General features: G+C 73.0%; 204 protein-coding genes, 4 tRNA genes, 7 pseudogenes and 2 riboswitches (2 of these 217 running past the window's edge). Of the genes and pseudogenes, 82 read left to right on the top strand and 133 right to left on the bottom strand.

Annotated features, from left to right (window positions below):
- Nucleotides 1-1035: the 3' portion of a M14 family metallopeptidase gene (locus RM590_RS00260; protein ID WP_311702197.1), read on the top strand. Its footprint begins 279 nt before the window's first position; only the last 1035 of its 1314 coding nucleotides appear in the window; the start codon falls outside the window, past its left edge; the stop codon is at nt 1033-1035.
- A 266-nt stretch (nt 1036-1301) separates the two neighbouring features.
- Here RM590_RS00260 and RM590_RS00265 read toward each other — a convergent pair whose 3' ends face one another.
- Together RM590_RS00265 and RM590_RS00270 are read right to left on the bottom strand one after the other, a co-directional pair.
- Entirely contained in the window at nt 1302-2855 is a 1554-nt protein-coding gene (locus RM590_RS00265) for a PucR family transcriptional regulator (protein WP_311702198.1), read from the bottom strand.
- A gap of 134 nt (nt 2856-2989) precedes the next feature.
- Nucleotides 2990-5383 carry a type IV secretory system conjugative DNA transfer family protein gene (locus RM590_RS00270; RefSeq protein WP_311702199.1) on the bottom strand — a complete coding sequence of 798 codons (2394 nt, stop codon included), beginning with the start codon at nt 5381-5383 and terminating at the stop codon, nt 2990-2992.
- A gap of 180 nt (nt 5384-5563) precedes the next feature.
- On the opposite strand from RM590_RS00270, the gene RM590_RS00275 reads away from it, so the two are divergent.
- A complete protein-coding gene (locus RM590_RS00275; protein ID WP_311702200.1) occupies nt 5564-6904 on the top strand; it encodes an ABC transporter ATP-binding protein in 1341 nt (446 codons plus the stop codon).
- Nucleotides 6905-6928: 24 nt separating this feature from the next.
- Here RM590_RS00275 and RM590_RS00280 read toward each other — a convergent pair whose 3' ends face one another.
- Nucleotides 6929-7642, bottom strand: a complete 714-nt coding sequence (locus tag RM590_RS00280; protein ID WP_311702201.1) for a maleylpyruvate isomerase family mycothiol-dependent enzyme — start codon at nt 7640-7642, stop codon at nt 6929-6931.
- Nucleotides 7633-8295, bottom strand: a complete 663-nt coding sequence (locus RM590_RS00285) for a pyridoxine/pyridoxamine 5'-phosphate oxidase (RefSeq protein WP_311702202.1) — start codon at nt 8293-8295, stop codon at nt 7633-7635. Before RM590_RS00285 ends, RM590_RS00280 begins: the two co-directional genes overlap by 10 nt.
- A gap of 74 nt (nt 8296-8369) precedes the next feature.
- On the opposite strand from RM590_RS00285, the gene RM590_RS00290 reads away from it, so the two are divergent.
- From RM590_RS00290 to metE, 3 genes are all read left to right on the top strand, one after another.
- The gene (locus RM590_RS00290; RefSeq protein WP_311702203.1) at nt 8370-9008 is read left to right on the top strand and encodes an ABATE domain-containing protein; all 639 of its coding nucleotides are present in this window, start codon (nt 8370-8372) and stop codon (nt 9006-9008) included.
- A gap of 140 nt (nt 9009-9148) precedes the next feature.
- Nucleotides 9149-10507 (top strand): 4-aminobutyrate--2-oxoglutarate transaminase, encoded by a 1359-nt coding sequence (gene gabT / locus RM590_RS00295; RefSeq protein ID WP_311702205.1) that lies wholly within the window; start codon nt 9149-9151, stop codon nt 10505-10507.
- Between the two features lie 440 nt (nt 10508-10947).
- Nucleotides 10948-11165, top strand: a riboswitch (cobalamin riboswitch).
- 152 nt (nt 11166-11317) lie between these two features.
- Entirely contained in the window at nt 11318-13633 is a 2316-nt protein-coding gene (gene metE, locus RM590_RS00300; RefSeq protein WP_311702206.1) for a 5-methyltetrahydropteroyltriglutamate--homocysteine S-methyltransferase, read from the top strand.
- Between the two features lie 112 nt (nt 13634-13745).
- On the opposite strand, the gene RM590_RS00305 is transcribed toward metE, so the two are convergent.
- The 4 genes from RM590_RS00305 to RM590_RS00320 all read right to left on the bottom strand — a co-directional run bounded on the left by RM590_RS00305 (nt 13746) and on the right by RM590_RS00320 (nt 18325).
- Nucleotides 13746-14231: a DUF4430 domain-containing protein gene (locus RM590_RS00305; protein ID WP_311702207.1), complete on the bottom strand. Its 486-nt coding sequence runs from the start codon at nt 14229-14231 to the stop codon at nt 13746-13748.
- 79 nt (nt 14232-14310) lie between these two features.
- Nucleotides 14311-15807 carry a prenyltransferase/squalene oxidase repeat-containing protein gene (locus tag RM590_RS00310; protein WP_311702209.1) on the bottom strand — a complete coding sequence of 499 codons (1497 nt, stop codon included), beginning with the start codon at nt 15805-15807 and terminating at the stop codon, nt 14311-14313.
- Complete coding sequence (locus tag RM590_RS00315) at nt 15804-16697, bottom strand: ECF transporter S component (RefSeq protein WP_311702211.1); 894 nt, start codon at nt 16695-16697, stop codon at nt 15804-15806. Before RM590_RS00315 ends, RM590_RS00310 begins: the two co-directional genes overlap by 4 nt.
- Nucleotides 16694-18325 (bottom strand): ABC transporter ATP-binding protein, encoded by a 1632-nt coding sequence (locus tag RM590_RS00320; RefSeq protein WP_311702212.1) that lies wholly within the window; start codon nt 18323-18325, stop codon nt 16694-16696. The genes RM590_RS00315 and RM590_RS00320 overlap by 4 nt, the downstream gene beginning before the upstream one ends.
- Nucleotides 18326-18507: 182 nt before the next feature.
- On the opposite strand from RM590_RS00320, the pseudogene RM590_RS00325 reads away from it, so the two are divergent.
- Nucleotides 18508-18843, top strand: a pseudogene (locus RM590_RS00325) (transposase); the annotation flags it as partial.
- Between the two features lie 5 nt (nt 18844-18848).
- On the opposite strand, the gene RM590_RS00330 reads toward RM590_RS00325, so the two are convergent.
- From RM590_RS00330 to RM590_RS00345, 4 genes are all read right to left on the bottom strand, one after another.
- On the bottom strand, nt 18849-19985 hold the full coding sequence (locus tag RM590_RS00330) for a CbiQ family ECF transporter T component (RefSeq protein WP_311702215.1): 1137 nt from the start codon (nt 19983-19985) through the stop codon (nt 18849-18851).
- Complete coding sequence (locus tag RM590_RS00335) at nt 19982-21052, bottom strand: hypothetical protein (protein WP_311702216.1); 1071 nt, start codon at nt 21050-21052, stop codon at nt 19982-19984. The genes RM590_RS00330 and RM590_RS00335 overlap by 4 nt, the downstream gene beginning before the upstream one ends.
- A 762-nt stretch (nt 21053-21814) precedes the next feature.
- Nucleotides 21815-22294, bottom strand: a complete 480-nt coding sequence (locus tag RM590_RS00340; RefSeq protein WP_311702217.1) for a hypothetical protein — start codon at nt 22292-22294, stop codon at nt 21815-21817.
- A gap of 155 nt (nt 22295-22449) precedes the next feature.
- Entirely contained in the window at nt 22450-23418 is a 969-nt protein-coding gene (locus tag RM590_RS00345; RefSeq protein WP_311702218.1) for a hypothetical protein, read from the bottom strand.
- A gap of 100 nt (nt 23419-23518) precedes the next feature.
- Between RM590_RS00345 and RM590_RS00350 the strand changes: the two genes are divergently transcribed.
- Nucleotides 23519-24541: an adenosine deaminase gene (locus tag RM590_RS00350; protein ID WP_311702219.1), complete on the top strand. Its 1023-nt coding sequence runs from the start codon at nt 23519-23521 to the stop codon at nt 24539-24541.
- The gene (locus RM590_RS00355; protein ID WP_311702220.1) at nt 24529-25221 is read left to right on the top strand and encodes a glycerophosphodiester phosphodiesterase; all 693 of its coding nucleotides are present in this window, start codon (nt 24529-24531) and stop codon (nt 25219-25221) included. The genes RM590_RS00350 and RM590_RS00355 overlap by 13 nt, the downstream gene beginning before the upstream one ends.
- A gap of 27 nt (nt 25222-25248) precedes the next feature.
- On the opposite strand, the gene RM590_RS00360 is transcribed toward RM590_RS00355, so the two are convergent.
- On the bottom strand, nt 25249-26682 hold the full coding sequence (locus RM590_RS00360) for a gamma-aminobutyraldehyde dehydrogenase (RefSeq protein ID WP_311702221.1): 1434 nt from the start codon (nt 26680-26682) through the stop codon (nt 25249-25251).
- Nucleotides 26683-27025: 343 nt separating this feature from the next.
- On the opposite strand from RM590_RS00360, the gene RM590_RS00365 reads away from it, so the two are divergent.
- Together RM590_RS00365 and RM590_RS00370 are read left to right on the top strand one after the other, a co-directional pair.
- Nucleotides 27026-27733: an ABC transporter ATP-binding protein gene (locus tag RM590_RS00365; RefSeq protein ID WP_311702222.1), complete on the top strand. Its 708-nt coding sequence runs from the start codon at nt 27026-27028 to the stop codon at nt 27731-27733.
- Entirely contained in the window at nt 27715-28911 is a 1197-nt protein-coding gene (locus RM590_RS00370; protein WP_311702223.1) for a hypothetical protein, read from the top strand. Before RM590_RS00365 ends, RM590_RS00370 begins: the two co-directional genes overlap by 19 nt.
- A 37-nt stretch (nt 28912-28948) precedes the next feature.
- On the opposite strand, the gene RM590_RS00375 is transcribed toward RM590_RS00370, so the two are convergent.
- The 10 genes from RM590_RS00375 to rpsB form a co-directional block, all read right to left on the bottom strand.
- Complete coding sequence (locus RM590_RS00375; RefSeq protein ID WP_311702224.1) at nt 28949-30508, bottom strand: family 10 glycosylhydrolase; 1560 nt, start codon at nt 30506-30508, stop codon at nt 28949-28951.
- A gap of 105 nt (nt 30509-30613) precedes the next feature.
- Nucleotides 30614-31648 carry an ABC transporter ATP-binding protein gene (locus RM590_RS00380; RefSeq protein WP_311702225.1) on the bottom strand — a complete coding sequence of 345 codons (1035 nt, stop codon included), beginning with the start codon at nt 31646-31648 and terminating at the stop codon, nt 30614-30616.
- The gene (locus RM590_RS00385) at nt 31648-33294 is read right to left on the bottom strand and encodes an ABC transporter permease (RefSeq protein WP_311702226.1); all 1647 of its coding nucleotides are present in this window, start codon (nt 33292-33294) and stop codon (nt 31648-31650) included. Before RM590_RS00385 ends, RM590_RS00380 begins: the two co-directional genes overlap by 1 nt.
- A complete protein-coding gene (locus RM590_RS00390; protein ID WP_311702228.1) occupies nt 33291-34331 on the bottom strand; it encodes a thiamine ABC transporter substrate-binding protein in 1041 nt (346 codons plus the stop codon). Before RM590_RS00390 ends, RM590_RS00385 begins: the two co-directional genes overlap by 4 nt.
- Nucleotides 34332-34536: 205 nt before the next feature.
- Nucleotides 34537-35643, bottom strand: a complete 1107-nt coding sequence (rlmN, locus tag RM590_RS00395) for a 23S rRNA (adenine(2503)-C(2))-methyltransferase RlmN (RefSeq protein WP_311702230.1) — start codon at nt 35641-35643, stop codon at nt 34537-34539.
- A 28-nt stretch (nt 35644-35671) separates the two neighbouring features.
- A complete protein-coding gene (locus RM590_RS00400) occupies nt 35672-36679 on the bottom strand; it encodes a phosphatidate cytidylyltransferase (RefSeq protein WP_311702231.1) in 1008 nt (335 codons plus the stop codon).
- 53 nt (nt 36680-36732) lie between these two features.
- Nucleotides 36733-37290: a ribosome recycling factor gene (gene frr, locus RM590_RS00405; protein ID WP_311702232.1), complete on the bottom strand. Its 558-nt coding sequence runs from the start codon at nt 37288-37290 to the stop codon at nt 36733-36735.
- A gap of 48 nt (nt 37291-37338) precedes the next feature.
- On the bottom strand, nt 37339-38076 hold the full coding sequence (pyrH, locus tag RM590_RS00410) for a UMP kinase (RefSeq protein ID WP_311702233.1): 738 nt from the start codon (nt 38074-38076) through the stop codon (nt 37339-37341).
- A gap of 198 nt (nt 38077-38274) precedes the next feature.
- Nucleotides 38275-39111, bottom strand: a complete 837-nt coding sequence (gene tsf / locus RM590_RS00415; protein ID WP_311702234.1) for a translation elongation factor Ts — start codon at nt 39109-39111, stop codon at nt 38275-38277.
- A gap of 44 nt (nt 39112-39155) precedes the next feature.
- Nucleotides 39156-40016, bottom strand: coding sequence for a 30S ribosomal protein S2 (gene rpsB, locus RM590_RS00420; RefSeq protein WP_311702235.1), 861 nt, complete (start codon nt 40014-40016; stop codon nt 39156-39158).
- A gap of 361 nt (nt 40017-40377) precedes the next feature.
- Here rpsB and RM590_RS00425 point away from each other — a divergent pair, with 361 nt between their 5' ends.
- The 5 genes from RM590_RS00425 to RM590_RS00445 all read left to right on the top strand — a co-directional run bounded on the left by RM590_RS00425 (nt 40378) and on the right by RM590_RS00445 (nt 45248).
- Nucleotides 40378-40764, top strand: a complete 387-nt coding sequence (locus RM590_RS00425; RefSeq protein WP_311702236.1) for a YraN family protein — start codon at nt 40378-40380, stop codon at nt 40762-40764.
- On the top strand, nt 40764-42374 hold the full coding sequence (locus RM590_RS00430) for a YifB family Mg chelatase-like AAA ATPase (RefSeq protein WP_311702237.1): 1611 nt from the start codon (nt 40764-40766) through the stop codon (nt 42372-42374). The genes RM590_RS00425 and RM590_RS00430 overlap by 1 nt, the downstream gene beginning before the upstream one ends.
- Complete coding sequence (gene dprA, locus RM590_RS00435; RefSeq protein ID WP_311702239.1) at nt 42371-43537, top strand: DNA-processing protein DprA; 1167 nt, start codon at nt 42371-42373, stop codon at nt 43535-43537. Before RM590_RS00430 ends, dprA begins: the two co-directional genes overlap by 4 nt.
- 153 nt (nt 43538-43690) lie before the next feature.
- Nucleotides 43691-44533, top strand: coding sequence for an RNA polymerase sigma factor WhiG (whiG, locus tag RM590_RS00440; RefSeq protein WP_311702241.1), 843 nt, complete (start codon nt 43691-43693; stop codon nt 44531-44533).
- A gap of 70 nt (nt 44534-44603) precedes the next feature.
- Nucleotides 44604-45248 (top strand): TetR/AcrR family transcriptional regulator, encoded by a 645-nt coding sequence (locus tag RM590_RS00445; protein ID WP_311702813.1) that lies wholly within the window; start codon nt 44604-44606, stop codon nt 45246-45248.
- 84 nt (nt 45249-45332) lie between these two features.
- On the opposite strand, the pseudogene RM590_RS00450 reads toward RM590_RS00445, so the two are convergent.
- From RM590_RS00450 to nsdA, 18 genes and pseudogenes are all read right to left on the bottom strand, one after another.
- Nucleotides 45333-45737: pseudogene (locus tag RM590_RS00450) on the bottom strand (peptidoglycan DD-metalloendopeptidase family protein); the annotation flags it as partial.
- A gap of 109 nt (nt 45738-45846) precedes the next feature.
- A complete protein-coding gene (locus RM590_RS00455) occupies nt 45847-46182 on the bottom strand; it encodes a DUF2469 domain-containing protein (RefSeq protein WP_311702242.1) in 336 nt (111 codons plus the stop codon).
- Nucleotides 46183-46211: 29 nt separating this feature from the next.
- A complete protein-coding gene (lepB, locus tag RM590_RS00460) occupies nt 46212-46958 on the bottom strand; it encodes a signal peptidase I (RefSeq protein ID WP_311702243.1) in 747 nt (248 codons plus the stop codon).
- A gap of 57 nt (nt 46959-47015) precedes the next feature.
- Nucleotides 47016-47945, bottom strand: coding sequence for a signal peptidase I (gene lepB, locus RM590_RS00465; RefSeq protein ID WP_311702244.1), 930 nt, complete (start codon nt 47943-47945; stop codon nt 47016-47018).
- Nucleotides 47914-49137 (bottom strand): signal peptidase I, encoded by a 1224-nt coding sequence (gene lepB, locus RM590_RS00470; RefSeq protein WP_311702245.1) that lies wholly within the window; start codon nt 49135-49137, stop codon nt 47914-47916. The genes lepB (RM590_RS00465) and lepB (RM590_RS00470) overlap by 32 nt, the downstream gene beginning before the upstream one ends.
- Nucleotides 49130-49831 (bottom strand): signal peptidase I, encoded by a 702-nt coding sequence (lepB, locus tag RM590_RS00475; RefSeq protein WP_311702246.1) that lies wholly within the window; start codon nt 49829-49831, stop codon nt 49130-49132. Before lepB (RM590_RS00475) ends, lepB (RM590_RS00470) begins: the two co-directional genes overlap by 8 nt.
- 30 nt (nt 49832-49861) lie before the next feature.
- A complete protein-coding gene (gene rplS / locus RM590_RS00480) occupies nt 49862-50209 on the bottom strand; it encodes a 50S ribosomal protein L19 (protein WP_311702247.1) in 348 nt (115 codons plus the stop codon).
- Between the two features lie 138 nt (nt 50210-50347).
- On the bottom strand, nt 50348-51157 hold the full coding sequence (gene trmD, locus RM590_RS00485; protein WP_311702248.1) for a tRNA (guanosine(37)-N1)-methyltransferase TrmD: 810 nt from the start codon (nt 51155-51157) through the stop codon (nt 50348-50350).
- Nucleotides 51154-51678 carry a ribosome maturation factor RimM gene (gene rimM / locus RM590_RS00490; RefSeq protein ID WP_311702249.1) on the bottom strand — a complete coding sequence of 175 codons (525 nt, stop codon included), beginning with the start codon at nt 51676-51678 and terminating at the stop codon, nt 51154-51156. Before rimM ends, trmD begins: the two co-directional genes overlap by 4 nt.
- A gap of 95 nt (nt 51679-51773) precedes the next feature.
- Nucleotides 51774-52013 carry an RNA-binding protein gene (locus RM590_RS00495; RefSeq protein WP_122184000.1) on the bottom strand — a complete coding sequence of 80 codons (240 nt, stop codon included), beginning with the start codon at nt 52011-52013 and terminating at the stop codon, nt 51774-51776.
- A 2-nt stretch (nt 52014-52015) separates the two neighbouring features.
- Complete coding sequence (gene rpsP, locus RM590_RS00500; protein ID WP_311702250.1) at nt 52016-52453, bottom strand: 30S ribosomal protein S16; 438 nt, start codon at nt 52451-52453, stop codon at nt 52016-52018.
- A 150-nt stretch (nt 52454-52603) separates the two neighbouring features.
- A complete protein-coding gene (locus RM590_RS00505; protein ID WP_311702251.1) occupies nt 52604-53209 on the bottom strand; it encodes a hypothetical protein in 606 nt (201 codons plus the stop codon).
- Nucleotides 53210-53335: 126 nt separating this feature from the next.
- A complete protein-coding gene (gene proS, locus RM590_RS00510; RefSeq protein ID WP_311702252.1) occupies nt 53336-54751 on the bottom strand; it encodes a proline--tRNA ligase in 1416 nt (471 codons plus the stop codon).
- A 43-nt stretch (nt 54752-54794) separates the two neighbouring features.
- A complete protein-coding gene (gene ffh / locus RM590_RS00515) occupies nt 54795-56318 on the bottom strand; it encodes a signal recognition particle protein (RefSeq protein WP_311702254.1) in 1524 nt (507 codons plus the stop codon).
- 75 nt (nt 56319-56393) lie between these two features.
- On the bottom strand, nt 56394-58901 hold the full coding sequence (locus RM590_RS00520; RefSeq protein WP_311702256.1) for a [protein-PII] uridylyltransferase: 2508 nt from the start codon (nt 58899-58901) through the stop codon (nt 56394-56396).
- Nucleotides 58902-58926: 25 nt separating this feature from the next.
- Nucleotides 58927-59265, bottom strand: coding sequence for a P-II family nitrogen regulator (locus RM590_RS00525; protein WP_311702257.1), 339 nt, complete (start codon nt 59263-59265; stop codon nt 58927-58929).
- Nucleotides 59262-60515 (bottom strand): ammonium transporter, encoded by a 1254-nt coding sequence (locus RM590_RS00530; protein WP_394813749.1) that lies wholly within the window; start codon nt 60513-60515, stop codon nt 59262-59264. Before RM590_RS00530 ends, RM590_RS00525 begins: the two co-directional genes overlap by 4 nt.
- Before the next feature lie 381 nt (nt 60516-60896).
- A complete protein-coding gene (gene nsdA / locus RM590_RS00535) occupies nt 60897-62429 on the bottom strand; it encodes a transcriptional repressor NsdA (protein WP_311702259.1) in 1533 nt (510 codons plus the stop codon).
- Between the two features lie 292 nt (nt 62430-62721).
- Between nsdA and RM590_RS00540 the strand changes: the two genes are divergently transcribed.
- Nucleotides 62722-63408, top strand: coding sequence for a bifunctional DNA primase/polymerase (locus RM590_RS00540; RefSeq protein WP_311702260.1), 687 nt, complete (start codon nt 62722-62724; stop codon nt 63406-63408).
- A gap of 6 nt (nt 63409-63414) precedes the next feature.
- Here the strand turns inward: RM590_RS00540 and ftsY are convergent, their stop codons facing one another.
- The 5 genes from ftsY to RM590_RS00565 all read right to left on the bottom strand — a co-directional run bounded on the left by ftsY (nt 63415) and on the right by RM590_RS00565 (nt 70904).
- Nucleotides 63415-64605, bottom strand: a complete 1191-nt coding sequence (ftsY, locus tag RM590_RS00545) for a signal recognition particle-docking protein FtsY (RefSeq protein WP_311702261.1) — start codon at nt 64603-64605, stop codon at nt 63415-63417.
- Between the two features lie 70 nt (nt 64606-64675).
- Entirely contained in the window at nt 64676-66100 is a 1425-nt protein-coding gene (locus RM590_RS00550; RefSeq protein ID WP_311702262.1) for a sugar porter family MFS transporter, read from the bottom strand.
- Nucleotides 66101-66299: 199 nt separating this feature from the next.
- On the bottom strand, nt 66300-69869 hold the full coding sequence (gene smc / locus RM590_RS00555; protein WP_311702263.1) for a chromosome segregation protein SMC: 3570 nt from the start codon (nt 69867-69869) through the stop codon (nt 66300-66302).
- Between the two features lie 182 nt (nt 69870-70051).
- Nucleotides 70052-70258, bottom strand: a complete 207-nt coding sequence (locus tag RM590_RS00560) for a hypothetical protein (protein ID WP_311702264.1) — start codon at nt 70256-70258, stop codon at nt 70052-70054.
- Nucleotides 70259-70592: 334 nt separating this feature from the next.
- On the bottom strand, nt 70593-70904 hold the full coding sequence (locus RM590_RS00565) for an acylphosphatase (protein WP_311702265.1): 312 nt from the start codon (nt 70902-70904) through the stop codon (nt 70593-70595).
- A 131-nt stretch (nt 70905-71035) separates the two neighbouring features.
- On the opposite strand from RM590_RS00565, the gene RM590_RS00570 reads away from it, so the two are divergent.
- Nucleotides 71036-71839, top strand: coding sequence for a CAP domain-containing protein (locus tag RM590_RS00570; RefSeq protein WP_311702267.1), 804 nt, complete (start codon nt 71036-71038; stop codon nt 71837-71839).
- Here RM590_RS00570 and mutM read toward each other — a convergent pair.
- From mutM to RM590_RS00615, 9 genes are all read right to left on the bottom strand, one after another.
- Entirely contained in the window at nt 71836-72705 is an 870-nt protein-coding gene (gene mutM, locus RM590_RS00575) for a bifunctional DNA-formamidopyrimidine glycosylase/DNA-(apurinic or apyrimidinic site) lyase (protein WP_311702268.1), read from the bottom strand. The two genes, RM590_RS00570 and mutM, sit on opposite strands and share 4 nt — an antisense overlap.
- Entirely contained in the window at nt 72698-73471 is a 774-nt protein-coding gene (gene rnc / locus RM590_RS00580; RefSeq protein WP_311702269.1) for a ribonuclease III, read from the bottom strand. Before rnc ends, mutM begins: the two co-directional genes overlap by 8 nt.
- Before the next feature lie 19 nt (nt 73472-73490).
- Nucleotides 73491-73664 (bottom strand): 50S ribosomal protein L32, encoded by a 174-nt coding sequence (gene rpmF, locus RM590_RS00585; protein ID WP_049568059.1) that lies wholly within the window; start codon nt 73662-73664, stop codon nt 73491-73493.
- A 2-nt stretch (nt 73665-73666) separates the two neighbouring features.
- Nucleotides 73667-74335, bottom strand: coding sequence for a YceD family protein (locus RM590_RS00590; protein ID WP_311702270.1), 669 nt, complete (start codon nt 74333-74335; stop codon nt 73667-73669).
- Nucleotides 74336-74478: 143 nt separating this feature from the next.
- The gene (locus tag RM590_RS00595; protein WP_311702271.1) at nt 74479-75534 is read right to left on the bottom strand and encodes an ATP synthase F0 subunit B; all 1056 of its coding nucleotides are present in this window, start codon (nt 75532-75534) and stop codon (nt 74479-74481) included.
- 63 nt (nt 75535-75597) lie between these two features.
- On the bottom strand, nt 75598-76071 hold the full coding sequence (coaD, locus tag RM590_RS00600) for a pantetheine-phosphate adenylyltransferase (protein WP_311702272.1): 474 nt from the start codon (nt 76069-76071) through the stop codon (nt 75598-75600).
- A gap of 26 nt (nt 76072-76097) precedes the next feature.
- Nucleotides 76098-76688: a 16S rRNA (guanine(966)-N(2))-methyltransferase RsmD gene (gene rsmD / locus RM590_RS00605; RefSeq protein WP_311702273.1), complete on the bottom strand. Its 591-nt coding sequence runs from the start codon at nt 76686-76688 to the stop codon at nt 76098-76100.
- 90 nt (nt 76689-76778) lie between these two features.
- Nucleotides 76779-79004 (bottom strand): ATP-dependent DNA helicase RecG, encoded by a 2226-nt coding sequence (gene recG / locus RM590_RS00610; protein ID WP_311702275.1) that lies wholly within the window; start codon nt 79002-79004, stop codon nt 76779-76781.
- Between the two features lie 17 nt (nt 79005-79021).
- A complete protein-coding gene (locus RM590_RS00615) occupies nt 79022-80644 on the bottom strand; it encodes a DAK2 domain-containing protein (protein WP_311702276.1) in 1623 nt (540 codons plus the stop codon).
- A gap of 227 nt (nt 80645-80871) precedes the next feature.
- On the opposite strand from RM590_RS00615, the gene rpmB reads away from it, so the two are divergent.
- Nucleotides 80872-81057, top strand: a complete 186-nt coding sequence (gene rpmB / locus RM590_RS00620) for a 50S ribosomal protein L28 (protein ID WP_311702278.1) — start codon at nt 80872-80874, stop codon at nt 81055-81057.
- 88 nt (nt 81058-81145) lie between these two features.
- On the opposite strand, the gene thiD is transcribed toward rpmB, so the two are convergent.
- Both thiD and RM590_RS00630 read right to left on the bottom strand, forming a co-directional pair.
- Nucleotides 81146-81931, bottom strand: a complete 786-nt coding sequence (gene thiD, locus RM590_RS00625; RefSeq protein WP_311702279.1) for a bifunctional hydroxymethylpyrimidine kinase/phosphomethylpyrimidine kinase — start codon at nt 81929-81931, stop codon at nt 81146-81148.
- A gap of 26 nt (nt 81932-81957) precedes the next feature.
- Entirely contained in the window at nt 81958-82920 is a 963-nt protein-coding gene (locus RM590_RS00630; RefSeq protein WP_311702280.1) for a thiamine-phosphate kinase, read from the bottom strand.
- Nucleotides 82921-83054: 134 nt separating this feature from the next.
- Here RM590_RS00630 and RM590_RS00635 point away from each other — a divergent pair, with 134 nt between their 5' ends.
- Both RM590_RS00635 and RM590_RS00640 read left to right on the top strand, forming a co-directional pair.
- Complete coding sequence (locus RM590_RS00635; RefSeq protein ID WP_311702281.1) at nt 83055-83288, top strand: Lrp/AsnC family transcriptional regulator; 234 nt, start codon at nt 83055-83057, stop codon at nt 83286-83288.
- A 19-nt stretch (nt 83289-83307) separates the two neighbouring features.
- Nucleotides 83308-83817, top strand: a complete 510-nt coding sequence (locus RM590_RS00640) for a DUF3515 domain-containing protein (RefSeq protein WP_311702282.1) — start codon at nt 83308-83310, stop codon at nt 83815-83817.
- A gap of 21 nt (nt 83818-83838) precedes the next feature.
- Here the strand turns inward: RM590_RS00640 and RM590_RS00645 are convergent, their stop codons facing one another.
- From RM590_RS00645 to RM590_RS00655, 3 genes are read right to left on the bottom strand one after another with little or no spacing between them, the layout of a single operon-like run.
- Nucleotides 83839-84981, bottom strand: a complete 1143-nt coding sequence (locus tag RM590_RS00645) for a D-alanine--D-alanine ligase family protein (protein WP_311702283.1) — start codon at nt 84979-84981, stop codon at nt 83839-83841.
- A 35-nt stretch (nt 84982-85016) separates the two neighbouring features.
- Nucleotides 85017-86018, bottom strand: coding sequence for an NAD(P)H-dependent glycerol-3-phosphate dehydrogenase (locus tag RM590_RS00650; RefSeq protein ID WP_311702285.1), 1002 nt, complete (start codon nt 86016-86018; stop codon nt 85017-85019).
- Nucleotides 86015-86776: a lysophospholipid acyltransferase family protein gene (locus tag RM590_RS00655; RefSeq protein ID WP_311702286.1), complete on the bottom strand. Its 762-nt coding sequence runs from the start codon at nt 86774-86776 to the stop codon at nt 86015-86017. The genes RM590_RS00650 and RM590_RS00655 overlap by 4 nt, the downstream gene beginning before the upstream one ends.
- Nucleotides 86777-86990: 214 nt before the next feature.
- Between RM590_RS00655 and cofC the strand changes: the two genes are divergently transcribed.
- Nucleotides 86991-87647, top strand: a complete 657-nt coding sequence (gene cofC / locus RM590_RS00660) for a 2-phospho-L-lactate guanylyltransferase (protein ID WP_311702287.1) — start codon at nt 86991-86993, stop codon at nt 87645-87647.
- Here cofC and RM590_RS00665 read toward each other — a convergent pair.
- The 5 genes from RM590_RS00665 to leuC form a co-directional block, all read right to left on the bottom strand.
- Nucleotides 87619-87822, bottom strand: coding sequence for a hypothetical protein (locus RM590_RS00665; RefSeq protein ID WP_311702288.1), 204 nt, complete (start codon nt 87820-87822; stop codon nt 87619-87621). The genes cofC and RM590_RS00665 overlap by 29 nt on opposite strands.
- A gap of 86 nt (nt 87823-87908) precedes the next feature.
- The gene (locus RM590_RS00670) at nt 87909-88490 is read right to left on the bottom strand and encodes an HU family DNA-binding protein (RefSeq protein WP_311702289.1); all 582 of its coding nucleotides are present in this window, start codon (nt 88488-88490) and stop codon (nt 87909-87911) included.
- A gap of 125 nt (nt 88491-88615) precedes the next feature.
- Nucleotides 88616-88870: an SCO5555 family protein gene (locus RM590_RS00675; RefSeq protein WP_311702290.1), complete on the bottom strand. Its 255-nt coding sequence runs from the start codon at nt 88868-88870 to the stop codon at nt 88616-88618.
- A gap of 124 nt (nt 88871-88994) precedes the next feature.
- A complete protein-coding gene (gene leuD, locus RM590_RS00680) occupies nt 88995-89591 on the bottom strand; it encodes a 3-isopropylmalate dehydratase small subunit (protein ID WP_311702291.1) in 597 nt (198 codons plus the stop codon).
- A 3-nt stretch (nt 89592-89594) separates the two neighbouring features.
- A complete protein-coding gene (gene leuC / locus RM590_RS00685; RefSeq protein WP_311702292.1) occupies nt 89595-91019 on the bottom strand; it encodes a 3-isopropylmalate dehydratase large subunit in 1425 nt (474 codons plus the stop codon).
- A 166-nt stretch (nt 91020-91185) separates the two neighbouring features.
- Here leuC and RM590_RS00690 point away from each other — a divergent pair, with 166 nt between their 5' ends.
- Nucleotides 91186-91914, top strand: a complete 729-nt coding sequence (locus RM590_RS00690; RefSeq protein WP_311702294.1) for an IclR family transcriptional regulator — start codon at nt 91186-91188, stop codon at nt 91912-91914.
- A 31-nt stretch (nt 91915-91945) separates the two neighbouring features.
- Here RM590_RS00690 and RM590_RS00695 read toward each other — a convergent pair whose 3' ends face one another.
- Nucleotides 91946-92428, bottom strand: a complete 483-nt coding sequence (locus tag RM590_RS00695; protein WP_311702295.1) for a DUF4188 domain-containing protein — start codon at nt 92426-92428, stop codon at nt 91946-91948.
- A gap of 118 nt (nt 92429-92546) precedes the next feature.
- On the opposite strand from RM590_RS00695, the gene RM590_RS00700 reads away from it, so the two are divergent.
- Nucleotides 92547-93224, top strand: coding sequence for a MerR family transcriptional regulator (locus tag RM590_RS00700; RefSeq protein ID WP_311702296.1), 678 nt, complete (start codon nt 92547-92549; stop codon nt 93222-93224).
- A gap of 52 nt (nt 93225-93276) precedes the next feature.
- Here RM590_RS00700 and RM590_RS00705 read toward each other — a convergent pair.
- The 13 genes from RM590_RS00705 to RM590_RS00765 all read right to left on the bottom strand — a co-directional run bounded on the left by RM590_RS00705 (nt 93277) and on the right by RM590_RS00765 (nt 105778).
- Nucleotides 93277-93349, bottom strand: a tRNA-Glu gene (locus RM590_RS00705).
- A 29-nt stretch (nt 93350-93378) separates the two neighbouring features.
- Nucleotides 93379-93451: transfer RNA gene (locus RM590_RS00710), tRNA-Glu, on the bottom strand.
- 22 nt (nt 93452-93473) lie between these two features.
- A tRNA-Gln gene (locus RM590_RS00715) sits at nt 93474-93545 on the bottom strand.
- 143 nt (nt 93546-93688) lie between these two features.
- Nucleotides 93689-95173 (bottom strand): glutamate--tRNA ligase, encoded by a 1485-nt coding sequence (gltX, locus tag RM590_RS00720; protein WP_311702297.1) that lies wholly within the window; start codon nt 95171-95173, stop codon nt 93689-93691.
- Nucleotides 95157-95939, bottom strand: a complete 783-nt coding sequence (locus tag RM590_RS00725; protein ID WP_311702298.1) for a fumarylacetoacetate hydrolase family protein — start codon at nt 95937-95939, stop codon at nt 95157-95159. The genes gltX and RM590_RS00725 overlap by 17 nt, the downstream gene beginning before the upstream one ends.
- Nucleotides 95940-96002: 63 nt before the next feature.
- Nucleotides 96003-96596 carry a GTP-binding protein gene (locus RM590_RS00730; protein WP_311702299.1) on the bottom strand — a complete coding sequence of 198 codons (594 nt, stop codon included), beginning with the start codon at nt 96594-96596 and terminating at the stop codon, nt 96003-96005.
- Nucleotides 96577-97239 (bottom strand): DUF742 domain-containing protein, encoded by a 663-nt coding sequence (locus RM590_RS00735; RefSeq protein WP_311702300.1) that lies wholly within the window; start codon nt 97237-97239, stop codon nt 96577-96579. The genes RM590_RS00730 and RM590_RS00735 overlap by 20 nt, the downstream gene beginning before the upstream one ends.
- Before the next feature lie 102 nt (nt 97240-97341).
- Nucleotides 97342-97755, bottom strand: coding sequence for a roadblock/LC7 domain-containing protein (locus RM590_RS00740; RefSeq protein WP_062206445.1), 414 nt, complete (start codon nt 97753-97755; stop codon nt 97342-97344).
- Between the two features lie 10 nt (nt 97756-97765).
- On the bottom strand, nt 97766-100612 hold the full coding sequence (locus tag RM590_RS00745; RefSeq protein WP_394813750.1) for a sensor histidine kinase: 2847 nt from the start codon (nt 100610-100612) through the stop codon (nt 97766-97768).
- A 279-nt stretch (nt 100613-100891) separates the two neighbouring features.
- Nucleotides 100892-101485 (bottom strand): GTP-binding protein, encoded by a 594-nt coding sequence (locus RM590_RS00750; protein ID WP_311702302.1) that lies wholly within the window; start codon nt 101483-101485, stop codon nt 100892-100894.
- Nucleotides 101466-101876, bottom strand: a complete 411-nt coding sequence (locus RM590_RS00755; protein WP_394813769.1) for a DUF742 domain-containing protein — start codon at nt 101874-101876, stop codon at nt 101466-101468. Before RM590_RS00755 ends, RM590_RS00750 begins: the two co-directional genes overlap by 20 nt.
- A gap of 70 nt (nt 101877-101946) precedes the next feature.
- On the bottom strand, nt 101947-102360 hold the full coding sequence (locus tag RM590_RS00760; RefSeq protein ID WP_062206445.1) for a roadblock/LC7 domain-containing protein: 414 nt from the start codon (nt 102358-102360) through the stop codon (nt 101947-101949).
- A gap of 19 nt (nt 102361-102379) precedes the next feature.
- Nucleotides 102380-105778, bottom strand: a complete 3399-nt coding sequence (locus tag RM590_RS00765; protein WP_311702305.1) for a sensor histidine kinase — start codon at nt 105776-105778, stop codon at nt 102380-102382.
- A gap of 540 nt (nt 105779-106318) precedes the next feature.
- On the opposite strand from RM590_RS00765, the gene RM590_RS00770 reads away from it, so the two are divergent.
- Nucleotides 106319-106498, top strand: coding sequence for a hypothetical protein (locus RM590_RS00770; RefSeq protein WP_311702306.1), 180 nt, complete (start codon nt 106319-106321; stop codon nt 106496-106498).
- An 87-nt stretch (nt 106499-106585) separates the two neighbouring features.
- On the opposite strand, the gene RM590_RS00775 is transcribed toward RM590_RS00770, so the two are convergent.
- The 8 genes from RM590_RS00775 to RM590_RS00810 all read right to left on the bottom strand — a co-directional run bounded on the left by RM590_RS00775 (nt 106586) and on the right by RM590_RS00810 (nt 115836).
- Entirely contained in the window at nt 106586-106795 is a 210-nt protein-coding gene (locus RM590_RS00775) for an acyl-CoA carboxylase subunit epsilon (protein ID WP_311702307.1), read from the bottom strand.
- 30 nt (nt 106796-106825) lie between these two features.
- Entirely contained in the window at nt 106826-108427 is a 1602-nt protein-coding gene (locus RM590_RS00780; RefSeq protein ID WP_311702308.1) for an acyl-CoA carboxylase subunit beta, read from the bottom strand.
- A gap of 183 nt (nt 108428-108610) precedes the next feature.
- Nucleotides 108611-110224 (bottom strand): citramalate synthase, encoded by a 1614-nt coding sequence (gene cimA, locus RM590_RS00785; RefSeq protein WP_311702309.1) that lies wholly within the window; start codon nt 110222-110224, stop codon nt 108611-108613.
- A 198-nt stretch (nt 110225-110422) separates the two neighbouring features.
- A complete protein-coding gene (locus RM590_RS00790; RefSeq protein WP_311702310.1) occupies nt 110423-111529 on the bottom strand; it encodes a branched-chain amino acid aminotransferase in 1107 nt (368 codons plus the stop codon).
- A gap of 232 nt (nt 111530-111761) precedes the next feature.
- Nucleotides 111762-112805, bottom strand: a complete 1044-nt coding sequence (locus RM590_RS00795; RefSeq protein WP_311702311.1) for a 3-isopropylmalate dehydrogenase — start codon at nt 112803-112805, stop codon at nt 111762-111764.
- A gap of 59 nt (nt 112806-112864) precedes the next feature.
- Nucleotides 112865-113032, bottom strand: a complete 168-nt coding sequence (locus RM590_RS00800; protein ID WP_311702312.1) for a hypothetical protein — start codon at nt 113030-113032, stop codon at nt 112865-112867.
- A gap of 206 nt (nt 113033-113238) precedes the next feature.
- A complete protein-coding gene (gene pruA, locus RM590_RS00805) occupies nt 113239-114870 on the bottom strand; it encodes an L-glutamate gamma-semialdehyde dehydrogenase (RefSeq protein ID WP_311702313.1) in 1632 nt (543 codons plus the stop codon).
- 39 nt (nt 114871-114909) lie between these two features.
- Entirely contained in the window at nt 114910-115836 is a 927-nt protein-coding gene (locus tag RM590_RS00810; protein WP_311702314.1) for a proline dehydrogenase family protein, read from the bottom strand.
- A gap of 139 nt (nt 115837-115975) precedes the next feature.
- Between RM590_RS00810 and RM590_RS00815 the strand changes: the two genes are divergently transcribed.
- Nucleotides 115976-117067 carry a PucR family transcriptional regulator gene (locus RM590_RS00815; RefSeq protein ID WP_311702316.1) on the top strand — a complete coding sequence of 364 codons (1092 nt, stop codon included), beginning with the start codon at nt 115976-115978 and terminating at the stop codon, nt 117065-117067.
- Nucleotides 117068-117070: 3 nt separating this feature from the next.
- Here the strand turns inward: RM590_RS00815 and RM590_RS00820 are convergent, their stop codons facing one another.
- Complete coding sequence (locus RM590_RS00820) at nt 117071-118000, bottom strand: aminoglycoside phosphotransferase family protein (protein WP_311702317.1); 930 nt, start codon at nt 117998-118000, stop codon at nt 117071-117073.
- A gap of 55 nt (nt 118001-118055) precedes the next feature.
- Nucleotides 118056-118796, bottom strand: coding sequence for a class I SAM-dependent methyltransferase (locus tag RM590_RS00825; RefSeq protein ID WP_311702318.1), 741 nt, complete (start codon nt 118794-118796; stop codon nt 118056-118058).
- A gap of 122 nt (nt 118797-118918) precedes the next feature.
- Here RM590_RS00825 and RM590_RS00830 point away from each other — a divergent pair, with 122 nt between their 5' ends.
- Together RM590_RS00830 and RM590_RS00835 are read left to right on the top strand one after the other, a co-directional pair.
- The gene (locus RM590_RS00830; protein WP_311702319.1) at nt 118919-119479 is read left to right on the top strand and encodes an HAD domain-containing protein; all 561 of its coding nucleotides are present in this window, start codon (nt 118919-118921) and stop codon (nt 119477-119479) included.
- Nucleotides 119480-119568: 89 nt separating this feature from the next.
- Entirely contained in the window at nt 119569-120459 is an 891-nt protein-coding gene (locus RM590_RS00835; protein WP_311702320.1) for a LysR family transcriptional regulator, read from the top strand.
- Nucleotides 120460-120529: 70 nt separating this feature from the next.
- Here RM590_RS00835 and RM590_RS00840 read toward each other — a convergent pair.
- The 4 genes from RM590_RS00840 to RM590_RS00855 all read right to left on the bottom strand — a co-directional run bounded on the left by RM590_RS00840 (nt 120530) and on the right by RM590_RS00855 (nt 123113).
- A tRNA-Met gene (locus tag RM590_RS00840) sits at nt 120530-120603 on the bottom strand.
- A gap of 153 nt (nt 120604-120756) precedes the next feature.
- On the bottom strand, nt 120757-121287 hold the full coding sequence (locus RM590_RS00845; protein ID WP_311702321.1) for a lytic polysaccharide monooxygenase auxiliary activity family 9 protein: 531 nt from the start codon (nt 121285-121287) through the stop codon (nt 120757-120759).
- An 81-nt stretch (nt 121288-121368) separates the two neighbouring features.
- The gene (locus tag RM590_RS00850) at nt 121369-122280 is read right to left on the bottom strand and encodes an aminoglycoside phosphotransferase family protein (protein WP_311702322.1); all 912 of its coding nucleotides are present in this window, start codon (nt 122278-122280) and stop codon (nt 121369-121371) included.
- 53 nt (nt 122281-122333) lie between these two features.
- Nucleotides 122334-123113: a hypothetical protein gene (locus RM590_RS00855; RefSeq protein ID WP_311702323.1), complete on the bottom strand. Its 780-nt coding sequence runs from the start codon at nt 123111-123113 to the stop codon at nt 122334-122336.
- Nucleotides 123114-123358: 245 nt separating this feature from the next.
- On the opposite strand from RM590_RS00855, the gene RM590_RS00860 reads away from it, so the two are divergent.
- From RM590_RS00860 to RM590_RS00875, 4 genes are all read left to right on the top strand, one after another.
- Nucleotides 123359-124363, top strand: coding sequence for a glycoside hydrolase family 6 protein (locus RM590_RS00860; protein ID WP_311702325.1), 1005 nt, complete (start codon nt 123359-123361; stop codon nt 124361-124363).
- 157 nt (nt 124364-124520) lie between these two features.
- Complete coding sequence (locus tag RM590_RS00865) at nt 124521-125201, top strand: TetR/AcrR family transcriptional regulator (protein ID WP_311702326.1); 681 nt, start codon at nt 124521-124523, stop codon at nt 125199-125201.
- A complete protein-coding gene (locus tag RM590_RS00870) occupies nt 125198-125965 on the top strand; it encodes an SDR family NAD(P)-dependent oxidoreductase (RefSeq protein WP_311702327.1) in 768 nt (255 codons plus the stop codon). Before RM590_RS00865 ends, RM590_RS00870 begins: the two co-directional genes overlap by 4 nt.
- Nucleotides 125966-125980: 15 nt before the next feature.
- Entirely contained in the window at nt 125981-127021 is a 1041-nt protein-coding gene (locus tag RM590_RS00875) for an NAD(P)-dependent alcohol dehydrogenase (protein WP_311702328.1), read from the top strand.
- 60 nt (nt 127022-127081) lie between these two features.
- Here the strand turns inward: RM590_RS00875 and serA are convergent, their stop codons facing one another.
- The 6 genes from serA to RM590_RS00905 all read right to left on the bottom strand — a co-directional run bounded on the left by serA (nt 127082) and on the right by RM590_RS00905 (nt 136932).
- Nucleotides 127082-128671, bottom strand: a complete 1590-nt coding sequence (gene serA / locus RM590_RS00880; protein ID WP_311702329.1) for a phosphoglycerate dehydrogenase — start codon at nt 128669-128671, stop codon at nt 127082-127084.
- Between the two features lie 459 nt (nt 128672-129130).
- On the bottom strand, nt 129131-130129 hold the full coding sequence (ilvC, locus tag RM590_RS00885) for a ketol-acid reductoisomerase (protein ID WP_311702331.1): 999 nt from the start codon (nt 130127-130129) through the stop codon (nt 129131-129133).
- Nucleotides 130130-130224: 95 nt separating this feature from the next.
- The gene (gene ilvN, locus RM590_RS00890) at nt 130225-130749 is read right to left on the bottom strand and encodes an acetolactate synthase small subunit (RefSeq protein ID WP_311702332.1); all 525 of its coding nucleotides are present in this window, start codon (nt 130747-130749) and stop codon (nt 130225-130227) included.
- A 28-nt stretch (nt 130750-130777) separates the two neighbouring features.
- Entirely contained in the window at nt 130778-132676 is a 1899-nt protein-coding gene (locus tag RM590_RS00895; protein ID WP_311702333.1) for an acetolactate synthase large subunit, read from the bottom strand.
- 310 nt (nt 132677-132986) lie between these two features.
- A complete protein-coding gene (locus RM590_RS00900) occupies nt 132987-135860 on the bottom strand; it encodes a putative bifunctional diguanylate cyclase/phosphodiesterase (protein WP_311702334.1) in 2874 nt (957 codons plus the stop codon).
- A gap of 118 nt (nt 135861-135978) precedes the next feature.
- A complete protein-coding gene (locus RM590_RS00905) occupies nt 135979-136932 on the bottom strand; it encodes a 2-hydroxyacid dehydrogenase (RefSeq protein WP_311702335.1) in 954 nt (317 codons plus the stop codon).
- Between the two features lie 101 nt (nt 136933-137033).
- Here RM590_RS00905 and RM590_RS00910 point away from each other — a divergent pair, with 101 nt between their 5' ends.
- Both RM590_RS00910 and RM590_RS00915 read left to right on the top strand, forming a co-directional pair.
- On the top strand, nt 137034-138032 hold the full coding sequence (locus RM590_RS00910) for an aldo/keto reductase (RefSeq protein ID WP_311702336.1): 999 nt from the start codon (nt 137034-137036) through the stop codon (nt 138030-138032).
- An 81-nt stretch (nt 138033-138113) separates the two neighbouring features.
- Entirely contained in the window at nt 138114-139292 is a 1179-nt protein-coding gene (locus RM590_RS00915) for a PQQ-dependent sugar dehydrogenase (RefSeq protein WP_311702337.1), read from the top strand.
- A gap of 36 nt (nt 139293-139328) precedes the next feature.
- Here the strand turns inward: RM590_RS00915 and RM590_RS00920 are convergent, their stop codons facing one another.
- From RM590_RS00920 to RM590_RS00980, 13 genes are all read right to left on the bottom strand, one after another.
- Nucleotides 139329-142337 carry a helix-turn-helix transcriptional regulator gene (locus RM590_RS00920; protein WP_311702338.1) on the bottom strand — a complete coding sequence of 1003 codons (3009 nt, stop codon included), beginning with the start codon at nt 142335-142337 and terminating at the stop codon, nt 139329-139331.
- Between the two features lie 47 nt (nt 142338-142384).
- Nucleotides 142385-142600 (bottom strand): hypothetical protein, encoded by a 216-nt coding sequence (locus RM590_RS00925; RefSeq protein WP_311702340.1) that lies wholly within the window; start codon nt 142598-142600, stop codon nt 142385-142387.
- Between the two features lie 399 nt (nt 142601-142999).
- On the bottom strand, nt 143000-145999 hold the full coding sequence (locus RM590_RS00930) for a helix-turn-helix transcriptional regulator (protein ID WP_394813770.1): 3000 nt from the start codon (nt 145997-145999) through the stop codon (nt 143000-143002).
- 68 nt (nt 146000-146067) lie between these two features.
- Complete coding sequence (locus tag RM590_RS00935) at nt 146068-146196, bottom strand: hypothetical protein (protein ID WP_311702343.1); 129 nt, start codon at nt 146194-146196, stop codon at nt 146068-146070.
- A gap of 186 nt (nt 146197-146382) precedes the next feature.
- Nucleotides 146383-148395 carry a TetM/TetW/TetO/TetS family tetracycline resistance ribosomal protection protein gene (locus RM590_RS00940; protein WP_311702344.1) on the bottom strand — a complete coding sequence of 671 codons (2013 nt, stop codon included), beginning with the start codon at nt 148393-148395 and terminating at the stop codon, nt 146383-146385.
- A 176-nt stretch (nt 148396-148571) separates the two neighbouring features.
- Entirely contained in the window at nt 148572-150080 is a 1509-nt protein-coding gene (gene gatB, locus RM590_RS00945) for an Asp-tRNA(Asn)/Glu-tRNA(Gln) amidotransferase subunit GatB (RefSeq protein ID WP_311702346.1), read from the bottom strand.
- Nucleotides 150081-150113: 33 nt separating this feature from the next.
- On the bottom strand, nt 150114-150341 hold the full coding sequence (locus RM590_RS00950) for a hypothetical protein (protein ID WP_311702347.1): 228 nt from the start codon (nt 150339-150341) through the stop codon (nt 150114-150116).
- Nucleotides 150338-151831: an Asp-tRNA(Asn)/Glu-tRNA(Gln) amidotransferase subunit GatA gene (gene gatA / locus RM590_RS00955; RefSeq protein WP_311702348.1), complete on the bottom strand. Its 1494-nt coding sequence runs from the start codon at nt 151829-151831 to the stop codon at nt 150338-150340. Before gatA ends, RM590_RS00950 begins: the two co-directional genes overlap by 4 nt.
- Before the next feature lie 5 nt (nt 151832-151836).
- The gene (gene gatC / locus RM590_RS00960) at nt 151837-152133 is read right to left on the bottom strand and encodes an Asp-tRNA(Asn)/Glu-tRNA(Gln) amidotransferase subunit GatC (protein WP_311702349.1); all 297 of its coding nucleotides are present in this window, start codon (nt 152131-152133) and stop codon (nt 151837-151839) included.
- 91 nt (nt 152134-152224) lie between these two features.
- The gene (locus RM590_RS00965) at nt 152225-154336 is read right to left on the bottom strand and encodes a putative bifunctional diguanylate cyclase/phosphodiesterase (RefSeq protein WP_311702350.1); all 2112 of its coding nucleotides are present in this window, start codon (nt 154334-154336) and stop codon (nt 152225-152227) included.
- Nucleotides 154337-154510: 174 nt separating this feature from the next.
- Nucleotides 154511-156730 (bottom strand): NAD-dependent DNA ligase LigA, encoded by a 2220-nt coding sequence (gene ligA, locus RM590_RS00970; protein ID WP_394813751.1) that lies wholly within the window; start codon nt 156728-156730, stop codon nt 154511-154513.
- Entirely contained in the window at nt 156727-157692 is a 966-nt protein-coding gene (locus RM590_RS00975) for a methionine synthase (protein WP_394813771.1), read from the bottom strand. Before RM590_RS00975 ends, ligA begins: the two co-directional genes overlap by 4 nt.
- 71 nt (nt 157693-157763) lie before the next feature.
- A complete protein-coding gene (locus RM590_RS00980; RefSeq protein ID WP_311702352.1) occupies nt 157764-158453 on the bottom strand; it encodes an SDR family oxidoreductase in 690 nt (229 codons plus the stop codon).
- Between the two features lie 49 nt (nt 158454-158502).
- Here RM590_RS00980 and RM590_RS00985 point away from each other — a divergent pair, with 49 nt between their 5' ends.
- Nucleotides 158503-159303 carry a carbon-nitrogen hydrolase family protein gene (locus tag RM590_RS00985; protein WP_311702353.1) on the top strand — a complete coding sequence of 267 codons (801 nt, stop codon included), beginning with the start codon at nt 158503-158505 and terminating at the stop codon, nt 159301-159303.
- 21 nt (nt 159304-159324) lie between these two features.
- On the opposite strand, the gene mnmA is transcribed toward RM590_RS00985, so the two are convergent.
- Complete coding sequence (mnmA, locus tag RM590_RS00990; RefSeq protein ID WP_311702354.1) at nt 159325-160482, bottom strand: tRNA 2-thiouridine(34) synthase MnmA; 1158 nt, start codon at nt 160480-160482, stop codon at nt 159325-159327.
- Nucleotides 160483-160504: 22 nt separating this feature from the next.
- Nucleotides 160505-161674 (bottom strand): cysteine desulfurase family protein, encoded by a 1170-nt coding sequence (locus tag RM590_RS00995; protein ID WP_311702355.1) that lies wholly within the window; start codon nt 161672-161674, stop codon nt 160505-160507.
- Between the two features lie 76 nt (nt 161675-161750).
- On the opposite strand from RM590_RS00995, the gene RM590_RS01000 reads away from it, so the two are divergent.
- Nucleotides 161751-162410 (top strand): N-acetylmuramoyl-L-alanine amidase, encoded by a 660-nt coding sequence (locus tag RM590_RS01000; RefSeq protein WP_311702356.1) that lies wholly within the window; start codon nt 161751-161753, stop codon nt 162408-162410.
- 25 nt (nt 162411-162435) lie between these two features.
- Here RM590_RS01000 and RM590_RS01005 read toward each other — a convergent pair whose 3' ends face one another.
- Both RM590_RS01005 and RM590_RS01010 read right to left on the bottom strand, forming a co-directional pair.
- The gene (locus RM590_RS01005; protein WP_311702357.1) at nt 162436-162867 is read right to left on the bottom strand and encodes a sigma factor-like helix-turn-helix DNA-binding protein; all 432 of its coding nucleotides are present in this window, start codon (nt 162865-162867) and stop codon (nt 162436-162438) included.
- Between the two features lie 84 nt (nt 162868-162951).
- Nucleotides 162952-163578: pseudogene (locus RM590_RS01010) on the bottom strand (peptidoglycan recognition protein family protein); the annotation flags it as partial.
- 231 nt (nt 163579-163809) lie between these two features.
- Here RM590_RS01010 and RM590_RS01015 point away from each other — a divergent pair.
- The 5 genes from RM590_RS01015 (at nt 163810) to RM590_RS01035 (ending at nt 168887) form a co-directional block, all read left to right on the top strand.
- Entirely contained in the window at nt 163810-164100 is a 291-nt protein-coding gene (locus RM590_RS01015; RefSeq protein ID WP_311702358.1) for a small secreted hydrophilic protein, read from the top strand.
- Nucleotides 164009-165547, top strand: a complete 1539-nt coding sequence (locus RM590_RS01020; protein ID WP_311702359.1) for an ATP-binding protein — start codon at nt 164009-164011, stop codon at nt 165545-165547. Before RM590_RS01015 ends, RM590_RS01020 begins: the two co-directional genes overlap by 92 nt.
- Complete coding sequence (locus RM590_RS01025; protein WP_311702360.1) at nt 165544-166206, top strand: response regulator transcription factor; 663 nt, start codon at nt 165544-165546, stop codon at nt 166204-166206. Before RM590_RS01020 ends, RM590_RS01025 begins: the two co-directional genes overlap by 4 nt.
- An 83-nt stretch (nt 166207-166289) precedes the next feature.
- Entirely contained in the window at nt 166290-167705 is a 1416-nt protein-coding gene (locus tag RM590_RS01030) for an SLC13 family permease (protein ID WP_311702361.1), read from the top strand.
- A gap of 12 nt (nt 167706-167717) precedes the next feature.
- Nucleotides 167718-168887 (top strand): glycerate kinase family protein, encoded by a 1170-nt coding sequence (locus tag RM590_RS01035; protein ID WP_311702815.1) that lies wholly within the window; start codon nt 167718-167720, stop codon nt 168885-168887.
- A gap of 12 nt (nt 168888-168899) precedes the next feature.
- Here RM590_RS01035 and RM590_RS01040 read toward each other — a convergent pair whose 3' ends face one another.
- Both RM590_RS01040 and RM590_RS01045 read right to left on the bottom strand, forming a co-directional pair.
- A complete protein-coding gene (locus RM590_RS01040; RefSeq protein WP_311702362.1) occupies nt 168900-169106 on the bottom strand; it encodes a hypothetical protein in 207 nt (68 codons plus the stop codon).
- A 66-nt stretch (nt 169107-169172) separates the two neighbouring features.
- Nucleotides 169173-169646 carry a Dps family protein gene (locus tag RM590_RS01045; RefSeq protein WP_311702363.1) on the bottom strand — a complete coding sequence of 158 codons (474 nt, stop codon included), beginning with the start codon at nt 169644-169646 and terminating at the stop codon, nt 169173-169175.
- Nucleotides 169647-169743: 97 nt separating this feature from the next.
- On the opposite strand from RM590_RS01045, the gene RM590_RS01050 reads away from it, so the two are divergent.
- The gene (locus RM590_RS01050) at nt 169744-170307 is read left to right on the top strand and encodes a GNAT family N-acetyltransferase (RefSeq protein WP_311702364.1); all 564 of its coding nucleotides are present in this window, start codon (nt 169744-169746) and stop codon (nt 170305-170307) included.
- 14 nt (nt 170308-170321) lie between these two features.
- On the opposite strand, the gene RM590_RS01055 is transcribed toward RM590_RS01050, so the two are convergent.
- Nucleotides 170322-171098: an enhanced serine sensitivity protein SseB C-terminal domain-containing protein gene (locus RM590_RS01055; RefSeq protein WP_311702365.1), complete on the bottom strand. Its 777-nt coding sequence runs from the start codon at nt 171096-171098 to the stop codon at nt 170322-170324.
- Nucleotides 171099-171176: 78 nt separating this feature from the next.
- Complete coding sequence (locus RM590_RS01060; RefSeq protein ID WP_311702366.1) at nt 171177-171944, bottom strand: enhanced serine sensitivity protein SseB; 768 nt, start codon at nt 171942-171944, stop codon at nt 171177-171179.
- Nucleotides 171945-172090: 146 nt separating this feature from the next.
- Nucleotides 172091-172183: riboswitch (glycine riboswitch) on the top strand.
- Between the two features lie 154 nt (nt 172184-172337).
- On the opposite strand from RM590_RS01060, the gene gcvT reads away from it, so the two are divergent.
- Genes gcvT through RM590_RS01075 form a run of 3 tightly spaced genes read left to right on the top strand, consistent with a single transcriptional unit; the run spans nt 172338 to nt 175282 of the window.
- Nucleotides 172338-173459 carry a glycine cleavage system aminomethyltransferase GcvT gene (gene gcvT / locus RM590_RS01065; protein WP_311702367.1) on the top strand — a complete coding sequence of 374 codons (1122 nt, stop codon included), beginning with the start codon at nt 172338-172340 and terminating at the stop codon, nt 173457-173459.
- A gap of 43 nt (nt 173460-173502) precedes the next feature.
- On the top strand, nt 173503-173889 hold the full coding sequence (gene gcvH, locus RM590_RS01070) for a glycine cleavage system protein GcvH (RefSeq protein WP_311702368.1): 387 nt from the start codon (nt 173503-173505) through the stop codon (nt 173887-173889).
- Between the two features lie 10 nt (nt 173890-173899).
- Entirely contained in the window at nt 173900-175282 is a 1383-nt protein-coding gene (locus RM590_RS01075; RefSeq protein ID WP_311702370.1) for an L-serine ammonia-lyase, read from the top strand.
- A 326-nt stretch (nt 175283-175608) separates the two neighbouring features.
- On the opposite strand, the pseudogene RM590_RS01080 reads toward RM590_RS01075, so the two are convergent.
- Nucleotides 175609-176015: pseudogene (locus RM590_RS01080) on the bottom strand (IS701 family transposase); the annotation flags it as partial.
- Nucleotides 176016-177143: 1128 nt separating this feature from the next.
- Here RM590_RS01080 and RM590_RS01085 point away from each other — a divergent pair.
- Nucleotides 177144-177532: pseudogene (locus RM590_RS01085) on the top strand (fibronectin type III domain-containing protein); the annotation flags it as partial.
- A 331-nt stretch (nt 177533-177863) separates the two neighbouring features.
- Here the strand turns inward: RM590_RS01085 and RM590_RS01090 are convergent.
- Nucleotides 177864-178499 carry a hypothetical protein gene (locus RM590_RS01090; protein WP_311702372.1) on the bottom strand — a complete coding sequence of 212 codons (636 nt, stop codon included), beginning with the start codon at nt 178497-178499 and terminating at the stop codon, nt 177864-177866.
- A gap of 1406 nt (nt 178500-179905) precedes the next feature.
- On the bottom strand, nt 179906-180958 hold the full coding sequence (locus RM590_RS01095; RefSeq protein ID WP_311702373.1) for a cellulose binding domain-containing protein: 1053 nt from the start codon (nt 180956-180958) through the stop codon (nt 179906-179908).
- Nucleotides 180959-181594: 636 nt separating this feature from the next.
- On the opposite strand from RM590_RS01095, the gene RM590_RS01100 reads away from it, so the two are divergent.
- Entirely contained in the window at nt 181595-183064 is a 1470-nt protein-coding gene (locus RM590_RS01100; protein ID WP_311702374.1) for an MFS transporter, read from the top strand.
- 18 nt (nt 183065-183082) lie between these two features.
- Here RM590_RS01100 and RM590_RS01105 read toward each other — a convergent pair whose 3' ends face one another.
- Entirely contained in the window at nt 183083-184774 is a 1692-nt protein-coding gene (locus RM590_RS01105) for an IclR family transcriptional regulator domain-containing protein (RefSeq protein ID WP_311702375.1), read from the bottom strand.
- A 225-nt stretch (nt 184775-184999) separates the two neighbouring features.
- Between RM590_RS01105 and RM590_RS01110 the strand changes: the two genes are divergently transcribed.
- The 12 genes and pseudogenes from RM590_RS01110 (at nt 185000) to RM590_RS01165 (ending at nt 195545) form a co-directional block, all read left to right on the top strand.
- Complete coding sequence (locus tag RM590_RS01110; RefSeq protein ID WP_311702376.1) at nt 185000-186199, top strand: 4-hydroxybenzoate 3-monooxygenase; 1200 nt, start codon at nt 185000-185002, stop codon at nt 186197-186199.
- Nucleotides 186200-186207: 8 nt separating this feature from the next.
- The gene (locus RM590_RS01115) at nt 186208-186990 is read left to right on the top strand and encodes a CoA transferase subunit A (protein WP_311702816.1); all 783 of its coding nucleotides are present in this window, start codon (nt 186208-186210) and stop codon (nt 186988-186990) included.
- Nucleotides 186990-187637, top strand: coding sequence for a 3-oxoacid CoA-transferase subunit B (locus RM590_RS01120; protein WP_311702377.1), 648 nt, complete (start codon nt 186990-186992; stop codon nt 187635-187637). Before RM590_RS01115 ends, RM590_RS01120 begins: the two co-directional genes overlap by 1 nt.
- On the top strand, nt 187634-188851 hold the full coding sequence (locus RM590_RS01125; RefSeq protein WP_311702378.1) for a thiolase family protein: 1218 nt from the start codon (nt 187634-187636) through the stop codon (nt 188849-188851). Before RM590_RS01120 ends, RM590_RS01125 begins: the two co-directional genes overlap by 4 nt.
- A 30-nt stretch (nt 188852-188881) precedes the next feature.
- Nucleotides 188882-189661 (top strand): protocatechuate 3,4-dioxygenase subunit beta, encoded by a 780-nt coding sequence (pcaH, locus tag RM590_RS01130; protein WP_311702379.1) that lies wholly within the window; start codon nt 188882-188884, stop codon nt 189659-189661.
- Nucleotides 189658-190251, top strand: coding sequence for a protocatechuate 3,4-dioxygenase subunit alpha (pcaG, locus tag RM590_RS01135; protein WP_311702380.1), 594 nt, complete (start codon nt 189658-189660; stop codon nt 190249-190251). The genes pcaH and pcaG overlap by 4 nt, the downstream gene beginning before the upstream one ends.
- Complete coding sequence (pcaB, locus tag RM590_RS01140) at nt 190248-191606, top strand: 3-carboxy-cis,cis-muconate cycloisomerase (protein ID WP_311702382.1); 1359 nt, start codon at nt 190248-190250, stop codon at nt 191604-191606. The genes pcaG and pcaB overlap by 4 nt, the downstream gene beginning before the upstream one ends.
- 21 nt (nt 191607-191627) lie before the next feature.
- Entirely contained in the window at nt 191628-192743 is a 1116-nt protein-coding gene (gene pcaDC / locus RM590_RS01145) for a bifunctional 3-oxoadipate enol-lactonase/4-carboxymuconolactone decarboxylase PcaDC (protein ID WP_311702383.1), read from the top strand.
- Nucleotides 192744-193286: 543 nt separating this feature from the next.
- Nucleotides 193287-194312, top strand: a complete 1026-nt coding sequence (locus RM590_RS01150; protein WP_311702384.1) for a tyrosine-type recombinase/integrase — start codon at nt 193287-193289, stop codon at nt 194310-194312.
- A 214-nt stretch (nt 194313-194526) separates the two neighbouring features.
- A pseudogene (locus RM590_RS01155) lies at nt 194527-194817 on the top strand (ArsR/SmtB family transcription factor); the annotation flags it as partial.
- Nucleotides 194784-195203, top strand: a complete 420-nt coding sequence (locus RM590_RS01160) for a VOC family protein (protein WP_311702385.1) — start codon at nt 194784-194786, stop codon at nt 195201-195203. The pseudogene RM590_RS01155 and the gene RM590_RS01160, both read left to right, overlap by 34 nt.
- A 33-nt stretch (nt 195204-195236) precedes the next feature.
- Nucleotides 195237-195545, top strand: coding sequence for a hypothetical protein (locus RM590_RS01165; protein ID WP_311702386.1), 309 nt, complete (start codon nt 195237-195239; stop codon nt 195543-195545).
- A 34-nt stretch (nt 195546-195579) separates the two neighbouring features.
- Here the strand turns inward: RM590_RS01165 and RM590_RS01170 are convergent, their stop codons facing one another.
- On the bottom strand, nt 195580-195975 hold the full coding sequence (locus RM590_RS01170; protein WP_311702387.1) for a cupin domain-containing protein: 396 nt from the start codon (nt 195973-195975) through the stop codon (nt 195580-195582).
- 51 nt (nt 195976-196026) lie between these two features.
- Here RM590_RS01170 and RM590_RS01175 point away from each other — a divergent pair, with 51 nt between their 5' ends.
- Nucleotides 196027-197019, top strand: coding sequence for a GlxA family transcriptional regulator (locus RM590_RS01175; protein ID WP_311702388.1), 993 nt, complete (start codon nt 196027-196029; stop codon nt 197017-197019).
- A 14-nt stretch (nt 197020-197033) separates the two neighbouring features.
- Here the strand turns inward: RM590_RS01175 and RM590_RS01180 are convergent, their stop codons facing one another.
- Nucleotides 197034-197750, bottom strand: coding sequence for a TioE family transcriptional regulator (locus RM590_RS01180; RefSeq protein WP_311702389.1), 717 nt, complete (start codon nt 197748-197750; stop codon nt 197034-197036).
- A 59-nt stretch (nt 197751-197809) separates the two neighbouring features.
- Here RM590_RS01180 and RM590_RS01185 point away from each other — a divergent pair, with 59 nt between their 5' ends.
- Nucleotides 197810-199030, top strand: coding sequence for an erythromycin esterase family protein (locus RM590_RS01185; protein ID WP_311702817.1), 1221 nt, complete (start codon nt 197810-197812; stop codon nt 199028-199030).
- 19 nt (nt 199031-199049) lie between these two features.
- On the opposite strand, the pseudogene RM590_RS01190 reads toward RM590_RS01185, so the two are convergent.
- Nucleotides 199050-199220, bottom strand: a pseudogene (locus tag RM590_RS01190) (glycosyl transferase); the annotation flags it as partial.
- An 88-nt stretch (nt 199221-199308) separates the two neighbouring features.
- On the opposite strand from RM590_RS01190, the gene RM590_RS01195 reads away from it, so the two are divergent.
- The 4 genes from RM590_RS01195 (at nt 199309) to RM590_RS01210 (ending at nt 201597) form a co-directional block, all read left to right on the top strand.
- Nucleotides 199309-199677, top strand: a complete 369-nt coding sequence (locus RM590_RS01195; RefSeq protein ID WP_311702818.1) for a TetR-like C-terminal domain-containing protein — start codon at nt 199309-199311, stop codon at nt 199675-199677.
- A 150-nt stretch (nt 199678-199827) separates the two neighbouring features.
- Nucleotides 199828-200298: a hemerythrin domain-containing protein gene (locus RM590_RS01200; protein ID WP_311702390.1), complete on the top strand. Its 471-nt coding sequence runs from the start codon at nt 199828-199830 to the stop codon at nt 200296-200298.
- 113 nt (nt 200299-200411) lie between these two features.
- Nucleotides 200412-201020, top strand: coding sequence for a superoxide dismutase (locus RM590_RS01205; RefSeq protein WP_311702392.1), 609 nt, complete (start codon nt 200412-200414; stop codon nt 201018-201020).
- The gene (locus tag RM590_RS01210) at nt 201013-201597 is read left to right on the top strand and encodes a GNAT family N-acetyltransferase (RefSeq protein ID WP_394813752.1); all 585 of its coding nucleotides are present in this window, start codon (nt 201013-201015) and stop codon (nt 201595-201597) included. Before RM590_RS01205 ends, RM590_RS01210 begins: the two co-directional genes overlap by 8 nt.
- Here RM590_RS01210 and RM590_RS01215 read toward each other — a convergent pair.
- Nucleotides 201498-202484 (bottom strand): site-specific recombinase, encoded by a 987-nt coding sequence (locus RM590_RS01215; protein WP_311702394.1) that lies wholly within the window; start codon nt 202482-202484, stop codon nt 201498-201500. The two genes, RM590_RS01210 and RM590_RS01215, sit on opposite strands and share 100 nt — an antisense overlap.
- A gap of 321 nt (nt 202485-202805) precedes the next feature.
- Between RM590_RS01215 and RM590_RS01220 the strand changes: the two genes are divergently transcribed.
- From RM590_RS01220 to RM590_RS01280, 13 genes are all read left to right on the top strand, one after another.
- Entirely contained in the window at nt 202806-203147 is a 342-nt protein-coding gene (locus RM590_RS01220) for a hypothetical protein (RefSeq protein WP_311702395.1), read from the top strand.
- A gap of 24 nt (nt 203148-203171) precedes the next feature.
- The gene (locus RM590_RS01225; protein WP_311702396.1) at nt 203172-203486 is read left to right on the top strand and encodes a hypothetical protein; all 315 of its coding nucleotides are present in this window, start codon (nt 203172-203174) and stop codon (nt 203484-203486) included.
- 75 nt (nt 203487-203561) lie between these two features.
- Nucleotides 203562-203936, top strand: coding sequence for a hypothetical protein (locus tag RM590_RS01230; RefSeq protein WP_311702397.1), 375 nt, complete (start codon nt 203562-203564; stop codon nt 203934-203936).
- Nucleotides 203933-205201, top strand: coding sequence for a hypothetical protein (locus tag RM590_RS01235; protein WP_311702398.1), 1269 nt, complete (start codon nt 203933-203935; stop codon nt 205199-205201). The genes RM590_RS01230 and RM590_RS01235 overlap by 4 nt, the downstream gene beginning before the upstream one ends.
- Before the next feature lie 26 nt (nt 205202-205227).
- Complete coding sequence (locus tag RM590_RS01240; RefSeq protein WP_311702399.1) at nt 205228-205575, top strand: hypothetical protein; 348 nt, start codon at nt 205228-205230, stop codon at nt 205573-205575.
- 14 nt (nt 205576-205589) lie between these two features.
- Nucleotides 205590-208037 (top strand): hypothetical protein, encoded by a 2448-nt coding sequence (locus tag RM590_RS01245; protein WP_311702400.1) that lies wholly within the window; start codon nt 205590-205592, stop codon nt 208035-208037.
- Nucleotides 208034-212032 carry a type VII secretion protein EccCa gene (gene eccCa, locus RM590_RS01250; protein WP_394813753.1) on the top strand — a complete coding sequence of 1333 codons (3999 nt, stop codon included), beginning with the start codon at nt 208034-208036 and terminating at the stop codon, nt 212030-212032. Before RM590_RS01245 ends, eccCa begins: the two co-directional genes overlap by 4 nt.
- 30 nt (nt 212033-212062) lie before the next feature.
- The gene (eccD, locus tag RM590_RS01255; RefSeq protein WP_311702403.1) at nt 212063-213532 is read left to right on the top strand and encodes a type VII secretion integral membrane protein EccD; all 1470 of its coding nucleotides are present in this window, start codon (nt 212063-212065) and stop codon (nt 213530-213532) included.
- Nucleotides 213533-213537: 5 nt separating this feature from the next.
- A complete protein-coding gene (gene mycP, locus RM590_RS01260; protein ID WP_311702404.1) occupies nt 213538-214896 on the top strand; it encodes a type VII secretion-associated serine protease mycosin in 1359 nt (452 codons plus the stop codon).
- A 2-nt stretch (nt 214897-214898) separates the two neighbouring features.
- Nucleotides 214899-216296: a type VII secretion protein EccB gene (eccB, locus tag RM590_RS01265; protein WP_311702405.1), complete on the top strand. Its 1398-nt coding sequence runs from the start codon at nt 214899-214901 to the stop codon at nt 216294-216296.
- A 17-nt stretch (nt 216297-216313) separates the two neighbouring features.
- On the top strand, nt 216314-217561 hold the full coding sequence (locus tag RM590_RS01270; RefSeq protein WP_311702406.1) for a type VII secretion protein EccE: 1248 nt from the start codon (nt 216314-216316) through the stop codon (nt 217559-217561).
- A gap of 5 nt (nt 217562-217566) precedes the next feature.
- A complete protein-coding gene (locus RM590_RS01275) occupies nt 217567-218397 on the top strand; it encodes a hypothetical protein (protein ID WP_311702407.1) in 831 nt (276 codons plus the stop codon).
- Nucleotides 218398-218536: 139 nt separating this feature from the next.
- Entirely contained in the window at nt 218537-220738 is a 2202-nt protein-coding gene (locus RM590_RS01280; RefSeq protein ID WP_311702408.1) for a serine/threonine-protein kinase, read from the top strand.
- A 39-nt stretch (nt 220739-220777) separates the two neighbouring features.
- Here RM590_RS01280 and RM590_RS01285 read toward each other — a convergent pair whose 3' ends face one another.
- Complete coding sequence (locus RM590_RS01285) at nt 220778-221572, bottom strand: FHA domain-containing protein (protein ID WP_311702410.1); 795 nt, start codon at nt 221570-221572, stop codon at nt 220778-220780.
- 172 nt (nt 221573-221744) lie between these two features.
- Here RM590_RS01285 and RM590_RS01290 point away from each other — a divergent pair, with 172 nt between their 5' ends.
- From RM590_RS01290 to RM590_RS01300, 3 genes are all read left to right on the top strand, one after another.
- Nucleotides 221745-222329, top strand: coding sequence for an NADAR family protein (locus RM590_RS01290; protein WP_311702411.1), 585 nt, complete (start codon nt 221745-221747; stop codon nt 222327-222329).
- A 135-nt stretch (nt 222330-222464) separates the two neighbouring features.
- Nucleotides 222465-223115, top strand: coding sequence for a GNAT family N-acetyltransferase (locus RM590_RS01295; protein WP_311702412.1), 651 nt, complete (start codon nt 222465-222467; stop codon nt 223113-223115).
- Nucleotides 223116-223265: 150 nt separating this feature from the next.
- Nucleotides 223266-224153 carry an arginase family protein gene (locus RM590_RS01300; RefSeq protein WP_311702413.1) on the top strand — a complete coding sequence of 296 codons (888 nt, stop codon included), beginning with the start codon at nt 223266-223268 and terminating at the stop codon, nt 224151-224153.
- 69 nt (nt 224154-224222) lie between these two features.
- Here the strand turns inward: RM590_RS01300 and RM590_RS01305 are convergent, their stop codons facing one another.
- The gene (locus tag RM590_RS01305) at nt 224223-224795 is read right to left on the bottom strand and encodes a TetR/AcrR family transcriptional regulator (protein WP_311702414.1); all 573 of its coding nucleotides are present in this window, start codon (nt 224793-224795) and stop codon (nt 224223-224225) included.
- Between the two features lie 107 nt (nt 224796-224902).
- On the opposite strand from RM590_RS01305, the gene RM590_RS01310 reads away from it, so the two are divergent.
- The gene (locus RM590_RS01310; protein WP_311702415.1) at nt 224903-225778 is read left to right on the top strand and encodes an NAD(P)-dependent oxidoreductase; all 876 of its coding nucleotides are present in this window, start codon (nt 224903-224905) and stop codon (nt 225776-225778) included.
- A 22-nt stretch (nt 225779-225800) separates the two neighbouring features.
- On the opposite strand, the gene RM590_RS01315 is transcribed toward RM590_RS01310, so the two are convergent.
- From RM590_RS01315 to RM590_RS01325, 3 genes are read right to left on the bottom strand one after another with little or no spacing between them, the layout of a single operon-like run.
- Nucleotides 225801-226394, bottom strand: a complete 594-nt coding sequence (locus RM590_RS01315) for a hypothetical protein (protein WP_311702416.1) — start codon at nt 226392-226394, stop codon at nt 225801-225803.
- Nucleotides 226391-226639 (bottom strand): helix-turn-helix transcriptional regulator, encoded by a 249-nt coding sequence (locus tag RM590_RS01320; protein WP_311702417.1) that lies wholly within the window; start codon nt 226637-226639, stop codon nt 226391-226393. The genes RM590_RS01315 and RM590_RS01320 overlap by 4 nt, the downstream gene beginning before the upstream one ends.
- A 12-nt stretch (nt 226640-226651) precedes the next feature.
- Complete coding sequence (locus RM590_RS01325) at nt 226652-227095, bottom strand: VOC family protein (protein ID WP_311702418.1); 444 nt, start codon at nt 227093-227095, stop codon at nt 226652-226654.
- Nucleotides 227096-227304: 209 nt separating this feature from the next.
- Between RM590_RS01325 and hppD the strand changes: the two genes are divergently transcribed.
- Nucleotides 227305-228393 carry the 5' portion of a 4-hydroxyphenylpyruvate dioxygenase gene (gene hppD, locus RM590_RS01330; RefSeq protein ID WP_311702419.1) on the top strand. It continues 27 nt past the right edge of the window, so only the first 1089 of its 1116 coding nucleotides appear in the window; the start codon lies at nt 227305-227307; the stop codon falls past the right edge of the window.

Consider the following 228393-nt stretch of genomic DNA (forward strand, 5'->3'; position numbering starts at 1 on the left):
TACGAACTCACCGCGCTGACCGCCCCGGTTGAACGCCAGGCACTCCCCCGCGCCGCCGCCCCCGGCGACTACCACACGTACGGCGAGACGCTGGCCGCCGTCGCCGACGCCGAGGCCCGCTACCCGGACCTGGTCAGCAGCCAGGTCATCGGCCGCTCCCACCAGGGCCGCGACATCGTCGCCGTGAAGATCAGCGCCAATGTGGCCGTCGACGAGGACGAGCCCGAGGTGCTCTTCACGCACAACCAGCACGCCCGCGAGCACCTGACGGTCGAGATGGCGCTCTACACGCTGGCCGAACTCACCGCGCAGTACGGCACGGACGCCGAGATCACCGAGCTGCTGGACTCCCGCGAGGTGTGGCTGATCCCCTCGGTCAACCCGGACGGCAAGGTGTACGACCAGGAGTCCGGCTCGTTCCGGAGCTGGCGCAAGAACCGCCAGCCCAACTCGGGCTCCTCCGCCATCGGCACCGACCTCAACCGCAACTGGGCCCACCAGTGGGGCTGCTGCGGCGGCTCCTCCGGCTCGCCGAGCAGCGACACGTACCGGGGAACGGCCGCCGAGTCCGCCCCCGAGACGGGCGTGGTCGCCGACTTCGTGCGCGGCCGGGTGATCGGCGGCGAGCAGCAGATCACCGCGCACATCGACTTCCACACCTATGGCGAACTGGTGCTGTGGCCCTACGGCTACACGTACGCCGACACCGCGCCGGGCCTCACCCAGGACGACGCCGACGCGTTCGAGGCGCTGGGCACCGCGCTGGCGGACACCAACGGATACACCCCGCAGCAGGCCAGCGACCTGTACATCACCGACGGTTCGGTGGACGACTGGATGTGGGCCGACCAGGGCATCTTCTCGTTCACCTTCGAGATGTACCCGACCTCCTCGCTGGGCGGCGGGTTCTATCCGCCGGGCAGCGTGATCGACCGGGAGACCAGCCGCAACCGGGAAGCCGTGCTGACGCTCCTGGACTACGCGGACTGCGCCTACCGGATCATCGGCAAGGAAGCTCAGTACTGCGCGGCCTGAGCCCCTCTCCCGCCTAGAAGGCCCTGTCCGGCCGATCTTGCCGGGCCCACGACGCCATACACGGCACCTCGCTGCTCCCCCAGACTTCGTCCGGGAGGTGCCCCCAGTCGCATCGCGCGAGTACGGCCAAGTACGAGCTGCGATACTCCGCCTTGCGATGCACCGCGTCGTGGGGGTACCTCCCAGGCCCCCGAGGGCCTGGGGGAGCCAAGGGCTGATCCGACAAGACCGACCGGACAGGACCTAACCGCCCCGGGCCGGGGCGGTCAGGTCGCGGCGGGTGGCCGGTTCGTCGCCTTCAGCGCGAGCCACAGCTCCATCCGGACGTCCGGGTCGTCCAGGGACCGGTCCAGGATCTCCTCCACCCGCCGCATGCGATAGCGCAACGTGTGCCGGTGCACGCCCAGATCGGCCGCCGCGGCGTCCCACTGGCCGTGCCGGGCGAGCCACGCGCGCAGCGACGCGACGAGGTCCCCGCGCCCGCGCTCGTCGTGGTCGCGCAGCGCGCGCAGCATGCCGTCGGCGAACGCGCGCACCGCCTCGTCCGCCAGCAGCGGCAGCACCGAACCGGTCGCCATCTCGTCGTGCTCCACCAGCGCGCGCCCGCGCCGGCGCGCCACCAGCAGCGCGTCCCTGGCCTGTTGATAGGCGCTGTCGGCCGAGGCGGTCCCGGTCGGCGCGGACATCCCCAGCACCAGCCCGCCGCGCGGCTCCTGGCGCCCCGCGTGCTCCACACAGGCCGCCAGGGCGGCGCCGCCGTCGGCGGCCAGCAGCACCAGCCCGTCGCCGTCGGCCGACGACAGCACCGACTCCCCGGCGCGCGCGGCGGCGGTCTCCACCGCGGTCACCAGCTCCCCCAGGGCCTTCGGCCCGTCACCGGCCGACGCGACCAGCACCCGCAGCGGGGCGTCCAGCAGCGCGCCGTAGAGCTGCCCGGCGACGGCCCGCGCGTGGTCCGGCTCACCGCTCAGCAGCATGCGCAGCACCGCGCTGCCCAGCCGAGCCTCGGCGTCGCGGAACGCCCGCGACCGCTCGGTCAGCAGCGTCAGCACGGCCACCGCGGACTGCGCTGCGAAGCGCTCGCCGGTGCCCAGCGGCGCGGCGGTGCCGATGGCGAGCACGGCGTGCGGCGGCGGGCCGGTGCCCAGCGACTGGAGCTCGACCCGGTCGTCGTCCGCGGCGGTCTCGCACACGGCGCTGGCCGGCGCCGGGCGGGCGCCCAGGCGGCGCACCTCGGCGGCGGCCTTGGCGGCTCGCCGCGCGGCCCAGTCCGGGGCGACGGCGGTGACGGCGCCGGACAGGTCGTACAGCGCGGCCCAGCCGCCGACCTGACCGGCCAGCTTCGCCAGCAGCGCCCCCGGCCCGCCGTCGGAGAGCGCGGCCCGGGTCAGCTCGCGCTGGGCGGCGAACCCGGCCGTGACCGAGCGGTACTGCTCGGCCGCGATGGCCGCCGAGACCACCTTGCTGATGGCGATGAACGGGGTGGGGCGCGGCACTTCGAGCAGCGGCAGCCCCGCCTCGGTGACCGCGGCGAGCAGCGCGGGCGGCACCTCGGGATGGTTCACGCCGACGCCGAAGCCGAGTCCGACCACGCCGGCCGCGGCGAGCCGGGCGACGTACTCGCGCATCGACTCGGCGTCGGCCACGGGCAGGTTCAGCCCGGTGGTGAGCAGCAGTTCGCCGCCGTCCAGCCAGGGCGTGGGGTCGGTCAGCTCACTGGCGTGCGCCCAGCGGACCTCGGTGTCCAGCCGGTCCGCCCCCGCGAGCACGCCGAGCCGGAGGGCGCTGTGCTGGACCAGGGAGGCGAGCGTCGGATGCATGGATCACCTTGTCGGAGGCATGGATCACCGTGGCGGGCCGGGACAACACGTGCTCACGGTACAGGGGGCGGCAAGGGCGCTCGGACGGCGCCCGCGGCATATGCGGCGCGGGCCGGCCGCGCCGCGCGCCGACGTCAGCCGAGCTGCACCAGCACCGGCGGCCCGGGCTCCCCGGAGACGCTCGTCATGGAGAGCACCGCGTGCCGCGGCGGCACCCGGTGGGCCAGCTCGGAGGCGGACCAGCGTTCCCGTTCGACCCGGCGCACGGTGACGGACTCGGTGGTGGTCTCGCGCCCCGTGAAAAGCTTGCGCACCCCGCGCGCGGCCCGCCGGAACGTGCCCCCGCTGCGGTCGGGGGTGCGGGTGATGTCCTGGTCCTCGGTCCACTCCTTGCCCCAGGCCCGCGCGAAGTGCTCGGCGTCCCAGGTGGTGATCCCGGAGAACGCCATCCGGCAGCCCACCGCGCCCAGCAGCCCGGTCCGCAGCTCGGCGGGCACGTCGTCCAGGGTGCGCAGCGCGAGCACGGCCCCCGCGTTGGCCGGCCGCAGATGGGTCAGCCCGCGCACGGTGCCGGCCGTGATGGCCGCGGTGGCGTCGTCGAGCACCAGGCAGGCGAAGAGGGAACGGTCCGGGCGGGTGGTGACCGCCGCGGTGAACTGGGCCAGCAGCAGCCGGGTGATGATGCGTCCGGCCTCGGCGTGCCCGGTGGCCGGCAGGTCCACGCGCACGCGCAGCGGGTGCACCAGGGAGCCCAGCGAGAACGGCCGGGTGCGGCGGGCCCCGTCGCCCTGCGAGAACCCGGCCCGGTCCAGCAGGGCCAGGCGGTCGGCGAGATGCGGGCCGAGGTCGTCGGGGCGCTGCGCCTGCCGGGCGCGGGCGTCGAGTTCGCGCTGCTGGTCCCAGGCGCCGGCCAGATTGAGGTCGTCGCGCAGGGTGGCCAGCAGGGCGGGCGCGCCGTCGAGCATGGCGCGCAGCTCGGGCACCCCGGGCAGTTGTCCGTAGGCGGCCTGGTAGGGGCCGATGAGCTGGACGAGAACGGCCGCGGCCTCCCGGGGCTCGACGCGGGAGCCGCCCACCAGCGCCTCGGCCAGCAGCGCGGCGGCCTCGTCGGTGTCCGAGGCGCCGCCGTAGAGGTCGAGTTGGTGGGTGCTGGCCGGGTCGCCGACGCGGACGATGATGTCGAAGGCGGCGTCGGGCCCGAGGCCCGCGCTGGCGGTGCCCACGGCGACGACGGCGGACTGGCCGGTGAGCGCGTGCAGGCACAGCGCCTCGGTGACCGGCCGTATGACACGGCCGGTCTTGCCGGAGCCGGGCGGGCCGACGGCGAGCAGCGAGGTGCCCAGCACGGCCGGGTCCAGCGCGACGTCCTCGCCGCGGTACTCGTACGGGTTGCGCTCCTCGTCGGGCGCGGTGCCGATGCGGACCTGGCGGGTGAGCAGGTCGTGCCGGGCCGCGCGCACGGGCAGGTCGCGGTCGCCGGAGGGATGGACGAACGCGGCGGCGCCCTGGGCGCGGGCCGCGTCGCCGAACGCGGGCAGTTCGGTGGGCCGGGCGCGCACGGCGCCCCAGGCGTGCGCGATGCGGGCGTAGTCCACGTCGCCCATGGCGCCGTTGCGCACCTCGTCGGCGAGCCGGTCGGCGGCGGCCCCGGCGCCGGCGGCGCGCAGCTCGGTGAAGTCGGTGAGCCGCGCGAGCTCGGCGCGTTCGTCCGCGGTCGCGGCGCCCCGGGAGCGGCGCAGCGGATCCAGCGGGAAGTGCCGCAGGACGCCGCGCCAGTCGCCGAGCGGGGCGAAGACGGCCACGATCAGGGCGGTGTAGAGGGCATACCAGAGGTTGGCGAGGGCGTACGCGGTGGTCTCGCGGTCCTGCCACCAGTTGTTGGACGCCTCGTCGGGCACCATGGCGAACAGCGGGTCGAGCCAAAACCCCCAGAAGCCGTCGGCGTTGAAGCTGAGCCGCCACACGACGTAGGCGCCCAGCAGCCCGGCCGCCGCGCGGAGCGTGCGGCGGCGGGACAGCGGCTCGATGTCCCGCCTGCCGCACAGCAGCCGCAGCGCCTGGGGCCGCCAACGGCGCCACAGCATGGGCCCGTTGCCCACCCGGCCGAAGGCGTAGAAGAGCAGGCAGGCGAACAGGACGTCGTACACGTACGACACGCTCCGGCCGACCGTGGTGGTGCCCCTCCACCGGGCGTCCAGGCCGATCCAGTCCAGCGGCCAGGTCACCGCGCCGAGGTAGCCGTTGATGTAAAGCGACCAGACCAGCCAGCCGGCGAGCAGCGCCAGCAGCGCGGTGCCGTGCAGCTCCCGGTCGCCGAGCCGGTCCGGGTCCTCCGGCGGCTTGGGCACGTGACCGGCGCGCCAGACGCCCGGCTTCGCCGCCGGGCGCGGGGTGTGCAGCCAGCGGACCAGCGGGGGCCCCTCGGTCTCCGGCGGCTGCCGGGGGGCCGGGGGCACGCCGGTGGCGAGCGGGACGGCCTGCGCGCCCACGCCTGGGTCCCGCGCGTCCCGCGGGCGGTTGGTGCTCATTCCGTGCCAAGCCCCCTGATCAGGCCATCGGCTGACTGTGCGTCGTCGTTCAAATCTAGTGCAGACCGGCCGGTCGAATATGCGCCGGGCCAACCTGTGCATACCCGTTCCCCTGGGATATCCGGTGCGCTACGTTCCTGCTTCACCGCTGGCTCAAAGACGACCCCGGGCGGAAACGTCATGACGCGCGCCATTTCATTGCGAGAAGTCACCAAGATCTATCCACGCAACGTCGTTGCCGTGGACCGGCTTTCGCTGGACATCGAACCGGGTCAGTTCGTCGTGCTGCTCGGCCCCTCGGGCTGCGGCAAGTCAACGGTGCTGCGGATGATCGCCGGCCTGGAGGAGATCTCCTCGGGCGAACTGCTGCTGGACGGCGAATACGCGAACGACCTGCAACCGGGCCAGCGGCAGCTCGCCATGGTCTTCCAGCACTACGCCCTCTACCCGAACATGACGAGCCGTCAGAACATCGGCTTTCCGCTGCGCATCGAGGCCCCCCACGAGGACGGCGGCCCGCGCATCGCCGAGGCCGCGCGGCTGCTGGGCATCGAGGACCTGCTCGACCGCTACCCGGGACAGCTCTCCGGCGGCGAGCGGCAGCGGGTGGCGATGGGGCGGGCGATCGTGCGCCGCCCGACGGCGTTCCTGCTGGACGAGCCGCTGTCCAACCTGGACGCCAAGCTCCGCAACCGGCTCCGGGCCGAAATAGCCACTCTCACCCGGCACTTGGGCGTGACCACGGTCTATGTCACGCACGACCAGGCGGAGGCGATGTCGCTGGGCGACCGGGTCGCCGTGATGCGCGACGGGGTGCTCCAGCAGCTCGGCACCGCCCGGGAGGTCTACCGGCTGCCCGAGAACGTCTTCGTGGCGGCATTCGTCGGCACCCCGCGCATCAACCTGCTGCGCGCCACCGTGCACGCGCCGCTCGACAGCCGGATGAGCATCGACTTCGGCACCCAGCGGATGATGCTGCCGCAGCCGCTGAGCCCCGACCACCAGATGCTGCGCATCCAGATGGGCCGGGAGATCACGGTGGGCGTGCGGTCGGAGGCCGTGCGGATCGCCTCGCCCGAGGAGATGCGCCCCACCGAGGCGCTGCTCAACGGGGTGGTGCAGCACGTCGAGTACCAGGGCCACGAGTCGCTGGTGCACGTGAGCACCGGGGCGCGGCCCGCCGACGTGGACGGCCTGGAGGCGCCCCGCCCCCGCCCACCCGTCCGGTCGCGCGGGCGGCGGCCGGGGCAGGGCAAGCTGGGGCGGCTGCGGAGCTGGGCCGGCCAGGTCTCCGGCGGCGGCGCGCCGGTGACCACGCTCGAACGCCCACCGGCGTCCCCCTCCCCGACGCCCGCCGGAAGGATCAGCGACGGGCTGGTGGTGCGGGCGAGCACCGATGTGCAGCCGCGCATCGGGGAGCGGGTGCCGCTGCTGCTGGACCTGGACCAGCTCTACGTCTTCGACGGCGACGGCCGCCGCATCTGCCCGGCCCCGACGGGCCAGCCGCGCCTGGACCGTTAGGCCCTGTCCGGCCGGTCTGGCCGGTCAGGGCCAGGGGCCGAGCTCCGGCAGCGGCGCCGGGTCGGCGTCCAGCGGGCCGGGGGCCGTCCGGCCCGCCAGCCAGGCCGTCAGGTCGGTCAGCCGGCCGCGCACGGTCACCGGCTCGCCCGTCCCGAACGCGCGCCGTTCGGGACCGTCCGTGGCGACGAGGACCAGGCGCGCACCCTCCGGCGCGCGGGGCGCCAGGAAGTCCAGGGCGTGGTCACAGAACGCGCGCGACCAGTCGTCCGGGCCCGGGCCGAGCAGCGCGTCGGCGCCGTGGATCTCCGCCTCCCGCCACCAGGCGCGCAGGGCGGCCCGCAGCTCGCCGTCGCGGTAACGCACCGGCCGGGCCCAGTCGTCGGGGCCGACCGAGCGCCAGACCGCGCCGGCCGCAGCGAGCGCCCCGGCCACCGCCTCGCGCAGCTCGTCGGCCCCACGCGCGGCCCCCGCCTCGATGGCGGCGTCCCGCGTCGGCCGGCCGCCGTCGTACACCTCGACCAGCTCGCCGCGCAGGGCGTACTCGGCCTGCCGCGCCAGCGCCCGGCAGACACCCTCGATGTGTGAGAACAGGTGCGCCCGGCTCCAGCCCGGCAGCGCGCTGGGCGCGCGCACCGCCTCTTCGGTCAGGCCGGCCGCCAGGGCGCCCAGCCGCTCGTGCGCGGCCAGGACGGCGTCCACCACCCGGGCGTCGTCGGCCACGGTCTCGGTCAGGGCCACAGCAGCTCCTTCGTCCAGCCGGTCCCGGTGCGGCGGTACGCCAGCCGGGTGTGGTCACGGTCGCGGTCGCCCTGCCAGAACTCGACCGACTCGGCGCGCACCGTGTAGAGCGTCCACTCCGGCGGCACCAGCGCGGGCTCGCGCTCGATACGGGCGCGCGCTCCGGCGAGCGCCGCGCGGCGGGCGGCCGGGTCGGTCAGCGGGCTGCTCTGCCGGCCGAGCAGCGCCTCGGCGCGGGCCCCGGCCCCGCGCGCCAGGAAGTCGGCGGCGCCGCGCTCCGCGCTCTCGGCCACCACGGGCCCGCGCACCCGGACCTGGCGGGCCAGCGGCCCCCAGTAGAACGTCAGCGCGGCGTACGGGCGGTCGGCGAGATGGCGCCCCTTGACGCTGTCGCGGTGGGCGGCGAACTGCCAGCCGCCGTCCGGGCCCGGCTCGACGTTCTTCAGGATCAGCACGCGCGCGGCGGGGGTGCCCGTGGCGTCGGCCGTGGCCAGGGTCATCGCGTGCGGCTCGCGCACGCCGGCGGCTATCGCGCCGAGCAGCCAGTCGGTGAACAGCTCGACGGGGTCGTCGGGGGTCGGATCAGGGTCGAAGGTCGGCAGGTCTCCGGCGAAGACATCAAGCTCGCGCAGCAGTTGGCGCAGTTCCGGCATCCCCGCCCTCCTCTCGGTCACGCTGTCGCCGGGAAAGGGCGACTAATGGTTGAGCAGGATGCTACCATTAGCCCATGTCTCCCTCGCCACCTCCGACCGATCCCGAAGAGCCCGGCTCCCGCCTGGCCCTGGCGCTCGCCGTCACCATCCGGCACGACGGACACGGCGGCGTGGCCGACGATCTGCGCACCCCCGACGGGCTCACCGCCTGGGTCACCGAGCACGCCGGCGCGCTGCGACACGCCCTGGACGCCCGGGAGTTCATCGCGGACGGGGCCGCCCTTTCGGCCGTGCGCGCGCTGCGGGAGGCGGTGCGCGCCCTGTTCGCCCGCGCGGTGCGGCCGGGGCCGCCGAGCCGGGCGGACGCCCACCGGCTGCTGCCGGAGCCGGAGGCCGTGGCCCGGCTCAACGCGGCCGCCGCCCTCGTTCCCGCCGCGCCGGCCCTGCACTGGCCGCCCGGTGCCGCGGCCCCCACGGCCGGTGCCGCCTGGCCGCCCGGCCCTCCGGCGGCCGACCGGCTCACCGCCGCGCTGGCCCACGACGCGATCGCGTTCCTGGCCGGACCCGACCGCGCGCGGCTGCGCGCCTGCCAGGGCCCGCGCTGCGTGCGGTACTTCATGAAGGACCACCCGCGCCAGGAGTGGTGCAAGCCCTCCTGCGGCAACCGCGCCCGGGTCGCCCGCCACCACCGCCGCCACCGCGCGGAGTCCTGACCGCCCAGCCCGGACACGCTCCAGGACGGACAACGGCGGTCGGCGACCACTCCGTCGCGGCGCATGCCGGGAGGCCCCGCGCACGCCTAGCCTGGCCAGGAGTGAGCGGAAGCAGCCCCTTCGCGACGAGGAGTGCACGCATGAGCGCCATGACCGAACAGTCCGGCGGCCCCACCCTCCCCCAGCGCCGCCGGCTCGTCACCGATATCCCGGGCCCGCGCTCGCGGGAGCTGATGGCCCGCAAGCGGGCCGCCGTCGCCGACGGGGTCGGCACCGTGATGCCCGTCTTCGCGGCGCGGGCCGGCGGCGGGGTCGTCGAGGACGTGGACGGCAACAGCCTGATCGACTTCGGGTCCGGCATCGCCGTCACCGGCGTGGGCAACAGCGCGGAGGCGGTGGTGCGCCGGGCGTCCGCGCAACTGGCGCGGTTCACCCACACCTGCGCGATGGTCACGCCGTACGAGAGCTATGTGGCCGTCTGCGAGGAGCTGGCGCGGCTGACCCCCGGCGACCACGCCAAGAAGTCGATCCTGCTCAACTCCGGCGCCGAGGCGGTGGAGAACGCCGTCAAGATCGCCCGCTACCACACCGGCCGCCAGGCGATCGTCGTCTTCGACCACGGCTACCACGGCCGCACCAACCTCACGATGGCGCTGACCTCCAAGAGCATGCCGTACAAGCACGGCTTCGGACCGTTCGCACCCGAGATCTACCGGATGCCGATGGCCTACCCCTACCGCTGGCCCACCGGCCCGGAGAACTGCGCCGAGGAGGCCGCGGCACAGGTCATCGACCAGATCGGCAAGCAGGTCGGCGCGGCCAACACGGCCGCCATCGTGATCGAACCGGTCCTCGGCGAGGGCGGGTTCATCGTGCCCGCGCGCGGCTTCCTGCCCACGCTGGCCGCGTTCGCAAAGGAGAACGGCATCGTGCTGGTCGCCGACGAGATCCAGTCCGGGTTCTGCCGCACCGGCCAGTGGTTCGCCTGCGAGGACGAGGGCATCGTGCCCGACCTGATCACCACCGCCAAGGGCATCGCGGGCGGCCTCCCGCTGGCCGCCGTCACCGGGCGCACCGAGATCATGGACGCCGCGCACGTGGGCGGGCTCGGCGGTACCTACGGCGGCAACCCCGTGGCGTGCGAGGCTGCGCTCGGCGCGATCGAGACCATGCGCGAGCTCGATCTGCCGGCGAAGGCCCGCCGCATCGAGGAGATCATCAAGCCCCGGCTGCTGACCATGGCCGAGAAGCACCCGGTGATCGGCGACGTGCGCGGGCGCGGCGCGATGCTCGCGCTGGAGCTGGTCAAGCCGGGCACCAAGGATCCCGATCCGGCCGCGACGGCCACCCTGGCCGGGGCCTGCCACCGCGCGGGCCTGATCGTTCTCACCACCGGCACCTATGGCAACGTGCTGCGGTTCCTGCCCCCGCTGGTGATCGGCGAGGACCTCCTGAACGAGGGGCTGGACATCCTTCAGGACGCGCTGTCGCGGCTGTGAGCGACGTGTGGGGCAGCACCGGAGATCGCGGTGGTGCCCCATGGGTGCGCGGTACCGGCCGGCTGTGAGTTCGGCTGGCCGCAGCGGCGAGCCGGGCGCCCAGGAAGATCGCCGTTCGGTGCCGTCGTGGCCGTGGGGAGGCCGGGCGGGGGCACCCGGCCTCCGGGAGGCGGATCCCGTCCCCGGCACGGCGTTGTCCGCCGCCCCGGCCGGAGCCGGCGGCCGCGGATGTGCCGGGCCTGAAGGACGCGTTGCGCCGGTGACCGGCCGGTCTTCCGCCCGATCCGGACGCGGGGCGCGTGCCACCGGGCCATGCGACCTGTCACGGTGATGGCCTGACCTCGGCCCTGGGCAGCCGTGCGTGCCAACGGCGATCCGGAAGGGGGGGTTCCGTCGCCGTCCGGCAGGTGAACGCCCTGCCGCGCCGGGCCGGAAAGCCCTAGGATCGTGAGCGCAGCCGGTTCGCCCTGCCCGCCAGGCAGGCGCGTCGTAAGAGGGAACCCGGTGAGAATCCGGGACTGCCCCGCAGCGGTGAACGGGAACGACCGCCGTCATCACGCACTGGGCCCGCAGGGGCCCGGGAAGCGACGGCCAGTAGGTGTCCACTCCGGTGGACGTGCCCGTAAGTCCGAAGACCTGCCGCTGCCCGCTCGCCACCGGCGTGCGGAGTTCCGGACGACCTCGTGGGCGGGTCGGAGGAAGCACGGGCGGCGCATGCGCGGCAGCGCGCGCTCCCGGCGTTCCCCTCCCTTCGCGCGCCCGGGAGCGTTCTTCCGGACGAGGACGCGCACTCGCGAAGGAGAGAGTCCCATGTCCACCACCAGCCCTGTCCGTGCCACCGTGTACGGCTACCCCCGCCAGGGCGGGGGCCGGGAGCTGAAGAAGGCCATCGAGGGCTACTGGGCCGGCCGCGTCACCGCCGACGCCCTCCGGACCGCGGCCGCCGAGCTGCGCCGGGCCAACTGGCGGCAGCTCGCCGCCGACGGCATCCACGAGGTCCCCACCGGCGACTTCTCGCTCTACGACCACGTGCTCGACGCCAGCGTGCTGCTCGGCGTGGTCCCCGACCGGCACCGAGCGGCCGTGGCGGCGGACGCCCTGGACGGCTACTTCGCCATGGCGCGCGGCACGCAGGACGCGCCGCCGCTGGAGATGACCAAGTGGTTCGACACCAACTACCACTACCTCGTCCCCGAACTGGGCCCCGCCACCGTCTTCCGGGTCGACCCGGCCAAGCAACTCGCCGAGTTCGCCGAGGCGCGGGCGCTCGGCCTGACCGCCCGCCCGGTGCTGGTCGGCCCGGTCACCTACCTGCTGCTGGCCAAGCCCGCCCCCGGGGTGGCCCCCGACTTCGAGCCACTGGCCCTGCTGGACCGGCTGCTGCCCGCCTACGCCGAGATCCTGGCCGCGCTGCGCGCCGCCGGAGCCGCGTGGGTCCAGCTCGACGAGCCCGCGCTGGTACAGGACCGCACGCCGGCCGAACTCGCCGCCGCCCAGCGCGCCTACCGGGCGCTCGGCGGCCTCGCGGACCGGCCGAAGCTGCTGGTCGCCTCCTACTTCGACCGGCTGGGCGCGGCACTGCCGGTTCTGGCCCAGTCCCCCGTCGAGGGACTCGCGCTGGACTTCACCGGCCCGGCCGCCGCCAACCTCGGCGACCTCGCCGCCGCGGGCGGTCTGCCCGGCAAGCGGCTCGTCGCCGGCGTCGTGGACGGCCGCAACGTATGGATCAACGACCTGGAGAAGTCGCTGACCACCCTGGGCACCCTGCTCGGCCTGGCCGGCCGCGTGGACGTGGCCGCCTCCTGCTCCCTGCTGCACGTGCCGCTGGACACCGCCGCCGAGCGCGGCATCGACCCGGCGATCCGGCGCTGGCTCGCCTTCGCCCGCCAGAAGACCGCCGAACTCGCCACCCTCGCCAAGGGACTGACCCACGGCACCGAAGCCATCGCCGGCGAACTCGCCGCCAACCGCGCCGACCTCGCCTCCCGCGCCGGATCGCCCATCACCCGCGACCCCGCGGTGCGCGCCCGCGCCGCCGCCACGACCGAAGCGGACGCCCGCCGCGCGCACGCCTACCCCGAACGCGCCGCGGCCCAGCGTGCCCACCTCGGCCTGCCGCCGCTGCCGACGACCACCATCGGCTCCTTCCCCCAGACCGCGGCCCTGCGCTCCGCCCGCGCCGGGTTGCGCGCCGGACACATCGACACCGCCGCCTACGAGGAGCGCATCGAGGCCGAGATCCGCGAGGTCATCGCCTTCCAGGAGGAGGCCGGTCTCGACGTCCTGGTCCACGGCGAGCCGGAACGCAACGACATGGTCCAGTACTTCGCCGAACAGCTCACCGGGTACCTGGCCACCCGGCACGGCTGGGTCCAGTCCTACGGCACCCGCTACGTCCGCCCGCCCATCCTGGCCGGCGACATCTCCCGACCGGGTCCGATGACGGTGCGCTGGACCTCCTTCGCGCAGTCCCTCACCGAGCGGCCCGTCAAGGGCATGCTCACCGGCCCGGTCACCATGCTGGCCTGGTCCTTCGTCCGCGACGACCAGCCCCTGGCCGACACCGCCCGGCAGGTGGCCCTCGCCCTGCGGGACGAGGTCGCCGACCTCGAGGCCGCCGGGACCCGCGTCATCCAGGTCGATGAACCCGCCCTGCGGGAAACGCTCCCGCTGCGGGCCGCCGAACACGGCTCCTACCTCGCGTGGGCCACCGAGGCGTTCCGCCTGACCACCGGCGGCGTGCGGCCCGCCACCCAGATACACACCCACATGTGCTACGCCGAGTTCGGCGACATCCTGGCGGCGATCGACGACCTGGACGCCGACGTCATCAGCCTGGAGGCCACCCGCTCCCACATGCGCGTCGCGGAGGAACTCGCCACCGCCGGCTACCCGCGGGAGGCCGGTCCCGGTGTCTACGACATCCACTCCCCCCGGATCCCCGGCCCGGACGAGGTCGCCGCGCTGCTCCGCGAGGGGCTGGCGGCGCTCCCGCCCGACCGCCTGTGGGCCAACCCCGACTGCGGCCTGAAAACCCGTGCCTGGCCCGAGGTCCGCGCCGCCCTGACCAACCTCGTCACCGCCGCGCGCCGGATCCGCGCCGAACTCGTCACCGCCGCGGAGTGACACCGCCGGGCCGGGGCCCGTCCGCGTCACGCGCGCGGACGGGCCCCGACGGCCGCGCCGCCGGCGCCGGGCGGCGAGGTGACGCGGCCTTCCCGCCCGGCCCGGCGCGGTCTCACCAGATTTCGGTCCAGGTGAAGGCGACCTCGTCGCCTTCGGCGAGCAGGAACTGGCAGCCGCCGACCGGGGTCGGGGTGCCGTTGACGCTGATCTCGTAGAAGTGGTCGGCGTCCTGGCTGTAGCCGTCGATGGTGGTCACCAGGTAGTCCTCGAACGAGCTGTACCAGACGCCGGCCCAGTCGAAGCCGTTGTCGTCGGCGGCGTCATCCAGCGCGGCGGTCGGGGTGGCCCCGGCGGTGGGGTTGGCGCCGTTGTTGGTGCCGTCGCACAGGTGCGCGCCGCCGGAGACGGGCGTGACCGTGTGGCCGGTGGTGGTGACCTCGCCGTCGAAGATGAGGCCGGACGGACCGGTGAGGGTGAGGGAGACGGTGACCGGGTCGGCGGCGGCGGCCGGTGTGGCGGTGCCGCCGGCGAGCGCGAGCGCGGCGGTGACCGCGGCGGTCAGGGCGGTTGCGGCACGGCGGGTCAGGGTTGCGGGCATGGCTGATCTCCTCGGTGACATGGAAGGTGTTGGTGGGTCGGTGGTACGGGTGGCGGTGGCCGGGACCGGCCACCGCCGGTCAGCGCGCGGCCCGGCCGCGGCGCGCGACGAGGCAGACGGCCGCTCCGCAGGCCAGCAGGGCGGCGGCTCCGCCGAGGACGGCCAGCGACGAGGAGCCGGTGGCGGCCAAGCCGCCGGAGCCGCCCGAACCGCCCTGCGGTGCGGGGTCGTTGCCGCCGGGGCCGCCGGCGGTGTCCGTGCCGCCGGCCGAAGGGCCCTGTGCCGACGCGCCCCCCGCGGTGCCCGGCGTGCCGGAGGCGGCGTCGCCGCCTTCCGCGCCCTGCGCCGCGCCGTCCGAGGCGCCGTCGGAGGCGCCGGCCGAAGCGCCGTCGGAGGTCCCGCCGGACGCGCCCTCGGAGGTCCCATCGGAGGTCCCGTCGGAGGCGCCGTCCGCGGTCCCGTCGGACGTTCCCTCGCTGCCGCCCTCGCTCGCGCCCTGCGGGTCTCCCGGAGTCCCGGGACCGCCGCCCGGGCCGCCGCCGGGGGCGCAGTCGATGAGGACGGCGCCGGGCGCGGAGTCCGCGGCGTCGATGTCGCCCAGCGGCACGCCGGCCAGGGCCGGGATGGCCTGGGCGGTGGCGCGCAGCGCCATGCCGTCCGCGACCGGCTCCTGGTAGCCGACCGCGCCGCGGTCCCCGGCCTCGCCGGCGCAGCCGACCTGCATCGAGCGCAGCCAGGCCAGGCCCCGTTCGGCGGCCTCGTCGCGGTCGCCCGCGACGAGGGCCTGGACGGCGAGCGCGGTGGAGTTGGAGTTGGGGTCGCTGGTGGTGTCGTAGCCGAAGCCGCCGTTCTCCCGCTGCCGCCCCTCCAGCCAGTCCAGGGCGGGTTCGGCGTCGGCGGTGCGGCCCACGGCCAGCAGGGCCTGGACGGCGAGTCCGGTGCTGTCGGTGTCGGAGGTGCAGCGGTCGGGGTTGCGGCGCAGGGAGAGGGGGTAGCCGCCGTCCGGGCACCGGGTGGAGGCCAGGAAGTCCACGGCCGAGTCGGGAACGTCGCCGGTGCGGTCCAGCGCGAGGACGGCGAGGGACTGGGTGAACTGGTTGGACATGTCCCCGGTGGGCGCGGCGTCGGTGAAGCGGCCGGACTCCTGGAGGCGGCCCAGCAACAGGCCGGTGAGGTCGTGGCCGCCGAAGTCGCCGGGATCGCGGTGCTCGACGGCGGCGACCAGGGCGAGCTTGGCGGTGCCGCCGGCGAAGACCGTTCCGCTGCCGGGGGCGCCGCGGGTGATGTAGTCGCCGGCGTTCGCCTCCAGCCAGTCACTGGCGGCGCGCTGGGTGTCGCCGGCGGTGCCGGTGGCGGCCAGGCCCAGGACGATGTCGGCGGTCAGGCCGTGGTCGCCGGAGGCATGGGTGCCCTCGGTGAGCTTGGATATGGACCAGGTCGCGGCGGCGGCCGCCGGGTCGTCCGGCCCGGGCGGCGCCTCGGCACGGGAAGCGGTGCCGGACATCACCAGCGCCGCCGACGCGAGCAGGGTGGCGGGCAGCAGGGCCGCGGCGGCATGCCGCAGAGATCTGTTCATCGGGTGAGTGCTCTTTCGTCGCTCGGTGTGGACGATGTCGTGGCGGCGGGCGCGGTGGCCGCCGATGCCGGGCCGGCGAAGGTGACGGGGGTGTCGAAGGCGGCACGCCGGGCGGCGCGGCGCAGCGTGGTCAGGACGGCGGGGCCGAGCGCGCAGATGGTCAGGACGTTGGTCAGCGCCCGGCCGGTGTCCCAGCCGAAGGTTGAGGTGGCCAGGGTGTAGAGGACGAAGGTGTGCAGGTTGTCGGTCCAGCCGGCGTCCGGGTCGATGGACAGCTCGGTGCCGGGGCCGGTGGCGTACGGCCAGAACCAGAGGTTCATCACCAGGCCGAACGCGTAGGCCGCGAGGACGCCGTAGCCGGCCAGCAGCGCGATCTCGGCCCGGCCGGAGGGACGGCGGGGCAGCAGCCCGGCGCCCAGGCCCACCCAGCCGGCGGCCATCATCTGGAATGGCAGCCACGGCCCGACCCCGGCCGTCAGGAGTGCGGAGGCGAACAACGAGACCGCTCCCAGCGCGAAGCCGAAGCCGGGGCCGAAGACCCGCCCGGCCAGGATCAGCAGGAAGAACACCGTCTCGATGCCGGCCGTGCCCGCGCCGAGCGGCCGCAGCGCGGCGTTGACGGCGGCGAGCACGCCCAGCAGCGCGAGGGTCCTGGGGTCGATGCCGCCTTCGGAGATCTCGGCGAGCACCAGTCCGAGCACGACCGGCAGCAGCAGGACGAACAGCAGCGGGGCGTGCCCGGCGTGCGCCATGGCCTGCGGCTCGGGCGGGTCCAGCAGCGGCCAGCAGAACATGGCCAGCCCGATGAGGCTCGCGAGCAGGAGCACCGCGGCGGCACGCGGGCCGACCCGCAGGGCGGTGGCGCGCCGCGGGAGGTGAGGCGGGGTCATCGGACGGCCTCCGGTGCGGGGGGCGCGGTCAGGGCACTGGCCACCTGGTCGGGGGTCAGCCAGGGCAGCGGGCGCAGCACCTTGGCGACCTGGGGGGCGAACGCCGGGGAGGAGCACAGCACGTCGGCCGTGGGGCCGTCGGCGACGATCTCACCCTCGGCCAGCACGGTGACCCGGTCGGCGGTGGCGGCGGCGAACTCCACGTCGTGGGTGGCGATCAGCACCGCGCCGCCGCCGGCCACCAGGTCGCGCACGGTCCGGCCGAAAGCGCGCTTGGCGTGGTAGTCCAGGCCCCGGGTCGGCTCGTCCAGCAGCATCACCCGCGGCGCGGCCGTGAGCTGGACGGCCAGCACCAGCGCCAGGCGCTGCCCCTCGGACAGATCCCTCGGGTGGTGGCGGCCGGGAACGCCCGGCGCGAGCCGCTCCAGCAGGGCCCGGCAGGTGCCGGGCGACGCGTCCGACTCGGCGTCGGCCTGGGCGCACTCCTCCTCCACGGTGTGGAGATAGAGCAGGTCGGCGGCGGACTGCGGCACCAGCCCGACCAGGGCGCGCGCCTCGTGGGCGGCGAGTTCGCCCGGGTCGGCGCCGGCCACCGCGACGCTGCCCGAGCGGCGCGGCCCCGAGCCCTGCAACGCCCACAGCAGCGAGGACTTGCCCGACCCGTTGCGGCCCATCAGCGCGGTGACCTCGCCGGCCCGCAGGGTCAGGTCCAGCTCGCGGACGGCCACGGCCGTTCCGTAGGCCACCGTGATCTTCCGGGCGGCCAGGGCGGGTTCGCCCGTGCCATGCCCGGCCACCGCCGGGGGCGGGAGGACGCCGTCCAGTCGCTGGCGCAGCGCCGGGGCATGGCGGCGGGCATCGCGAACGGACAGCGGCAGGGGCTCCCAGCCGGCGACCCGGCCGAGGTGCACGACGGGCGGCGCCACGTCGATGTCCGCCATCAGCTCCGCGGGGGCGCCGTCGCGGACGGTACCGTCGCCGGGCAGGTACAGCAGCCGGTCGGCGTACTGCAGCACGCGCTCCATCCGGTGCTCGGCGATCAGCACGGTGGTGCCCAGGTCGTGCACCAGCCGCAGCACCGCCGCCAGCACCTCCTCGGCCGCGGTCGGATCCAGCGCGGAGGTCGGCTCGTCCAGCACCAGCACGGCGGGGTGCGCGGCGAGGACCGACCCGATGGCGACCCGCTGCTGCTGCCCGCCGGAGAGGGTACGAAGCGCACGGCGGCGCAGGTCCGCGATGCCCAGCAGGTCCAGCGTCTCTTCCACGCGCTTGCGCATGGTGTCCGGGACGATGGCCAACTGCTCCATTCCGTAGGCGAGTTCTTCCTCCACCGTGTCGGTGACGAAGCCGGCCAGCGGATCCTGGCCCACCATGCCGACCAGGTGGGCGAACTCCTGCGGGGGGTGGCTCTCGGTGCCCTGCCCGGCGACCGTGACCCGGCCGGCCAGGGTACCGCCGGTGAACCGGGGCACCAGGCCGTTGACCGCGCCCAGCAGCGTTGACTTGCCCGCGCCGGTGCGGCCGGCCACCAGGCACAGCTCGCCCTCCCCGATCCGCAGGTCCACGCCGGCCAGCGCGGAACGTGGCGCTCCGTGGTAGGTGAAGCTCACCTCCTCGAACGTGATCACGCGGCTCCGCCTTCTTCCCGGATTCGCTCCAGCCATGCGCAGGGTTGCGGCACCCGGGAGGGCCGGGGGTGGCTTTCACGCGGCCGCCGTTCACGGCTCAGGAGGCTTGGCCGCCCGGCCCTCCACGACGACTCCACCGCCGATCGGGGAGGGCGGGAAGGTCGCTGTGCGGAGCGATGCCGGTCGGCGGCGGCCCGGACGCGTGCCCCACCGCGGACCGCCTCGCGGCCTTCGGCGGCGTCGCCCCCGCCCCTCGCGACTCCGGCAGGACCCGCGGCAACTTCCACCGCCCGCAGCGGTATCACCGGCGCCTGCGGCGCGCCTTCTCCACCTCCGCGCCGGTCAGCACCTGGACCGGTCCGAGCTGCGAGCGGTTCCACCAACACGAGAGATCCGAAGGGAAGCGGCACACCCAGGCTGTGATCGCACTCGCCCGCCGCAGGGCGAACGTCTCGCGGGCCCTGGTCCATGACCGACGGTGCCACCCACCCGCACCACCTGTGATCAGCACGGCTTGACAACGTCATGCGGAAGCCCCCTGGAGCTGCGGGACGGACGCGGAGGGCGCCAGCGGCGGGGGCGGACTCAAAACGGCCGGCAACAGGCCCGTCAGCACAGCCAGCAGCGGCAGCGGCGAGACCTCAGGCCAGGCCAGCGGGGTCAGCGACGGATAGAGGTCGGCCGGGTCCACCCGGGTGGACAGGTACATCAGCGCGGCGGCGGCCAGGCCCGAGGCGGCGGTGAGGAGTTCACCGGCCCGCCAGCGGTCCGGGCGGTAGCCGCTGCGCCGCACCCGCCGCCCCCCGAGCGCGAATCCCGCGACACCGGCGGCGACGCCGGTCAGCAGCAGCGGCAGTCCCAGGTAGCGGGGGGCGGAGGAGTCCAGCAGCCCGTAGAGCCCGGCCGCGATGCCCAGCAGCCCGCCGAGCACCAGGATTCCGACCGCGAGCCGGGCCTTGCCCGCAACGGTTCCGGTGCGGCCGTAGCCCCGCGAGGCCATCGCCGCGGCCAGCGCCAGCGAGCGGTTGAGCGCGTCCTCCAGCACCGGGATGACGATGCCGCGCAGCGCCCCGCGTCCCTTCTCCCGCGCGCCGCGCAGCCGCCGCGCGCGGCGCACCCGGTGCACGCTCTCCACCAGTTGCGGGGCCACCGTCAGCGCGACCACCACCGAGGTGCCCACCTCGTACAGGGCGCCGGGCATCGCCTTGAGCATCCGCTTCGGGTTGGCCAGGGCGTTGGCCGCGCCCACGCAGACCACCATGGCCGCCAGTTGCAGACCGGCGTAGAACCCGCCGAGCACCTCCTCCGCCGCGACCGGACCCAGCAGCCGGATCCCGGCCGCCGCCTCGGGCAGCGGGATCTCCGGCAGCGTGACCAGAACCGTCTCCCCGCCCCCGCCGCCGAAGACCACCCGGAAGACCACCCGCATCACCACGATCACCGCGCCGAAGAGCAGATACATCCGGAACGACAGCGCCCACGGCGCGTCCGTGCGCCGCCGCACCACGACCAGCCCGGCCACGGCCAGGACGAGCGCGAGCAGCACCGGGTTGGTCGTCCGGCTCGCCGCCGCCGCCAGGCCCAGCGCCCACAACCACCAGGCCCCCGGATGCAGCGCGCGCGGCAACGGCCGGGTCGCCGCCCTGAGGACAGCCGTCATCCGGCACCGTCCGCGCCCGCGCCGTCCGCAGCGGCGCGCCGGCGGCGCCAGGCGGCCAGGGCGCCGCCCACCGCCAGCGCGGCCGCGAGGCCGACCGCGGCCAGGGTGGACAGCGGCGGCCCGCCGCCATCCCCGTCGGCGGCCCGCTGCTGTTCGAACTCCTCGTCCTCACCGCTCCATTCGGCAGCCTCGGTGGGCGTCGGGCCTGCCCCCTCGTCGTCGGTGGGCGAAGGGCTTTCCGTCCCCTCCCCGGCCGGGTCCGTCTCCGCGTCGCCGGGCTCCCGGGGTGTCTGTTCGTCGCCCGGTTCGCGCTCCCCGGGGCCGGGCTCCTCCGGCCGGCCGCCGTCGGTGGGCGGGCCGCCCGGCTGGAGGTCCGCGCCGCCGCCCGGCCCGTCGGCGCCACTACCGTCACCGGAGGTGCCGCCGACCGCGCCCCCGCCGCCGCTGCTCCCGCCGTCGTCGCCGCCACCACCGCCGTTCCCGCCGGCGCCGCTACCGTCGCCGTCACCCGAGCCTCCGCCCGAGGTGTCGTCCCCGGAGGCCGGGCGGACCGGGGGCACACCAGGGGGCGGAGCCTGCTCCTCCCCCTGATCCAGGGAGAACGACCAGCCCTCGAACGTCCCCTCGTCCGGCGTGCGGTAGGTGGCGCCGCGCTGGCTGTAGGTCCACTCCCCGCCGTTCTCCGCGTGCCAGTACGACCAGTACGCCGACGCCGGCGGGGTGTCCACACACGGCTCGCGATCCGCCCCCGGACGGCCGTTGATCCGGCAGACGAACGCGTCACCCCACCGATTCGTCCCCGCCACCTCGAACCCCGCGCCCCGCAGCGCCGCCAGCCCGTCCGCCGGCGCGCCCGGCGCGCAGCGCACCACCCGTCCCCCGCCCAGTTCACCGAAGTCGACCACGACCGTCACCCCGGAGGCGTCGGGACAGAAGCCGGGCGCCCCGGCCATCGGCCGGGCGGCCTGGGCAGTGGCCTGAGGCAGCAACGCGTGCAGCAGACCCAGCAGTGCGGCGATGGCGGCGGCCCGTATCGCGGCGGTGCGGGGACCTTTGGCGCGGGGCATCGCGAGCCTTTCCGTGCGGCAGGCGAACCCCATGCGCCATCCATGGACACCGGAAAATCCCTGGCGCGCATTCGGTGAACGAAGCGAGCGGCAGGGGCCGACGGGCCGGAGGGCCGAGGGCTCCACGCTGCGAACCGTGACAGTGAGAAGCAGTTCACGCGTCACGCCGAGCATTCCGACTCGTGCCCCACCGGGACACACACGGTTGCAGGTCAGCGCCGGACTCTCACCGGCTTCCCTCGCACGCACGCGCATTCAGTTGTCTTCCGCCGGCCCCGGCGGCGCACAGCCACCCGGCCCGGCGTCAGAAACTCTACGCCGCTCCCGCACACATGACCAGGCTCTGTGAAGAACCATCAACGGGCCACTCGCCGCGATGCCACCACTCACGGGCGCCCGAGCGGCGGCACCCTCCCGACGGCCGGGCGGCCAGCGGGCCCGGACACCGCACGGGGCGGCGGAAACGCGGCCGCCGGCGGAAAGCCGCACGCGGCCGGCACCCGCGCCGCGCGGCCCGGAGAAGCGCGCGAGACCAGGGCTGTGAGCGCCATGAAGAACGTGCGGGGATGTGATGCGGATCCGGCGGCGGGCCGCGCCCGGCGCCCGGCACCTGCCGTACGGTCGACTCGGTAGCGAGGGCAGCCAGACTCCCGCACTCCTCCGGACCGGTTCCGCCCGCCCCACACCCCCCGGGGCGTGCGGCCGTCCGGTCCAGCGACGACACACTGCCCCGGGGAGTCGTTCCGCCGGGGCAGTCGCCGTTCAGTCCCGGCCCGCGCGCTCCCCGCGGCCCGCCCCGCCCACGATCGCCGCCGCCTCGTGCATGGCCAGTTCCAGCACGGCGGGATCGGTGAGCACCCCCGAGCCGTCCGGCGGCACCAGCCAGCGGACGCCGTGCGCCGTGCGCGTGGGATGCGGGACGACTATCCAACTGCCGCGCCCCGCGGCGCGCACCCCGGTGCCCAGCCAGCGGCCGGCCGTGCCGGGCGGCACGAAGAAGCCGATCCGGACCATCCCGTGGTCCGCCAGCACCGGACCCGGGCGGTCGAGGACGTGGATGAGCACGTCGAAGGTGGGGTAGCCGAGCGGGCCCGGCAGGATGAGCACATCCCACAGGCGGCCGGCCGGCAGCAGCGCCACCCCCATGGGATGGCGCTCCCACTCCCACCGGCAGGCGGCCGGTTCGGGCGCCGCCGCCGCCAGCCACGCCATGGCCGTTCTCGTCCGATCACTGCCGCACATCGCGCGCCCTCCTCGTGCCCCCCGGCCCGCGGACCGGGCCGGCGGGGTCAGGAGGAGGGACGGGGGGCCGGGAGAATCATTACGCCACTTCGCGGGATTTCTCTCCCACGCGCCGGGGGCGGCAAGAAGCCCGCGGGGGGCGGCCGGCGCGGCGTTCAGGCCTCGACCCCGCCGGAGCCGCCCGTGTCACCCGAGCCGTCGTCCGGATCGCCGCCCGAGCCGCCGCCGGGCAGGTCGAGGTCCCAGAACGCGAACTCGTACTCGTCGCCCGGCGCGAAGTCCACGGAGACGACCGCGGTCTCGGGCGTGGGCAGTTCGACGCGGTAGTCGACCTCCGCGCTGGCCCCGGACGCCAGCGTGGCGGGCCAGTCGGCGCCGCGCCACAACTGCCCCTCACCGAGCCGGTCCTCGTTCACGAAGGCGTCGAACTCGGCGCCGTCCAGGTCGGCCTCGCCGCCGCCCTCGTTGGCGATCCGGACCGTGATGGTCACCGTGCCGTCGGCGGCGTCCCGTTCCGGCGCGGCCAGCGAGACCACCAGGCCGTCCTCGAAGACCACCTCGTCCCCGGCCCCGGCCAGATGCGCCGAGCCCGCCTCCGACTCCACCACGATCGGGTCGGTCACCCAGATCACGAACAGGACGGTGAGCACCGCGGAGACGGCCGCCGCCCCGGCCCCCGTCCACACCCCGCCCAGGGCGACACCCCGGTTGGTCGCCGTGCCCCGCCTGGCGCGGCCGGTCCCGATCAACCCCAGGATCACCGCGAGCACGCCGAGGACCAGCCCGAGCACGCTGAACACGAACGTCCAGCACAGCGTGGCCGCGATCACCCCGAGCACCAGCGCGGCGGTGCCCGTCGCGTTCCGCGGGCCGGCGTACGGCGGCGGCCAGCCGCCCGGCGCGCCGGGGTGACCGCCCCAGCCGCCGGGCGCCGGCGGCGGAAGGGGCCGCTGGGGCGACACCGCCGCGAACCCGCCGGGCGGCGGCAGCGCCGTGGCCGCCGACTGGGGACCGGCGGCCGGCGCGGGCGGGAACGGCGGCGGAGTACCGCCGTGCGGGGGCCCGGGCCGGGGCTGCCCCGGGGCGAGTCCCGGGGGAAGGTTCGGCTGCCGGTCAGCGCTCACAGGACCTCCACAATCGTTGGCCCATACCCTACGGCCAGCAGCGGAGCCCGGATGCCGCCTGCCTACGATGAAGGGGCACCGACTGCCTCCGGAGGGTCCGTTGACCGATCTGACCGCCTTCATCGCCGGTCTGCCCAAGGCCGAGCTGCACGTCCACCACGTCGGCTCGGCCTCGCCCCGCATCGTCGCCGAGCTGGCCGCCCGGCACCCGGACTCCCCGGTGCCCAAGGACCTCGACGCGCTGGCCGACTTCTTCACCTTCCGGGACTTCGCGCACTTCATCGACGTCTACATCTCGGTCGTCGGCCTGATCCGGGACGCCGAGGACGTCCGGCTGCTGACCTACGAGGTGGCCCGGGACATGGCCCGGCAGAACGTCCGCTACGCCGAACTCACCGTCACCCCGCACTCGTCGGTGACCCGCGGGATCCCCGACGTCGCGTTCATGGAGGCCATCGAGGACGCGCGCACCGGCGCCGAGCGCGACCTGGGCGTCGTGCTGCGCTGGTGCTTCGACATCCCGGGCGAGCTGGGGCTGCCGGCCGCCGAGGAGACCACCCGGCTGGCCTGCGACCTGCGGCCCGAGGGCCTGGTCTCGTTCGGCCTGGGCGGGCCGGAGATCGGCTGGCCCCGCCCCCAGTTCAAGCCCTACTTCGACCGCGCCATCGCCGAGGGCCTGCACAGCGTCCCGCACGCCGGCGAGACCACCGGACCCGAGACCGTCTGGGACGCGCTGCGCGAGCTGCGCGCCGAGCGCATCGGGCACGGCACCAGCGCGGCCCGGGACCCGGAGCTGCTGGCGTATCTGGCCGAGCACCGCGTCCCGTTGGAGGTCTGTCCCACCTCGAACGTCGCCACCAGGGCCGTGCCGTCGCTGGAGGAGCACCCGCTGCGGCAGATGGTGGACGCGGGCGTGCTGGTGACGATCAACAGCGACGACCCGCCCATGTTCAGCACGGACCTCAACACCGAATACGCCGTCGCCGCGCGGCTGCTGGACCTGGACGCGGCCGGCGTCGCGGCGCTGGCGAAGAACGCGGTCACGGCCTCGTTCATGGACGCGCCCGGCAAGGCCCGGCTGTCCGCCGAGATCGACGCGTACCTGGCCGCGTGGCCCGGGTGACCGCGGTCGCCCACCGGGGCGACCCCTACCGGGCGCGCGAGAACACCCTGGCCTCCTTCCGCTCCGCCATCGCCGCGGGCGCCGACGCCATCGAGCTCGACGTCCGCACCACGGCGGACGGGGTGCCGGTGGTGCTGCACGACCGCACGCTCAAGCGGCTCTGGGGGCGGGACGTGCCGGTGGCCGCGCTGACGGCGGCCGAGGTCGCCGAGGCGACGGGCGGCGGCGTGCCGACGCTCGCCGAGGCGCTGGCCGTCACCGCCCCGGTGCGCACCCTGATCGACCTGCCGGAGCGCTCGCCCGCGCTCGCGGGCGCCGCGCTCGCCGTCGTCCGGGAGACCGGCGCCGGCGCGCGCGTCTACTACTGCGGCGACGTGGGCGCGCTGCGCGCCGTCCGCGCCGCCGACCCCGGCGCGGAGATCGCCCTCACCTGGAAACGGACCGCCCGGCCGCGCGACACCCTGCTCGCCGAGCTGCGCCCCCGCTGGCTCAACTACCGCTTCGGGCTGATCACTTCGGCCACCATCGAGCAGGCGGCGGCGCGGGGCTGCGCGGTCGCCGCGTGGACCGTGGACAGCCCGCGCATCATGCGCCGGCTGATCGGCCTGGGCGTGACCGCGATCACCAGCAACCGGGTGGCCACGCTGCGCCGGGTGCTGCGCCGCGCCGGGGCCGGCTGAGCACGGCCCCGGCGCGGCTCCGCGCGGTCAGAGCGCGGTCATCACGTGCTTGACGCGGGTGTAGTCCTCCAGGCCGTAGGCCGAGAGGTCCTTGCCGTAGCCGGACTTCTTGAAGCCGCCGTGCGGCATCTCGCCAACGAGGGGGATGTGCGTGTTGATCCACACGCAGCCGAAGTCCAGCGCCTTGGACATCCGCATCGCGCGGGCGTGGTCGCGGGTCCAGACCGAGGAGGCCAGGCCGTACTCCACGCCGTTGGCGAAGGCCACCGCCTGCGTCTCGTCGGTGAACTTCTGCACGGTGATCACCGGCCCGAACACCTCCTGCTGGACGATCTCGTCGTCCTGCCGGCAGCCGGTCACCAGGGTCGGGGCGTAGAAGTATCCCTTCTCGCCGACCCGGTGGCCGCCGGTGACGACGGTGGCGTGCTCGGGGAGGCGGTCGATGAAGCCGGCGACCTTGGCCAGGTGGGTGGGGTTGTTCAGCGGGCCGTAGAAGCAGTCCGGGTCGGCGACGTCCCCGGTCACGACCTCCTCGGCGGCCTTGGTGAGCGCGGTGACGAAGTCGTCGTGGACGGACTCGTGCACCAGCACGCGGGTGGCCGCGGTGCAGTCCTGGCCGGCGTTGAAGAAGCCGGCGTCCCGGATGCCCTCGACGGCCGCCGCGAGGTCGGCGTCCTCGAAGACCACACAGGGCGCCTTGCCGCCCAGCTCCAGATGGACCCGCTTGAGGTCCTTGGCGGCGCCGGCGGCCACCTCCATGCCGGCGCGCACCGAGCCGGTGATGGAGGCCATGGCCGGGGTCGGGTGCTCGACCATGAGCCGGCCGGTGTCCCGGTCGCCGCAGATGACGTTGAAGACGCCGGCGGGCAGGATCTCGCCCAGCAGCGCGGCGGCGAAGACGGTGGAGGCGGGCGTGGTGTCGGAGGGCTTGAGCACCACGGTGTTGCCCGCGGCCAGGGCCGGGGCGAACTTCCACACGGCCATCATGATCGGGTAGTTCCACGGGGTCACCTGGGCGCAGACCCCCACCGGCTCGCGCCGCACGAACGAGGTCATCCCCGTCATGTACTCCCCGGCGGACTTGCCCTCCAGCATGCGGGCGGCCCCGGCGAAGAACCGGATCTGCTCCAGCATCGGGGGCAGCTCCTCCTGCCGGGTGAGCTCCAGCGGCTTGCCGGTGTTCTCGCACTCGACGGCCAGCAGCTCGTCCGCGTGCTTCTCGAAGGCGTCCGCGATCTTCAGCAGCGCGAGCTGCCGGGCCGCCGGGGTGGCGTCCCGCCAGGCGGGGAACGCGGCCTCGGCGGCGGCCATCGCCGCGTCCACGTCCGCGGCGCCGGAGAGCGGCGCCGTCGCGTAGGGCGTGCCGGTGGTGGGATCCACCACGTCCATGGTCCGCCCGTCCACCGCGTCGCGGAACTCCCCGTTGATGTAGTTGCGCAAACGGCGTGGCTCGATGGTCACCGCACCCTCCTGTCTCCCGGTCCTGTAGGGGCCTCGGACCCGCCCCCGGCTATGCAGCCTATGCCCCCACCCCGGTCACACGACACTGCCACGGACCACAGATCCGTCGATCATCGGGGCATCGCCACGGAAAAACACCGCTGATTCACCCGGGACAAGGGATTTCTTCCGCGACTGGCTCGGCGGCTGTCCACCGTCCGGAGGATTCTTCGGACTACTCGACGAGTCGCCGGGGAGCGGCCCGAGGCGTTGTGTCAGCGTGCCGGAGTGGCAGTGACCGTTCCCCGGCCGCGCGCCACCCGGCCGGGGGAGCCAAACGACATGAGCGGAGGTGCCGGGCACCATGGCCCCACCCGACAACGAAGTGCTCTGGGCGCGCGACGTGCACTACGCGCACGGCCGCTCGCCCGCCCTGCTCGGCGTCTCCCTCGGCGTCCGGCAGGGCGAGATCCTCGCCGTCACCGGCCCCCGCGGCAGCGGGAAGACCACCCTGCTGAACTGCCTGTCCGGCCAGTTGGTGCCGGACAGCGGCGAGGTGTGGTTCAACAGCATGCCGGTCCACACCCTCACCCCCACCTCCCGCGAACGGCTGCGCCGGGACCGGTTCGGCTGGATCGGCGACAGCCCGCAGTTGGTGCCCGAGCTGACCGCCTGGGAGAACGCCGCGCTGCCGCTGCTGCTGGCGGGCACCGGGCACCGCAGGGCGCGGCGCACCGCGATGGAGTGGCTGGACCGGCTCGACGTCCTCGAATGCGCCCGCAAGCGCCCGGCCGCGCTGCTCCAGGCGCACCGGCAGCGGATCGCCATCGCCCGGGCGCTGGTGCACCAGCCCGATGTGCTGTTCGCCGACGAGCCCACCGCGCCGCTGCACCGGGCCGACCGGGCGCAGGTGCTGCGTACCCTGACCACCGCCGGCCGCTCGCACAGCATCACCGTCGTGCTCGCCACGCACGACGCGGAGGTGTCCACGCTGGCCGACCGCACCCTCACCATCGTCGACGGCCGCGAGTCGGACCCGTCGAACGCGGCCGCATGCTCGCTCTCCGCCTAGCCCGCGGCTCCGCCCCGCTGGCGCTGTGCCGCCGGCTGTTGCTCGCCTGCGCGGCGGCGGGCGTCGGATTCCTGCTGCTCGCCGCGCTCGCCCACGCCACCGCGCACCCCGGCGGCGGCCGGGACTCCGTGCTGCGGCTGGCCTGGTGCCTGGTGCCGCTGGCCGCCACCGTGCAACTGGCCGTGGCGGTGGCCCGCGCCGATCCCGCCGCCCGGCCCCGGTCCGGCCTGGATGTGGCCGGCATGGGACCGGCGCGGATGCCGGTGCTGGCCGCCGCGTCCACCGCGGTGGCCGGGCTGCTGGGCAGCGTGCTGGCGCTGGCGGTGTTCCTGCACCTGCGCGGCGACATCGCCGGCCTGCCCTTCGACGGGGCGGCGGCCGCGGCCCTCGCCGGGGACCGGCCGCTGCCGGTGGGCGCCGCGCTGACCCTGCTGACGGTCGTGCCGGCCACCGCCGCCGTGGCCAGCGCGCTGGCCCTGCGCCGCCCGCCGCCCCGGCCGCGGCCCGAGCCGGCGCCCCCGCCGCCGGACGACCCGGCCGAGCCCGCCCGCGCGCAGCCGCCCGTGCCGCCGCCCGCCGGGCTGCCGTGGGGCACCGCGATGACCACCGGCGGCATCGCGCTGTGCGCCTACGCCGGGAACGGCACCGCCGCCGCGCCCACCGAGGGCTGGCTGCCGGTGGCCGGCACGCTGGCCGGGGTGGCGCCCGGGGTGGTCGGCGGCTGGCTGCTGATCGCGGCCGGGATCGTGCTGGCCGCGCCCGGCCTCGTGCACCTGTGCGGCCGGCTGCTGTGCGGCGGCCGGCCGGGGGTGCTGCGGCTGCTGGCCGGGCGCGCGCTCCAGGAGGAGGCGCGGCGCCTGGGCTGCCCGCTGGGCGCGCTGTGCGCGGCGGCGGCGGCCCTGCTGGCCGCCCTGGAGCTGGACGGGCTGCGGGAGTTCGGGCCGCTGGGTGCGCTGGGCGCCGCGGTGGTGGTGGTCTGCGCCGCGGGCACCGTGGCGACCGTGGCCGACGAGGCGCGCGCCCACCGCCGGTCGGCCACCGCGGCCCTGCTGCGCCTGGGCGCCCCGCGCGGGCTGCTGCGCACCGCGGCGCTGCTGCGGGCCGGGACGCTGGTGGCCGTGCTGCTGCCGGTCACGGTGCTGGCCGCGCACCTGATCGCGCTCCCCGCGGGCCGCTGAGGCGCGGCGCGCGGGGAGCGGTCCCGGCCGAGGCGGGTCAGCGCGGCGCGTGAAGGGCGGGGAAGTCCGCCTCGGCGATGTCGCCGCGCCGCACCCGGACCGTGGTGAGCGGCACGCCCGCCACGCCGTCCGGCAGGTCGACCCGGGCCAGATAGCGACCGGGCGGCACGTGCGCGAAGCCGAACCAGCCCGAGCCGTCGGCGCGTTGAGTGTGCCGCTCGCCGCCGGGCCACAGCGGGATCAGCGTGACCTCGGCGCCGTCCAGCGGGGTGCCGTCGCGCAGCGCCAGCTCGCCGGTGACGTGCCCGTCCGAGGGTGCGGACTTCCACACCATGTCCGGCACGGCCGCCTCCTCGGCGAACGGCGCGTCCGGGCCGGTCGTCAACGCCTCGGCCAGCCGCTGCCGTTCGGCCTCCCGGCCGTTCGTGGCGACGTCCATGCTGGGGTTCGCGTAGGAGTAACCGCTCCAGCCCGCCGCCGTGTTGCCCGCCGCGGTGGGAGTGAGCGCGAGATTGGCCTGGGCGACGCTGTCGGCCACCGAGTTGAGATAGAGCGCGGGCCCGTTGACCGCCTGCCGCTCGCCCTGGGCGTCGGCCAGGAACTCGGACCACTCGGCGAACATCCGCGCCTGGTCGGGGTTCCAGTTCCGCTTGTAGTTCATGGTCACGACCGTGTCCATGATCCCCTCGTCCAGCCAGCCCGCCCAGTCCTGGAGCACCTCGGCGTAGGTGCGGGTGGACTCCCAGCCACCGACCGACTGGGGGCCGAAGCCGTAGGTGATGGCGTCCATGGACAGCCGCGCGCCGGGGTCCTCCTCCCAGATGCCCAGGTAGACGCGGCGCACCAGGTTCGTCACCTGGTCGCGGCGCCAGTCGCTCCACTGCGGGTCGGCCGGCGCGGGTATGTCGGTGCGGCCGGTGGCCCGCTGGAACCGGGCCAGGGAGACGTCGTTGTAGCCCCAGTCGCTGTGGGTGGTCTGCGCGCTGCCGTCCGGGTAACGGATGTAGTCGAGGTTGATGCCGTCGACGTCGTACTCGGCGACAATGCTGCGGATGGCCGACACGATGTACTCGACGGCGTCCGGGTGACCGGGGTCCACATAGGCGTTGGCGCCGACGAGTTCGGTGCCGTCGGCCTTCTTGTTCAGCCAGCGGCCAGCGCCCTGGGCGGTGGGGCCGTGCTGGTTGAAGACGTGGTCAGGGGAGCGCGGCGGAGTGGTGCTGTTCCACATGGTGTTGACGTTGACCCAGGCGTGCACCTCGAGCCCGGCCGCGTGTGCCTGGGCGATGACCTCGTCCAGCGGGTCGTAGGGGGCCGGGTCGACGGCGGCGTCGGTGCGCGGGTACAGGGCCCGGTTGCAGAAGCAGTCGTAACGGCGGGCCGTCTGCACGATGACGGCGTTGGCGTTCACGGCGAGCGCGTCGTCGATGAGCGTGCTGACCTGATCCGGCGTGTAGATGCCCGCGTTGAAGGCGTCGACCCAGTAACTGCGCCACTGCTCGGGCGGGTTGTCCTCGGCCTGCGCGGGAGCGGCGGCGGCGAGGCTGCCACACAGCAGGGCGAGACAGGCGAGCAGGGTGGGCAGGATCCGTCTCATACGGGCCCCTTTCGGGGGGAGTTGGTGGCTGCGGCCGACAATTTACTTCGCCACGGCCACCCCGCCTAGACGGAAACTTTCATCTTTTTCCGGGGAGTTGGGCAGTCAGGAGGGGTCGACCGGCAGTGCCACGACCTCCGCCGCGTCGAAGCGGACGCGCACCGTCGCACCCTCCGCGGGGGCGTCGCGCAGCGGGCAGGCGGCCTCCAGCAGCGGGCCGCGTTCCGGCGCCAGGTGCAGCAGCACGTGGTCCCCGCGGAACGTCCGCGCCCGCACCGTGGCGGACAGCCCGTCGTCGGCCGTCCGGAGGCCCGAGGGCCGGACCAGCAGCAGGCAGTGGCCGGGCGCGGTGCCCTCCGGGACCGGGACGGTGCCCCACGGCGTGTCCGCCGCCGCGCCGCCGGAACGGACCGTGGCCTCGGCCAGGTTGCGGAAGCCGAGGAAGCGGGCGACGAACGCGTCGGCCGGCCGCCGCCACACCTCGACCGGGGTGCCCGTCTGGGCGACCCGGCCCGCGCGCATCACCACCACGCGGTCGGCCAGCGCGAACGCCTCGCCCTGGTCGTGGGTGACGGCGAGCACGGTGGTGCCCAGCGTCCGGAACAACTGCCGCAGCTCCACCACCAGCCGCTCCCGCAGATCGCGGTCCAACTGCCCGAACGGCTCGTCCAGCATCAGCAGCCGGGGCCGGGGCGCCAGCGCCCGGGCCAGCGCGACGCGTTGCTGCTCGCCGCCGGACAGGGCCGCGACGGAGCGCCGCTCGGCGCCCGGCAGCCCGACGAGTTCGAGCAGTTCGGCCACGCGCCGCGCGGCCTCGTCCCTCGGCACCCGGCGCATCCGCAGCCCGAACGCGATGTTGCCGCCGACGTCCCGCTGCGGGAACAACTGGTGGTCCTGGAACATCAGCCCAAGCCCGCGCCGGTGCGCCGGCACGCCCGCCTGGTCGCGGCCGGCCAGCCGGACCGCCCCGGTGGATATTCCGGTCAGGCCCGCGACCGCGCGCAGCAGCGTGGACTTGCCGCTGCCGCTGGGGCCGAGCACGCAGACGGTCTCGTGCTCGGCGACCGCGAGGTCCACCGCGTCCAGCGCGGTGCGCGGCCCATAGGCCACGCTCACCTTGTCCAGTTCCAGCAGGGACATCACGCCACCAGCTCACTCGTGCGGGCCGGGCGGACGCTCTCCAGCAACAGCAGGGTGAGCGCGCACACCAGCATCAGAATCGTGCTCAACGCCATGGCCTGCCCGTAGTTGAGCTCCCCCGCCCGGCCGAGCAGCCGGGCCACGGCGACCGGCAGCGTCGGGCTGTCGGCGCGCGCGATGAACACCGTGGCGCCGAACTCCCCCAGCGAGACGGCGAACGCGAAGCCCGCCGCGACCAGCGCCGCCCGCCGCACCAGCGGCAGGTCGACCTCGCGCCAGGCCCGCCACGGCGAGGCGCCGAGCACGGCCGCGGCCTGCCGCAGCCGGTCGTCGACGGCGCGCAGCACGGGCAGCATCACGCGCACCACGAACGGCACGCCGACCAGCGCCTGGGCCAGCGGCACCAGGATCCAGGAGGCGCGCAGATCCAGCGGCGGCTCGTCGAGCGCGATCAGGAAGCCGAAGCCGACCGTCACGGCGGAGGTGCCCAGCGGCAGCATCAGCAACGCGTCGAACCCGCGCGTGAACCGGCCCGCGCGCCGGGTGAGCGCCGCCGCGGCGAGGCCGCCCACGGCCAGCGCGATCAGCGTGGCCACGGCGGCGTACGCGAGGGAGTTGCCGACGGCCTCCCAGGGCGCGACGAGGAACGTGCCGCCGTCGGCCGAGGCCAGCGCGCGGTAGTGGGCGAGGCCGTATCCGTCGGGTCCGGACAGGGACCGTTCGACCAGGACGGCGAGCGGCAGCAGGAGCAGCAGGGCGATCACCGCCAGCGTGCCGCCGAGCAGCGCCCACTGCCCCCCGCCGCGCGGCCGGTGGGCGGTGTCACCGGGGTCCACCAGAGCCAGCGCGGACTCCCGGCGCCGCACGATCCCGGCGTGCGCCGCCAACAGGGCTGCCACCGCGGCGAATTGGAGCAGCGTAAGCACGGCCGCGGTCGGCAGGTCGAGCAGTTGCGCGGTCTGCCGGTATATCTCCACCTCCAGCGTGGCGTACCGGGGGCCGCCCAGGATCTGGACGGCGCCGAAGGAGGTGAAGGTGAACAGGAAGACCATCAGCGAGGCGGCGGCCACCGAGGGCGCCAGCGCGGGCAGCGTCACCCGCCGCCAGGCGGCGAACCGGCCCGCGCCCAGCACGCGGGCGGCCTCCTCCTGCCGGGGGTCGAGCTGCGCCCACAGCCCGCCGACCGTCCGCACGACGACGGCGTAGTTGAAGAAGACGTGTGCCAGCAGGATCGCCCAGACACTGGTGTCCAGGCGCACGCCCCACAGCTCGTCCAGCAGCCCGCCCCGCCCGACCAGCGCGAGGAACGCCGCGCCGGTCACCACGGTCGGCAGCACGAACGGCACCGTGATGACGGCGTGCAGCAGCCGTTTGCCGGGGAAGCTGAGCCGGGCGAAGACATAGGCGCCGGGCAGTGCGACGGCCAGCGTCAGCCCGGTGGAGGCGGCGGCCTGCCACACGGTGAACCACAGCACCTGGGCGACGTCCGGATCGGTCAGCACCTCGCCGGCCCGGCCGGGCTGCCAGACCCCGTCCGGGCGCAGCCCGCGCCCGGTGATGGCCGCCACCGGATAGGCGAAGAACAGCGCGAAGAACGCCAGCGGCACCGCCAGGAGCGCGAGCCGGCCGAGAGCGGCGCGGCTCATCTGACGACCAGCGAGGTCCAGTCGTCGATCCACTGCTCCCGCGAGGCCGCGATCAGCTCGGGATCCATCGTCAACGGCTCCTCGATGACCTCCCCGTAACGGGTGAATTCCTCGGGGAGTTCGACGTCGTCGCGCACCGGGTTGACGAACATCTGGAGGGGCATGTCCTCCTGGAACTCCCGGGTCAGCAGGAAGTCGAGCAGCGCCCGGCCGCCCTCGGGGTTGGCCGCGCCCTCCAGCAGCCCGGCGAACTCGATCTGCCGGAAGCACGTTCCGGTGGACACCCCGGTGGGCGCCTGGTCCGGCCGTTCCTCCCCGCCGTAGACGACCCCGGCCGGCGGCGAGGAGGCGTAGGACACCACCAGCGGCCGGTCGCCGTCGCCCGCCCCGGAGAAGCGCTCGTTGTACGCCTGTTCCCAGCCGTCGACGACCTCGACGCCGTTGTCCACCAGCCGCTGCCAGTAGTCCTGCCAGCCGTCCCGGCCGAACTCGGCGACGGTCGCCAGCAGGAAGCCGAGCCCCGGCGAGGAGGTGGCCGCGTTCTCCACGACGAGCAGGTCCCGGTAGGCCGGGTCGGCCAGGTCCTCGAACGTCTCCGGCGGGGCGAGGCCCGCCTCCTCGAAGTACGCCCGGTCGTAGTTGACGCAGATGTCGCCGGTGTCGACGGGGGTCACCCGGTGCTCGGCGGCGTCCAGTTGGTACGCCTCGGGCACCGCGCCCAGGCCCGCCGCCTCGTGCGGGGCGAAGATCCCCTCGTCCAGGGCGCGGGAGAGCAGCGTGTTGTCCACGCCGAAGAGCACATCGCCCTGCGGGTTGTCCTTGGAGAGCACCGCCTGGTTGACCATCACCCCGGCGTCGCCGCCGCGCAGCACGCGCACCGTGTAGCCGGTCTCCTCGGTGAACTGCTCCAGCACCGCGTCGGAGACGGCGAAGGAGTCGTGGGTGACCAGGGTGACTTCGTCGCCGCCGGAGCCGCTGTCGCCGCCACAGGCGGTCAGCAGGCCAAGGCCCAGGAGTCCTATCAGGGTGCGCTTCATCGTGCTGCTTTCGTCACGGGGCACACGCGGGCAGCACGGGAGAGGTGTCCGAACTTCCTACCCAGCATGACCTGGGCGAGGTTCGAGGGTCTGCGGCCGGTGCCGCACTCTCAGCGCTGCGAGCGCTCCCCTGTCGGAATGTATGAGGATATGTTTTCCGGCCTTACGATAGCAGCAGCGCCCGGCCACAACCGGGCCGCCGCGATCAGCGTTCGGCCGCCGCGAGCTGCCCGCAGGCGCCGTCGATCTCCTGGCCGCGGGTGTCCCGCACGGTGACCGGCACGCCCTGCGCCTCCAGCGCGGCGACGAACGCCCGCTCGTCCTCGGGGCGCGAGGCCGTCCACTTCGAGCCCGGCGTCGGGTTGAGCGGGATCAGATTGACGTGCGCGCCCCGGCCCTTCAGCAGGCGGCCCAGCAGATCGGCCCGCCACGCCTGGTCGTTGACGTCCCGGATCAGCGCGTACTCGATGGAGATCCGCCGCCCGGACTTGTCCGCGTACTCCCACGCCGCGTCCAGCACCTCGGCGACCTTCCACCGGGTGTTGACCGGCACGAGTGTGTCCCGCAGTTCGTCGTCCGGGGCGTGCAGGGAGACCGCGAGCCGGCAGGAGAACCCCTCGTCCGCGAAGCGGCGCATCGCGGGCACCAGCCCGACGGTGGACACGGTGATGCCGCGCTGGGAGAGCCCGATGCCGTCCGGGTCCGCGTCGGTCAGCCGGCGGATCGCGCCGGTCACCCGGCGGTAGTTGGCCAGCGGCTCGCCCATGCCCATGAAGACGATGTTGGACAGCCGGGCCGGGCCACCGGGCACCTCGCCGTCGCGCAACGCGCGCATGCCGTCCACGATCTGGTGCACGATCTCGGCCGTGGACAGGTTCCGGTCCAGTCCGGCCTGGCCGGTGGCGCAGAACGGGCAGTTCATCCCGCAGCCGGCCTGTGACGAGACGCACATGGTGACGCGGTCCGGGTAGCGCATCAGCACGGACTCCACGAGCGTGCCGTCGTGCAGCTTCCACAGCGTCTTGCGGGTGGCGCCGTCGTCGCACTCGACGTGCCGCACCACGGTCATCAGCCGCGGCAGCAGCTCGCCGGCCAGCCGCTCCCGGGCGGCGGCGGGGATGTCCGTCCAGTCGGCCGGGTCGTCGGTCAGCCGCGCGAAGTAGTGCCGCGAGAGCTGGCGCGCGCGGAACGGCTTCTCCCCCAGCTCGGCGAGCGCCGCGCGGCGCTCGTCCGGGGTGAGGTCGGCAAGGTGCCGCGGGGGCTTGGCGGCCCCGCGCGGCGCGACGAACGTGAGCTCTCCGGGTACAGGCATGGTGCAGCCAGTGTCGCAGATCCCCGGACTACCCCGCGCCGACGAAGGCGAGGTACAGCAGCCAGACGGTGGGGGCGGTCGGCAGCAGCGAGTCCAGCCGGTCCATGATCCCGCCGTGCCCGGGCAGCAGGGTCCCCATGTCCTTGATGCCCAGGTCCCGCTTGATCATGGACTCTCCCAGATCGCCCAGGGTGGCGCTGGCCGCGACGCCGAGTCCCAGCAGCAGGCCCTGCCACCAGGTGCCGTCGTCGATCAGGAAGTGCATGCACAGCGCACCGGCGGCCATCGCGAACACCACGGCGCCGGCCAGCCCTTCCCGGGTCTTGCCGGGGCTGATGCGCGGCGCCAGCTTGCGGCGGCCCAGCCGCCAGCCCACGGCGTACGCGCCGGTGTCGCTGACCACGGTGAGCAGCAGGAAGGTGAGCACCCGCCAGGAACCGTCGTCGGCGGCGAGCATCAGGGCCACGAAGGTGGCCAGGAACGGGACGTAGAAGGCGACGAACACGCCGGCCGTGACATCCCGCAGATAGTTGTCCGGCGGCCCCGCCATCCGCCACAGCAGCACCCCCAGCGCCGTGAACGCCACAGCCACCCACGCGCCCTCCGCACCGCGCAGATAACCGGCCAGCACCATGGCGGCACCGCCCGCCACCAGCGGCGGGAGGGGCACCCGGATCCCCTTGCGTTCGGCCAGCCGCGAGGAGAGTTCCCCCACTCCCACGACGACGGCCGCCGCTATCACGCCCAGGAACGCGGGCTTGTAGAGGAAGAGCGAGACGGCGACCAGGATTCCCAGCCCCAGTCCGACCCCCACGGCGGCACGGAGATTCCGGCCGGCGCGTTTCCTGGGCCGCTGCTCCGGACGGTCCGGACGCTGCTCCGGCTCATCGCCGGGGTCGGGCACGATCGACATAGGGGGAGTCTGCGCCGCCTCCCGGGAAACGCGCGCGGGACCCGCCGGTGGGATGCGGGCGGCGTGCTCGGTCCGCCTGACGTACCCGGCGGCCGGGGGCGGCCCCCAGGATGATTCGTTCAAGGTGACAGCGTCCTTCTGCGTCCCTCGGGCTCTCTTGTCCTCGTGGGCCCCGGTCAGACTTCGAGCAGCTCGGCTTCCTTGTGCTTGAGCAGCTCGTCCACCTGCGCGACGTACTTGGCGGTGGTGTCGTCGAGCTCCTTCTCGCCGCGGCGGCCCTCGTCCTCGCCGACATCGCCGTCCTTGATGGCCTTGTCGATGATCTCCTTGGCCTTGCGGCGGACCCCGCGGATCGAGATCTTGGCGTCCTCGCCCTTGGACTTGGCGACCTTGATGAACTCGCGGCGGCGCTCCTCGGTGAGCTCCGGGAACACCACGCGGATCAGGTGGCCGTCGTTGGTCGGGTTCACCCCGAGGTCGGAGTCGCGGATCGCCTGCTCGATGTTGCGCAGCGCGCTCTTGTCGAACGGGGTCACCACGGCCATGCGCGCCTCGGGCACCGAGAACGACGCGAGCTGGTTGATCGGCGTCATCGTGCCGTAGTACTCGGCCACGATCTTGTTGAACATCGCCGGGTGGGCACGGCCGGTGCGGATCGCCGCGAGATCGTCCTTGGCGACCAGGACGGCCTTCTCCATCTTCTCCTCAGCCTCGAGGAGGGCTTCTTCGATCACCACGTGCTCCTGGTTTTCGTGTGTCCGTGAATGACGCGGCGGTCCGCTTCAGGCCCGCCGGCCCTGGCTGTTGACGAGTGTGCCGATCTTCTCACCCTTTACCGCGCGGGCGATATTGCCCTCCGCGAGCAGTTCGAAGACGAGGATGGGCAGCATGTTGTCCCGGCACAGGGTGATCGCGGTGGAGTCGGCGACCTTCAGGTCGCGGGTGATGACCTCGCCGTAGTCCAGCGCGTCGAACTTCACCGCGTCGGGGTTCTTCGCCGGGTCGGAGTCGTAGACGCCGTCCACCCCGTTCTTGCCCATCAGCAGCGCCTCGGCGTGGATCTCCAGCGCGCGCTGCGCGGCCGTGGTGTCCGTCGAGAAGTAGGGCATGCCCATGCCCGCGCCGAAGATGACGACGCGGCCCTTCTCCAGATGGCGCACCGCGCGCAGCGGGATGTACGGCTCGGCGACCTGGCCCATGGTGATGGCGGTCTGCACCCGGGAGTCGATGCCCTCCTTCTCCAGGAAGTCCTGGAGCGCCAGGCAGTTCATGACGGTGCCGAGCATGCCCATGTAGTCCGAGCGGGCCCGGTCCATGCCGCGCTGCTGGAGCTCGGCGCCCCGGAAGAAGTTGCCACCGCCGATCACCACGGCGATCTGCGCGCCGTCCCGCACCACCGCGGCAATTTCCCGAGCCATCTTGTGCACGACATCGGGGTCGACACCGAGCCCTCCGCCGCCCGCGAAGGCTTCTCCCGACAGCTTCAGCAGGAAACGCCGGGGTTTGTCGTCCTGGTTCATGGAACTCTCCTCGTGCACACACCAAGGAGGCCATTGCCAGTGGATCCTTGCGGTCCCCTGCTGGGCAATGGCCTCCTCGTCACAACTGCGGTCGCGCCGGCCATGGGGTGCCACGGCCGGACGGCCTTCCGCCCGACAATAGCCGGGTCACGTCCGTTCCGCCGCCGTTGGCGCGGCGGAACGGTGCGTTCCCCGAGGTCAGGCGCCGACGCGGAAGCGGGCGAAGCCCTTCAGCGTCACACCCGCCTCGGACAGCACCTTCTGCACGGTCTTCTTGTTGTCCTTGGCGAAGGGCTGGTCCAGCAGCACCTTCTCCTTGAAGAAGCCGTTCACCCGGCCCTCGACGATCTTCGGCAGGGCGCCCTCGGGCTTGCCCTCCTCCCGCGCGGTGGCCTCGGCGATGCGGCGCTCGCTGTCGACCACGTCGGCGGGCACCTCCTCGCGGGTGAGGAACTGCGGGGAGAACGCGGCGATGTGCTGCGCGACGTCCTTGGCGACCTCGGCGTTCTCCTGGTCCAGCTCGACCAGCACGCCGACCTGCGGGGGCAGGTCCGGGCTGGTGCGGTGCAGGTAGGAGGCGACGAACGCGCCGGCGTACCGGGCGTAGCGGTCCAGGACGATCTTCTCGCCCAGGGTCGCGTTGGCCTCGTCGACGTAGTCCTTCACGGTCTTGCCGTCCTCGATCTCCGAGGTCAGCAGGTCCGCGAGGTCCGCCGGGGCGGTGACGAAGACGTGCTCGGCGATGGCCTGGGCGACCGCCTGGAACTTCTCGCCCTTGGCCACGAAGTCGGTCTCGCACTTGAGCTCGACCAGCACGCCCGAGGCGTTGTCCTCGGCGATCAGCGCCACGACGGCGCCGTTCTCCGCGGTGCGGCTCTCGCGCTTGGCGACGCCCTTCTGGCCCTTGACGCGCAGGATCTCGACGGCCTTGGTGACGTCGCCCTCGGCCTCGTCCAAGGCCTTCTTGCAGTCCATCATGCCGGCGCCGGTCAGCTCCCGGAGCTTCTTGACGTCGGCGGCGGTGAAGTTCGCCATGGTTACGTGATTCTCTTCCCGGATGTGGTTCGGATCGCTTGGCGTCAGGCCTGCTCGGCGGGCGTCTCCGTGGCCTCGGCGGCGACGGGCTGCTGCTCCTCGGCCGGCTTCTCCTCGGCCTCGGCCTTGGCCTCCGCGCCCTGGAGCAGCTCGCGCTCCCACTCCGGCAGCGGCTCCCCGGCCGGCTTCTCGCCGCCCTTGGCCTCGGCGGCACCGGAGCGGGCGATGAGGCCCTCGGCGACGGCGTCGGCGATCACGCGGGTGAGCAGCGTGACCGAGCGGATCGCGTCGTCGTTGCCCGGGATCTTGTAGTCGACCTCGTCGGGGTCGCAGTTCGTGTCGAGGATCGCGACGACCGGAATGTTGAGCTTGCGGGCCTCGCCGACGGCGATGTGCTCCTTCTTGGTGTCCACGATCCAGACGGCGCTGGGCACCTTCTGCATGTCGCGGATGCCGCCCAGCGTCTTCTCCAGCTTGGCCTTCTCGCGGGAGAGGACGAGCAGCTCCTTCTTGGTGAGGCCGGAGGAGGCGACGTCGTCGAAGTCGATCTGCTCCAGCTCCTTCAGGCGCTGCAGCCGCTTGTGGACGGTCGAGAAGTTGGTGAGCATGCCGCCCAGCCAGCGCTGGTTGACGTACGGCATGCCGACCCGGGCCGCCTGCTCCGCGATGGCCTGCTGGGCCTGCTTCTTGGTGCCGACGAACATGACGGTGCCGCCGTGCGCGACGGTCTCCTTGACGAACTCGTAGGCGCGGTCGATGTACGACAGCGACTGGAGCAGGTCGATGATGTAAATGCCGTTGCGCTCGGTGAAGATGAAGCGCTTCATCTTCGGGTTCCAGCGACGGGTCTGGTGCCCGAAGTGGACGCCGCTCTCCAGCAGCTCCCGCATCGTGACGACGGCCATGGCCGTTCTCCTTGTGGATGCTCGGTTGTCCGCGCCGCCCGGGTGGACGGCGCTCCTGACGCCCCGGCGCGCTGTGCCGTGGGGCCGCCTGGCGTGAGGCCGCTCCACGGACCGAGATGCGCGGCCACCGAAGCGCCGCGGAGGGACCGGAGCGCCGAAGTGGCGGGGCATGCGAGGTCGATCCGGGACCCCGGATCGCCACCAGAAGTGTACGGGACCGGAACAGGCCGGGGCGACAGCCCAACACGTCCCCCGGACGGGTGAGGGAGTTGTCCACAACGGGCCGGCTGTCCACAGATCTTCACCGCGTGCCCCGGGCCGCGCCTCGGATCGTCACACTGAGTGATGGAGGTGATGCGGGATGAATCAGCGAGGAGCGCTGGGCCGCTTCGGGGAGGACGTGGCCGTGCGGCGGCTGCGGGACGCGGGGATGACCGTTCTCGAACGGAACTGGCGGTGTCGCGCCGGCGAGATCGACATCGTGGCGCAGGACCGGGACGCGGGCGGCCGGACGCTGGTGGTGTGCGAGGTGAAGACCCGCCGGGCCGGCCGGTTCCAGCACCCGATGGCCGCGGTCACGCCGCTGAAGACGGAGCGGCTGCGCCGGCTGGCGCAGTGGTGGCTGAGCGAGCGCTGGCTCACGGTGTACGGGATGCCGCCGCCGGGCGGAGTGCGGATCGACCTGATCGGGGTGCTGCTGCCCGAGCGCGGGGCGCCGCTGGTCGAGCACGCCCGGGGGGTGGCGTGATGGCGTTCGCCCGCACCTGCGCGGTGGCCCTGATCGGGGTCGAGGGCGTGGTGGTCGAGGTCCAGGCCGATCTGGAGCCGGGGGTCGCGGCCTTCTCGCTGGTCGGCCTCGCGGACAAGTCGCTGAGCGAGAGCCGGGACCGGGTCCGCGCCGCCGTGATCAACTCCGGGGCGCAGTGGCCGCAGAAGAAGCTGACCGTCGGGCTGAGCCCGGCCGCGGTGCCCAAGTGCGGCAGCGGCTTCGACCTCGCGGTGGCGTGCAGCGTGCTGGCCGCGGCGGAGCGGATCGACCCCCGGGTCATCGCGGACGTGATGATGATCGGCGAGCTGGGCCTGGACGGCCGGGTCCGCCCGGTGCGCGGGGTGCTGCCCGCCGTGCTCACGGCGGCCGACGCCGGGTACCGGCAGGTGGTCGTGCCCGAACAGGCCGCCGCCGAGGCCGCGCTGGTGCCGGAGATGGCGGTGCTCGGCGTGCGCAGCCTGCGCCAGTTGATCGCGGTGCTCGCCGACGAGCCGGTGCCCGAGGAGCCCGCGGAGGACGAGGCGGGCGGACCCGTTCCGTCGCCGGGGCCCGGCTGGGGATACCCGCCGCCGGGAGGCCTGTACTACGCGGCCGGCCAGGAGGCCCCGCCCGATCTCGCCGAGGTGTCGGGGCAGCGGGTCGCGCGCCGGGCCCTGGAGGTCGCGGCGGCCGGCCGTCACCACCTGCTGTTCAAGGGCCCGCCCGGGGCCGGGAAGACGATGCTGGCCGAGCGGCTCCCCGGGCTGCTGCCGCCGCTGAGCAGACAGGAGTCCCTGGAGGTGACCGCCGTGCACTCGGTCGGTGGCTCGCTGCCGCCGGGCCGGCCGCTGATCGACCGCCCGCCGTACTGCGCGCCGCACCACTCCGCCTCGATGGCCGCGCTCGTCGGCGGCGGCAGCGGGCTGCCCCGCCCCGGCGCGGTGTCCCTCGCCCACCACGGCGTGCTCTTCCTGGACGAGGCGGCCGAGATGAGCAGCCAGGTGCTCGACGCGCTGCGGCAGCCGCTGGAGTCGGGGCACGTCGTGGTCGCGCGGGGGGCCGGCGTGGTGCGGATGCCCGCCCGGGTGCTGCTCGCCCTGGCCACGAACCCCTGCCCGTGCGGCAGGCACGGCTCCCCCGGCGGGGACTGCGAGTGCCTGCCGAGCACCGTCCGGCGGTACCGGGCGCGGCTCTCCGGACCGCTGCTGGACCGCGTCGACCTGCGGGTCCCGGTGGAGCCCGTGAGCCGGATGGAGCTGGTGGCCACGGCGGGCGGCGAGTCCACGGCCGTGGTGGCCGCCCGGGTGCTCGCCGCCCGGGAGCGGGCCCGCGCCCTGTACGCGGACACCCCATGGAGGACCAACTCCGAGGTGCCCGGCCATGAGTTGCGCACCCGGTGGGCCCCGCGGCCCGGAGCCCTGGCCCGCGCCGAGCAGGACATGGACCGGGGTCTGCTGACCGCCCGGGGCCTGGACCGGGTGCTGCGCGTGTCCTGGACGGTCGCCGATCTGGCGGGGCACGACCGGCCCACGGCCGAGGACGTCGACACGGCCCTGGAGCTGCGCACCGGCGTCCGGCGCGGCGCGGGCGTGGCGGGGAGCCTGCCGTGAGCGGCGCGGACGAGGAGACCCGGCAGGCGCGGGCGGCGCTGGCGCGGATCGCCGAGCCGGGGGACGAGGTGCTGGGGCGGTGGGTGACCGCTCTCGGCCCGGTGGAGACGTGGCGCGCGCTGCGGGAGGGCGACGGCCCGCCGGCCGGGGCCTCGCCGGACCGCTGGGCGGGGATGCGGCTGCGCGCGGGGAACACCTCGCCGGAGGCGGATCTGGCGCGCATCGCCCGCCTGGGCGGGCGGTTCGTGTGCCCGGAGGACCGGGAGTGGCCCCGCCAGTTGGACGACCTGGGTCCGGGTCAGCCCGTGGGGCTCTGGGTGCGCGGCCCCTGCTCGCTGCGCTTCGTCGCGCTGCGCTCGGTGGCCCTGGTGGGCGCCCGGGCCTGCACGGACTACGGGGCCCATGTGGCGGCCGAGCTGGCCACCGCGCTGGGCGACCGCGGCTGGACCGTGGTCTCGGGGGCGGCGTACGGGATCGACGGAGCGGCGCACCGGGGCGCGCTCACCACCGGCGGCTCGACGATCGCCGTGCTGGCCTGCGGGGTCGACGTGAGCTATCCGGCCGCGCACCGCGAGCTGCTGGGCCGCATCGCCGAGCGCGGCCTCCTGGTCGCCGAGCTGGCGCCGGGCGACCATCCCACCCGCTGGCGCTTCATCCAGCGGAACCGGGTCATCGCCGCGCTGACGCGGGGCACGGTGGTGGTGGAGGCGGCCCGGCGCAGCGGGTCACTGGTCACCGCGCGGCACGCGAGCCGGCTCGGCCGGCATCTGATGGCGGTGCCCGGGCCGGTCACCTCGGGGCTGTCGGCCGGGACCCACCGGCTGATCCGGGAGGAGGCCACGCTGGTCGGCGACGCGGCCGACATCATCGAACTGGCGGGAGACATGGGCGACCTGGCCGCCCCCGAGGCCGCGCCGGTGGTGCCGCGCGACCTGCTGGCGCCCCAAGTGGGCGAGGTCCTCGACGCGCTGCCCGCGACCGCTCCCGCGACGGTGGAGGAGGTGGCGCGCGGCGCGTGCACCAGCCTCGCGGCGGCCGGGGCCCGGCTGCGCGAGCTCACCTCCCTGGGCTTTGTCGAACGCGTGGGCGACCGCTGGCAGTTGTGCCGGGCGGGCCCCCGACACGCGGGACCGGCCGATGTGTCCGGCGACGTCCCCGCGTAACACCACGGTGCGGGCAGCGGAACGTATCTGCGCATACCCGGGGACCGGCACATGCGCAACGCGACCCGGCAGTCACGCTACGCTCACAGGGTTCCGCCGTCTCCCGACCCGCATCACACGCACGCAACCCCGCAGAACGGCTCAAGACCACGTATGCCACAGCACTCCATGGGGCCTCGACACGCGGCTCCGGCAGCGCCGACCGCGGCGGACGGCGCCACCACCACCGCCGCCCCCACCGCGCTCGCCGAGCTGTGGCGCTCCTACAAGACCACCGGGGACGAGCGGCTGCGCGAGCAGTTGATCCTGCACTACTCCCCGCTGGTCAAATATGTGGCGGGCCGGGTGAGCGTGGGGCTGCCGCCCAATGTGGAGCAGGCCGACTTCGTCTCGTCGGGCGTGTTCGGACTGATCGACGCCATCGAGAAGTTCGACCCGGAGCGGTCCATCAAGTTCGAGACGTACGCCATCACCCGCATCCGGGGCGCGATGATCGACGAGCTGCGCGCGCTGGACTGGATCCCCCGTTCGGTGCGGCAGAAGGCCCGCGCCATCGAGCGCGCCTACGCCACCCTGGAGGCATCCCTGCGGCGCACGCCCTCGGAGTCCGAGGTGGCCGCCGAGATGGGCATCTCCCTCGACGAACTGCACACCGTCTTCAGCCAGTTGTCCCTGGCGAACGTGGTGGCCTTGGAGGAGCTGCTGCACGCCGGCGGGGAGGGCGGGGACCGGCTCAGCCTGATGGACACCCTGGAGGACACCGCCGCCGACGACCCCGTCGAGGTGGCCGAGGACCGCGAGCTGCGCCGCCTGCTGGCCCGCGCCGTCAACACGCTGCCCGACCGCGAGAAGACGGTGGTCACCCTCTACTACTACGAGGGGCTCACCCTCGCGGAGATTGGTGAAGTACTCGGGGTGACGGAGAGCCGCGTCAGCCAGATCCACACGAAATCCGTCCTTCAGCTCCGCGCCAAGCTGGCCGATGTGACCGGCTGATCCGGTCCGGGCGCCCCGGCGGCCCCCCGGCATCTACAGTGGGGACGTGCCCAGGATCCGAGCGGCCACCGTGGCCGAGCACCGCAGAATGCAGCGCGCCGCACTGCTGGACGCCGCCAGATCCCTGCTGGCCGAGGGCGGCGTGCGGGCGCTGACGTTCCCCGCGCTGGCCGAGCGCACCGGGCTGGCGCGCTCCTCCGTCTACGAGTACTTCCCGTCCCGGACGGCCCTGGTCGAGGAGCTGTGCGCGTCCGACTTCCCGCTCTGGGCGGCCGAGATCGAGGCGGCCATGGCCGCGGCCGACACCCCCCGGCAGAAGATCGAGGCGTATGTGCGGCATCAGTTGGCGCTGGCCGCCGACGACCGGCACCGCGCCCTGGTGGCCGTCAAGGCCGAGGAGCTGGGCGCGGCCGCCCGGGCCGGGACACCGCCGGACGGCGGCGCCTGGGAGCGGATCGGGGCCGCGCACGCCGGGCTGACGGACCTGGTCGTCGAGGTGCTGCGGGACCTGGGCCATCAGGAGCCGCGGCTGGCCGCCACCCTGCTCCAGGGCGTGGTGGACGCCGCGGTCAAGAGCGCCGCCCCGCCCGCCGGCCGCCCGGCCGACCTGGTCGCCGAGACGGCCGTGCGCCTGGCCCTCGACGGTGTGGCCGGCGGCCTCCTCGGGGAGCGGGACACCCTCGGTGGGCAGCAGCCGGGAGGGTCCGCGGCGTAGCAGCCGCGGGGGAAGCAGCGACAGCGGATCCAGATAGGTCTCGCCGCGCAGCAGTCCCCAGTGCAGACAGGGCCCGGCGCAGTGGTACGGGCCGTCCGCCAGCTCACCGACGACCGCGCCCGCCGCCACGTGGTCCCCCACCGCGACCGACACGCGCACCGGCTCGAAGGTGGTGCGCAGGGGCGGGGCGTCCGCCCCCGCGCCCGTCAGCTCGATGGTGAGCACCCCGCGCCCGGCCACCTGCCCGGCGAACGTCACCCGCCCGGCGACGGGCGACCGCACCGGGGCCCCGGCGTCCGTTTCCAGATCGACCCCGCGGTGCCCCGCCGCCCACGGCTCGGGCGGCGGCTCGAACAGCCGGGCGATCACCGGGCGCGCGGCGCCGTCCGCCCCCGGCACCGGCCAGGTGACCCCCGTCGCGGCGGGCCCCTCGGCGGCCATGGGCAGCGTAACCAAGATCACGGAAAGCAGCGTGGACAAGACCTTCATACCGGCAGCGTGCCCCGGCGGAGCCCGCCGCGGGGGCCCAGCCCGGAATCTGTGGACAACTCCGGATCTGGGGAAACCTCCGCCACCCAATCGGGTGAGACGGCCTCGCTCAGCCGTTCCGGCCGCCGCCGAAGCCCGAATCCTCGGGGAGGTCGAGCTCGCTGCGGTTGAGTTCCTCGATGTTCACGTCCTTGAACGTGAGGACACGCACCTGCTTCACGAAGCGGGCCGGGCGGTACATGTCCCACACCCAGGCGTCGGCCATGGAGACCTCGAAGAACACCTCGCCCTGGACCGAGTGCACCTGCATCTCGTAGTCGTTGGTGAGATAGAAACGCCGCTCGGTCTCGATCACATACGTGAATAGCCCGACCACGTCCCGGTACTCCCGGTAGAGCTTCAGCTCCATCTCGGTCTCGTACTTTTCGAGGTCTTCGGCACTCATGGCGTGATCCCCTTCAGCCGTGCGTCCCCTCATTGTGCGTCACCCGCGACGTCCGCACGCCGTGGCGGTCCGGACCGGGACGCACGGCGCGCGAGCGGAGCGTACGCCGCCCCCGCGAGGATCAGCACCGCCCCCGCGGTGGTCACATAGAACAGGGGTCGCAGCGGACCCGCACCCGATATTCCGCCGGGCAGGTCCGTGAAGCCCGTCGCCCGCGCCAGCAGGCCGACCCTGCCCAGCGGCCACACCGTCGCCTCCACCCGCCCGGACACCGCGTCCCGGGGAACGGTGCCGGCGCTCGTGTCGGTGAGCAGGCTGCGGGAGTCCCGCGAGTTCGACCGGTCGTCGCCCAGCAGGAACAGCTCGCCCTCGGGCACCTCGGCCTCGAAGCCGGTCAGCGAGGCACCGTACTCGTCGTCCACATACGGCTCCGCCACCGGCTCGCCGTTCACACTGAGCCGGCCCTCGGCGTCACAGCAGGCCACCGTGTCCCCACCCACGCCGATGACCCGCTTGATCATCAGCGAGTCGCCCCACTCGGCGTCCCGGAAGACGACGACATCGCCCCGCCGCACCTCGCCCCCGTCGATGCGCTGGGCCAGCACCCGGTCCCCCGCCGCCACCGCGGGCGACATCGAGTCGGTGGGCACCGTGTAGGGCTGGTAGAGAACCGCGGCCATGACGAAGCCGCCCAGCAACATCACACAGCCCACCCCGACGGCGGCGTTGGACAGCACACGGCCCAGTCGCCCCCGGCGGCGCGCGGGTCCACTCATGACGCCCCCTCCTGATCAGTGTTCAGGAGGCGACCCTATCCAGGCGCCGGTCGGGGGTCAGCCCTGCGGGGGTGCCGAGACCTTCGCCGACTCCGCCGCGACGGCCCTGTTCAGCAGCCTGCGCCGACGCCACAGCACGAGCGGCAGAGCCCCGGCCACCCCCAGCGCGGCCGGAGTGGCCGCCGCCGCGGCGGTGCCCACCGCGCCGTACCCGTCCGGCACGGGCAGCGTGCCCCAGCGGTTCACCGGCCAGGCGATCACGATGGCCCGGCCCACCACCTCGTCCACGGGCACGGCGCCGCCACCGGCCAGATTCTGGTGGTACCGCGAGTCCAGGGAGTCCTGGCGGTGGTCACCCATGACCCACAGATGGTCCTCGGGGACGGTGATCGGCCCGAACGGCCGGTCGCCGCAGGGGGTGTTCCCGGGAAAGAGGTAGTCCCTCTCGTCGAGTCTCTCCCCGTTCACCATGACCTGGCCGCCCTCGGTGCACGCCACCTCGTCGCCGCCCACCGCGATCACGCGCTTGATCAGGTCCTGGTCCTCCGCCGACGGCATCAGCCCGATGAAGCTCAGCGCGCTCTGCACCGCCGAGCCGATGCCCCCGTCGTCCGGGGGCGCCTCGCCCAGCCAGCCGCCCGGGTCGTGGAACACGACGACCTCGCCGCGCTCCGGCTCGTTGCCGAACCACGGCGTCAGCTTGTCCACCAGCACCCGGTCGCCCTGCTGAAGGGTGTTCTGCATGGAGTTCGACGGGATGGAGAACGCCTGCACCAGGAACGTCTTGATGAGCAGCGCCAGCACGATGGCGATGCCGATCAGGAGCGGCAGCTCCTTCCAGAAGGAGCGCTGCTTCGCCGCCCGCCTGCGCCGCGCCCGCTCGTCCTGGTCCGCCTCGCCAGCCGCCTCGGCGGTCTCGGCGTCGGGCTCTCCGGCCGGCTCCTCGCCGGGCCGCTCACCCGTCCGATCCGCGCGGTCCCCTGCCAAGTCTTCGCCGCCCGCGCCGACCGCCGAGCCTGCCGCGACACCGGGGGATTCCTCGGCGGGCGTCTCGCCCTCCGGTCGTCGTGGACGCTCGTCCGGGTCGTCCGAGCCGGATCGCGCGTCCACCGCTACATCCCCCACAATCACTCCTCACGCTCCGCTGCGGCCCGTCCCTGGTGCGCAACAGGCCCACTACTCCCATAACGAGCGGGAGTTCCACAGGGGTCGGCAGTTGTGCCAATTCCTTCCGCGCGCCGGGGACACTCTCCCCGGCAGCCGCGCGGGCGTCGACAGCGCCCGAACCGGGCTCCGGCACATCGGCGAAGGCGTCCGATCCGCCCAGTCGTTGCCAGTGCCCGAAGGGCCAGGCGATCACCACGGCCCGGCCGACGACCGAGTCCACGGGTACGGTACCTTGCCCCGGGTCCTCCAGGTGGTAGCGGGAGTCCGCCGAATTCGACCGGTGATCGCCCATCACGAAGATGCGGCCCTCCGGGACCGTCACCTCGAATTCGATCTGCGAGGGCGGGTTGCCCGGGTAGAGGTACGGCTCGTCCAGCGGGGCGCCGTTGACGGTGACCCGGCCCTCGGCGTCGCAGCAGGCCACCGTGTCCCCGCCGACGCCGATGACGCGTTTGATCAGATCCTGGTCGTCGTCCGAGGGCAGCAGTCCGATCCAGGTCAGCGCGGCCCTGATGTGCCGGATCCCGAACGGGCCCTCGTCGTCGGAGTCGGCCGCCTGTTCGGTGGCCAGCCAGCCGCCCGGGTCCTTGAAGACGACCACCTCACCCCGGGAGGGCTCCCAGCCGAACCAGGGCGTGAGCTTGTCCACCAGCACCCGGTCGTCGATGCGGATCGTCTCCTCCATCGAGCCGGAGGGAATGACGAACGCCTGCACGAGGAACGTCTTGAGCACCAGCGCGATCAGCAGCGCGGTGCCGATGAGTATCGGTATCTCCCGGGTGGCGCGAAGCCGCCGGCGGCGCTTGATCCGCTTGGCCGCCCGGCGCCGGTCCGCCCGGCCCTCGCCCGGGCCGCGCAGCGTCGGGCGCGGCTCCGACTCGTCGGCGAACGCCGCGTGCTCGTCCCCCGCCCCGTCCGGCGCGACGTGTCCGTGTCCCTGCCCCTCGCCGCCGGCGCGCCGGGGTCCCGCGGCCCGGCGGTGACCGGACCGGGGCTTGCCGCGTTCACCCATGGTCCGACCGAAGCCAGCCCCAGCGGTCCACCGGCCAGCCGATCAGCTCAACGCGGCCGATCACCTTGTCCTCGGGGACCGTGCCGCCCCCCGGGGAGCCGAGATACTCCCTGGAGTCCGCAGAGTCGGAACGGTGATCGCCCATTACCCACAACCGTCCCTCCGGCACCCGGATATCAAACATGACATTCGAAGGCTGGTCCCCCGGATAGAGATAGGGCTCGTCGAGCGGTTCGCCGTTCACCTCGATCCGCCCCTGGTCGTCGCAGCAGCGAACCCGGTCCCCGCCGATGCCGATCACCCGCTTCACATAATCCGTCTCGGACGACTGCGCGAGGCCGACGGCCGCGCCCGCGGTGCGCAGCAGGCCGCCCAGCAGCCCCGGGTCCGAGTCCTCCGCGACGAAGGAGCCGGTGCCGTCGAAGACGATGATGTCGCCGCGCTGCACCTCACCGCCGAAGCGGTACGCCAGCTTGTTGACGATCACGCGGTCGCCCACCTGGAGCGTGCCCTCCATCGATCCGCTCGGGATCAGGAACGGCTGCATCACGAAGGTGCTGGTGAGCATGGTGAGCACCACGGTGCTCAGCGCCACCACCACCCACAGACGCACCGAGCGCGACCAGCGCCGCCAGCCCGTGGGGGGACTGGCAGGGCGGTCGCGCTCCGGAGACTGTGCGTCGGAATCGGTCACGCCGCGATGGTAACCGGCAGCGGGACCGGGTCAGTTCTCCCGCTTCTCCTTGATCTTGGCGGCCTTGCCGCGCAGGTTCCGCAGGTAGTAGAGCTTGGCGCGGCGGACGGCGCCGCGGGTCACGACCTCGATCTTCTCCACCACGGGGGTGTGCACGGGGAAGGTGCGCTCGACGCCGACGCCGAAGCTGACCTTGCGCACGGTGAAGGTCTCCCGGATACCGGAGCCCTGGCGGCGGATCACCACGCCCTTGAACTGCTGCACACGGGAACGGTTGCCCTCGATGACGCGCACGTGGACGTTGATGGTGTCCCCGGGGCGGAAGGCCGGTACGTCGTCGCGCAGGGACGCGGAGTCGACACTGTCCAGGAGGTTCATGACCTGCTGCTCTCCTCGCCGATGCCACAGGTCATCAGCGGAAACGATGGTGTTGGCGGATGGAATGCGGCTCGTTCGCGCCGGCGGCGTCGGTCCCCCTGTGGCAGGGTCGCACGCCGGATGGCGAGAGCCAGCGGCCTATTCTTCCACGTCGGCCGACCGGCGCCCAAATCGGCCGTCGGGGCCCGGCTGCCAGCCGAGCTCGGCCAGGGTGGCGCGGTCGGCCTTGTCGAACGCGGCCGGGTCGCAACTCTCGATCAGGTCCGGCCGGTTGAGACTCGTGCGGCGCAGCGCCTCGTCGCGGCGCCAGCGGGCGATCTTCCCGTGGTGCCCGCTGATCAGCACCTCGGGCACCGGCCGGCCCCGCCACTCGGGCGGCTTGGTGAAGACGGGACCCTCCAGCAGGCCGGCCATCGGACCGGGCGCGAAGGAGTCGTCCCGGTGGGAGTCGGCGTTGCCGAGCACGCCGGGCAGCAGCCGGGCGATGGCCTCGACCATGACCAGCACCGGCGCCTCGCCGCCGGCGAGCACATAGTCGCCGATCGACAGCTCGCGCACGTCCAGCCGCGTGGCGTAGTCGTCGATGACGCGGCGGTCGATGCCCTCGTATCGGGCCGGGGTGAAGATCAGCCAGGACCGGCCGGACAGCTCCTCGGCCAGCTCCTGGGTGAACGCCCGGCCGCTGGGCGTGGGCACCACCACCACCGGCTCCGGCGGCCCCTCGGCCAGCACGGCGTCCAGCGCCTCGCCCCACGGCTCCGGCTTCATCACCATGCCGGGGCCGCCGCCGTAGGGGGTGTCGTCCACGGTGTGGTGCCGGTCGTGGGTCCACGCGCGCAGGTCGTGCACCCGGACGTCGAGCTGCCCCCGGGCCCGCGCCTTGCCGACGAGCGAGACGTTCAGCGGCTCCAGGTACTCAGGGAAGATCGTGATGACGTCGAGCCTCATGCCTCCTCGGCTCTCCCGTCGAGCAGCCCCGGCGGCGGGTCCACGACGGCCCGGCCGACGGCCAGGTCGATCTCCGGGACGATCTCGCCGACGAACGGGATCAGCGCCTCGCCGCCCTCCGGCCGCTCGACGATCAGCAGGTCCTGGCCCGGCAGGTGGGCGATGTCGCTGACGGTGCCGATGAGGGCGCCGTCCACGGTGACCGCCTCCAGGCCGACGAGCTGGTGGTCGTAGAACTCCTCCGGGTCCTCGGGGAGCTCCTCCGGGTCCACCTCGGCGACCAGCAGCGTGTTCCGCAGGGCCTCGGCGGCGGTCCGGTCGGGCACCCCGGCGAACCGCAGCAGCAGCCGGCCGCTGTGCACCCGGCCGCTCTCGATGGTCAGCGGACCGTTCTCGGGCGGGTCGGTGGTGAGCCGCTCGCCGGGGGCCAGGCGCAGCTCGGGCTCGTCCGTGCGTACTTCCACGGTGACCTCGCCCTTGATGCCATGGGCGCGGCCGATGCGCGCGACGACGACTTGCACTGTGTCCGTTCTCCACTCTCCACGGGCACCACAGGCACCGAGGGCCGGGGCGGCGGTTGCCGCGCCCGGCCCTCGGTGCGATGCCGGTGGTGCCGTCAGCGAACCTCGTCCGCGTCGACGAGGTCGACGCGGATTCCCTTGCCGCCGAGTGCGCCCACGACCGTACGCAGCGAGCGCGCGGTGCGGCCGTTGCGGCCGATCACCTTGCCGAGGTCCTCGGGATGGACCCGGACCTCCAGAACGCGGCCGCGGCGCAGGGTGCGCGAGGCGACCTGGACCTCATCGGGATGATCGACGATGCCCTTCACCAAGTGCTCCAGGGCCTCTTCGAGCATTCTCAGCCCTCGGTCGACTCGGCCGGGGCCGGAGCCTCGGCGTCGGCCTTCTTCTCGGCCTTCTTCGCCTTCGGGGTGATGGCCTCACCCTTCGGCTCGCCGCCGGACTCCTTGGCCGCGGCCTCGAACAGCGCGCGCTTGTCCGGCTTGGGCTGGGGGACCTGCATCGGCGGCGGGGCCGGCAGACCCTTGAACTTCTGCCAGTCGCCGGTGATCTTCAGGATGGCCTGGACCGGCTCGGTCGGCTGGGCGCCGACACCGAGCCAGTACTGCACGCGCTCCGAGTCGACCTCGATGCGGGACGGGTTCTGCACCGGGTGGTACAGGCCCAGCTCCTCGATGGCGCGACCGTCCCGGCGGGTGCGGGAGTCGGCGACGACGATGCGGTAGTGCGGCGAACGGATCTTGCCCAGTCGCTTCAGCTTGATCTTGACTGCCACGGGTGTGGTGTCTCCTGCATGTTGACGTGGTGGACCGCGCCGGAGGCCGCGTGGGGTTGCGGCGCCGGGGAGTCCGATGGACGCGTCAGCCGGAGGAGAGAGGGGTCCTGTGCGACTGCCGAGTTCAACCGCCAATTGTGCCACAGGCGGTCAGGAGGAAACCGCCACGGTCAGGGCTTCGGCGATCTGGAACGGCTTCTTGCACGCACCGCACACGATCGGGGCCTGTGCCAGGACGGACGGAACGACGCGGACGTTGCGACCGCACTCGCACACCGCCTTCACCCGCACCCCGCCGCCCGAGGACCCGTGCCGGGCCGCCGGGCCGCGGAAACTCCGCTTGGTGTCGGTCGCGGTCGCCGCCACATGCGCCTTCAGCGCGCGCTGGAGGCGCTCGGCCGTCGGCCGGTACCGGCGCCGGGTCTCCGCGTTCATCGTGACCAGCGAGAAGCCGCTGCTCGGATGCGGATCGTCGGTGTGGTCGAGGCCGAGCTCCTCCGCGATCGCGAGAAAGCGGCGGTTGTGATAGCGCCCCGCGCGGGAGGTGTCCCGGACACCCCGGGCGGCGGCGATACCGTGCACGGCCTCGTGCAGCAGTCGTTCGAAGGAGAGCTCGGAGCCGCAGGCGGACGAGGACTCTCCGATCAGGGATTCGGGCGCGGCCAGGTCAGGCAGCTCCGGGTGGTGCCGTTGAATGTCGGCCCACGCGTGCGCCAGCTCGGCGGCGAGAACTGGAACTGGTTGTGTCGTGCTCACGTCGTAGCTAACGAGCGAGCCCCCCGGGGTGTTCCGATTCCGGGGCAAGTCCACGAATTTGCACTTACTAGTCAGTTCGCCGCCATTGCGGCCCTCCGTGCCCTTCGGAGGGCCGCTCAGCGGTGCTTAGTAGGCGCGGCCGACGATGGCGATCGTGCCGGGGGCGTCGTCGGACTCGGGCACCGAGCCGTCCTCGGCCACCAGGCAGCGCACGGTGACCGCGTCCTGTGCCAGCCGGGCCTCGCCCTCGGCGCCGAGCTCCGACCACGGGATGCGCGCCCAGCCGCCGGCGGCCGCCGCGGCCACGGCGTCCTCGATGGTCCGCACGTCCGTCGTCCGCTCCTCGCGGCGCTCCCGGGACTGCCGCAGCAGCAGCGCCTGGTCCTCCTCCAGCACGCCCGGGAGCAGGGTGGGCAGCGCGTCGATGGCGACCGGCTCCTTGCCGCCGGGGATGCGCCGGGCCAGCATCGCGGTGCCGGCCGCGAGGTCGCGCGGGCCCACCTCGATCCGCGCCGGAACACCCTTGAGCTCCCAGTCCACCGCGCGGCGGCCGAACGGCGTGTCCGTGCGGTCGTCCACCTCGGCCCGGATGCCGGCGGCCGTCAGCGCGGCGCCGATCTCGCGGACCTTGGCCAGCACGGCCTCGTCGTCCTTGATCGCGAGCACGACGACCTGGACCGGAGCCAGCCGGGGCGGCACGCGCAGCCCGTTGTCGTCGCCGTGCGACATGATCAGCCCGCCGACCATGCGGGTCGAGGAGCCCCAGGAGGTCTGCCAGACCAGCTCCCGGGAGCCGTCCTTGGACAGGTAACGGGTGTCGAAGGCGCGCGCGAAGTTCTGCCCGAGTTCGTGGCTGGTGCCCATCTGGAGCGCCTTGCCGTCGCGCATCATGCCCTCCAGCGTGAGGGTGTTGATCGCGCCGGCGAACCGCTCGGCCGGGGACTTGCGGCCCAGCACGACGTCGATGGCGAGGGTGTTCACCATGAAGTCGGCGTAGACGTCCCGGTGGATGCGGGCGGCGTAGTCGCGGGCGTCCTCGTAGGTGGCGTGCGCGGTGTGGCCCTCCTGCCAGAGGAACTCGGTGGTGCGCAGGAAGACCCGGGGGCGCATCTCCCAGCGGACCACGTTGGCCCACTGGTTGATCAGCAGGGGCAGATCGCGGTAGCTCTGCACCCACTTGGCGAAGTAGTCGTTGATGATCATCTCGGAGGTGGGCCGGACGACCGCCGGCTCCTCGAGCTGCTTGCCGCCGCCGTGGGTGACCACGGCCAGCTCGGGCGCGAAGCCCTCGACGTGCTCGGCCTCCTTCGCCAGGTACGACTGGGGGATGAACAGCGGGAAGTACGCGTTGCGGGCGCCCGCCGCCTTGATGCGGGCGTCCAGCTCCTGCTGCATCCGCTCCCAGATCCCGTACCCGTACGGTCGGATGACCATGGTGCCGCGGACCGGGCCGTTGTCGGCGAGCTCGGCCTTGTTGATCACGTCCTGGTACCAGCGCGGGAAGTCGTCCGCCTGGGGGGTGAGTACGGGAGCCTTAGCCATGGCGGGAATGGTACGGCTCCCGGGACCTCAAACGTGAATTGGGCTACTTCGGCGGCAGCATGTCCCGGAACTCCTTGGGGAGTTCGAAGTCGGCGGGGTCCGGGACGCCGTTCTCGCCGGTGCGCTGGGCCGCGGCCCGCTCCTCGGCCTGGCGCTTCATCGGGTTCCCCGAGCGGCGGGCGCCCTTGCCCTTCTTCTGCGGCTTGGCCTTGCGCTTGCCGCCGCCCATGCCGGGGATCCCGGGCATGCCCGGGACGCCGCCGCCCTGCGCCATGCGGGACATCATCTTGCGGGCCTCGAAGAAGCGCTCCACCAGGCCCTTGACCGCGCTGACGTCCACGCCGGAGCCGCGGGCGATACGGGCGCGCCGCGAGCCGTTGATGATCTTGGGGTCGGCGCGCTCGCCCGGGGTCATGGACTTGATGATGGCGGCGGTGCGGTCGACCTCGCGCTCGTCCAGGTTGTTGATCTGCTCGCGCATCTGCCCCATGCCCGGCATCATCCCGAGCAGCTTGGAGATGGAGCCCATCTTGCGGACCTGCTCCATCTGCGACAGGAAGTCGTCGAGCGTGAACTCCTTGGGGCCCTTGGCCAGCTTGCTGGCGAGCTTCTCCGCCTCCTGCTGGCTGAACGTCCGCTCGGCCTGCTCGATCAGGGTGAGCACGTCGCCCATGCCGAGGATGCGGGACGCCATGCGGTCCGGGTGGAACGCGTCGAAGTCGTCCAGCTTCTCGCCGTTGGAGGCGAACATGATCTGGCGGCCGGTGACCTGCGCGATGGACAGCGCGGCACCGCCGCGGGCGTCGCCGTCGAGCTTGGAGAGGACCACGCCGTCGAAGCCGACGCCGTCGCGGAACGCCTCGGCCGTGGTGACCGCGTCCTGGCCGATCATCGCGTCCACGACGAACAGCACCTCGTCCGGGCGGACCGCGTCGCGGATGTCGGCGGCCTGCCGCATCATCTCCTCGTCGATGCCCAGCCGGCCGGCGGTGTCGACGATGACGATGTCGTGCTGCTTGTCCCGGGCGTAACCGATGGAGTCCTCGGCGACCTTGACCGGGTCGCCCACGCCGTTCCCCGGCTCGGGGGCGAAGACGGCGACTCCGGCGCGCTCGGCGACGACCGCGAGCTGGTTGACCGCGTTGGGGCGCTGGAGGTCACAGGCGACCAGCAGCGGGGTGTGACCCTGCTCGCGCAGCCAGCGGCCGAGCTTGCCCGCGAGGGTCGTCTTGCCCGCGCCCTGGAGGCCGGCGAGCATCACGACGGTCGGCGGGGTCTTGGCGAACCGCAGGCGCCGGGTCTCGCCGCCGAGGATCGCGACGAGCTCCTCGTTGACGATCTTGATGACCTGCTGCGACGGGTTCAGCGCCTTGGACACCTCGGCGCCCATGCCCCGTTCCTTGACCTGCTTGATGAAGGCCCGGACGACCGGCAGGGCGACGTCCGCCTCGAGCAGGGCGATACGGATCTCGCGCGTCGTGGCGTCGATGTCCGCCTCGCTCAGGCGGCCCTTGCCCCTGAGGTTCTTGAACGTTGCCGCAAGGCGGTCGGAGAGAGTGTCGAACACGGCGCTGGCGGATCCTTACACGTCGGTGGTCGGGTCGGCGGTGCCCTCCAGCGTATCCGCCCGGCAGCGGAACGGTCAGCCCGCGGTCGCGCCGGAGCCGGGCGGGAACTGCTCGGCCAGGGCCCGCTCCAGGTCGCGGGCGAGGCCGGCGGCCTCGTCGGCGGGCAGCGGAGCGCCCGCCAGGTCCGTGACATAGAACGCGTCCACCGCGTTGGAGCCCAGCGTGCTGACGTGCGCGCTGCGCACGATGACGCCGGCGGCGTCCAGCGCCCGCCCGATCCGGTACAGCAGTCCGGGGGCGTCCTGGGCGCGCACCTCGATGACCGTGGCGACCTGCGAGCCGAGGGGCGCGACGGTCACCCGCGGCGGCGGGGTCAGCGGCAGCCGGCGGCGCGGGCGGCGGTAGGCGGCCTCGCGCTCGGCGAGCCGGCCGGCGATGTCGAGGGAGCCGTCCAGCGCGCGCACGAGGTCGGCGCGGAGCCGTTCGGCCTGCGGCAGCGAGCCGTACTCGGCGGCCACCCGCCAGTCCAGGAGCAGCACCGGGCCCTGGCCGGCCGGATCGATGGCGCGCAGCTCGGCGGAGCGGACCGCGAGCCGGTGCAGGGCCAGCACGCCCGCGACCGCGGGCAGCACACCGGGGCGCTCGGGCAGCGCGACCACCAGCTCGACGCCGACCGGGTCGGGCTCGGCGTCCGGGCCGCCGTCCTCGACGGCGGGCCGCGGCTCGGGGCGCGGGTGCAGGGCCAGCACGGGGGAATCGGTGCGGAACGCCTCGATCGCGAGCCGCTCGGCCGCGACGGTCGGCTGGGCCGGGGTGGCGCGGGGCGGCGCGCCGCCGTCCTCCAGGCCGGCGGAGACGCGCTTGACCAGGTCGGTGACCAGCGAGGCGCGCCAGGCGGACCAGGCCGCCGGGCCCGTGGCGAGGGCGTCGGCCTCGGTGAGCGCGTGCAGCAGTTCCAGCGTGCTCTGGCTGCCGACGGCGCGGGCCACGTGCTCGACGGTGGCGGGGTCCTCCAGGTCGCGCCGGGTGGCGGTCTCGATCAGCAGCAGGTGATGGCGGACCAGGGTGGCGAGCACGTCGACGTCGGCCGGGGAAAAGCCGATCCGGGCCGCCATGTCCCGCACGATCGTCTCGCCGGCCACGCTGTGGTCGCCCGGCCAGCCCTTGCCCATGTCGTGCAGCACGGCGGCGACGAGGAGCAGGTCGGGTCGGCCGACGCGGCGGGTGAGGGCCGAGGCGCGCACGGCGGTCTCGACGAGGTGGCGGTCCACGGTCCAGCGGTGCACGGGGTTGCGCTGGGGGCGGCAGCGGACCCGTTCCCAGTCGGGCAGCAGCCGGGTGATCAGCCCGGCCGCCTCCAGGGCCTCCCACACGGGCACGGTGTCGGGTCCGGCGCCGAGCAGGGTGATGAACTGCTCGCGCGCCTCGGCCGGCCACGGCACCGGGAGCGCGGCGTCGGCGGTGGCCAGCGCGTGCGCGGCGGGCAGCGCCAGCGGCAGGCCGGCCTGGGCCGCCGCGGCGGCGGCGCGCAGGGGCAGCACGGGGTCGCGGTCGGGCCGGGCGGAGCGGGCGAGGACGACCTCGCCGTCCTGCTCGACAACGCCCTCGGCGAGCGGGGTGCGCTCCTCGGCGGGGCCGCGCCGCGCGGCGCGGCCGGGGATCAGGCCGCGCAGTCGGCGCCGGGCGGAGCGGGCGCGCAGGACACGGCTGACCTCGCGCCAGGTGACGTCGGAGGCGTAGGAGATGGTGCGGGCGGCCTCGTAAACCTGGCGCAGCAGGGTGTCGGCGTCCAGCACGCCGAGGGCGCGGGCCACCTGCTCCTGGTCCTCCAGGGCGAGCCGGTCGGTGGCGCGGCCGGTGGTCAGGTGGAGGGCGTCGCGCACGTCGAGGAGGGTGTTGCGGGCGGCCTCCAGTCCCTGGCGGGGGGCGTCGGCCAGCCAGGAGGCGGCGACGGCGCGCAGGGCGGTGGCGTCGCGCAGGCCGCCGCGGGCCTCCTTGAGGTCGGGTTCGAGGAGGAACGGCAACTCGCCCTGGCGGCGGGCACGTTCCCGGCCGAGCTCGTGCAGCTCGGGGAGGCGGGCGGGGGCCTGGGCGCGCCACTGGGCGAGCAGGCCGGTGCGCAGTTCGGCGGTGAGGGCGCCGTCGCCCGCGACGTGGCGGGCGTCCAGCAGGCCGAGGTGGACCTTGAGGTCGTCCGTGGCGGTCTCCTGGGCCTCGGCCAGGGTGCGCACGGAGTGGTCGAGGGCGATGCCGAGGTCCCAGACCGGGTACCAGAGCCGGTCGGCGAGCGCGGCGATCTCGGCGGGGGCGGCCTTGCCGTCGTGCAGAAGGAGCAGGTCGAGGTCGCTGCGGGGCGAGAGCTCGCTCCGGCCGTAGCCGCCGACGGCGACGAGGGCGACCCGCGTGGGGCGGCGGGCGTCGCCCAGCAGCCCGGCGAGCCAGTCGTCGGTGAGGCGGGAGAGCCGCGCGCGGCGCGGCGGCCCGGACTGCTCCTCCTGGGTCAGAAGGTGCAGCCGGGCCGCCGCGTAGCCACCGCTGGGGCCCGTCTCCTCGTGGGTGATCGGTGTCGTATCCGCCGTCATGCGGTCCCCAACTCCTGGTGTTCTCCTAGAGGGCGTCCGGACCGCGCTCGCCGGTGCGGACCCGGATCGCGGTTTCGACCGGCAGGCTCCAGACCTTGCCATCACCGATCTTGCCAGTACGTGCCGCCTTGACCACGACATCGATGAGCTGCTCGGCGTCGGAGTCCTCGACCAGGATCTCGATGCGGATCTTGGGCACCAGGTCGACCGTGTACTCGGCGCCGCGGTAGACCTCGGTGTGACCGCGCTGGCGGCCGTAGCCGCTGGCCTCGGTGACGGTCAGGCCGTGCACGCCGAACGCCTGGAGGGCGTCCTTGACCTCGTCCAGCCGGTGCGGCTTGATCACCGCGGTGATGAGCTTCATGCGTCCACCTTCTTCCCACCGGCAGCCGCGTCGGCGGAGGCCGGAACACTGACGGGCACGGAACCGGTGCCGGTCTGGGTGAAGTCGTACCCCGTCTCGGCGTGGTAGGCCAGGTCCAGACCGGCGACTTCCTCTTCCTCGGAGGCGCGGAAGCCGATGGTGCGCTGGAGGAGCTGCGCCAGGACGTAGGTGACGATGAACGAGTAGGCCAGCACGGAGAACGCGCCCAGCGCCTGCTTGCCGAACTGCCCGAAGCCGCCGGCGATCGTGTTGACGCTGTCCGAGGCCAGGAAGCCGACCATCAGCGTGCCGATCAGGCCGCCGACGAGGTGCACGCCGACGACGTCCAGGGAGTCGTCGTAGCCCAGCTTGTACTTCAGGCTGACGGCCCAGGCGCAGACCGCGCCCGCGACGACGCCGATGAGCAGCGAGGACATCGGGGTGACGTGCCCGCCGGAGGGGGTGATGGCGACCAGGCCCGCGATCGCGCCGGAGGCGGCGCCCAGCGTGGTGAACGCGCCGTGGCGGATGCGCTCGTAGATCAGCCAGCCGATGATGGCGGCGGCCGTGGCGAGCTGCGTGTTGAGGGCCATCAGGGCGGCGGTGCCGTTGGGCGACAGGGCCGAGCCGGCGTTGAAGCCGAACCAGCCGAACCACAGCAGCCCGGCGCCGAGGAGCACCATCGGCAGGTTGTGCGGGCGCATGGGCTCCTTCTTGAAGCCGACGCGCTTGCCGATCACCAGCACCGCCGCGAGCGCGCCGGCGCCCGCGTTGATGTGCACCGCGGTACCGCCCGCGAAGTCGATGACCTCCTCGCCGAACAGCCAGCCGTCGGCGGCCCAGACCCAGTGCGCGACCGGGAAGTAGACGACCGTGACCCACAGCGCGACGAACAGCGCCCAGCTGCTGAACTTGACGCGGTCGGCCAGGGCACCGCTCATCAGCGCCGGGGTGAGCACGGCGAACATGAGCTGGAAGAGGGCGAAGGTGAGCGTGGTCGCGCTCTCGGGGTTGACGGTGCCGTCGGTCGTGAAGATCAGGTCCTTGAACCCGATGAAGTCAAGGTTGCCGATGAGGCCGCCGTCGTCGGACTCGGTGAAGTTGGATCCAAAGGTGAGGCTGAATCCGTACAGCACCCACAGCACGCTGACGATGCCCAGCGAGATGAACGACATCATCAGCATGTTGAGCGCGCTTTTGACCCGGACCATGCCCCCGTAGAAGAAGGCGAGCCCTGGAGTCATCAACATGACCAATGCGGCACAGATCACTACAAAAGCGATATCCGCTGCTTCCAACGTGAACGTCTCCTCGGAGTTACGACCCGTGCGGGCAGGATCTTGGGCGGGTCAGGATTCGCCACAGGCTCTCCGAGAGCCGTTTCGGTCGATGGAGCCGCATGTTTCGCCGATGTGACGATGACGCGCGGCGTGTTACACGGCAATGAAATGAATCAGCCACTCCCCGGTGCCGGGTTACTGTGTCCGGCACCGTCGCCCGATGCCGTCCCCGCGGTACCGCCGGGCGGGAACCGGCCGCGGCGGCCACCCAGGGTGACCTGGCATGGGGGAGCCGAGTCGGGCTGTTCGGGGTGGCCGGCGCGGCCGGCGCTGGAGGGGCGGGCGGTTCCGTCAGACGGCCCTGCTGGCCTCACTTTCCGGGAGTTCCGTGGTGAGGCGCTCGGCCACCTCGCTGACCGCCGGGTCGCCGGGGAAGTCCCGGCGGGCGGTGGACCAGGTCTTCCGGAGCCGGTTGTTGACCCGCTCCGAGCGCAGGCTTCCGGCCAGAGTCATGGCCTTCGTGGCCTGTGCCGCGCACGCCTCGGGCTCCTTCCCGAGGAGATGCACGGTGGCCATGCCGATGAGGTTGAGTGCATACGAACGCTGGTGGCCGCCGCCCGGGTCCTCCTCGCACTCGCGCGCGAACAGGTCCACGGCCCGTTCCATCAGGGGCCTGGCCCGGGAGAGATAGGCCGGGCTGCGCCCCGCGACATAGGCCAGATCGCGGTAGGAGTGGGCGTTCTCCGCGTGCAGCTCGGCCTCGGAGAAGAACCGGATCCAGTCCGGCTCCGGCTCGCGGGGGTCGATCTCGGCGAACGCGTCCTCCGCCATCCGCACCGCGCGGTGGCACTTGGGCGGCTGGCCCAGCGTGGCGTAGGCGCGGGCCTCCAGCGCGTACAGCATCGACTGGGTGCGGGGGGTGGCCCGTTCGCGGCTGCCGTACTGCGCGAGATGGATCAGCTCCAGCGCGTCCTCGCCGCGCCCGAGGTGGATCATCTGCCGGCTCATCTTGGACAGGACGTAGGCGCCGAGCGGGCGGTCCTCCGCCTCCTTGGCGGCGTGCAGGGCCAGTACGAAGTACTTCTGGGCGGTCGGCTGGAGCCCGATGTCGTAGCTCATCCAGCCGGCCAGCTCCGACAGCTCGGCCGTGATCCGGAACAGCCTGCGGCGGACCGGCTCGGGGTGCGACTCCTGGAGCAGATCGGTGACCTCGTGAAGCTGGCCGACCACGGCCTTGCGCCGCAGCCCGCCGCCGCACTGCGCGTCCCACCGGCGGAACTGCCCGGTGGACTCCTCCAGTTGGGACAGCTCGGGCTCCGAAAGACCGGTCAGGCGGCGCCCCTCGGCGTCCTGCTGGGCGGGCAGCGCGGTCAGCCGGGCGCCCGTGAGCGCCTCGGGGCCGCCGGGCGTGGGCACCAGCCAGCGCTGCATGGGCTCTATCAGGGCGGGGCCCGCCGACATCGACAGCGAGGTGCCGAGGAAGCCGCGCCGCCCGAGCATGAGGTCGCTGCGGGAGAACTCGTTGATGAGCGCGACCGTCTGGGAGCCCGCCCAGGGCAGGTCGATCCCGGAGACGGCGGCCGAGCGCGGGGCCGAGCGCAGCCCGAGGTCCTCGACGCTGACGACGCAGCCGAAACGTTCCGAGAAGAGCTCGGAGAGGATCCGCGGAATCGGCTCCCGCGGCTGCTCCCCGTCCAGCCAGCGCCGCACCCGGGAGGTGTCCGTACTGATGTGATGCGCGCCGAGCTGGCGCGCGCGCCGGTTGACCTGGCGGGCCAGCTCGCCCTTCGACCAGCCGCTGCGGCGGAACCAGGACCCCAGCCGCTCGTTCGGTCGCCTCGCGGAAGTCCCGCCGCCGTTGCCGTCCACAGTTACGCCCCCCATCAACGGTGCTGGACAAGGAAGTTGACGGAGCGTCTGCTGACACCGCGTCCATGAGTGCACCGAAAGTAATCCTACGATCACCGGTGTGGCGAGGGGGCAGCCGTCAATCGCCACCATTCGCCACCCCCCACCGAGAACACTCTTGCCCGTCTCGCACGCTTCACTGGTACGCGCGTCGTTCAACTTCTGGTGAGCTGAAGCACAACAGGGGCGCGCGAGGGCGCGCGCACTCCCCCCGCGGCTCGCCCGCCCGATCCGTAACCCGCGGCAGAGCGGACCCGTTGGAGAGTACATGGGCTTCACGATCGCCGGAATGCGCGAGATCCGGGAGCTGCGGCTGGCCGCACGGCGGCCCGGGCGCCACGGCCGAGGCCCCATCTCGACGGCCGTGGCCGAGTACACGGGCCTGTGGGGCTGGGAGGTGGTGCCCGGCGCGCGGGTGCGGCGTTCCGCCGTGCACCCCGGCCGGATCGAGTGCTCCTGCGGCCGGCGCGACTGCCCCGCCCCCGGCGCCCATCCGCTCGCCCCGGACCTGGCCATCCCGGCCGGCACCACGCTGGAGAGGGCGCTGCGCGCCTGGGAGCGCACGCCCGACGCGAGCGTGCTGCTGCCGACCGGGCACAGCTTCGACGTGCTGGAGGTGCCGGCGCCGGCCGCCCGCCGGGCGCTGCCCAGGCTGGAGCGCATGGGCCTGCCGCCGGGGCCGGTGGCGCTGGCGCCGCACGGCCGGGCCTGGTTCCTGGTGGCCCCCGGCGCCGCCGCCGAACTGCCCGGACTCCTCTACCGCATGGGCTGGGACGGCGCCCTGCTCGACCTGCGCGCCCTGGGCGCCGGTCGGCACATCACCGCGCCGCCCTCCGACCACGCCGGGCGCGGCCCGGTCCGCTGGCTGCGCGCGCCGGACCTGGAGTCGGCGGCGGCCCCGCCGCGGGCCCGGCTGCTGCTGGGCACGCTGGCCTATGCCTGCCACCGCGCCTGACGGCCCTCAGGCCAGCAGCGCGTCGACGAACGCCTCCGGCTCGAACGGGGCCAGGTCGTCCGGGCCCTCCCCCAGCCCCACCAGCTTCACGGGCACGCCCAGCTCGCGCTGCACCGCCACGACGATACCGCCCTTGGCGGTGCCGTCCAGCTTGGTGAGCGCGATACCGGTGATGTCCACCACCTCGGCGAACACCCGCGCCTGAACGAGGCCGTTCTGCCCGGTGGTGGCGTCCAGGACCAGCAGCACCTCGTTGACCGGACCGTGCTTCTCCACCACGCGCTTGACCTTGCCGAGCTCGTCCATCAGCCCGGTCTTGGTGTGCAGCCGGCCGGCGGTGTCCACCAGGACCACGTCGGCGGCCTGGGTGATGCCCTCCTTGACCGCGTCGAACGCGACCGACGCCGGGTCGCCGCCCTCCGGCCCGCGGACGGTGCGGGCGCCGACCCGTTCGCCCCAGGTCTGGAGCTGGTCGGCGGCGGCGGCCCGGAAGGTGTCGGCGGCGCCCAGGACCACGGAGTTGCCGTCGGCGACCAGGACCCGGGCGAGCTTGCCGGTGGTGGTCGTCTTGCCGGCGCCGTTGACCCCGACGATGAGCACCACGGCCGGCCGCTCCTCGCCCTCCTCGGACACCCCGCCCTCGGTGTGCACGGTCCGGTCCGTGCCGGGGCCGAGCTGCGCCAGCAACTCCTCGCGCAGCAGCGCGCGCAGCTCGTCCGGGGTGCGGGTGCCCAGCACCCGGACGCGCTCGCGCAGCCGCTCCACCAACTCCTGGGTGGGACCGACGCCGACGTCCGCGGTCAGCAGCGTGTCCTCGATCTCCTCCCAGGTCTCGTCGTCCAGCCGCTCCCGGGACAGGAGGGTGAGCAGGCCGCGGCCCAGCGTGTTCTGCGAGCGGGCGAGCCGGGCCCGCAGCCGGATCATCCGCCCCGCGGCCGGCTCGGGCACCTCCAGCTCGGGGGCCGGCGGCGCCGGAGCCGTGGCGGCGGGCAGCGTGACGTCCTCGACGGTCCGGCGTTCCTCCTCGGCCGGAGCCGCCGCCTCCTCGCCGACCTGTGGCTCGACCGGCGGCGCGGCCGGGGCCGCCCGGCGCTCCTCGGTGGGTGGCGCCTGCTTTCTGCGGCTGCTGACGACGAACCCGCCGATCGCGGCGACGGCGACCACGGCGATGATGACGACAAGGATGAGGATGTCCATCGGTTCCCTTGCTGGGCCTGCGGAGGGGCAACGCGTCCTAACGGTACCGCCGCCCCGGCCCGCGGCGGTGTCAGCCCATCTCCTCCAGCGACTTGCCCTTGGTCTCCGGCACCCAGGCGAGGATGAACGGGATCGAGAGCAGGGCGAAGACGGTGTACATCGCATAGGCGCCGGAGAGGTTCCAGTCCGACAGGGTCGGGAAGCTCTGGCTGATGGCCCAGTTGGCGACCCACTGCGCGGACGCGGCGATGCCGAGCGCGGCGGCGCGGATCCGGTTGGGGAACATCTCGCCGAGCAGCACCCAGACCACCACACCCCACGACAGGGCGAAGAAGAGCACGAAGCCGTGCGCGCCGATCAGCGCCGCCGTGCCCTGGGCGTCCGGCAGCCGGATGCTGTCGCCGGTGCCCTCCTTGAAGGAGAACGCCCAGGCGGTGAGGCCCAGGGAGACGGCCATGCCGGCGGAGCCGATGAGGGCGAGCGGCTTGCGGCCGATCCGGTCGACGAAGATCATCGCGATGACGGTGCCGATGATGTTGATGATCGACGTGGTGAAGGAGTAGAAGAACGACTCGCCCGGGTCGATCCCGACGGACTGCCACAGCGAGTTGGAGTAGTAGAAGATCACATTGATGCCGACCAACTGCTGGAAGACCGACAGGCCGATGCCGACCCAGACGATGGGCAGCAGCCCGCCCCGCCCGCCGATGAGGTCGCGCCAGGTGGAACGGTGCTCGGTGTGGATCTTCGCGTCGACCTCGGCGATCCGGGCGTCCAGGTCGGTGCCCTTGCCCTCGACGTCGGCCAGGACCCGCTTGGCCTCCTCGGTCCGCCCGCCCGCGATCAGGAAGCGCGGGGACTCCGGGATGCCCAGGGTCATCATGCCGTAGAGCAGCGCCGGGACGACCCCGACGCCGAGCATGACCTGCCACGCCTCCAGGCCGAGCAGCGAGCCGCGCTGGTCGCCGTCGGCGAGGTTGACCAGGCCCCAGTTGACCAACTGGGAGACGGCGATGCCCAGCACGATGGCCGCCTGCTGGAACGAGGCCAGCCGCCCGCGATACGCGGGCGGGGACACCTCGGCGATGTAGGCCGGGGCGATCACGGAGGCCATGCCGATGGCGACGCCGCCCAGCGTGCGCCAGAAGGCGAGGTCCCAGATCGAGAAGGGCAGCATCGACCCGATGCTGCTGATCACGAAGAGCGCCGCGGCGACCTGCATGACGCGGATGCGGCCGAGGCGGTCGGCGAGCCGGCCGGCGACGACGGCGCCGAGGGCGGCGCCGAGCAGCGCGATCGCCACGACGGTGCCGAGCCGGCCCGAGGAGACGTCGAATCTGCCGCGTATTCCCTCGACGGCGCCGTTGATCACCGCGCTGTCATAGCCGAAGAGGAAGCCGCCCAGCGCCGCGGTGGCGGCGATGTAGATCACGTAGCTGAGGTGCGGAGGGCGCTTGGCCCCCGTCTCCCGCTCGGCGTTCGTGGTTGTGCTCACGATGTCTCCCGGGTTCCGGCAGCTCTGCCGGACGTACGAGTGCTCGCACGGCCAGGTCGGTACACGTCCGTGCGAGGGCCACCAGTTGAAGAGATAGGCCGCCTCGCCGAGGGTAAGACTTCATGTCTTGAAGTCAAAGTCAGGATGAACGCCATGATTCACCTCACCTCCGACCACGCTCACCGCGAGATCGTTCAACTCATGAAGAGAGGCGCTGGCTAATGACCTTCGAGACGCCGTCGCCCTGCATGGAGACGCCGTACAGCGCGTCCGCGACCTCCATGGTCCGCTTCTGGTGCGTGATCACGATGAGCTGGGAGCTGTCCTTGAGCTCCTCCATGATCCGGATCAGCCGCTGGAGGTTGGTGTCGTCGAGCGCCGCCTCGACCTCGTCCATCACGTAGAACGGGCTCGGCCGCGCCTTGAAGATGGACACCAGCAGGGCCACCGCCGTCAGCGAGCGCTCGCCGCCGGAGAGCAGCGACAGCCGCTTGACCTTCTTGCCCGGCGGCCGGGCCTCCACCTCCACACCGGTCGTCAGCATGTCCGAGGGGTCGGTGAGCAGCAGCCGCCCCTCGCCGCCGGGGAAGAGCCGGGAGAAGACGCCCTCGAACTCCCGGGCCGTGTCGTGATAGGCGGCGGTGAAGACCTGCTCCACGCGCTCGTCCACCTCCTTCACGACCTGAAGCAGGTCGGCGCGCGTCTTCTTCAGGTCCTCCAACTGCTCGCTCAGGAACTGGTGGCGCTCCTCCAGCGCCGCGAACTCCTCCAGCGCCAGCGGGTTCACCTTGCCCAACTGCTTGTAGGCGCGCTCGGCGGCCCGCAGCCGCTTCTCCTGCTCCGCGCGGACGAACGGCCGGGGCTGGTTGCGCGGGTCGGCCGGGTCCTCGGGCAGCTCCTCGCCCTCGGCGGGCGGCGACGGCGGAACAAGCTGATCGGGGCCGTACTCCCGGACCAGGACGGCCGGTTCCACGCCCAGCTCCTCCAGGGCCCGGTTCTCGAGCTGTTCGATCCGCAGCCGCTTCTCGGCGCCGAGCACCTCCCCGCGGTGCACGGAGTCGGTGAGCTTGTCCAGCTCCTCCTTCAGCTCGCGCCCGGCGTTGCGCTCGGCCGTCAGCGCCTGCTCCCGGTCCGCCCGGGCCCGTTCGGCGGCCTCGCGCTCGGCCACGGCGCGGGCCAGCGACTCCTCGACATGCGCGAGCAACTGCCGGGCGCCGACGGCCACGGCGGTGGCGACCTCCGCCTCGTGGCGCATCCGGGCGCGGCGCCGCTCCGCGCGCGCCCGCGTCTCGCGCTCGGCGCGCGCCGCCCGGTCCAGGGAATCCGCCCGCCCGGCCAGCCCCTTGACCCGCTCCTCGTGGGTGCGGACCTGGAGCCGGGCCTCCATCTCGGTCTGCCGCGCGTTCGCCCCGTCCGCCGCCAGCCGGTCCCGGACGGAGGTGTCCGGCTCCTCGTCGCCGTCCGCGGCCTCCTCGGCGACCGCGAGCCGTTCGGCCAGTTCCTCGGCCTGCTCGACCGCGCGGCTCAGCTCCTCCTCGGCCCGGGCCACCGCGGCGCCCGCGCGCTCGGCCTCGCCGGCCGCTGCGCGGGCCTGGCCGGCCAGCCGCCCCAGGTCCTGGGCCACCCGTGACTTGGCGCGTTCGGCCGCGCTGCGCCGCTGGGCCAGATCCTCGACCGCGGCGGCGCACGCGCGGCGCCGCTCGGTGGCCTCCCGCTGGGCGGCGGCCAGTTCGGCGCTGCGCTCGGTCAGGGCCCGCAGTTCCGCCGCCGCCTCGTCCACCGACGCCTGGACCTCCAGCAGGCTGGGCGCCCCCGCCGAACCGCCCTGGGCCAGCCGCGCGGAGAGCACATCGCCCTCGGCGGTCACCGCGGTGAGCCCTGAGTGTTCGGCGATCAGCCGCTGGGCGTCCTCCAGCGTGGCGACCACGACGACGTCGCGCAGCAGGCGGCGCACCGCGGGCAGCAGGCTCTCCGGGCCGCGCACGAGGTCCGCCGCCCAGGGCGGTCCGTCGCCGGGGCCGAGATCCGGGCGGTGCCCGGGCTCGTCGGGGGCGCCGCCGAGCAGCAGGGCCGCGCGGCCCGCGTCGTCCTTGCGCAGCAGGCGCAGCGCGTCGGCGGCGGTGGCCGGGCCGTCGGCGGCGACCGCGTCGGCGGCGGCGCCCAGCGCGGCCGCCAGGGGGACCTCGAAGCCCGGGGTGACCGTGAGCAGTTCGGCGGCGGGGCCGAGCAGCCCGGGGAGCCGGTCGGCGGCGGCGAGCAGCGCGCCGGTGCCGTCCTTGCGGCGCAGCCCGAGGGCGAGCGCGTCGTGCCGGGCTGCGACGGCGGCGCGCTCCCGCTCCGTCGCGGTCGCGGCCTCGCGGGCGGCGCCGAGCGCGGCCTCGGCGGCGGCCAGCTCGCGCTTGGCCGCCTCGTGCTCGCCGGCCAGCTCGGTGTCGCCCGCGTCCAGGCCGTCGACCTCGGCGCGCAGCGTCTCGTACTCGCGCTCAGCGGCGGCGGCCCGTTCGACCGCCTCGTCGTGGGCGGCGGTCAGCCGGTCGATACCCGACTGGGCGGCGGCGGCCCGGCTGCGCGCGGCGTTGGCCTGCCCGTGCAGCCGGGCCAGGCCCTCGCGCCGGTCGGCGATGGCGCGGGCCGCGTCCTTGAGCCGCCGCTCCTCCTCGGCCAGCCGGCGCTCCAGCTCGGCGCGGTGCTCGACGGTGTCCTCCAGCGCCCGGGTGGCCGCCTCCAGGGCCGCGGTCAGCTCGGCCTCCTGCTCACGGATGCGGGCGGCCTCCCGTTCCATGTCCTCTGGGTCGCGGCCCCGGCGCTCCTCGGGGACCTGGGCCCGGGCGCTGGTGACCCGGGCGTCGGCGAGGCTCACGGTGCCCCGGACCCGCTCGGCCAGTTGTGAAAGCTCATACCAGGTCGTCTGGGTGCGCTGAACGCGCGGGGCGAGCGTCCTGACCTCCTGTTCGAGCTCCGCCTCCCGGCGCGAGGCTTCGCGCAGGCGCGCCTCGGCTGCTTCTTTGCGCTCCTTGAGAGCCGCCTCATCGGCCACCTCGGCCCGCAGGGCGGCACGCTGAGTGACCAGATCGTCGGCGAGCAGCCGCAGCCGGGCGTCCCGCAGGTCGGCCTGGATGACGGCCGCCCGCCGGGCCACCGCCGCCTGCCGGCCGAGCGGCTTCAACTGCCGGCGCAGCTCGTCGGTGAGGTCCTGGACGCGGGCGAGGTTGGCCTGCATGGCGTCCAGCTTCCGCAGCGCCTTCTCCTTGCGCTTGCGGTGTTTGAGAACGCCGGCCGCCTCCTCGATGAACGCGCGGCGGCCCGTGGGGTCGGCGTGCAGCACGGAATCGAGCTGCCCCTGGCCGACGATGACGTGCATCTCGCGGCCGATGCCGGAATCGGAGAGCAGGTCCTGGACATCGAGAAGGCGGCAGGTGTCGCCATTGATCTGGTATTCGCTGCCGCCGTTGCGGAACATCGTCCGCGTAATGGTGACTTCGGTGTAGTCGATCGGCAGGGCACCGTCGGAATTGTCGATCGTGAGGGAGACCTCGGCCCGGCCCAGCGGCGGGCGGCCGGTGGTCCCGGCGAAGATCACGTCCTCCATCTTGCCGCCGCGCAACGACTTCGCGCCCTGCTCCCCCATGACCCAGGAAAGCGCGTCCACCACATTGGACTTGCCGGACCCGTTCGGCCCCACCACGCAGGTGATGCCGGGCTCGAAGCGCAGCGTCGTGGCGGAGGCGAAGGACTTGAACCCTCGCAGCGTCAGGCTCTTGAGGTGCACGCCGTGCGACTTTACCCGCCGCTCTTCGGCAATTCGCCGTTTCGACGCGGGGGATGCAGGGCACATCCACTGTGAGCCAACCGACGGTGCTCGGAGTCCCGGACATGACGAAGGGACGCCGAAGCGTCCCTCGCATTAACTCCGCAAGCGAAAGCCCTCGCGGCCTGCCCTCTTCGTCGAGGTCAGGTCAGGGCGGGCTCCGCCTTGGGCACGTCGATGCTGTCGAGCACCGAGTCGCCGTGCCGAGCGGCGGCGGCGAGCGCGTCGTTCTCCGCCTGGACCCGGAGGAGCTGGGTCTCCAGGTCCTGTACGCGCTGCTGTAGCCGTCGCATCTCGGCGAGGACTCGGGGGTCGGAACCGCCGACGTGACCGAGAAGCGCCTTTGCCATGATGGATGGTCCTCCACACTGAGTGACCGACCGAAGCCGTGGTGGGTCGTGAGGGATTGAACCCGCGACGTGTCCTCTGCCTGTGTTCCAGGGCCACATAGCCGAGATGCGCGGGACTTTCAGCGTCTCACCAAAAAGTGGGACGGTCAACACGATCACACCGCGTATCGCCCGTGCGCCGGGCCGGTCAACCACCCTCTGCGAGGGGGGACCGGGTCGCGCCTCACCGGCTCGCGAATCGCCGCCGGGCGGGGGTCGTGGCCGCAGCCTTGCACGTCGGAGCGGGGATGGCAAGCAGTTTCCGGGACTTTCCCGGGGTCCCGGCGGCGGCTCCTCAGCGGATCGCGAACCCCTCGTAGCCCCCGCGAGGTGTGTCCCAAATCTCGGTGACGCCCTCCACCCGACCGGGCGTGTCGCCCTCCCGCAGCCACTCCAGCAACAGCGCGCAGCGCTCCCGGCTGCCCTCGGCCACGACCTGGACCCGGCCGTCCCCCAGGTTCGAGACGAATCCGCGCAGCTCACCGATGGCGAGCGCGCGGGCCCGGGTGTGCCAGCGGAAGCCGACGCCCTGCACCCGGCCGCGCACCCAGGCGGTCATCCGGGCGGCCTCGGAGTCCTCTGCGGGCGGCGGCGACGGTCGGTCCATGTGACGCACGCTATCCCGTCATTCCCGTTCGGAACACTGGCACCGGCGCGGCCATGCCGTACAGTCACGCGTTGAAGAATCACCTGTTCGGGTGATTTGTGATCTTCGAGTGGACGAGGACGGTGCTGCTGATGGGACGCCATCGCCGCCGCCGGGGGCACGCGCGTACCGGTCTTATCGGTGCCTCCGCGGCACTGGCCGTGGGGGCGGTGGCGGTGGGCGCGGGCCTGCTGCCGGGCATCGGGGACGGCCTCATGTTCTCCGACTCCGAGGACGTCGGCGCCCAGGACGGGCGCGTGGCCTCCGAGTCCGCGGCGCCGACGTCGGCACCGGACCGGGAGCGGGACCGGGACCGGGAGAAGCCGGACCCGGAGACCAGCGAGCCGGCCGAGGAGACGACGGAACCCGCCCCGCCCACCGAGGAGCCGTCCCCGTCGCCCTCCACCGAGGCGCCCGAGGAGACCGAGCCTGCCGCCCCGTCGCCCGAGCCCGAGCCGAGCACCGAGGAACCGCCGCCGGACCCGGCCCCCGAGGAGCCCGAGCCGGCCGCGGATCCGGAGACGGCCGAGGCCGAGGCGGTGCTGGCGCTGGTCAACGAGGAGCGGACCCGGGCGGGCTGCCGCCCGGTCACGCTGGACCCGGCGCTCACCTCGCTGGCCAACGCCTTCAGCCGCGACATGGCCGAGCGCGGCTTCTTCGACCACACCGACCCGGACGGCCGCGACCCGTGGGACCGCGCGGAGGCGGCGGGCATCACGTACCTCGGCGGCGAGAACATAGCGCTCGGCCAGCAGGACGCCCAGGCGGTGATGGACGCCTGGATGAACAGCGAGGGCCACCGCGCCAACATCCTCAACTGCGAGTTCACCACCCTGGGCATCGGCGTGCACATCGCCGACGGCGGCCCGTGGTGGACGCAGGACTTCGGCTTCTAGGCGGAACGCCCCGCCGCCGCCCTCGGCGGGCGCTGGCAGCGCGGGCAGAAGTAGCTGGAGCGGTTCATCCAGGGCCGCCTGCGGACCGGGGTCGCGCAGCGGCGGCAGGGCTGGTCCTCGCGGCCGTACACGTCCAGCGACCGTTCGAAGTAACCGGACTGGCCGTTGACGTTCACATAGAGGCTGTCGAAGCTGGTGCCGCCCGCGGCCAGCGCCGCCGTCATCACGTCCCGGATGTGGATCACCAGCGCGGCCGTCGCCGGGCGCGTGAGCGTGGCGGTGGGCCGGTCGTAGTGCAGCCCGCTGCGCCACAGCGCCTCGTCGGCGTAGATGTTGCCCACCCCGCTGATCAGCGACTGGTCGAGCAGCGCGCGCTTGACGGTGGTCCGGCGGCGGCGGAGCGCGGCGTGGAAGGCGTCCTCGTCGAACTCCGGGTCCAGCGGGTCGCGGGCGATGTGCGCGATGACGTCCGGCAGCCCGTCCGCGGTGACCGGGTGCAGCGAGAGCCCGCCGAACGTGCGCTGATCGACGAACCGCAGCTCGCCGCCCGCCGGATCGGCGAACGTGACGCGGATCCGCAAATGCTTCTCGTCGGGGGCCCGTTCCGGCTGGACGAGCAGCTGACCGCTCATCCCCAGGTGCGCGAGCAGTGCCAGATCCGCGCCGAGCGGCAGCCACAAGTACTTGCCGCGGCGGCACACGTCCCGCACGCGGGTGCCCGCGAGCCGGTCGGCGAAGTCCTCGGCACCGGCCGCGTGCCGGCGGACGGCGCGGGGGTGCAGCACCTCGGCCCCGGCGACGGTCCGGCCGCCGACCCACCGGTCGAGGCCGCGCCGCACGACCTCCACCTCGGGCAGCTCAGGCAACGGACGCCTCGCCCGAGGGGGCCTGGCCGTTCTTGCCGTCGATGGCCGTGCGGATGGCGCGCCAGGCGTTCTCGGCGGCCTGCTGCTCCGCTTCCTTCTTGCTGCGGCCGGTGCCGGTGCCGTAGGTCTCGCCACCCACACGGGCCGCAGCGGTGAAGGTCTTCTCGTGGTCCGGGCCGCTCTCCGTGATCACGTACTCCGGCACGCCGAGGCTCTCGGCGGCGCTGAGCTCCTGGAGGCTGGTCTTCCAGTCGAGACCGGCCCCGAGGTTGGCGGAGCGTTCGATGACGGGGTCGAAGAGCCGGTGCACCAACTCGTCGGCGGCGGCGAGGCCCTGGTCCAGATAGACCGCGCCGATCACCGCCTCCAGGGTGTCGGCGAGGATCGATGCCTTGTTCCGGCCGCCGGTGCCCTCCTCGCCGCGCCCGAGCCGGACGAAGGCACCCAGGTCGAGCCCGCGGGCCACCTCGGCCAGTGCGCGCGCCTGGACGACCGCGGCCCGCAGCTTGGCGAGCTGGCCCTCGGCCAGATCGGGGTGCCTGCGGTACAGCGTGTCGGTGACGACCAGACCGAGCACGGAGTCCCCGAGGAACTCCAGCCGCTCGTTCGTGGGCAGCCCACCGTTCTCGTACGCGTAGCTGCGGTGGGTGAGCGCACGCACCAGAAGGGCGGGCTCAAGCCTGTAGCCGAGCCGCCCTTCCAGAATCGCAAGGGACGAGGCTGTGTCCGCCGACGCCTGGGGTTGCGACCTCCTGGCGTGTGACATGGAGCCTGTCACCCGCCGATCAGACCTCGAGGACCTGACGGCGGTTGTACGTGCCGCAGTTGCCGCACGCGGTGTGCTGCAGCCTCGGCTCCTGGCAGCGCTCGCAGCGCACCAGAGTGGGGACCGCAGCCTTCCACTGCGACCGGCGGTGGCGCGTGTTGCTGCGCGACATCTTCCGCTTCGGAACAGCCACGGCTACTTCTCCTGTGATTCGTCCCCGCTGGCGCGGGGTGCCTTCTCTTGCTTGTCCTGCCTGGCGGAGGGCTCCTCCGGCCGCGAAGTGCCGGCGAACTCCCGCAGCGCCGCCCAACGGATGTCGACGGCTTCGTCGTGGTGGTGGTCGGGGTCCTGCGCGAGCGGTACCCCGCACTCGGGGCACAGGCCCGGACAGTCGTCCCGGCACACCGGCTGAAGGGGCAGTGACAGCACCACCGCGTCCCGCAGCACGGGCTCAAGGTCGAACAAGTCGCCTTGAAGGAAAAGCGTCTCCTCGTCCCCCTCGGCCTCGGCGGCCTCCGCCTGACGGCGGGCCGGCCCCTCGGTCTCGGGGTACGAGAACATCTCCTGGAAGTCCGCCGAGCCCTCGCGGGCCAACGGCTCCAGACACCTTACGCACTCCCCCGCCAACGGCGCACGGACGGTGCCGGTGACGAGCACACCCTCCATGACCGACTCCATGCGGAGCTCGATCTCCATCGGCGCCCCCGCCGGCACCCCGATGACCTCGGTGCCGAGATCCTCCGGGGCCTCCACCGTGCGCGAGATCCTCTTGAGCGCACCGGGACGCCGCCCCAGCTCACGTGTGTCGAACACGAGAGGGGCTCGGTGATCCAGCGGGGCGTTCAGGGCTTTCTGCTTTCTCATGATGGCTGGGCTGGCCGACCGCGACGGAGCCGCACGTCGGTCTCTCTCGACGAGAAGCCGGGCGGGCAGCCGTGACTTCGATTCGTGCCACGACCGAAGGGCCAGCATACTTCACGGGCCGCCGGGCACCCAATCGGCGAGAGTCACTGCTGGCCCTGCTGATAACGGCGCAACTGCTCGGCGTCGATCATCCCGGTGTCGAAGAGGCTGGTCTCCTCCAGGGTGCCCGGCGCCTGGTAGCCGTAGTCCGGCCGGGCGGGCTGCTGGCCGTAGGGGTCCTGCGGGTAGCCGCCGGTGCCGTACGGGTCCGCGGCGTAGGACTCCTGTCCGTAGCCCTCCTGTGGGTAGGTCCCCTGGCCGTAGCCGTCCTGGGCGCCGTAGCCGCCGGCCGCCGCGGTGGGCTGGAGACCGTACGTGTCGGCCGGCTCGTACCCGCCGCTCCCGGGCGCGGGCGCGACCGGGGCGGGGTCCGCGGCCGGGGGCTCGGACTCGGGCCGGGGCTGGGGCACGCCCAGGTAGTCGTACGTGTCCTGCTCGGCCAACTGGCCGAAGTACCCGTCGGCCTGCTGACCGGCGTCCGCGGCCTCCTGGGCGGCGACGTGCTCGGCCAGCTCGTCGATGGGGCGGTGCCCGGTGAGCTTCTGCCGGCCGCGGCCCACCGCCTCCAGCGTCTTGCGCAGCACCGCCTCGATGGCGCCGAACTGGGCGTCCACATAGGCGTCGGCCTGCGCCAGCAGCTCCGCGGGGTCGCCGCGGTCGGGGCCGAGCAGCTTGTTCCGCCCGCGGTCCACCGAGCCGATGGTCTTGCCCAGGACCACCTCGAAGTTCGCCAGCTTGCTGTCCACGTAGTCGTCGGCCTCGGCGCGCACCTCGTCCGCCTCGCGGCGGGCCTCGGCCAGGATGCGGGACGCCTCGGCCTGGGCCCGTTGAACGATCTCGGTGCCGTCGATGAGCGTGCCGCGTTCGGCGTGCGCGGCCTCGACGATGCGCCGGGCCTCCTGCTGGGCGTCGGCCACCACCTGCTCGCGGCCTCCCAGCACCTCCTGGGCCTCGGCCAGCGAGCCGGGCAGCGCCTCGCGCACCTCCTCGAGCCGGGCGAGAAGCTCGGACCGGTTGATGACGCAGGACGCCGACATGGGCATGCCCTTGGCGCTCCGGACCGCCGTGACGATCTCGTCGAGTTTCTGCTGTACGTCCACGAGGCGACTGTACGGCCAACGGGGCACCGACGGGCACTTGTTCGCCGGCCGGTGCGGTCCGTGTCAGCCGTGCTTGGCGGTGAGCGCCCGCAGGACGGGCTCGGGCACCAGGTGGGAGACGTCGCCGCCCCAGGCGGCCACCTCCTTGACCAGGCTGGACGACAGGAAGCTGTAGACCGGGTTGGTCGGGATGAACATGGTCTCGACACCGGAGAGTCCGTTGTTCATCTGGGCCATCTGAAGCTCGTAGTCGAAGTCGCTGACCGCGCGCAGGCCCTTGACGATGGCCGGGATGTCACGCTGCTTGCAGTAGTCCACCAGCAGGCCGTGGAACGCCTCCACCACCACGTTCCCATAGGTGCTGGTGCACTCCTCGATCAGCGCGATGCGCTCCTCGACGGTGAAGAGGCCCTTCTTCGACTTGTTGATCATGACGGCGACGTGGACGACGTCGTAGAGCTTCGAGGCGCGGGCGACGATGTCGAGGTGCCCATTGGTGATGGGGTCGAAGGACCCCGGACAGACTGCGCGGCGCAACGGTCTCTCCTCGCTCTCCCGGCCCCTCATGACCGGTCGCTGACGTGGTGGACGGCGAACCGGCCATACCAGAGCGTTCCCTCGCCGTAGCGGCGTGAACGCAGACTCCGGAATCCGGCCGGCCAGCGGAAGGCACCCCCTCGGGTGCCCCGCTCCACCGTGACGAGCGCGTCGTCGGCGAGCCAGCCATTCGCCCCGAGTGTGAGCAGGATCTCTCCAAGATCGTCATCACCCACGGCGTAGGGCGGATCGAGAAAGACCAGATCGAACGCGCCGTCGGGCGGCGGTGGCCCGGCGGCGAGCTGCTCGGCCCGCGCCGTGCGCAGCTCGGCGCCCGGCAGGCCGAGGGAGCGGATGTTCTCCCGGATGGTGCGGGCGGCCCTGGCGTCGGACTCGGCGAGCAGGGCGTGGGCGGCCCCCCGGGAGAGCGCCTCCAGCCCGACGGCGCCCGAGCCGCCGTACAGGTCGAGGACGCGCGCCCCGTCCAGCGGCCCCCACAGGGCCGACCAGGTGGAGAACAGCCCCTCGCGCGCCCGGTCGGAGGTCGGCCGGGTACCGCCGCCGGGAGGCACGGCCAGCCGCCGGCCACCTGCGGTCCCGGCGATCACGCGGGTCATGAGGCTCCCTCACGGCACTCATCGATCAGCTTCCGCCTCCACGCTATACGGACCGCGCGGGCGAGTGGCCCGCCGGGGCGCGGGGCCCGTTCAGCCCTTGTCGAGGAACTCCTCACGGTCGGCGTCCAGGAGGGCGTCGAGGGCGGCGCGCAGGTCCGGGGAGTCGTCCAGCTCGGGGTCGCGCTCGACCAGGGCGACGGCCTCGGCGCGGGCCTCCGCGATGAGCTCCTCGTCGTCGATGACGGCGAGCATCCGCAGGCTGCTGCGCCCGCCGGACTGCGCCTGGCCCAGGACGTCGCCCTCGCGGCGCTGTTCGAGGTCGATGCGGGACAGCTCGAAGCCGTCGGTCGTGTCCGCCACCGCCGCCAGCCGGTCGCGGGCCGCGCTCCCCTCCGGCGCCTCGCTCACCAGCAGGCACAGCCCGGGGGCGCTGCCGCGCCCGACCCGGCCGCGGAGCTGGTGGAGCTGGGAGACGCCGAAGCGGTCGGCGTCCATGATCACCATGGCGGTGGCGTTGGGGACGTTGACCCCGACCTCGATCACGGTGGTGGCGACCAGCACGTCGATCTCGCCCCCGGCGAAGCGGCGCATCACATCGTCCTTGACGTCCGGGGCCAGCCGGCCGTGCAGCACCTCGGTGCGCAGCCCGCCGAGCGGGCCGCCGGCCAGCTCGGCGGCCACGTCGAGCACGGCCAGCGGCGGGCGCACGCCCTCCCCCGGGCCGTCCCCGTCGTCACTGCCCTTGCCCGGCGCCGTCGGCTCATCCCCGTCGCCGATCCGGGGGCAGACCACATACGCCTGGTGCCCGCCGGCGACCTCCTCGCGCACCCGCTCCCAGGCGCGGGTCAGGAAGTGCGGCTTGTCGCGGGCGGGGACGACGTGGCTGGCGATGGGCGAACGGCCCTGCGGCAGCTCGTCCAGGACGGAGGTCTCCAGGTCGCCGAAGACCGTCATGGCGACCGTGCGCGGGATGGGGGTGGCGGTCATGACCAGCAGATGCGGCGGCCGTTCGCCCTTGGCGCGCAGGGCGTCGCGCTGCTCGACGCCGAACCGGTGCTGCTCGTCGACCACCACCAGGCCCAGGTCGTGGAACTTCACGACGTCCTCGATCAGGGCGTGGGTGCCGATGACGATGCCGGCCTCTCCGGTCGCCGCGTCCAGCAGGGCCCGCCGCCGGGCCGCGGCGCCCATGGAGCCGGTCAGCAGCACCGCCTTCGTGGCACGCTCGGCGCCGCCGAGCATGCCGCCCTCGGCCAGGTCGCCCATCATCTCGGTGATCGAGCGGTGGTGCTGCTGGGCCAGCACCTCGGTGGGCGCGAGCAGCGCCGACTGGCCGCCGCTGTCGGCGACGGCCAGCATGGCACGCAGCGCCACCAGCGTCTTGCCGCTGCCGACCTCGCCCTGGAGCAGCCGGTGCATCGGGTGCTCGGCGGCCAGGTCGGCGAAGATCTCGTCGCTGACCCGTCGCTGGCCCGCGGTGAGCGTGAACGGCAGCCGCTCGTCGAAGGCGTGCAGCAGGCCGTCGGCGGCCGGGCGCCGGGGGGCCGCCGGGAGCAGGGCGGCGGCGCGCCGCCGCCGGGCCAGCGCGACCTGGAGCACGAACCCCTCGTCCCACTTCAGCCGGGACCGGGCGTCGGCGATGTCGCTCTTGCTGCGCGGCCGGTGGACCTTCTCGAACGCCTCGGGCAGCGGCAGCAGTCCGCGCCGGGCGCGCAGCGCGCCGGGCAGCGGGTCGATCAGGCCCTGCCAGCCGACGGCCGCCAGCGAGTCGAGCACGACGCCGACCGACTTGGCGATGCGCCAGGACTCGAGCTGCTTGCAGGCCGGGTAGATCGGCAGCGGCCGGCCGGCGAACTCGGCGACCGCCGCGGAGCCGCTGTCCTCGTCCAGCAGCTCGTAGGCGGGGTGGGAGAGCTGGAGCTTCCGGTTGAACCGGGAGACCTTGCCGGCGAACATCCCGCGCCGCCCGGGCAGCAGCACCTTCTCGTGGTGGTGGACGGCGCGTCTGCCGAAGAACACGAGCTGGAGCCGGCCGCTGCCGTCGGTGAGCGTGACCTCCAGGCGCACGCCCCGGCCGCGGTTGAACGTGTGGGAGCGGGTGTCGGCGACCTCCGCGACGACGGTGACGTGCTCGTCGACGGGCAGGTCGGCCAGGCGGGTCAGCTCGCCGCGCTCGGCGTACCGGCGCGGATAGTGGTGCAGGAGGTCGCCGACCGTGTGCAGGTCGAGGTGGGCGGCCATCACCTTGGCGGTGGTGCCGCCGACGACCTTGGCGAGGGGCTCGTGCAGCGCGGTCACGCTGCCATTGCACACCATGCCGCCGACAGTCGCCGTCACTCGACCCCGATGAGCAGCGGCGCGCTCTGCCGCCCCTCGTACACGACGGTGTCCACGCCGTAGTGGCTGCCCCGCACCTGGGCCTCCAGCCGGGCGGCCAGCCCGTCCGGGGCGGTGGCGCCGAGCACGAGGGTGACCAGCTCGCCGCCGGCGGACAGCATGCGCTCCAGGACGTCGCCGGCCACCTCGGCGAGGTCGCCGCCGATCACCGCGACATCGCCCTCCACGAGGCCCAGCACGTCCCCGGCCTGGCAGATCCCGGCCGTTGTCCAGGACTGCCGTTCGGCGACGGCCAGTTCACCGAAGCGGGTGGCCCCGGCCGCGGCGGTCATGGCGACCACGTCCTCGTCGAACCGGCGCTCGGGGGCGTGCACGGCCAGCGCCGCGAGCCCCTGCACCGGGGAACGGGTGGGCACGACGGCGACCCGCACGCCGTCGGCGCGCGCCTGTTCGGCGGCGGCGGCAGCGGCGTGCCAGAGGGCGTCGTCGTTGGGCAGCAGCACGACCTCGCGGGCGCGGGTGGCGAGGATGGCCGCCGCGAGCTCGCCGCCGCCGGGCGGCTCTTCGGGGCGGACGGTCAGGGTGGTGGCGCCGGCCTCCGCGCACAGCCCGGCCAGCCCGTCGCCCGGCAGCACCGAGACGACGGCGCGGGGCGCGCGGTCGGGCCGGCGGGGGGCTTCGGCGGCGAGCGCGGTGATCCGCACCCGGTGCGGGCGGCCCACCTCGATGCCCGCCTCCACGGCCGGGCCCGGCTCGGCGGTGTGCACGTGGATGTGCCACAGGCCGTCGCCGCCCACGACGACGAGGGAGTCGCCGAGCGCGTCGAGGCGTTCCCGCAGGGCGGGCACGGCGGCGTCGGGGGCGTCCAGCAGGTAGATCACCTCGAATTCGAGCTCGGCCGGGGCGGCGACCGGCGCGCAGTGGGCGTCCGGGTGGGCCCCGGCGGCGCGGGGGGCGCCGGTGCGGCCGAGGGACAGCCGGTCGCGTATGGAGGCGTCGGGGGCGCGTCCGGACAGGGCCGCGTCCAGGGCGTCGAGCACGGCGACCAGCCCGCTGCCGCCGGCGTCGACGACGCCCGCGTCGGCCAGGACGGGAAGCTGGCCCGGGGTGGCGGCCAGCGCCCGGCGCGCGCCCGAGCAGGCTTCCGCCATCACCTCGTCCGCTCCGCCCCCGGCCCGTTCGGCGGCGTCCGCGGCGGCGGCGGCCACGGTGAGCATGGTGCCCTCGACGGGGTGGGCCACGGCCTCGTAGGCGGAGCCGGCGGCCCGGCGCAGCGCGTGGCGGAGGGTGTCGGGACCGGCCGGTTCGGGGCCGGCGGCCAGCACCTCGGCCATGCCCCGCAGCAGTTGGGCGAGGATGGTGCCGGAGTTCCCGCGGGCACCGATGAGGGCGCCGTGCGCCATGGCCCGGGCTGCCTCGGCCAGGGTCGGGGCGGCGGTGTCGGCCGCCGCGACGGCCTGGGCGGCGGACTCGACGGTGAGGTAGAGGTTGGTGCCGGTGTCCCCGTCGGGCACGGGGTAGACATTGATCGCGTCGATGTCCTCGCGGGCCCGGCCCACGGCGTCCAGGGCGTTGCGGCACCAGCGCCGTACCGCTGCGGCGTCGAGCGGCTGCGGCACGTGCGGACCTCCTGGACGGGCGACGGGGGCGGCGGGTGCAGCTTAAGCCCTCGTTCACCGAAGGGTGCGATTTCGCCCGGAGGGAACGGCCGGGGTATGCTGCCCCGGTTGCCTGGTGTTGTCCATTCACATCCGGCGCTTTACCTTGAGGCCAGTGACCTCGGGGGATCCCGACGTACGTTTCTGTCGCCCTGTGCACATGGGGTGACCTGTCTTTGGAGTGACCCGTGGCTGCCAACTGCGACGTCTGCGGCAAGGGGCCGGGCTTCGGCAACCGTATCTCCCACTCGCACCGGCGCACGCCCCGCCGTTGGAACCCCAACATCCAGCGGGTTCGTGCGGTGGTCAACGGGACGCCGAAGCGGCTGAACGTCTGCACCTCGTGCATCAAGGCGGGGAAGGTCTCGCGCTAAGGCCCTCGGCTGCTCTCAAGCCGGTCCACCGGTCACGGTGGGCCGGCTTCTTGCATGGCCCGGCCCGGCCCGCGGCCCCGGGCCAAGATCAGATGCGGTGGCCGTGGTGGACCGGGCCTATGCCGGCGCCCAGCGGGAAGCCCGCGGCGATGGCGCCGGTGACGTACTCCTTGGCCGCGGCCACGGCCTCCGGCACCGAGTCGCCCATCGCCAGCCGGGCCGCCGTCGCGGAGGCCAGCGTGCAGCCGGTGCCGTGGGTGTGGCGATTGTCCAGCCGGGGGGCGCGCAGCCAGTGCTCCTCGTTGCCGTCGGTGAGGAGATCGACGGCCTCGCCGGGGAGATGGCCGCCCTTGATCAGCACCCAGCGCGGGCCGTGCGCCAGGAGCGCGGCGGCGGCCCGCGGCATGTCTGCCTCCGACTCGACGGCAACGCCGGTGAGCTGAGCGGTCTCCGGCAGGTTCGGCGTGGCCACGGTGGCCACCGGCAGCAGCTTGGCGCGCACGGCGTCCAGCGCGTCGGGGGCGAGCAGCGGGTCGCCGTGCTTCGAGACGCCCACCGGGTCGACGACCACGGGCGCGGCGACGGTGGCCAGCAGCCCGGCGACGGTTTCCACGAGTTCGGCCGAGGCGAGCATGCCGGTCTTGACGGCCTGGACGCCGATGTCGTCCACCACGCTGCGGAACTGCTGGACCACGGCCTCGGCGGGCAGCTCCCAGGCGCCCTGCACGCCCAGGGAGTTCTGCGCGGTGACGGCCGTGAGCACGCTCATGCCGTGGGTGCCGAGCGCGAGCATCGTCTTGAGGTCGGCCTGAATGCCCGCGCCGCCGCCGGAGTCGGAGCCCGCGACCGTGAGAACGCGTGGAGGTGCCTGCATGGGTACGACAGTACTCAGGGGCCCGGTCAGGAGCCGAAGTGGTCCCAGCCGCCGGCCTTGTCCCACGCGGCGCCGTCCACGGTGACCGGCGGGGTGGTGCGCCCGCGGGCCGGCAGGACCTCGCCGATCCGCCGCCAGCGGGCGGGCAGTTTGGTCTCGGGCGGGAACGTGGCGACGATCGCGTGGTCCTCGCCGCCGGTGAGCACCCAGTGCAACGGGTCGACGCCCACGGCCTGCCCGATGTCGGACATCTGGGCGGGCACGTCGAGCGAGGCGGAGGCGATGTCGACGCGCACGTTACTGGCCTGGGCGATGTGCCCGAGGTCGGCGACGAGTCCGTCGCTGACGTCGGTCATGGCGGTCGCGCCCAGCGCGGCACCGGCCGGGCCGGCCGCGTAGGGCGGTTCGGGCCTGCGGTGCGCCTCGACGAACGCGCGCGGCGAGCGGAAGCCGCGGGAGAGTACGGCGTGACCGGCGGCCGACCAGCCGAGCCAGCCGGTGACGGCGACGATGTCGCCGGGCATGGCGCCGCTCCTGGTGACCGGCTCCCGGCCGCCGAGATCGCCCAGCGCCGTGATGGACACGGTGATCGCGTCGCCGCGGACCACGTCGCCCCCGGCCACGCCCGCGCCGGCGACGCGGCACTCGTCTCTGATGCCGTCCATCAGTTCCAGGGGCCAGGTGGCGGGCAGTTCGGCCGGCACGACGAGGCCGACGAGGACGGCGGTGGGCACGGCGCCCATGGCGGCGACGTCGGCGAGGTTCTGGGCGGCGGCCTTGCGGCCGACGTCGTAGGCGGTGGACCAGTCGCGGCGGAAGTGCCGTCCCTCCAGCAGGATGTCGGTGGTGGCGACGACCCTGCGGTCCGGGGCCGCGATCACCGCGGCGTCGTCCCCCGGGCCAAGACGCACCGCGGGCGTGCCGGTGATCCGGGACGTCAGCTCCCGGATCAGCCCGAACTCCCCGAGCTCCCCCACACTGCCCTTCACTCAGCTCTCCTCATGCTCGTGTCGCCGGCCCTCCGCCGGGCCGCTGATCGCGGCAACGGCCGGATGTCTCCCCGGTGCTGGTCGTGACGCGCTACGGTAGCGCCCCCGCTCCTCGTAGCCGCTGTGGAGGACCCGTGGTACAGGCGTACATCCTGATCCAGACCGAGGTGGGCAAGGCATCCACCGTGGCCGAAGTCATCTCCGGGATCCCCGGCGTGCTGACGGCCGAGGACGTGACGGGGCCCTACGACGTCATCGTGCGCGCGGAAGCGAAGACCGTGGACGAACTGGGTCGGCTGGTGGTCGCCGAAGTGCAGCGCGTGGCGGGAATCACACGCACCCTGACCTGCCCCGTCGTTCATCTGTGACACCCCGTATGCTCGCCGGGTGAGTTCCACCGTACGCCGTGTGCTCCCCGTCGTGTCCGCGCTGTTGGTGCTCTCGTCCTGCACCTCCGGCTTCGGCGAGCCGGAGGTCGCCCTGCCCTCCCCCACCGGCGAGGCCGCCGACGCGTGCCGCGCACTGGCGGAGGAGCTGCCGGACGAGGTGGACGGCGTGGAGCGCGGGGAACTCCCGGAGAGTTCCCCGTTCGCGGCGGTGTGGGGGGATCCGGCCATCGTGCTGCGCTGCGGCGTCCCGCGCCCGGAGCTGGTGACTCCGGGCAGCGAGACGTACGACCCGCTGGGCGCCGAGTTCGTGGGGGTGAACGAGGTGACCTGGCTGCTGGAGGAGCAGTCGGACGGCGTTCGTTTCACCACCCAGGAACGCGCGGTGTTCGTCGAGATGACCGTGCCGGACGACTACGCCCCCGAGGTCAATCCCCTGCTGGACGTCGCCGCCCCGATCGACCGCGCCATACCGCCGGACGACCTGCACGCGGACCCGGAGTCGGAGTGACGCCCGGCTCCGCTTCGCCCGCTAGCGCAGGCCGGTGGAGCGGCGCAGCGCCGCCTGGATGAGGCGGTCCACCAGCTCGGGGTAGTCCACGCCGGTCGCCTCCCACATGCGCGGGTACATGGAGATCGGGGTGAAGCCGGGCATGGTGTTGATCTCGTTGATGACGAACTCGCCGTTGTCCTGGAGGAAGAAGTCCGCGCGGACCAGCCCCTCGCAGGAGGCCGCCTCGAAGGCGAGAACGGCCAGCTCCCGCACGCGTTCCGTCTGCTCGGGGGTGAGCGGGGCGGGCACGATGCCCTCGGCCGAGTCGATGTACTTGGCCTCGAAGTCGTAGAAGTCGTGGCTGGAGACCGGGGGGATCTCGGCGGGCACGCTGGCGCGCGGCCCGTCCTCGAACTCCAGGACGCCGCACTCGATCTCGCGTCCGCTCAGCAGCGACTCGACGATGATCTTCGGGTCGTGGCTCTGCGCCTCCGCGATGGCGGCGTCCAGTCCGGAGACGTCGGTGACGCGGGAGATGCCCATCGAGGAGCCGGCGCGGGCGGGCTTGATGAACAGCGGCCAGCCGTGCTCCGCCGCGAAGTCGACGATCTTCTGCCGGGCGGCGGCCGGGCCCGCGCGCCACTCACGGGGGCGGATGACCGTGTAGGGCCCGACGGGCAGACCGAAGGAGGTGAAGACGCGCTTCATGTACTCCTTGTCCATGCCGATCGCCGAGGCCAGCACGCCGGCGCCGACATAGGGCACTCCGGAGAGCTCCAGGAGCCCCTGGAGCGTGCCGTCCTCACCGTAGGGGCCGTGCAGCAGCGGCAGGACCACGTCGACCTCGCCGAGGTCCTTGGGCACCGAGCCGGGCTCGGTGTAGACGACCTCGTGCCGGCCGGGGTCCACGGGCAGCAGCACGCCGCCGCTGCCGGGCTCGGCGACCTGCTCGACGCTGGGCAGCCGCCGTTCGCTGATCGCCATCCGCGCGGGGTCGTCGGCGGTCAGCGCCCATTGGCCGTCGGTGGTGATGCCGATGGGGAGGACGTCGTACCGGGTGCGGTCGATGGCGCGCAGCACGGCTCCGGCGGTGACCACCGAGATGGCGTGCTCGGAACTGCGGCCGCCGAAGACGACGGCGACGCGCGGCTTGGGGCTCTGTGGTGAGGACTCGCTGCTCATAACCCCCTGAGGCTACTCCGCGGCGCCCCGGGGAGTCAGCGGTGCTCGGCCTTGGCGGTTCGCGACATCAGTTCCTTGACCGCCACCTGGGGCGAGGTGCCGCCGTGCACGATGCCCACGACCGTTTCCGTCAGCGGCATGTCGACCTGGTGACGGCGCGCCAGGTCCAGTACGGAACGGCAGGACTTGACGCCCTCGGCGGTCTGCTTGGTGACCGCGATGGTCTCCTGAAGCGTCATGCCGCGGCCCAGGTTGGTGCCGAAGGTGTTGTTGCGGGACAGCGGGGAGGAGCAGGTGGCGACGAGGTCGCCCATCCCGGCCAGGCCCGCGAACGTCTGCGCGTCGGCGCCCAGGGCCAGTCCCAGCCGTGTGGTCTCGGCGAGCCCGCGGGTGATGAGCGACGCCTTGGTGTTGTCGCCCAGGCCCATGCCGTGGGCGATGCCGACGGCGAGCGCGATGACGTTCTTGACGGCGCCGCCGAGTTCGCAGCCGACCACATCGGTGTTCGTGTAGGGGCGGAAGTAGGCGGTGTGGCAGGCGGCCTGGAGCCGGATGGCCACGGATTCGTCGCGGCAGGCGACCACCGAGGCGGCGGGCTGGTGTTCGGCGATCTCGGGGGCGAGGTTGGGGCCGGAGAGCACGGCGACCCGCTCCGGGCCGACGCCCGCGACCTCCTCGATGACCTCGCTCATCCGCTTCGCGGTGCCCAGCTCGATGCCCTTCATCAGCGAGACGAGCACGGTGTCGGGGGGCAGCAGCGGGGCCCACTCGGCCAGATTGCCCCGCAGGGTCTGGGAGGGGATGGCGAGCACCGTGAACTCGGCGCCGGAGGCCGCCTCGGCCGGGTCCGCGGTGGCCCGCACGGTGGCCGGGAGCCGGACGCCGGGCAGGTAGTCGGGGTTGGTGTGGGTGGTGTTGACGGCCTCGACGAGCTCGGGGCGCCGGGCCCAGAGCGTCACGTCGCAGCCGGCGTCGGCGAGGACCATCGCGAACGTGGTCCCCCAGGAGCCGGTTCCATAGACGGCGGCGCGTGTCACTCCGCTTTCTCCTCCTTGGACACGTGTGGCCGGTCACGTCGTTCCGGCGAGGTGCTGCGGTGAATGTAGCGCTCCGCGGGCACCGGTTCGTTCCGCAGGTCGGCCAGCAGCGCCGTGATGGCGTCCATGATCGTGTCGGTGACCTCGCGCAGCACCTCGGTGGTGGGCTCCTTCCCGTAGAACTCGCCCAGGTCCACGGGGGGTCCGGCGACCACGGTCAGCGTCTTGCGCGGCAGCAGCCGCAGCCGTTTCTTCTTGGCGTAGGGCGGCATCGCCTCGTGGGCGCCCCACTGGGCCACCGGGATCACGGGCGCGCGGGTGAGCAGCGCGACGCGGGCGGCGCCGGTCTTGCCCTCCATGGGCCACAGTGCGGGGTCGCGGGTGAGGGTGCCCTCCGGGTAGAACGCGACGCACTCGCCGGCGTGCACGGCCGCGACGGCGGCGCGGAAGGCGTCGGCGGCGTCCGAGGAGTTGCGGTAGACGGGGATCTGGCCGGTGCCGCGCATGAAACAGCCGACCATCCCGGTGTTGAAGAGACTGACCTTCGCCAGGAATCTGGGCACTCGCCCGGTGTTGTACTGGAAGTGCGCGTAGGAGAGCGGGTCGAGATAGGAGTTGTGATTCACCGCGGTGATGAATCCGCCCTCGGCGGGAATATGCTCCATTCCCCGCCAGTCTCGCCTGAAGAGCACCAGCAACGGTGGTTTCACCAGAAATGCGGCCAATCGGTACCAGAAGCCGATTTTGCGGCGAGACACTCGGTCACCATCTCCTCTTGCACTGCTCCGGCGCGGTCTGCTGCGGACAGCCGCACAAGTGTCGCCCCCGCGTGGGGGGCTGTCCAGCGGATGGTCTCACCGCCTTGGTGGTCCCTTTGCACCCTAATGCGAAGCGCCCCGTAGCGTCCCGGAGGGCACCGGACAGCGGCCGCTCGAGCCGCCCGGGAACGACCAGAGAATGGAGAATGGCACGATGCGTGACACCCGGTGGTCGCTGATCGTCCCCCTGAAACCGCTGCGGCTGGCCAAGAGCCGGCTGGCCGCCGTGGCCGGGGACGCCCTGCGCCCCTCGCTCGCGCTGGCCTTCGCCGAGGACACGGTGGCCGCGGCGCTGGCGTGTGCGGCGGTGCGGGACGTGGTGGTGGTCACGGACGACCCGTTCGCGACGGGGCGGCTGGCGCGCCTCGGGGCGCGGATCGTGCCCGATTCGCCGGCCCGGGGGCTCAACGCGGCGCTCGCGTACGGCGCGGAGGCCGTCCGCTCGGCGGCGCCCGGCGCGGCGGTGGCCGCGCTCAACGCCGATCTGCCCGCGCTGCGGCCGGCGGAGCTCGCCCGGGTGCTGACGGCGGCGGGGACTTACGCGCGCAGCTTTCTCGCGGACGCGGCGGGCGTGGGCACGACGCTGCTGGCGGCGGCGCCCGGGGTGGCGCTGGCGCCGGCGTTCGGCGGGGCGTCCCGGGCCCGTCATCTGGCTTCCGGGGCCGCGGAACTGCGGCCGGCGGAGGTGGACAGCGTGCGCCGGGACGTGGACACCGGCGAGGACCTGCGCGCGGCGCTGGCGCTGGGCGTCGGGCCGCGTACGGCGGTGGGCGCGCGGCGTCTTACAACGTTTGCAGGGTCAGATAGGTGACGTGGCGCTCGGCGCCCTCGCCGGTGACTTCGATGCGCACGCGCTGACCGGGGCGCAGCAGCCGCAGACCGCCGGCGTCGAAGGCGTCGGCGCCGAAGTCCAGGGGTGTGCCGTCGTCGAGCAGCACGCTGCCGGAGCGGGTTCCGGGGTCGAAGGTGTATGCGGTGGCCTGCATGCGGCGAGCCTAGCGGCTGCCTCCGACGGCCGGAACGACCGCGGGCCGGGCTCCCGGTGGGGAGTCCGGCCCGCTGGGCGGCCTGGTCACTTGCGTCGTGCGGTGGCCTTCTTGGCGGTGGTCGCGCGGGACGGGGCCCGCTTGGCCGGCGCCTTCTTGGCCGTCGTCTTCTTCGCCGGGGCCTTCTTCGCGGTGGCCTTCTTGGCCGTCGTCTTCTTCGCCGCCGTCTTCTTCGCGGTGGCCTTCTTGGCCGTCGTCTTCTTCGCGGCGGCCTTCTTGGCCGGGGCCTTCTTCGCCGCGGCCTTCTTGGTGGTGGCCTTCTTGGTGGCCGCGCCGCCCGAAAGGCTTCCCTTCGGGGCCTTCTTCACCGCGACATCGTGCTTGGGCAGCTTCTTGGTCCCGGCGACCAGGTCCTTGAAGCCCTGACCGGCGCGGAAGCGGGGCACGGAGGTCTTCTTGACCCGTACCCGCTCGCCGGTCTGGGGGTTCCGCGCGTACCGGGCCGGCCGGTCCACCTTCTCGAACGAGCCGAAGCCGGTCACCGAGACCCGCTCACCGGCGACCACCGCGCGGATGATGGCGTCGAGCACGATATCGACGGCGTCGGCCGCCTGCTGGCGGCCACCGAGCTTGTCGGCAATCGCTTCTACGAGTTGCGCCTTGTTCACGTCTTCCCCTTCGCAGACCTTGCTGGAACGAATGTGTTCAAGCTTTTTCGCACGTTAGGCAGATATATTCCGCAAATCAAACGCGAAACGGGCGAATCACCCTTGTGTCGCAACGAACTCGACCATCACGGAGATCCGTCACGGTCGCCGCCCGCCCGGCTCGCGGGCAGTCGTCCCGCGTCAACGTCCTCCATGAGCCGGTCCAGACGCCGGGCGGCGCCAGGCAGGTCGTGCTTGGCGGCCGCGGTGATGATCAGCAGCTTCCGGGTGAGGGCCTGCCGTACGTCCTGCGGCACTTGCAGGGATCGCACCTTGCGGTGCGCGTCCCTCAGGCGAGCGGCGACGCGGTCGTAGAGTTCGAGTTGACCGTCGCGTTCCATGCGGCCGATTGTGCCACCTTGGGCCTGTTATCGCCCCCTAAGCCCTCAACGCCCGTGTCGTGATGGGGTGTCAGCACAGATGCCCCCGTCGGCCGGGCCGACGGGGGCATCTGATGACGAAGCGTCAAGAAGCTTTGCTGGTAACGGGTTTGAAGCCGGGGCGCCGCTCCTCGAAGGCGGCGATCGCGTCCTCGTTCTGCAAGGTGATGCTGATGTCGTCGAGTCCTTCGAGCAACCGCCAGCGGGCGTTCTCGTCGAGCTCGAAGGATGCCTCGATGTCGCCGGCGGTGACCTTGCGCTCGACCAGGTCGACGGTGACCGCGGCGGTCGGGTCGGCCTCGGTCAGCTCCCACAGCGCGTCCACGGTCTCCTGCGGCAGCACCACGGTCAGCAGGCCGTTCTTCAGCGAGTTGCCCCGGAAGATGTCGGCGAACCGGGACGAGATGACCGCCTTGAAGCCGTAGTTCTGCAGGGCCCACACCGCGTGCTCGCGGGAGGAGCCGGTGCCGAAGTCGGAGCCGGCGACCAGGACCGTGGCCCCTTGCCGCTCCGGGCGGTTGAGCACGAACTCCGGGTCCCTGCGCCAGGCCTCGAACAGCCCGTCCTCGAACCCGTCGCGCGTGACCTTCTTCAGCCAGTGCGCCGGAATGATCTGGTCGGTGTCCACGTTGGAACGGCGCAGCGGGACGGCCCGGCCGGTGTGCGTGGTGAAAGCTTCCATGACTCAGACCTCCACGGGGGTGGGAACGTCGGCCAGGTCGGCCGGGGACGCGAGGTGACCGGTGACGGCGGTGGCCGCGGCGACCTGCGGCGAGACCAGGTGGGTGCGCCCGCCCTTGCCCTGCCTGCCCTCGAAGTTGCGGTTGGAGGTGGAGGCGCAGCGCTCGCCCGGGGAGAGCTGGTCCGGGTTCATCCCGAGACACATCGAACAACCCGCGTGCCGCCACTCGGCGCCGGCCGCAGTGAACACCTTGTCCAGCCCCTCCTCGACGGCCTGGAGGGCGACGCGGACGGAGCCGGGCACCACCAGCATCCGTACGCCGTCGGCCACCTTGCGGCCGTCCAGCACGGCGGCGGCCGAGCGCAGGTCCTCGATACGGCCGTTGGTGCAGGAGCCGACGAACACGGTGTCCACGGTGATGTCCCGCAGCCTGCGGCCGGGCTCAAGCCCCATGTACTCCAGCGCCTTCTCGGCCGCCAGGCGCTCGCCGGGGTCGGCGAACGAGGCCGGGTCGGGCACGGAGGAGGACAGCGGCGCACCCTGCCCGGGGTTGGTGCCCCAGGTGACGAACGGGGCCAGCTCGGCGGCGTCGATGACCACCTCGTGGTCGAAGACGGCGTCGTCGTCGGTGCGCAGCGTCTTCCAGTAGGCCACGGCCTCGTCCCACGCCGGGCCGCTCGGGGCGTGGTCGCGTCCCCGGAGATAGGCGAACGTGGTCTCGTCGGGGGCGATCATGCCGGCCCGGGCGCCCGCCTCGATCGACATGTTGCAGATGGTCATCCGCGCCTCCATCGAGAGCTTCTCGATGGCCTCGCCGCGGTATTCGATGACATAGCCCTGGCCGCCGCCGGTGCCGATCTTGGCGATGATGGCCAGGATCAGGTCCTTCGCGGTGACGCCCTCGGGCAGCTCGCCCAGCACGGTCACCGCCATGGTCCGGAACGGGGCCATGGGCAGCGTCTGGGTGGCCAGCACGTGCTCCACCTGGCTCGTGCCGATGCCGAACGCCAGCGCGCCGAAGGCACCATGGGTCGAGGTGTGGCTGTCGCCGCACACCACCGTGGTGCCCGGCTGCGTCAGCCCGAGCTGCGGGCCGACGACATGGACGACGCCCTGCTCGGCGTCGCCGAGCGGATGCAGCCGCACGCCGAACTCCGCACAGTTCTTCCGGAGGGTCTCCAACTGCGTGCGGGAGACGGGGTCCGCGATCGGCTTGTCGATGTCGAGGGTCGGGGTGTTGTGGTCCTCGGTGGCGATGGTGAGGTCCGTGCGGCGCACCCGGCGCCCGCTCTTGCGCAGCCCGTCGAACGCCTGCGGGCTGGTCACCTCGTGCAGCAGGTGGAGATCGATGTAGAGAAGATCGGGCTCTCCTTCCGCACGCCGGACGACGTGGTCGTCCCAGACTTTCTCCGCCAGTGTCCGTCCCATGGCTTTTCCTTCCGGGCTTGCCGCTGGTCTCATGGCCGCCATCCGTTCCCCTCGCACCGGACGGTGGCCGCGTCCCGCGCATGTGACGCGGACCGTGGCACCAGCCTGGCGCTTCCCCCGGGAAATTGGACTTGCGTTTCACACTGTGAGACGCGAGTATCGTTGCATGGACAACTCTAGCGGCGACTCCAGCGGAGTGGGCGTACTGGACAAGGCGGCTCTGGTCCTGGGAGCCCTGGAATCCGGACCGGCCACGCTCGCCGGGCTGGTCGGGGCGACCGGGCTGGCCAGGCCGACGGCGCACCGGATGGCCGTGGCGCTCGAGTATCACCGGCTGCTGGCCCGGGACATGCAGGGCCGCTTCGTGCTCGGCCCGCGCCTGGCCGAGCTCGCCGCCGCCGCCGGAGAGGACCGGCTGCTGGCCGCCGCCGGGCCGGTGTTGACACATCTGCGCGACGTGACAGGTGAGAGCGCCCAGCTTTACCGGCGCCAGGGCGACATGCGTATCTGCGTCGCCGCGGCCGAGCGGCTCTCCGGCCTGCGCGACACCGTGCCGGTGGGCTCCACGCTGCCGATGAAGGCCGGCTCCGCCGCCCAGATCCTGCTGGCCTGGGAGGAGCCGGAGCGGCTCCACCACGGCCTGCAGGGCGCCCGCTTCACCGCCACGGCGCTCTCCGGCGTCCGGCGCCGCGGCTGGGCCCAGTCGATCGGCGAGCGCGAGCCGGGCGTCGCCTCGGTCTCGGCGCCCGTGCGCGGCCCGTCCAACCGCGTGGTCGCCGCGGTGTCCGTCTCCGGGCCCATCGAGCGGCTGACCCGCCACCCGGGCCGGATGCACGCCCAGGCGCTGCTGGACGCCGCCGCACGCCTCACCGAGGCCCTCAAGCGGAACGGCTGACCATCCCCCTCCGGCCGCCGCGGCCGGCCGGTCACAGCGACAGGCGCTCGGCGGCGCCCTCGCCGCGGCGGGCCACCGGCACCACCTCGGTCGCCGCACCCAGGCCGAACGCCGGCATGTTCACATAGACCGCCTCGTGCGCGCCCGCCGGGACCACATAGGTCTCGTGCCAGAAGCCCACCCGCCCCTTGCCGGCCCGCAGTCTGCGGTTGAACGCGGCCCAGGCGGGCCGGTGCTGCTTGTCGGGGGCCGAGGCATAGGCCAGCAACTGCTCGTGGGACGCCCAGTACTGCACCACGTAGATCAGGCGGGGACCGCCGAACAGTAGCCGGTATCCCAGGAATCCGCTGCCCTTGTCCCGCGACAGCTCCCTGAGCATCTTCGGCATCGCCGTGAAGACCGGCCACCAGCTACGCAGCCGCAAGAAACTGTTGATCCGCATGCCGATCAGGAACACCGTCACCCCCTGACCGCCCGCCGCCGTCATGCGCCCTTCGATGATCCGTCGTCCCATGGCACGCCTCCCCGCGCTCCCGGCCGTCGCGCCGACCGCCGGTATCCAACTTGGATAGCTCCACTATCCATGATTAGATAGTGCCACTCTCCAACCAGAAGCGCAAGGGAGCCGGCGAATGCGGCTGTCGGAGCTGAGCAAGCGCAGCGGGGTCTCCACCGCGACGATCAAGTACTACCTGCGGGAAGGGCTGCTGCCCCCGGGCGAGCGGATCACCGCGACCCAGGCCGACTACGACGAGGAGCACTTGCGCCGGCTGCGGCTGGTGCGGGCGCTGGTCCAGGTCGGCCGGGTGCCGGTGGCCACCGCGCGCGAGGTGCTGGCCGCGGTGGAGGACGAGTCGTCCGACCAGCTCTCCCGACTGGGCACGGCGGTCGGCGCGCTCCCCCACGGCCCCACGACCACCGGTGACGACGCGGCCACGGAGCGGGCCGGGCGCACGGCCGAGGAGGTGCAGCGCCGGCTGGGCTGGCGGATCGTGCCGGGGAATCCGGCGCACCGCATGCTGATCTCCTCGCTCGCCACGCTGATCCGCCTCGGCTATCCCTGCGAGGTGGATCATCTGCTGCCCTATGGCCGGGCGGCGGCCGGGATCGCGGAGCACGAGCTGGCGCTGATCGGTGAGTTCGAGGCGCCGACCACGCAGTTGGAGGCCGCCGTGGCGCTCACCGTGCTCTACGAGCCGGTGCTGCTCGCCCTGCGGCGGCTGGCCCAGGCCGAGGAGGCCGGGCGCCGCTTCGGCGCGAACAGGGGCGCCGGCGCGGACCCGGCGGCGGACGCGGAGGGCGAGGGGTGAGACGGCATGGCAAAGGCCCCTCGTCATCGACGAGGGGCCTGCTGCGATCGAGTACCCCCGACCGGATTCGAACCGGCGCTACTGCCTTGAGAGGGCAGCGTGCTAGGCCGCTACACAACGGGGGCCCTGCTCAGATCCGGTCATCCCGGACCAGTACCCCCGACCGGATTCGAACCGGCGCTACTGCCTTGAGAGGGCAGCGTGCTAGGCCGCTACACAACGGGGGCTCGATCTTGTTGAGAGATCGCGCTGGGGTACCAGGACTCGAACCTAGACTAACTGAACCAGAATCAGTCGTGCTGCCAATTACACCATACCCCACCAAAACGCAACCCCACTCGGGGGTATTGCTCAGGTGGTCGCTCGGGATTCGGATCTCCGACTCGCCCTTGCGACGCGCCAAACAATACCCGATCGAGAACGGTGCCCCAAAACGAGATCCGTTCCGGGGCCCCGCGCCCCGCTCAGGCGGCCAGCCGGGACAGGGCGGCGTCGACCCGGGCCAGGGTGCGCTCGCGGCCCAGCAGCTCCAGGGACTCGAAGAGCGGCAGGCCCACGGTGCGGCCGGTGACCGCCACGCGGACCGGGGCCTGGGCCTTGCCGAGCTTCAGCCCGTGCTCCTCGCCGGCGGCCAGCACGGCCTCCTTGAGCGCCTCCGCGGTCCACTCGGGGGCCGCGGCCAGCCGCTCCCGGGCCGTGGCCAGCACGGCCTCCGCGCCGGGCTTCATGGCCTTGCTCCAGGACTGCTCGTCGGAGACCGGCTCGTCGAGGAAGAGGAAGTCGACGTTGTCGGTGATGTCGGACAGCACCGTGACGCGAGTCTGGGCGAGCGGCGCCAGCGCGGCGAACGCGGCCGGGTCGTACGCCTCCGGCTTCCAGGGCGCGTGCGGGGCCCGCAGCCACGGCTGGCACGCCTCGATGAACTGCTCCACCGACAGGTGCTCGCGGATGTGGGTGGCGTTGATCGCCTCGGCCTTCTTCAGGTCGAAGCGCGCCGGGTTGGCGTTCACCGCGCCGATGTCGAACGCGGCCACCATCTCCGCCATGGAGAAGATGTCCCGGTCCTCGGCGAGCGACCAGCCCAGCAGGGCCAGGTAGTTGAGCAGGCCCGAGGGCAGGAAGCCGCGGTCCCGGTAGAGGTTGAGCGAGGACTGCGGGTCGCGCTTGGAGAGCTTCTTGTTGCCCTCGCCCATCACATACGGCAGATGCCCGAACGCGGGCGTCGCGCCGTTGCCCACGCCGATCTCCGCCAGCGCGCGGTAGAGCGCGATTTGGCGAGGGGTGGAGGACAGCAGGTCCTCGCCGCGCAGGACGTGGGTGATCTCCATCAGCGCGTCGTCCACCGGGTTGACGAGCGTGTAGAGCGGGGCGCCGTTGGCCCGGACGATGCCGTAGTCGGGCACGTTCTCCGGGGTGAAGGTGAGCTCGCCGCGCACCAGGTCGGTGAACGTGATCGGCTCGTCGGGCATCCGGAAGCGCACGATGGGCTTGCGTCCCTCGGCCTCGTAGGCGGCCATCTGCGCCTCGGACAGCGAGCGGCACGCGCCGTCGTACCCGGAGGGCCGGCCGGCCTTGCGGGCGGCCTCCCGGCGGGCCTCCAGCTCCTCCGCGGTGCAGTAGCAGTGATAGGCATGGCCGGCCCGCAGCAGCTTGCCGGCGACATCGGCGTAGACGTCCATCCGCCGCGACTGGCGGTAGGGCTCGTGCGGTCCGCCCGCCTCCGGGCCCTCGTCCCAGTCCAGGCCGAGCCAGCGCAGGGAGTCCAGCAGGGCCTCGTAGGACTCCTCGGAGTCCCGGGCCACGTCGGTGTCCTCGATGCGCAGGACCAGGGTCCCGCCGTGGTGGCGCGCGTAGGCCCAGTTGAACAGGGCGGTGCGGACGAGGCCGACGTGCGGGTTGCCGGTCGGGGAGGGGCAGAAACGGACGCGAACGCTAGTCACGCTTGACAACCTTGTTGGTGAGAGTGCCGATGCCTTCGATGGTGACGGCGACCTCGTCGCCGACGTGGAGGGGTCCGACGCCCGCCGGGGTGCCGGTGAGGATGACGTCCTGCGGCAGCAGGGTCATCGACTCGGTGATGTGCACGATCAGGTCCTCGACGCCGCGCACCATCTCGCTGGTGCGGCCGAGCTGCCGCTGCTCGCCGTTGACCGTGCACATGATCGCGAGGTCGGAGGGGTCGAGGTCGGTCTCGATCCAGGGGCCGAGCGGGCAGGAGGTGTCGAAGCCCTTGGCCCGCGCCCACTGGCTCTCGCGCTGCTGAACGTCGCGCGCGGTGAGGTCGTTGGCGCAGGTGTAGCCGAGGATGACGTCGCGGGCGCGCTCGCGCGGGACGTCCCGGCAGAGCCGGCCGATGACCACGGCGAGCTCCGCCTCGTGGTGCACATCGGAGGAGATGGCCGGGTAGGAGATCTCGTCGCCGGAGCCGATCACCGAGGTGGAGGGCTTGAAGAAGGTGACCGGGACGTCGGGCACCTCGTTGCCCAGCTCCCGGGCGTGCTCGGCGTAGTTCCGCCCGATGGCCACGATCTTGCTCGGCAGCACCGGCGGCAGCAGCCGGACCTTACTCAGCGGCACCCGGCGGCCCGAGCGTTCGAACTCGGCGAAGGGGTGGCCCTTGATGATGTCGAGGGCGAGCTCCCCGCCCTGGGACGGATCGGGTTCCAGCACGCCGAAGCCGACGGTGCCGTCGATGGAGAATCTGGCGATGCGCACGGCGCCAAGCCTAGCCAACGGCCTCCCGGACCCTGGAGTCCGAGAGGCCGGACGGCCGGGGTCTCAGCGCAGGCGGGCCATCAGGGCGTGCTCGACGAGGGTGATCAGCGCGCTCTTCGCCTCCGTGCGGTGACGCGCGTCGGTGGTGATGATCGGGGCGTCGGGCCCGATCTGGAGTGCTTCGCGGACTTCTTCCGGGGAGTAGGGCTGGTGTCCGTCGAAGCCGTTGAGGGCGATCACGAACGGCAGGCCGCTGTTCTCGAAGTAGTCCACCGCCGGGAAACAGTCCGCCAGCCGGCGCGTGTCCACCAGCACGATCGCACCGATCGCACCGCGCACCAAGTCGTCCCACATGAACCAGAAACGATCCTGCCCGGGCGTCCCGAACAGATACAGGATCAAATCCTGATCCAGCGTGATACGCCCGAAGTCCATCGCCACCGTCGTGGTGGTCTTCCCCGCCGTATGCGTCAGATCGTCGATCCCCGCCGACGCCGACGTCATCACCGCCTCGGTCCGCAGCGGATTGATCTCCGACACCGACCCCACAAACGTGGTCTTCCCCACGCCGAACCCACCCGCGATCACGATCTTCGCGGAGGTCGTGGAACGCGACGGCGCGGAGAGACCGGCGTCGTTAGAGCTTGCGAAGTCCACTGAGCACCCTTTCGAGCAGTGTCACATCTGGCTGGCCACCGGGCTCTGCGTCATGACCCGGCTGGTGAATGGCGACAAGCCCGGCCTCGGCGAGATCGGCCACCAGAATCCGCGCGACCCCAAGCGGGATGGAGAGCAGCGCGGAGACCTCGGCGACGGACTTGACCTCGTAGCAGAGCTGGCAGATCCGCTGGTGCTCCGGCAACTGGCCCTGCAACTGCATCGGCTCGGCCGTGGTGCTCACCAACGCCTCGATCGCGAGCTGATACCGCGGCCGGGTCCGGCCACCGGTCATCGCGTACGGACGCACCAGCGGCTGCGGGACCTCTCCGTCGCCGGCGCGCCGCGGCCGCTCGGGCGGCTGCTGCTGGGAGGGCTGCGCCGGCCACTCCTCGCGCTCCGGCACCCCCCGGCCGTCCGGGCCCGGTCCGGGCGGGCGGGCCGCTCCCGGCTGGGGCGGCGGCGTGCGCCGCGCCTCGGGGCCGGGCTCGGACTCCGGCCGCGCGGCCGCGTGCCGTTCCGGCATGGGCCGCCGGTGTCCGCCGCTGGGCGCCGAGGGGAAGTTGAAGCGCCCGGTGCGGCCACCGCCGTGTGGCTGCGCCGGGTACTCGTTGCCGTAAGGTCCGCCTGGGGGCGTTGCCACAGTTCCTCCTCCGACTGCCTTCGCTGTCCGCGGACGCCGCGCTCATCGCTTCGCCATGCCCGCACCTTATGGGGCGCGGCCCCAATCCGCACAAGTCGTCTACTAGTTGAGCAAGCTCCCCTGCAGCTCGGCGCGGAGGTCGGGAGTCAGAACCGTACCCGCACGATCGACCAGCAGAGCCATCTCGTACCCCACCAGACCGATATCGGCCTCCGGATGCGCCAACACCGCCAACGACGAACCATCCGAAATCGACATGATGAAGAGGAACCCCCGCTCCATCTCCACCACCGTCTGATTCACCGCACCACCCTCGAAGATCCGCGACGCACCAGCCGTCAACGACGTCAGCCCCGAAGCCACCGCCGCCAACTGATCAGCACGATCCCGCGGAAACCCCTCGGACAACGCCAGAAGAAGACCATCAGCGGACACCACCACCGTGTGCGACACCCCCGGGGTGTTCTCCACGAAGCTGGTGATCAACCAGTTCAGGTTCTGCGCCGCCTGGCTCATCGGGCTCACACTAACGCTCCTGATCGTTGTTCTGCGTGCCGCGGCCACCGCTCGCGCCGCGGCCCTGCTGTACCCCGCGGTGCAGGCTGCTGAGCCTGCCGCGGACGTCATTCGGATCCCGGGAGACGGCGGGCCCCTCCGGCACGGGCTCCACAGGAGTGTGCTCGGCCAGATTGGCGCGCGGTACTCGCCGGGGGAGGCCGGAGGAGGTGACGCCGCCGGTGCGCTCCTCCCGGCGTGGCCCGCGCTCCCACCGCGCCTCCTCGGGGGCGTGGTGCGCCGGGGTCTGGTACGCCGGGGGTTCTTCCCGCAGTGGCTGTGCCGGCTCCTCCTCGGGCTGCCAGTGTCGTTCGCGGCGGGGAAGCCCCGCGCCGGTCGTCGAGCGGTACTCCGCCGCGAGCGGATCCGGTCCACTGAAGCCTACGCGCTGTGCGCCGTTCCCGGGACCACTGTGAGGAGATTGTGTGTGTGGCTGGAACGCGCCGAATCCGGGTGCCCGGGTGGCGTGTTCGTCCTCCCCGACGGGCGGCGCGAACCGCGGGTCGGCGGGTGCCGGCGGCTCCCCCGGCAGTTCGCGGGGCGGCTCCTGGCCCGGCGCTCCGCCGCCCGGCAGGGCGTGGCCGACCACGGAGAGGGCGACGGTGTCGCCGGGCGTCGCGTAACGCGAGTCGTCGAAGCCCAGTTCGGCGGCGGTCCGGGCACCGGCCTGGCGGTCGGCCTCGGAGATGTACGACTCGTCGGGAACGATCCGCGAGACGCTGAACTCCTGCTCGGGCGGCTGCGGGGCGCTGCCGCCGTGGGTGATCCGCTCGGGCAGCATCACCAGCGAGGTGGTGCCCGACTGCTCGCCGGAGGGGCGGAGTTGGACGCGGATCCCGTGCCGCTCGGCGAGCCGGCCGACCACGTAGAGCCCCATGCGCCGGGAGATGGCGGCGTCCACGGCCGGCGGGTCCGCCAGCCGCTTGTTGATCTCGGCGAAGTCCTCCTGGGTGAGGCCGATGCCCTTGTCATGGATCTCGATCATGATCCGGCCGTCCGGCAGCCGGGTGGCGGTCACCCGCACCTTGGTCTGCGGCGAGGAGAACGTGGTGGCGTTCTCCAGCAGTTCGGCGAGGAGGTGCACCAGGTCGTTGACGACCGCGCCGTGGATCTCGCACTCCGGGACGCCGGTCAGCTCGATGCGGGCGTACGCCTCGACCTCGGAGGCGGCGGCGCGCATCACGTCGACCAGCGCCACGGGCTGGTTCCACCGGTTCCCCGGCTCCTCACCGGCGAGGACCAGCAGGTTCTCACCGTTGCGGCGCATGCGGGTGGCCAGGTGGTCCAGCTTGAAGAGGTTCTCGAGCTGCTCGGGGTCGGCCTCGTTGTTCTCCAGGTCGCTGATCAGGCCGAGTTGGCGCTCGATGAGGCCCTGGTTGCGGCTGGAGAGGTTGGTGAAGATGGCGTTCACGTTGCCGCGCAGCAGGGCCTGTTCGGCGGCGAGGCGCACGGCCTCGCGGTGGACCTGGTCGAACGCCCGGGCCACCTCGCCGATCTCGTCCTGGCTGTTGATGTCGATGGGCGCCACGCGGGTGTCCACGTCGCCGGGGTTGGTGCGCGAGAGCTGGTCGACCAGGGTCGGCAGGCGCTGCTCGGCCACCTCGAAGGCGGCGCCGCGCAGGCGGCTCATGTTGCGGCTCATCGACCGGGCCATCAGCGCGGCCAGCACAAAGGCGATCACCAGGGAGCCGAGCACGACGACGGAGTTGACGATCATGTCCCGGCGAGCGGTGGCGGCGATGTCCTGCGCCTCGGCCACGGCGGTGTCGACCAGCTCGCGCTCGACGGTCCGGTAGGCCTCGAACTCGGCGGTCGCCGCCGTGAACCAGCTCTCCTCGGTGACGCCCTCGGCGGCCAGGTCACCGGCCGGGCCGCCCCCCGCGATGAGCGACACCATGGTGGCCAGGTCGGGAGAGCTCGGCGGGGCGCCCGCGGCCATCGCGTCGGAGAGCCGCCGGATGTCCTGGGGGGTGCCGGCCGAGCCGAACTCGGCGCGGGCGATGTCCTCCAGATACGCGTAGGAGCCGAACGCGGTGAGCTGGAGGGCGGCGGCCTCCTCGCCCGGCCCGGGGGCGACCAGCAGATGGGTGCCGATGGACCGTTGCAGCGAACTGGCCGCCTTGGCCAGCGAGACGGCGTACACCGCGCGGCCGTAGGAGGTGATGTTCGCGGTGCCCAGGCCGAGTTCGTTGGCCAGCGACATCAGGGGGTGCTGAATGGTGACGTACCCCTCCTCGGTCTCGACACCCGGGAGCTGGTCGGTGAACGCCTGCTCGCGGAGCCCGTCGAGCCGGGGCTCGGCCTCGGTGACGGCGTCGATCCGGCGCCGCAGGCTGGCGCTTTGCGGGGCGTCCTCGACCCGCGCGTGGAACACGGCACGCGCCTCATCGGTGCGCTGACGCGCCTCGCCGATGACGGGATCCTCCGTCTCGCCCCTCAGCAGCGCGCCGGCGGTGACGTCGCGCTCGTCGATCAGCGCGTGGGCGTAGGCGGTGGACGCCTGCACCAACTCCGCTATGCGCTCGGCGTCGTCGGCCTCCTGCCAGGTGTCGTACGCGTCGTAGACACGGAAGCCACCCAGCGCGAGGGCGACCAGCACAGGGATCAGGAGGATCGCGTACAGCTTGGTGGCCACCCGCCAGTTGCGGGGCGCGAGTCTGGAGCCGGTCGCCGGGGGCGCGGGCGGCTGACCGGCCGGCGGTACGGTGACCGACGGCGGTGTGAAGTTGCCCCTCCCGGACCCACGGGGGTCTCCCGGGGTCGTCGGGCCGTCGGGGCTCGCGCTGCTGCGCCTCACTGGGCTGTCACCTCTCGGCATCGGCGGGGCGTGGCTGCCGGCTGTCACGACTGCGGAGTTGGGTGGATTCCAGCACGTCGGGACTTGACTTTCCAATCCCCTGAGCCATCCCGATTTCAGCCAACCATGAATGAGTGAAATCGGGCATTGCGGCCGAGAACGGCAAAAGACCGGGTTTTCGTGTGCGGAGAGGAACGGAACGCTCGCCGGGCGTGCGTATTCCGTGTGGTTCGCCTCTTGAATTGTCGTGGACTTCGGAAGGAGACGTGTTCAATGCCACAGGCCGTGCGGCCCGTACGATCAGTGCAGCCGGGCGAGCAGGGCGTGCTCGACGAGGGTGATCAGCGCGCTCTTCGCCTCGGCCCGGACCCGGGCGTCGGTCACGATGATGGGGGTGTCCGGTCCGATCTGGAGTGCTTCGCGGACTTCTTCCGGGGAGTAGGGCTGGTGTCCGTCGAAGCCGTTGAGGGCGATCACGAACGGCAGGCCGCTGTTCTCGAAGTAGTCCACCGCCGGGAAACAGTCCGCCAGCCGGCGCGTGTCCACCAGCACGATCGCACCGATCGCACCGCGCACCAAGTCGTCCCACATGAACCAGAAACGATCCTGCCCGGGCGTCCCGAACAGGTACAGGATCAAATCCTGATCCAGCGTGATACGCCCGAAGTCCATCGCCACCGTCGTGGTGGTCTTCCCCGCCGTATGCGTCAGATCGTCGATCCCCGCCGACGCCGACGTCATCACCGCCTCGGTCCGCAGCGGATTGATCTCCGACACCGACCCCACAAACGTGGTCTTCCCCACGCCGAACCCACCCGCGATCACGATCTTCGCGGAGGTGGTCGACTGGGAGGGCGCCGGCCGGCCCGCGGCGCTAGAGCTTGCGAAGTCCACTGAGCACCCTTTCGAGCAGTGTCACATCTGGCTGGCCACCGGGCTCTGCGTCATGACCCGGCTGGTGGATCGCCACCAGCCCCGCCTCGGCCAGGTCCGCCACCAGGATTCGGGCCACCCCCAGCGGCATCCCCAGCAGCGCCGACACCTCCGCCACCGACTTCACCTCGAGGCAGAGCTGGCAGATCCGCTGGTGCTCCGGCAGCAGCCCCTGCAACTGCATCGGCTCGGCCGTGGTGCTCACCAACGCCTCGATCGCGAGCTGATACCGCGGCCGGGTCCGGCCACCGGTCATCGCGTACGGACGCACCAGCGGCTGGTCGCCCTCGTCGTCGAACGAGCCGTAATGATGCGGAGCACCGTACGAGCCCTGCGAGGGTGGCGGGGTGATCATAGCTCCTCCGAGCGTTACATGAGATCGGCGAGGCGGATGGTGGTGCTCATGTGGGGGGAGCTGGGGGTCAGTTAAGCAGACTTCCTTGAAGTTCCGCGCGGAGGTCGGGAGTCAGAACCGTACCCGCACGATCGACCAGCAGAGCCATCTCGTACCCCACCAGACCGATATCGGCCTCCGGATGCGCCAACACCGCCAACGACGAACCATCCGAAATCGACATGATGAAGAGGAACCCCCGCTCCATCTCCACCACCGTCTGATTCACCGCACCACCCTCGAAGATCCGCGACGCACCAGCCGTCAACGACGTCAGCCCCGAAGCCACCGCCGCCAACTGATCAGCACGATCCCGCGGAAACCCCTCGGACAACGCCAGAAGAAGACCATCAGCGGACACCACCACCGTGTGCGACACCCCCGGGGTGTTCTCCACGAAGCTGGTGATCAACCAGTTCAGGTTCTGCGCCGCCTGGCTCATCGGGCTCACACTAACGCTCCTACTGCTGGTACGTGGGGCCGAAGCCCCGGTCGTTGCGGCCGGCCGCGGTACCGGCCTGGCGCCCCTGCTGGATTCCCCGGCGGAGGTTGGTCAGCCGGCCCCGGACGTCGTCCGGGCGGCGGGAGACCAACGGTCCCGAGGGAGCGGCGGCCTGCTGCTGCGACTGCTGCGCGGCACCGGCCACGAGGTTGGCACGCGGAACGCGCCGCGGAAGACCCGAGTTAGTGACGCCGCCCGCGGTGGGCTGACGCAACTGCTCCGCCTGGCGCCAGCGTTCGTCGTTGGGCGACGGCCGCCAGGGCGCGCTCGGCTCGCCGCCGGACGCGGGGCGCTGAACGGTGGGCGGGGCGACGGGCTGCCGCTGGACGGGCGGCGGAGCGGGCGCCTGGGCCTGCGGCGGAGCGGCCGGTTCCCGGGCGGGCGCGGGAGGCGGCGGCGCGGTGGCCCGGCGGAGGCCGAACCACGTCGACTCCATCTCCTCGAAGATCGGCGTGCGTTCGGAGGGGCGCTCCGGCGCCGCGGGCGGCAGCGGGTCGCGCAGCTCGTCGGGCCGGTGCTGCTGCGGGGCGCGCTGCGGAGGCTCCGCCACCGGGAACTCGCCGGTGTCCTGGACGCCTTGGCGGCTCTCGCGGGCGGGCGCCGTCCCGGCGCCGCGCGGCGTGGCGGCGTTCGGGAAGGTGAACTCGGTGGTGTCGTCGGGCTGTTGCGGCCGCTGCTGACGGTGACCGAACGCGCCGGACAGGGGCGAGGTGGGAGCGCCGCCGGTGGCACCGACGTAGCCGGGGCGGGCGTACTCGCCCGTCGACTCCGCCTCGTCGTGCCCCCGCGGGGCGTCCATGCTCTCCCGCGCGACGGGTATTCGGCCGCTGTCCTCGCCGACGGTGGCCCAGCTCGGCCGGCCGCCCGGCGCTCCGCCGGCCACCGGCGACTCGGCCGGGGCGACGGGCTCGGGGGGCGGCGGCGGGACGCGCGGCGCCACGGGCGGCTGCGGCTCGCCCGGCTCGGGCACCGCGGCGGGTCCGGTGGGCGCGGCCGGCCGGGACGGCAGGGCCGGGCGTTCCTGGGACGGGCGGACCTGGCCGCGGGACTGCTCGGCGGTGCGCTCCAGGCTCCGGTTCCAGCCCGGGAGTTGAGCGGTGTCGGGCCCGGAGTCGCCGCGGGTGTCGGTCGCGCCGGGCGGGCGCCGGACGGGCGGGGTCTCGCGGTGCAGCGTCGCGGTGGCCGGGGCGCCGCCGACCGGGCCGCTGCCCGGCCGGGGACGGCCGGGGCCCTGGGCGACGTCGGCGGGCAGCATGACCAGGGCGGTGGTGCCGCCGGAGTCCGAGGGCCGCAACTGGATGCGGATGTTGTGGCGCAGGGACAGGCGGCCGACCACGAACAGGCCCATGCGGCGGGAGACGGAGACGTCCACCGTCGGCGGGTTGGCCAGCCGGTCGTTGATCTCGGCGAGGTCCTCGGGGGACAGGCCGATGCCGGTGTCGTGGATCTCGACCAGGACGCGGCCGTCGGGCAGCGCGTGACCGGTGACCTTCACCTTGGTCTGCGGCGAGGAGAAGGAGGTGGCGTTCTCCAGCAGCTCGGCCAGGAGGTGCACGAGGTCGTTGACGACGCGGCCGGCGACGTCCGTCTTGGGCACGGCGCTCAGCTCGATGCGTTCGTACTGCTCCACCTCGGAGGCGGCGGCACGCAGCACGTCGACCAGCGGCACGGGGCGGGTCCACCGGCGGCCCGGCTCCTCACCGGCGAGAACCAGCAGGTTCTCACCGTTGCGGCGCATGCGGGTGGCGAGGTGGTCCAGCTTGAACAGCGACGACAACTGGTCCGGGTCGGCCTCGCGGGACTCCAGTTCGGAGATGAGCGAAAGCTGGCGCTGGATGAGGCCCTGGCTGCGGCGGGAGAGGTTGGTGAACATCGCGTTCACGTTGCCCCGCAGCAGGGCCTGCTCACCGGCGAGGCGGACCGCCTCGCGGTGAACGTCGTCGAACGCCTGGGCCACCTTGCCGATTTCGTCGCGGGTGTGCACACCCACGGACTCGACGGTGGTGTTGACGTCCTCCGGCTCGGCCTCGGACATCTGCTTGACGACCTCGGGCAGCCGCTTGCGGGCGACTTCCTGGGCGGTGTCCTGGAGGCGGCGCAGCGAGCGGACCATGGAGCGGGCGACGACGAACGCGCCGACGAGCGAGATGCCGAGGACGAGGACGACGATCGCGCCGTTGAGGATGGCGTCGCGCTGGGCCTCGTCGCGCAGGGCGCTGGCCTGGGCCTCCATCTCATCGAGCAGGGTGCGCTCGATGTTGTCCATCGCCTCGATCTTGTCGCGGTCCTGGTCGTACCAGTCGCGGTAGGTGCGGTCCTCGCTGCGGATGCCCTCCTCGGCGGCGAAGACCTGGAGCGCGAACTGGTTGGCCGAGACGACGTTGGTGATGCCGCCCTCCAGCGGCTCCAGCAGCCGGTGGGCCTCGCTCTCGTTGCCGTAGACCAGGGTGAAGCTGTCGAGTGCGGATTCCTCGCTCTGCTGGTGGTCGCGGCCGAAGCGCCAGTCGCTGTCGGACAGCGCGGCGATGCCCTCGGTCTCCTCGCGGGCGAGGCCGGCGGTGATCACGGCCCGCTGGATGGAGGCGTGCTCCTTGGCGGAGGAGAACGTGGCCAGCGCGCGGGTGCTCTGGATCATCTCGCTGTTGCTGGTGGCCTGGGCCATGTCCTGGGACAGGCCGAGCAGGGCCTCGATCAGCTCGTTGTACTGGCTGATGGTCTGCGAGACGTATTCCGGGTTCTCGTACGCCTGGTTGCGGATCTGGCTGAGCTCGTTCAGCCGGCTGCCGATGTCGACGACCGTGGCCCGGACGCTGCGCATGGCCGGGTCGGTGTTGTCGATCTTGAGGGTCGCGTCGCTGAACGCGTCGATCGCCTCGTCGGTGCGCTCGCGCGGCCCGGCGACCTCGTCGCTCTTGGGGTTGCCGTCACTGATCAGCGGGCCGGCCGAACGGTCGCGCTCCTCCTGGAGGGCGGCGGCCAGGAGCGTCGCCTGCTGTGTCATCTCGGTGAGGAGCTGCATGTTGTCCAGTTGCTCGATGTCGTCCATCGAGCCCTGGATGCGCAGCCCGCCGAGCACGGTCGCGGCGACCACCGGCAGGGCGATCAGCGAGACCAGTCGGGTGCTGATGCGCCAGTTGCGCAGGGCGAGCCGGGAGCCGGCCTGACTCGGGCGGCTCGGTGCGGGGGTGTCCGCGGCGGCATCCTCGGGGGCCCGGCCGCGGGGCGGCTGCTCGCCGGCCCCGACCGAACGTGCCGGGTCGCCGCTCAGGGCAGGCCCCGCGGAGGAGCCGCGGTCGTCCGCGCCACTCGGCTCCGCATCCCCCGCAGCGCTGCCTTCCCTCTTGAAACGTCCCTGCACTAGCGTCGCAACCTCTGGACCTCAAGCCCGCCGCTGCTGCGGCGTGACGGGTGTCGAGTCGGGGACACGCGAGCCCCGTTTCGGTCGTGTGGATGACCGACACGTTTCTGTGATCAGCCGTGTTGTGACGCTGGCGTGCGCCCCCGCACTGTGTGGCCGACCCGCGGCGGTCCGTGGAATTCCAGCACAGAGGCCGATCTCCAACAAGGGCCCGGAATGGACCCGTGACATGTATGACGCTGCGGAGATGCATGATCACGACGCGTATGCGCAATGTCCGGAGGAAACGGACGTTTACCCATAGGGTCGTCACCGAATCCGCACACTTCTTATCGATCGCAAAGATCGAAAGGTCCGCGCTCGCCCTCTTTGTCAGCCTTGTCGGACAGGGCTGCGGACCCACAATGTCCGCTTTGACGTATCGCTCGTGAGGAAACTCACAGTGTCCTGTGGCTGATTGGGGGCGGGGAGTGGGTAAGCGAGTCCTAGCCTCAGCTTTACAAGACGCCCAGGAATGACAAGAGACCAAGGCAGCCACTCGTGAAGAGCACTCTGATCACGCGCTCCATCGCCAACCCCCGGCGTACCACTCTGGCACACCTGACGGACGCCGGTGCTCTGGCCCCGGCGGCCCCGGCGGCCCCGGCCGAGCGGGAACTGCCCGCCAGCACGGCCAACCCCCGCCGCACCGTCCTCATCGAGACGGTGCCGCAGTCCTGACGCCGAGCGACGCACAGCGCACGCCGACAGCCCCCGGCCGGGAAGGCCGGGGGCTGTCGGCGTGTGGAGGGCGCGCCCGGGCGGGCGTCAGCCCTGCCAACTGTGCGGGGCGCGGTAGGCGCGGGCCCGCTCCAGGCGCCGCCAGGGCGCGGAGTCTCGGCCGGAGTGCTCCTCGGGCTCGGCCCGCTGGGCGGCGCGGGCCATCAGCAGCGCGGTCACCGCGGCCAGTTCCTCGTCGCTGGCCTGACCCTTTTCCACCCGGACCAGGTGCGGGTCGGTGATCGTCTCGGGGCTCATCGTGGGGATCTCCTTCGCTGGCTGCCGTGGTTACTGGGGCGGGTTGCCGTGCTTGCGGGCGGGCAGATCGGCGTGCTTGCTGCGCAGCATCGCCAGTGCGTGGATGAGGACTTCACGGGTCTCGGCCGGCTCGATGACGTCATCGACCAGACCGCGCTCGGCAGCGTAATAGGGGTGCATAAGCTCTGCCTTGTACTCCTTGACCATGCGCGCCCGCATCGCCTCCGGGTCCTCCGCCGCCGCGATCTGCCGCCGGAAGATCACATTCGCCGCGCCCTCCGCCCCCATCACCGCGATCTCGTTCGTCGGCCAGGCGAACGCCACATCCGCCCCGATCGACTGCGAGTCCATCACGATGTACGCCCCGCCGTACGCCTTCCGCAGCACCACCGAGATCCGCGGCACCGTCGCGTTGCAGTACGCGTACAGAAGCTTCGCCCCGTGCCGGATGATCCCGCCGTGCTCCTGGTCCACCCCCGGCAGGAACCCCGGCACGTCCAGCAGCGTCACGATCGGGATGTTGAACGCGTCGCACATCTGCACAAACCGCGCCGCCTTCTCCGACGCCGAGATGTCCAGCACCCCCGCCAGCGACTGCGGCTGGTTCGCCACCACCCCCACCACCTGCCCGTCCAGCCGCGCAAGCGCACAGATGATGTTCACCGCCCACCGCTCATGGACCTCCAGGAACTCCCCGTCGTCCACCAGCTCCTCGATCACCGCCCGCATGTCATAGGGGCGGTTGCCGTCCACCGGCACCAGATCCACCAGCGCCTCGCACCGCCGGTCCACCGGATCCTTCGTCGCCACGACGGGCGGGTTCTCCCGGTTGTTGCTCGGGAGGAGGGAGAGGAGGAAGCGGACCTCCTCGATGCAGGACTCCTCGTCGTCGTAGGCGAAGTGGGCGACGCCGGAGGTACCCGCGTGCACATCCGCACCACCCAGACCGTTCTGCGTCACCCGCGCCCCGGTCACCGCCTGCACCACATCAGGCCCCGTAATGAACATCTGCGCGGTCTCCCGCACCATGAACACAAAATCAGTCAACGCCGGCGAATACGCCGCACCCCCCGCACACGGCCCCAACATCACCGAAATCTGCGGAATCACCCCCGACGCCCGCGTATTCCGCTGAAAAATCCCCCCATACCCCGCAAGCGCCGACACCCCCTCCTGAATACGCGCCCCCGCACCATCATTCAACGACACCAACGGCGCCCCCGCCGCCAACGCCATATCCATGATCTTGTGGATCTTCGCCGCATGCGCCTCCCCCAACGCACCCCCAAAAATCCGGAAATCATGCGCATACACGAACACCGTCCGCCCATGCACCGTCCCCCACCCCGTCACCACACCATCCGTATACGGCCGCTTCGCCTCCAACCCGAACCCCGAAGCCCGATGCCGCCGCAACACCCCCACCTCACGAAACGACCCCTCATCCAACAACAGACCAATCCGCTCCCGCGCCGTCAGCTTCCCCTTCGCATGCTGCGCCGCCGTCGCCGCCTCCGAAGGCCCCCCCAACGCCTCCGCACGAATCGCAGCCAACTCCGCCACCCGTCCCCTGGTGTCGGTGGTCGTGGCGGCGGCCGTCTCGGATGGGCCCGTCTCAGCATGATCGGTCATGTATAGACCCTACGAAACGCGGTGCCGCTTGGCTCTCGTCAGATCCGTACAGTCTCCACACCCGTTTCATGGCCGCGCTGGACAGAACCCAAGTGCGGAGCAGAGGCAGGTGCAGGCAAGCCACAGCGCGGCCGGGGCGGCACTGTGAGTTTCCTACAGTGCCGCCTGCCTCAGCGTGACCGGTCAGTCGCTCGGCCGCAGCCCCGCGCGCAGCAGCCCGTAGGTGTAGGCGTCGTCCAGCGCCTGCCAGGAGGCGGCGATGACGTTGTCCGCCACGCCCACGGTCGACCACTCGGTGGTGCCGTCGCCGCTGGTGATCAGCACGCGGGTGGTGGACTGCGTGCCGTGCCGGCCCTCCAGGATGCGCACCTTGTAGTCCACGAGCTGGATCCGGGCCAGCTCGGGGAAGGTGCGCTCCAGCCCGGTGCGCAGCGCGCGGTCCAGCGCGTTGACCGGTCCGTTGCCCTCGCCGCTGGCCAGGATCCGTTCGCCCTTGGCCCAGATGCGCACGGTGGCCTCGTTGTCCAGCGTGCCGTCGGCGCGCTGGTCGGTGATGGTGCGCCAGGACTCCAGGCGGAAGAAGCGCTGAGGGCCGCCGTGCACGGCCTCGCGGAGCAGCAGCTCGAACGAGGCGTCGGCCGCCTCGTAGGTGAAGCCCTTCAGCTCCCGCTCCTTGACGAGCTCCACGACGCGGCCGACCAGGTCGCGGTCGCCGAGGTCGTAGCCCAGCTCCTTGCCCTTGAGCTCGACGGAGGCGCGGCCGGCCATGTCGGAGACGAGCATCCGCATCGAGTTGCCGACGAGTTCGGGGTCGATGTGCTGGTAGAGGTCGGGGTCGACCTTGATGGCGGAGGCGTGCAGCCCGGCCTTGTGGGCGAAGGCGGAGACGCCGACATAGGGCTGGTGGGTGGCGGGGGCGAGGTTGACGACCTCAGCGATGGCGTGGGAGATGCGGGTCATCTCGGTCAGGGCGCCGGCCGGCAGGACGCGCTTGCCGTATTTGAGCTCCAGTGCGGCGACGACGGGGAAGAGGTTGGCGTTGCCGACGCGTTCGCCGTAGCCGTTGGCGGTGCACTGCACATGGGTGGCGCCCGCGTCGACGGCGGCCAGGGTGTTGGCGACGGCGCAGCCGCTGTCGTCCTGGGCGTGGATGCCGATCCGCGCGCCGGTGTCCGCGACCACGGTGCGCACGACGGCCTGTACCTGGGCGGGCAGCATGCCGCCGTTGGTGTCGCAGAGCACGACGACCTCGGCGCCGGCGCCGTGCGCGGCGCGCACGACATCCAGGGCGTAGCCGGGATTGGCCGCGTAGCCGTCGAAGAAGTGCTCGCAGTCGACGAAGACGCGCCGGCCGTGGGCGCGCAGGTGGGCGACGGTGTCGCTCACCATGGCGAGGTTCTCCTCCAGGGTGGTGCGCAGCGCGAGGTTGACGTGCCGGTCGTGTGCCTTGGCGACCAGGCAGACCACCGGGGACTCGGCGTCGAGCAGCGCCCGGACCTGGGCGTCGTCCTCGACGGCGACGCCGGCCTTGCGGGTGGAGCCGAACGCGACGAGCCGGGCGTGGCGGAGGGTGAGCTCGGCGCGGGCCCGCTGGAAGAACTCGGTGTCCCGGGGGTTGGCCCCCGGCCAGCCGCCCTCGATGAAGCCGACGCCGAAGTCGTCCAGGTGGCGGGCGATGGTGAGCTTGTCGGCCACGGTGAGGTTGATGCCCTCGCGCTGCGCGCCGTCGCGCAGCGTGGTGTCGAAGACGTGGAAGGCATCGCTGGGCCCGGGCGTATCCGGGACGTCCGTTGTCATGGCGGTGAACTCCTGTCCGGAAAACGAAAAGACCCCTCGCGGGTGCGAGAGGTCTGCGCGCGGGTCTTCCGGGGCTGTCAGCCCGAACCGGCGCGCTGGTCACCAATAATCGTGGTGAACGCAAGCATGAGGGCAGTGTGGCACAGGAGGCGGGCTGTGCCACACCGTCGTCTCACGATCCGGACAAAGGCCCCGGCCTCAGGGAATCCGGTGCATCCAGCCGTGGCGGTCCTCGACCTGGCCGGTCTGGATCCCGAGCAGCTCCTCGCGCAGCCGCATCGTGATCGCGCCGGGCCGGCCGTCGCCGACGGTCCAGTTGCCGGCGGCGGACTTGACCGAGCCGACCGGGGTGATCACCGCGGCGGTGCCGCAGGCGAAGACCTCGCTGATGGAGCCGTCCGCGTTGCCCTCCCGCCAGTCGTCCGTGGAGATGCGGACCTCGCCGGTGGGGTGGCCGAGGTCGGCGGCGATCGTCAGCAGGGAGTCGCGGGTGATGCCGGGCAGCAGCGTGCCGGTCAGCCCGGGCGTGACGATCTTGGCGTCCTCGCCGGTCCCCTGAACGAAGTACAGGTTCATCCCGCCCATCTCCTCGATCCAGCGCCGCTCGGTGGCGTCGAGCCAGACGACCTGGTCGCAGCCGTTGCGGGTGGCCTCGGCCTGGGCGACGAACGCGGCGGCGTAGTTGCCCGCGCACTTGGCCTCGCCGGTGCCGCCGGGGGCGGCGCGGACGTACTCCGTGGACAGCCAGACGGAGACGGGTTTGATGCCGCGCGGGAAGTAGGCCCCGGCGGGGGACGCGATGATCATGAACAGGTACTCGTTGGCCGGCCGGTTGATGCCCAGGCCCACCTCGGTGGCGAACATGAACGGCCGCAGGTAGAGCGACTGCTCGCCCCGGCTGGGGACCCACGCCCGGTCCTGGCCGACCAGCAGGTCGATGGCCTCGACGAACGTCTCGACGGGCAGCTCGGGCATGGCCAGGCGGCGCGCGGACGCCTGGAAGCGCCGGGCGTTGGCGTCGGGGCGGAAGACGGCGACCGAGCCGTCGGGCTGGCGGTACGCCTTCAGTCCCTCGAAGATCTCCTGCCCGTAGTGCAGCGCCATCGTCGCCGGGTCCATCGGGATCGGCGCGTAGGGCTGGAGCTGGGCGTCGTGCCAGCCGCGGCCCTCGGTCCACCTGATGGTCACCATGTGGTCGGTGAAGTACCGGCCGAAGCCGGGCTCGGCGAGCGCGGCCTCCCGTTCGGCGTCGGACAGCGGCTGGGCGGCGGACTTGAGCTCGAATGGGATGCGGGGCGGGGTCATGGGATACGCGTCCTTCACGTCAGGGTTGGGCGGGCCGCCTGCCCGTCGCCCGCGCGGTACTAGGACGTCCGAGCATTGGGGCGAGGAGAACCCCGGTTCCGATTATGGCGCGGGGTCCACACCATGCGCGCGCGAAGGCGCAGGCGGTCCTGGGAATGATGGTGGCACCCCGCGGCGGACTTGCGTAAGCCGCCGGGCGCCCGGGCCCGGCGGCTCGTTCAGGCCGGCGGGCTCAGCCGGCTACTCGTGCCGCCAGCGCGTCGCCGATCTGGGCGGTCGTGCGCGGGGTGGCGGCGTCGCGCTCGGCCAGGTCCGCGCTGACGGCGTCCTCGATGCGGACGGCCTCGGCCTCGTGGCCGAGGTGGCGCAGCAGCAGGGCGACGGACAGCACGGTGGCGGTGGGGTCGGCCTTGCCGGTGCCGGCGATGTCGGGCGCGGAGCCGTGGACCGGCTCGAACATCGACGGGAAGGTGCCGGCCGGATTGATGTTCCCGGACGCGGCGAGGCCGATGCCGCCGGTGACGGCCGCGGCCAGGTCGGTGAGGATGTCGCCGAACAGGTTGTCGGTGACGATCACGTCGAAGCGCTCGGGCTGAGTGACGAAGAAGATCGTCGCCGCGTCGACGTGCAGGTAGTCGGTGCTGACCTGGGGGTACTCCTGGGCGATCCGGTCGACCGTGTTCTTCCAGAGGTGGCCGGCGTGCACCAGGACGTTGTTCTTGTGAACCAGGGTCAGCTTCCGGGCCGGGCGGGCGGCGGCGCGCTCGAAGGCGTCGCGCACGACCCGCTCCACGCCGTAGGCGGTGTTGATGCTGACCTCGGTGGCGACCTCGGCGGGGGTGCCGGTACGCATGGAGCCGCCGTTGCCCACGTAGAGGCCCTCCGTGCCCTCGCGCACGACGACGAAGTCGATGTCGGGGCGGCCGGCCAGCGGCGTGGCCGTGTTGGGGAAGAGGCGGCTGGGGCGGAGGTTCACATAGTGGTCGAACGCGAAGCGCAGCTTCAGCAGCAGGCCGCGCTCGAGGACCCCGGAGGGGACCGAGGGGTCGCCGATGGCGCCGAGCAGGATGGCGTCGTGTGCCTTCAACCGCTCCAGGTCGGCGTCGGGCAGCGTCTCGCCGGTGGCGTGCCAGCGGCGGGCGCCCAAGTCGTAGGCGGTGGTCTCCAGCTTGATGTCACCGGGGAGCACGGCGGAGAGGACCTTCAGCCCCTCCGCGACCACCTCCGGGCCGATGCCGTCGCCGGGAATCACTGCGAGATCGATGCTCCGAGCCATGGGGGGACCCTACGCCCCGTCCCAGGCCCTGACATAACACGTCCACGATGCGGACTGGCTCAGTGGCCGTCCGCGGCACCGCCGTTGTCCCGGCGGTCGAGCGCCCGCTGGAGCGCGGCGGCGGCCTGCCGGCGGCTGGCCTCGCGCGCGTCACGGGCGGCGGCGCGGGCGCGGGCGAGCGCGGTCCCGGGGGCGACGCGCGGCGGCAGGGTGGCGGTGGCATCCATGACGGATCAGCTCCTGTGGGGGAGACGAGGCGGGCGGGGGCGACGGTGCCGGAGTGCGACCCCAACAAAAGTAGCGTCGATCCCCCGTGATGTCTCGCCAAATACCTGGCCGTCCTACTATCTGAGACGGCGGCGGCCCCGCCCGTTTCCCCTGTGCCGCGAGGGGCGGTGGGGACGGGCGGGGCGCCGTTTCCGGGGCCCGAGGGTCAGCCCATGTGCGGGTAGCGGTAGTCGGTCGGGGACACCTGCGTCTCCTTGATGACGCGGGGCGAGACCCAGCGCAGCAGGTTGAACTTGGAGCCGGCCTTGTCGTTGGTGCCCGAGGCGCGGGAGCCGCCGAAGGGCTGCTGGCCGACGACCGAGCCGGTGGGCTTGTCGTTAAGGTAGAAGTTGCCCGCGGCGTACCGCAGCCGCTCGCCGACCTCGGCGGCCACCGCGCGGTCGCGGGCGAACAGGGCGCCGGTCAGCGCGTAGGCCGAGGCGGACTCCATCTGGTCGACCATCTCCTCGAAGGAGTCGTCCTCGTACACATGGACGGCAATGATCGGTCCGAAGTACTCGGTGGTGAACACCTCGTCGTCGGGGTCCGAGCAGGTGAGGACCGTCGGCCGGACGAAGTACCCGACGGAGTCGTCGTAGGTGCCGCCCGCGATGATCTCGATGGCGGGTTCGGACCGGGCCCGGTCGATGGCGGCCTTGCTCTTGGCGAAGGCGCGCTCGTCGATCACCGCGGCCATGAAGTGGGACAGGTCGGTGGGGTCGCCCATGCTCAGCGCGTCGGTCTCGGCGGCGACGGCGTCCCGCAGACCGCCGTCCCACAGCGAGCGCGGGATATAGGCGCGGGAGGCCGCGGAGCACTTCTGGCCCTGGTACTCGAACGCGCCCCGGGTGATCGCCGTCTTCACGGCCGCCGGGTCCGCGCTGGAGTGGACCACGATGAAGTCCTTGCCACCGGTCTCGCCGACGATCCTGGGGTAGTTGCGGTAGCGCTCCAGGTTCGCGCCGACCTGCTGCCACAGGTGGCGGAACGTCGCGGTGGAGCCGGTGAAGTGGATCCCGGCCAGCTCCGGATGCGGCAGCGCCACCTCGGAGACCGCCCGGCCGTCGCCCGTCACCAGGTTGATGACACCGTCGGGCAGGCCGGCCTCCTCCAGCAGCCGCATCAGCAGCACCGCCGCGTGTGTCTGCGTCGGCGACGGCTTCCACACGACGACGTTGCCCATCAGGGCGGGGGCGGTCGGCAGGTTGCCCGCGATGGCCGTGAAATTGAACGGCGTGACCGCGTAGACGAAGCCCTCCAGCGGGCGGAAGTCCATCCGGTTCCAGACGCCCTTGGGCTGAATCGGCGGCTGTTCGGACAGGATCTCGCGGGCGAAGTGGACGTTGAACCGCCAGAAGTCGATCAGCTCGCAGGGCGCGTCGATCTCGGCCTGCTGCACCGTCTTGGACTGGCCCAGCATCGTCGAGGCGGCGATCGTCTCCCGCCAGGGGCCGGACAGCAGCTCGGCGGCCTTGAGGAAAACGGCGGCGCGCTCGTCGAACGGCAGGGCGCGCCAGGCGGGTGCCGCGGCGAGGGCGGCGTCGATGGCGTCCCGCGCGTCCTGGCCGGTGGCGTTGCCGTAAGTGCCCAGCCGGGCGCGGTGGTTGTGCGGCTGGACGACGTCGAAGCGCTCGCCGCCGCCCATCCGCCGCCGGCCGCCGATCGTCATGGGCAGCTCGACGGGGTTCTCGGCCAGCTCCTTGAGCTTGCGCTCCAGCCTGGCGCGCTCCGGGGAGCCGGGGGCGTACGTGTGCACCGGCTCGTTCACCGGTGCGGGGACCTGGGTCACTGCGTCCATGACCGTCAACTCCTTCGGAATGGTGGGTCTCGGCGACGGTCAGCCCCGGCTGACGAGGGACCGCGCGAAGAAGGCGAGGTTGGCCGGCCGCTCGGCGAGACGGCGCATGAAATATCCGTACCAGTCGGTGCCGTAGGGGACATATACCCGCACACGGTGCCCCTGCCCGGCGAGCCGCCGCTGCTCCTCCGGCCGGATTCCGTACAGCATCTGGAACTCGAAGGTGTCCGGCGCGCGGCCGAACCGGGCCGCCAGCGCCCGGGCGATCTCCACCAGCCGGGGATCGTGCGTGCCGATCATCGGGTAGCCCCGGCCGGCGAGCAGGATCCGCAGGCAGCGCACATAGGCGCGGTCCACCTCGTGCCGGTCTTGGTGGGCGACCGCGGCGGGCTCCCGGTAGGCGCCCTTCACCAGCCGCACCCGGGCCCCCGCCGCGGCCAGCGTCCGGCAGTCCGCCTCGGTGCGGAAGAGGTAGGACTGAACGGCGACACCGGTCTCCGGGAAACGTTTCCGCAGGTCGGCGTGGATCGCCAGGGTCGAGTCGGTCGTCGTGTGGTCCTCCATGTCGAGGGTAACCGTCGTGCCCGCCGCCGCGGCGGCCTCCGCCACGGCGAGGACGTTCCGCTGCGCGAGGTCGTGGCCGCCGGGCAGCGCCTGGCCGAAGGCGGACAGCTTCACCGAGAGCTCGGCCCGCGTTTCCAGCCCCTCGCCCCGGAGGGCGTCGATCAGGGCCAGACAGGCGTCCCTGCTGCGCAGCGCCTCGGACCGGTCGGTGACGTCCTCGCCGAGGTGGTCGAGGGTGACGTCCAGCCCGTCGGCGACCAGGCCGGTGGTGGCGGCCACGGCGTCGGCGAGCCGCTCGCCGGCCACGAAACGGTCCACGACGGGGCGGGTGACGGGGGCCGCGGAGACCACGCGCTTGATGGTGTCGCTGCGCGCCGCCGCGAGAAGTACGGATCCCAGCACGGTCACCTCCCGGGAACGGTGGATTACCCGAGAAGGTAAGGATCGCCCGGAATTCCGGCCATCGACAGTTGTCCGGCATCGGCCTCCGGGATCTCAGACAGTTGTATGAGAATGGGGAGCGGGAGGTGACGGAAGGGCGATGCGGACGGAGTACCAGGAGCTCATCGACGATGTCTGTGGGCTGCTCGGCACGCCCGCGACGCTGGAGGGCCGCGACTTCGGGCTGATCGCCTTCGGCGCGCACGACAGCGCGGACGACCGGGTGATGGACCCGGTGCGGACCCGGTCGATCCTGCACCGCCGCTCGACGCCCGCCGTGCGCGAGTGGTTCGAGAGCTTCGGCATCGCCACGGCCGTGCGGCCGGTGCGGATACCGCCGGAGCCGGCGGCCGGGGTGCTGACGGGCCGGGTCTGTCTGCCGGTACGGTACGGCCCGGTGGTCCACGGGTACATCTGGCTGCTCGACGACGGCGCGGTGCCGCTCGACGACGCCCGACTGGCGGCGGCCATGGGCATCGCGGGGCGGATCGGCGCGCTGCTGGCCGACGAGGCCCGGGCGGGCGCCCGGCTCGGCGGACTGCTGCACGACCTGCTGACCGAGGGCGGCCCGGGCCCGGCCGGCGCGCTGGCCGAGGCGCTGGGCCCGGCGGTGGACGGCCCGCTCACGGTGGTCGCGGTGGCGCCCTGGCGGACGGCCGGGGGTGAGACGCCGGCCGCGCCCCCGGGGGCGCTCGCGCTGTGCGCGGTGGCAGCGGGCTCGCCCGCGCTTGCCGCGCTCGCGCGGCCCGGGGCGGCGCGCGCCGTGGCCGAGCGCCTGCGCGGGACCGCGACCGCCGGGATCGGCGACGCGCGGCGGGGCGTGCACGAGCTGCCGGACGCCTGGCGCGAGGCGCTGGCCGCCGCGCGGGCGGCGCGGGCGGAGCGCGCATTCGGGCGGGTGGCGCACTGGCCGGACCTGGGTCCCTACCGGCTGCTGACGGCGCTGCCCGGCGGGCAGCCGGACCCGGCGGTGGCGCCGTTGCTGCGCCCGGAGCACCGGGAGCTGGCGCGCACGGCGGAGACGTTCCTCGACCACGCCGGGCAGGCGGCCCGCACGGCGGCGGCGCTGGGGATCCACCGGCAGACGCTGTACTACCGGCTCTCCCGCATCGAACGGCTCACCGGCCTGAACCTCGCGGCGGGCGAGGACCGGCTGCTGCTGCACATGGCGCTGAAGGCGGCGCGGCTGTAGGACTCAACCACGACCGACGCCGCCGGCCGGCTGGATCAAACTGTCATTCAGAACCCGATGGAGCGCCGCCCGGCCCGCGGGTCCCCACGTCGGCTTGCCGCCGGGAAGGCCCTGGTCCCCGTTCTGGCCCATCAGCATGAGGAACAGGCTCTTCAGGGCGGCCAGACCGCGGGCGCGCCGGATCGTCCCCTGGTCCGCACGCGCGTACATGTCGAAGAAGCGTGCGGCGGCACCCGCGGGAAGAAGCACCCATGCGGCCGCGAGGTCCCACGCCGGATCACCGGCGAACATGGCACCGAAGTCGATCACGCCCGAGAGCGTCCCGTCCGAGACGACGACGTTGGCGGGATGCAGGTCGCCATGCACCCACAGCCGTGGGCCATCCCACTCGGGCGCGGCGACGGCGTCGTCCCAGACGGCCCGAACCTCGGCAGCGATGTCGGCGGGGACGACGGCGTGGAAGAAGTGGTCGAAGCCGTCCGTGCACTTCTTGGGGTGAGCGCCGAAATCCTCACTGATCGGCGCCTCAGCGGGCGCCTCCACGTGGAGCGCCCTGAGGAAGCCGGCCAGCGTGTCGGCCGCGTGCTCGCCGCGACTGATCGAGCCGTGGTCCAGCGGCTCGCCGGGAACCCACGTCATCACGGTCCAGTGCTTGGGGAAGCGCTCGGACGGTGCGCCGAACCGCACCGGGGTCGGCACCGGGAGCGGCAGGCGCGGGGCCAGCACGGGTAGCCACCGCCGCTCCTTGAGCTGGAGATCCGGGGTGGGGTCCATGCGCTGCATACGCACGGCCAACTCGTCCCCGAGACGCCACATTTGGTTGCCCCAGCCGCCCGCCACCTCGCGGATGGCCAGCCCTGCGAGGTCTGGATGTTGCTCCTGCAGCAGGTCGCGGACCAGGTCCGCGGTGATCTCGATCTCGGTGTCGCTCATGCGACGCCACGGTACCGGGGCGCCGGTACGGGCTCCGCTGGTGATCCGCGACCGGTCAGTCGCCTGAGCCGGTGGCCGACGGCGGTACCTCGACGACGAAGAACAGGAAGCAGATTTTGGTCGAAAGGTCATGGAAGTCGTCGGGGAACAGCTCACGGGCCGCAGGGTCGGGCTGCGGCTCGCTGAGGACGGCAAGCCGGAAGCCGGCGGTGGTGAAGGCGTCGGTCATCGCGTGCAACGGCCTGCGCCAGAACCTCATCGGGAAGGACTGGCCGTTGAACGTCCATTCGTCGGTATAGCTGGTGATCGCGAAATAGTCGGGCCGAGGATCTTGGATCGCGTAGTCCACGAAAGGGTGCTGCACCGAAGCGATCAGTCGGCCGCCGGGCCGCAGCACCCGCCGGAACTCGGCCAGCGTTGGCCCCCAGTCCTCCAGGTAATGCAGGACCAGCGACGCGACCACGTCGTCGAACGCGCCGTCGTCGAACGGCAGCGGGTCGCACAGGTCGACCACGTGCAGGGCCACGTCGTCGCCGAGCCGCCGCCTCGCCAGCGCCAGCATCCCGGCGCTGGCGTCGACGCCGGTGACAACGGCGCCGCGCTCGCGCAGCGCGGCGGACAGAGGGCCCGAGCCGCAGCCGGCGTCCAGGATCCGACGACCGGTCACGTCTCCGGCGAGAGCCAGCATCGCCGGCCGCTCGTAGTACGCGTTCACGAGGCTGGTGTCGGACTCCGCGGAGAACATCTCGGCAAAGTTGTCGTAGTCGTTGGCCTGGTCCCGATCGGCGGACTGCATCGTCACAGGCTAGTCGGCTCACGAAGGACCCACACCAGCAGTGTTGACCCGCAGAACACAGTGCTCACGGAATCATCCCCGCAGCGGGGCCTGCCCCGCGCGGGAGTCGATACCGTGCGGCCATGACCGATCGGACGGGATACCCCCTCCTTTTCCTGGACGTCGACGGGACACTCCTGCCCTATGGCGGCGGGCGGCTTCCGCCGGCCGTCGCCGAGTGGGCGGACTGGCAGCACATGTCGAATCCGCAGCTCGCGAAGCTCGACCCCGCGCACGGTCCGCGTCTGCTGGCGCTGCCCTGCGCCCTGATGTGGGCCACCGCGTGGATGCACGACGCGAACGAGGTGATAGCTCCCCTGCTCGGCCTGCCGGAGCTTCCCGTGTGCGACCTGCCGGAGGCGCCGGAGGAGGACCCGGCGGGCGCGCTCCACTGGAAGACCAGGGCTCTCGTCGAGACGGCGGCCGGGCGGCCGTTCATCTGGGTCGACGACGAGATCACCGACCTCGATCGCGCCTGGGTGTCGGCGCACCATCGCGGGCCGGCCCTCCTCCACCGCGTCGAGTCCCACCTGGGCCTCATCGAGGCGGACTTCGCCCTCCTCGACGACTGGCTGCGCACAATGTCCAACGCCGGCGGTCGCCACGCGTCGACGACCGGCTCCGAGGATGTGAACACGGCCTGAGCCGCCGCACGGCGACATCACCGATCACGAGGGGCAGGACCGGATCGGCACGAGCGAAACGTTCCGCTCCGGGCCTTACTCTCGGCCGCATGCTCGATGTACGACGTATGCAGGTCCTCCGTGCGGTGATCACCAGCGGTTCGGTGACCGCGGCGGCCGCGAACCTGGGGTACACCCCGTCGGCCGTCAGCCAGCAGGTGGCCGCGCTGGAGAAGCAGGCGGGGATCCCGTTGCTCGAACGGGTGGGCAGGGGCGTCCGGCCGACGGCGGCCGGGCGGCTGCTCAGCGAGCACGCGGCCGTCATCGGCAGGCAGGTGGCCGAGGCGGAGACCGCGCTCGCCGATCTGCGCGCCGGCCGCACCGGGCTGCTGGTGATCCGTTACTTCGCCACGGCCGGCGCCACGCTGATGGCGCCCGCGGTCGCGCGGCTGCGGCGGGAGCAGCCCGGCGTGCGGGTCGACCTGCGGATGACCGACCCCGGTGACCCGCTGCCCGAGGTCGTCGAGGGGCGGGCCGACCTGGCCGTGGTGGTCCGGCCGCGCGGGCTGCGCCAACGGGGCCTCCACCTCGCCCCGTTGCTCGACGACCCCTACCGCGCCGTGCTGCCGAAGGGGCACCGGCTCGCCGCCAAGCGGGTGCTGGACCTGGCCGATCTCGCCGATGAGCCATGGGTGCGCGGCGACTGGCCGGGCCCCTGCCTCGACGCCGTGCTGGAGGGCTGCGCGGCGGCGGGGTTCAGCCCCGACTTCGTGGTGGAGAGCGAGGACTACGCCACGGCCCAGGGCTTCGTCGCCGCCGGCCTGGGCATCGGCCTGATCCCGGAGATGGGGCTGACCAGCCGTCACCCCGGAGTCGCCGTGCGGCGGGTGCGCGGGCCGGAGCCGGTCAGGGCCATCCAGGCAGCGGTGCGCGAGACCTCACTGGGACAGCCGGCGCTCGGCGCGCTGATCACCGCGCTCACCGAGGCGGCCTCGCCGTAGCGCCCCGGCCGGCCGCGAAGAGCGGCCACATGGCGAAGGCCCGGCGGGAAGCCGGGCCTTCGCGAACGAGTAGCGGGGACAGGATTTGAACCTGCGACCTCTGGGTTATGAGCCCAGCGAGCTACCGAGCTGCTCCACCCCGCGTCGACACGCTGAACTGTACGCCACCGAGGGCGCTGGACCAAAACGAGAAGAGGCCCCGCCGGACGCGGCGGCATCCGGCGGGGCGGGGGACGGGCGAGCCGCAGGGCGTGTGCGGCTCGCCGTGGTCAGCGGCTCAGCGGCTCATGAGCGCCGTCAGAAGGTGACGTCACTGCAGATGAAGTAGGCCTGGTCCATGTGCGAGGCCTGCCAGATCGTGTAGACGATGTGGCGCCCGGTGCGGCCCGGGACACTGACGTCGAAGGAGATGTTCTGGGCGGGGGCGTAGCGCCCGGTCTGCTTGACCAGCTCCAGGTCGTCCCAGCCCAGCGGCTCCGTGGTGGCGTTGAAGCCCTGGCGGGTGACATAGACCCGGAAGAAGTCCGCGCCGTGGCTGGCCTGGTCGTAGAGCTGGATCGTGAAGTTGTTGTTGATGTCCGTGGTGTGCCAGGGGCCCACGGCGTCCAGCGAGTTGTAGCGGCCGCCCTCGGTCCGGCCACCGCTGCACAACTGGCCGTTGGGCACGGCCGCCTGGAAGTTGCCACCGACACCGTTGCGGTACAGGCCGTTCCAGTTCCACATGGCGTTCGGGTTGTCCTGCCACGCCTGCCAGCACATGGGGTCTTCCTGCGCCATGGCCGGGTTGAGGTGGTCGTCGCCCCAGCGCTCCCATATTTGCCAAGGCATTACCCGGTGACACGCGGCCGAAACACGGGCACGTCAGCGGCAGTTCGGCCCGGGACCGCCCTTCCGGGACCGCCCGGGCCCTCAGGCGAAGCGGGCGTGGTCGGCCAGGACCTCCTCGATGACCCTCCGGTGGACCGCGGCCTGTTCCGGGTCGGTGTCGATGTCCTTCTCGAGCATGATCAGCGCCTTCCACAGGGCCCACCCGCGCGCCCGTGCCCAGGTGCCGGAGTCCTGGCCCACCGCGCGGCGGAAGACCTCCCGGCTCGCCCCGGAGAACATGGTCCAGGAGATCACCAGGTCACAGGCCGGGTCGCCGGTGCCCGAGGTCCCGAAGTCGATGACGGCGGCCAGCCAGCCGTCCCTGACCAGCAGATTGTTGGCGGCGATGTCCCCGTGGAACCACACCGGCTTCCCGTCCCACGCCGCCTGAAGCGCGGCGTCCCACACGGCGGCGGCGCGCGCGGTGTCGACGCGGCCGTCGAGCGCGGCCAGGGCACGGCGGGTCCAGTCGTCGTAGTGGGCCGGCGACGCGCCGCGGTAGAAGCTGTGCGCGCCCGCGCCGGGCCCGCCGGTGGCGTCGACGCGTTGCAGGGCGAGAACGAACTCGGCCACCGCGGACGCGAAGTCGGCCATGTCGTCGATGCGTTCGGGGGTGGCGACGTCGCCGTCCAGCCAGCCGCGGACCGACCAGTCGAACGGGTAGCCCTCGCCCGGCACTCCCCTGGCGATGATCCGGGGAATGGGGAGCGGCAGCGCCGGGGCCAGCTCCGGCAGCCAGCGGTGCTCCTTGGCGACCGCGGGGGCGTAGCCCTCGGCGGTGGGGAGGCGCACGGTCATCTCCGTGCCGAGCCGGTAGGTGCGGTTGTCCCAGCCGTCGATCTGGACCGGGGTCACCGGCAGGCCGCTCCACCGCGGGAACTGCGCGGCGATCAGCCGCTTCACCAGTCCGGCATCGATGCCCGCGCGGCCGTCCGGGGCAGGGGTGTCCACCATGCCGGGATCATGTTCAACCCGGCCGGCGCCGCGCAACGCGTTTTCCGGGGAAGCTAAGGTCGGCGCACCTCCGTCAGGGCCAGCCGGTCGTCGCCGCCCTCCGTCTCGCGTTCCAGCAGCAGGCCGACCCCCTTTCCGTAAAACTTGTGCTCGACCACATCCGTCTCCAGTTGGTTCGTGTCCTCGGTCTGGAGCACGTCGTCGAAGGAGCCGTAGGGCACCTTGACCTTCTCGTCCAGGGCGAGCACCTCGGCGCGGTCCTCGGCCACGTCCGGGGCGTTCTCCTGGGCGTACTTGTCGCCGACCTGCGGCCGGGCCTTCATCACGATCCCCGGCTCCGCGCCGTCCTGGCCCGCCCGCCACGAGCCCTCGGTGGAGACGACCTCGCCGTTCTTCATCTCCTTGGTGTCCTCACCGAAGTACCAGACGTTCCCGGCGCGGTCCTGGGCGTACCAGTCACGGGTCTCCTCGACCAGGTCGCCGGAGCGGGTGACCGTCTCGTGGACGACCGTCGTCGGAACGCCGAGGATCTTCTTCTTCTCGTCGGTCACCTCGATCTCCACCACCTCGTCCCCCTCCTCGGTGGCCCCCTCGTAGCGGAACCGGGTGCCGGGCTCCAGCGGGAAGAACGGGTTGTCGATCCGGTCGACGAAGTCCTCGGGATCCACCGCCCCGCCCCGGCCGGGCGAGCCGGTGGTCGGGTCGGCCCGGGCGGCCGGGCCGCCCCGCTCCTCGTCCTGCCGTTCGCCGCAGCCCGCCGCGGCCGGCGCGAGCAGGGCCAGCGCGGCGAGCGCGATCAGGCGGCGGATCTTGTTGCGCGTCGGCACCGACACCGTTCCTCCCTGGGGTCGACGGTCACGAACGCCATGATCGGCCGCGGTCCGCCGCGGGACGGGGGACGCCGGGCGGGATGGCCCTGTTCGGGGCGAGAGGCCACCCGGCCGGGGGAAGACGGCGGGCGGGCGGATCGATTCCGGTGCGGCAGGACCGTTTACTCCGCTCTCCCGAGCCGCTATGTTCGGCAGCTATGGGAGCGCTCCCATCACCCCCACATTTGCCCCGAAGGGAACGATCCAACATGCGCACCCCACGAGCCGCGCAATCGCCTCCCGACAGGCGGAGCCGGCGGCGCGTCCGGCTGCTGTTGACCGCCGGTGCCGCGCTCGGCGGCGTGGTCGCCTGGAGCACGCTCGCCTCCGCGCAGGGCGCGAGCACGGCCGACCTGCCCGAGGACACGGTGTTCCACAATTACCCGCTCCAGGCCCATGACTGGGTCGCGGAGAATCCGGGCGATCCCCGCCAGCCACTGATCGCCGAGCGGATCGCCAGCCAGCCGCAGGGAGTGTGGTTCTCCAATTACGACCCCGGCACCGTGACGGCGGAGGCCGCCGCGGTGACCTCGGCCGCCGCGGCGGCCGGCGAGGTGCCGGTACTCGTCTCGTACATGATCCCCAACCGCGACTGCGGCGGCCCCTCCGCGGGCGGGGCGCCCGACTTCCCCAGCTATCTGGAGTGGGTGGCGGACTTCGCGGCCGGGCTCGGGAGCGACCCCGTCGCGGTCATCCTGGAGCCCGACTCGCTGGCGCTGACCACCTGCCTGGACGACGCCGAGCGCGCCGAGCGCTTCTCGTCGCTGGCCCGGGCCGCCGACACGATCCACGCCGCCAACCCGGAGGCGCGGGTCTACTTCGACGCCGGCCACTCGGCCTGGCACGAGCCGGCGGCGATGGCCGCCACGCTGGTCGAGGCCGGGATCCTGGAGAGCGGCGACGGCATCTACAGCAACGTCTCCAACTACCGCGCCACCTCCGAGGAGGTCGCCTTCGCCGAGGGCGTGCTGGCCGCGCTCGGTGACGACAGCCTGCGGGCCGTCATCGACACCAGCCGCAACGGCAACGGGCCGGACGGCAGCGAGTGGTGCGACCCGCCCGGCCGGCTGGTCGGGGAGAACCCCACGGCCGACACCGGCAACGAACTGATCGACGCCTACCTCTGGGTCAAGCCCCCGGGTGAGCTGGACGGCTGCGCCGGGCCCGCCGGCCAGTTCTCCCCGGACCAGGCCCATGAGCTGGCAGGCGGCTGACGCGTAACGCCCCACGCGAGAGGTCAGCACGCCTGTCGGACCGGTGCCGCCCATGCCTTCCCAGGGCGGCACCGGTTTTCTCTGCCCGCGCGCCTCCTCGCCTTGTGTCCCATCGCGTCATGAGTCCCACTGGGACATCAAGGCGTAGGCTGGTGCCGTGACCACCGAAGTCCCGGCGCTGGACCGGCGCCGCCGCAAGGCCCGCCGCACGCGGGAGGCCCTGGCCGCGGCGGCGTTCGACCTCGTTCTCGATCACGGCCTCCGGGCGGTGACCGTGGAGCGGATCGCCGAGCGGGCCGATGTCGCCCGCCGCACGTTCAGCCGCCACTTCAGCAGCAAGGAGAGCGCGGTCCTGGACCTCGTCCGGGCCGACGGCGAGCGCATCAACGCGCTGCTGCGCGCCCGCCCGCCCGGCGAGCCCCCGCTCGCCGCCTACCGCGCGGCGGTGCTGGCCTGGCTCGCCGACGACACGCGGCCGCCCTGGCACCGCCGGCCCCGGACGCCGGAGCTGCTGCGGCTCACTCTGCGTGAGTCGACGCTCTACGCCGCGTTCCACCACATCCGCGTCGAGGCCCAGCGCGAGTCGGCGCGCATCGTGGCCGACCGGCTCGGGCTGAACCCGGACCGGGACCCCCGCCCCTCCGTCCTCGTCAACGCGGCGGCCGGGGCGCTGACCGCGGCGCAGGAGATGTGGATCGCCGACGGCGGCACCGGAGACCTCACCGAGTTGGTCGAGCGAGCCTTCGCCGTGCTCGGCGGCCTCGCCGGCCCGCTGCCGCAGCAGCGCACCGCCGGCTCGACCAGCACCACCAGCAGTGAAGGAGCGCCGGACCCATGACCGTGCCCGACCACAGCACCGAGTTCACCAGGCAAGTCGCCCTGATCACCGGTGGGGCGTCCGGCATCGGCCGGGCGGTCGCCGACCGGCTCGCGGCCGGCGGCGCCGCCGTGGTCATCGCGGACTACAACGAGGACGCCGCCGCGCGGACCGCCGACGAGCTGGCCGCCGACGGCGCGCAGGCCGCGGCCGTTCGCGTGAACGTCACCGACCCGGCCTCGGTCGAGGCGGCGGTGGCGTTCACCACCCGCACGTTCGGCGACCTCCACCTCGCCGTGAACAACGCGGGCATCGGCGGCCAGAGCGCCCCCACCGGCGAGTACGAGCCGGCCGAGTGGCGGCGCGTGATCGCCACCAACCTGGACGGCGTCTTCTACTCGATGCGGTACGAACTGCCCGCCATCCTCGCGGCGGGCGGCGGCGCCATCGTCAACATGGCCTCGATCCTCGGCACCAACGGCTTCCCCGGCTCCGGCGCGTATGTGGCCGCCAAGCACGGCGTGGTGGGCCTGACCAAGGCCGCCGCCCTGGAGTACGCGGCCAGGAATGTCCGGATCAACGCGGTGGGCCCGGGCTTCATCGACACACCGCTGCTGCACGCCTCCGAGGGAATCGACTTCGACCAGCTCGTCGCGCTGCACCCGGCGGGCCGCCTGGGCCGCCCGGCGGAGGTCGCCGAGCTGACGGCCTTCCTGCTGTCGGACCGCGCCTCGTTCGTGCACGGCAGCTACCACCTGGTCGACGGCGCCTACGCCGCTCGCTGAGAGGAGCGAATGCCCATGAAGGCAGTCCAGTACCGGGAGATAGGGGCGGCCCCGGAGGTCGTCACACTGCCGGATCCGGAGCCGGGGCCCGGGCAGGTCCTGCTCAAAGTGGCCGCGGCGGGCGTGTGCCACTCCGACATCGCCGTGATGAGCTGGCCCGCCGAGGGCTTCCCCTACCGGCTGCCGCTGACTCTGGGCCACGAGGGCGCGGGCACGGTCGCAGCCATCGGCTCGGGCGTCACCGGTCTCGCGGAGGGCGACCTCGTCGCCGTCTACGGTCCGCAGGGCTGTGGCAGGTGCGCCAAGTGCGCGCAGGGCAAGGAGAATTACTGCCTGCGCGCGGCCGAGCTCGGCATCTTCCCGCCGGGCCTGGGCGCGCCCGGTTCGATGGCCGAGTACCAACTGATCTCCGACGCCCGCTTCCTGGTCCCGCTGGACGGCCTGGACCCGGTCACCTCCGTGCCGCTGACCGACGCGGGGCTGACGCCGTACCACGCGATCAAGCGCTCGCTGCCCAAGCTGGTGCCCGGCAGCACCGCCGTGGTCATCGGCGCGGGCGGGCTCGGCCACGTCGCCATCCAGTTGCTGCGCGCCCTGACGCCGAGCCGGGTGATCGCCCTGGATGTGGCGGACGAGAAGCTGGCCCTGGCGCGGACGGTCGGCGCGCACGAGACCGTGCTCTCCGACGACCGGGCCGCCGACCGGGTGCGGGAGCTGACCGGCGGGCTGGGCGCCGAGGCGGTGTTCGACTTCGTGGGCGCGCAGCCCACCGTGACCATCGCGGGCGCCCTCGCGGCGGTGGAGGCGGACGTCTCCATCGTCGGCATCGGCGGCGGCGCGCTGCCGGTCGGGATCAACACCACCGCGTTCGACGTGGCGGTGGCCGCGCCCTACTGGGGCAGCCGCGGCGAGCTGGGCGAGGTGCTGGCGCTGGCCCGGGGCGGCGCGGTCGAGGTGCACGTGGAGACGTTCGGCATCGACGAGGCCCCGCTGGCCTACGAGCGGCTGCACGCCGGGAAGATCAGCGGGCGCGCGGTCGTTCTGCCGGGCGGCTGATCCGCCCGGAGCGGCCCTTCGGCGGGGGCCGGGACGCTCCCCCGCCGGACGGGCGGCTCGTCAGTCGGTGAGGTCGACGCCGCGGGCGGAGGTGGCCCCGATCTCGGAGGCGATCTCGGCGAGGACCGGCGCGGGGATCGTGCCGTCCACGGTGAGGGCGATCAGCGCCTCGCCGCCCTCCTCGGCGCGGGCGACCTGCATGCCCGCGATGTTGATCTGGGCCTCGCCGAGGATCCGGCCGAGCGTGCCGACGACGCCGGGCCGGTCGGTGTAGCGGAGGAACGCCATGTGGTCGGCGACCGCGAGGTCCAGCGTGTGCGGGCCGATGCCGACGATCTTCTGCAGGAACTTCGGGCCCGCCAGGGTGCCGGAGACCGACACGACCTCGCCGCTGGTGAGCGTGCCGCGGACCGTGATCACGTTCCGGTGGTCGGGCGACTCGGAGCTGGTGGTGAGCCGGACCTCGACGCCGCGCTCCTGCGCGAACAGCGGGGCGTTGACATAGGAGACGGTCTCCGCGACGACGTCCTCGAAGACGCCCTTGAGCGCGGACAGCTCCAGCACCTTGACGTCGTGCTGGGTGATCTCGCCGCACACCTCGACGTCGAGGCGCTGCGCGACCTCGCCGGCCAGCGCCGTGAAGATCCGGCCCAGCTTCTCGGCCAGCGGCAGCCCGGGCCGCACGTCCTCGGCGATGACGCCGCCCTGGACGTTGACCGCGTCGGGCACCAACTCGCCGGCCAGCGCCAGCCGTACGGACTTGGCGACGGAGATGCCGGCCTTCTCCTGGGCCTCGCCGGTGGAGGCGCCGAGGTGCGGGGTGCCGACCACCGTGTCGAACTCGAAGAGCGGGGAGTCCGTGCAGGGCTCCGACGAGTAGACGTCGAGCCCGGCGCCGGCGACCCGGCCCTCCTTCAACGCGCTGAGCAGCGCGGCCTCGTCCACGATGCCGCCGCGGGCGGCGTTGACGATGCGGACCGAGGGCTTGACCTTGTGCAGCGCCTCGTCACCGATCAGCCCCAGCGTCTCGGGCGTCTTGGGCAGGTGGACGGTGATGAAGTCGGAGACGGCGAGCAGCTCGTCGAGGGTCATCAGCTTGACGCCCATCTGCGCGGCGCGGGCCGGCTGCACATAGGGGTCGTAGGCGACGACGTTCATCCCGAAGGCGGCCATGCGCTGGGCGACCAGCACGCCGATGCGGCCGAGGCCGACGACGCCGAGCGTCTTCTCGGCGAGCTCGACACCGGTGTACTTGCTGCGCTTCCACTCGCCCTTCTTCAGCGCGGCGTTGGCCTGGGGGATGTTCCGCGCGGTGGAGATGATGAGGCCGCAGGCGAGCTCGGCGGCGGTCACGATGTTCGAGGTGGGCGCGTTGACCACCATCACGCCGGCCTTGGTGGCGGCGGGGACGTCGACGTTGTCCAGGCCGACGCCGGCGCGGGCGACGACCTTCAGGCGGCGGGCGGCGGCGATGGCCTCGGCGTCGATCTGGGTGGCGCTGCGGATGAGAACGGCGTCCACGTCCGCGATCGCGGCCAGCAGGTCGGTGCGGTCCGCGCCATCACAGTGCCGGATCTCGAAGTCGGGCCCCAGGGCGTCGACGGTGGCGGGGGAAAGCTCTTCGGCGATGAGTACGACGGGCTTGCTCACTGGGTCTCACTGGTCCTTTGCGGAAGGCCGCGTCCCGACGGCCGACGGCGGGGGGAGAGGTGGGGCAGCCGCGTGGAGACGCACGACGCTGTGAGCCTGTGACGCGCTTTCGCAGTGCAGTGTATCGGCGCGCTGGTGGGTCCGGCAGGCGCCTGCCGGACCCACCGCTCAATCGAGCGAACTCCCTTGGGCGGCAAGGGTCCGTCTTCAAAGGGGGCGTCCGTCCGCCCGCGTCGTCTGGTGCGTGCGATCGCAAGGCGCCGGATCGCCACTCGTACGGATGGGGGCACCTCCCAGCCGCCGGGCTGGGGGACGTACTTGGGCGATTCGGCTGGGGGCACCTCCCAGCGTTAGCTGGGGGAGCAGCGAGTGTGCGTGCCTGGGGGTACCTCCCGCTTGCGGGGGAGCGGCGTGGGCAGGGCGACCTCTTTGAAAACGGGCCCTCGGGGCGGGGAGGGCTCAGGCCTCCTCGTCGACCCAGCTCATGAGCTTGCGCAGGTCCTTGCCGGTGGTCTCCAGCAGGTGCTCGCCGTCCTGCTTCTTGAGCTCGTTGTACTTCGGCAGGCCCGCGTTGTACTCGGCCATCCAGTTCTTGGCGAAGGTGCCGTCCTGGATCTCGCCCAGGATCCGCTTCATCTCGGCCTTGGTGTCGGCGGTGATGACGCGCGGGCCGGAGACGTAGTCGCCCCACTCGGCGGTCTCGGAGATCGACCAGCGCATCTTCTCCAGGCCGCCCTCGTACATGAGGTCCACGATCAGCTTGAGCTCGTGCAGGCACTCGAAGTACGCGATCTCCGGCTGGTAACCGGCCTCGACCAGCGTCTCGAAGCCGGCCTTCACCAGCGCCGAGGTGCCGCCGCACAGCACGGCCTGCTCGCCGAAGAGGTCGGTCTCGGTCTCCTCGGTGAAGGTCGTCTTGATCACGCCGGCCCGGGTGCCGCCGATGGCCTTGGCGTAGGAGAGGGCCAGGGCGAAGGCGCCGCCGGTGGCGTCCTGCTCGACGGCGGCGATGCAGGGCACGCCGCGGCCTTCCTCGTACTGGCGGCGCACCAGGTGGCCCGGGCCCTTGGGGGCGACCATGCAGACGTCCACGCCGGCCGGGGGCTTGATGAAGCCGAACCGGATGTTGAACCCGTGGCCGAAGAAGATCGCGTCGCCCTCCTTCAGGTTCTCGCGGACGGACTCCTCGTACACCTTGCCCTGGATCGGGTCCGGGACCAGGATCATGATCACGTCGGCCTCGGCGGCGGCCTCGGCCGGGCTCGTCACCCGCAGGCCCTGCTCCTCCGCCTTCACCCGGGACTTCGAGCCCTCGTGCAGGCCGACGCGGACATCGACGCCCGAGTCACGCAGGGACAGCGCGTGGGCGTGGCCCTGGCTGCCGTAACCGAGGACCGCGACCTTGCGGCCCTGGATGATGGACAGGTCGGCGTCGTCGTCGTAGAACAGCTCGGCCACTTTGAGTTTTCTCCCTCTGGTGTTTCTCCACGCGGTGGTCCGCGCGTGCGGACCACCGTATGCCGTGGGGACGGGTGGTGTGCGGGGCGGTCTCGCTATGCGGTCCGCTCCAGGGCGCGCAGCGAGCGGTCGGTGATGGAACGGGCGCCGCGGCCGATGGCGATGGCGCCGGACTGCACCAGCTCCTTGATGCCGAACGGCTCCAGCATGCGGAGCATGGCCTCCAGCTTGTCGCTGCTGCCGGTGGCCTCGATGGTGACGGCCTCGGGGGCGACGTCGACCGTCTTGGCGCGGAAGAGCTGGACGATCTCGACGATCTGGGACCGCGTCTCGTTGTCGGCGCGGACTTTCACCAGAACGAGCTCCCGGTGAACGGCCGCGGCCGGGTCGAGCTCCACGATCTTCAGGACGTTGACCAGCTTGTTGAGCTGCTTGGTGACCTGCTCGAGGGGCAGGTCCTCGACGTTCACCACGATGGTGATCCGCGAGACCTCGGGGTGCTCGGTGGTGCCGACCGCGAGCGAGTCGATGTTGAAGCCGCGGCGGGAGAACAGCGAGGTGATCCGGGAGAGGACGCCGGGCTTGTTCTCCACCAGGACGGAGAGGGTGTGCTTGGACATGTCGGTTCGTTACCTCGGCGGTGGGCGGTCAGTCGTCGGCGTCGCTGAAGTCGGGGCGGACCCCGCGGGCGGCCATGACCTCGTCGTTGGAGGTGCCGGCCGCGACCATCGGCCAGACCATGGCGTCCTCGTGGACGATGAAGTCGATGACGACGGGGCGGTCGGTGATGGCGTTGGCCTTCTCGATGACGGCGTCGAGCTGCTCGGGGTCCTCGCAGCGCAGCCCCACGCAGCCCATGGCCTCGGCGAGCTTGACGAAGTCGGGGATGCGGGTGCCGGTGCTGGTGGCGGAGCCGTCGCCCGCGGCGGAGCCGCTGTAGGTGCCAGCGGGGCCGTCGCCGCGCAGCACGGTGTTGGAGTACCGCTGGTTGTAGAAGAGGGTCTGCCACTGGCGGACCATCCCCAGCGCGCCGTTGTTGATGACGGCGACCTTGATCGGGATGTTGTTGAGCGCGGCGGTGGCCAGCTCCTGGTTGGTCATCTGGAAGCAGCCGTCGCCGTCGATGGCCCACACGGTGGTGTCGGGGCGGCCGGCCTTGGCGCCCAGCGCGGCCGGGACAGCGTAGCCCATGGTGCCCAGGCCGCCGGAGTTCAGCCAGGTGCCGGGGCGGTCGAACGTCAGGTAGTGGGCGGCCCACATCTGGTGCTGGCCGACGCCGGCGGTGTAGATGGTGTCGGCCGGGGCGAGCTGCCCGATGCGCTCGATGACCTGCTGCGGGGAGAGGGTGCCGTTCTCCGGCAGGTCGTAGCCCAGCGGGTAGGTGTCGCGCCACCGGTTGAGCTGGTCCCACCAGGCGGCGTAGCGGTCGGCGGCCTCCGGGCCTCGGGCGGCCCTGGCCTCCTCGCCGCCCAGGGCGGCGGCCAGATCGGTCATGACCTCCTTGACGTCGCCGACGATCGGGACGTCCGCGAGGCGGTTCTTGCCGATCTCCGCGGGGTCGATGTCCGCGTGGACGATCTTGGCGTGCGGGGCGAACGAGTCGATCTTGCCGGTGACCCGGTCGTCGAAGCGGGCGCCGAGGGCGACGATCAGGTCCGCCTTCTGGAGCGCGGTGACGGCGGCGACCGAGCCGTGCATGCCGGGCATGCCCAGGTGCTGGGGGTGGGTGTCGGGGAAGGCGCCCAGGGCCATCAGCGTGGTGGTGACGGGGGCGCCGGTCAGCTCGGCGAGCGCCCGCAGCTCGGCCGCGGCGTGGGCCTTGATGACGCCGCCGCCGACGTAGAGCACCGGGCGCCGGGCCTCGGCGATCAGGCGGGCGGCCTCGCGGATCTGCTTGGCGTGCGGGCGGCTGACCGGGCGGTAGCCGGGCAGGTCCGGGGCGGGCGGCCAGACGAACGTGGTCTGGCGCTGGAGCGCGTCCTTGGCGATGTCGACCAGGACGGGGCCGGGGCGGCCGGTGGCGGCGATGTGGAACGCCTCGGCGATGGTGCGCGGGATCTCGGCGGGGTCGGTGACCAGGAAGTTGTGCTTGGTGATCGGCAGCGTGATGCCGCAGATGTCGGCTTCCTGGAACGCGTCGGTGCCGATGGTCTTGCTGGCCACCTGGCCGGTGATGGCGACCAGCGGCACGGAGTCCATGTGCGCGTCGGCGATGGGGGTGACGAGGTTCGTCGCGCCGGGGCCGGAGGTGGCCATGCACACCCCGACCTTGCCGGTGGCCTGCGCGTAGCCGGTCGCGGCGTGGCCGGCGCCCTGCTCGTGGCGGACCAGGATGTGCCGGACCGCGGTGGAGTCCATCATCGGGTCGTAGGCGGGCAGGATCGCGCCACCGGGGATGCCGAACACCGTGTCGGCTCCGACCGCCTCGAGGGAGCGGATGAGGGACTGGGCGCCCGTCATGGTCGCGACAGTGGCGGTGGGCTGCGGCGCGCCGCCTCTGGGTGCTCGGGGCTGTGGCTTGGGTGACCCGGTGGCCTGCTCGGTCATGGTCCGTCTCTTCTCGGCGTGAGGGTGGTGGTGCTGGTGCGGGTGCTGGTCGGTCGGGTGCCTCCCGGGGTGCCTCCGGGGTGCGGAATCCGGGGAGGCCGGGCGGGATCCGGGGGGCGTGCACCGGGCTCGGTGCAACAAAAAACCCCTCGTGCCATAAGGCATGCGAGGGGGAGCGCGCCGCTGGGGGCCCACGGGGTCGTCCCGGGGTCAGCCGACGCGCCGTCCAAGTACGAGAATTCGGGTGCGCATGAAACAGACACTGCTCCCCCGCCCTGCCGTGTGTCAAGCGAGCGCGAATGACGTCTCACTATGTGGGCGCGATGGGTGAGGGGGCGGAATCCGCCGCCGCGGACGGGGAACGGTCGCCCCGGCGGGTGGCCGGCTGGGCCGGGACCGTGGCGGCGGCGGGCGGAACGGGCAGTCTCCCCTCGTCGAGCACCCGGCGCAGCCGGGCGGCCTCCAGCGGCTCGCTGAAGGCCAGTCCCTGGGCGTGGCGGCAGCCCATGGAGCGCAGGGCGGCGGCCTGCTCGGGATGGTCCACACCGTCGGCGAGGGAGTCGATGCCCAGATCCGAGGCCATGCGCAGCAGGCCGGCCGCGATCTTGTGCAACGCGGGCGAGTCGAGCAGGCCGTCGACGAGCTCGCCGTCGAGCCGGACGAGGTGCACGGGCAGCCGGTGGAGCGCGGCGGCGGCCGTGCCGCCACTGCCGAAGCCGCCCAGGGCCAGGCCGACGCCGAGACCGCTGAGGTCGGTCAGGCGGCGGCGCAGCTCGTCGGAGGCGAGGACGGACTCGGCCTCGGGCAGCTCGATCATCAGCGCCTCGGGGGGCAGTCCGTGCCGGTGCAGCAGCGCCTCGACGCCGCCGGCGCCCAGGGCGCGGGCGGCCAGCCGGCCGCCGGGCACACGCACGCTGACCGGCACGGTGTGGCCCTTGCGGTGGCGGCGGGCGGCCTCGGCCACGGTCTGCTCCAGCAGCCAGCCGGTGACCTCGGCGGCCTGCTCCTCCTCGGGGTGCGCCGCCGCCGCGGACTGGCGCCGGCCGCCGCGCAGGAACTCCAGGGGCGTGGCCAGCGGGCCGTGCGGGCAGCGCCAGCGGGCCTGCGCGGAGACGGCGGCGACCCGGCCGTCGGCCAGCTCGACGATGGGCTGGTGCAGCAGCGTGAACTCGCCGGCGCGCAGGGCGCGGCCGAGCCGGTCGGCGAGCTCGGTGCGGCGCACGGCCTCGGCCTGCAACTGCGGCGCGTACAGCTCGACCCGGCCCTTGCCGGACTGCTTGGCGCGGTACATGGCCAGGTCGGCGTTGCGCATGAGGGCGGCCGGGGTGGTGCCGGGCTCGGCGAAGGCGACGCCGATGCTGGCGGCCACCCGGATCGGCCGGCCGTCGATGGCGTAGGGCCGGCTGAGGGCGGCCCGCACGCGCTCGGCGATCTCCCGGATGCGGTACTCGTGCGGCTGCGGCTCGCCGCCGGGCTCGCCGGCGATGAGCGCCGCGAACTCGTCGCCACCGAGCCGGGCGGTGGTGTCCCCCGACCGGACCGCCTCCCGCAGCCGCTGGGCGGCCTGGATCAGCAGCTCGTCCCCGGTCTGATGGCCGGCGGAGTCGTTGACCTCCTTGAAGCCGTCGAGGTCGATGAAGAGAACGGCGGTGCCGGGGTCGGCGCCCTGCCCGCCGCCGAGGGCCAGCCGCACCCGCTCGGTGAACAGGGCGCGGTTGGGCAGGTCGGTCAGCGCGTCGTGGGAGGCGCTGTGCTGCAACTGCTCCTGGAGCCGGACCCGTTCGGTGACGTCGCGGCTGTTGAAGATGAGGCCGCCGTCGTGCCGTTTGACGCTGGACTCGACGTTGAGCCAGTGGCCGGCGCCGTGCCGCACGCGGCACTCGATCCGGGTGGCCGGCTCGCGGGCGGCGGGCACCGACAGGAACCGGCGCAGCTCGTGCTGGACGCGGCCGAAGTCGTCGGGGTGGATGAGCGCGGACAGCTCGCTGCCGGTGAGCCGCTCGGCCTCCTGGCCGTAGACCCCGGTGGCGGCGGGGCTGACGTAGCGCAGCCTGCCGTCCGGGTCGGCGATCATGATGACGTCGCTCGACCCCTGGACCAGGGACCGGAAGTAGTTCTCCTTCTGGGCGAGCTCGCGGGTCAGCGAGACGTTGTCCATGAGGGTGATGCCCTGGCGCACCAGCAGCGCGAGGACGACCCCGCAGGCCGCGAAGACGACGACGCGGTCCACGTCCCGGCCGTTGATCACGGTGAAGAGGATGCTCAACACGCAGACCGCGGCCGCGAGATAGGGCACCAGCGCGGTGAGCGGGCCGGCCAGCGGCACGCCCGGGGGCGCGGTGCCGTCCGCGCCGTCGGCGGCCCGTACGGCGGCGGCCTCCCGGCCCCGGGCGGCCAGCCAGGGCGAGCAGGCCAGCAGCAGCGAGCCGGCGAACCAGCCGGCGTCGAGCAACTGCCCGGAGCTGTACCGCTCGCGCATCATCGGCGAGGTGAACAGCGCGTCGCACAGGACGGTGAGCGCGAGCGCGCCGACCGCGGCGTTGATAGCGGGGCGGTGCGCGGCGCTGCGCCGGAAGTGCAGCACCAGGACCGTGCTGACCAGGGCGATGTCCAGCAGGGGATAGGCCAGGGCGAGCGCGGCGCGGGCCACGGTCTCGCCCTGCCGCTGGGCCGTCTGGGCCAGGGCGACGCTCCACGAGAGCGTCATCATCGAGCCGCCTATCAGCCAGGCGTCCAGGCCCAGGCAGACCCAGCCGGCCCGGGTGACCGGCCGCTTGGCGAGCATGAGCAGGCCGACGATGGCCAGCGGCGCGAACAGCAGGAAGCACAGGTCGGCGGACGAGATGCGCGGCACCGGCTGCCGCAGCACGACCTCGTACCAGCCCCAGATGGCGTTCCCCAGGCCCATCATGATCGAGGAGAGGCCGAACAGCGTCCAGGCGGCGTGGAACTCGCCGGCCCCCCGCCGCGCGTACCAGAGGCAGGAGCCGGCCGCCAGGAAGGCCGCCGCGCTCAGCCCGAAGTCCCCCATGGCCCTGGCCACTTGGGGGGACCCCCAGCCGAGGACGGCCCCCGTCGCGTAGCCCGCGCAGACCGCGGCGAGCGCGAGCTGGGGAACCGCGCCGCTCAGCGGATGTGCCGCGGGGCCGTCCTCGGCCGGCCACTCGCTCCGGGAACGGTGCATGCGCCAGTCACCCCCCTCTCTCGTTCCGGGCTCACCCCGGGACGGACGATACACCAGAACCGTCACTCAGCGACATAAGGAAATCACCGAACGTGACGGTCTGGGGGGAGGTGCCGGTTCACGCCACGGGCGCGCCACCGGTTGCGACGATGTACTTCAGGGGCTCACCCGCGGCGAAACGCGCCAGTTGAGCGCGCAGCAGCCGGTCGGCCCGGGGCCGGAACGCGGTGGACGGGCCGCCCACGTGCGGCGTGATCAGCACACCGGGCGCGCGCCACAGCGGATGCTCGGCGGGCAGCGGTTCGGGGTCGGTGACATCGAGCGCGGCGCGCAGCCGGCCGGATTCCAGTTCGGCCAGTAGCGCCTTGGTGTCGACCACCGCGCCGCGCGAGACGTTCACCAGCAGCGCGCCGTCCGGCATACGGGCGAGGAATTCGGCCCCGGCCAGGCCGCGGGTGGCGTCCGTCAGCGGGGTAGTGAGGATGACCACCTCGGCGCGCGGCAGGAGTTCGGGCAGCTCGGCCACGCCGTGCACGGGGCCGTGGTCGCTGTCCCGCGCGCGGCTGGCCACCCGGATCACCTCGGCCACCTCGAAGGGCCGCAGCCGGTCCTCGATGGCGGCGCCGATGCCGCCGTAGCCAACGATCAGCACCCGGCGGTCGGCCAGCGAGGGCCGCACGGCCGGCTCCCAGCGGCCCTCGGGCTGGGCGCGCACGGCGCCGGGGATGTCCCGCTGGGCGGCCAGTACCAGGGCGAGCGCCAGTTCGGCGGTGCTGGTGTTGTGCAACTCGCCCGCGTTGCACAGCACGGCGCCCGCGGGGAGCCGCGGCACGGCGGGCAGCATGTGGTCGACGCCCGCGGTGAGGGTCTGCACGGCGCGCACGACGGTCATGTGCTCCAGGGGACGCTGGGCGACCTCCGGACCTTTCATGTAGGGAACGGCGTAGAAGACACAACGGGCCGGATCCGCGGGGAACTCGGGCTCCCCGTCCCAGTGGACGTAGTTGAGCGAGGCGGGCAGGGGCGCCAGTTCGGCGGGCGGGAAGGGCAGCCAGACATCCGGATTGGTCATGCCGCCCAGGCTAACCGCGCCCCTGGGGCGGGGCGCTGTCGGTGGCAGCGGTTACGTTGGAGCGGGCGCGGCGGGGCGAGCGCGGGGAAGGAACGGCGTCGGTGCGGTACAGAACGATGGGCGCGGGGGCGCTGCGGGTGGGCGCCGTCGGGCTGGGCTGCATGCCGATGAGCTGGGGGTACAGCACGCCGGGACGGCACGGGGAGGCGGCGCTGCGCGCGGTGCACGCGGCGCTGGACGCGGGCTGCACGCTGCTGGACACGGCGGACATGTACGGCCCGTTCACCAACGAGCTGCTGCTGGGCCGGGTGGTGAAGGAGCGCCGGGATGACGTCTTCCTGGCGACCAAGTGCGGGCTGCTGGTGGGCGAGGCGCACATCGTGGCCAACGGCCGCCCGGCGTATGTGCGGCGGGCCTGTGACGCGTCGCTGCGCCGGCTGCGGACGGACGTGATCGATCTGTACCAGCTCCACCGCGTGGACCCCGAGGTGCCGGTGGAGGAGACCTGGGGCGCGATGGCGGAGCTGGTCCGGGCGGGGAAGGTGCGGGCGCTGGGGCTGTGCGCGCTGTCGGCGCGCGGCGGGCCGGGGTCGGCCGGCGCCCCCGGGCACGGGCCCACGCTGGGGCTGCTGACGCGGGCGCAGCAGGTGTTCCCGGTCAGCGCGGTGCAGGCCGAGCTGTCGGTGTGGTCCCGGGCGGCCCTCGCGGAGCTGCTGCCGTGGTGCGAGGCGCGCGGGGTCGGGTTCCTGGCGGCCATGCCGCTGGGCAGCGGCTTCCTGACCGGCACGCTGGTTCCGGGCGGCGGGTTCGGGCCGGACGACATCCGGGCCCGACACCCGCGTTTCACGGCGGAGATGATGGCGGCCAACCAGCCGTTGGTCGCCGGGCTGCGCCGGGTCGCCGCGCGGCATCCGGGGGCGACGCCGGCGCAGGTGGCGCTGGCCTGGCTGCTGGCCCAGGGCCGGCATGTGGTGCCCGTGCCGGGCACCCGCCGGGACCGCTGGGCCCGGGAGAACGCGCTGGCCACCGAGCTGGAGTTGAGCGAGGAGGACCTGGCCGAGATCGGCGCGCTGCCGCCGGCCCGCGAGTCCTGGGTCTGACGCGGGCGTTCGCACGGTCCTGCGCCGGGGCGGCGGGTGTGGTGTGCTGGAGGTCCGGTATCCCCCGATCGGGAGGCGCTGATGACGGTGTGTCGAGGGCCGCGCGGCTGGCCGGCCGTGGTCGCCGCGCTGGCCGTGCTGGTGGCCGGCTGCTCGTCGGACGACGGGGACGGCGGGGGTGGGGAGGCGCGGACGACTCCGGCCTCCGAGGCGCCGGAGGAGTCGACGGCGCCCGCCGCCGAGCCGCCGCCCGCCGAGGGCGAGGCCGAGGTGGTGGAGACCGTGGCCAGCGACCTGGACTCCCCCTGGGGCCTGGTCCATCTGCCGGACGGGGACCTGCTGGTGGGCTCGCGGGACAGCGGCGTGGTCAACCGGGTGGCGGTGGACTCGGGCGAGGTCACCGAGGCGGGCGCGGTGCCCGGGGTGCGGGGCGGGGAGGGCGAGGGCGGGCTGCTCGGGCTCGCGCTGGACCCGGAGTTCGCGTCCAACGGGCGCCTCTTCGCGTACTACACCGCCGCCTCGGACAACCGCGTCTCCGTCTTCCGGTACGACGCCTCGGCGCCGGAGGGCGAGCGGCTGGAGCCGGACGGCGACCTGCTGACCGGCATCCCCCGGGGCGAGGTGATCCACAACGGCGGCGGGCTGGCGTTCGGCCCGGACGGGATGCTGTACGCCTCGACCGGGGACACCGGCGACGGGGAGCTGGCCCAGGACGCGGAGTCGCTGGCCGGCAAGATCCTGCGGATCGACCCGGCGACCGGGTCCGCGCCCAAGGACAACCCGGACCCCGGCTCCCTGGTGTACTCGATGGGCCACCGGAACGTGCAGGGCCTGGCCTGGGACTCCGAAGGGGACCTGTGGGCCACGGAGTTCGGCAACGACACCTGGGACGAGCTGAACCGGATCGTTCCCGGCGGCAACTACGGCTGGCCCGAGTTCGAGGGCGGGGGCGGCGAGGCGGAGGGCTTCGTGGACCCCGTCGAGCGGTGGCGGCCCGCCGACGCCTCGCCCAGCGGCCTGGCCTTCAGCCGGGGCTCGCTGTGGGCGGCGGGGCTGCGCGGCGAGCGGCTGTGGCGGATCCCGCTGGACGACAACGAGCCGGTGGCCGACCCGCAGGCGTTCCTGGAGGGCGAGTACGGCCGGCTGCGCTCGCTGCTGGCCGTCGGCGGCGACGAGCTGCTGCTGGTGACCAACGAGACCGACAGCCGGGGCTCCCCCGCCGGCGAGGACGACCGGATCCTGCGGCTGCGCGTGCGGTGACGCGGGCCGGCCCGACCGACCGGACGGGCCCGACCGTCAGGCCGAGGCGGCGCGGTCGGCGCCCACGATGCCCAGGCGGTGGGCGAGCGCGGCTGCCTCGCCCCGGCCGGAAACCTCCAGCTTCGCCAGGATGTTGGACACATGCACACTCGCCGTCTTGGGCGAGATGAACAGCTCCTCGGCTATCTGCCGATTGCTCCGGCCCGCCGCCACCAGCGCCAGCACATCCCGCTCCCGCGGCGTAAGGCCGAAGGACCCGTCGTCGGCGGCCGCGGCGGCCGTCCCGGCGGTGAGCGGCAGCCGCGCCCGCTGGGCCAGCTTCTCGATCTCCCCCGCCAGCGGCCGCGCCCCCAGCTCCCCGGCCACCGCGTGGGCGAGGGCCAGCAGCCCGGCCGCCCGCTCGCGGTCGCCGTCGGCGAGCAGCGCCTCCGCCCAGCGGGCGCGCATTCGCGCCAGCTCGAAGGGCCGGGGCAGCTCCTCGAACGCGGCCACGGCGGCGGACCAGTCGGCCGCCCCCGACGTGCCCTCGGCCCGCCGCAGCTCCGCCTCGACCATCAGGCCGTAGGCCGCCCACACCGGGTAGTCGCGCGGCAGGGTCGCCGCGAACTCCCTGATCATGGCGACCGCCGCGGCCTGGCCCGGCTCGGCGGCGGCCACGCCGCGCGCGGCCGACTCGGCCTCCGCCGCCGCGTCCACCATGGGCCAGGTGTAACAGCCGGCGCCGGGCGCCAGCCCCGCCTCCACGGCCTCGGCCAGGATCCGGCGGCAGTCGAGGATCCGGCCCTGCGCCGCGGCGAAGGCGATCCGGTGCTGGGCGAAGGGATGCGCGTACTGCGGCGCCAGTCCCGTGTACGCGCGGTGGTGCTCGCCCATCAGGGTGATCTCCGCCTCGGCCGCCGCCAGGTCGCCCCGGCCCAGCGCGAGGCGGGCGAGCCGCTGCGCGGCCAGCGCCCGGGTCACCGGCATCTGGCCGGCGGCCCGCGCCTCGCCCGCCGCCGCCTCCGCCTCGGCCCACCGGCCCAGCGAGAACAGGGCGTCGGACCGGTTCCCGTGGATCCAGGACTGGGTGTCGCGCAGCCCGTACCGGTAGGCCAGCCGGATGCCCTCCTCGGCGAAGGCGAGTGCCTCCTCGGAACGGCCCATGGACTCCAGCAGCGACTGGAGATTTATGTGGCTGCGGGTGAAAACGCCGACCATGTCGGCAGCGACCACGCGGTCGGCCACCGCCCGCAGGTCCACGACCCCGGCCTCGCCCCGGCCGGTCTCGATCAGCAGCCCGCCCCGGCTGACGCGGGCGTTCAGCGCGGTGTGCTCGTCGCCGACCTCCTGGGCCAGCTCCACGGCGCGTTCGGCGATGGCCAGGCTGCGCGGCCCCGGGTCGAAGACGGCGCCCCACAGCGCGGCCTCGGTGAGCACCCGGGCGTGCACGGGCGAGGGCGGGAAGCCGCGCAGCAGCTCCTGCGCGGTGCCCAGCTCGGCCCAGCCGTTGCCACGCCCCAGGTGCCGCATGAAGCGGGACTTCTCGGTCCAGAACCAGGCGGCGCGCAGCGGATGGCCGAGGCCCTCCAGCACGCGCAGCGCGCGGCTGATGACGGACAGGCCGCGCTCGGCGTCGCCCGCGTACCGGGCGGCGAGCGTCACCTCGGCGAGCATGTCGAGGAAGCTCAGCGGGTCGTCGGCGCAGTCGCACAGCGGATAGGACTCGGCGTCCTCGGCGATCCGCAGCCCTTGCCGGACCTCCGCGGGGGCGCTGTCCCACAGCTCCAGCGCGCGGTCGAGCAACTGGAGCTGCTCGGCGTAGGCGTGCTGGCGCCGGGCGCCGGTGGCCGCGCCGACCACGGCGGGCAGCGCCTTGGCGGGGTCGTTCGCGTGGTACCAGTACGTCGCCAGCCGGGCTGGGCGCTCGTCGGCCGGGACCAGCGCGGGATCCGCATCCAGCGCCTCGGCGTACCTGCGGCTGATCCGGGTCCGCTCGCCGGGCAGCAGGTCGTCGTCGACGGCCTCGCGGACCAGCGCGTGCCGGAAACGGTAGGTGCCGTCCTCGTCGGCGCGCAGGATGCTGGCGCCCACCGCCGCGCGCAGCGCCTCGATCAGCTCGTCCTCGCCGATGCCGGTGACCGCGCGCAGCAGCCCGTACTCGACCTTGGAACCGCCCTCGGCGGCTATGCGCACGACGCGCTGCGCGGTCTCCGGCAGCATCTCGACGCGCACGAGCAGCAGGTCGCGCACGGAGTCGCTGATGCCGCCGGCGCCGCACCCGTCGGACATGCTGGCCAACTCCTCGACGAAGAAGGCGTTCCCGTCGGAGCGGCGGTAGATCTGCTCCAGCAGGTCCTCGGGCGGCAGGGTGCCGCGGATTCCGGCGACCTGGCTGCGCACCTCGTCGCGGGTGAAGCGGGCCAGCTCCAGCCGGCGGACCGTCCGCAGCCGGTCGAGCTCGGCGAGGAACGGGCGCAGCGGGTGGCGCCGGTGGATGTCGTCGGAGCGGTAGGTGGTGACGATCAGCACCCGGCCGCCCTGGAGGGAGCGGAAGAGATAGCCCAGCAGCTCCCGGGTGGAGCGGTCGGACCAGTGCAGATCCTCGATGACGAGGGCCAGCACCCGGTCCTGGGCCAGCGTTTCGAGCAGCCGCGCGGTCAGCTCGAAGAGCCGGCCGCGCACCTCCACCTCCCGCGCCACGCGCACCGTGGCGCTGGGCTCCCCCAGCTCGGGGAGCAGCCGGGCCAGCTCGCCGCCGAATCCGGCGGCGGCTCGCGTCAGCTCCTCGCCGAGCTGGCGGTGCAGCGCCCGCAGCACGGTCGCGACGGGGGCGAACGGCAGCCCGTCGGCGCCCACTTCCACGCAGGCGCCCACGGCCGTGAGCGCCCCCGCCTCGTGCGCCTGGTGGAGGAACTCCTCCACCAGGCGTGTCTTGCCCACTCCCGCCTCGCCGCCGATCAGCACCGCCTGCGGCCTGCCATCGTCCGCGGCCATGAGCCCCTCCGCCAGGGCGGCGCGCTCGGGGCCGCGGCCGACAAAGACGGGACTGACGGTCTTGTTCTCCATGTCCCGCAGGATCGCATATGCCTCCGACACCGTGCCGGGGGCGGCCATCACGCGCCCCCGCCCCAGCGCAGCGCCCGGCGCCGGGCACCGGCCGCCGCGGCGCGCTGCCGCCGTCCTCTGCTCGCGCCCCGCCCGTTGTCCTCCTTCCCACCGGCCTCGGCCGCGCGGTTCGCCCGGCGGACGACCGCCGCCAGCCGCTCCCGTTCGGCTTCCTCGCGCAGCGCGGCCATCCGGGCCTCGACGTTCATCAGTTCGTACAACATGGTGGGTATCCCCTTGGATCTCGCTGGTCACCGGTGTTTCCCGATGCCTCAACACTCCGCTCCCAGGGGTGGCGCCCGCATCGGGCAGCTTGCGGAACTTGGCGGCGCGGGGGGTCCTTAGGCGGGGACCCGACGGGGCCTTAGGGCCTGTATCGAGTTCCCGCCCGGGCCCGCGACGCCAGTCACGGCACCTCGCCGCTCCCCCAGACTCCGTCTGGGAGGTGCCCCCAGCCGAATCGCGCGAATACGGCCGGGTATGAGCTGCGATCCGGTGCCTTGCGATGCACCGCGTCTGACGCCGCGGGCTGATCCGACCGGGAACTCGATACAGGCCCTAGGGCACCCACCGGCGGCGCGCCGGGCGCCCGTTCTAGGACGGCCGGGCCCTTGGCCCTCGGATCAGCCGGCCGGGACGAGCCCCAGGCGGTGGGCGAGCGCGGCTGCCTCGCCCCGGCCGGGAACCTCCAGCTTGGCCAGGATGTTGGACACATGCACACTCGCCGTCTTGGGCGAGATGAACAGCTCCTCGGCTATCTGCCGATTGCTCCGGCCCGCCGCCACCAGCGCCAGCACATCCCGCTCCCGCGGCGTAAGGCCGAACTGGTCGGCCGGTGCCGGGACCGCCGCGCGCGCCGGGGCGGACAGGGCGATCCGGGCCCGGGTGGCGAGCTGCTCGGCCCGCTGCCGCAGGGGCTCGGCGCCGAGCTCGGCGGTGGCGGCCCGGACCAGCCGCAGCAGCTCGGCCACCCGCTCCCGGTCGTCGGCGCGGCCCTCGGCGAGCAGCGCCTCCGCCCGGCCCAGGCGGGCCTCGGCCAGGTGGTGGGGCAGGCCCAGCTCCTCCAGCGCGGCCACCGCCGTCTCCCAGTGGGCGGCGGTGTCGCGGCCCTCGGCGCGCAGCACCTGGGCCTCGACGAGGTGGCCGAAGGCCGCCCACATGGGCGTCGTCCGGGCCATGGACTTCAGCACGCGGCGGATCCGCGCGACGGCCGCCGGCCGGTCCCGGTCGGACGCGGGCAGCCCCCGGGTCAACGCCTCCGCGCGGGCGGCGACGATGAGCAGGTTCCACACGAGTGCGGTGGTGAACGACGGGAACGGCTCGGCCGTGGCGGCGCGGAAGACGTCCCTGGCGTCCTCGAACCGCCCCTCCGCCGCCGCCGTCTCCACCCCCACCACGGCCAGCTCGATGACGAACGACGGTCGCAGATCGGTGGTGTCGGTCTCGGCGTGGGTGGCGGCCAGCGCCGCCCGGGCCGCCGCCAAGTCGCCGGTGAGCGCGGCGAGATGGCCGGCCAGCACGCGCGCCGCGATGCGCGGCTGAACGCCGCGCGCCCGGGCGGCCGCGGCCAGTGCCGCCTCGGCGGCGTCCCAGCGCCCGAGCTCGATCAGCACCTGGGCGTGGTTCGCCGAGAGCCAGCCCTTGGTGTTCTCCAGGCCGTACCGCTCGGCGAGCCGCAGCCCCTCGGCGGCGACCTGGTCGGCCCGCGCGAGGTGGCCGATGAAGCTGAGCACCGAGACGAGGTTGACCAGACAGCGCCCGAGCAGGCTGACCTCGCCGCGCTCCAGGATGCGGTCGAGCACGGTGAACAGCTCGGCCACTCCCCCGGCGATCTCCCCGGAGTCGGCCCGCAGACAGGCCAGGGTGACGCGGGCGTACAGCTCGGTGCTCTCCGCCTCCACCAGGCGCGCCAACTGCACCGCGCGCTCGGCTGTTTCGAGCATCTCGGGCCCGGGGCGCTCCGCGGAGCGCCGTGCGGCGTCCAGCGCGAGGACCTGGGCGTGCACGACGGAGGGCGGCAGTCCGCGCACCAGCTCCCGGGCGCGGTCCAGCTCGCGCCGGCCGTCGCCGCGGCCGGGTCCCTCGGCCAGCCAGGCGCGCTGCGTCCAGAACCAGGCGGCGCGCAGCGGCTCGTCGCGCTCTCCCAGCAGCCGCAGCGCCCGTTTCGCCATGGCGAGGGCCCGTTCCGGCTGGCCGGACAGCACCCCGGCCCGGGTCGCCTCGGCCAGCACGTCGACCTGGCCGACGGGCTCGGCGGCGCCGTCGATGGCGGCCGGATAGCCCCACACCGGGCCGATGGGCCGCAGCCCGGCCAGCACCTCGGGCGGCACGCCGTCCCACAGCTCGAGCGCCCGCTCCAGCAGCCGCAGTTGCTCGGCGTAGGCGTAACGCCGGTGGGCCTGCGCGGCGGCCTCCAGCACGGCCGGCAGCGCCTTGGCCCGGTCGCCGGCGTGGTACCAGTAGCTGGCCAGGCGCGCGGCGCGCTGGTCGCCGGGGACGAGCCCGGCCGTCCGCTCCAGCGCCTCGGCGAAGCGGCGGTTGAGCCGGGCGCGCTCGCCCGGCAGCAGATCGTCGACGACGGCCTCGCGCATCAGCGCGTGCCGGAAGCGGTACCCGTCGCCCTCCTCGGTGGGCGCCAGCAGGTGCGCGCCCACGGCCGCGCGCAGCGCGTCCAGCAGCTCGGGCTCGGGGCGGCGGGCGACCTCCGCGAGGAGGCCGTGCTCCACCGAGGAGCCGCCCTCGGCGACGGTGCGCAGCACGTCCTGCACGTCCTCGGGCAGCGCCTCGACGCGGACGAGCAGCAGGTCGCGCAGGGTCTCGCTCATGGCGCTGCCGGGGCCGCCGGCGGTGAGCTCCTCGACGAAGAACGGGTTCCCCTCGGAGCGTTCGAAGACGGAGCCGAGCAGGCCGGGCCGCGGGCGGGAACCGGTGATCGCCGCCATCTGCGCCGAGACCTCGCTCCGGGTGAACCGGGCCAGCTCGATCCGCCGCACGCTGCGCAGCCGGTCCAGCTCGGCGAGGAACGGGCGCAGCGGGTGGCGGCGGTGGATGTCGTCGGCGCGGTAGGTCGCCACCAGGACCAGCTTGGCACGCTGAACGGAACGGAACAGATAGCGCATCAGCTCGCGCGTGGAACGGTCGGACCAGTGCAGGTCCTCAATCGCGATGATCAACGGGTCGTCGGCGGCGAGCCGTTCCAGCAGTCGGGTGGTCAGCTCGAACAGCCGGGCGCGGTCCGTCGCGTCGCCGGCCGGCTGGCCGGGCACGCCCAGCTCGGGCAGCAGCCGGGCCAGCTCGTCCTCCTGCCCCGTCGCGGCCTCGGTGAGCGCCGTCCCGAACTGCCGGTGCAGCGACCGCAACACGGCCGCCACGGGCGCGAAGGGCAGGCCGTCCGCGCCCAGTTCGACACACGCGCCGACGGCGGTGACCGCTCCGGACGCGCGGGCGCGGGCGAGGAACTCCTCCAGCAGCCTGGTCTTGCCGATGCCGGCCTCGCCGCCGACCACGAACGCCTGCGGCTCCCCCTCGCGGGCGCGCGCCAGCCCCTCGGTCAGCTCGGCCAGCTCCGGGCCGCGGCCGACGAAGACCGGACTCACACCGCGGGCCACCACGCCGTCGAGCATCGCACGGGGCACCGACAGCGCGGTACCGACTATTGCGGCGGGCGAACGCCCTTGGCCCTCCCGACCGTTCACGCCGCCCCGGGCCGGGGGCGGCGGCGCTTGCGGCGCCGCCGGGCGGTCCTGGCGAGGCGGTGCTCCTCGGCCGCGCGCATCAGCTCGGCGGCCCGCACCCGGTGCAGCAGTTCGTAGTCGATCACGACGCCCCTTCCCCGGGCCGGCCCCTTCCGGCCCGCCCTCCACGGTCGCCCCCGGGGTGTGCCGGGCGCATCGGGCAACCGCCGCGTTCTGCCGGGGCCCACGCCTCAGAAGGGGCCCCCGGCGATCCGCGCCGCGCGTTCGCCGGGGGCCTTAGGGGCCTTAGGGGCCTCACCCGCCTCAGCGCCTCAGTCGCCCTGACCGCCCGGGCCCCGCACCCGGCGCACCACGTGCAGCAGGTACTCCTTGCGGTCCAGCGGGTTGTGGTCCGTCCGCCGCCGGGCCGGCGCCGGGCCGGTCACCGGCCGGTAGTGGTCGAACGCGGACTCCAGCACGCCCTCCCCGCCGGTCAGCCCCGGCAGCCGCTGCTCCAGCTCGTGCACCTGGGCCGCCGGGATCTCCCCGTCGAGCACATACGACGCACCGCGCGTCACCGGCGCCAGCGGGACCGCCCGCAGCCGCGCCAGCGCGGACAGCACCGGGGAGAACGCGTCCGCCGGGACCTCCAGGCGGAAGCGGTGCATCGGCTCGTGCACCCGCGTGCCGGCCCGGCGCAGCGCGGCCATCAGGACCAGCGGCGTCAGGTTGCGGAAGTCCCCGGCGGTGCTGGACATGCTCTTGTCGAACACGCCGTGGGAATGGCTCTGCCGTGCCCAGTAGCCGGAATGCGTCAACGTCACGGCGCAGTCCGTCACCTGCCATCCGTGCACGCCCTCGCGCAGCGTCTCGTGCACGGTTTCCTCGATCGCCTTCATGAACGAGAACGGCATCGAGCCGAGTTCGACCTCCAGCCCGAATTCCACGCCGGAGCCGGGCGGGCGCGGCTCGACGCGCAGCCCAACCGTGGCGAGGAACGGATTGGGCTCCTTGCCGATGAGCTCGAATGCCGCGCCGGTGCCCGCCGGCCGCTCGATACAGATCGTCGTCGATTCCCGGAAGGTGACCTCGACTCCGAATTCCTCGGCGAGCGTCGCCTCGATGACCTCCTTCTGCACCTCGCCGTAGAGCGAGACGGAGATTTCCCCGCGCCGCGCGTCCTGCCGCAGATTGATCAGCGGATCCGCCTCGGCGAGCTGGCTGAGCGCCAGATGCAGCGCGCGCCGGTCGGCGGAGCGGCAGGGCTCGACGACCGTTTCCAGCGTCGGCGGGGCGAAGTGGCGTTCGGGCGCCGGGGCCGTTTCCGCGCCGCCCAGCGTGTCCCCGATCCGCACCCCGGCCAGCCCCCGCAGGAGGCCGATCCGGCCGGCGCCGACCGACTCCCGGGGAACGGCCGCGCCCTGGTCGAACACGCTGATCCCGGTGACCTTCCCCTCGCCGTCGCGGCCGTACCGCAGCCGGTCGCGCGTGCGCACCGTCCCGGAGAACAGGCGGGCGTACGCGATCTTCTCCCCCGCCGGGCCGCGGTCGACCTTGAAGACGGTGCCGGACACCGGGCCGTCCGCATCGCCCTCGGCCGCGGGCAGCAGCTCCCGGACGCCGGCCATCAGCGTGGCCACGCCCGCGCCCGTGACCGCGGAACCGAAGAACACCGGGTGCACCAGCGCCCGCCCGGTCTGCGCCGCCAGCTCGGCGCGCAGCCGGTGCCCGGAGAGCGCCTCCGCACCGTCCACATACGCGGCGAGCAGGGCGTCGTCGTGGTCGGCGAGGCGTTCCGCCAGCGCCACGGTGAAGTCGCCGTCGGCGGCGGTGAACGGCGTGAAGCGGGCCTCGCGCGTGCCCAGCCCGTCCGGCGATCCCATGGGGACGACGGCCGGGGTCAGCTTCTCGGCGATGCTGCGCAGCAGGTCGCGGTGGCGCGCGCCGCGCCGGTCGATCTTGTTCACGAAGACGAGGGTGGGGATGCGCAGCCGCCGCAGCGTCCGCATCAGCACCCGGGTCTGCGCCTGCACGCCCTCCACGGCGGAGACGACGAGCACGGCGCCGTCGAGCACGTTCAGCACCCGTTCCACCTCGGCGATGAAGTCCGGGTGGCCGGGGGTGTCGATGAGATTGACCGTGACGCCGTCGAGGGCGAACGAGACGACGGCGGATTTGATGGTGATGCCGCGCTGCCGTTCGAGCGCGAGCGAATCGGTCTGGGTATTGCCGTCATCGACGCTGCCGGGCCGGTCGATGACGCCGGCGGCGTGGAGAAGCCGCTCGGTCAGACTGGTCTTACCGGCGTCGACATGCGCCAGAATTCCCAGGTTCAGCGTTGCCACTGCGTGTCATGTCCTCCGAATAGGCGGTGATTCCCTTCGCGGTGAACATGAACGCGGGGCGCATGACGGAACTCCTCGGTGTGGCCGGTGGCTTGGTGCCGCCGGTCAGTGCAACAGACAATGCCGCCACGGGCAACCGAATTACCCGTGGCGGCATCGCGAAAGGCCCGGCCGGACTACTCGGCGGCGCCCAGTTTCTCCAGGATCAGCTCGCGGGCCCGGGCCGCGTCCGCCTGGCCGCGCGTGGCCTTCATGACCGCGCCGACCAGGGCGCCGGCCGCGGCGACCTTGCCGCCGCGGACCTTGTCCGCGACGCCCGGGTTGGCCGCGATGGCCTCGTCGACGGCCCGGCCCAGCGCGCCCTCGTCGGAGACGATCCGCAGGCCGCGCTTCTCGACCACCTCGTCCGGGTCGCCCTCGCCGGCAAGCACGCCCTCGATGACCGCGCGGGCCAGCTTGTCGTTCAGCGCGCCCTCGGCGACCAGCGCGGCGACGCGCGCCACGTGCGCCGGGGTGATGGGCAGCTCGGACAGCTCGACACCCTGCTCGTTCGCCCGGCGGGCCAGCTCGCCCATCCACCACTTGCGGGCCGCGGCGGCGTCCGCCCCGGCCGCGGTGGTGGCGACGATGAGGTCGATGGCGCCCGCGTTGAGCACGGACTGCATCTCGTGCGCCGAGATGCCCCACTCCTCGCGCAGCCGGTTGCGGCGGGCCAGCGGCAGCTCCGGCAGCTCGCCGCGCAGCCGCTCCACCCACTCCTTCGCCGGCGCCACCGGCACCAGGTCGGGCTCGGGGAAGTACCGGTAGTCCTCGGCCTCCTCCTTGACCCGGCCGGAGGTGGTGGTGCCGTTCTCCTCGTGGAAGTGGCGGGTCTCCTGCACGATGGTGCCGCCGTCGCCGAGAACGGCGGCGTGCCGCTGGATCTCGAACCGGACGGCGCGCTCCACGCTGCGCAGCGAGTTGACGTTCTTCGTCTCGCTGCGGGTGCCGAACGCCTCCCGGCCGTGCGGGCGCAGCGACAGGTTGACGTCGCAGCGAAGCTGGCCCATCTCCATCCGGGCCTCGGAGACGCCCAGGGTGCGGATGAGCTCGCGCAGCTCGGCGACGTAGGCCCGGGCCACCTCGGGGGCGCGCTCGCCAGCGCCGGTGATCGGCTTGGTGACGATCTCGATCAGCGGGATGCCGGCCCGGTTGTAGTCGAGCAGCGAGTGCCGGGCGCCGTGGATGCGCCCGGTCGCGCCGCCGATGTGGGTGGACTTGCCGGTGTCCTCCTCCATGTGGGCGCGCTCGATGCCGATGCGGAACACCTCGCCGTCGGCGAGCTGCACGTCGAGATGGCCGTTGAACGCGATCGGCTCGTCGTACTGCGAGGTCTGGAAGTTCTTCGGCATGTCCGGATAGAAGTAGTTCTTCCGGGCGAAGCGGCACCACTCGGCGATCTCGCAGTTGAGCGCGAGGCCGATGCGCACCGCGGACTCCACGCCGACGGCGTTGACCACGGGCAGCGCGCCCGGCAGGCCCAGACAGGTCGGGCAGGTCTGCGAGTTGGGCTCGGCGCCGAGGGTGGTGGCGCAGCCGCAGAACATCTTGGTCTTGGTGCCGAGCTCCACATGGACCTCGAGGCCCATGACGGGGTCGTAGGACGCCAGCGCGTCCTCGTACGACACCAATTCGGTGACGGTCACAGGGGTACTCCCTCTCGGAATGCTCGGTGCCGCTCAGTCGGCGAGGATGTCGGACTCGTCCCCGCTCATCCGGCGCAGCTCGCGGGCCAGGATCGCGACGCCGGTGACGATCGCAGCCGCCGAGACGAGGGCGTCCGCGAGCTGGAGCTTGTCGCCCTCCCGGCGGGCCTCCTTCAGCCGCTTGGCAACGCTCACCGTCCCGAAGAGGGTGCTGCCGAGGGAGATGTACATGCTGGTCTTCGACTTCTGCTTCTTGCTCATAGCGCGGGTGCCTCCTCGAGGATCGGGTGGCCCCAGCGTGCCTGGAACGCGGCCTCGACCGCGGCTCCGACGCGGTACAGCCGGTCGTCCGCCAGGGCGGGGGCGACGATTTGCAGGCCCACGGGGAGGCCGTCCTCCGGGGCCAGCCCGCAGGGCAGGGACATGGCGGAGATGCCCGCGAGGTTGACCGGGATGGTGCACAGGTCCGCGCGGTACATCGCCATCGGGTCGTCCGCGCGCTCGCCGATCGGGAACGCGGTGCTCGGCGTGGTCGGCGCGACGATGACATCGACCTGCTCGAACGACCGCTGGAAGTCCCGGGAGACCAGCGTGCGGGCCTTCTGCGCGCTGCCGTAGTACGCGTCGTAGTACCCGGAGGACAGCGCGTAGGTGCCCAGGATGATGCGGCGCTTGACCTCGGGCCCGAAGCCAGCCTCCCGGGTCAGGGAGGTGACGGCCTCGGCGGACCGAGTGCCGTCGTCGCCGACGCGCAGGCCGTAGCGCATCGCGTCGAACCGGGCCAGGTTCGACGAGCACTCGGACGGGGCGATCAGGTAGTAGGCGGCGAGGGCCGACTCGAAGGACGGGCAGGACAGTTCGACGATGTCGGCGCCCAGCTCGCGCAGCAGCGCGACGGACTCGTCGAAGCGCTGCAGGACGCCGGCCTGGAAGCCCTCGCCCCGGAACTCCCGGACCACGCCGACCCGCAGGCCCGCCACCGTGCCGTTCCGCGCGGCCTCGACGACGGCCGGGACCGGGGCGTCGATGGAGGTGGAGTCCAGCGGGTCATGCCCGGCGATCACCTCGTGCAGCAGCGCCGCGTCCAGGACCGTGCGGGCGCAGGGGCCGCCCTGGTCGAGCGAGGAGGAGAACGCGACCATGCCGTACCGGGAGACGCCGCCGTAGGTGGGCTTGACGCCGACCGTGCCGGTGACGGCGGCGGGCTGCCGGATCGAGCCGCCGGTGTCGGTGCCGATGGCCAGCGGCGCCTGGTAGGAGGCCAGCGAGGCGGCCGAACCGCCGCCGGAGCCGCCGGGGATGCGGGTGAGGTCCCACGGGTTGCCCGTGGGGCCGAAGGCGCTGTTCTCGGTGGAGGACCCCATGGCGAACTCGTCCATGTTCGTCTTGCCGAGAATGACGATGCCGGCCTCCTTGAGGCGCCTGGTCACCGTCGCGTCATAGGGCGGGATCCACCCCTCCAGGATCTTGGAGCCGACGGTGGTCGGCACGCCCTCGGTGGTGAAGATGTCCTTCAGCGCCAGCGGAACGCCGGCCAGCGGGCCGAGGCGCTCGCCCGCGGCGCGCTTGGCGTCGACGGCGCGGGCCTGGGCGACGGCGCCCTCGCGGTCCACGTGCAGGAAGGCGTGCACCTTCTCGTCGACGGCGTCGATGCGCGCGAGGTGCGCCTCGGCGACCTCGACGGCGCTGACGGTGCCGTCCGCGATGCGCGCGGCGATCTCGGCGGCGGTGAGCCGGGTCAGGTCGGCCATGGCGGTCACTCCTCCCCCAGGATCTGCGGCACCTTGAAACGCTGCTGCTCCTGGGCCGGTGCCCCGGACAGCGCCTGCTGCGCGGTCAGGCCGGGCCTGACCTCGTCGGGGCGCATCACGTTCGTGAGCGGCAGCGGGTGGGAGGTCGGCGGTACGTCCTCGGCGGCCACATCGGAGACGCGGGCGACCGCGCCGATGATGTCGTCGAGCTGTCCGGCGAAGTGGTCGAGCTCTTCGTCCGTCAGCTCCAGACGCGCCAGCCGGGCGAGGTGGGCGACCTCCTCGCGCGTGATGCCAGGCATGTGGCGATCCTCTTGCTCGTCGCGGGATTGGGTTCCCGGCCAATCCTATGGCGACGGCGGCGCGGCCCGCGCACCGATTCCGCGGGGGGCGTCAGCGGACGGGCTCGGGGTCGGCCGGGTTCTCCGAGGCGAGGTCGTCACCGGGGGCGCCGGGCGTGGACTCCACCTTCGGCGGCGCGGTGTTGCGGGCGCGCAGCCAGTCGGTGGTCTCGCCGGCGGGCATCGCGGCGGCGACGAGCCAGCCCTGGACCGCGTCGCAGCCCAGGGCGCGCAGCCGCTCCCAGGTCTCGTCGTCCTCCACGCCCTCGGCCACGACCACCAGACCCAGGGAGTGGGCCAGCTCCACGGTGCAGCGGACGATTTCGGCGTCCTCGCTGTCCATGGCGAGGCGGGCGACGAAGGAACGGTCGATCTTCAGCTCGCTGACCGGCAGGCTGCGCAGGTGGACCAGCGAGGAGTAGCCGGTGCCGAAGTCGTCCAGGGACATCCGCACGCCGTGGCCGGTCAGCCCGGCGAGGGTGTCCGCGGCCTGCTGCGGGTCCTCCAGCATCACGTGCTCGGTGATCTCCAGTTGGAGGGAGCCGGCCGGCACGCCGTGCCGGGCCAGCCGGGCGGCGACGGCGCCGGCGAAGCCGGGGGTGTGGACGTCGCGGGGCGAGACGTTGACCGCGACGGGGACGGTGAGGCCGCCCGCGCGCCAGCGGGCGACCTGGCCGAGCGCGGTCTCCAGCACGTACTCCGTCAACTGGGGCATCAGGCCGGAGGTCTCGGCGATCGCGATGAACTCGTCGGGCGGGACCCGGCCGCGGTCGGGGTGCTTCCAGCGCAGCAGCGCCTCCAGGCCGGCGACCACGCCGTCGAACCGGACCTTGGGCTGGTAGTGCAGCTCCACCTCGCCGGTGTCCAGGGCGCGGCGCAGGTCGCCCAGCAGCGCGAGGCGGTCGGGGGTGTTGATGTCGCGGCTGGCGTCGTAGACCTCGACGCCGCTGCGGTCCCGCTTGGCGGTGTACATGGCGACGTCGGCGCGGCGCAGCAGGCCCTCGCCCTCGGGGTCGTGGTCGGGGAAGACCGCGACGCCGGCGCTGGCCTCGACGACGAGGGTCAGCCCGTCCAGCTCCAGCGGGGCGCTGAGGGAGCCGATGATGGCGCGGGCGGCGCGCTGCGCGCTGGTGGCGGAGGCGACGCGGGGCAGCAGCACGGCGAACTCGTCGCCGCCGAGCCGCGCGACCTCCGCGTCGTCCGGCAGCTCCCGCTGGATGCGGTCGGCGATCTGGAGGAGCAGCCGGTCGCCGGTGAGGTGGCCGAGCGTGTCGTTGACGGAACGGAAGCTGTCCAGGTCGATCCGGAGCAGTGCGGCGCGGTCGCCGGTCCGGGCGGCCTCCACGAGCGCGGTGGTGGTGCGGGCCAGCAGCCACTGGCGGTTGGGCAGGCCGGTCAGCGGGTCGATGAGCTGGTCCTCGTCGCGGGCGCGGGCCATCCAGAGCGAGGAGTCCAGGGCGATCAGCGGCACCGCGAACAGCGGGAGGACGATGGGCTGTTCGACGGCGACCACGACGATCAGCGGCGCGATGCACAGCAGCGCGATGGCGACCAGGCCCTGGCGCAGCAGCGCGGCGCCGGCCAGGGACGGCAGGCCGCCGGGCGGGTCGGAGCTCAGCCACAGGAGCAGCCGGGAGACGACGAGGTAGGCCGAGGCGCCGAGCAGCAGTTGGGGCAGGGTGGAGGGCTGCCAGTCGGCGGGCTCCCAGGGGTGCTCGACGCTGGGCCGGGTGCCCCAGGCGGCCAGCGCCAGGGCGGCGGCGCCGACGCCCAGCATGTCGATGGCGCCGTGCAGCAGGGCGTCTCGCCAGCGGTCCCGGCGGGCGGCGCCGACGAGGGTGACCACGAAGAGGCTGACCAGCACGGCCGGCACCCAGCCGTAGAGCAGCAGCATCGCCAGGGCGAGCGCGGCGCCGGAGCCGGAGCCGCCCCACCAGCGCTCGCGGCCGACGGCCACCAGGTAGGCGACGACGAGGCCGGTGAGGACGGCGAAGCCCCAGCCGGGCCGGTCGCCGGGGAACAGTGCGCGCCCCTCGGCGAGCACGCGCAGCACGCCTATGAGGAACGCCACGCCGGCGCCGGCGAGCACGGCCGGGCGGAGATATCGGGAGAGCCAGGCAGGGCCTCCCTGCGGAGTCGGTCTCCCGTGGGGGGCTGACTGCATACGGGATCCCTCTCACGGCCGGTGTCGCCCGCGCCCGGAGCGGGCGCATCACCCCACCCTAGGACGCCCGGCGGTGTGAGGGGCAGGGAACCCGGCGGTCTCCTGAAACCCCCTCACATGCTCCTATCTCTCTGGTATATGCCCGGGGCGCGGGTCGCCGCAAGACGCCGCACGTCACGAAGGTGACTCGACGTCAGTGGGCAGCGCGGCCTCCCGGGCGGCGTCGGGCCCGCGCTCCAGCAGCACCGTGAAGCCGTCCTCGTCGAGCACGGGGACCTTCATCTGGACGGCCTTGTCGTACTTCGAGCCGGGGCTGTCGCCGACGATCACGAAGTCCGTCTTCTTGGACACCGAGCCGGTGACCTTGGCGCCCCGGCTCTGCAACGCCTCCTTCGCGCCGTCCCGGGTGAAGCCGCTCAGGGTGCCGGTGACGACCGCGGTGACGCCGGCCAGCGGGCGGGGCCCGGTGTCCTCGTCGCCCGCCTCGGCCAGCCGCACCCCGGCCGCGCGCCACCGCTCCACGATCTCGCGGTGCCAGTCCACGGCGAACCAGTCCTTCAGCGAGGCGGCGATCGTCGGCCCCACGCCCTCGGCGGCGGCCAGCTCCTCCTCGCTCGCCTCCGCGATGCGGTCCAGCGAACGGAACTCGCGCGCCAGCGCCTCGGCCGCCACCGGACCCACGTGCCGGATCGACAGGGCGGTGAGGACCCGGGCCAGCGGCCGGGTCCGCGCCTCGCGGATGCTCTCCAGCATGGCGAGGGTGTTCTTCTTGGGCTGGCCCTGCTGATTGGCGAAGAAGGTGACGACCTTGGGCTCGCCGGTCTCCGGGTCGCGCTTGGGCAGGCCGGTGTCCTGGTCCAGGACGTACGACTTGATGGGCAGCAGCTCCTCCACCGTGAGCTCGAAGAGCCGGCTCTCGTCCCGCAGCGGCGGCTCGGTGGGCTCCAGGGGCTGGGTCAGCGCGGTGGCGGCGACATAGCCGAAGTGGTCGATGTCGAAGCATCTGCGGCCCGCCAGATAGAAGATGCGCTCCCGCAACTGGGCCGGGCACGACCGGGCGTTGGGGCAGCGCAGGTCGATGTCGCCCTCCTTCATGGGCATCAGGGCGGTGCCGCACTCCGGGCACTCGTCGGGCATCACGAACTCCCGCTCGGTGCCGTCCCGCAGATCGGCGACCGGCCCCAGGATCTCCGGGATCACGTCGCCCGCCTTGCGCAGCGCCACCGTGTCCCCGATGAGCACGCCCTTGGCCTTGACCACCTGCTGGTTGTGCAGGGTGGCGAACTCGACCTCGGAGCCGGCCACCGTGACGGGCTCGACCACGGCGTAGGGCGTGACGCGGCCCGTGCGGCCGACCCCGACGCGGATGTCCACCAGCTTGGTGTTGACCTCCTCGGGCGGGTACTTCCAGGCGATCGCCCAGCGCGGCGCGCGCGAGGTGCTGCCGAGGCGCCCCTGGAGCGGGATCTCGTCCAGCTTCACCACGACGCCGTCGATCTCGTGCTCCACGGCGTGCCGGTGCTCCCCGTAGTACGCGATGAACTCCCGCACCCCGTCCAGCGACGACACCACCTTGCTGGCCCGGGCGGTGGGCAGGCCCCACTCCTTGAGCAGGTCGTACGCCTCGGAGAGCCGGTCGATGTCCAGGCCCTCCCGGGCGCCGATGCCGTGCACCACCATCTGGAGCGGGCGGCTGGCGGTGATCTTGGGGTCCTTCTGCCGGAGCGAACCGGCGGCGGCGTTCCGCGGGTTGGCGAAGGGCTTGTCGCCGGCCTCGACGAGCCGGGCGTTCAGCTCCTCGAAGCGCTCCATCGGGAAGAACACCTCGCCGCGGATCTCCACCAGATCCGGGATCCGGTCGCCGCTGAGCCGGACGGGCACCTCGTCGATGGTGCGCACGTTCGGCGTGATGTCCTCGCCGGTGCGCCCGTCGCCGCGCGTGGCCGCGCGGACCAGCCGGCCGCGCTCATAGGTGAGGTTGACCGCGAGGCCGTCCACCTTCAGCTCGCACAGGAAGTGGTACGGAATGCCGCGCAGCTCCTCGGCGACGCGCTCGGCCCAGGCGGCCAGCTCCTCGTCGGCGAACGCGTTGTCCAGGGAGAGCATCCGCTCGCGGTGCGAGACGGAGCTGAACTCCGTCTCGTACGCCCCCGCGACCACCTGCGTCGGCGAGTCGGGCGTGCGCAGCTCGGGGAACTCGTCCTCCAGCGCCATCAGATCGCGCAGCAGCTTGTCGAACGCGGCGTCGCTGATCACGGCTGTCTTCACGTAGTAGCGGAAGCGGTGCTCCTCGACCTGCTCGGCGAGCCGGGCATGCCGCTCCCGCGCCTCGGCGGGCACTGCTGACTGCTGTTCGACGACGCGTTCGCCGGCCACTGTCTCGTCTCCCGTCACTCAGGGTTGTCCGCGAGGGATCTCGCCGCCCGGACGCAATGTGTGAGCGCGGCCCGCGCGTACGCCGGGGAGGCGCCCGCGAGCCCGCAGGCGGGGGTGACCGTCACGGACTCCGTGAGAAGCCCGGGAGACAGCCCCAGCCTGCGCCAAAGCGACCTGACTCCACCGACAGTACCGGCCGGGTCTGACAATTCCTCCGCCCCGGCGCCGACGGCCCCAACCACCCCGGCGAACAGGGCGGTACCGCCCTCGACGGCCTCGCCCAGCGCCTCGTCATCACGCTCGGTGAGGAGCTTGAAGTCGAAGGAGACAGCCGTCGCCCCGGCCCGCCGCAGCAGCCCGAACGGCACCCCGGCGGCGCAGCAGTGCACCACCACCGGGTCGTCCCCGGCCACCGCGATCAGCCCGCGCAGCGTCTCCTCGGCCACCGCCGGATCCACCGCCCGGTGCGCCCGGTAGCCGCTGGCCGTGGGCACCCGGCCGCTCAGCACGGCGGGCAGCGTGGGCTCGTCGAGTTGGAGGACGACGCGGGCGCCGGGCACCCGGCGGCGCACCTCCGCGAGATGGCCGCGCAGCCCCTCCGCCAGCGACTCGGCCAGGTCCCGGCGGGCGCCGGTGTCGCCGAGCATCGCCTCGCCGTTGCGCCGCTCCACGGCCGCCGCCAGCGACCAGGGCCCGACCGCGGACACCTTGAGCGCACCCTCGAACTCCTGGGTGAACTCCTCCAGCGCGTCCAGGTCCTCGCGCAGCCAGGCGCGCGCCCGCCGGGTGTCCCGGCCGGGCCGGTCGCCGATGCGCCAGCCGCTCGGCTCGACGCGCGCGTAGAGCTCGGCGAGCAGCCCGGCGGTGCGCCCGATCATGTCGGCGCCCGGGCCGCGCGCGGGCAGTTCCGGCAGGAACGGCAACGACTCCAGCGTCCCGGTGACGATCCGGGCGACCTCCCGGGCGTCCTCGCCGGGCATGGACCCGACGCCGGTCGCGGCGGCCGGGCCCCAGGGGAACTTCTGCTCTTCGGTCACGGACACAACGTAAGTCACCCCGCCGGGCGCACGCTCAGATCGGTGACCAGCGTCCCGCGGGGCAGGTCGAGCGCGGCCAGGACGGTACTGGCCACCGAGTCCGCGGTCATCCAGCGTTCGGGGTCGTACTCCTTGCCCTCCTGCTGGTGCACCTTCTCCTGCATCGGAGTCGCGGTGCGCCCGGGGTAGACGGTGGTGACGCGCACGCCGTGGCCGGCCTCCTCACCGCGCAGCGAGTCGGCCAGCGCCTTCAGCCCGTGCTTGCTCGCGGCGTAGGCGGACCACAGCGGGTGGGCGCTGAGCCCGGCGCCGGAATTGACGAAGACCACGTGGCCGCGGGCCGCGCGCAGTTGGGGCAGCAGCAGCCGGGTCAGCTCGGCCGGGGCGACCAGGTTGGCTGCCAGCAGCGCGTTCCAGATCTTCGGCGTCAGCTCGCCGACCTCGCCCAGTTCGACGACGCCGGCGATGTGCAGCAGCGAGTCGATCCGCTCCGGCGGCGACTGGTGGCCGAGCGCCCACGACAGCCGTTCCGGCTCGGCGAGGTCGCCCACCAGCGTGTGCGCGCCGGGGAATTGCTCCTCGAGCTCGCGTGCGCGCCCCGCGTCGCGCGCCCAGAGCCACAGCTCATCGCCCCGTTCGGCCAGCCGTCGGGCGACCGCCGCGCCGATGCCGGACCCTGCCCCGGTGATCACATGCGTTCCCATACGACCATGGTCTCCCAGGCCCCGCCCGGAAAACGAAGGAGATTGCCCTGTGCGCATCGCAGCGAGTCAACTGGCGTCCGGCGTCCTGCCGGTGGAGAACCTGACGGCCATCGCCGAGCAGACCGCGCGGGCCGCGGCCGAGGGCGCCGACGTCGTGGTCTTCCCGGAGGCCGCGATGGCCCGGTTCGGCATCCCGCTCGGCCCGGTCGCCGAGCCGCTGGACGGGCCCTGGGCGACGCGGGTGCGCGCGATCGCCGACAGCGCCGGCGTCCTGGTGGTCGCCGGGATGTTCACCCCCGCCGAGGACGGCCGGGTGCGCAACACGCTGCTGATCACCGGCCGCGGCGTGGACACCCACTACGACAAGCTGCACCTCTTCGACGCCTACGGCTTCGCCGAGTCGGCCACGGTGGCGCCGGGCACCGAGCCGGTGGTGGCCGGGGTGGACGGCGTGGTGCTGGGGTTCGCCACCTGTTACGACGTCCGCTTCCCCGGTCTGTTCACGCGGCTGGCCGACGACGGCGCCCGGATCGTTCTGCTGCCCGCCTCCTGGGGCGCGGGCCCCGGCAAGCGCGAGCAGTGGGAGACGCTGGTGCGCGCCCGCGCGCTGGACAGCACGTGCTGGGTGGTGGCGGCCGGCCAGGCGGACCCGGCGACCGTGGGCGAACCGCCGGCCACCACGGCGCCCACCGGCATCGGGCACAGCATGGCGGTCTCGCCGTTCGGCGAGGTCCGCGCCGCGCTGGGCGCCGAGCCGGGGCTGCTGCTGGTGGACGTGGACCCGGCGGAGACGGACCGGGCCCGGCGGCTGATCCCGGTGCTGGCCAACCGCCGCCGCGACGTGTCCTGAGGCCGTGCTCCGAGGTCGTTCTCAGCCAGTGCCCCGGCCGACGGCCGCGCCCGCCCGTTCGGTGGTGGCTATCGTCGCCGAGCCGACGACGCGCGTGCCGTCGTAGAGCACGATCGCCTGGCCCGGCGCCACGCCCCGCACCGGCTCGCCGAACCGCACCCGCAGCTCGTCGCCGACCGGCTCGGCCGTCACCGGCGTCTCGCCGCCGTGCGCCCGAAGCTGCGCGGTGTACGTGCCGGGCCCGTCCGGGGCCGTGCCGCACCAGCGCGGCTTGACGGCGGTGAGCGCGACCACGTCGAGCGCCTCGGCCGGGCCGACGGTGACCGTGTTGGAGACGGGCGAGATGTCCAGGACGTAGCGCGGCTTGCCGTCCGGCGCGGGGTGCCCGATGCGCAGGCCGCGGCGCTGGCCGATGGTGAAGCCGTGCGCGCCCTGGTGGGTACCGACCTTGCGGCCCTCCTCGTCGACGATGTCTCCCTCGGCCGAGCCGAGGTGGCCGGCCAGGAAGCCCCGGGTGTCGCCGTCGGCGATGAAGCAGATGTCGTGGCTGTCCGGCTTGCGCGCCACGGCCAGCCCGCGCCGCTCGGCCTCCGCGCGGATCTCGTCCTTGGTGGCCCGGGTGTCGCCGAGGGGGAACATGGCGTGCGCGAGCTGCCGCTCGTCGAGCACGCCGAGCACATAGCTCTGGTCCTTGCCGAGGTCGGCGGAACGGTGCAGCTCGCGGCGGCCGTCGGCGGTCTCCACGACGCTGGCGTAGTGGCCGGTGCAGACCGCGTCGAAGCCCAGGGCCAGCGCCTTGTCCAGCAGCGCGGCGAACTTGATCTTCTCGTTGCAGCGCAGACAGGGGTTGGGCGTGCGGCCCGCCCGGTACTCGGCGACGAAGTCCTCGACCACGTCCCGGCGGAACCGCTCGGCGAGATCCCACACGTAGAACGGGATGCCGATGACGTCGGCGGCGCGGCGGGCGTCGCGGGAGTCCTCGATGGTGCAGCAGCCGCGGGCGCCGGTGCGGAAGGACTGCGGGTTCGCCGAGAGGGCCAGGTGGACGCCGGTCACCTCGTGGCCGGCCTCGGCGGCGCGCGCGGCGGCGACGGCGGAGTCCACGCCGCCGGACATCGCGGCCAGCACGCGCAGGCGGCGTCCGGGTCCGGGGGCGGAGCCGGGGCGGGGGTCAGTCATCACCCCACCAGGGTAGTGCGGGTCAGCTCAGTCCCGCCGTGCGGGCGCGTTCGACCGCGGGGCCGATGGCCTCGGCGACGGCGGTGACATCGTCGCGGGTGGAGGTGTGCCCGAGGGTGAAACGGAGCGTGCCCCGGGCAAGTTCCGGATCGGCGCCGGCGGCCAGCAGCACATGGCTGGGCTGGGCGATGCCCGCGGTGCAGGCCGATCCGGTCGAGCACTCGATGCCCTGGGCGTCCAGCAGGAGCAGCAGCGAGTCGCCCTCGCAGCCGGGGAAGGCGAAGTGCGCGTTGCCCGGGAGGCGCCCGGCCGGGTCGGGGTCGCCGCCGAGGACGGCGTCGGGTACGGCGGTGGTCACCGCGGCGATCAGGTCGTCGCGCAGGGCGCCGATCTCCGCGGCGAAGCCGGGGCGGCGGGCGGCGGCGAGCTCGGCGGCCACCGCGAAGCCCGCGATGGCGGGCACGTCCAGGGTGCCGGACCGGACCTCCCGCTCCTGGCCGCCGCCGTGCAGCACGGGCGTCGGGGTCCATTCGCGGCCCAGCAGCAGGGCGCCGATGCCGTAGGGCCCGCCGATCTTGTGGCCGGAGACGGTGAGGGCGGCCACGCCCGAGGCGGCGAAGTCCACCTCGAGCTGCCCGACGGCCTGCACGGCGTCCGCGTGCATGGGGATGCCGAACTCGGCGGCGACGGCGGCCAGTTCGGCGGCGGGGAGGATGGTGCCGATCTCGTTGTTGGCCCACATCACGGTCACCAGGGCGACGTCGTCGGGGTCCCGCTCGATCGCCTCGCGCAACGCGTCGGGGTGCACCCGGCCGTGGCCGTCCACCGGCAGCCACTCGACCCGGGCGCCCTCGTGGTCGGCCAGCCACTGCGCGACGTCGAGCACGGCGTGGTGCTCGACCGGGCTGGCCAGCACCCGGGTGCGGCGCGGGTCGGCGGCGCGGCGCGCCCAGAACAGGCCCTTGACCGCGAGGTTGTCCGCCTCGGTGCCGCCGGAGGTGAACACGACCTCGCTGGGGCGCGCCCCCAGCGCGGCGGCCAGTCTCTCGCGCCCTTCCTCCACCGCGCGCCGGGCCCGCCGCCCCGAGTGGTGCAGGGCCGAGGCGTTGCCGGTGGCGGTGAGCTGAGCGGTCATCGCCGCGACGGCCTCGGGGAGCATGGGGGTGGTGGCGGCGTGGTCGAGGTAGGGCATGGTGAGCCGATTCTACGAGCCGCGCCGGAACCGACCGCCGGGCGTATGCGTTCTCGCGGCGGAGGGATCGATGGGCATGGGTGAGCAATCCGGTGGACGCGGCACGGTGCGCCGCCGCGCCCTGCTGGCCGCCGGGGCGGCGGGCGCGCTCGGCACCGTGGCGCTCGCCGGGCGCGACACCCTCTCCCGGTGGTGGTGGCGGTACTCGGGGACCGAGACGCCGCGGGTGGAGGGCGAGGTGGACCACGAGGGCGCGGAGTGGGTCCCGGCCTCCCCGGCCAACTACCGGCGGGCCAGCCGGCCGCGGGACTACACGATCGACCGGGTCGTCATCCACATGCCGGAGGCGACGTACCCGATCACGCTGCGGGTCTTCCAGGATCCGGATCACGGGGCCGCCACGCACTACGTGGTGCGCTCCGCGGACGGGCACATAGCGCAGTTGGCCCGGGAGCTGGACGTCGCCTATCACGCGGGGAACCGCGGCTTCAACGAGCGCAGCATCGGCATCGAGCACGAGGGCTGGGCCGACGACCCGTCGTATCTGACCGACGCGATGTACGAGTCGTCCGCCCGGCTGGTGGCGGGCATCTGCGAGCGGTACGGCATACCAGTGGACCGGGAGCACATCCTCGGGCACAACGAGGTGCCGGACGTGATCCGCGTCTGCCCGGGGCCGCACTGGGACTGGGACCGCTATCTGGAGCTGGTCCGCCGGGTCGGCGGCACGGCCTGACGGGAGGCCGGCCGGCGCCGCCCGTTCATGACCCGCGTCCGGAGTAGCCGAGCGGGATGGGCAGCAGGGCGGCCTCCTCCCGGGCCCGGGCCAGGGCGGGGGCGGCGCGCAGGGCCCGGCGGGCACGGCGCAGCCGGCGGCGGGCGGCGCGCCAGCCGATACCCAGCGCCGCGGCGGCCTCGGCGAGGGACAGCCGGTCGACGGCGATCAGCTCCAGGACTGCCCCGTCCGCCGGGGCCAGACCGGTGAGCGCGGCCAGCGCGGTGAGCACGGCCCCGGCCTCGCGCCCGGCGCCCGGCGGGGCGATCCACCCGGCCACGCGGGCGAAGTCGGCGGCCGTCCGCGCCTCGTCGGCCCGGCCGGTCAGGAGGCGCGTGATCCCGCTGCGGCGGCGCCGGCGGTGCGTTTCCGCGCCGTTCGGACGGAGTCCCTCGCGTGTCCCGGTGGCTGTGCCCACGTCGTCTCTCCCCTTCCGCGGTCGCGCCTTCGTCCGTACTTGTCCACGCGTGGCGGAGCGTTGCGGAGGAACGGCTCAGTCCTCGTCCGGGGTCCAGTTCGCGGCGTGCCCGAGGCGGTCGACGACGCGCTCGCGCACGTCCCCCATGGAGATGCCGGGGCCGCGCGGGTCGATCTTGCCCGGCTGCCACTCCAGATGGCCGATCACCGAGGTGTCGCCGGCCCCGCCCCACTCGTGCGCCCGGCAGATCGCGGCGGAGGCGCGCACGGCGGCCTCGACCTGCTCCTTGGGCCAGGGGTCCTTGTTGTCGCCCATGTTGATGCACTCGAAGCCGTAGAAGTGGGTGTTGCCGTCGGTGTCGGCCTCGTTGTCGGGGGGCAGGGACTTCTCGGCGATGACGGCGTTGAGCACGTCGCGGTCGCCCTTGCCAGCGTGGTTGGCCCGGCCGTTGCCGACCAGATACAGGGTGCCGTCCTTGGCGATGACCCCGTGGCACAGCGGCCCCGGCAGATCGGAGCGGCCCTCATAGCACAGGTCCACGGTCGCGGCGGTGCCCGAGGTGACGGTGTGGTGGAGCATCACGCCGTGCACCGGGCCCCAGGTGCCCACGCCGTTCCGGTTGTTGGTGCGCCAGGACTTGTGCTCGACGACCTTGACGCCCTCGTCCTTGAGCGCTTTCAGTAGCTTGTCCGCAGTGAGGGGAGTGGCCATATACGACTTGTACGATCAATCACCCCGCTACACAAGGGGGTTAATCGCGCACCGATCGTAACGACTCGCCCGGAGTTTCGTGTGCGTCAGCAACTACCCGTGAAGGAAGGGTAGTTGGCGCTTGAGGACGGAGTGGGTGAATGTTTGCGCCCTGTCCGCCGCGTTCAACATTAAGATTTCCTCATCCCCTCTTCATGAAGACCACCACTGTTCGACCGCAGTCTTGTTCCCATGGCATTCCCGCACCGTATGGCAGCACTCGCGGCCGTTGTCCTGATACCCGTGGGCATCGCCGGGACGAGCTATCTGCTCAGCGACGATCCCGAACCGCCCTTGGTGCCCTCCGATGTGGAGTTGGAGGAGCCGTCCCCGTCGGCGCCCCCCAACGAGGAGGTCGTGCCACAACCCTCAGCGACCGAGGACCCCCTTGATGACCACGACCGACCACCCCTCGACGACGACGGCGGCGGGGAAGGAGACGACGGGTTCGAGCCGGACGACGACGGCGCCTTCGACGACTGATCGCGTCGCGCGGGCGCCGTCCCGGCTCTCCGCCCGCTTCCGCATTCTGCTGTGGCTGCTGGTCGTGATGTCCGTGGCCCTGGCGACCGTCGTCCTCACCACCCGCTCGATCCTGCTGCGCGATGTGAACGAACGCACCGGGCAGATACTCGCCCAGGAGACCTCCGAGTTCGGGAACTTCGTGGCGCGCGGCCGCGACCCGCAGACCGGCGAGCCGTTCACCGACGCGCGCCGCCTGCTGACCCTCTACCTGGAACGCCAGTACCCGGACCCCGCCGAGGAGTTGCTCGGCTTCATCGCCGAGTCCCCGAACCCGACCGTCATCCGCCAGCCCCGCGACATCCCCTCCGAACTGCCCCTCTACCGGGACCGGCCGTCGCTGGAGCGGATAGCCGCCGCCCCCGGAAGCACCGGCACGCTCTCCCGCGACAGCGGCGAGATCCGCTGGGCCAAGGTGCCGATCAACCGCGCCGAGGGCGAGCCGGAGACCATGTTCATCGTCGCCTTCCACTCCGACCGCGCCCAGTCCTCCGCCGAGAACGTCGTCGGCATCCTGCTGGCCATCTCCGGCGTCGCGCTGCTGATGACCTGCGCCGTGGGCTGGGCGGTGGCGGGCAGCATCCTCGCCCCGGTCCGGCTGGTGCGGGCGACCGCGGCCCAGCTCACCGAGCAGGACCTGACCCGGCGCATCCCCATCCGCGGCCGGGACGACATCTCGGCGCTGGCCGAGACGTTCAACGCGATGCTGGACCGGCTGGAGCGCGCGTTCGCCGCGCAGCGGCGGTTCGTGGACGACGCGGGCCACGAACTGCGCACCCCGATCACCATCGTGCGCGGCCATCTGGAGCTGATGTCCGAGGGCGACGGCCCGGAGAGCGCGGCCGAGCGGCGCGAGACCGTGCGCCTGGTCACCGACGAGCTGGACCGCATGAGCCGCATCGTGGAGGACCTGCTGCTGCTGGCCAAGGCCGAGCGGCCCGACTTCGTCCAGCCGGCGCCGGTGCAGCTCGCCGAGCTGACCGCCGATGTGTTCGTCAAGGCCAGGGCGCTGGGCGACCGCCAGTGGGAGCTGCCCGAGGTCGCCGAGTGCGAGGCCGAGCTGGACGCCCAGCGCATCACCCAGGCCATGGTGCAGCTCGCGCAGAACGCCGTGGAGCACACCGGCCCGGGGCAGACCGTCCGCATCGGCTCGCGGCTGACCGGCGGGCAGGTGGAGCTGTACGTCGCGGACAGCGGCCCCGGCGTCCGGCCCGCGGACGCCGCCGTCATCTTCGAGCGCTTCCGGCGCGGCGCGGCCCGCCGCGGCGTCCGGGGCGGCAGCGGCAGCGGCGCGGGGCTCGGTCTGTCCATCGTCAAGGCGATAGCCGAGGGGCACCACGGCCGGGTCGACCTGCGGCCGACCCCCGGCGGCGGAGCCACGTTCGTACTCGTACTGGAGACCCCATGAACCGCATCCTCATCGCCGAGGACGAGGAGCGCATCGCCGCCTTCGTCGAGAAGGGCCTGCGGGCCAACGGCTTCATCACCACCGTCGCGGCGGACGGCGACGCGGCGCTCGACTACGCCTGCGCCGGCGGCTTCGACCTGGTCGTCCTGGACATCGGGCTGCCCGGCCGCGACGGCTTCACGGTCCTGCGCGAGATGCGCGAGGCACGGGTGACCGTGCCGGTGATCGTGCTGACCGCGCGCGACTCGGTGCGCGACACCGTGGCCGGGCTGGAGGGCGGCGCGGACGACTGGATGACCAAGCCGTTCCGCTTCGAGGAGCTGCTGGCCCGGGTGCGGCTGCGGCTGCGCACGGCGGCCCGGGCGCCCGAGGTGACCGTGCTGCGCTGCGGCGACCTCAGCCTGGACCTGCGCACGCGCCGGGCCCGCGCCGGCGGCACGCTGGTGGATCTGACGGCGCGGGAGTTCGTACTGCTGGAGCTGTTCCTGCGCCACCCCGGCCAGGTGCTGTCCCGCGAGCAGATCCTGTCCCACGTTTGGGGCTACGACTTCGACCCCGGATCGAACATAGTCGACGTGTATGTGCGTGCGCTGCGCAAGAAGCTCGGCGCCCAACAGGTGGAAACGGTACGCGGCATGGGATACCGACTGCCGCAGTGACGGCCGTCGGCCCCGCCGCGACCATGAAGTTCTCCTCATAAAGGGTTCATCGGTGGCTCACCCGGCGTTCGGACACTGGCCGGGTGACACTCACCCTCCGGCAGACGGTCTCGTTGTGCGCGGCGCTGAGCCTGTGCGGGCTGCTGGTCGTTCCGACGAACTTCCCGCAGCTCTCCGGCGACGCGCGCATCACCCTCGTCGTCTTCCTGCTGGCCACCTGCGCCTGGATCGGCACCCCGATCGACGACACCTATGTGGCGCTCGGGGCCGGGCTGGCGCTGACCGTCACCGGAGTGACCAGCGCGGAGGCCCTCTTCGGCACTCTGGGAGATGAAACAATCTGGCTGCTCATCTGCGCGTTCGTGCTGGCCGCCGCGGTGGCGGCCACCGGGCTGGCCGGCCGCGCCGCGGCGTTCCTGGTGGGCGGGGCGCGGACAGTGCGGCAGTTGTTCCATCTGACGACGGCCGCCCTGGTCACCTCGGCGTTCGCCGTGCCGGCCACCTCGGGCCGGGCGGCGCTGGCCCTGCCCGTCTTCCTGGCGCTGGCCCGCGCCCTGTCCGACCGCACCCGGCTGGTCGTCGCGCTGGCCCTGCTGTTCCCCACCGTCATCCTGCTCTCCGCGGTGGCGACGCTGATCGGGGCCGGCGCGCATCTGATCACCGTCTCGGTGCTGTGGGAGACCACGGGGGAACGCATCGGCTTCCACGAGTGGCTGCTGCTCGGGCTGCCGCTCGCCGTGGTCTCGTCCCATCTCGCCGCGGAGGCCGTGCTGTTGACGACGACCAGGCGCGGTGACCGGCGCGGGCCGGTGCGCATCGGGGTGGCGGAGATCCAGGAGCACAGCGAGGAGCCGGTCACCGGCCGGCTGACCCTGAAGGAGTCGCGGTGCCTGGCGCTGCTGGCCACCGTGGTGGCGCTGTGGTGCAGCGAGCCGCTGCACGGGGTGTCCCCGGCGGTGGTCGCGCTCATCGGCGCGGTGGTCGCGACCGCGCCCTCGCTGGGCACGGTCCGGCTGAAGGACGCGCTGGCGACGGTCCCGTGGTCGCTGCTGCTGTTCATGGCCGCGACGATGGCCATGGGCGTGGCCCTGTCGGAGTCGGGCGCGGCCGAGTGGCTGATCTCCGGCCTGCCGGGCGATGAAACGATTCCGGCCTGGGCGTTCCTCGCGGTGGTCGTCGCGGTGAGCACCGCCGCGCATCTCGTGCTCCAGTCGCGCTCCGCGCGCTCCAGCGTGCTGGTGCCGCTGGTGGTGGCCTCCGCGATGGCCGCCGGGGTCGATCCGGTCGCGGCGGCGCTGGCCTCCACGGCGGCGGCCGGCTTCTGTCACACCCTGCCCGCATCCGCCAAACCGGTGACGCTGTTCGCCGATATTCCCGGTACCCCCACCTACACCCCCGGCGACCTGCTACGGCTGTCCGCGGTGCTGGCGCCGCTGAGCGCCGCGCTGGTTCTGCTGTTCGCGCTCGTCGTCTGGCCCCTGTTCGGCGTCGCCCCCTGAGGAGTGTCCGTGATCCCCCCTTACCGATTCGCCGTGGCGCCAAGCGGCCTCAAGGAATCGCTGTCCGCCGCCGCCGCGGCCGACGCCATCGCGGAGGGCCTGCTGCGGGCCGCGCCGGGCGCCGAGATCGATCTGCTGCCACTGGTCGACGGCGGCGAGGGAACGGCCGAGGCGCTGGCCGCCGCGGCCGGCGGCCGGCTCGTCCCCCGCGTGGCCACCGGCCCGGTCGGGGCCCCGGTGCACAGCCACTTCGCGCTGCTGGACGGCACGGCGGTGGTGGAGATGGCCGCAGTGGCCGGCCTGTCGCTGGTGCCGACCGACCAGCGCGATCCGGGCGCCACCACGACGTTCGGGGTCGGCGAGCTGATCCGCGCCGCGCTGGACACCGGGGTGCGGCGCATCCTGGTCGGCTGTGGCGACTCGGGCACCTCCGACGGCGGCGCCGGCGCGTTGCAGGCGCTGGGCGTCCGGCTGCTGGACGCCGCCGGGCGGGAACTGCCGCGCGGCGGGGCGGCGTTGCGGCACCTGGACCGCATCGACCCGACGGGGCTCGACCCCCGGCTGGCCGAGACGGAGCTGCTGGTCGCGTGCAACCCGTACAACGTGCTGTGCGGCCCGCGCGGCGTGGCCCGGGTCTTCGGGCCGCAGAAGGGCGCCGGCCCGGCGCTCGTCGAGGAGCTGTCGGCCGCCCTCGAACACTGGGCGGACGTGCTGCTGCGGGACGTGGCCCCGGCCGGCCTCGACCTGCGGCTGGGCGTCGGCACCGGCGCGTCCGGCGGGCTGGGCGCCGGGCTGGCCGCGGTGGGCGCCCGGCTGCGCCCGCGCTTCGAGGTGCTGCTCGACCACCTCGACCTGGACGCCCGGCTGGCCCGGGCCGACCTGGTGGTCACCGCGGAGGGCGCGCTGGACCGGCAGACTTCGCTCGGCAAGATCCCGGGCGAGGTGGCGCGCCGCGCGAAGGCCCTGGGCATCCCGGTGCTGGCCCTGGCGGGCACGATCGGCGAGGGCGCGCACGAGGTGCGGCTGGTCGGGGTGGACGCATACAGCGGCATCCTGCCCGCTCCCCTGGCGCTGCCGGAGGCGCTGGCGCGCGGCCGGGAGTTCCTGGCGGACGCGGCGGAGCAGGCGCTGCGGATGGTGCTGCTCGGCAGCCGGCTGGCCCGCCCGGCGGTCCGCCCCTGACGGCGGACCGGCTCACACCCAGACCTCGGGCCCGCCGCCGCGCCACTCCAGCAGCTCGGGGTCGCGCAGGTCCACCTCGTCCGGGTCAAGCCCGGCCCGCCGCAGGAACTCGAGCAGTTCGTCGAGTGAACGGGCGCGCCCGAGGATCTCCCCGTTCGCGCGTACGCGCCGCCCACCGCCCGCGGTGGGCGGATAGACGACGATGCGGGCCCTGGCCATGCGGCAAGGGTGCACCCCCCGGCGCCGCGGCGCAGCCGGCGGGGGGCCGCCCGGGTGCGGCGCGGCTCAGCCGCCGTGCTCGGCCTGGAACATCCAGTGGTGCTTCTCCAGGTCCTTGGTGAGCTGGATCAGCACGTCCTCGGTGACCGTGTCCACCGGGCCGACGTCGGCCAGGCGCTCCCTCATGCGGACGATGACCGCGCCGAGGGCGTCCACCATGGCGCGTACGGCGTCGGTGTCCCGCTGCCAGCCCTCGGCGACCTCGCCGATGCCGGTGCCCGACGCGACGGTGGCCGCGCGGCCGTCCGGGGACAGGCCGAGGGCGGCGGCGCGTTCGGCGACCGTGTCGGAGTGCGAGCGGGCGGTCTCGACCACCTCGTCGAGCTGGAGGTGCACCGAGCGGAACCGGGGGCCGACGATGTTCCAGTGGGTCTGCTTGGCCACCAGCGAGAGGTCGATGAGATCCACCAGCGCGCCCTGGAGCGCCTCCCCCACGATCTTGAGTGTGGCCTCCGGCAGCGTGCTCTTGATGGCGTACATGCAGGCGTCTCCTTCCGGAGGGTCGTCCGTTGTGCGACTTTCACGCACATTCGCGGTATCTCGGGCCCCGCCCCCGGGCGTTTGCGAGGATGCGGCCATGGCCTCACCCACACCCACCATCCGGTTCGCCCGCGCCGACGACATGCCGGCCGTCTGCGCGCTGATCAACCACTACATCGCTGTCACGGCGGCGAACTTCCGCACCGAGCCGCTGACGCCGGACGAATGGCTCGCCGAGTGGCGGCGCCACAGCGCCGAGTACCCCTGGTATGTGGCCGAAACCGCCATCGGTGAGGTGGCCGGCATCGCCTACGCCCACCCGTGGAGCCCGCGCGGCGCCTACGCCTGGACCGCCGAGTCGGTGATCTACCTCTCCCCCGGGCAGCGCGGTCTCGGCGTCGGCTCCGCGCTCTACGACCGACTGCTCACGACGCTGCGGGCCCAGGGCTACCGCAGCGCCATCGCGACGGTCGCGCTGCCCAACCCGGGCAGCGTGGCCCTGCACCGCTCGCAGGGTTTCGAGCACGTGGGGACGTTCCGGGACGTGGGCTACAAGCACAGCACGTGGCGGGACGTGAGCCACTGGCAGCGGCTGCTGAACACCGACGACACGCCGCCGGGCGAGATCGTGCCCCCGGCCACCGCTGACCCGGGCGCCTGACCACCGCCGTCGGCTCAGTACGGCCGCGGATAGCCGTAGCCGTGCCGGTTCTGCCGACCGCTGTCCGGATCGGTCCGGACGGTGGCGTCCCGGTCGTAGAACGAGCGCGTGTTGGCGCGCAGCCACATCGCGACCGGGTCGAACGCGTCGGCCATCGCCACCGTACCCACCGGCAGGCCGTCGGGGACCGCGGCGATCACCTGCCGCATCATCTCCCGCACCGCCTCCGCCGTCCGCTCACCCGGGTCGTCCACGTCCAGCCCGATCACCAGGTACGCCTGGCCGACGGCGGGCCGCACCCACGCCCGGCGCAGGCTGCGCAGCATGGGCGTGCGCCGGGCGTGCGCGATGAGTCGCGCGTAGAACTCGTCGGCGCGGATGCTGGGTTCGCTGATCCGCAGCGGCCCGGCGGGCAGCCGTTCCAGCCCGCCGGCGATCCGGCGCAGGTCGAGCCAGGGGATGCCGAGCCCGCCGCCCGGCGCGTGCGGGTTGAGCCACAGACCCCAGTGGTCCGGGTAGAGCGCCGCCGCGATGTCCCGCCCGGTGACCACCTCATGGCTGCGGGTCCAGCCGCTCGCCGACAGCTCGCGTTCGGACGTGACGCACGGCGCGTACCCGTGGCCGGCGACCTCGACGCTGCCGTACTGCGCCTCCGGATCGCCGGGCCGGCCGTGCCACAGCAGCATCCACACCTCGCTGGCGGCGAGTGCGGCGAGCAGCTCCTCATAGGTGTCGAGTCGGTCGGGGGTGATCCGGGGCAGCAGTTCCTCGAGACCTTCTCCCGCACTCACCTGGTCCGGACCTCCTCGTGCCCACTCGGATGCACTGTGCCCGTCAGCCGACCCTCACATGCCCGTCACAGCCATCGCTTAGACGTCACGGGAGTAGAACGGCTGCACGCACTCGCGCAGCCAGTCCACAACGGGGTCGTCCGCGGCGTCGAGGAGCACGAGCTGGACCGGCCAGACCACGGGCCGGGCGGCCAGCGCGCGCCCGAGCGCGCCGTTGACGGCCGTGCGCGTCTCCTCGTCCAACTGGTCCAGCTCCACGCCGATGAACAGCGAGGGTGCTCCGCCCTCGGCGCTGGCCAGCCCGCGCCGCGCGGTGCGCACGTACCACAGCCCGGCCAGCTCGGCGGCGGCGGCGGACAGGAAGTCCGTCGGCTCCTCCTGCCAGTCCGGCTGGAAGAGCCGCATCCGCGCCCCCGAGGGAACGCCCGGGGTGCGCCGGCCCGGGGTCTCGCGGCACAGTTCGGCCACGGCGCTGGGCGGCACGGGGATGCCGACCGTGCCGCCGGGGTTGACCGCGATGCCCACCTGGGGCGGCAGCCCGCGGGCGAACTCCCGAGCGGGGGCGACACTGAACGACAGGTGGGAGGCGCCGCCCAGGTGCAGTTGTTCGGCGGAACTGAACACCGGGACGTATACGCCGCCGTTCAGATCGATGGTGGGCAGGTCCAGGGTGCGGCTGTCCGGGCCGCCGCCCTCGGGCAGCGGGATCCACAGGGAACTGCGGGCCAGCGCCGCCAGCACCCGGGGTCCGGCGTCCCGGGAGCCGAGCGCGCCGGCCAGGATCTCCTCCAGCTCATTGCCCGGCCAGCCGCCGCCGAAGCCGGGACCCTGCCGCGGAACACTCATCTCGTTCGACCACCATCTCATCAGGTCCTCAACACCCGCGAAGGAACCCTAGTGGCTGGCGCCCGGAACCGGGTCCCGGAGGGGCGGCCCTCGGCCGTTGTTCGTGCGATGATGTGGACGCAGCACACAACCGCATACCGGCCGTTAGACCACGCGCGGGAGAGTCCCCGGAAGCCACCGGGGCGCCGAAGGAGCAAGTCCTCCCTTGAATCTCTCAGGCCCCGTACCGCGTGCGGGAGGCGAATCTGAAAAGCGGGCCGTCCGCCCCGTGCGGCGCGGCCCCACCCACGGTGCAAGCCGCGCCCGCCCGGGCCGCGGCGAACCTCTCAGGTGCCGATGACAGATGGGGAGGGCCCGGAAGCCAGCCAACCCCTGCCCTCCTGGAGCCAGCCCATGACGGACGACACCCCCCGTACGACGGCGCTCGACGCCGTTCACCGCGCCCTCGGCGCCACCCTCACCGACTTCGCCGGCTGGACCATGCCGCTGCGGTACGGCAGCGAACGGGCCGAGCACGAGGCGGTCCGCACCGCCGCCGGGCTGTTCGACCTCTCCCACATGGGCGAGATCACCGTGACCGGGCCGGAGGCGGGCGCGCTGCTCGACCACGCGCTGGTCGGCAACCTGGGCGCGCTGCGCGTGGGCCGCGCCCGGTACACCATGATCTGCGACGCCGCGGGCGGGATCCTCGACGACCTCATCGTCTACCGGCTCGCCGAGCGGGAGTACCTCGTCGTCGCCAACGCGGCCAACGCGGGGACGGTGCTGGGCGCGCTGGCCGAGCGCGGCGCCGGGTTCGACGCGGTGGTCCGGGACGACCGCGACGCGTACGCGCTGATCGCCGTCCAGGGCCCCGCCTCCCCCGCCATCCTCGGCCGCCTCACCGACGCCGACCTGGCCGGCCTGCGGTACTACGCGGGCCTGCCCGGCACCGTGGCCGGCCGCCGGGCCCTGATCGCCCGGACCGGCTACACCGGCGAGGACGGCTTCGAGCTGTTCTGCGCCCCCGAGGACGCCGTGCCGCTGTGGGAGGCGCTCACCGAGGCCGGGCGGGCGGACGGCCTGGTGCCCTGCGGCCTGGCCTGCCGCGACACGCTGCGCCTGGAGGCGGGCATGCCGCTGTACGGCCATGAACTGACCACCGCCACCACGCCGTTCGACGCCGGGCTCGGCCGGGTGGTGAAGTTCGACAAGCCGGGCGACTTCGTCGGCCGCGAGGCCCTGACCCGCGCGGCCGAGCGCGCCGCCGGCCGGCCGCCGCGCACGCTGGTCGGCCTGGTGGCCCAAGGCCGGCGCGTGCCGCGCGCCGGCTATCCGGTGGTGGACGCGGCGGGCGCCGTCATCGGCGAGGTCACCTCCGGCGCGCCGTCGCCCACGCTGGGCAAGCCCATCGCCATGGCGTACGTCGACCCGGAACACGCGGTGCCGGGCACCGAGGGCGTCCGCGTGGACATACGCGGCAGCCACGAGCCGTACGACGTCGTCGCCCTGCCGTTCTACAAGCGCGCGAAGTAACGCCTCCACCTCATCGCCCATCCACACCAGGAGAATCTCCGTCATGAGCAACCCCGAGCAGCTTCGTTACAGCAAGGAGCACGAGTGGCTGTCCCCCGTCGAGGACGGCGTGGCGACGGTCGGCATCACCGAGTACGCGGCCAACGCGCTCGGTGACGTCGTGTTCGTCCAGCTCCCCGAGGTGGGCGCGACGGTCACCGCCGGCGAGCCGTGCGGTGAGCTGGAGTCCACCAAGTCCGTCAGCGACCTGTACGCCCCCGTCAGCGGCGAGGTCACCGAGACCAACCAGGACGTGGTGGACGACCCGGCGCTGGTGAACTCCGCGCCGTTCCAGGGCGGCTGGCTGTTCAAGGTCCGGCTGGACACCTCGGCCGGCGAGCCGGCGGACCTGCTGTCCGCCGACGAGTACGCCGCCTTCACCAGCGAGTGAGCGACGCGCCGTGGCCCTCTCTGCCTTCGACCTGTTCACCATCGGCATCGGGCCGTCCAGCTCGCACACCGTCGGCCCGATGCGCGCGGCGCGGATGTTCGCCCGCCGGCTGAAGAACGAGGGGCTGCTGGCGCACACCGCCGCCGTGCGCGCCGAGCTGTACGGCTCGCTCGGCGCCACCGGGCACGGCCACGGCACGCCGAAGGCGGTGCTGCTCGGGCTGAGCGGGCACGCGCCCGACACCGTGGACGTCGCCCGCGCGGACGAGGAGGTCGAACGAATCCGGCGCGAGCGCCAACTGCCCCTGCTGGCCGCGGAGATCGGCGACGCGCACCCCGTTCCGTTCGACCCGGACACGGATCTGGTGCTGCACCGCCGCCGCTCGCTGCCGTACCACGCCAACGGCATGACGCTGCGGGCGGCCGACGCCGAGGGCCGCCCGCTGCTGACCAAGACGTACTACTCGGTGGGCGGCGGCTTCGTGGTGGACGAGGACGCGGTGGGCGAGGACCGTATCCGGCTGGACGACACCGTGCTGCGCCACCCCTTCCGCACCGGCGACGAGCTGCTGCGGCTGACGCGCGAGACCGGGCTGTCGGTCTCCGCGCTGATGCTGGAGAACGAGCGCGCCTGGCGGACCGAGGAGCAGGTCCGCGCCGGGCTGCTGCGGATCTGGCACGCGATGGACGCGTGCGTCGAACGCGGCCTGTCCCAGGAGGGCATCCTGCCCGGCGGGCTGAAGGTCCGCCGCCGCGCGGCGACTTCGGCGCGGAAGCTGCGCGGCGAGGGCCCCGGGCCGGCGCTGGCGATGGACTGGGTCACGCTGTACGCGATGGCGGTCAACGAGGAGAACGCGGCCGGCGGCCGGGTGGTGACCGCCCCCACCAACGGCGCGGCGGGCATCATCCCGGCCGTGCTGCGCTACTACCTGGAGTTCGTGCCGGGCGCGAACGAGGACGGCGTCGTCCGTTTCCTGCTGGCGGCCTCCGCGATCGGGATGCTGTTCAAGGAGAACGCGTCGATCTCCGGCGCCGAGGTCGGCTGCCAGGGCGAGGTCGGCTCCGCCTGCTCGATGGCCGCCGGCGGCCTGGCCGAGGTGCTGGGCGGCACCCCCGAACAGGTCGAGAACGCGGCGGAGATCGGCATCGAGCATAACCTCGGCCTGACCTGCGACCCGGTCGGCGGCCTGGTCCAGATCCCCTGCATCGAGCGCAACGGCATGGCCGCGGTGAAGGCCATCACCGCCGCCCGCATGGCCCTGCGCGGCGACGGCCGGCACCACGTCTCGCTGGACAAGGCCATCAAGACGATGAAGGAGACGGGCGCCGACATGAGCGTCAAGTACAAGGAGACGGCCCGCGGCGGCCTCGCGGTGAACATCATCGAGTGCTGAGCGAACCGTCCCTGGCCTGCGGGAACGCTCCTTTCCGGTCTGTCCGGGCCGTCCCTGTTTGAACGGCGGAAAGTCCCTGGGAAGTCCCTCGGACAGAGCGGAAAGTCCCTGAAAAGTCCCTGGCGAAAGCCTGAAGAAAGGGGGCTGACCTGCGCGTATCGAGGCCGTTGGAGCGCATCGAGTTCCCTCGATGGCGAACCGCGAGCCAGACGTCCGGCGACAGCGTCCGGGCCGTTCCGGGCTATGCCAGGCGCCTGCCCGCCCGCGACCACGCGGCACCGGTCGCCGCACTCAGCACACTCAACGAGGGCCTGTCGTTCCAGGCGGCGATGGGGCCTGGTGCCCCCTGCTCGGCACCCCGCCGTCGCGCAGCGGTCCCGGTCCTGCGTCCAGGACTTGGGCAGGTACAGCTCCCGGTCCACCAGCGCCCGGCCCTTCGCCGAGGCGTAGGCGGCGAAGACGCCAATCCGGCAGTTCTCGGTGCGGCCGGCCGTACCGGAGTACTGGCGCTGGAACCGGCCGAGGTGATGCCCTTCTTCAGGAACCCGGTGTCGTCGACGATCAGTAGGCCGCCAGGGTCTTCCAGATTCTCGACGACGTATTCTTGCAGGTCATCACGTATCTCGTCGGGGCTCCAGCAGGCCCGGCCGAGTAAGTGCTGCAACCCGGCCGGACTGCTGAGGCCGGCGTATTCGGCCAGCTGCCAGCCGTTCTTGCGCCCCACCGGCCCGAGCCGCACCCGAGATCACGAACCCGGCAACCTGACGCTCAGTCAGCCAACTGCACTCCAGAACAGGGCCCTGACCAGCAGCAATAGCGAACCCTGCGGCTGGAGTGCGGCCGAGGAAGAGCTGGCCCCGCTTGTCGCTTCGCGGCTGCGGCTCTGGGCCTTTCCGTTCGTTGATTGCCCGCATTTCGTTGATTGCCTGCATGCGGTGTTGTGCTTCACCGCCGAGTTTTTTCGAAGCTGGGTGGTCGTCTGCCGTTGACGGGCCAGGCTGTCCGGCTCTCATGTCAGTGGACTCGTTCACGATGCTTCGGAGGAAAAATGTACGTGAAAAGGGTACTGGCGGCCGCGGCTGCGGGCGTGGCGATCGTGGCTGTGCTGGCCGCGCCGGCCGGCGCGGCGGGGGGCGCGGGCGAGGTGAGCCCGCTGGTCCAGATCCCTCCGCTGCGCACGACGGACCCTTCGAACACCGAAGTGGTTGGGTTCGAGACTGACGGCGACATCATCATCGTGGAGGACCTGCGTGGTGGTGACGGGCACGACGCCATCGCCTCGGTGTTCAGGAACACGGCGACGGCACGCCCGGCGAGCGGGTCTACAACGTTCGCGACAGCGCCGGGAACGGCCCCACCATCAGGAGCGCCGAGAACGGCGATCTCTACAACCTCTCCGAGGACAGGGTGTACTGGCTGCGGATCTGTCTGATCAATGGCAACGATGCGCTCAGCTGGTGTCACCCGAAGGTCGCGTTCACGGCGTGACCCACCGGGCGCGCGGGTCCCGAGGCCGGAGTGCCGACTGTGAAGTCAAGCTTCCCAGCGGCGGCATCCGCGGTCCGCCATGAAGCTCATTCGAAATGCGCACCTCGCAAGGACCGGTGTCAGAGGCAGCCTGGTCATGGCGTCGGCATTGCGGCGATGGCCGGAACGACGCGAAGCAGAAGTCGCAAGCGGCCGAGCGGCGTCGGTTACGGTACCTGGTCGCCGGCGGGGCGGTGGCCGTGCTGACGATCTGGTGGCCTGGTCATGGGTGTGGCCGTATCTACTGGCCGCGGTCGTGCCGGGTGGGCTCGGCACCCCGGCATGGTGGGGATGGCGGGTTCACCGGGCGCTGAGAGAGAAGGACCTCCAGTGGCGCGCGCCAACCGCTCCCGGCACCCCCACGGCTTCCGAGGTGACCGCCGGTTCCGTGACGCTGAGCTGGACGGCGTCCACCGACAACACGGGCGTCACCGGCTACGACATCGTCCGCGTCGACGGCGGCACCGAGACCCGCGTCGCCGGCTCAACGTCCAACCGCGTCACCATCACGGGCCTGTCCGCGGACACCGCCTACACCTTCGCCGTATACGCCAAGGACGCGGCCGGCAACCCCCCGACCGCTCCGGCACCGTCGCCGTCACCACCGAGACCGGCAACACAACGGGCACTTGCTCCGTGAGCTACCGCTCGGTGGGAGACTGGGGCAGCGGGTTCCAGGGAGAGATCGTGATCCGCAACACCGGCCCCACCGCCATCGACGGCCGCGTGTCCCGCAAGCGTTTCGTTCCCCAGCCAACCGAGCGATGGCGAGCACAGCCCTCGTCGATCCCTCACCGCGGGAACAGGCCGGCGCCAGCGTCCCATCCTCGGCCACCGCATCCGCTGCTGCCGCCTCTGAACCAGAACCGGTGCGGTGCCCCAACGGCACCGCACCGGCCGAGGTCGCCGGACGTCCGTCAGCGCGATACGCCGTGCCCGTCCGTCAGTGCGAAGTGGGGCAACAGGTCCTCAGTGCGAACACTCACCATGACGCACCCGTTGTGGTGGCCATGGTGGGAGATCACCACGGCATGCCCACCACAACGGGCGGCCTTCAGTTCCAGAACGCTATGGCCTGCCTGCCAAGCGACGCCTGGCCCGTGGTGTTGGCGTGACAGCCGTCCGCGACCTCATTGCTCGCGAGGTGGAACGCCCCGGGGTAGATGACGTTCTGCGTCGGGTCGGCAGCCGCCTGCTTGGCGAGACTGTCAGTCAACTGCGGGCCGTTGGGCCCCGCCAGGAAACACGTCCGACCCGGATCGTAAAGCGGCTGACCGGTGATGTAGATCGTCGCGTCGGGGGACGTGTGCTGCCGCGCGTTGGCGATGAGCCGCTTCACCTCGTCATACGTTGCGCCGCTCTGGGAGAAGATGCAGATCTGCACCCACACGGCAGTCGGCGTGCCATACCTGCTCACCTGCTGGTCGAACAACCGCCAGGCGTTGGAGTTGGGATCGGTCCACGACTGCACGACCATGCCGCCCGTCCCGTAGGGACCCCACATGGTGGTACCGCCAACCGCGCGGTAACCCTGCGCGACATTCTCCGCCATCGAGCAGCCGATGAAGCCCATCGAATTCTGTTGTGCCTGAGAGGGCGCTGTCTGGTGCGCGGCTCCGGCCACGACAGCGGGACCCGACTGGGCGCCCGCCTCGCTCCGGCCGCCCGCCGCCGAAGTGGTCGCGGACATGACAACGATGGCGACCGTTACGGCGACTGCGCCGACAGCGCGGACGATACGGCTGCCACGCCCCAGAGACCACACGCTTGGGCTCTTGCGATGCTGGACAGATGATCTAGTCATCACGGTTCCTCTCTCGGATACCAGGAGCCAGCCGACAGAAGTCGGCAACCGAGCAACTGCGGCCGACGGTACGATTGGGCACTGGGGTGGTCAACGACCACCGCCACGGGCACGGGCCGTTTCCGGACCGTGTCGACACTGTGTCGGCCGGGCTCCCGAGCCGGGCCCTCGGAGCATCGCGAAAGGCGCCAGACCGTCGCGACGGCACGGCCAACTCGCCGAGGTGGGAGGCCATCTCAGGGCATCGACGGTTCCGCTACCCCAAGGCGCCACCCCGGGCGGAGTCCACGATTGTTCGCCACGGAATAGACGGTTACTTCATCTGGCGCCCGAAAGGTGAGTTTATGGAGCCCGTCACCTGCGACCGAGCGCGCGGGCGCGGCCGCCAGGCGCGCTCGCCAACCGGGGCGGGACGTGCACAGAAGCGATCGCGCCTCCATAGGGCGCCGACACCGCGAGTCCAGGGACGGAGCGACCCCACGGTGGCACTTTTCCGCTTCGAGAGATTGGCAAAAAAAACTTCACAGAGCGAACTCCCCTGCGGTCGACGCTTCGCCCGGGCCATAGGGGCACAGAGGCGGCAGTTGTGAACTTTATTTCACAACTGGATCCCGGAGCTTACGAGTGGACCAGCACGCTGCTACGTTGCGACCGGACTGGGAGGTGTTCTCACACGCCTTGCGGAGCACTCATGCCGATGCGACAGCGACACTTCCTCGCCCTCGTTCTCTCGTCCGGCGCGAGTGCGACGTTGGCCGGCATGAAAGGGCGCCCACCGCGGTCGGCTTCCCCATCCCCGGCCCGGTCTTCCCCAGCACCTCGGCGGGCTCGGAACCGAACACGCAAAAGGCCGACCGCGGCGACCAGTCGCCGAACGTCTCAGGAGTCATCACCCACCGACAACGACTGAACTGACACCACTGGGTCACATTTCAACCGCCCAAAGTGGGTCACGATTCACCCGACGCCGACAGCAATGAGGTCGCGGACGGCTGCCATGCCAACTCGGCGGGCCAGCAGTCGCTCGGCACGTCCAGGAATTCTGGGACTGAAGGCCGTCGGCCGCTCTGGCTGCCCTGGTGCGAAGCCCCACCATGACATGCCCGTCCAAGCGGACGTGTCATGGTCGCGTTCCGTGCCATGTCCAGCCGGGCTCGCGTTGCCGGATGCGCCTGGCGACAGGAGCGCCTCCGGTCCGGCCACCTGGGGCCGGCGGTCGAATCGCCCGGGCCACGAGCGCCGGTGGCGTGGACGGGCTGTGCTGTCCACGCCACCGGATCGCTCGTCGTGCGTCAGGCCGCGGCGCAGTCCGTGCCGTTGAGCGAGAACTGCGCGGGCGCGTCGTTGGTGCCGCTGTAGGTGGCCTGGAAACCGAACTCGGCTCTGGTTCCGGGCGGGATGGTGCCGTTGTAGGGAGCGTTGCGCGCGGTCACCTGGCTGCCGGTCTGGGCCACCGTGGCGTTCCAGGCGCTTGTCACTCGCTGATTCCCGGGCCAGGTCCACTCCAGGGCCCAGCCGTTGAGCGGCGTGGTACCGGTGTTGGTGATGGAGACGCTGGCGGTGAACCCGGTGTTCCAGGTGTTCGCCGTGTAGGTCACCTCGCAGAGACCCGGGTCCGGGTCGGGATCCGGGTCGGGTGTGCCGCCCTCCACGTCGAGTGCGGTGTCGAGGAAGTTGGCCACCTCGCTCCAACTCGGATTGGGCGAACCGACGGTGACGGTCTCCCGGCAGTCCGAGACGGTGCGGACGGTCTGCGTCCCGTACCGGGAGGAGCTGAGCACATCACTCGTACCGTGCCCCGCGCCGGGAACGGAGAAGAACCGGGTATCGACGCACGCAGCCTTCAGGGCGTCGTGAAGGAGGGCGCTCTGCCCGTGCGGGACGATATTGTCCGCCTGTCCGTGCAGGAGCATCATCGGCGGGTCGTTCGCGTCGACATACCGGATCGGATTGGCCTCCTGGACGCGGTCGGGGCAAGTCTGGATCGCGCATCCGATCAGCATGGACTCGGGGGAGCCGGGGCCGTCGTGGTCGAGGCCGCCGCCCGGCGGCCGCTGAGCGTTCATCTGGAGGAAGTCCGTGGGGCCGAAGAACGACACGCCCGCCTGCACGGCGCTGGACACGCCCGTCACCCCGATGCTGCCCTCAAGCGACGTCACGCCGCCGGTCAGCGTGGCCATGTTCGCCACCCAGCCGCCGGACGAGTCGCCCATGACGGCGAAGCGGCTGGGGTCCAGCCCGTACTGACCGGCGTTCGACCGCAGCCAGCGGATGGCCGCCTTGGCGTCGTGTACCTGGGCCGGGAACTGCGCCTGGGAGCTGGAACGGACGCTGACGCCAGCCACGGCGTAGAGCGGCCAGGATCGCGAAGGCGATCCCGGCCGCACGTCTGTGTGCGCGCATGGTCGTTCTCCAGTCGGGGATGAGAGGGCTGGGATGCGGTGGATCGGTCAACGGGCCATTCCCGGTGTCCGGTAGCGCCTTCGGCGGATCGAGTCTCCGGGCCCGTGGCCCAGTACGGAACGCCTGTGGCTGCCGCGGGCACCGGACACGCCGGCGTCACGTCCGTCCCATCGATGACGCCGCGGTGACCGTACGGCGGACCCGGGGGGCGGTCAACGCGTCAGTGTTCGGGGGCGCATCATGTCCGGCCGCCGCCCGCGGAGCCCGCGCCGCAGGCCGAGTCCCCGCAAACCACGGTGAGTTCGCCGAGGCCGGATGCCCTCTCCGGCCGGCGTCGGCAGCCGTAGGGACCCCGGGGCCACCCGGCGCGGCAGTCGTTCGGCGTGGGCCGTTTCGAGGTCGGCGGGCGCCCGTCCGGCCGCCCCCGAGCCCGTCCGCTCATGGCCGGGCGCCAGCAGGCAAGGGTGCGGAATCCGTTGACGGGGCTGCGGGGTGGTGGCAACATCCAGGCGCATCAGAAATGGCGAAAAAAGTTTCACCGAGCGAACGCCCAGCCACATCAACGGAGGGCCCCGATCATGGAGTCACAGATCGCCAACTCGGACCCGAGCGTGTCCGCCGGCACCGGAGAGCACCGAGGCTGGCAGCCTTATCACACGCTGTGGGCCGTGCTCCTCGGTGGCTGGCTGTTCAGCTACGCCGACCGCACCATCACCGGGCCCGTAGTGACCTGGCTGATCAACAACGACATCGGCATGATCGGAGACTCGAGTCATCCGCACGCCCTGGGCGGGCTCATCGGCAGCCTCTTCTTCGCCGGCTACATGCTCACCCAGTACCCCGGCGGGTACCTCGGCGACCGGTTCGGGCACCGCACGATGATCGCCGTCTCACTGCTCTGGGCCGGCGTCACCACCGTGCTGACCGGCTTGATCACCGGGCTGCTCGTCTTCGTCGCACTGCGTGTGCTGACCGGCCTCGGTGAGGGAGTGTTCTATTCCAACGACCGGACGCTGATCGCCAAGCACTCCCCACCCGGCAAGGTGAGCCTCGGCATGGGGGTGGTCATCACCGGCCTCGCGCTCGGCCTCACCGTGGCGACGATTGGCGCCCCCTACATGATCGACTGGGGCGTGGAGGTGTTCGGCAAGGAGCACGCCTGGCGGATGCCGTTCCTGATCCTGGGTACCGCCACTCTGCTCTTCGGGCTCTTCATGGTGCCCTACCTGCGGCGGCTGGGGGGGCCGCTGCGGATGGGCGGGTCGACGCTGCGGCTGGTCGGGATCTCGGTGCTCTTCTGCGCCGCCATCATGGTGGTCTACCTGGTGGCCGACGGGGCGGGCATGCCCGCCTGGGGTGTGGCCATCGCCGAGACCGTGCTGGCGCTGGTGCTCGTGGCTGTCATCTTCTCCAGGCGCGGCGGGAGCGCCGGCTCCGTCATCCGCAACCGCGACGTGATGCTGTTGAGCGTCGCCGCCATCGCCATCCTGTGGAACCTGTGGTTCTTCAGCTTCTGGTCGGTGTCCATCGTCACGGACGCCGCCGACAGCTCCTTCACCGAAGCCGCGTTGGTCGCCACCTTCAACGCCGGCGCCGGCATCCTCGGCTTTCCCGCGGGCGGTCGGCTCTCCGACTGGGCCAAGGCACGCGGCTGGGGCCGGCGGCCCCTGCTGATCTGGTTCACTCTGATCCAGGGAACGATGGTGCTGGTCTTCGGCGCGTACCTCCAGGCGGCGGGAGAACCGTCGCTCGTGGTGATGTCCGTGCTGCTGTTCACCACCAGCCTCTTCTTCAACGCCCTGCAGCCGATGGCCCACGCAATGGTCGCCGAGGTCGTCGAGGAGCACCAGCGTGGCGCCGCGTTCGGCATGTGGAACCTGATCGGTGAGATCGGTGCTGTCATCAGCCCTGCGCTCGGCGGCGCGCTGTTCGACGCGTCCGGCTCTTGGGTGGGCGCCGTCTACATCGACGGCGCCCTGATGATCGCCAGCGCGGCGATCTATCTGTTCGTGCGCGAAAGGCGGGCGGCGGCCGTCGCCCCGGCCTAACCGCAGGGCCGCGGCGGCTCAGATCTCGCGGACGTGGGTGAAACGACCGGCGACATCCAGATCGGCCTCGATGGCGGCGGCAGCGGCCCGCAGGTGAGGGAGGACATCGGCCACGCAGTCATGGGTGCTGCGGCGGCCGGTGTGCGTGGCGACGTTCAGCGCGGCGACAGTGCGCCCGTCGCGGTCATGGACCGGGACCGCGATGGACCGCAGCCCCTCCTCCAGCTCTTGGTCGACCAGCGCGTATCCCCGCGCGGCGACCCGGTCGAGAAACGCCGCCAGCTCACCCGCGTCCGTAATGGCCCAGCGGGTCAGGGGCCGCAGCTCGGCCCGGTCCAGGCGGGCCGCGCGGTCGGCAGCCGGCAGCCCGGCGAGTAGCACCCGGCCCATTGAGGTGGCGTAGGCCGGAAACCGCGTGCCGACAGTGATCTCCACGCTCATAATCCGCCTCGTCGCCACCCGTGCGGTGTACCGAACCTCGTCGCCGTCGAGCACCGCGAGGGACGCCGAGTCGTGTACCCGCTCGCTGAGGGCGGCCAGATGCGGTCGGGCGATCTGCGGCAGTGTCAGGCGGGACAGCGGCGCGTAGCCAAGGGCGAGCACCTGGGGCGTGAGGCGAAAGGACCGGTCGTCGGTGGTCACGTACCCCAGGTGCGCCAGCGTGATCAGGGCCCGGCGAGCGGTGGCCCTGGCGAGGCCGGTGGCCCTTGCGACGGCCGCGAGGGTCAGCTCGTCGTGGCTCGCGCCGAAGGCGGTGAGCACGGTGAGTCCGCGGGCCAGCGACTCGACGAACCCGCGGCCCAGTTCCTGTTTGGAAGCGGTGGTCCAGGATGCCAGGTCGGTTTGCGGGGCCATTGGCCCCGGCGGCGGGATCTCACGCAGTCGGCGTTCCATCCCGGCGACCGCGGCGCGCAGCCTCGGCAGCAGTCGGCTGCCCAGGTCTTGGGCGGCGTGCCGGCTGGTGTGGCTCACCAAGCTTGCCACGCAGGCGAGTTCACCGCGCGGATCGCGCACGGGCACGGCCAGGGCCACCAGCCCCGGCTCCACCAACTGGTCATCCAGCGCCCAGCCCTGAGCGCGGGCCTGTTCCACCATGGCGGCGAACGCCGCCTCCGTGGGCCACTGGTCGGCGTCGAGCGGCGGCAACGCGGTGAAGCCGTGGCCCAGCGGGTCGGCCGCGCGACGCGCGCGCCACTGGGCCCAGTCCCGTGGACCCCAGTCGGCCGCGATCAACTGCCCCGGCGCGGTGCGCTCCACGGGCAGCAGATCCCCGATCCGAAAGCTGATGGACAGCGTGCGGCGCCGGGGGGTCTGATGGATGAACCGGATGCCGTCGCCGTCGGCCACCGCGAGGGACACGGACTCATCCAGCTCGCGGGCCAGGTCGTCGGCCAACGGTCCGAGCAGCTCCGGCAGGCGCAACGCAGCGAGATAGGCGTTGCCGAGCTCCATCAGGCGCGGGGCGAGCGAGACGGCCCGGCCGTCGAGACGCAGGTGGCCCATGCGGGCGAGCGTGCCCGTTACCCGGTCCAGGGTGGAGCGGGCCAAACCCGTGACGCGCTCCAGCTCCGGCAGGCTCAGCGTCCCGTCCGCGTCAGTGAGCGCGCGCACCACGGCGATGCCGCGTATCAGCGGCGCGACGGCCTCGGCGGGTGCCTCGGCGGCGCCCGCCCGGGGAGCGCGTGCCGCCAGGGCGGGGGTCAGGGGCATGGGGCCTCCCGTGCTGTGGAATCCGCGGGTCGCAGCCGTTCCCTTGCCCGCCCCGACCGCCGGGCGGACCGGCCTGCACTGCACGAACGCTACCGGCTGGCGCGTCCTCGCGGGGAAGCACCCTCGCGGCCGGGCACAGTTGACGCTGTTGACATGCGGGACGGCGCGGGCAAGACTACCCTTTATTAGTGAATCTTTATTCACCAGGCGAACGCAGGGGTCGGCATGGAACATCCGGAACGTACGCGTGTGGGCATCGTCGGCGCGGGACCGGCAGGGTTGCTCCTGGCCCGGCACCTGCACATGAGCGGCATCGACTGCGTGGTCCTGGAGAGCCGGGACAGGGAATACGTCGAGCGGCGCCAGCGCGCAGGCATCCTCGAACAGGGCACGGTCGAGGCACTGCGTGCGGTGGGTGCCGCGGACCGACTGGAGCGCGAGGGCATCCCGCACGAAGGCATCGAACTGCGCTTCTCCCGGCGCTCGCATCGCGTCGACTTTCCCTCGCTGACCGGCGGCCGCCGGGTGTGGGTCTACGCGCAGACGGAGGTGGTCAAGGATCTCGTGGCCCTCCAGCTGAGAGAGGGGCCGCCGCTGCTGTTCGACGCACCGGTGCTGGCGGTAGAAGGCCCGGACACCAAGAGGCCGTTGATCCGCTACGTCCACGCCGGCCGTGAACGCACCTTGACCTGCGACTGGGTGGTGGGGTGCGACGGCTACCATGGCGTGACCCGGCGCGGACTACCTCCCGGCGCGCTGCGGACGTACGAACGCACCCACCCGTACTCCTGGTTCGGCATTCTGGCCGATGCCCCGCCGGCCTACGACGAACTCATCTACGCCCACTCCGATCGCGGCTTCGCGCTGGCCAGCATGCGCTCCCCACACGTCAGCCGGCTCTACCTCCAGGTACCCAACGGCACGGATCCCGACGCGTGGTCCGACGCGCGCATATGGGACGAACTCGACGCCCGTTTCGCCACCGAAGGCGACTGGCGGCTGCATCGCGGACCGATCATCGCCAAGGCGGTACTGCCCATGCGCAGTTCGGTCACCGAACCGATGGCTTGGGGCCGCGTCTTCCTGGCCGGTGACGCCGCGCACATCGTGCCCCCCACCGGTGCCAAGGGGCTCAACCTGGCGGCGGCGGACGTGGTCGTCCTTGCCCGGGCGTTCGACCATCTGAAGGTCACCGGTTCCACGGACCTGCTCGACGCCTATTCCGACACCTGCCTGCGCCGCGTCTGGCGTGCCGAGCACTTCTCCTTCTTCATGACCTCGACACTGCACAAGGCCCCGGAGCAGTCGGAGTTCGACACCCGCCTCCAGCTGTCTCAGCTCGAACGCATCACCGCGTCCTGGCACGCGGCCGCGGAACTGGCGGAAAACTACGCGGGGCTGCCCATGGGCGGAAAGGGAGCGTGAACAACCGCATGGACAAGACGGTGGACTCGGCCGCCGAGGCGGTCGCGGACATCCGGGACGGTGCGTCCCTGGCCGTCGGGGGGTTCGGACTGAGCGGTGTGCCGAACACCCTCATCCGGGCCGTGCGCGACGGCGGCGCCACGGCTCTGCACGTCGTCTCCAACAACTGCGGCGCGATGGACTCCGGCCTCGCCGTCCTCCTCGCCGCCGGCCGCATCGCCCGGGTCACCGGGAGCTACCTGGGCAACAACCACGAGTTCCGCCGCCAGTACCTGGCCGGCGAGCTGGAGTTGGAGCTGATTCCGCAGGGCACGCTCGCCGAACGGCTCCGCGCGGGCGGCGTCGGCATTCCGGCGTTCTACACCCCGGCCGGCGTCGGCACGCAGGTCGCCGAGGGCGGCCTGCCCTGGCGACACGACGGCGAGGGCGGCGTGGCGGTCATGTCGCCGCGCAAGGAGGTCCGCTCGTTCGACGGTGCCGAATATGTGCTGGAACGCGGTATCCGCTGCGACTTCGCCCTGGTACACGCCGTCCGTGGGGACCGGCACGGCAACCTCGTCTTCGCCAAGTCTGCCCGCAACTTCAACCCCCTGGCCGCCATGGCGGGCCGTGTCACCGTCGCCGAGGTGGAGGAGCTGGTCGAGCCCGGCGACTTGGACCCGGACCACGTGCACCTGCCCGGCATCTTCGTCCAGCGAGTCGTGGCTCTCAGCCCGTGGGAGGCCGCCGACAAACAGATCGAGATCCGCACGGTGCGCGCCGTGCCGGCACCGAGGGAGGTACGGGCCTGATGGCGTGGGACCGCCGACAGATAGCCGCCCGTGCCGCGCGCGAGCTGCGCGACGGGGAGTACGTCAACCTCGGCATCGGCCTGCCGACTCTCATCCCGGACCACCTGCCGCCCGGGGGCGCGGTCGTGCTGCACTCCGAGAACGGCATTCTCGGCACCGGCCCCTATCCGTACGAGGACGAGCTGGACCCCGATCTGATCAACGCGGGCAAGGAGGCCGTCACCGTCCTGCCCGGGGCGGCGTTCTTCGACTCCGCCCTCTCCTTCGGAATGATCCGAGGCGGCCATATCGACACCGCGGTGCTCGGCGCCATGCAGGTCTCCGCCGCGGGCGACCTGGCGAATTGGGCGGTCCCCGGCAAGCTGGTCACCGGCGTCGGGGGGGCGATGGACCTCGTCCACGGCGCGCGCCGGGTCATCGTGACCATGATGCACACCACCAGGGAGGGGGACCCGAGGATCGTTCCGCGGTGCACCCTCCCGCTGACCGGCCGAGCCTGCGTCCAACGGGTCATCACCGACCTCGGCGTCCTGGACGTCACCGTGGGCGGGCTGGTGCTCGTCGAGCTGGCACCTGGCGTCACCCCCGCCGAGATCGTCGCCCACACCTCCGCGAAGGTCCGCATCGCGGAAGGAGTCACGTCATGAGCTTCCGCACCACCCGTGACGTCTACGTCGTCGACGCCGTGCGCACACCGTTCGGGAAGTTCGGCGGGGCACTCGCCAGCATCCGCCCGGACGACCTAGCCGCACACGTCCTGCGTGCCCTGCTCGAACGCAGCCCGGGACTGGACCCGGCGCTCATCGGCGACGTCTACCTGGGTAATGCCAACGGCGCGGGCGAGGAGAACCGCAACGTGGCACGGATGGCCGCCCTGCTGGCTGGGCTCCCGACCTCCGTCCCCGGCGTGACGGTCAACCGGCTGTGCGGCTCGGGGCTCGAAGCCGTCCTCCAGGCCGCCCGTGCCATCGCACTCGGCGACACCTCCGTCGCCCTGGCCGGCGGTGTCGAGTCCATGACCCGAGCCCCCTACGTGCTGCCGAAACCGGACCGGGCCCACCCGGTCGACGACGCCCGGATGTACTCCACCACCCTCGGCTGGCGCATGGTGAATCCGCGCATGGAGCCGCAATGGACCGTCCCGCTCGGCGAGGGCGCCGAGCTGATCGCCGACAAGCACGGCATCAGTCGTGAGCGGCAGGATGAGTACGCCCTCGCCTCACACCGCAAGGCCGCGGCCGCGGAGGAGAATGGCTGGTTCGCTGCCGAGCTCGCCCCCGTCCCGGTCCCGCGCCGCGGAGCCGACCCGGCGGTCGTCGACCGCGACGAGTCGGTGCGCCCCGAGACCTCCCTCGCCGCCCTGGCCCGGCTCAAGCCGAGCTTCCGCACGGACGTCGGCACCGTCACTCCCGGCAACGCCTCCCCCCTCAACGACGGCGCGGCGGCAGTGCTGCTGGCCGACGAGGATGGCCTGCGGACCCTCGGCCGCGAGCCCCTCGCCCGCGTCTCCGCCTCGGCCGTCACCGCCGTCGACCCGCACTACTACGGCCTCGGACCGGTGAAGGCGGTCCCCCGCGCCCTGGACCGGGCCGGTCGCGATTTCGCGAACCTGGTCACCCTGGAGCTGAACGAGGCTTTCGCCGCCCAGGTGCTCGGCTGTCTCGCCGAGTGGCCCGAGTTCGACCCGGCCGTGCTCAACCCGCACGGCGGGGCGCTCGCCCTCGGCCACCCGCTCGGTGCCTCCGGGGCCCGCCTCGTCGGCACCGTCGCCCACCAGTTGTCGGCCGCTGGTGGCGGCACCGGCGTGGCGGCCCTCTGCATCGGAGTCGGCCAGGGCCTCGCGCTCGTCCTCGAACGCTGAATGCCGTCGGCAACGAAGGAGCCCGAATCCATGACACCCACTCAGCACGACATCGACGTCGAGATCGCCGCCGCGCACGAGGCGTACCGGAAGCGGCTCGCCGGCGGTGCCGCTCCCGAGCACCACCCCGACCGCGCCTACGCTCCCTACCGCTCCACCGCGCTCCGCCACCCCGGGCAGCCCTTGATCCCGGTGCCCGCCCAGCGCGATCCGGAAGCCGTCGAGCTGTTCGCCCCGGCCTTCGGGGAGAGCGATGTCACCGAGCACGACAACGACCTGACCCTCCAGCACCCGGGCACCCCGCTCGGGGAACGGATCACCGTCGAGGGCCGGCTGCTGGACCGGCGGGGCCGGCCGGTGCGAGGCCAGCTGGTCGAGATATGGCAGGCAAATGCCGCCGGCCGGTACGCCCACCAGCGCGATCGGCATCCCGCCCCACTCGACCCCAACTTCTCCGGCGTCGGCCGAACCCTCACCGACGAGGCGGGACGCTGGCGGTTCACCACCGTCAAGCCCGGCGCCTACCCCTGGCGGAACCACACCAACGCCTGGCGCCCCGCCCACATTCACTTCTCCGTCTTCGGCACCGCGTTCACCCGGCGCCTGGTGACCCAGATGTACTTTCCCGACGACCCGCTCTTCCCTCACGACCCGATCCTGCAGTCCGTCACCGACGACGACGCGCGGCAGCGCCTTGTCGCCACGTACGACCATGGCCTGTCCCGGTCCGAGTGGTCTCTCGGCTACCGCTGGAACATCGTCCTCGACGGCCCCGGCGCCACTTGGGCCGAGGAGGGCGACGCCCAGTGACCACCGCCGACGCCCTCCTGCCCCCGACCCCGTCCCAGACCGTCGGCCCCTTCTATGGTTATGCCCTGCCCTTTCCCGGCGGCCCGGACATCGCCCCCGCGGGCCACGTCGGCGCGCTCACCGTTCACGGGGTCGTCCTCGACGGCCGCGGCGCACCGGTCCCCGACGCACTGCTGGAGATCTGGGGCCCGGGCCCCGACGGACGGGTACCGGCCACGACCGGCACATTCCGCCGCGACGAGACCCATGGCGGCTTCCTCGGCCGCCACCCCGGGGAGTTCACCGGCTTCGGCCGCGTCGCCACCGACCGGGAGGGTCGCTGGGCCGTCCGCACCCTGCGGCCGGGCACCCGCGGCAGTGCCGCCCCCTACCTCGGCGTATGCCTCTTCGCCCGCGGCCTGCTGCACCACCTGTTCACCCGCGTCTACTTCCCGGACGACACCACCGCCCACGCCGACGATCCGCTGCTCGCCTCGCTCCCCGCCCGGCGGCGGGCCACGCTGATCGCGCGGGCGGAACCGGGTAGCAGCTACCGCTTCGACATTCGTCTCCAAGGCGAGGACGAGACCGTATTCCTGGAGTTTCGATGACGCCCCCCGCCCGGCCGACCGACGGTTCCTCGCTCCTCGATCCCGGCGGGGCGGGAACGCCTGCCGAGACCACGACCGGGGAGGCGGCCGTTCTTCGCGCGCTTCTGGACGCCGAGGCGGCGCTCACCCGCGCCCAGGCGGCCTGCGGTCAGGCACCGCCGGCCGCCGCGGCGGCGGTCACCGAGGCGGCGGCGGACGTCTCCCGGTTCGACGCGCGCGACCTCGCCCTCCGCGCCGTGAGCGGTGGCAATCCCGTCATCCCCCTGGTCGCCGATCTCACCGCGATCGTCGCCGAGCGCGACCCGGCGGCCGCCGAGTACGTCCATCGCGGCGCCACCAGCCAGGACATCCTCGACACTGCCCTGATGCTGGTGGCGCGCCGCACCCTCGACGCCGCGCTCGCCGACGTCACCCGCACCGAACGCGCACTGGCCCGGCTGGCCGCCGGCCACCGCGACTCCGTCATGCCGGGGCGCACCCTGACCCAGCACGCCGCGCCCACCACCTTCGGGCTGAAGGCGGCGGGCTGGCGCTCTCTCGTGCTCGACGCCCGCGACCGCCTCGTCACGGTTCGCGACGGACTGCCGGCCCAACTCGGCGGCGCCGCCGGCACCCTGGCGGCGTTCGGCACCTACGCGGGTGGCCGGGCCGACGCCGGCCTCGACCTGACCTCCGCCTACGCCGCCGAACTCGGCCTGGCCGAACCCAATCTGCCCTGGCACACTCTCCGCACCCCCGTGGCCGACCTCGCCGGCGCCCTCACCTTCACCGCCGGTGCCCTCGGCAAGCTCGCCGCCGACGTGCTCGTCCTCAGCCGCACCGAGATCGCCGAACTCGCCGAGGACGGTGGCGGAAGCTCGTCAGCCATGCCGCACAAGGCGAATCCGGTACGCGCCACCCTTATCGCCGCAGCCGCGCGCCGCGCCCCGGGCCTCGCCGCATCGCTATACGGGAGCCTCGCCACCGAGGACGAACGCCCGGCCGGGGCCTGGCACGCCGAATGGGAGCCGCTGCGCGACCTACTCCGGCTGACCGGTGCGGCGGCCACCCACACGGCCGATCTCGTTCAGGGACTGCGAGTGGACACCGCCGCCATGCGTGCCCACCTCGGCCTCACCGGCGGCGCGGTCGTCTCCGAGTACGTGGCCGCCGAACTGGCCAGCCGCTTCGGGCGGTCCCACGCCCGCCAACTGGTCTCCGCGGCGGTACGCCGGGCTCGCGAGGAGGGCCGCCCCCTGGTCGAGGTCCTGCTGGAAACGCCGGGACTGGAGGACCTCCCTCCGGGTGACCTCGACCCCGACCGCCGCACCGGCGTGGCGGGTGCACTGACCGACCGGGCGCTGCGCCGTCGCTGACGCACAGAAAGGATTCCGCCGATGCCCACGGCACTGCTCCACCACACCGTCGATGGCCCGGCCTGCGCCCCGCCCCTCCTGCTCGGGAACTCCCTGGGCACCTCCACCGCCCTCTGGGACGGCGTCGCCCGCGGACTGTCGGCCACCCGGCGGGTGGTCCGCTGGGACCTGCCCGGCCACGGCCGTTCCGCCGCCGGGCTCATCGCCCCCGGCGCCACCGTCGCCGACTTGGCCGACCACGTCCTGGGCCTGGCCGACCATCTCGGCCTCGATCGCTTCTCCTATGCCGGCGTCTCCCTGGGCGGCGCGATCGGGCTGCACCTGGCCGTCCATCACCCCGAGCGCGTCGACCGCCTCGGTGTCCTCTGCGCCTCCGCCAGCTTCGGCGACCCCCGCCCCTGGCGGCGACGGGCCGCGCTGGTCCGCCGCGCGGGCACGGCGCCCGTCGCCGACACAGCAGCCGCACGCTGGTTCACGCCTGGATTCAGCCATCCAGGTCTGCTGGCCGACCTGCGCGCCACCGCGCCCGAGGCGTACGCGGCCTGCTGCGACGCGCTCGCCGCGTACGACCTGCGTGGCGTCCTCGCGAGCATCGGCGCCCCCACCCTGATCATGGCCGGCCGCGAGGATCCGGTCACCCCACCCGCCCACGCCCGCGAAATCGCCGACGCCATCCCGGGCGCCGCCCTCATCGAATTGCCCCGCACTTCCCACCTCGCCCCGGCCGAGCGCCCTGAAGCCGTACTCGTCGCGCTCCGCGGGCACTTCGCTCCCGCCCGCGAGGCCGGGATGGCAGTACGCCGCGCTGTCCTCGGCGACGCTCATGTCGACCGCGCTCAAGCGCGAACGACCCTCCTCACCGAGGATTTCCAGGACTTCATCACCCGCTACGCCTGGGGAGAGGTCTGGACGGACCCGACACTCGACCGGCGCGAACGCAGCCTGATCACGCTCGCCGCCCTGGTCGCCCACGGTCACTGGGACGAACTGGCTCTGCACGCCGTCGCCGCCCGGCGCAACGGTCTCACCCCGGAGGAGATCTCCGCTGTTCTGAGGCATATGGCAGTCTATTGCGGCGTACCCGCGGCCAATAAGGCGTTCGCCACCGTGCAACGGGCGCTGGACGACGTGCTGTAGGACCCAGTTTTTCCGTGGAGTTCGTCGGGCAATAAATTCTTCTGGTGTTGACGCAATGTCCCGTAATCGGTGGTGACGAAGCGTGACCGGGAGCGTTGACATCGCATGCAGGACCCAGCAACTCCCTTGCGAAGACTGTGTTTTGTGGACTATCTGCGCGGCTCTCGAGACTCTGACCTATCCAATCAGCCGGACAGGTCAGGAGAGATGCAGTGAACGAGAGCAAGACCAGCAATCATATGACCGCATTCCTGACCCTCCTCAAAGCGGCCGAATACCTCTACCGATGGCAGGCTACATAGAGGACCGGCGGCTTAAGAAGCGGCCGAATAAAGTCACGGGTAAGCGGGAGCGTACTGCGCTGTGGGGCAAGGGCAAGCGGTACCGGGTCAAGAGTATACCGGGCGTACGCGACCGTTCGTTCAGCACAAGCGGGGACGCCAAGCGGTGGCTTGCCATCGCCAAGGCCGACAGCACCCGTGGCGAATTCCACGGCCCGCGGGATGGAAGCATTCTGCTTCAGGACTACGTAGAGAAGCACTGGTGGCCGGACCAGACCTTCGAGCCCTCGACAACCGCGCCGATGCGCAGCCGCATCTGGAAACACATCATCCCGCTTCTCGGTTCCACTCGCTCAACGACATCGACGCCGCAGCGCGACGGGCCTTCAAAGCAGCGTTGTTGTCCCGTGTGGATGACTCGACAGCCGAGGTCATCTGGATTCATCTGTCTTCCATGCTCACCGCAGCGGTTGAGGACAAGCGCCTGCTCAAGCACCGGATGCAGGTCCACCGCTCAATCAAGCGCCCCACACGCAAGGAGAAGAAGGCAAAAGCATGGGCCCGCTCGACCGTCGACTCCGTCCGGACGCGACTGCAATTTCGGTATCGCATAGCGGTGGATCTCGGGGTCGGCCTTGGCCTCCGGCAGGGAGAAGTCTTCGGGCTGGAGGAGAATGATTTCGACTTCGCTGCGGGAGTCGTTCACGTCCGGCGACAGCTCAGGTGGGACTCCCGTGGAAGGCCCTACTTCTGCCTCCCCAAGGGCGGCAAGACCCGGACAGTTCCGTTGCCTCCGGTTCTCGGGCATCGTCTCCGTGAACACCTGCGTCGCTCCCCGGCGGTGGCGTGCACACTGCCATGGCGCAACCCCGAGCCGCCGACCAAGAGAGTCGAGGCCCGCCAGCGGAAGCCGATCACAGTGCACTTGGTGCTGACGACCTCGCACGGCAACCGGATCTATTACCGGACCTGGAACGACAGGAGCTGGCGCCCGGCCCTCGTTGCCGCCGGCGTGCTGAAGGTCATCGGGGAGAAGACCCAGACACACGGCGGCCGGGTCCGGCGCCATCCCGTCTTCGAGGTGTCGCGCGAGGACGGCTTCCACGTGCTCAGGCACACATACGCCAGCGTGCAACTGGAGGCCGGCGAGTCCGTCGTCAGCCTCTCCCAGTGGCTCGGTCACTCGTCTCCCAAGATCACCTTGGATCACTACGCTCACTTCATGCCCGGAGCAGGTCGGCGCGGCCTCGACGCGATGGACGCCTGGCTCGCGCCCCACGCAGAGTGAAAGTCCCTGTGAAGTCCCTGGGCGGCGAACGCCCAGGGATTTCCCTGAAAAACCGCAGGTCACAGGGCATTTGTCGCCGCAGCCGTACTGAACGTCAAGTACAAGGAGACGGCCCGCGGCGGCCTCGCGGTGAACATCATCGAGTGCTGACCGAGGCGCCGCGACCGGCGGAAACGCTTGATAGGCAACCCGCCACTTGCCTATGGTGCCGGTCATGGCGGAGGATGTCTTCAAGGCGCTGGCCGACCCCACCCGTCGGCGCATCCTTGATGAGCTGGTGGAACGCGATGGCCAGACCCTGTTCGAGATATGCGCACGGCTGGCGTCCAAGCACGGTCTGGGGCTGTCCCGCCAGGCGATCAGTCAGCACCTGACTGTGCTCGAATCCGCGGGTCTGGTCCATTCGCGACGCCAGGGCCGCTACAAGTTCCACGACCTGAACACCGAACCCCTTGAGCGCATCATGACCCGATGGCTCAGGCCCGATGCACCGGAGAGCACTCCACGAAGATCCACCGGACCAGCGTCTTCGTCGATGACCAGGCCAAGGCCCTGCGTTTCTACACCGACGTGCTGGGCTTCATGAAGAAACACGACATCCCGCTGGGCGAGGATCGGTGGCTGTCCGTGGTCTCGCCGGAAGCCCCCGACGGGACCGAACTGCCGCTTGAGCCCTCCGGCCATCCCGCGGTGCGGCAGTACAGGACAGCGCTGGCCAAGGACGGCATCCCGGCCGCTCCTTTCGCCGTGGACGACGTGCAAGCGGAGTTCAACCGGTTGCGCGAGCGCGGGGTGTACTTCACCCAGGAGCCGCTGGAGATGGACACGAACACCACCGCGGTTCTGGACGACACCTGCGGCAACCTGATCCAGCTCATCCACGTCAAGTAGGGCGCCCACCGCGAGCAGATTGCGAGCCGCGCAGTGATACGAGACCTCTACAACGTCCGGCTGCGGCCTGCCGAGGGCGGCACCACACCGCTCACCGACGAGGAAGAGCAGCGCGTCCAGGCTGTGTTGTTCACCGAACTCGGCAACAAGATCGCCGACCAAGGCTGGGTGTGTTTCCCGGCGTACACGCCGGAAGACCGCCGCCGCTTGGTCGCTGTCGCACACCGCCTCACTGCCCACTGGGGGCAACAGGTGTTCGTCGAAGCCGAAGACCAGACCCGCGTCAGGCTCTGCCTCGCCGGACATGAAGCGCTGCCGGAGCCGTCGACGGGGGGTGCCTAGATTTCTCCGTCCGCTGATCTCGGCTCTTGTCGGCTCAGGTGTGGAGCGTGTGCCCAGTCGTCGCGTCCACGTGGTCCGGGATCTCGTCGTGGCGATCGCCCACGGTCAGTGTTCCGGTCGGCTCGAACACGAGGATCGCGGCGCCGGACGGAGCATACGGCTTGTGCTCCGTGCCTCGGGGCACGGTGAAGACCGCCCCCTGAGGGAGCAGGACCGTGCGCTCCCCATCGGGCTCGCGCAGGGAAATGTGCAGCTCTCCCTCGATGACCAGGAAGAACTCGTCGGTGTCATCGTGAACGTGCCAGATGTGTTCGCCCTCGACCTTGGCGATCCGGACGTCATAGTCGTTGACACGCGTGACGATGCGGGGGCTCCACAACGCGTCGAAGGAGGCCAGAGCCCTGCCGAGGGAGACGGGTTCGTTACTCATGTGCTCATCCTGAGGGGTTCGGATCGCCGGCGTGAGTGCTAGGAATCGCACATGGCGAAAGAATCCTCGCACGCGGCTCAAGCGGCCGGCGTACACCGGGTCGTCGTGATCGTCGACGAGAACTCGAACCCCTTCGAGCTCGGCTGCGCGACCGAGATCTTCGGTCTGCCCAGACCGGAGATCGGCCGTGATCTCTACGACTTCAGGCTCTGCTCCCCCGAGCCCCGCACGCTGATGCGGGACGGATTCTTCACGCTCACGGGGGTCGCCGGTCTGGAGGCGGCCGACGCGGCGGACACCTTGATCGTCCCCAACCGTCCCGACGTCGAGGTGCCCCGCCGCCCCGCCGTGCTCAACGTGATCCGACGGGCGCACGCGCGCGGTGCGCGCCTGGTCGGCTTCTGCAGCGGCGCCTTCACCCTGGCCGAGGCCGGCGTCCTCGACGGGCGCCGGGCAACCGCGCACTGGCAGTGGGCGGATTCCTTCCGGGCGCGCTTCCCCTCCGTTCGCCTCGAACCGGACGTGCTGTTCGTGGACGACGGCGACATCCTCACCGCCGCGGGGAGCGCGGCCGCGCTCGATCTCGGGCTGCATGTGGTCCGCCGCGATTACGGCGCGGAGGTCGCCAACTCCGTGAGCAGGCGACTGGTCTTCGCGGCGCACCGGAACGGTGGGCAGCGGCAGTTCGTGGAGCGCCCCGTGCCCGACTCGCCCGACGAGTCCCTGGCTCCTGTCCTGGCCTGGGCCCAGGAACGGCTGGACTCACCGCTCACGGTCTCCGACCTCGCGGCGCGTGCGGCGGTCAGTCCGGCGACGCTGCATCGCCGCTTCCGGGCACAACTCGGAACGACGCCGTTGACGTGGCTCACGGGGGAACGGCTGGCCCTGGCATGCCGGTTGATCGAGCGTGGAGAGTCCCGCTTCGAGATGGTCGCGCGGCGCAGCGGGCTGGGTACCGCCGCGAACTTGCGCACGCTGATGCGCCGCGCGACGGGCATCACTCCGTCGGCATACAGGAGCCGGTTCGGGCCGGATGCGAATTGACCGGCGCCGACGTCTCAGCTTCGCTCGCGGAGGTACGCCTCCAGCTCGGCCGCCCCGGTCAGCAGCGCCCGTCCGCGGGCGGACAGCCGGCCGTGCCAGTCCCGAAGCGCGGCTTCCAGTGGCTCCGGGCCGCCGGCTGCCCGCACCTGGGCGATCAGCGGGGCGATCTGCTCCAACAGGTAGCCGCCGCGCCTGAGTTGGTGGGCCAGCCGGGCGTCCCGTACGTCGGCCTCGTCGTAGACGCGGTACCCGGTCAGCGGGTCGCGGCGCGGGCTCACCAGCCCGGCGCGTTCCCACTTGCGCAGCGTCGCGGGCCGGATGCCGAGCTTTCCCGCCAGCGGCCCGATGAACGTTTCGCCGGGCCCGGACACCGCGGTGGTGGGCTCCAGGTCACGGAGGGCGCGCTCCACGGCGTGCAGGGTCCGGCGGTCGTCGAGGAGTTGGGCGTGGCTCTCGTCGACGAGGCGGAACGCCTCCTCGGCCGCGCCCTCGTTCACCGCGCGCATGATCGACGCCGCCGTGCGGTGGCCGTGGCCGGGCACCAGGGCGAGGAAGGCGCGCAGGGCTGCCGCGTGCAGCGCGGTGTAAGTGCGGTAGCCGTGGGGTGTGCGATCGGCGGCCGGAAGGATGCCGGCCTCCTCGTAGTTCCTGACCGCCTGGGTGGACAGGCCGTGCCCGCGCGCCAGATCAACCGGCCTGAGCCGCCCGCCGTTTTGAAGGTTTCGCGCCATCGTCCTGCCGGAATCGCGGGAAAGTCTCCAGCGAAGGTTCAACGATAGCGTTGATGGACATGGTCAGTGACATCAAGGACACCGCCCATGCCGTCGAGGCGGCCGCCGTCATGAGGCTGCTCCCGGGCCGGCCGCGGCTGCTCGCCCTGGGCGAGCCCACCCACGGCGAGGACACCCTGCTCGAGGTGCGCAACGAGCTCTTCCGGCAGCTCGTCGAGCGGGAGGGCTACCGGACGATCGCGATCGAGAGCGACTGCCTGCTGGGCCTGGCCGTGGACGACTACGTCACCACGGGCACGGGCACCCTCGACGAGGTCATGGAGCGCGGCTTCAGCCACGGCTGGGGGGCCTCCGCGGCCAACCGCGAACTCGTGCGCTGGATGCGCGCCCACAACGACGGCCGGCCCGCGCCCGAGCGGATCCGCTTCGCCGGTTTCGACGGCCCGCTGGAGATCACCGGCGCCGAGAGCCCCCGGTGGGCCCTCACCGCACTGCACCGCTACCTCTCGGCCCGGGTGGACACGGGCCTGCTCCCCTGCACCGCGGAAACGCTCGACCGCCTGCTCGGCGCCGACGACCGGTGGACCAATCCCGCCGCGATGATGGACCCGGCGTGGTCCGTGGGGCAGTCGGCCGAGGCCCGGGAGCTGCGGCTGCTCGCCGACGACCTCGTGGCGCTGCTCGACGAGCAGACGCCACACCTGATCACGGCGACCCCGTGGGACGACTGGGACCGGGCGCGCCTGTACGGGCGCACCGCGACCGGCCTGCTGCGTTACCACCACTGGATGGCCGACACCTCACCGGCCCGCATGACGCGGCTGGCGGGCCTGCGGGACCGGATGATGGCCGACAACCTCCTGGCCCTCGCCGAACGAGGCCCGGCGCTGATCCACGCCCACAACGGCCATCTCCAACGGGCCAAGAGCACAACGCGGATGAGCGGCCTGCCGCTGGAGTGGTGGGGCGCCGGCGCGCTCGTGAGCACCCGGCTCGGCGCGGAGTACGCCTTCCTGGCCACCGTCCTCGGCACGATCCGGCACCGGGGAGTGGACGCCCCGCCACCGGACACCGTCGAAGGGCTCCTGTACGCGCTCCCGGAGGACCGCTGCGTCGTCGACGCCCCCCGGCTGGCCACCGCCCTCGCCGACAGGCGGCCCGCCCCCCGCGTGTCCCCCTACTACGGCTACTCCCCGATCGACCCGGCGCACCTGGCCGGAATCGACGGGATCGTGTTCGTCAAGGACATCCCGCGAAGCGGGCCTCCGGCGACGGCGTGACGTACCGCTTCACGCGGACTCAGGACAGCATGCGCTCGATGAGGTCGGCGGCGCGCGGGGTGCCGCCCTCGCTTCGCGCGTCCGCGCGCAGTTGGGCCGAGCGGCGGGCGACCTCCGCGTCGGTGACCAGGTCGTTCAGGGCGGTCCGCAGGGTCCCGGCGGTGGCCTCGGGGGTGTCGATGCGGCGGGCCGAGGTCGGGAAGCACACGATCTACCGGCGGTGGTCGTCCAAGGCCGCGCTGCTGCTGGACGCGCTCAACCGCGCGTGAAGCACGGACCTGGACTACCCCGACACCGGCGACGTCCGCTCCGACCTGCGCGAGCAGTTCCTCAACTCCGTGACTGCCCTGGCCGATCCGCCGATCGGGCAGGTCTACCGCGCCGTCATCGCCGAGGCCCAGTCCGACCCGGCCTTGCGGGCGGCGCTGCACGAGCGGTTCCTGAGCGCCGCCGAGCAGCGGACCCCGGACCGGATCACCCGCGCCCAGCACGCGGGCGAGCTGCGCGCGGACGCGGATCTGACGTTCGCCGCGGAGGTGCTGTGCGGAGCTCTGTACTACCGCCACCTGCTGACGCCCCTGCCGGTCGACGAGCGCGCGGTCGACGGCCTGCTGGACATGTTCATGGCCGCATACGCCAAGCGGTGACCTCGGCGAGCGGGACGGCCGCGGTGTCAACGGGGCGGCGGGCGCGGTAGTCTTCGGCCAGCGTCGCGTGCCGGTGGCAGACCGTGTCAGGCATGGAGGCGCCGAATCGAAGGAGGCCGACGATGCACTCGTCGCACCCTTCGCTCTCGCATGACTGAGCGCGAGACGACCAGGCTCATCGCCTGGAGCCAAGAACTGCGTCAGGTGCACCACCGGCTGCGCGAAGCGCTGAGCGCGACCCGCGCCTCCCTCGCCGAGGGCACGCCCGGCGAGGCGGCCACCCGCGAACTGCTGCTGTACTGCCACGGTTTCTGCGCGGCCCTCGACGGCCATCACCGGGGCGAGGACCGCACCCTGTTCCCCGCCATCGCGGCCGCGCATCCCGAGTCGCGTCCGGTGCTGCGCTCGCTGGAGCAGGATCACTCGATGATCGCCCATCTGCTCGGCGGTCTTCGCGCCGCGGTCGACCGGGCCGCGCCGCCGGAGGAGCTCGACCGCCACCTCGAAGGCGTCGCCGCGATCATGGAGAGCCACTTCCGTTACGAGGAGAAGCGGCTGCTCACCGTGCTCGAGACCCTTGAACTGGCGGCCGACCCCAGGGAGGCGCTCGGCCCGCTCTGACCATCACCTGGCGGCACGGCGACTGCTGCACCGGCATGGCTATTGCGAGTCATTCGCAATAAGGGCTTAGGGTGGCCCCTGACGATCGTTCGATCCGAAAGGGGCCGTGCCGCATGAGCACCTACGCGCTTCCCGACATGCCGTACGACTACGCCGCGTTGGAGCCGGCCATCACCGGCGAGATCCTGGAGCTGCACCACGCCAAGCACCACGCCGCCTACGTCAAGGGCGCCAACGACACGCTGGAGCAGATCGCCGAGGCCCGCGACAAGGAGCAGTTCGCGCCGGCACAACTGGTCGGGCTGGAGAAGACCTTCGCCTTCAACCTCTCCGGGCACGTCCTGCACTCGATCTTCTGGCAGAACCTGTCCCCCGACGGCGGCGACCGCCCCGGCGGGCCGCTGGCCGACGCCATCGACGAACACCTCGGCGGCTTCGAGGCGTTCAAGCGGCAGCTCACCGTGGCCACCGCCGCCGTCCAGGGCTCCGGCTGGGGCGTCCTGGCCTGGGAGCCGCTGGGCCGCCGCCTGATCGTGGAGCAGGTCTACGACCACCACGGAAACGTCGGCCAGGGCAGCACCCCGCTGCTGGTCTTCGACGCCTGGGAGCACGCCTACTATCTCCAGTACCGGAACGTCCGCCCCGACTACGTGGTCAAGCTGTGGGACCTGGTCAACTGGGCGGACGTCACCGCCCGTTACACCGCGGCGGCCGGTGTCTGACGCGGGGCTCCCGGCCCTGGGCCCGACGGTCCGGCGGGTGCCCGGCGCCGGCCTCCCGGGGAGCGCGCGGGGCATACGCGAGGTCTACGTCGAGACGTTCTGCGCGCCGCCGTGGGACGAGGAACCCGCTTGCGCCGACGCCTACCTGGAGAGGCTGGCCCGGGATGCCGCGCGCCCCGGCTTCACGGCCGCCCTCGCGCGCGACGGCGACGGGACCGTGCTGGGCTTCGCCACCGCCTGGACCACCGAACGGCCGTTCCCCACCGGCCGCTGCTATCCCCGGGTCGCGGCCGCCGTCGGTCCGGACCGGGTCGAGGAGTGGCTGTGCGGTGGCCGGGAGATCGACGAACTCGCCGTGCGGCCCCGCGCGCAGGGCCTCCGCCTGGGCGCGGCGCTGCTGGCCGCGGTGGCCGAGGGCGCGCCCGGCGGGAGGTGCTGGCTGCTGACCTCCGCCCGCAACCCCGGCGCGGTGGCGTTCTACCGCCGTCGGGGCTGGCGCCCGGCGAACGCGCCGGATCCGGTGGACACCGGGTTCGTGGTGTTCCTCGGCCCCGACCACCCCGCCCTCGGCACCTGAGGGGCGGCGCCCGGGTGGAGCCGGTGCAGTGACCGCCAGCCCTCCAGTTCGCCGAAGTCCTCCGGCCGGGCCAGGGGGTTGGCGAGCAGCCGGGTGCTCGCCTCGAAGATCTTCTCCGCGCGGCGGTGGGACAGCCGGGCCCTGCCGGTGACCGGGCAGCGGTCCGGCTCGGGGATCCAGGCGGGTGCCTCCTCGTCGGCGAGGAACAGCGGCCCCCGGGTGCGGCCGGCGATGAGGCGGGGCAGCAGCCGGGCGGTGCCCGACCGCCAGTGGATCCACCGGACCGCGCCGCCCCCGGTGGCGATCCTCCCGCACTTCTCCGCGGTGAACAGGTCCTCCACGTTCAGGCACAGCACCTCGTCGGCCCGTGCCCCGCTCTCGTGGACGAGCCTCCAGAGGGTCTTCTCCCGCACCGGCGCGTTCAGCCGCCACAGGGCTCCGAGCTGACTGCCCGCCAGGGCCCCGGCGCGGTCCGGGGGCGCCGGGCGGCGCTCGATCCCGACCGTGGGGTCGGAGGTGATCCAGCCCCGGGCGAGCCACCAGCCGATCGCTTTGCGGGCGATGGACAGTTCACGGCGGACGGTGTCGGCGTCCAGGAAGTCCGCCCGCGCGGCGGCGAGTTCGGCGAGCACGGGCGGCAGGCCCGGCGCGGCGACCGCGGCCAGCGAAAACGGCGCGGGCGTCGTTCCGTGGCGGTCCGGGCCGATGGGCGCGGGACGGCCGGAGAACAGCCAGCCCCACGTGGTGAGCGAGATCCGGTGGATCCACGCGGAGGACTTCATGACGCGGGCGCCGGCGAGGTAGTGGTCGACCGCCGCGGCGTACGTCGGGGGCGGCGCGGCCGGCGCCGTTCGGTTCTCCGGCGCGGACATGTGTCGGATGGCCATCTGTCTTCCCCTCTCGGCTCCCCGCGGTGAAGGCGCGGGCCAGATCGTCACGGGCTCCCGTCACTGTGCTCCGCCGGCCCCGGCACCCCTGCCCACCCGGCCCCCCGGGCCCGGACACGCCGGTGGTCAAGTCTCGTGCCCCGGCCCGGCGTACCCCCGCCGACCAGCGCCGATGTCCCGCCCCCGCCGCGATTCGGGACCCCTGCCGAACTCCCTCTGCTTCCATTCGTCTCGTCGCTCAACAGTGTTCCGAGACACCCGAGTCGCGACATTGCTCCGGAGAGTCCGGACAACCCGAAACACGCGGAAGGTGAGGCATCGATGCACGCAGAGGTCAAGCTTTCGCCGGAGGAGGTCGACCGCGTCATGGGCATCATCGCCCAGGCGTACACCGACATGGAGACGGTCGCCGCGGGTATCGGCGGACACGCCGGGACCGTTTCGACCGCCTACAACGGCACGGGCACCGCGACCGCCATGGAGACCTACGAGAACCTCGGCCGGGCCGGCCAGGCGCTGGCCAACGCACTGGACGGGCTCTCCCAGGACCTCGGCCTGACGTCCAACACCGGCCGGGAGACCGACGACGCGGCCCACGGCGCGCTGAACAACGTGATCCCGGTCAGCACGTCCTCCGACCACTCCATCGCCGCCCAGATCTGACCCAACGAGAAAGGTGAGGAAGCCATGCCGTTCAACGGGATGATCCACTTCAGGAACGACAACCTCGACGGCATCCAGTCCCAGACCGTCGGCCAGCAGGAGCAGTACACCCAGATCTGGGACAACGTGCGCACGCAGCTCTTGAGCCTCGTGCAGAACGGCCAGGTCGACGCCCAGATCGGCGGGACCCTCGAGTACCGCGACGCGATCTTCCACCGCGAGTCCTCCGGCTACGACGAGAGCGTCACCTCGCAGAACACCGCGATGCGCAACGTGCAGAACATCGGCAACGAGGGCGGCGCCGCCATGGTCCGCGCCGCCGCGGGCGGCCGGGCCTGACCGGACACGGACGCCTGCCGTCCCTGGAGAGACAAGCCCTGGAGAGACAGGCCCTGGAGAGATAAGGGGGACAGCATGGACGACATCCTCATCAACATCGACGCCCACCGGGGCGTCGAGTCCGAGGTGGCCAAGCGCCAGAAACTCGCCACGATGATGGACTGCGCCAACAGGATCGGCTCCGACAACGACATGTTCGGCGAAGTGCCGAACGGTGCCCAGGCCGCCGCGGCGCTGCGCGCGGCCGTGGCCAGCGTGACCCAGCAGGTGATGGCAGGCGGGCAGGCGGCCGAGGACATCCAGCTCAGCGCCTCCGCGGCGGCCCGGACCGGTGAGCAGACCGACCAGGCCGCCGCGCAAGCACTGGCGCAGGCACAGGTGGAGTTCGACATCGCCCAGATGGACGCCAGCGGTCAGTCGCTGCGCAGCTTCGGAAGGCTGGGGCCATGAGCATCGCGTCGGCCCAGGCCGAGTTCCAGCGGGTGATCGCGCAGATCAGGAGCGCCAAGGAGTACAAGATCCGGACGGCATCCGGAGCGTGGCGCACGCTGGCGAGCGCCGGGGACACGGAGACCGCGGCCCTGGCGAGCACGGCCGGAGGGGCGGCCGCGGAGCAGGGCGTGGGCCTGCGGGAACTCTGCGACCGGCTGACCCAGATGACCGACTTCACGTCGGCCACCGCCGCCATGGCACAGCAGGTCTCCGATCAGCTTCTGGAGGCGGAGCGCGCCACGGTGACGGCCTTGCAGGCGGCCCACGATCTCGAGCAGCGGTTCAACGAGCGGGGAGCGGCGATCCCGCCCTCGCCGCAGGCCGCCGCCGCCTTCGAGACGTTCGTCGTGGGCCTCACCGCCGAGGCCCAGACGGTGCTCGACACACTGGGCGAGTCATACGCCGGCGTCATCGCCGGCGAGGCGCCGACCGCGCCCAGGAGCGGTGGTCCGGGTGCTCCCGCCGCGCCGATGGCGCCCGGGCCCGCCCAGGCGACGCCGGCGGCGGCCGGGGCCGCGCCGGCGGGCCCGGCGGGAGCGGCGGCCGGCCCGGCGGGAGGCGCGGAAGCCACGGCGGCCGCCGCCGACCACCAGGCGGCCAACGGCAGCGCCGTCGGCTCGGGGGAGTACCCACACTCCAGCGTGATGGGCCCGGAACAGGGCGACTTCGCCGGGTGGACGCGCGACCCCAGCACCGGCTACCTCGTGGACCCGGCTACCGGCCGGGAGTTCGACCCGGCGACCGGCAGGTGGATCGACCCGGTCACCGGCAAGCCGTTCGGCGAGGCCACGGAGTACGCCGCCCGGCTCTCCGGCCTGGGCACCGGCTCGGGCGGCCTCGCCTCGCCCGCCGGGCTGGCGTTGGTCGGCGGCGGCGCGGGGTCGGGCGGCGCGGGCGGGCTGGCGGGCCTGTACGGCGGCGTTCTCCCACCGAGCGTCGCCCACGCCGGCCCGGCCCGTGGGCAGGCGCTCGAGCAGGCCATGCGCAACATGAACCAGCGGGCGCAGCTCTCGACCCATATGGCGATGCGCGAAGCGGCCCAGGGCGGCCGCCCGTTCATGCCCCCGCCCGGGATGGCGGGCATGGGCGCGGGCGGCGCGGGCCGGAGCGGCCAGGGGCGCGGCGCGGCGGGAGGCCAGAACCGGCGGTTCACCGACCTCACCGAGGACCCCGAGGTCTGGGCGCCCCGCCGGGGTGCCGCCCTGGGCGTGCTCGGCGAGTAGTCCCGAAGGAAGAGAGGAGAACGCACATGTCCGCAGACGGCCTGTGGTACATCCCCGAGGGCTTCCGCGAGGGCGCCCGTGCCAACACCACCAGCGCCGACGCGGCGGAGACCACCCGGCAGCTCCTCGGCCGGGTACAGGTGAGCGCCACCAGCTATGGCGGGGCCACCGAATTCGTCAACGCGCTCATCGAGACGCGCGATACGAGCGCCCAGGGCGCCGCCCGCGCGGCGGAGGGCAGGCAGAACATGGCTGCTGCGGACAACCAGGTCGCCGACACCGGCGAGGAGATGGACGCCGCCGCCGCGCAGGCGCTCGGCGCGGCGTCCACCCGGGTGCAGGCGGATCAGACCATCGCCGACGGTCTGGCGTAGGGAGTGAATGACTCATGACGGGCCCGAACTTTCAATTCACGCAAGGAGAAGTGGTAGCGAAGGCTGGCGGCGCGGATCCGTGGGCTACGCAGACCAAGTTCAGCAACGAAATCGACATTCCTGCCATGCTCCGTGCCGGGCTTGCGTTGCGTGAGGCGGCCGAGGGGGCGCGTGAGGTCAAGGATCTCGCCGCGAGCGCCGATGCGATCTCGGAGTCTTCCGCGAGCCAGAACGGCGCCCCGCTCGCTGCCTCGGCCGACCGGTCCAACGAGACCGGCCGGAACGTGCAGGAGGAGCGGATCAACCAGGCGGTCGACTACAACTTCCGGGCCATGGGCACCGCGTCCACCACGAAGGCCTCGGTCGAGGAGGAGGTGACCGGCCCGAACGGCCTGGACACCAGGGTCCAGAACTACGGAAGGGAGGCGCAGGCCGACTGGGACTACTGGGAGACGTTGCGCCAGGAACTCGACGGGCAATTCCGGAACGCCCCCCCGACGGCGGTCCTGCCGACCGTGGTTCACAAGGGCCGCCAGGTGAAGTTCGGACGGCTGGCGGATGACACGGTCACGCTCCCGCCCGAGCTGCCCGCCCAGATTCGGGAGGACTATCTCACGATCGCCGGGAATGACGCCCGCGACACCGACGGACGCATCAACGAATCGATCACGACGTACCGCCGTGCATTGATGGAGATGGCGGCCACTCTGAGCGAGTCGGGATACGACGTGGCATCGGGTCCGGTGGATCTGTTCACCAGCCCGGAGATGGCGCAGTGGGCCGCCGAGGGGCTCAACCAGGAAATGCAAAGGCCGGGGGGCCCCGACGAGCAGAACCTTGAGATGTACACCCAGGGGCTGGAGGCGATCACGGGCGGCGTCTTCGGGGATCCGCACGTCCCGGGGAAGGATGCCCAGCGAGACCTGACGCCCCAAGAGAGCACGTATCTGCAGAGGTTCTTCAACACAGCGACCGCCGATTCACTCGCGAAGCTTGGGTTGTCGGAAGACCTCGGCGGCTTCGCGAAACAGAACGTCGCCAACGGCATCGACATGCTGATGAACCCGGACATCGGCGGCATCAACACGTCGGGTACCGGAGGCACGCAGCAGGTTCCCGACTCCATCCGCGAGTACCTCTACGGCTACGGCCAGCGCGTCACCGACCAGGCCAGCGTCGACCGGTTCAACGGCTTCGGCAAGCTGATGGACAGCTCCGCTCTCACGCCCGGTGGCGACTTCGCCCGCGCCCTGGGCACCGCGGCCCTTGACGTGCAGCAGGCCGTCGACCGCGTGAACGCCGTCTCCCCTGACGTGGCGGAGAACGCGGCCGGGGGCGACACGGAAGCACTCTCGGCCCCGGACGAGCCGCTGCGGCTCACCGGCAGCAGCGACCTGCTCTCCCACACGGCCCTGAATCAGGAGGCCTCGATCGACCTCCTGGGCACCTCGCAAGCTACCCGCGAGGGGCTGCTCACGGCCGAGTGGCAGGACGGCCAGGGCATCGCCGATGTCATACACAGCGCCATCCAGCCCGGCGAGAACGGGACGCTGACCGCCGAGCAGAAGGCCGCCGCCGACGGCGTCCTCAACTTCTACACCGACAACCCCGACGAGCTCATCGCGGACTGGACCGAGGACCAATTCGCTCCCCGCATCCCACTCGACGCCGTTCCCATTCAAGGCGCCGTGGCCGAAACCGCGCTACGCCGCATGGACGACATCGTCGGCCTCCGCCAACCGCACCCTCAGTACTCGGAGGAGGACATGTACGGGGTATTCAGCCTCATGGCCGCTTCCGATCCGACGGTCAACGAATACTTCAAGACCGGCGTCAACGCCACTCAGTACGACCTGGCATACGACCTCTACTCCGGCGCCACCACGGACAAGACCAACGTTCTGCAGAACATCGGCGACCTCAACCAGCTCGTCAGCTGGGGCGAGCAGGACGTCAAACAGCATTACCAGGACCGCGAGGACAAGGAGGCGAAGTTGCAGCGGGACCTCACCATCGCGTCCGCCGGCGCCGCGCTCAGTCTCGGCGGGCTGGCGGGCGGTCCGGTCGCCGTCGGCGCGTCGCTGTCGGGAGCGGGCCTTGGAGTGGCGATACCCGGTTTCGGCGAGTTCGAGGCACAGGCCCCCAAGGTGCTGGCCGAATACCAGCTCGTACAGGGCCCCACCAACACCGAGTTGATGCAGCACGCGCTGGTCGCCGGTGCTGCCGCCGCGCGCGGGGAGAACATCACCGTGCCGGACGCCGACACCCTCCTCCGCTCGTACGAAGGCGCCACAGGCTCCCGCGTCCTCAACTTCCATGTGAACCAGGCCCAGGACGCGCTGGGCCTCGCGGACGACGTCGACCTGGCCACCACGGGGTCCGGGTTCGTGCCGCCCTTCAGCGAGCATGACGGTCGGGTCGCGGCGGAACGCTTGAAGCGCCCCGGACAGGTCGAGGGGTGAGAGACGTGACCACCCCCACCGCCCTCTTCCGCCGCCCCCCGCGCGCCGCGCAGCCCGTCGCGCCCGATCAGGAGCTCGTCGTCCAGGCGCCGCCGGAACTGCCGCAGCCGGAGGACGCGAACGCCTGGATGATGGCGCTGCCCGCGCTGAGCGGGCTGGGCTCCGTGATGTACATGCTGACGATGGGGCGCGGCCCCATCGGCTACATCGTCGGGGCGATGTTCCTCTTCTCCTGTCTCGCCATGGTCGTCGGGTCCGTCGTCTGGCACCGGGCCAAGACTCGGGCCGTCGCGCGCAACGACCGGCGGGAGTACTTGCGTTATCTGGAGCGCACGCGCGTCGAGGTGCGGCGGACGGCGCAGGCGCAGCGGGAGGCGCTGGAGTGGAACGCGCCGGAGCCGGGGACGCTGTGGGCCCTGGCCGAGAGCCGGCGGCTGTGGGAACGGCGGGCCGGCGACGCGGACTTCGGGGTGGTGCGGGTCGGGGCCGGGCCGCGGTATCTGGCGACGCCGCTGGTGGCGGCCGAGACCGCGCCGGTGGAGGACCTGGATCCGCTGAGCGCGGTGGCGCTGCGGCGGTTCGTGGACACGCACGCGGTGGTGCCGGACCTGCCGTTGCAGGTGGCGATGCGGCGCTTCGCCGCCCTGGCGCTCTCCGGCGACGGGGCGCGGGCGCTGGCCCGCGCGGTGGTGGCGCACGCGGTGACGTTCCACTCCCCCAAGGACCTGCGGGTCGTGGTCTGCACGGGCGACATCGACGCGGGCGAGTGGTCCTGGGCGAAGTGGCTGCCGCACGCCCACCACCCGCAGGACGTCGACCACGTCGGGCCGGTGCGGATGATGCACCCGAGCCTGGGTGTGCTGGAGGAGTGGCTGGGCCCGGAGCTGACCCGCCGCACCCGGTTCAACCGCAACGCCGAGCCGGACCCCGAGCTGCCGCACCTCCTCGTCGTGCTCGACGGCGGCCTGGTCACCGGCCTGGAGGCACTGCTCGACCCGGGCGGGCTCCAGGCGGTCACCGTGCTGGAGGTGAACGGGCGCGCGGCCGAGCCGCTGGCGGAGGGCCACGGCGTGCGGCTGGAGACCGACGGCGGCGCGCTCGCCGTGGTGGCGGGCGAGACGCGGGACGAACTGGGGCGGGCCGACGGGCTGTCGGTCACGGAGGCGGAGGCCTTGGCGCGCCGGCTGGGGCGGTACCGCGTGGACCTGGGCGCCACGGCCGCCGACGCCGAGGACCTGACCAGCGTCGTCAACACCCTGCCCAGCCTGCTGGGCATCGCCGACCCCGGCCAGCTCGACCTGGCGACGCTGTGGCGGCACCGCCCGATGCGGGACCGGCTGCGGGCGCCGCTGGGCGTCTCGGCCGACGGCGGGCTGCTGGAGCTGGACATCAAGGAGTCGGCGCAGAACGGCATGGGCCCGCACGGACTTCTGGTCGGCGCCACCGGTTCCGGCAAGTCCGAGCTGCTGCGCACCCTGGTGCTGGGGATGACGGCGACGCACCCGCCCGACCACCTCAACCTCGTCCTGGTGGACTTCAAGGGCGGCGCGACGTTCGCGGGCATGGCCGAACTGCCGCACGTGGCGGCCGTCATCACCAACCTCGAGGACGACCTGAGCATGGTCGACCGCATGCAGGAGGCCCTCGCCGGCGAGATCAACCGCCGTCAGGAGGTGCTGCGCGACGCGGGCAACCTCGTCTCCGTCCGCGACTACGAGCGCGCCCGCCAGCGCGGCGCGAACCTGCCGCCGCTGCCCAGCCTGTTCATCGTCGTCGACGAGTTCTCCGAACTCCTCGCGCAGAAGCCGGACTTCGCCGACCTGTTCGCGCAGATCGGGCGGCTGGGCCGGTCGCTGGGCCTGCACCTCCTCCTCGCCTCACAGCGGCTGGACGAGGGACGCCTGCGCGGCCTGGAGGCGCACCTGTCCTACCGCATCGGACTGCGGACGTTCTCCGAGTCCGAGAGCCGCACCGCCATCGGTGTGCCGGACGCCCACCGCCTGCCCAACGCCCCGGGACACGGCTTCCTGAAGACGGACACGGCCACGCTGCGGCGTTTCCGGGCCGCCTACGTCTCCGGCCCCTACCGCACCGGCGAGGACGGCGGCGGCACGGCGCTCACCGGCGCGCTCGGCGTGCGCCGGTTCCCCGCCGGATACGTGCCCGTGCCGGCCGAGCAGCGTCCCGAGCCGGAGCCCGAACCGGCCCCGGAGCCGGACGAGTTCGGCGAGGACGAGGAGCTGGACACCACCGTGCTGAGCGTCATGGTCGACCGCATGGCCGGGCAGGCGCCGCGCGCCCACCAGGTGTGGCTGCCGCCCCTGGACGAGCCGGAGCCGCTGGACGCCCTCCTCGGCGACCTCGCGGTGCGCGAGGGGCGCGGCTTCGGCAGCTCCCCCGCGCGCGGCCCGCTGACCGCGCGCATCGGCGTCGTGGACCGGCCCTTCCACCAGCGCCGCGACCCGCTGGAGATCGACCTGTCCGGCGCTGGCGGGCACGCCGCGATCGTCGGCGGCCCGCTCAGCGGAAAGTCCACGGCGGTGCGGGCGTTGATCGCCTCCCTCGCGCTGCGCCACACCCCCGAGGAGGCGCAGTTCTACTGCCTGGACTTCTCCGGCACGCTGTTCGCGCTCGCCGGCCTGCCGCACGTCGGCGGCGTCGCCGGCCGCACCGACACCGAGCTGGTCAACCGCACCGTCGCCGAGGTGCTGGAGATGCTGCAGACGCGCGAGACCCGCTTCCGCGAGCTGGGCGTCGAGTCGATGGCCGGCGTCCGGGCCGCCCGGGCCGAGGGGCGGCTGCTGGACGAGCCGTTCGGCGACGTGTTCCTGGTCGTCGACGGCTGGCAGGTGCTGCGGCAGAGCTTCCCCGAGATCGAGGACGTGCTGATGGGCGTGGCCGGGCGGATGCTGACGTACGGCATCCACCTGGTGGTCACCGGCAACCGGTGGATGGACATGCGCATGGCCCTGCGCGATCTCATCGGCACCAAGGTGGAGTTGAAGCTCGGCGACGCGCTGGACTCCGAGGTGGACCGCAAGTTGCAGCGCGACGTGCCCGCCGACCGCCCGGGGCGCGGCCTCAGCCCGGAGAAGCTGCACTTCCTGGTGGCGGTGCCGCGCGTGGACGGCGTCCGCTCCCCCGACGGCCTCGCCGACGGCGTCGCCGACCTGGTGCGGCGCGTCGACGAGGCGTGGCACGGGCCGCGCGCGCCGAAGGTGCGGCTGCTGCCCACCGTCTGGCGCCCGGCCGAGCTGCCCGCGGCGTTCTCGCCCGGCGTCGCGATCGGCGTGGAGGGCAACCGCCTGGAGCCGGTCGTGCTCACCCCGGGCGAGGACGCGGGCCTGATCGTCGTCGGCGACAGCGAGACCGGCAAGACGGGTCTGCTGCGGGCGGTGGCGCGTCAGGTCATCGTGGGATACGCCCCCGAGCAGGCGAAGATCGTGGTGCTCGACCACCGGATGACGATGCTGCGGGAGTTCGACGGCCCGCACCTGCTGGGCTACTCCACGACCCTGGAGCGTTCGATGGAGGTCGTCGGCGGGCTGGCCGACGGGCTGAAGAAGCGGGTGCCGGGCCCGGACATCACGCCCGAGCAGTTGCGGAACCGCTCCTGGTGGACCGGCCCGGAGATCTACCTCCTCGTGGACGACTACGACCTGGTCGCCACCTCCCGGGGCAACCCGCTCGCCCCGCTGCTGGACTTCCTGCCGCACGCCCGGGCCATGGGGCTGAACGTCTTCGTCACCCGCCAGGCCGGCGGTGCGGGCCGGGCCGTGCTGGAGCCGGTGCTGGGGCGGATGAAGGAGCTGAACTTCCCCGCCGTGCTGCTCAGCATCCCCAAGGACGAGTTGCCCATCTGGGGGGTCAAGCCCGCCCAGCGCGCCCGGGGCCGGGGCCTGCTGCTGCACCGCAGGCTCGGCAACGTGCCCGTGCAACTCGCGCACGAGGACTCGCCCCAGACGCCGGCGACCCCCCACCGGACAGCCCACTGACCGCGCAGACCACGTAGGGACCGATGAGCCATGAGTGCCAGCCTCACCCACCACCCGCCCGCACCCGCACCCGCTCCCTCCCCCGACCCCGCGGCCCGGACGCGCGTCACGGCGCAGGCCGGAACGGCGTTCGTCCGCATCGGCCTCGCCGGGCCGTCCGGGCGGGCGGACCTCGCCGTCCCCGCGGCCGTGCCGCTCGCGCCGCTGCTGCCGACGCTGCTGCACCACACCGGCGAGGACCCCGGCCCCGACGGCGGGGTCCGGCACGGCGGCTGGGTGCTGCGCCGCGCCGACGGCACCCGGCTGGACGCCGCCGCCTCCCTCGGCGAACAGGGCGTCACCGAGGGCGACCTGCTCTTCCTCGCCCATGGCAACGCGGACGCCACCCCGCCGCTCTACGACGACGTCGTCGAGGTCATCGGCGAGCATGGCGTCCGCACCACCTGGCCCGCCCGGGCCACCCGGTACGGCGCCGCCGCGCTGACGGCCCTGGCCCTGCTGACCGGCTGCGCCGCGTTCGCCGTGGCCCCGGGAGCGGTGCCCGGCTGGCTGGCGCTGACCACGGCGGTCCTCGCCCTGGCGGTGGGCGTGCTGGCGTCGCGCGGCTTCGACGACGTGCACGCGGGAACGTTCGCCGGCCTGCTGGCCGTGCCGCCCGCCGTGGTGGGCGCGGTGCGGCTGCTCGGCGCGGAGCACGACGCGAGCGGCCTGGGCTCCGAACACCTGCTGCTGGCCTGCGCGATGGTGGCCGTGTTCGGCGTGCTGGGGCCGGTGCTGGTGGGCGGCGGGGACGGGGCGTTCGCCGCGCTGGTCGTCGCGGGCCCGCTGGGCGCCGTGGGGGCCGTCATCTGCACCATCTGGCGCGACGTCACCCCGACGGAGGCCGCCTCGGTCGCCGGCCCGCTCGCGCTGGCGCTGACCACGCTGTGGCCCACCGTCGCGTTGCGCGTGGCCCGCATCCCCACCCCCCAACTGGCTGCCACCACGGAGGAGTTGGAACGCCTCCCCAGCCAGCTCGCGCATGAGCAACTGACGGCGCGGGTCACCGCCGCCCGCCGGGTGCTCGGCGGCATGATCCTCGGCAGCCACCTGGTGGCGGGCGGGGCGACGCTGTGGCTCTTCGCCGCCACCGAGCTGTGGGCGGGTGTGCTGGGCGGCACGCTGACCGTGCTGATGCTGCTGCGGGCCCGGCTGTTCAAGGAGCTGGGACAGGTCGCGACGGCGCTGGCGACGGCGCTCGCCGCGGCCGCCGGGGCGGCGGTGTTCACGGTGACCGACCGGGCCGCGCAGACGGCGCCGCTGCTGGGCGTGCTCGTCCCGGTGGTCCTGACGGTCACCCTGGTCGCCGGCGGCGTCGGCCTCGCGGCCGGCCGCCGCCGCCCGAACCCCCGGCTGGCCCGGACGCTGGACGTGCTGGAGACCACGCTGCTGGTGGCCGTGGTGCCGTTCGTCCTGGCGGTGTGGGAGGTCTACGGCGCTCTTCTGAACATGAGGGCGTGAGGGCCATGAGCGACGCGAAGTCCGCCCTCCCCACCGTGTTCGCGCTTCTCGCCACCGCGCTGTCCGCCGTCGCGCTGCCCACCACCCCCGCCGCCGCCGCGGAGCCGTGCCGCACGCAGGTGACCGGCGAGGAGATGCCCGAGGGCGCCGACCCCCACCCCCTCATCGCCCAGCTCGGACTGCACCAGACGTGGGACCTGTCCACCGGCGCCCGCGTCACCGTCGCCGTCATCGACTCCGGCGTGGACGCCAGACATCCCGACCTCGACGGGCAGGTGGACAGGGGCAGCGAGTTCACCACCGTGCTCGACGAGCGCGAGTTCGAGAAGAGCAACCCCGCGCCGCGGCAGGACTGCGAGGGCCACGGCACCGCCGTCGCCGGGCTCATCGCCGCCCGGCGCTCCCACGGCGACCGCATGGCCGGGGTCGCCCCGGACGCCACCGTCTACCCCGTCCGCATCGCCGACGGCGTGGACCGGGCCACCCCCCGCACGCTGGCCGCCGCCATCGACGACGCCGTGGCCGCCGGCGCCGGCGTCATCAACCTCTCGCTCGCCGTGCCCGTCGACCACGAGCCGATCCGCAACGCCATCGAGCGCGCCCTCGACGCGGACGTCCTGGTCGTCGCGGCGGCGGGCAACGAGGGCAACGCCAAGATGTACCCCGCCGCCTACGACGGGGTGCTGGCCGTCGGCGCCGTCGGCATCGACGGCCAGCCGCTGGACTCCTCCAACGCCGGCCCCTGGGTGGACCTCGCCGCGATCGGCGAGGATGTCGTGGTCGTGGCCCCCACCGGCGAGGGCTACCGGGCGGTGGACGGCACCAGCTTCGCCGCCGCGCAGGTGTCCGGCGCCGCCGCGCTGGTCCGCTCCCGCTTCCCCGACCTGACGGCCGAGCAGGTGGCCGAGCGGCTGACCGGCTCCGCCACGCCCCTGGGCGGCGGGCCCAACGACCGCACCGGCGCCGGACTGGTCGATCCTTTCGGCGCGCTGACCCACCTTGAGGGAGACGGAGGGGGCGACGGCGACGAGGCATCCGCCGGCCGCATCCCCGCCCAGGCGCTGCCGGGCGACGAACCGCCGCTCAGCTCCAGCGCCGTCACCGGACTGGCCGTCAGCGGCGTGCTGCTGCTGACCGTGCTCCTCGTGCTGCTGGCCGCGCCGGGGGTGCGCCGGGCGGTCCGGCGCAACTGGCGGGCCGGCACCGCGCCGGGACGGACCGCACCCCTCGGACCGCGGCAAGGACCGCCGCGGGAGCCGTCGAACGCCCCGGGCCCGCCCGCCGCCAGCCTCGCGTGGCTGGACAGCGGCGGCGAGGAGCAGACCCGCAATCGGACCGCGAACCCGACCCGGAATCGGATGTAGCCATGGCCACAACACGCGAACAGGCGGAGGCGTACGCGTACGCCAACCGCCGGATGAGCACCAGCCTCCTCCGGGGGGCGGACGAGGCCCGCCTCGACCCCCGCCGCCGCCTGAACCGGTCGCTGAGCGCCGGAATCGCGGTCGGCGTCCTCGTCATGGCCGGGTTCGGCGTCGCCGGCTGGCTCGGCGGCGGCCGCGGCCCGGCGCTGCCGGCCAACGGCGCGGTGGTGGTCGGCGACAGCGGCGACTCCTACGTGGTCGCCGAGGGCGTGGCCCACCCCGCCCTCAACCTCGCCTCCGCCCTGCTGGCCGGCGGCGGCCAGCTCACCGAGGTGCGGCAGGCGACCCTGGACGAGGCGGCGCGCGGGCTGCCGGTCGGCATCCCCGGGGCCCCGGACGCGCTGCCGGAGGCCGACGATCTGCTGGACGGGGACTGGACGTTGTGCGCCACGCCCGCCGAGACCGGCGGCGACCCGGTGCAGACCGCCCTGTACATCTCCGTGCCGGGCGTGCCCACCGGGGACGCCGGGGGCAGCGGGCCGACGCTGCTCGTGGAGACGGAGGACGGCGGCCTGTGGCTGCTGACCGGGGGCCGGCGGCACGCCGTCGAACCGGCCGTCCGGGACCTGCTCGGCCTGCTCCGGCAGCCCGTGCGGCTGCCCGCCGGGATCATCGCCACCGTCCCAGAGGGGCCGGAGATCACCATCCCCGACCCCGGCTCCGGCACCGGGGAGGAACCGGCGGCCGAGCTGCCCTTCGAGGCGACCGTCGGCGACATCGCCCACACCGACGACAACGGCGAGGCCCGCCAGTACTACCTGGTGCGCCGGGACGGGCTGGTCCCCATCTCCGGGCTGGTCCACACCCTGCTGTCCGGCGAGGCCGAGCGGGACCACCTGATCAGCTTCTCGGACGCCGCCCAGGCGCCGCGTTCCAGTGGCGATCCCGGCAACCCGGCCTGGCCCCAGGAGGTGCCCGAGGCCCAGGTGCTGGAACGCAACCAGCCCGTCTGTGTCAGCACGCCGCCCGGCAGCCAGCCGGGCAACGCGCCCTGGCGGGCCACCGTCCACCTGCCGGGGACCATGCCCGCCCCCGAGGACACGGTGCCCGTCGAGGCCCAGGACGGGGGCCGGCTCGGCCTGCTGGACCGGATCTATCTGCCGGCCGGCTCGGGCACCGTGGTCCGCGCCGTCACCTCGGCCGGCACCGGCGGCACCCACACGCTGATCACCGACGGCGGGACGGCGTACCCGCTGTCCTCGCCGGACGCCGTCGAACGCCTGGGCTACGACCCGGCCCGGGCGCCGTCCATGCCCACCGCCTATGTGGACCTGCTGCCGGTCGGTCCCGTCCTGGCACCGGAGGCGGCGGCCCAGGAGCGCGAGGGGGAGAGCGAATGAACGTGAGGAGAAGGCGCGTGGGATCCGGCGCCGCACAGGCGGGCCGCGCGCGGTCCCGCCGCGAACGTTTCCGCCGCGTCCGGTTCGGCCGGGCCCGGCTTGTGGCCGTGGAGGCCGGGCTCGGCGGCGTGGCGGCGGGCCTGGCCGTGCGGACCGCCTGGGGCGGCTGGGGCTATGTCCTCGTCGGCGCCGGAGTGCTGCTCGCGGTGGGGTCGTTGGTGAGGTTCCGCGGGGACTGGGCGGACCGGCGGGTGCTGGCCCGGCTGCGCCGGGGCCAGCTGGCCGTCACTCCCCCGGGCTCCGGCGGCCCGGACGGGGACCTGGGCGTGGCGCAGACGCTGCTGCCCGCCCTCTCCGTGACGGAGGTCGCCGACCGCAACGTCCCCGCGCGCCGGGGGCACAGCCTCCCGGACTCCGAGGAGCCCGCGGGAGCCCTGGGCGTGGTGTCCGACGGTCGCGGCCACGCCGCCGTCGCCGCGTTCCCCGGCGGCGTGCTGCCCGCGCTGCCCGCCGAGATCGTGGCCCGGTGGCTGGCCGAGGACCCGGCCCGGCCGGCCGCGGCGCAGGTGGTGGTGGAGCAGTTCGGCGTGCCGTCCTGGGACTTCCACCACCGCTTCCGGCCCACCGTCGTCTACCGCCAACTGCCCGCCGGGGACCGCCCGGTCGCGGTACGGTCCTGGCTGGTGGTGCGGTACGAGCCGCTGGACGCGCCCGAGGCCACCGTCCGGCGCGGGGGCGGGGAGGACGGCGCGCGCGCCGCGGTGGTGGCGGCCGCCGCCCGGCTGCGCGCCCTCCTGGCCGCGCACGGCGCGCCGACCACGCCGCTGGACGCGGCCGAGGCGCGGCAGCTGCTGCGGCAGCTCGGCGATCCCCAGCCGGGCGGCACGGCGCGCTCGTCCAGTTGGGCGGGCGCGGCGGCCACGCACGCCACCCTCACCGCGAGCGTCACCTCCCAGAGCGACTGGCACCACCTCCTGTCCGGCATGAGCGGCTGCACCGCCGACCGCGTGGTCGCCGCGGCGACCCTCACGGCCGGGCCCACGGCGCCCGGGGAAGGCCCCGGACTCTGCGTCCGCGCCGCGGTGCGCGTGGTCAGTCCCCTCGCCCAGCACGCCACCGCCCAGCGCGACCGGCTGGAGGCGGCGGGCGTCGCCGGCCCGCCGGCGACCGACCAGGCCGCCGGACTGCTGGCCACCCTGCCGCTGGCCTACCCCTCCCGCTCCCTCGACGAGGCGACCGGCTTCGCGACCCCAGGAGACAGGTGAGAACGATGAGCGCTCCCGAACCCACCACCCTCGACCTGGCCCCTCGGGGCCGCGTCCCGTCCGAGCCCCGCACCATCGCCCTCATCCCGCCCCGCCCGCGGCCCCCCGGCCCCGGCGGACCGGTGCCCGCGCGGCCGGCGCCCGACCAACCCCCGCTCCCGACGCCCGACCTGGCCACCCTCCCGGAGGCCGGCTGGCGCGACGACACCGGGACGCCGTTCGCGCTCACGCCCGCCCGCTTCGGCATCCACCTGGGCACCGCCCGCGACGGCCGGCCCGTGGCGCTGCCCTGCCCCAGGCCGGAGGCGATCTGTATCGCGGTCCTGGGCGAGCCGCTCTTCGGCCGCCTGGTCGCGCTGCGCCTGCTGGCCACCGGCGCGATGGTCACCGCCGCGACCAGGGAGCCCGGGCCCTGGCGGGGCATCCGTCACGCGGCGGGCGAGCAACTGGCGTTCACCGACGACCCGGCCGCCTGGCCGCGGCACACCCCCGCCCCGCCCGGCGTGGACGCCGGGCCGCAGGCCCTCGTCAGCGACCAGCGCCGCCCGCCGCCCGCCGCCGTGACGGCCGGCCCCTGGCGAACCGTGCTGCACGTCGCGCCCAGCCTGCCGCGCGGCTCCGCCTTCTGGCGGCGTCCGCATGTCCTGCTCGCCCTGGGCGCCGAGCACGCCGAGGCCATCGGCCGCCTGCTCGGCCCGGAGGCCGCCCGGCTCACCTCCGGGCTCGCCCCCGGGGAGATCGTTCTCTTCCGCCCCACCGCGACCGAGATCCTCCGCCCGGACATCGCGCCCGGCGAGAACGCCCTCCTGACCCCCGGAGCACCACCTCTCCGGTGACCGCTCCCCGCTCAACCCGTCATGATGGTCCGCGACATGTCCCGGCCCGGTGGCCGCGTATCACACGCGAGCGGCGACACCGGTGAGGCGACCATGATCGAGGACGCTGGAGGCGGCGTTGAGGGAGGGGAGGACGGCAGTGGAAGCGTTGAATCCGGAGGATCCGTCGGCCATCGGCCCGTACCGGCTGCTGGGGCGGTTGGGCGAGGGCGGCATGGGGCGGGTGTTCCTGGGACGCTCGCCCAGCGGACGGATGGTCGCGGTCAAGGTCGTGCACAGCGAGCTGGCGCGGGAGCCCCACTTCCGGCGGCGGTTCCGCGCGGAGGTCGACGCGGCGCGGCGCGTCACGGGCATGTGGACGGCGCCGGTGCTGGACCACGACATCGAGTCGCCCGTCCCCTGGGTCGCCACCGGGTATGTGGTCGGGTCGCCGCTGCGGGAGGTGGTGGACTCGCTGCACGGGCCGCTGCCGGAACGCTCGGTGTGGGCACTGGCGTACGGCCTGGCCAGCGCGCTGCTGGCGGTCCACGGCAACGGGCTGATCCACCGTGACCTGAAGCCGTCGAACGTGATGGTGACACTGGAGGGGCCGAAGGTCATCGACTTCGGCATCGCGCGGTCGGTGGACGCCAGCGTGGTGACACGGACGGGCGGCATGGTCGGCTCCCCCGGTTACATGCCGCCCGAGCAGATCCGGGGCGACGAACTGACGGGCGCCGCGGACGTGTTCGCACTGGGCGCGGTGCTGGCGTACGCCGCGACCGGGATGTCCCCCTTCTCCTGGGACGGCGCGCCGACACACACCGTGATGCACCGGGTGCTGAACGAGGCGCCCCACCTCGGTCCGGAGGACGGACGGCTGAAGGGGGACCTGCGGACGCTCGTGCTCCACTGCCTGCTGAAGGACGCGAGTGAACGGCCGCCCCTCGCCGGGATCCCGCCGTTCGCGCGGAGGCGTGCCGGGAACGAGTACTGGCTGCCGTCGGGGCTCACGGCGCGGCTGGGGCAGGTCGCGGCGAATCTGCTCGCCTTCGAGGGCCCCGAGGCCGACCGGCCGCCCTCGTCGTGGGGCCCACAGCCGCCGTCGGCGCGGGATCCGCAGCTCCCCCCGGCGTCCTCCCCCTCCCTTCCGTCCGCGTCGGCCCTGCCCTCCGTGAGACCTGGTCAGACGACGATTGTCCCCGGCGGGTTCGGGATGTCCCCGGCGCCGTCGTCGTGGATGCCGCAGAACTCCCCGCCGTCCGCTCTCCCGGCGCCGCCCGCTCCCCCGGCGGCGCTGCCCCCGCCCCCGACGCGGACCCCCGCCACCTCCCCGTGGCCCCGGCCGTCCTCGCGGCGCCGGGGGCCGGCACGGTACGCGCTGGCGGCGGCGGCCGGAGTGGTGGCGCTGTCCCTGGCCACCTGGCTGATCGTGGCCAACGTGGCGGGCGGCGACGACGACCCGCGGGCGGGCGGCACCAGCGAGGGCACCAGCGACGATGCCAACGCCGAACGACGGTCCCTGATCGGCGACCCCCGCACCGCCGACGTGTGCGCTCTGACCAACACCGACGCGTTCGCCGAATTCGGCCTGGCCGAAACGGACGTGGACTACGGGAACTTCCATGTCTGCGAACTGCACATCCGTGACGGGGACACCCGCATCGACGTGCAGACCTACCTTCGCCGGGGCGGGCCGCCCGAGGGGTCCCAGCCCGCCGACCCCATCGGGACGATCGGCGTCGTCGAGGCCGAGCCGAAGGCCGACGAGTGCGGACGCGTGCTGCTCCCGCCCGACGACGGCGCGGACGGCATTCTGGTCGGAATCCGCGCCAACCTGGAGGGGAAGGGCGAGGTGGCCGGGGGCGACGCGACGCTGTGCGAGATCGCCGACGCTGCCGCCCGGAGCGCGGCCGACGTTCTGAACCAGGGGCCGGTTCCCCGGCGTTCACCGGCGTACCCGGAGAACTCGCTGGCCTGGGTGAACGCCTGCGAGCTGCTCGGCGACGCGACGCTGGCCAACGCGGGCCTGGACGCCGATCCGGAGGCCGGCGTCGGCGACTGGGAGTGCGAGTGGTCCGGCGACACCGACGAACTGACGGCGGTGGCGGGCTTCCACCGCGACCAGCCCAAGGACGGCGAGCGCGTCCGGCTCGGCGACTACGACGCCATCGTCGAGTCGGAGGACAGCGGCGACGAATGCACGGTCTTCCTCGAATACCGCGGATACGACGGGCAGAACGCCGAGCGGGCCGTCGAGATGCTGCGTTTGCGCGTCGAGGGTCAGCGTCCTGTCGAGGATCTGTGCGAGCTGGCCCGGGAGCTCACCAGCTCCGCCGCCGACCGGCTGCCCGCGCGCTGACGCCCGGCCACCGGCCGCGCCTTCCGGGTCCCGCCCCGGTCAGTCGCCGAGCAGATCCAGATCCGACTTGAGAATGGTGGTGCTGATCAGCAGCTCCATGATCAGGTTGTGATTCAGGGTGTTGCCGACCGGCGGCGGGACCTCATCCTCCAGGAGGCCGCGCACCGAGCGGCTGAGCCGCTTGCGCACGTTCGTCACGATGTGCGCCGCCCGGCGCTCGCTCCAGCGCTCCTCCGGCTGCAACTCGCTCAGCTCCGCGGCCACCTGTGCCCAGGTCAGCGGCTGCGGATAGGGCTCGTTGCGCACGTACCGCTGGCCGAGACAGACGAGCACCAGCTTCTCGACCGGGCTCAGCGGCCACACCTTGGGCCCCTGCGTCTTGGCCTCGTACTCGGCCCCCGGGACCGCCGACGGCGACGGCGCGGCGATCCGCACCTCGAGGAGGTGCTCCTGCCGCGGCCCGAGGATGAACAACGGCGTGTACCCGGTGGGCAGTTCGGCCCAGTCGCCGCTGAGCACCAGCCGCGAGGGAGAGAGCCGGATGGGCAGCCGGCCGACGTTGTGCAGGACCCAGCGTGTGTGATCGCGCGTGATGTGCCCGTGCTGCCGGCTGACATGCGGATCGTCCGCGCCGACGCAGACGTGCACATCGGGCTCGCTGCGCCCGAAGATCAGCGGAAACTGGGCGTCCGGTGCGACGCTCATGCCGCCGTTCACGCCCAGGGCGAAGAGCGTGCCGACCGGGACCGACGGCGGGAGCCCGCGCGTCAGACTGCCGAAGTCCCTGGGCAGGATGTTGACCTTGCTCGACGAACTGGGTACGGGCAACGTCACGGTTCATCCCCTCTCCGTGAGTCACCCCAAGATTACCCCCGGCTGCCGACACCCGGGAGGTCGCTGCGCTTGCGCGCGGATGACGAGGAAGTGGATCAACGGGAACCGCCGCGCGGCCGGTCCGCGCGAATTTCGGTTCGTGGGGCCGCGGGACGGCTGGGAGGATCCCGGCATGGGAACAGAGAACGCCGGCCCCGCCGGGGCCCGCAGCCGTGCCGGTCTCGCCGCGCTCATCGCCGCGGGCGTGCGGCCGAAGTGGCTGATGTTCTGGGGACACCGTCCCGCGCCTGACGGGGCGGCCGGGCCGGGGGTGCTCAGCCAGTGGTGGCCGTCCGGCTTCGTGGTGGACGGCGTCGCGTACGCCAGCGCCGAGCACTGGATGATGGCGGCGAAGGCCAGGCTGTTCGGCGACACGAGCAGGGCCGAGGCGATCCTCGCCGCGCGCACCCCGGCGGAGGCGAAGAACCTGGGCCGGCTGGTGCGCGGCTTCGACGAGGAGCGCTGGGCCGCGGCCCGGTTCGAGGTGGTCGTCGCGGGCAACGTCGCCAAGTTCGGCCAGGACCCGGCTCTCCGCGCGTACTTGCTGGGCACGCGGCAGCGGGTCCTGGTGGAGGCGAGCCCTCGGGACCGCGTGTGGGGCATCGGCCTGTCCGCCGAGGACGAGCGCGCCACCGATCCCGCGCGCTGGCCGGGGCAGAACCTCCTCGGTTTCGCCCTGATGGAGGCCCGTGCCCGGCTGGCCGGCCCGGCGGGCTAGGCACGGCCGCCGGCCGCCGAAATCGGTGGCGGGGCCCGGCGCCTGCTGGTTGGGTCCTCCCCAGGCGCGGACCCGGCGGGTCCGCCTCTGTTCGACCGATGCGCGGGGCCGACGTCCGGCGCGGAAAGAGGAACGATGAGCTTCACACTCAAGGCGCCGGTTCTCGAGGGCTCGCTGGTGCGCCTGGAGCCGCTGGACCATCGTCACGCGCCGGACCTGGCCGCGGCGGCGGAGGAGGACCGCGGCTCGTACGGGTTCACCTGGGTGCCCGCGGCGGCCGAGGTCGGGCAGTACATCGACGCGCAGCTCGGCCGCGCCGCGACGGGCCGGCTCGCGCCGTACGCGCAAGTGGACCGGGCATCGGGGCGGGCGGTGGGGGCCACGGCGTTCTGGGACCCGCGGGTGTGGCCGTCGGGCGACGGGCTGTACGCCGTGGAGGTCGGGTTCACCTGGCTCGCGGCGTCGGCCCAGGGCACCGGGCTGAACCCCGAGTCGAAGCTGTTGTTGTTCCAGCACGCGTTCGAGGAGTGGGGCGTGGCCCGGGTCGATCTCAAGACGGACGCGCGCAACAGCCGTTCGCGGGCCGCGATCCAGGCCGTCGGGGCGCGGTTCGAGGGCGTTCTGCGGAACTGGTCCCAGTCCTGGGCGCCGGGCGAGCAGGGCAAGTTGCGCGACTCCGCGATCTTCTCGGTCATCGCAGACGAATGGCCGGACTGCCGACGGCGGCTGGAGGAGCGGCTGTCCCGCTACCGGCGTGCGACGCGGCCCGCCGGCCAACCCGGGTGAGACGGCGCCGCGCCACCCTCGGCGCGGAGACGGAGGGCGCGCTTGCGCCGTGCCGGTGAACGGCGCCGACACGCGCGTGCCGGGCGGCGGCCCGGCACGCGCGGCGGCGACCATCGTCGGAGGCCGACGGCAGGGCGGAAGGAGCCCGGCATGCGTGAACTCGCCCTCATCGAGGCGCCATCCGTGCTCGGGCTGCGGCCCTCCGGCGTCCAGGACCTGCCGGCGGCGCTCATCGCGGCCGGTCTGCCGCGCCGCCTCGGCGCGGCGCGGGCCGGCCGGGTGGAGGCGCCGGCGTACGACCCGGCGCGGGACGCGGAGACCGGCATCCGCAACGCGGCCGCCATCGCGCGTTACTCCGCCGCGCTGGCCGACGCCGTCGGCGAGGTCCTGGACGGCGGCCGGTTCCCGGTGGTCCTGGGCGGCGATTGCAGCATCCTCCTCGGCGGCCTGCTCGCCCTGCGCCGCCGCGGACGGTACGGCCTGCTGTTCCTGGACGGCCACACCGACTTCTACCAGCCGGCGGCGGAACCGCTCGGCGAGGCCGCCTCGATGGAGCTGGCGCTGGCCACCGGCCGGGGACCGGGCCCGCTGACCGATCTGGAGGAGCGCGGGCCCCTGGTGCGGGACGAGGACGTGGTCGCGTTCGGCTTCCGCGATGCGGAGGAGTCGGCCGAGGCCGGGATGCAGCCGCTGCCGCCCGGGCTCCACGCGTTCGGCCTCGACGACGTGCGCGCCACCGGCGCCGCCGCGGCGGCCCGCCGGGCGGTCGGTCTGCTGTCCGGCGGGGAGAGCGCCGGTCACTGGGTCCATCTCGACGTCGACGTCCTGGACGACGCGCTCATGCCGGCGGTCGACTACCGCCAGCCCGGCGGGCTGAGCTGGGCGGAGCTGGAGGACGTGCTGCGGATCGCGCTGGCCTCCGAGCGGGCCGTCGGGTTCGACGTCACGATCTTCAACCCCCGTCTCGACGAGGGCGGAACGCTCGCCGCGCGCCTCACCGAGTGCCTGGGCCACGGGCTGTCCGCCGCGGCCCGGTGACGGGCGCGCCACTCATTGACGCCGTGCGGCGTGAGGTCCGTCGCACCGATCACGCCACGGCCGTAGGCGTTATGCGCCGTAGGTGGCGATCAGCCGGGCCAGTTGCCGGCCGGCCGCGCGCAGGGGCTCCTCGTCGCGGTTGACCTGGGCGGTGACCTCGGCGCCCTCCAGGGTGCTGATGACCGTCGTCGCCAACTCCCGGGCGTCGGGGCCGGAAAGGCCGGAGCCCAGCAGCTTGTCGTGGACGATGCCCTCCCAGGCGGCGAGCGCGTCGGCGCACGCGCGCTGGATCTCGGAGTCGGTGCCCAGTGTCTCCAGCGCCGCGGCCGTGACCGGGCAGCCGTCGACCCAGCCGGACTCGCGCAGCCCCTCGGCCAGCCGCCCGGCGCACGCCTCCACCGCCCGGCCGGGATCCTCCTCGCCGCCGAGCGACTCGCGCAGGAGGGCGGCGAACTCCTCGGCGCTGTACCTGATCGCGGCGACCGCGACGGCCTCCTTGCCGCCGGGGAAGAAGTGGTAGACGGAGCCGAGGGTGGCCTCCGCTTCCTTGGCGATCTGCTTGATGCCGGTGCCGACATAGCCCTGGCGCTGCAAGAGGCGTGCCGCTGTGACGACGATCCGGTCCCGGGTGCTCTGGCCCATGCGGACACCCTACTGGTTAGAACGCTCGTTTTAGAACTGTGCTACTTTCGGGCCACGCTCTGAGTAGAGCGTTCGTTTTAGTCGTTGTGATCCCGGAGGTTCCCGCCATGAGCGGCAAGCAGCCCGTGACCGTCATCGGCCTCGGCCCCATGGGGCAGGCCATGGCCGGCACCCTTCTCGACCACGGCCACCCCGTCACCGTGTGGAACCGCACCGCGTCGCGGGCCAACGCCCTGGCCGCGCGCGGCGCGCTGGTCGCCCGCAGCGCAGAAGAGGCCGTCGCCGCCCATGAGTTGGTGGTGCTGAGCCTGACCGACTACGCGGCGATGTACGACGTGCTCGAACCGGCCTCGGCCGCCCTCGCCGGACGGGTCCTGGTCAACCTCGGCTCCGACACCCCGGAGCGCACCCGCGCGGGCGCGCGCTGGGCCGCCGAACGCGGCGCGGTGCTGCTCTCCGGCGGTGTCACCGTGCCGCCCTCCGGCATCGGGAAGCCGGAATCGTCGACGTTCTACAGCGGCCCCCGCGCCGCCTTCGAGGCCCACCGGACCACCCTGGGGGTGCTGACCGGGACGGACTACCGGGGCGAGGACCCGGGTCTGGCGGCGCTGCACTACCAGATCGGCATGGTCATGTTCTGGACATCGATGCTCGCCTACTGGCAGGCCCTGGCGCTCGGCCGGGCCAACGGCCTGACGGCGGCGGACGTCCTGCCGCACGCCGTGGGGACCATGACGAGCATGCCGGGCTTCCTCCGCTTCTACGCGGAACGCGTCGACGCTGGCCATCATGCGGGCGATGTCGACCGGCTGGCGATGGGCCTGGCCAGCGCCGAGCACGTCCTGCACACCAACGCGGACGCGGGCGTCGACACGACGCTGCCGGAAACGGTCGTCGCCCTCTTCCGGCGAGGGATGGCGGCCGGGCACGCGGCCGACAGCTTCTCCAGCCTGGTGGAGCTGCTGACCGGGCCGACGGCGTAACTCCCGGCCGCCGGGCGGACCTTCAGGCGGTCCGCCCCGCCTCCTCCACCACGTCGTCCTGCGGCTCGTCCGGCGCCCGGAGCGCGGCGATCCACAGCGGCAGCAGCCAGTGGGTCAGCAGCAGGCCCAGCAGCACGGCGGCCAGCGGGCCGGCGGTGATCTCGCCGGAGATCCCCACGGCGATGCCCAGGCCGGCGAACGCGGCCAGCATCAGCGACAGTTGCGCCCGGTGCGCGGCCGTGTGCGCGCGGCCGCGCTCGGCGAGCTGCCGTTCGTCCAGCACCCGGGCGCGCAGCTCCAGCAGGCCGCGCGTCGAGGCGTTGAGCACGCCCGTGCACACGCACCACGCCAGGGTCAGCGGGACGACGAGCGCCAGCAGCAGCACGGCGTTGTCGCCCGCCAGGGGGAAGGCCGCGGGCGTGGCCGCGGTCAGCGCGATGTGCGCCGCGGTCCAGGCGCGGCGCTGCCCCCGGCGGGCGTGCAGGCGAGCGCCGTCCTCCCGGTTCATCAACCGGAGCATCCTGCGGTCGTAGGTCGTCGGCTCGGCGGTCATGTCGTCGTTCCCCTCGTTCCCGTCGTTCGCCCGGTGCCGCTCGTTCCGTGCGTCGGCCGTCATCGGTCCGCTCTCCCGTACACCTCGTCGGTGAGCGGCCGGAACGGCTCCAGCGAGAACAGCGCCTCCACGGGCAGCCGGAAGTGGGCGGCGATCCGCAGCGCCAGGTCCAGGCTCGGGTTGTACTGCCCCCGCTCGATGTGACCGATCGTCTGGTAGTGGGCACCGACGGCCTCGGCCAGCGCCCGGCGCGTCACCTTCCGCTCCGCGCGCACCACGGACAATCTGTTGTGCACCTGCTCGGCCATGTATAAGAAGTACTACATCTTGGAGCCGGCGCCGAAGTCGGGGATGGTGATCGAGCCGTCGGCGGCGATCGGGAACCCGGGGTTGTGGGCGATCTCCCACACGTGGCCGTCCGGGTCGGTGAACGCCCCGGCGTAGCCGCCGTAGGAGGTGGCCGCCGCGGGCCGGGTGATCGTGGCACCGGCGCGCTGCGCCGCCGCCAGCAGGTGGTCGACCTCGTCCTCGGACCGCACGTTGTGCGCGAGGGCGATGCCGCCGAAGCCGTCCGGCTGGTCGTCGTCGATGCCGCTGTCCTGGGCCAGCTTCTCGCGGCTCCACAGGACGAAACCGAGGCCGCCGGCCTGGTAGAAGGCGGTCTCCTCGACCACCTGGCCCCGCCAGCCCAGGCTCTCGTAGAACGCCCGGGCCCGGGCCAGGTCGGCGACGCCGAGGGTGAGCAGACTGATGCGCTGTTCCATGGGGTCAACGTAACGGCTCGGCCCGGCGCGGGGCGGGAGGCCGGGGCGCGGTGTTCTCCGTACGGGCGTGAAGTAACCGCGTTCCCGCCGGGAGAAAACGCCGAAGAACATCGCACCCCCGTTCGGGGCTGCACTCGTTTCGGGGCACTCCCCGGCAACACCCCCTCGCCCACTGTTACTTGACACTCACCGTGGGTACCATCCGAAAAATGGATCAGGGCATCACCGCATTTCCCGTCCTGGGGATTGATGCGGTCATCTTCATTGTCGGCAACGCGAAACAGGCCGCCCATTACTATTCCTCGGCCTTCGGCATGCGACTGGTCGCCTACTCCGGGCCGGAGAACGGCAGCGCCGAGACGGCCAGTTACGTACTGGAATCCGGCCGCGCCCGATTCGTTTTCACCTCGGTCATCAAAGCCACCACGGACACCGGCGCGTTCCTGGCCCGCCATGTCGCCGAGCACGGCGACGGCGTCCTCGACCTGGCGCTCGAAGTGCCCGACGCGCGCCGGGCGTACGCACACGCCGTCGAGCGCGGGGCCACCGGGCTGAGCGCGCCCCGCGAAATCACGGACGAGCACGGCACCGTCGTGCTCGCCAGCATCGCCGCCTATGGTCAGACCCGGCACTCATTCGTCGAACGCGGCGGCTACCGCGGCCCGTATCTGCCGGGTTTCACCGCCGCGGCGCCCATCGTCGAGCCCCGGACGGAGGGCGCGTTCCGGGCCATCGACCACTGCGTCGGCAATGTCGAACTCGGCGCGATGAACGACTGGGTGGACTTCTACGGCAAGGTCATGGACTTCACCACCATGAAGGAGTTCGTGGGCGACGACATCGCGACCGAATACTCCGCGCTGATGTCAAAAGTGGTCGCCGACGGCACGTTCGCGGTGAAATTCCCGATCAACGAGCCCGCGGTGGGCCGGAAGAAGTCCCAGATCGACGAGTATCTGGAGTTCTACGGCGGTCCGGGCGTCCAGCACATCGCGCTGGCCACCGACGACATCGTCGCCGCCGTGCGCGCGATGCGGGCCGCCGGAGTGGAGTTCCTGGACACGCCCGATTCGTACTACGACACGCTCGGCGAGTGGGCCGGCGAGACCCACGTCGGCGTCGGGACCCTGCGCGAGCTGAGAATTCTCGTCGACCGCGACGAGGACGGCTATCTGCTGCAGATCTTCACCAAGCCGGTCCAGGACCGCCCGACCGTCTTCTTCGAACTGATCGAGCGCCATGGCTCGATGGGCTTCGGCAAGGGAAACTTCAAGGCGCTGTTCGAGGCCATCGAGCGC

It is taken from the genome of Streptomyces litchfieldiae, assembly GCF_031845365.1.
In the GTDB taxonomy this organism is placed as follows: Bacteria; Actinomycetota; Actinomycetes; order Streptomycetales; family Streptomycetaceae; genus Streptomyces; species Streptomyces litchfieldiae.

Excerpts from the sequence above, each read along its gene's own strand:
- RM590_RS00265 (WP_311702198.1), bottom strand. The coding sequence starts at position 2,855 with ATGCATCCGACGCTCGCCTCCCTGGTCCAGCACAGCGCCCTCCGGCTC.
- RM590_RS00270 (WP_311702199.1), bottom strand. The coding sequence starts at position 5,383 with ATGAGCACCAACCGCCCGCGGGACGCGCGGGACCCAGGCGTGGGCGCG.
- RM590_RS00275 (WP_311702200.1), top strand. The coding sequence starts at position 5,564 with ATGACGCGCGCCATTTCATTGCGAGAAGTCACCAAGATCTATCCACGC.
- RM590_RS00285 (WP_311702202.1), bottom strand. The coding sequence starts at position 8,295 with ATGCCGGAACTGCGCCAACTGCTGCGCGAGCTTGATGTCTTCGCCGGA.
- RM590_RS00290 (WP_311702203.1), top strand. The coding sequence starts at position 8,370 with ATGTCTCCCTCGCCACCTCCGACCGATCCCGAAGAGCCCGGCTCCCGC.
- gabT (WP_311702205.1), top strand. The coding sequence starts at position 9,149 with ATGAGCGCCATGACCGAACAGTCCGGCGGCCCCACCCTCCCCCAGCGC.
- metE (WP_311702206.1), top strand. The coding sequence starts at position 11,318 with ATGTCCACCACCAGCCCTGTCCGTGCCACCGTGTACGGCTACCCCCGC.
- RM590_RS00305 (WP_311702207.1), bottom strand. The coding sequence starts at position 14,231 with ATGCCCGCAACCCTGACCCGCCGTGCCGCAACCGCCCTGACCGCCGCG.
- RM590_RS00310 (WP_311702209.1), bottom strand. The coding sequence starts at position 15,807 with ATGAACAGATCTCTGCGGCATGCCGCCGCGGCCCTGCTGCCCGCCACC.
- RM590_RS00315 (WP_311702211.1), bottom strand. The coding sequence starts at position 16,697 with ATGACCCCGCCTCACCTCCCGCGGCGCGCCACCGCCCTGCGGGTCGGC.
- RM590_RS00330 (WP_311702215.1), bottom strand. The coding sequence starts at position 19,985 with ATGACGGCTGTCCTCAGGGCGGCGACCCGGCCGTTGCCGCGCGCGCTG.
- RM590_RS00335 (WP_311702216.1), bottom strand. The coding sequence starts at position 21,052 with ATGCCCCGCGCCAAAGGTCCCCGCACCGCCGCGATACGGGCCGCCGCC.
- RM590_RS00340 (WP_311702217.1), bottom strand. The coding sequence starts at position 22,294 with ATGTGCGGCAGTGATCGGACGAGAACGGCCATGGCGTGGCTGGCGGCG.
- RM590_RS00365 (WP_311702222.1), top strand. The coding sequence starts at position 27,026 with ATGGCCCCACCCGACAACGAAGTGCTCTGGGCGCGCGACGTGCACTAC.
- RM590_RS00370 (WP_311702223.1), top strand. The coding sequence starts at position 27,715 with ATGCTCGCTCTCCGCCTAGCCCGCGGCTCCGCCCCGCTGGCGCTGTGC.
- RM590_RS00375 (WP_311702224.1), bottom strand. The coding sequence starts at position 30,508 with ATGAGACGGATCCTGCCCACCCTGCTCGCCTGTCTCGCCCTGCTGTGT.
- RM590_RS00380 (WP_311702225.1), bottom strand. The coding sequence starts at position 31,648 with ATGTCCCTGCTGGAACTGGACAAGGTGAGCGTGGCCTATGGGCCGCGC.
- RM590_RS00385 (WP_311702226.1), bottom strand. The coding sequence starts at position 33,294 with ATGAGCCGCGCCGCTCTCGGCCGGCTCGCGCTCCTGGCGGTGCCGCTG.
- RM590_RS00390 (WP_311702228.1), bottom strand. The coding sequence starts at position 34,331 with ATGAAGCGCACCCTGATAGGACTCCTGGGCCTTGGCCTGCTGACCGCC.
- rlmN (WP_311702230.1), bottom strand. The coding sequence starts at position 35,643 with ATGCCTGTACCCGGAGAGCTCACGTTCGTCGCGCCGCGCGGGGCCGCC.
- pyrH (WP_311702233.1), bottom strand. The coding sequence starts at position 38,076 with ATGAACCAGGACGACAAACCCCGGCGTTTCCTGCTGAAGCTGTCGGGA.
- tsf (WP_311702234.1), bottom strand. The coding sequence starts at position 39,111 with ATGGCGAACTTCACCGCCGCCGACGTCAAGAAGCTCCGGGAGCTGACC.
- rpsB (WP_311702235.1), bottom strand. The coding sequence starts at position 40,016 with ATGGCCGTCGTCACGATGCGGGAGCTGCTGGAGAGCGGCGTCCACTTC.
- RM590_RS00425 (WP_311702236.1), top strand. The coding sequence starts at position 40,378 with ATGAATCAGCGAGGAGCGCTGGGCCGCTTCGGGGAGGACGTGGCCGTG.
- RM590_RS00430 (WP_311702237.1), top strand. The coding sequence starts at position 40,764 with ATGGCGTTCGCCCGCACCTGCGCGGTGGCCCTGATCGGGGTCGAGGGC.
- whiG (WP_311702241.1), top strand. The coding sequence starts at position 43,691 with ATGCCACAGCACTCCATGGGGCCTCGACACGCGGCTCCGGCAGCGCCG.
- RM590_RS00455 (WP_311702242.1), bottom strand. The coding sequence starts at position 46,182 with ATGAGTGCCGAAGACCTCGAAAAGTACGAGACCGAGATGGAGCTGAAG.
- lepB (WP_311702243.1), bottom strand. The coding sequence starts at position 46,958 with ATGAGTGGACCCGCGCGCCGCCGGGGGCGACTGGGCCGTGTGCTGTCC.
- lepB (WP_311702245.1), bottom strand. The coding sequence starts at position 49,137 with ATGGGTGAACGCGGCAAGCCCCGGTCCGGTCACCGCCGGGCCGCGGGA.
- rplS (WP_311702247.1), bottom strand. The coding sequence starts at position 50,209 with ATGAACCTCCTGGACAGTGTCGACTCCGCGTCCCTGCGCGACGACGTA.
- trmD (WP_311702248.1), bottom strand. The coding sequence starts at position 51,157 with ATGAGGCTCGACGTCATCACGATCTTCCCTGAGTACCTGGAGCCGCTG.
- RM590_RS00495 (WP_122184000.1), bottom strand. The coding sequence starts at position 52,013 with ATGCTCGAAGAGGCCCTGGAGCACTTGGTGAAGGGCATCGTCGATCAT.
- proS (WP_311702252.1), bottom strand. The coding sequence starts at position 54,751 with ATGGCTAAGGCTCCCGTACTCACCCCCCAGGCGGACGACTTCCCGCGC.
- RM590_RS00520 (WP_311702256.1), bottom strand. The coding sequence starts at position 58,901 with ATGACGGCGGATACGACACCGATCACCCACGAGGAGACGGGCCCCAGC.
- RM590_RS00525 (WP_311702257.1), bottom strand. The coding sequence starts at position 59,265 with ATGAAGCTCATCACCGCGGTGATCAAGCCGCACCGGCTGGACGAGGTC.
- RM590_RS00530 (WP_394813749.1), bottom strand. The coding sequence starts at position 60,515 with ATGTTGATGACTCCAGGGCTCGCCTTCTTCTACGGGGGCATGGTCCGG.
- nsdA (WP_311702259.1), bottom strand. The coding sequence starts at position 62,429 with ATGGGGGGCGTAACTGTGGACGGCAACGGCGGCGGGACTTCCGCGAGG.
- RM590_RS00540 (WP_311702260.1), top strand. The coding sequence starts at position 62,722 with ATGGGCTTCACGATCGCCGGAATGCGCGAGATCCGGGAGCTGCGGCTG.
- ftsY (WP_311702261.1), bottom strand. The coding sequence starts at position 64,605 with ATGGACATCCTCATCCTTGTCGTCATCATCGCCGTGGTCGCCGTCGCC.
- RM590_RS00560 (WP_311702264.1), bottom strand. The coding sequence starts at position 70,258 with ATGGCAAAGGCGCTTCTCGGTCACGTCGGCGGTTCCGACCCCCGAGTC.
- RM590_RS00565 (WP_311702265.1), bottom strand. The coding sequence starts at position 70,904 with ATGGACCGACCGTCGCCGCCGCCCGCAGAGGACTCCGAGGCCGCCCGG.
- RM590_RS00570 (WP_311702267.1), top strand. The coding sequence starts at position 71,036 with ATGGGACGCCATCGCCGCCGCCGGGGGCACGCGCGTACCGGTCTTATC.
- rnc (WP_311702269.1), bottom strand. The coding sequence starts at position 73,471 with ATGTCACACGCCAGGAGGTCGCAACCCCAGGCGTCGGCGGACACAGCC.
- RM590_RS00590 (WP_311702270.1), bottom strand. The coding sequence starts at position 74,335 with ATGAGAAAGCAGAAAGCCCTGAACGCCCCGCTGGATCACCGAGCCCCT.
- rsmD (WP_311702273.1), bottom strand. The coding sequence starts at position 76,688 with ATGACCCGCGTGATCGCCGGGACCGCAGGTGGCCGGCGGCTGGCCGTG.
- recG (WP_311702275.1), bottom strand. The coding sequence starts at position 79,004 with ATGGTGTGCAATGGCAGCGTGACCGCGCTGCACGAGCCCCTCGCCAAG.
- thiD (WP_311702279.1), bottom strand. The coding sequence starts at position 81,931 with ATGCAGGCACCTCCACGCGTTCTCACGGTCGCGGGCTCCGACTCCGGC.
- RM590_RS00645 (WP_311702283.1), bottom strand. The coding sequence starts at position 84,981 with ATGAGCAGCGAGTCCTCACCACAGAGCCCCAAGCCGCGCGTCGCCGTC.
- cofC (WP_311702287.1), top strand. The coding sequence starts at position 86,991 with ATGCGTGACACCCGGTGGTCGCTGATCGTCCCCCTGAAACCGCTGCGG.
- RM590_RS00665 (WP_311702288.1), bottom strand. The coding sequence starts at position 87,822 with ATGCAGGCCACCGCATACACCTTCGACCCCGGAACCCGCTCCGGCAGC.
- RM590_RS00675 (WP_311702290.1), bottom strand. The coding sequence starts at position 88,870 with ATGGAACGCGACGGTCAACTCGAACTCTACGACCGCGTCGCCGCTCGC.
- leuD (WP_311702291.1), bottom strand. The coding sequence starts at position 89,591 with ATGGAAGCTTTCACCACGCACACCGGCCGGGCCGTCCCGCTGCGCCGT.
- leuC (WP_311702292.1), bottom strand. The coding sequence starts at position 91,019 with ATGGGACGGACACTGGCGGAGAAAGTCTGGGACGACCACGTCGTCCGG.
- RM590_RS00690 (WP_311702294.1), top strand. The coding sequence starts at position 91,186 with ATGGACAACTCTAGCGGCGACTCCAGCGGAGTGGGCGTACTGGACAAG.
- RM590_RS00695 (WP_311702295.1), bottom strand. The coding sequence starts at position 92,428 with ATGGGACGACGGATCATCGAAGGGCGCATGACGGCGGCGGGCGGTCAG.
- RM590_RS00700 (WP_311702296.1), top strand. The coding sequence starts at position 92,547 with ATGCGGCTGTCGGAGCTGAGCAAGCGCAGCGGGGTCTCCACCGCGACG.
- RM590_RS00740 (WP_062206445.1), bottom strand. The coding sequence starts at position 97,755 with ATGAGCCAGGCGGCGCAGAACCTGAACTGGTTGATCACCAGCTTCGTG.
- RM590_RS00745 (WP_394813750.1), bottom strand. The coding sequence starts at position 100,612 with ATGCCGAGAGGTGACAGCCCAGTGAGGCGCAGCAGCGCGAGCCCCGAC.
- RM590_RS00760 (WP_062206445.1), bottom strand. The coding sequence starts at position 102,360 with ATGAGCCAGGCGGCGCAGAACCTGAACTGGTTGATCACCAGCTTCGTG.
- RM590_RS00775 (WP_311702307.1), bottom strand. The coding sequence starts at position 106,795 with ATGAGCCCCGAGACGATCACCGACCCGCACCTGGTCCGGGTGGAAAAG.
- RM590_RS00780 (WP_311702308.1), bottom strand. The coding sequence starts at position 108,427 with ATGACCGATCATGCTGAGACGGGCCCATCCGAGACGGCCGCCGCCACG.
- cimA (WP_311702309.1), bottom strand. The coding sequence starts at position 110,224 with ATGACAACGGACGTCCCGGATACGCCCGGGCCCAGCGATGCCTTCCAC.
- RM590_RS00790 (WP_311702310.1), bottom strand. The coding sequence starts at position 111,529 with ATGACCCCGCCCCGCATCCCATTCGAGCTCAAGTCCGCCGCCCAGCCG.
- RM590_RS00795 (WP_311702311.1), bottom strand. The coding sequence starts at position 112,805 with ATGGCTCGGAGCATCGATCTCGCAGTGATTCCCGGCGACGGCATCGGC.
- RM590_RS00800 (WP_311702312.1), bottom strand. The coding sequence starts at position 113,032 with ATGGATGCCACCGCCACCCTGCCGCCGCGCGTCGCCCCCGGGACCGCG.
- pruA (WP_311702313.1), bottom strand. The coding sequence starts at position 114,870 with ATGGACGCAGTGACCCAGGTCCCCGCACCGGTGAACGAGCCGGTGCAC.
- RM590_RS00815 (WP_311702316.1), top strand. The coding sequence starts at position 115,976 with ATGCGGACGGAGTACCAGGAGCTCATCGACGATGTCTGTGGGCTGCTC.
- RM590_RS00820 (WP_311702317.1), bottom strand. The coding sequence starts at position 118,000 with ATGAGCGACACCGAGATCGAGATCACCGCGGACCTGGTCCGCGACCTG.
- RM590_RS00825 (WP_311702318.1), bottom strand. The coding sequence starts at position 118,796 with ATGCAGTCCGCCGATCGGGACCAGGCCAACGACTACGACAACTTTGCC.
- RM590_RS00830 (WP_311702319.1), top strand. The coding sequence starts at position 118,919 with ATGACCGATCGGACGGGATACCCCCTCCTTTTCCTGGACGTCGACGGG.
- RM590_RS00835 (WP_311702320.1), top strand. The coding sequence starts at position 119,569 with ATGCTCGATGTACGACGTATGCAGGTCCTCCGTGCGGTGATCACCAGC.
- RM590_RS00845 (WP_311702321.1), bottom strand. The coding sequence starts at position 121,287 with ATGCCTTGGCAAATATGGGAGCGCTGGGGCGACGACCACCTCAACCCG.
- RM590_RS00850 (WP_311702322.1), bottom strand. The coding sequence starts at position 122,280 with ATGGTGGACACCCCTGCCCCGGACGGCCGCGCGGGCATCGATGCCGGA.
- RM590_RS00860 (WP_311702325.1), top strand. The coding sequence starts at position 123,359 with ATGCGCACCCCACGAGCCGCGCAATCGCCTCCCGACAGGCGGAGCCGG.
- RM590_RS00870 (WP_311702327.1), top strand. The coding sequence starts at position 125,198 with ATGACCGTGCCCGACCACAGCACCGAGTTCACCAGGCAAGTCGCCCTG.
- RM590_RS00875 (WP_311702328.1), top strand. The coding sequence starts at position 125,981 with ATGAAGGCAGTCCAGTACCGGGAGATAGGGGCGGCCCCGGAGGTCGTC.
- ilvN (WP_311702332.1), bottom strand. The coding sequence starts at position 130,749 with ATGTCCAAGCACACCCTCTCCGTCCTGGTGGAGAACAAGCCCGGCGTC.
- RM590_RS00895 (WP_311702333.1), bottom strand. The coding sequence starts at position 132,676 with ATGACCGAGCAGGCCACCGGGTCACCCAAGCCACAGCCCCGAGCACCC.
- RM590_RS00900 (WP_311702334.1), bottom strand. The coding sequence starts at position 135,860 with ATGCACCGTTCCCGGAGCGAGTGGCCGGCCGAGGACGGCCCCGCGGCA.
- RM590_RS00905 (WP_311702335.1), bottom strand. The coding sequence starts at position 136,932 with ATGACCAATCCGGATGTCTGGCTGCCCTTCCCGCCCGCCGAACTGGCG.
- RM590_RS00915 (WP_311702337.1), top strand. The coding sequence starts at position 138,114 with ATGACGGTGTGTCGAGGGCCGCGCGGCTGGCCGGCCGTGGTCGCCGCG.
- RM590_RS00920 (WP_311702338.1), bottom strand. The coding sequence starts at position 142,337 with ATGGAGAACAAGACCGTCAGTCCCGTCTTTGTCGGCCGCGGCCCCGAG.
- RM590_RS00925 (WP_311702340.1), bottom strand. The coding sequence starts at position 142,600 with ATGTTGTACGAACTGATGAACGTCGAGGCCCGGATGGCCGCGCTGCGC.
- RM590_RS00930 (WP_394813770.1), bottom strand. The coding sequence starts at position 145,999 with ATGCTCGACGGCGTGGTGGCCCGCGGTGTGAGTCCGGTCTTCGTCGGC.
- RM590_RS00950 (WP_311702347.1), bottom strand. The coding sequence starts at position 150,341 with ATGAGCAAGAAGCAGAAGTCGAAGACCAGCATGTACATCTCCCTCGGC.
- gatA (WP_311702348.1), bottom strand. The coding sequence starts at position 151,831 with ATGGCCGACCTGACCCGGCTCACCGCCGCCGAGATCGCCGCGCGCATC.
- gatC (WP_311702349.1), bottom strand. The coding sequence starts at position 152,133 with ATGCCTGGCATCACGCGCGAGGAGGTCGCCCACCTCGCCCGGCTGGCG.
- RM590_RS00965 (WP_311702350.1), bottom strand. The coding sequence starts at position 154,336 with ATGCAGTCAGCCCCCCACGGGAGACCGACTCCGCAGGGAGGCCCTGCC.
- RM590_RS00975 (WP_394813771.1), bottom strand. The coding sequence starts at position 157,692 with ATGCCCGGCGAGGACGCCCGGGAGGTCGCCCGGATCGTCACCGGGACG.
- RM590_RS00980 (WP_311702352.1), bottom strand. The coding sequence starts at position 158,453 with ATGGGAACGCATGTGATCACCGGGGCAGGGTCCGGCATCGGCGCGGCG.
- mnmA (WP_311702354.1), bottom strand. The coding sequence starts at position 160,482 with ATGACTGACCCCCGCCCCGGCTCCGCCCCCGGACCCGGACGCCGCCTG.
- RM590_RS00995 (WP_311702355.1), bottom strand. The coding sequence starts at position 161,674 with ATGCCCTACCTCGACCACGCCGCCACCACCCCCATGCTCCCCGAGGCC.
- RM590_RS01000 (WP_311702356.1), top strand. The coding sequence starts at position 161,751 with ATGGGTGAGCAATCCGGTGGACGCGGCACGGTGCGCCGCCGCGCCCTG.
- RM590_RS01015 (WP_311702358.1), top strand. The coding sequence starts at position 163,810 with ATGGCATTCCCGCACCGTATGGCAGCACTCGCGGCCGTTGTCCTGATA.
- RM590_RS01020 (WP_311702359.1), top strand. The coding sequence starts at position 164,009 with ATGACCACGACCGACCACCCCTCGACGACGACGGCGGCGGGGAAGGAG.
- RM590_RS01025 (WP_311702360.1), top strand. The coding sequence starts at position 165,544 with ATGAACCGCATCCTCATCGCCGAGGACGAGGAGCGCATCGCCGCCTTC.
- RM590_RS01040 (WP_311702362.1), bottom strand. The coding sequence starts at position 169,106 with ATGGCCAGGGCCCGCATCGTCGTCTATCCGCCCACCGCGGGCGGTGGG.
- RM590_RS01045 (WP_311702363.1), bottom strand. The coding sequence starts at position 169,646 with ATGTACGCCATCAAGAGCACGCTGCCGGAGGCCACACTCAAGATCGTG.
- RM590_RS01050 (WP_311702364.1), top strand. The coding sequence starts at position 169,744 with ATGGCCTCACCCACACCCACCATCCGGTTCGCCCGCGCCGACGACATG.
- RM590_RS01060 (WP_311702366.1), bottom strand. The coding sequence starts at position 171,944 with ATGAGTGTTCCGCGGCAGGGTCCCGGCTTCGGCGGCGGCTGGCCGGGC.
- gcvT (WP_311702367.1), top strand. The coding sequence starts at position 172,338 with ATGACGGACGACACCCCCCGTACGACGGCGCTCGACGCCGTTCACCGC.
- gcvH (WP_311702368.1), top strand. The coding sequence starts at position 173,503 with ATGAGCAACCCCGAGCAGCTTCGTTACAGCAAGGAGCACGAGTGGCTG.
- RM590_RS01090 (WP_311702372.1), bottom strand. The coding sequence starts at position 178,499 with ATGTCCGCGACCACTTCGGCGGCGGGCGGCCGGAGCGAGGCGGGCGCC.
- RM590_RS01100 (WP_311702374.1), top strand. The coding sequence starts at position 181,595 with ATGGAGTCACAGATCGCCAACTCGGACCCGAGCGTGTCCGCCGGCACC.
- RM590_RS01105 (WP_311702375.1), bottom strand. The coding sequence starts at position 184,774 with ATGCCCCTGACCCCCGCCCTGGCGGCACGCGCTCCCCGGGCGGGCGCC.
- RM590_RS01110 (WP_311702376.1), top strand. The coding sequence starts at position 185,000 with ATGGAACATCCGGAACGTACGCGTGTGGGCATCGTCGGCGCGGGACCG.
- RM590_RS01115 (WP_311702816.1), top strand. The coding sequence starts at position 186,208 with ATGGACAAGACGGTGGACTCGGCCGCCGAGGCGGTCGCGGACATCCGG.
- RM590_RS01120 (WP_311702377.1), top strand. The coding sequence starts at position 186,990 with ATGGCGTGGGACCGCCGACAGATAGCCGCCCGTGCCGCGCGCGAGCTG.
- RM590_RS01125 (WP_311702378.1), top strand. The coding sequence starts at position 187,634 with ATGAGCTTCCGCACCACCCGTGACGTCTACGTCGTCGACGCCGTGCGC.
- pcaH (WP_311702379.1), top strand. The coding sequence starts at position 188,882 with ATGACACCCACTCAGCACGACATCGACGTCGAGATCGCCGCCGCGCAC.
- pcaB (WP_311702382.1), top strand. The coding sequence starts at position 190,248 with ATGACGCCCCCCGCCCGGCCGACCGACGGTTCCTCGCTCCTCGATCCC.
- pcaDC (WP_311702383.1), top strand. The coding sequence starts at position 191,628 with ATGCCCACGGCACTGCTCCACCACACCGTCGATGGCCCGGCCTGCGCC.
- RM590_RS01160 (WP_311702385.1), top strand. The coding sequence starts at position 194,784 with ATGGCTCAGGCCCGATGCACCGGAGAGCACTCCACGAAGATCCACCGG.
- RM590_RS01170 (WP_311702387.1), bottom strand. The coding sequence starts at position 195,975 with ATGAGTAACGAACCCGTCTCCCTCGGCAGGGCTCTGGCCTCCTTCGAC.
- RM590_RS01175 (WP_311702388.1), top strand. The coding sequence starts at position 196,027 with ATGGCGAAAGAATCCTCGCACGCGGCTCAAGCGGCCGGCGTACACCGG.
- RM590_RS01180 (WP_311702389.1), bottom strand. The coding sequence starts at position 197,750 with ATGGCGCGAAACCTTCAAAACGGCGGGCGGCTCAGGCCGGTTGATCTG.
- RM590_RS01185 (WP_311702817.1), top strand. The coding sequence starts at position 197,810 with ATGGTCAGTGACATCAAGGACACCGCCCATGCCGTCGAGGCGGCCGCC.
- RM590_RS01200 (WP_311702390.1), top strand. The coding sequence starts at position 199,828 with ATGACTGAGCGCGAGACGACCAGGCTCATCGCCTGGAGCCAAGAACTG.
- RM590_RS01205 (WP_311702392.1), top strand. The coding sequence starts at position 200,412 with ATGAGCACCTACGCGCTTCCCGACATGCCGTACGACTACGCCGCGTTG.
- RM590_RS01215 (WP_311702394.1), bottom strand. The coding sequence starts at position 202,484 with ATGGCCATCCGACACATGTCCGCGCCGGAGAACCGAACGGCGCCGGCC.
- RM590_RS01220 (WP_311702395.1), top strand. The coding sequence starts at position 202,806 with ATGCACGCAGAGGTCAAGCTTTCGCCGGAGGAGGTCGACCGCGTCATG.
- RM590_RS01225 (WP_311702396.1), top strand. The coding sequence starts at position 203,172 with ATGCCGTTCAACGGGATGATCCACTTCAGGAACGACAACCTCGACGGC.
- RM590_RS01230 (WP_311702397.1), top strand. The coding sequence starts at position 203,562 with ATGGACGACATCCTCATCAACATCGACGCCCACCGGGGCGTCGAGTCC.
- RM590_RS01235 (WP_311702398.1), top strand. The coding sequence starts at position 203,933 with ATGAGCATCGCGTCGGCCCAGGCCGAGTTCCAGCGGGTGATCGCGCAG.
- RM590_RS01240 (WP_311702399.1), top strand. The coding sequence starts at position 205,228 with ATGTCCGCAGACGGCCTGTGGTACATCCCCGAGGGCTTCCGCGAGGGC.
- RM590_RS01245 (WP_311702400.1), top strand. The coding sequence starts at position 205,590 with ATGACGGGCCCGAACTTTCAATTCACGCAAGGAGAAGTGGTAGCGAAG.
- eccD (WP_311702403.1), top strand. The coding sequence starts at position 212,063 with ATGAGTGCCAGCCTCACCCACCACCCGCCCGCACCCGCACCCGCTCCC.
- mycP (WP_311702404.1), top strand. The coding sequence starts at position 213,538 with ATGAGCGACGCGAAGTCCGCCCTCCCCACCGTGTTCGCGCTTCTCGCC.
- eccB (WP_311702405.1), top strand. The coding sequence starts at position 214,899 with ATGGCCACAACACGCGAACAGGCGGAGGCGTACGCGTACGCCAACCGC.
- RM590_RS01275 (WP_311702407.1), top strand. The coding sequence starts at position 217,567 with ATGAGCGCTCCCGAACCCACCACCCTCGACCTGGCCCCTCGGGGCCGC.
- RM590_RS01290 (WP_311702411.1), top strand. The coding sequence starts at position 221,745 with ATGGGAACAGAGAACGCCGGCCCCGCCGGGGCCCGCAGCCGTGCCGGT.
- RM590_RS01295 (WP_311702412.1), top strand. The coding sequence starts at position 222,465 with ATGAGCTTCACACTCAAGGCGCCGGTTCTCGAGGGCTCGCTGGTGCGC.
- RM590_RS01300 (WP_311702413.1), top strand. The coding sequence starts at position 223,266 with ATGCGTGAACTCGCCCTCATCGAGGCGCCATCCGTGCTCGGGCTGCGG.
- RM590_RS01305 (WP_311702414.1), bottom strand. The coding sequence starts at position 224,795 with ATGGGCCAGAGCACCCGGGACCGGATCGTCGTCACAGCGGCACGCCTC.
- RM590_RS01310 (WP_311702415.1), top strand. The coding sequence starts at position 224,903 with ATGAGCGGCAAGCAGCCCGTGACCGTCATCGGCCTCGGCCCCATGGGG.
- RM590_RS01315 (WP_311702416.1), bottom strand. The coding sequence starts at position 226,394 with ATGACGGCCGACGCACGGAACGAGCGGCACCGGGCGAACGACGGGAAC.
- RM590_RS01320 (WP_311702417.1), bottom strand. The coding sequence starts at position 226,639 with ATGGCCGAGCAGGTGCACAACAGATTGTCCGTGGTGCGCGCGGAGCGG.
- RM590_RS01325 (WP_311702418.1), bottom strand. The coding sequence starts at position 227,095 with ATGGAACAGCGCATCAGTCTGCTCACCCTCGGCGTCGCCGACCTGGCC.